This window comes from Janthinobacterium sp. P210005 (assembly GCF_036231865.1).
Classification (GTDB): domain Bacteria; phylum Pseudomonadota; class Gammaproteobacteria; order Burkholderiales; family Burkholderiaceae_D; genus Janthinobacterium; species Janthinobacterium kumbetense.
On the sequence record NZ_JAZARC010000005.1, the window covers coordinates 1 to 230,686 of the forward strand.

The following is a 230,686-nucleotide window of genomic DNA, read 5'->3' on the forward strand; positions in this document are numbered from 1 at the left end:
ACGGATGCGCACCCGGCCCAGCTTGTCGCAATGGATCTCGCTGCCGCCGCTGGCGCTGCCGTCGGCGCCGACGACGATGGCGCTCTGGCTGCCGCGGGCCGTCGGTGCCGGATGGTGGCGCGCATCGCCGCCCTCTGGTGCCGGGCGCCATGGCGTATCAGCCGCGATCGCCTCAATATGGTTGGCATAGCCACTCTCGACCGCCTGGGCGATCACTTGCTGGACATGCGCGATATCGCGCGGCGCCAGCGCCTGGCCAGCCAGGCCTTCCTGCAGCAATTCGGGTATGGGGCCGAACAGCTCAGCCAGGCCCTGCCTGGCAGGCGCCGGCAAGTTATTCACGCCCACGCTGTACACGCGCAACACGACCAGCGCCGGCGCGTCGGCGCCGTCCTGCTGCAACGGTCCCTGCGTCAGGGTAAAGCGCGTACCGGCACGCAAGGTGCGCACGGTCGAACGCGCCTGCCAGCGTTCGCCGCGCGCTTCGAGCGCCTGCATCCGCAGCAAGGCATAGCGTTCGGCCTGGGCCGCATTGGCATAGAAATACTGGCCTGGCGTGTCATAGCTTTCCAGCGCGGGCGCGTTTTTCCCGCCCGGCGCCAGCCGCGTCGGCACGCTGGCGCTGACGGCCTTCTTGGCCTTGTAATCGTAGCTGAGCACGGTCGCCACCGCCGTGCGCAAGGCGTGTGCCCGGCTGAGCGCCTGGATGGCGTCGGCCTGCTCCATGGCCCGCGCGCCATGAAAACGGATGCCGCCTTGCGCGCTGCTGGCGTCTTCCTGCACCGCGCTCAAGGCGCTGCTGTCGGCGAACAGTACCAGGCAATGGCCGCCCTCGTGCTCTTCGAAGCGCCAGGCCAGGCCTTCTTCGCCCAGCAGACGCGTGACGAAGGCCAGGTCCGACTCGCGGTACTGGCAGCAATAGCTGCGCGGCTGCGCCTCGGCCATGAACGGCCCCGTGTCGCCGCTCCAGCGCCAGTCGGCTTGCGGCGCATAAGCCTGAAACACGCTGTCGACGATTTCGATGACGCTCTTGTCTTGCCAGACGCGGCTGTTGCGTACCTGGCTCAACAGCCATAGCCACGGCGTCAGGCGCAGCCGGAAACGGGCCAGTCCGCCGTCGCTGCCCAGCATCGCCGCTGCGCTGACATAGCCGCTGAAGACAGCACGGCTGCCGTCGGCCAGGCTGACGTGCAGCGCGGCCCGCTTGCCCAGCAGGGGCGCCAGCGCCACATTCGCCTGCGTGGACAGCACGATGACGTCGCGCACGCCCACGGCCTGCAACTGCTCGTCGGCGACAAACGCTTCCACCAGCCACTGCGCCGTCCCGCCGTCGCCGCCGTCCAGCGACAGCTCATACAATCGCGTCACGCTGCTGAAACCCGCGAGGGAAGCGTTGACCTGAGCGGCGCTGGCAGCGCTCATTTCTCTCCTTTTGCGGCAACTTTCTCCGCCTTGCATTGCGCATTCTCGGCATGGCCCTGGCAGGCGCGCGCGCGGCAAGCCACAGCGGCGTCGCGCTTGAGCGCCGCGCATTGCTGCAACTGGGTCCGCAGATTGGGAACGGTTTTCTTCGGCACCGGCGCGGCCTGCGCGTGGGCCAGCAGGGCCGACAGCAGCGCGATATCGCTGTCTTCCGCGCGACGGGCGGGCGTGGCAGCAGGCCCTTTCGCCGGCGGTTTTTTGGCTGCCGGACGGGGCGCCTTGGCCACCTGTTTCGTGACGGGTTTCGAGGCGGCGGCTGGGGGCGACGGCGTTTCCAGCGCCTTGCTCAGGACATCGCCGGGGTGCGTGGCACCCGCGTTCCGGGCAGCGGCAGTGGCGGCTGTGGCGGCAGCGCCGGCATCGAGCATCTCGCTCAGGCTCTGCTGCGGTGCGGCGGCGCCGGGCGGCGCCTCGTCACGGATGCTGGCGACGACCGGAGGCGCTTCCACGGCGGCGGGCGCGGCGGTGGCGACGGGCGGGGAAGCCGGCGCCGCCGGCGCATCGTCGTCGCCAACCCGTTCGCCGCGCTGCCCCAGCCAGACGCCCGCTGCCAATAACAGCAGCAGCGCGCCCACGCCTCCGCGCAGGGCCAGGGTGCCGCGCCTGACCTTCGCGGACGCGCCGGCGTTGCCACCCTCGAGCGTGCTCAGGATGCGGTTACGGTCGGCCTCCGCCTGCTTCGCCTGCGTCAACAGGCTGGGCCGGGCCGGGAGCCGGGGGCTATCGTCATGAGTTCGCAAAATGTGCGCTCCTGTAATATTTGCAAGACTTTACGCTATTCAACAAAATCATGACGCGTGCCATAAAATCAACAGTGCGCACCCTCCGCACAATTGAAAAAAGCCGCCCTTAATTATCAGTTTTGTAAGATATACTTCCAGGCAATATCCGTCGATTCTCTGTTTTCCCCGATGGACAGCACCGTTCCCCGCAGCCAAACATTTCTTGATTGAGGTTAGCGTGTTCCTACTCGCGGTAGCGCTGTATTTCATCCTGGCATGCCTGATCAGCTGGCTGATCCTGTTCCCGGCCGGGCGCGATTTCGTGCTGCACGCCGTCGATGGCGCGGAGCAGCGCCTCGCCGCCTGCCTGCAGCGCGTGGCCAGGCGCCGGCAGACGGGCATGGCCAGCCTGGGGCAGCGCAGCAGCGCGCTGTGGACCCGCACTGCCGACTTGCTGCGCCGTCATTACCTGCTGTGTCTCGCGGGTGTGGCCGCGCTCAGCCTGCCGACCCTGCTGGCCCTGATGGCCGACAGCAAATCCATGCTGGGCGCCTACGATGTATCGACGCGGGAAATGAATACGCAGGTCGCCAGCCTGCTGCAGGGCGAACAGCTGGTGCCGCCCGTCGACCTGCCGCCGCTCGTGTTTGCCACGGAAGAAGTGCGCCAGGAGCGCCCGCTGCTGGTATCGGCCAGCCGCAACTGGACCTTGCTGAATGTGGAATACGCCCAGCGCTTGCTGCTGGTCTTCAAGATCATGAAGGAAAAGCATGGCTACGAGATGGCGCTGCTGGAAGGCTATCGCAGTCCCGAGCGGCAAGACATGTTGGCTGGCATGGGTCCCAACGTCAGCAACGCGGCCGCCTTTCAAAGCTGGCACCAGTACGGCCTGGCGGCCGACTGCGCCTTCCTGCGCAATGGCAAGCTGGTCATTTCCGAGAAGGACCCGTGGGCCATGCGCGGCTACCAGTTGTATGGCGAAGTGGCCGAATCGGTCGGCATGACCTGGGGCGGACGCTGGAAAATGATGGATTTCGGGCATACCGAACTGCGCCTGCCCGGCGTAATGAAAAAACACTGAGGGGAGCGCGTATGGCGGGTCCGGTAATCAGATTGGGCGACAAGACATCGCATGGCGGCACCGTGCTGGAAGCATCGGCGGTGAGCGACAGCGGCGGCATCGGCATGGCGCGGGTCGGCGACAAGGTCGCCTGTCCCCTGCCCGGCCATGGCGTCTGCCCCATCGTCAGCGGCGACTCCAGCTTCATCGTCGATGGCAAGCCCGTGGCCCGCCACGGCGACAAGACCAGCTGCGGGGCGCTGCTGATCGCCAGCCAGCAAGCCACCATCGACCAGGCATGACGGCCCTGCCCATACGCGGAGGAGCCCGCTGATGCGCCCCTGGTTGCGACGCGCCCTGCTGACCGTGTCCGTCTTTGCGCTGAGCTGGACGGGCGCCATCGCCTATTGGCACGACAGCACGCGCATGCCGACGCCGGGCGAACTGGCCGGCGCCATGCTGGCGCTACCGCTGGCCCTGCTATTGATGCTGTGGCTGGGTAAGAAACTGCTGGCCAGGCTGCTGGCCGGGCCAGCCCTGGCGGCGCCGGGTCTGGCCGCGCCACTCGAGGCCGAGGCGGCGACACCTCCCGCGGCACCGCTGCCGCTGCATATCGTGGCGGCCACCCTGCGCATGCCGGGCGGCGCCACGCCGTCAGAATTGCTGGCCGCCATGCGCTCCCGCCAGGCGCGCCCTGCACTCGACAGCCAGCTGCTCGATGAAGACGGCTATCCCCTGCTGTGCGGCAGGGTGGACGGCATCGACGAAGAAGAGCAGCAGCAAGTGCTGGCCGCCTGGCTGCGCGAGCATCCGCAGGCCGGCCTGGCCAGCGAACCGTTTCCCTTCAATCCGGAAGACGTGCGCGCGCTGGCCCTGGGCGCCGAAGTGCTGGCCGAACTGGTGGACGAAGCCCTGCAGCATGCGCTGTCCGCAGGCGCACGGGCCTCGCCAGCCAGCGCGCCGCCCATGCTGCGGCTGCATCTGCTGATGCCCGCCTCGTGGAGCGCCGCCCAGCGCCAGGCCGGCGACGCCTGGCTGCGCCACTTGGCGCGCGAGCAGGGCTGGCCAGCGCAGACATTGCCGCCGCCCGCCGAAGCCGCCAACCGGCCACCGGCGCCGTTTGCCCTGTTGAACCAGCTTGCCGGCCATGCCGCGCCACCGCAGCCGCCCGGCCTGTCCATCGTGCTGGCCTGCGATTCGCACCTGGGCGAGCTGCGCGTGCATGTCCTGGCGAGCCAGGGCCAGCTGTTCAGCGCCAGCCAGGCGAACGGACAGATTCCCGGCGAAGGCGCGGCCGGCCTGCTGCTGGCCATTCCTGGCGCGACGGCGCCACCGGACGAACCCGCACCTGTCCTGCTGCACCGCGCCGCCACGGGCGAACTGCCGCAAGGCGCCAGCCAGCGCGGCCCGGCCGACAAGAGCATGCTGGCGGACCTGGGCAGGCAGGCGCTGGCGGCAGCCGGCGAGGATGCGGCGGCCGGCATCGCGCTGGTCAGCGCCGATACCGACCAGCGCGCCAACCGCATGCTCGAACTGATGCAGTGCGCCGGTGCCATCTTGCCCCAGCTGGACCTGGGCGAGCAGGTGCTGGGCGTCGGCACCGCATGCGGCCAGTGCGGCGCCGTCACGACGCTGGCCGCACTGGCCATGGCGCGGCAGGCGGCGGCCGACGATGGCGCGCACGTTTTATGTCTCAGCAACCTCGATCCACTGCAGCGCGGCGCCCTCGTCATTGGTCCGCGCGCGAAAAACAGTCACGGCACCACCTGATACAGCGACGTCCCATTCACGCACCTTAACGGTTTGCACACTATAAAACTATGATGCAACGATTCTGGCACTCCCTGACTTCACGCACCAGCCTGCTCATCCTCGGCATAGCGGCCGCCATCCTGCTGCTGTTCGCCTGCGCCGTCATTTTCGACTGGCCGGCCATGCGGCTGCTGCCCTTGCTGGCCGCGGCGGCGCTGCTGGGCGCCATCGTGTGGTGGCTGCGCCGCCGCCGGCGCCGGCGCGAGGGTGCCAGCTTCAACAGCATGCTGGAGCAGCAGGCGGCGGGCGCCGCGCCCAAGGCCGGTCCGGTGCAGCGCGAGGAAACCGAAGCCATCCGCAAGCGCATGCTGGAAGCGATCAATACCATCAAGACATCGCGGCTGGGCCAGCTGTCGGGCGATGCCGCGCTGTATGAATTGCCGTGGTACATGATCATCGGCAACCCCGCCGCCGGCAAGAGCACGGCGATCGCCAATTCCGGCCTGCAGTTTCCTTTTGTCGACAGCAAGATCGTGCAAGGCATGGGCGGTACCCGCAACTGCGACTGGTTTTTCACCACCGACGGCATCCTGCTCGACACGGCCGGGCGCTACGCCATCAACGATGAAGACCGCGCCGAATGGTTCGGCTTTCTCGGCCTGCTGAAAAAGCACCGCAAGCGCGCGCCGATCAACGGCATCATCATCGCCGTCAGCATTGCCGAGCTGACCGGCAGCAAGCCCGAATTCGCCATCGAACTGGCCAAGAACCTGCGCCAGCGCGTGCAGGAACTGACGGAAAAGCTGGAAGTCCATGCGCCCGTGTACGTGGTCTTCACCAAGGCCGACCTGATCACCGGCTTCAGCGAATTTTTCCAGGATGCCGAACGCGCCGAACGCGACAAGGTCTGGGGCGCCACCCTGCCCTACAGCGTCAACAGCTCGAAACAGGATGTGCTGGAACAGTTCGACCAGCGCTTCGATGAGCTGTACGATGGCTTGAAGGACCTCAGCCTGGCCAATATGTCGCTGCTGGGACGCGAGCGCATGCCGCCCGGCGTGTTCACCTTCCCGCTGGAATTCAGTTCCGTGAAGGGACCGCTGCGCGCTTTCATCGCCACCCTGTTCGAAGAAAATCCCTTCCAGTTCAAGCCCGTCTTCCGCGGTTTCTATTTCACCAGCGCGCTGCAAGAAGGCGCCTCCGTCTCCGCCTCGTCGGAACGGGTGGCCCAGCGCTTCGACCTCAAGCCGCAGCAGCAGGAACACAAGACGGTCCAGGCCCAGGATCAGCACGGCTATTTCCTGCTGAACCTGTTTCGCAAGGTGATCTTCGCCGACAGGGAACTGGTGGCGCAATACGCCAGCCCGCGCAAGACACGCTTGCGCTATGCCACGTTTTTCACCGCCATCGCGCTGGCCGGCCTGGCGCTGGGCGGCTGGAGCTGGTCCTACCTGGCCAACCGGCAGCTGGCGGCCAACGTGCAGGCCGACCTGGAGCAAGCCATCAAGGTGCAGGACCAGCGCCTGGACCTGCAGTCGCGCTTCCAGGCCCTGGAAATCATGCAGGACCGCATCGAGCAGCTGGAAGCGTACCGCAGCAAGCGGCCGCTGGCGCTCAGCCTGGGCCTGTACCAGGGGGATTTGCTGGAGCGCAAACTGCGCGAGGAGTATTTTTCCGGCCTCAAGGAAGTCATGCTCGCGCCGGTGGCGCAATCGCTGGAGTCCTTCCTCGCGGAAGTGAACGCGGGCGCCGACCGGCTGCAGCCGCTGACGCCGGCGCCGGCCGGCACGGCGGCCGCTGCCACAGTCGGCACGGCAGCCGTTACGGCGGTCGGTACGACAGGCCAGCCCTTCAAGGATGCCGCGCCGACGAATGTGGAGGATGCCTACAATGCCCTGAAAACCTACTTGATGCTGGGCGACAAGTCGCGCGCCGAGGCCGGCCACCTGAACGACCAGCTGACCCGCTACTGGCGCGGCTGGCTCGACGCCAACCGGGGCAACATGCCGCGCGAACAGATGATCCGCAGCGCCGAACGCCTGATCTCGTTCTATCTGACGCAGATCGACGACCCGTCCTGGCCGCAGATCGAGAACAAGCTGGCCCTGGCCGACCAGTCGCGCGACAGCCTGCGCCGCGTGGTGCGCGGCATGCCGGCGCGCGACCGCGTGTATGCGGACGTGAAGGCGCGCGCCGCCACGCGCTTCCCGTCGATGACGGTGGCGCGCATCGTTGGCGAGCAGGACAAGGAACTGGTGCTGGGCAGCTACGCCATCCCCGGCACCTTCACGCGCGACGCGTGGGAAAAATACATCCAGCAGGCGTTCCAGGAAGCGGCCAACCGCGAATTGCAAAGCGCCGACTGGGTATTGAAAACGGCGTCGAAGGACGACCTGACCCTGGAAGGCAGCCCGGAACAGATCCAGAAGGCGCTGGTGGAACTGTACAAGACCGATTACGCGCGGGAGTGGCAGAAATTCATCCAGGGCGTCAGCATCCGCGAATTGAACGGTTTCGACAATGCGGCGCAGGCGATGAACCGCCTCGGCGATCCGCAAGCCTCGCCCCTCAACAAACTGATCGAGACGGTGTACCAGGAAACCTCGTGGGACAACCCCTCCTTGCTGGGCCAGGGCTTGCAGCGCGCCCAGCGCGGGGCGATGGACTGGTTCCGCGAAACGGTGCTGCGCCAGAAGCCTGCCGCCGCGGCGGCGGGCCAGGCCGGCAGCGCCATGCCGATGGGGCCCGTCGGCCGCGAATTTTCCGGCGTGGCGCGCCTGGTGGTGGCGCGCGACAAGGAAGCCTCGCCCATGCGCGGCTACCTGGCGGCCCTGTCGAAGCTGCGCGTGCGCTTCAACCAGATCAAGAACCAGGGCGACACGGGCCCCGGCGCCAAGCAGCTGATGCAGCAGACGCTCGATGGCAGCGGCTCGGAGCTGGCCGACGCGCTGAAATACGTGGACGAGCAGATGCTGACCGGCATGAGCGACCCGCAAAAGCAGGCCATCCGCCCGCTGCTGGTGCGCCCGCTGATGCAGACCTTCGCCGTCATCGTCAAGCCCACCGAGACGGAGATCAACAAGGTATGGCTGGCGCAGGTGCTCGAACCGTTCCAGAAAACCCTGGCGCCGAAATATCCGTTCGCGCCCGACTCGCGCATCGAGGCGAGCAATGCCGACATCGGCCAGGTATTCGGCCCGGAAGGCGCCATCGCCAAGTTCTTCAACACCACCATCGGCCCGCTGGTCGTGCGGCGCGGCGACGCCATCAGCGCCAGGACCTGGGCCGCGATGGGCATCACCCTGGCGCCGCCGGTGGTGGCCAGCCTGCCCGGCTGGGTCGCCCCGCTCAGCGCCAACGGCGTGGCCACGGCGGCCGGCGCCGCCGAAGCGCAGACGCGCTTCGACCTGCAGGCGCTGAGCGCGCCCGGCGCCACCGAATATACGATCGAGATCGATGGCCAGGCGCTGCGCTGGCGCGGCCAGCCGCAACCCTGGGTGCACATGGTCTGGCCCAATCCGCAGGGCGTGCCCGGCTCGCGCATCAGCGCCATCACACCGGAAGGGCGCACGGTGGTACTGCTGAACGAACCGGGGCATTTCGGCCTGAAGAAGATGATCGACTCGGCCAGGCGCACGCGCAAGGAGGGCGGCGTATTCGAACTGAGCTGGGAGAACGGCGGCGTCACCGTGATGGCCAACCTGAAGATCGTGGCCGCGACCGCGCCGGCCGCCACCTCCGCCGGCAACCAGGGTTTCCGCGGCCTGAAACTGCCGGAATCGGTCGTCATCGGGGCGCCGGAAACGGCCACCGCCATCGCCGGGAACACGCCATGAGCCGCCCTACCGTTACCCAGATCGGCTATTTCGGCAAGATCCCCAGCCGCGGCGACTTCATCAAGCACGGCGACAACCCGGCCCTGCTGAAGATGCTCGATGAGTGGCTCGCCAACGCCATGGAACTGATGACGGCCGATGCGCGCTGGAAGCTGACCTACGACGCGCTGCCGCCGCTGCATTTCGCCTTCATCGGCCCGCGCCGCGGCCGCGCCATCGCCGGGCACATCGCCGCAAGCAGCGATGCCTCGTCGCGCCGCTTTCCCTTCCTGATGATGGGCGCCATGGAAGTGGCGCAGCCAGCCGGCTTCGTGCCGACCAGTCCGCTTGTGCTGTCGCGCCTGTGGAACCGCCTCGATGCCCTGAGCGCCGAAATGTGCGGCGCGGCGGCCGGCGCAGCGCTGCCGGCCGCCGCCGCGGGAGCCAGCATCGAACTGGACTTGCGCGGCAGCGCCTACGATGCGGCATTCGACGATTTCCTCGGCTTGCAGACGGTGGGCGCGCTCGACGCCCTGCTGGCGCCCACGGGTTTTGGCGGTTCCGTGCGCCAGGTGCTGCTGGCCCTGGGCATGCTGCTGCAGCCCGTCATGGCCAGCAGTTCCAGCCGGCTGGAAAAAAGCCTGGAACTGCCGCTGCCGGCCGACCCGCTGTACCGCAATCTGGTGGCGGCCTTCTGGATGCACCTGATCGCCCCGTTCCTGGCGCGCGCCGATTTCGAACTGGCGCTGTTCATCACCCGCATCCGCGGCCGCCATGCGCTGGTGCTGGGCTTTTGCGGCGCCTCGGCGCAGACCCTGCACGCCATCATGGAACCGCAGGCGGCGCTGGAACACCACATCGGTTTCGACGACCTGGCCTGGGTCGAGGAACACGCCAACAGCGACTACGCCATCAAGAAAGCCTCGAGCTACCTCGCGCAGCCCAACCTGTCACTCAAATCGGCGCATGACACGTTTCGTGCCGCCTTCATCGGGACCTGATCATGCGCCACCTCCGCCTTGCCATCCTTCTCAGCCTGGTATTCGCCCCGGCCGGCGCCAGCGCGCAAAGCGCCGCCGTACCGGCGGCCGCTGTCTCGGCGCCCGCCGCCGCCACGCCGCAACCGGGCCAGGTCCTGGCCAGCGGCACGGTGCCGGACGAAGCGGCCAAGGCGGCGGTGCTGGTGCGCCTGCGCGAACTGTATGGCGCCGACAAGGTGGTCGACCAGATCGCCGTCGGCCAGGTCGCGCAGCCGGCCAACTGGAACGCCTATGTGCAAAAGCTGCTGACGGCGGACCTCAAGCAGATCCGCCGCGGCCAGCTGAAGATCGAAGGCAGCGTGGTCAGCGTGCGCGGCGAGGTGGCCAACGAGGCGCAGCGGCAAAAGATCGCCAGCGACTTCGCCACCAGCCTCAATCCCACGTACACCGTCAACAACGGCTTGCGCGTGTCCGCCTCCGACCAGAACATCCTCGACGGCACGCTGGCCAACCGCACCATCGAATTCGAGAGCGGCAAGACCACGCTGACGCCGTCTGGCCGCGCCATCCTCGACGAAATGAGCGCGGCGCTGCTCAAGCTGGCGGGCCGCAAGGTGGACATCATCGGCCACACCGACAACCTGGGCCTGCGCGCCAGCAACCAGAACCTGAGCCAGGCGCGCGCCGAGGCGGTCAAGACCTACCTGGCCGGCAAGGGCATCGACGGCGACCTGCTCAGCGCTTCCGGACAGGGCCCGGACCGTCCCATCGCCAGCAATGACAGCGCCGATGGCCGCGCGCGCAACCGCCGCATCGAATTTCGCATGGTCCAGTAAGACCGCCACGCCTCCCGTAAGCCATCCGCCCCACTGCCGAGAACACACATGATTTCAGCCGACCAGCTCCTGCTTCCCATCAGCGCCGAACAGCCATGCGGCGTCGACCTGTCCTTCTCCACCGACTTCGACGCCATCGGCCAGGCGCGCAAGTTCGACGACCCCACGCTCGACCAGGGCGAGTGGGTCACCGACCTGAAGGAAGCCGACTGGGCCTTCGTACTGCAACGCTGCGCCACCCTGCTGGGCGAAAAGAGCAAGGACTTGCGGCTCGCCGCCTGGCTGGCCGAAGCTTGCGCCAGGCAAGACCATTTGCGCGGCCTGGGCGAAGGCTATCGCCTGCTGGCCGGCCTGCTGCGCCAGTACTGGGACCTGGGCCTGTACCCGCAGCCCGATGGCGACGACCACGAGCAGCGCATCGGCAACCTGAGCTGGATCCTCGCGCGCACGCCGTCCCTCGTGCGCGCGATGGCGCTGACGGACAAGCAATCGGGCGGCTGGTCGACGGTCGACTTCGAGACGGCGCGCAAGCGGGCCGCCAGCAACCAGGACGGCGTCAACGGCACCAAGCTGGTGGACATGGAGGCGGCGCGGCGCGGCACGTCGGCGCAGTTCCGCGCCGCCTTTGCCGCCGACGCCCAGTTCTGCCTGGACGCGCTGGCCGAGCTGGAACAGGCGGCCGACACCCGCCTGGGCAGGGATAGCCCGGGCTTTTCCATGGCGCGCGAGGCCCTGCAGGCGATACAGCTCGCCCTGCCTGCCGCCGCCACGGCCCTTCCTGCCTCCAGCGTCGCCGCCGCGCCGATGCCGGCTGGCGGCCAGGCGGCGGTGGCCGGCGTGCCGGCGCTGCTGCCGGCGGCGCCCGGCGAGCTGCAAAGCCGCGCCCAGGCGCTGGCGCAGCTGCGCCAGGTGGCGCAGTACTTCCGCCAGACGGAACCGCACAGCCCCGTCTCCTACTTCGCCGACAAGGCCGCCAACGCCGGCGAGCAGAACCTGCACGAATGGCTGCGCGGCGTGGTCAAGGACGGCGCCTCGCTGGCCCACATCGAGGAGCTGCTGGGCATCGCGCCCGGCAGCGGACACTGAGCCGGCTTGACGCCTATTTGATCGTGTACCGGAACTGCCCCTGCTTGCCGGCGCTGGCCTTGATGCGGCTGATGCCCTGCCCTTCCGCCATGCGCGCCAGCACGGCTTCGGCGATTTCCGGCAGCAGGCTGCCATTGAGGATATTGTCGACATTGCGCGCGCCCGAATCGACTTCGGTGCAGCGCGCCAGCACCGCCTCGACCAGCGCCTCGTCGTAGAGGAACTCGGCCTGGTGATTGGCGGCGATGCGGGCCGCGATGCGGCCCAGCTTCAGGCCGATGATACGGGCCAGCACATCGTCGCCGAGCGGATAATAGGGAATCACCTTCAGGCGCCCAAGGAACGCGGGCTTGAAAACCTTCAGCAGCTGCGGACGGATGGCCAGCTCCAGCTGCTCCGGCGTCGGCAACTGCTCTTGCGGCAGGTTCAGGCACGCCTGCATCATGGCGGCCGACGCCACGTTCGAGGTCAGGATGATGATGGTGTTCTTGAAATCGATCTCGCGTCCCTCGGCATCGTCCATCACGCCCTTGTCGAAGACCTGGAAGAACAGCTCCATGACATCGGGATGCGCCTTTTCCACCTCGTCGAGCAGCAGCACGCTGTACGGATTGCGGCGCACCGCCTCGGTCAGCACGCCGCCTTCGCCATAACCGACATAGCCGGGCGGCGAACCCTTCAGACCCGAGACGCTGTGAGCTTCCTGGTATTCGCTCATGTTGATGGAAATGAGCTTGCGTTCGCCGCCGTACAGCACGTCGGCCAGCGCCAGCGCCGTTTCCGTCTTGCCGATGCCGGACGGGCCGACGAACAGGAACACGCCCTTCGGCTTGTCCGGGTCGTCCAGGTTGGCGCGCGCCGTGCGCACGCGCTGCGCCACCGCCTCGATCGCGTGGGGCTGGCCCAGCACGCGCTCCTGCAGCAAATCCTTCAGCCGCAGCACCGTCTTGAGTTCATCCTTGACCATCTTGCCCAGCGGGATGCCGGTCCAGCCGGCGACGATTTCCGCCACCACGTGGCCGTCGACCTGCACCGGCACCAGCGGCGTCTCGCCCTGCAGCGACGCCAGCTCGGCCTGCAGCGCCAGCAGCTCGCGCCCCTGGCCCGCGTCGGCCGGCTTGCCCTCCTCGAGCTGCCGGCGGATCGCCCGGATCTGTTCCGACAGCGCCTTTTCGCCATCCCAGCGCGCGGCCAGCTGCGCGTGTTCCTGCGTGGCGGCGCCGCGTTCGGCGTCGAGTTGCTGCAGCCGCGCGCCATGGCGCGCGCCGCCGCTCTCCTCGCGTGCCAGGGCCGAGGCTTCCGCATCGATGCGCTCGCGCCGGCGCGTCACGCTGTCGAGCAGGGCCGGCGTGGCGCTCTGCCCCAGCGCCACCCTGGCGCAGGCTGTATCGAGCACGCTGATGGCCTTGTCCGGCAGCTGGCGGCCCGCGATGTAGCGGTGCGACAGGCGCACGGCTTCGGTGATCGCCTCGTCGAAGATGCGCACCTTGAAATGCTGTTCCATCAGCGGCGCCATGCCGCGCAACATGGCGCACGCCAGCTCTTCGCTCGGTTCCTCGATCTTGACGACCTGGAAGCGGCGCGCCAGCGCGGCATCCTTTTCAAAATATTTTTTGTATTCGCCCCAGGTGGTGGCGGCGATGGTGCGCAGCTCGCCGCGCGCCAGTGCCGGTTTCAGCAGATTAGCCGCATCGTTCTGGCCAGCGCTGCCGCCGGCGCCGATCATCGTGTGCGCCTCGTCGATGAAGAGGATGATGGCGTGCGCGCTCTTGCCCACTTCGGCGATGACGTTTTTCAGGCGGTTCTCGAATTCGCCCTTGACGCTGGCGCCGGCCTGCAGCAGGCCCATGTCCAGCGTGTGGATTTCCACGCCCTGCAGGATGTCGGGCACGTCGCCCTGCACGATGCGCAGCGCCAGGCCCTCCACCACGGCCGTCTTGCCGACCCCGGCCTCGCCCGTCAGGATGGGGTTGTTCTGGCGGCGCCGCATCAGGATATCGATCGCCTGGCGGATTTCCATGTCGCGCCCGATCACGGGATCGACCTTGCCGGCGCGCGCGCGCGCCGTCAGGTTGACGGTGAACTGGTCCAGCGCCGGCGTTTTCGACGCCGCCGCGCCGGCCAATTCCCCCACGGGATCGCCGCCGGCGTCGCCCGCCTCTTCCTGCCCTGCAGCCGCCTCGCCGGCTTCCTGCGAACCCTCGGTCAGCTTGTCGAGTCCGTGCTTGATCTCGTCGAGCTTGAATTCGTGGAACAGCGCCGAGCCCCGGTAGGCCAGTTGCGCCAGTTCCGGCTCGGTCAGCAGCGCCTGCAGCAGGTGACCGCTGCGGATGCTCACCTGCCGCCCGGCCCGCAAATCGAGCGAAGCGATCAGCCAGGCATGCTCGAACAGTTTCGGCAGGCGCACGGAAAACACGGGCGTGCGCGCGTTACCCGTCTGCAGGCGCGCCACTTCGGCACGCAAATCCGCTTCCAGCATGCTCACGCTGACGCCGCTCCTGCGGGCAATCAGCACGAAATCGCTGCGCGGCTGCTCCAGCAAGGCGAGAAAGACATGCTCCAGGTCGACTTCATACTGCCCCAGCCCGACGCACAGACTGGCCGCGCGCGTGGCGGCCGTGCGGCAGGTGTCGTTCAACTTGCTGATCAGGGTTTTCAGGTTGATGCTCATGGGGCGGCGGTCCTTGTCGGGTGATGGTTGGCGAAATCGGTGGCGTGGCGCGCTCAAGCCGGCGCATGCAGTTCATAGCGGACATCGGCGCGGTCGCGCGCCTCGCCGCCGGTGATCAGGAAACTGTCCCAGCCCAGCCGCCCGCCGCTGCGCGGCACTGCCAGCGCCACGCCCTGCACGTCGGCGGCGCGCAGCACCAGCTGCACTTCGTATTCCAGGCACAGGCCGGTGAACATGGCGAGCATTTTCTCGAGCGCGAGAGCGGCCGCGCCGCCGGGCAGGAAAGCGTCGAAGTGGCGGCGGGCCAGGGGGCCGATGGTCAGACGCAGGCGCAAGTCGCGCTGCCAGACGCGCGCACCGACCATGGCGGTGGCGCCCAGCACGGCGTTGCTGCCGCCCAGCGTACTTTGCTGCTCGCGCGGCACGTCGTACCAGCAGCCGACAAACTGGCTGACGGCGATGCGCTGCCCGAAATACTCGGACAGCACTTGGCCTATCATCACGGCCGACGGCGGCCGGTGGCGCATGGCGGCGGCAAAGTAGCCCACCGATTCGTCGAGCACGCCCGTGCCGTCCCCCGCCAGGCGCTGGCGCAGCGAGGCGTTGCCCAGCCCTGCCAGCGACAGCAGCAGCGGCAGGAACTGATCCTTGCCGTCGAGCTGATATTTGAGCTCCAGCCGGTACTTGCGCCAGGCCTCATAGAACAGGGCCAGGGCGCGGTTCGAGAACGTGTCGAGGAAGGCGCGCGGCCCCTCGTCCTTTTCATACAGCTGGTGCGTGGCGATGCGTTCCGTATAGTGCAGCGGCAGCGCGCCGGCCACGCCGAGAAAACCCATGAAGGCCGGCGTGACGCGCACGTATTTCAGCTGGGCGCTGCGCAGCGCCGCGCCCAGGGCGTTGGCGTCCGTGGCCAGTTCGCGCGGCTCGGGCGCCAGCGCTTCGATCTGGCTGGGGGCGAAGTCGAGCGAGACGGAATTCTGGAAGCGCAGGAAACTGGCCACCGCATCGTCGTGCGGCAAGCCATTGCGCCTGAGCCAAAGCTCCAGCATGCGTACCGCCTGGAAGTACTGGAAGCGGCAAGGCTGGGCAAACAGGCGCTCGATTACACTAGGCTCGAATCGCCGCTGCGTGGTTTGCATCGCCACAGCTCCTCTCCTGATTTTTTTGCCAGCACCACCAGCTGCGTGAAGCTGTTCGCATGCACATACAAGCCCAGGAAGCACTCGATCACATGCGCAAAGGCGTGGATGCCGCTGCCGACGAAGGCCTCTTCATCTATCGTCAGCCGCACTTCGACGCCGCGCACCAGGCAAGCGAAGGGATTGCCTGGCAGCCAGGCATTGGCGGCCTGGTGGGCGATGGCCGTGATGCCGCGGATTTGCCGCTGCGACGTGGCCGAGCGCGGCAAGTCGTACAGGGCCAGCATTTCCTGGAACGCTTCCAGGCCGCTGCCGGCCAGCGACAGGTGATTCAGCGACAGATGCGAAATCAACCGCCAGTGGGCGCCCCTTCCCCGTTCGAAACGGTGCGACTCGCTGGGTTTGCGCAGCAGGCTGATGCTGCGCACGCTGGAGCCGCCCTCGAGGAACAGGTCGCCGCCGTGCAAGCCGTAGGTCAGCTGCGCCGGCAAGTCGCGGTTGGTGCAGCTCAACTCCAGGCTGAGCGTGTCCGTTTCCACCGCGGCAGGATCGAAATCGATGTCGACGATCGAGATCTGCATCTCGTAGCCGGGACTCTTGCTGGCGATGATCTCGTCGCGCCGCATGACCCAGTAGTGGCCATCCCTGGCCGGGGTCTCGCCATGGCGCAGCGAATAGAATGGGCGGAATTCCACCACGGATTCGCCCTGCGGCGTCTGCCGCACCAGCTTGACCGAGTCGATGGCCTGCACCTCGAACGCATACGCGCGGCGCGCATCGGCCAGCACGGGGTAGCTGGCGGCCGTGTGCGTGAGGCGGATGGGCTCGCCGCGCTGGCGGAACAGGTTGACCACCGGCGTGCAGCCCAGCAGCAGGTTGTGCGTGTTCATCGTCCCCAGCAGGCGCGCCGTGTTCGAATCGGTGCGCAAGCCGCTCAGCGCCAGGTGCAAGGTGATGCGACGGCTGCCGGACGGCAGCGCGGCGCACAGCGCGCCCAGGTCGATGTCGAAGAAATTGAATTTTTCGGGAAAGCAGAAATACTCGGTCAGCAGCCGGTAGGCCGGATGCGAGCGGGCGGAAAACGGGATCAGTGCATCGTCCTCCGCAAAGCCGGCGCTGCGCACGGGAATGCCGTCGAGCGCGACCCAGCTGCCGCTGCCGTCCGCCTCAACATAGGCCTTCACGGTGCGCATGAACAGGGCGTCGCGCAGCGCCGCGCAAAACGAGGGCTGGCCATCGATGAACACGCGCAGCGACGCCAGTCCCAGCTGGGCCAGCGACAGCTGCGCGGCGCTCGACTCGATGGTGATGCGCACGCCCGAGGTGGCATTCGCCGGCAGCAGCACCTGTTCCGGCGCCTCGATGATGGCGGAAAAAGCCGCATGCGTGAGCGCCAGCGGCGCCACCGTCACGGGATAGGCGGTACGGAAGGTGCAGGCCACGCCTTTCACGGGGCGCGTCGTCAGCTCCGTGCCGCGGGCGATTTCCGCAGGCGCCGTCAGCTGCGCCGCCGCGGCGCCGTAATCCATGCGCGCGATCGAGCACGAGGGGAATGGCCGCAGGTAATGCGGATACAGCACTTCGAACAGCGCTTCGGTAAATTCGGGATAATCGTCGTCGATGCGCTTCGAGATGCGCGAATTGAGCAGCGCGAACGACTGGATCATGCGCTCGATGTGCGGGTCTTCGCACACCTCGCCGCCCATCAGCAGGCGGCCGGCGATCTTCGGGTAGCGCTCGGAAAACTCGCGCGAATAGCGGCGCAGGAAACCCAGTTCGCGCTCGTAATAGGGCAGCAATTCATCCAAGGTCAAGCTCCCGTGGACGCGGCGCGGCGCCCCTTGCTGATCGTGTAATGCAGGCTGGAAGGCTGCAGGATGGCGTCGAAGCTGACCGGTTCGTGCGCCGCATGCACCACCAGCAGCGCGCTGATGGCGAAATTGAGGCGGTTGATGGAGCCTTCCTCGATTTCCAGCGATGCGCGCACCTGGCGCAAGCGCGGCTCGTGGCGGGCGATGGCCTTTTCCAGGCACTGGCAGATATAGGCGCGGTCGTCCGTGCTCGACAGGCTAAGCCCGGCGAAATCGTTCAAGCCGTACGTGATGATCGACTTGCCGCACTCGGGAAAGGGTTTGAGCAGCGCCTCGGGCAGCACGGCGCGCGTGTTGAGCAGCGCTTCGAGATCGCGCGCCACGGTGTCTTTCAAGTCCTCGAGCGAGAGGCGCGAGACGGTGCCGCTGGAGGCGCCGTGCACGGGCGTATCCATCAGGCGGTCGAACAGGCCCGGCGTAAAACCTTTCATGGGCTTCCCGTTTCATGGGTGGCGTGGACGCCGCTGCCGGCGGCCAGGAAAGCCAGCGGCAGCAGCGCGCCGCTGGCGTACGCGGTCAGATGCGGTCAGGCTGTCTTGTTGGCCGACAGGTCCCAGCCGCCGGAGGTATTGCCGCCCGAGCCGCCACCCACTTTTTGCTGCGTGTACTTCCACTTGACCTTCGAATACTTGAGTGCCAGGTCTTCGCCGAGAATGTCGCCCGCGGCCACCGATGGCGCCACGCTGCTGATCATCACATTCTCCAGTTCGATCTCGAAGTACTTGATGCGCTCGCCCTGGCCATCGGCGCGCAGGAACTCGAGCTTGGCTTTCGGGATGGTCTTGCCAGAAGAGCAAGTTTGCAGCAGCAAGGGGCTGGCGAGATCGGCCATCTTGGCGATGACGATATCCTTGTGCTCGGTACGTTCGGCGGTATGGCCGCCGCCCGTCGAGGCGGTCGCCGATTTGGGTTGCAACACCTGCCACTGGACCGACTTGCATTCGATCCAATCTTTGTGGCTGTTATCCGTGGATTCGCCTTTGATGCCATCAATTTGCAAGTATACGTCGATTGCCATGTTATTCCTTTCAAGGGTGTGAAGAAAAATACATTACGATTTGGTCGACTGCGGAAGCTCCGCGACCAAACGGAGTGAAACGGACAATTCGTCGAGCTGGAAATGCGGACGCAGGAAGGACACGGCGCGGTACACGCCGGGCCGGCCCGGCACTTCCGCCACCTGCACCGAGGCTTCGCGCAGCGGAAACTGGGCCTTCTGTTCCTGGCTGGCGTTATCGTCGAGCAGCACGTACTGCGTCAGCCAGCGGTTGAGGAAATCTTCCACGTTGGAGGCGGCGGCAAAGCTGCCGATCTTGTCGCGCATCATGGCCTTCATGTAGTGGGCGATGCGCGACACGGCGAAGATGTATTGCAGCTGCGCCGACAGCACGGCGTTCGCGTTGGCGGCGTCGGTATTGTATTTTTTCGCCTTCTGCGCCGACTGGGCGCCGAAAAACGCGGCATAGTCCGTGTTCTTGCAGTGCACGAGGGAGATGAAGCCCAGGTCGCTCAATTCCTTTTCGCGGCGGTCCGTGATGGCGATCTCGGTCGGGCATTTCAGCGCCACCTCGCCTTCGTCCGTCTTGAAGGTATGTGTCGGCAAGTCTTCCACCAGGCCGCCCCCCTCCACGCCGCGGATCGCCGCGCACCAGCCGTAATCCTCGAAGGCGGCCGTCAGCTTGGTGCCGAACGCGTAGGCGGCGTTGCACCACAGGTATTTCTGGTGGTCGGTGCCGTCGACGTCCTCGACGAAATTGAAGCCGTCGACGGTGGCGCCATCGAGCGGATTGAACGGCAGCCGGCCCAGGAAGCGGGGCAAGGTCAGGCCCACGTAGCGCGAATCTTCCGATTCGCGCAAGGATTTCCACTTCGCATACTCGACCGTGTCGAAGACCTTGGCCAGGTCGCGCGGCTTGCCCAGGTCGCTGTAGCTTTCCAGGCCAAACAGTTCCGGCGACGCGGACGAGATGAACGGCGCGTGCGCGGCGGCGGCCACGTGCGACATCTGCTCGATGAAATACATGTCTTCCGGCTGGCGGCTGAATTCGAAGTCGCCCAGCAAGGTGCCGAACGGCGCGCCGCCAAAGGTGCCGAATTCCTCTTCGTAGACCTTCTTGAACATGGTCGACTGGTCGAACTCCAGCGCGCTCTGGAAATCCTTGACCAGTTCGCGCTTGGTCGCGTTCATCATCTTGATTTTCAGATTCGTGCCGGTGGCCGTGTTCTTCACCAGGTAGTGCAGGCCCGTCCAGCTGCTTTCCAGCTTCTGGAATTCGGGCGCGTGCATGATGGCGCTGAGCTGCGCGGAAATGAGCTGGTCCAGTTCGGCCACGCGGGCATCGATGGTGGCGGCCAGGTTGTTCGATACCACCACCGTGCCATCCATGACCTGGCTGACCAGTTCGGAAATCAGATCCTTGGCGCGGGCGTGTTCGACGCTGGATTTGGCCACCTTGCTCTGCTCGACGATCTGGTCGAGCAAGTCGATTTCGGCGGCGCCGGCAGCGCTCAATGCGGGGGTCAGTTGTGCGGACATATCAATCTTTCCTGACGTGGGAATGTTGTTCCAGCTGGGCCAGTTTTTCCGTGCTGTTGAGCACGTCATTCAGGATGTCTTCCAGTTTGTCGTTGCCGGCCAGCTTGTTGCGCAGGTCGGCCAGCTTGGTGCGCGCCTCGAGCAGCTTGCGCAGCGGCTCGACCTGCTCGACCACCGCTTCCGGGCGGAAATCGGCGATCGCGCGAAATTTCAGCTCGACGCCGAACTGGCCGCCAGCGGCGCCCAGTTCATTCGGCACGCGGAAGGTGGCGCGCGGCTCGATGCCCTTCATCACTTCATCGAAATTGTCGCGGTCGATGTCGACGAACTTGCGGTCCTTCAAGCGCTTCTGCTCGAGTTCGGAATTGCCGCCGAAATCACCCACCACGCCCACCACGAAGGGCAGCTCCTTGTTTTCGATGGCGTCGCCGATCTCGACGTCATAGGTCATCTGCACGCGTGGCGGGCGTACCTTTTGCAAGCGCTTCTGCACACTATCTTTTTTCGACATGACATCCCCTTCCCAAATATTGGCGGCATCGGCGATGCGCCTGTTGAACTGCGGCGTACCTGTGCCTGGCTGGCTACTTCAGGGCGTTGAATGGATTGGCGCTGCCCTCATCGGCAGTGCGCTTGCTTGGCTGCTTGCGCGACGCGCGCACGGGCGGCTTGTCCGGCGGCGGCACCAGCACGGTTTCGCCCAGGCTCTCGCGCAGCAGCTTGGCCAGGTCCTGCGATTCCGCGCGCAGCGGACCGGACAGGTTGTTCTGGCGGCTCAGGTCGGCCAGCGCCCGCGTCGACAGGCGCAGTCCGCTGATGGCGATCACGCTGTTGGCCAGCTTGTCGGCAGGATCGCGCACCAGCACTTCCTGGGCATTGAGGATGGCTTCACCATACTGGCCCGCATCGTAGCGGCTTTGCGCCATGCGCACCCAGGGCTGCTTGTCGGCGGGCGCCGCGGCGGCCGCCTCCTGCCACAGCGCCAGCGCCGCCGCCTTGTTGCCCGTGTCCACCGCCTGCGTGGCCTTGGCCATCAGTTCTTCCAGCGTCGGCGCCACGACGGGCGGCGGCTTGGCCACCGGCGCCGTATTGCAGGCGCTGAGGGTAAAAGCACAGGCGATAACTGCAAGCGTGCGTAGCGAAACCAGGCGTGTCATGTTGAGCTTTCCTTCAAAAAAGAAGACGGTTTTGGCAATTAAAAAGTTGCTTTTTATAGTTGCTAATTGTTTATTTTTCGGAGCGTAGCATGATTTCAAAATTCACTGCGTTCGATAGAAAATACGCGAAAACTCACACTACTTACGCTAAAAACGTACCGTACGCACCATTCTTCAAGATAATGTTAAGGTTCTTGCAGTTGCGAAAAAAGCACCAAGTTGCGCGATGCGAAGCATGATTTTCAGTCGCTGCCGCGCGCCTCACTGTGTCTGGCATAGAGGGCAATTCATGAGCATGGCAAACAAATTGTTATGGGGCGAAGGGCTGTTCCTGCGGCCCCAGCATTTCCAGCAGCAAGACCAGTACCACGAACAGCGCCTGCACGAGAGCGTCAAGGCGCTGCACCCGTACGCGTGGGGCGTGAACCAGTTGCAGATCGACCGCGATGCGCTGGCGAACAACAGCTTGCGCCTGCTGGAACTGTCGCTGGTCTTCCAGGACGGCGAAATCTACAACGCCGCCGGAAGCGATGACCTGCCCGACGCGCTCGACCTGGGCAACTTGCCGTCGTCGCTGCAATCTGTGACCTTCCACGCCGCCTTGCCGGCTTTCAAGCCATTCGGCGGCAACTTCGCCGCCAGCGGCCAGCCCAACAACGCGGCGCGCTACGCCCAGGCCAATCTCAGCACGCCGGACCTGTACACCCAGGCCGCGCAGGCCGAACTGACCTACCTGAAAAAAACCCTGCGCCTGGTCGCCGATGCCGAACCGCGCGATTCCTACGTCAGCTTCCCCCTGCTGCGCCTGCGGCGCCTGTCGACGGGCGGCTTCGAGCAGGATCCCGCCTTCGTGCCCCCCAGCCTGTCCATCCGCAGCGCGCCCCTGCTGTTCCTGCAGCTGCGCCGCCTGATCGACGCGCTGCAGGCCAAGGTCAACGCGCTGTATGGGCATCACCGCGAGCCGAGCAAGAGCGTGATCGAATTTCGCTCCGGCGACATGTCCTCGTTCTGGCTGCTGCATACGGCCAGCGCGGCCTACGCCTCGCTCAGCCATTACTTCCATCATCCGGCGCTGCATCCGGAGCGCCTGTACGAACAGCTGCTGGCCCTGGCCGGCGGCTTGATGACCTTTTCACGCAGCCATGCGCTGGCCGACCTGCCGCCGTACCGGCATGCCGATCCCGGACCGTCGTTCGCCCAGCTGCACGCCATGATCCGCGAATTGCTCGACACCGTGATCTCGTCGAAATACTTCGCCATCGCGCTGACGGAAACCAAGCCGTCCTACCATCACGGCAAGCTGGACTCGGAAAAGATCGATGCCAAGACGGCGTTCTACCTGGGCGTGTCCGCCGACATGGCCGGCGTGGAACTGGTCGACGTAGTGCCGCTGCGCTTCAAGGTGGGCGCGCCCGACGACGTGGAAAAATTCGTCCTGTCCGCCCTGCCCGGGGTGCGCCTGCAGCATGCGCCGCAGGTGCCGGCCGCCGTGCCGGTACGTCCCGACATGTTTTACTTCACCATCGAGGCCAAGGGCCAGATGTACGAACGCATGCTGCAGGCGCAGTCGCTGCTGGTGTATGTCCCTTCCGGCATGCGTGAACTGAAACTCGAACTTGTCGCCGTCACTTCCTGAGGTCCAACGATGCACTCCAGCGCCCCCCCTTCCCTGATGTCCGGCAGCCAGGCCGCCTATGCCGCCAGCATGGCTGCCGGTCCCGGCACCGAACACACCTTGATGGACTTGATGTACGACGGTTTTTACGCCCTGTTCATGCTGAAGAACGGCAGCGGGCCGCAAGACAATGCCGATTTCATCAGCAAGATGACGCACTTCCTCGATGAATTCAGTCGCGGCGCGAAAAAACAGGGCGCGTCGGCGGACGACATCGACGCCGCCAAATATGCGTTCTGCGCGGCCGTCGATGAAATCATCCTGCGTTCGCCCTACAGCATCCGCGACGAATGGGCGCGGCGGCCGTTGCAGCTGGTGCTGTTCGGCGACCAGCTGGCCGGCGAAAACTTCTTCATCCGTCTCGAAGCGCTGCGCGCGCGCGGCAGCGCGCACCTGCAGGCGCTCGAGGTCTTCCACATGTGCCTGCTGCTGGGTTTCCAGGGCCGCTACATCCTCGAAGGCCCGGAAAAACTCAATTACCTGACGGCGCGCCTGGGCGACGAAATCGCCCAGATGAAGGGCAAGAAAACCGGCTTCGCCCCGCATGCGGAGCGGCCCGACCAGATCATCCACAAGCTGCGCAACAACGTGCCGCCATGGGTGCTGTGCTCGGTGTTCGCCCTGATCTGCGCACTGGGCTACCTGGGGCTGCGCACCATGCTGGCTAAACAGACGCAAGCGCAGATCAATGCCTATAACGACATCGTCAAGCTGGCGCCGCGCGTGGCTAACCTGAGCATTACCCTGCCGTGATGGGCGACGCACAACAAACCCCCGCGGCAACGGGCCAGTTCGGCACGGGCCTGAGCCAGCACGCACGGCTCATCACCCTGGCCACGGCCCAGCAGTCCGGGCAGCCGGAATCGCTGATGGCGGAACAGTTCGAAGGCCGCGAGGCCGTCAATGAACTGTTCCGCTTCGAGGTCGACGCCCTGAGCACCGCGGCCAGCCTGGACCTGGCCTCCTTCATCGGCGAAGAAATGACGCTGTGCCTGCTGCAGCCCGACGGCAGCCAGCGCGCCTGGCACGGCATCTGCACCGATTGCGCCTGGCTGGGCGCCGACGGCGGCGTGGCGCGCTACCGGCTGCGCCTCGAGCCGGCCCTGGCCCTGCTGCAGCTGCGCCGCGACAGTTACATTTTCCAGGACAAGAATGCGCGCGACATCGTCACCGAGCTGCTGGCCGACTACCCGCAGCTGCGCTTCGCATTCGATGTCAGCCAGGCGCTGGCCACGCGCGCCATCTGCACCCAGTACCGCGAAAGCGACTTCGATTTCTTCGCGCGCCTGCTCGCTGCCGAAGGCCTGAGCTGGCGCTTCGAGCACGACCAGCCCGGCGGCGCGCAGGACAGCGGCGATGACCAGGCGCAGGCCAGGCACAAACTGGTGATCTTCGACAGCAAGGCCACCGCGCCGCAGACGCCGGGCGGCGCCGACATGCGCTTTCACGGCGTGCGCGCCACCGATACCGACGACGCCATCGACCGCTTCGGCGCGCGCCGCCAGGTGCAATCGAACGCCGTCAGCATCAGCAGCTGGGACCCGGCGCAGGTGACGGCGCCCGCCGCCGAGCAGGTCTCCAGCCTGGAGGCCGGGCAATTGCCGCAGCTGGCCGTGTATGACGGTGCCGGCGAGCGCCTGCACGCCGACCGCGCAGCGGCCGGGCCGCACAGCGAGCGCATGCTGCAAGCCCTGGAACTGGACAACAAGCAGTTCGACGGCGCCGGCGCCGTGCGCCGCCTGGCCGCCGGCCACGCCATGCGCCTGCTGCAGCACGAGCAGCATGCCGATGGCGCCAACGCCTTCACCGTGCTGTGGGCCGAGCACCAGGCGCGCAACAATACAGGACCGGCCGGCGCCAGCCTGGGCGACATGCTGTCTAAGCTGGCCAGGACGGCCGGCCTGGGCGGCGTGGCCGACTGGATCGCCGGCCAGATCGAGCCGGGCACCTACCGCAACCGCTTCGGCTGCGTACGCACCAGCGTGGCCATCGTGCCGCGCGCCACCGCCGCGCGCGCGCCGGCCGTGGCACTGGGTCCGCAGACGGCACTGGTGGTGGGCCTGGCCGACAGCGTGGCCACCACGGGCCGCGACCACCAGGTGCGCATCCAGTTTGCCTGGCAGCGCGGCAGCGCCGCCAATCCCGGCGGCCTGGCGCACAACACCGACCTGCAGGGCAACGCGCCCGGCAACGAGGCGTCCGGCGCCTGGGTGCGCGTGGCCGAAGCGCTGGCCGGCCCGAACTGGGGTTCGCAATTCACGCCGCGCCTCGGCACCGAAGTGCTGGTCGACTTCATCGAAGGCGACATGGACCGCCCGCTGGTCGTCGCCCAGCTCTACACGGGCAGCGATACGCCGCCATATGCGGCCGGCGAGGATTCGGGCGTCAACCACGCGGGCGCCCTGTCGGGCATGCACAGCCACAATTTCGATGGCGCCGGCTACAACCAGTGGGTACTGGACGATACCCAGGGCCAGCTGCGCACGCGGCTCGCTTCGAGCAGCGCCGCCACCGAGCTCAATCTGGGCTACCTGGTGCAGCAAGGTGCCAGTTCGGCGCAACGGGGCAACTACCGCGGCAGCGGCTTTGAGTTGCGCACCGATGCCTGGGCCATGCTGCGCGCCGGCGAAGGCGTGCTGCTCTCGACCACGGCGCGCGCGCGCCAGGGCGCCGGCGTGGCGTCGAGCCAGCTCGACACCAAGGAGGCGCTGGCCCTGCTGCGCGGCGCCTGTGAACTGAGCAAGACGGTGGCGACGTCGGCAAGCCAGCAAAAAGCCCTCGTCAGCAAGGATGCGAACCGGGCGCAGCTGGACATGGCGAAGCAGATCGACCCGCAGCAGGATGGCAAGTACCAGGCCAGCGTCGGCGGCCAGGAAGCCAGCAAGGCGGGCAGCGGCACGCGCGCGCCCGATGCGGCGCAGCCCGTGGAACGCTACGCCCAGCCGCTGGTGCTGATGGAGTCGCCCAGCAGCATCAACTGGGCCACGCCCGCATCGACCGTGCTGTTCGCGGGCCAGCAGCTGCACTGGACGGCGCAGGCCGACCTGCACATGACGGCCGGCCAGACGGTCGCCTCGGTGGCGGCCAACGCGGCCACGCTGTTCAGCCAGGAAGGCGGCATCAAGGCCGTCGCGGGCAACGGCCCCGTCTCGCTCGAAGCGCATACCGACCAGCTGGAAATCCTCGCCGATCAAGCCGTCACGGTGATCTCCGTGAGCGACAGCATCGACATCAAGGCCAACCAGAAAATCGTCCTGCAAGCGGGGCAATCCTCGATCACGCTCGAAGGCGGCGACATCACCTTCCGCTGCCCCGGCCATTTTACGGTCAAGGGCGGGCAGCATCTCTTCAATGGCGGCGCCAGCGCCGCGGCCGGCCTGCCGCCGTTGCCGGACAGCCGCTTGAAACTGTTCGACGAAGGCTTCGTGCTGAAAGACCGCGACACGGGCGAACTGATGGCGCGCCAGCCGTATCGCGTCAAGCGCGCCGACGGCAGTATCGAAACGGGCATGACGGACGCCAGGGGCCTGACCCACATCGTGGCGGCTGCCGCCGTCGAGGCGCTGGTGATCGAACTGCTCAAGTCGCCGGGCCAGTTGCCCGAGACGGAGAGCAGCCCTGACCCGGCTCCTGCGCCCAGGCCGGACACGCGCGCCAAGTCGCCCGCGCCCGGCACGACGGCCAAGGCGCCGCCCAACCCCGAACCGAAATTCAAGGCAACGGGTACGTCCAGCACCAGCCCCGTCGACAACAAGCAGCGCAAGGAAGTGCTGATCAAGCGCCCCGCCTGCTGGATCGCCGACTATGAAAAGGAGATTAGCGTCTCCAGCGTGCCGCGCTACAACAACACCTTCGGCGCCACTGGCGCGCCGCATAACTATTTCGACACCGTGCGCTACAAGATCTACGTGCCCGTCAAGTCGAATACCGGCATCATCGCCGAATTGCGCGTCAAGGTGATCACGGTGCTCGAGCCGGCCGACCAGGCGCTGGAAGACCGCGAGAAGGGCACCCCGCAGGCCGCCACGCGGGCCAAGCAGCGCGCCGCCGTCATCAAGTACGTCAAGGGCATCGCCACCACGGGGCTGGAAAGCCACTGGAACAATAAATTCCAGATGAAAATCAGCGATCCGGAATGCGGCACGCGCACCCTGCCCATCATCTACCGCGTCGTTTATGTGGAGAGCAACGAGCACTACGTCATGCAGATCCACAAACGCTACGACCGCGAAAGCGTGACGGGTACCATCATCGACGTGTCCGCCTCGACCGATGGTCAGACACACGCCCATGAATTCGGTCACTGCTATGGCTTGCCGGATGAATACTCGTATGTGGAAGGAGACGACGAGACCGTCAAATACAAGAAACCGGACGGCAGCTGGGATGCGCCCGTGCCTTCGCTCTCGGACGATGAGGAACCGGAACCGGCCGCTGCCAACATCATGAACTCGGCCGGCTCCATCGTCATCCGTGACCGGCATGCCTGGCAGATCGCCATCGAAGTGCAGGACTTGCTACGGACGAAAATAGGACGGCAGATCAAATGCGATATCATCCTGAACGGCTCCTAATCGCACTGCTCGCAGTGTCCCTACAACTCCCAGGAAACGCCATGCCGAACGACATCCTCTCCATCAGCGCCCACTGCATCGATAATCCGGCCTGCATTTTCACGGGCAGCGACATGCGCATCGAGGTGGTCATCAAGAATATCGGCAATGGGGAAGTCGGCTATCCGCTCCAGTACATGCAAGCGCGGGGGCCCAATATGCGCCTGATCGACAACGCGAGCGAACAAAGCCAGGTATTGAAGACGGGCCTGGCCAATCACGCGCTCAAGCGCGCCTTCACCCCCATCGCGCCGGGCCAGTCGATTGCGCTGCAAAGCGTCATCAAGCATACCGAGCTGCGCATGTTCCGTACGGAATTCGTCGACGTGACGGCCGAAATCGGCGTCTCGGCCGGCATCCAGACGGCGGGCAGCGAGGAAGCGCTGCCGTTCAAGGGCGGCGCCAGCCTGAAGATCATCGGCAGGGATACGCTCGAACGCGAGGCGCAGCGCCGTTAATCCGCTAGCGCACCCGCATGCAGCTGGCGCCAGAACGGCGCGGCGGGCCAGCGCTGCTCCCAACCGTAGTACTGCTGGCGCTGCGCCAGGTAATCGGCGTAGCGCTGCGCCACCGTGTGCGCCACCGCGTCCAGGGCGGCGTGGCCGGCGATGGCGCCAGCGGCCGCCATGCCGTTGGCGAGCGCCTTGACGATGCCTTGCGAGGTGACGGGATCGTAGGCCGAGGCGGCGTCGCCGATGGCCAGCCAGCCGTCGCCATGCAGTTGCTCGAGGCAGTAGGACGGCGCGGGAAAACTCTGCACGCCGCCTGCCAGCGGCACCGCGCCGCGGGCCAGCGCAGCCGTATTGGGCGCGGCCGCCAGCCCTTCCAGCCAGTGCGCGGCATGCTGCAGGCGCCGCGCCTTGACGGTGGCCGCGTCGCTGTAGAACGCCAGCAGCATGGTGGCGTCGGGCAGATGGGCGCCATACCACCAGCCGTGTTCGACCGCTTCCAGGTGCGTCAGGCCGGAACGGGGGCCGTCGGGCGCGGCGAAGCGCATGGCCAGGCAGACCAGCGGCAGCGTCTCGACCTTGCGGCTGCCGCGCTGGCGCGCGAAGACGGCGCGCGTGCCGCTGGCGTCGACCACCACATCGGCATGGATGCTGGCCGGGCGCGGGTGCGCCGGATCGCCCAGCATCAATTCCAGAGTAAAACCGCCGTCTTGCGCCGGGGCCGACGCGGCCAGGCTGGCGCGCAGCAGCACTTCCGCCCCGCGCAAGCGCGCCTGGCGCGCCAGGAAGCCATTGAAACGGGAACGCTCCAGGTGCCAGCCATGGCCCAGCGGATGCAGCAGCGCGTCGTTGTAGCCGCGCTTGTCGCTGCCCCACCAGGAACAGCTGCCATGGCAAGGCGCGTGCGCCTCGGCGAAAAAATCCTGCGCAATGCCCAGCGCCTGGAATAGACGGTTGGCCTCGGGCGGAATGCTTTCGCCGATGCGAAATTGCGCGTAGTCGCCCGCCTCGATCACGAGCACGTCGTGCACGCCATGCTGCGCCAGCGCCAGCGCGCAGGCGCAGCCCGCCGGGCCGCCGCCGATGATGGCGACCCGGTAGCGCTGCCGCGATGGCCCTGCCGCGCCGGGACTGTCTGCAACCGCCGCCATCAGGGCTTCGGTTTCGGCTGCGACTTCGGCCGGTACACCTTGTCGATGGCCGTATTGCGCCAATACTCGACCAGGTTGCTTTCATCGCTGTCGAACAGGCTTTCGACTTCCAGGTAGTAATCCTTGCAGATGGCCTTTTCGCCCGCCTTGCGCGCAATCGCCGTGCTTTGCACGACCACGCCGATGCGGTGCCAGTTCAGCAGGAACTGCGCGCGGTCCTGGTAGCGGCCCACATGCATGGCGGGCCGGTCGATTTCCGCATTTTCCGGGGTGGTCGACGGCACCCCATCGGCCCGCGTGCCCTTGCCGCGCACGGAATAGCGCGGCGTCGCCAATTCGCCGCCATTGGCGACGACGTCCTCGTACGTGTACACGGCCACGGGCCGCTGCGCCGGCCAGGAGGAATACAGCAAGGTATTGTAGCCATTGCCATTGAGCGCCGTGGCCGCATCGATCGCCTGCTGGTTATTCAGCACCGTGCCGCCGGGATTCGGGTCGGGCAAATGCGTGGCGCACGAGTTGTAATCGGTATGCCACGGCAAGGCCATGAACTTCGACACGTCGCCGGGCTGCACCTCGCCGCCGCGCAGCGGCATGTAGCCGGCGCCGAGGAAAGGCTGGTCCCTGACGGCGGCCGCGTAATCGAGATGCTGGGCATTGAGGCGGAACGGGCCGCCGGCATCATGGCGCCGCCACGCCTGCCGGTACAGGCCGGGGTCGCGCACGATAAAACCCATCTCGATGCCGGGGCTGTAGCGGCCGCCCAGGCAGTTGAACAGGACCGTACGGTCGAGCGCTTCGCCCGCGCCCAGCAGGAAATCACCGCTGTCGGCCACATACTGGCCATGCGCCCACTGCTCCATGAAAAAATACTGGGCCCGGGTCAGGGTCAGCAGGCTGCTGCCCGCATCGCCCAGCGACAGCGGCATTTGCGGCTTCAGCGACGGCGCGCCCGTCTGGTCGGGATGGCGGATGAAATTCATGATCGGGTAGGTCAGGCCTTCCGCCTTCATCTTGCCCAGCAAGTCGTGCTCCTTGATCGCCCTGGCCGGCAAGCTGGTCGTCCAGCGCTGGAGCGACGCCGCGCGCAGGATGGGCTGGACATCGGTGCGGAAATTGCTCCGGTAGCCCGCCTGGTAGCGGCCGTCCGCATGGACGGCGGGCCGCAGCGCCATCTTTTCCAGCCAGGTGCAATACAGGTCGTCCCACAGCGATACGACGTTCGCCGTTTGCGGCGCGTACGACGGGTCGCTCGAGATCACCCAGGCACTGCCCTCGACGCTGCGCGCCGTGCCGTCGGCAAAGAGCAGCATGGCCGTGACGGGACCATCGGCCACGTCATCGAACCAGTTGTCGTTGTTGACATTGTCGTGCAGGATGGCGGCGGCCGAATAATTGCCATGCGCGTCGAAGCCGCAGGCCTTGCCATAGCCGCCCAGCACCAGCAATCGTCCATTCTTTTCCGTCGTGATGGCGCCCAGCGAGGCGATGATGGCGCCAGGGCCTTGCGCCGGCGCGCCAGGCTGCCCGCCGCGCGGGAACGACACGGGATAGTCGGGCAGGCTGCGCACGGCGCCGCTGGCCGCATCCGCGCACGACGGCGGCGTCGATGTGTCGAACTGCTGCACGCCTTGGCGCGAAGCCTGCACGGTGCGCGGTCCGGGGTCGATGACCAGCAGCTTCAGGCGCAGCGGGTCGGCCGGCGTGCCGAAATGCGGCGAGCCCGGCTCGCCAAAGTGCGGATTGCGCAGGGCTGGCGCGCGCTGGTTTTCAAACGGCGCCACGCCGTCCCCGCCCTCCCAGCTATTGGCTTTCTTGTTGGCCAGGTGCACGGTCCAGACGATGTCCTTGACGATCTTGCCATCGACCATGCTGCCGATGGCCACTTCGGCCGCCGCGCCCCGCCGGCCCAGCGGGTAGCTTTCCACGCCGTCCGCCGCGTCGAACGCATACTGGTAAATGCGGAAGCGGGCCGCCTGCCGCTTGAGCTTTCCGCCGGCGTCGCGCAACTCGGTGCTGGCGATGGTCGTGTCTTCCGTGCCGGGCCGGATCGGCAAGCCTCCCGTGCCATCCTGGCCATCGAGCGGCATGCCGGCCAGGCTTTCCGGGCCCAGATAGTATTCTTCGCTGTTGCCGACGCGGGCGATGCCGATGGCCGGATGAATTCTCAAACCTGTGTATGCCATGCTGAACTCCTGATCATCAAGGGTGTCTGTGCCGGTTGGCCTGAGAGTCACGGCTGCATGCCGTCCCTGACCCACTGGTCGAAGATATCGATGCCTTCCTGCGGCATCGGCCCGTCGGGCGGCATCGGATGCGGCGCGGACATGACATACTCGCCTTCCCGCCCTCCCGGCGCGCGCAGGCGGTGCCCGGCGTCCACCAGCCATTTTGCGTTGCGGCTGTCATAGTCGTAACCGTGGATGGCCACCTGGATTTGCCAGGCAAACGCCTTCACGCTCGCATAGTCATTCAGGTATAGCCGCTGCACGCCCGTCGACTCGGGGTTCGACAGCTTGATCTTGTTCATGTCGGCCACGTAGCGGGAAAACAGGCCCTGCACATCGCGCTTGAAGCTGGTCCGTTCGTTCATGGCTTGCTCTCCTCATACGTGGGTTCGGCAGGTTTGCGGCGGTCGACGACCTGGATCACGGGCGTGGAAAAATCGCCTTGCCGTATCAGGCCGCGGCCCTTGTCATTCGTGGTGATGGCCGCCGTGATGCGCCAGGCCTGCCTGCGCTTCTTGGGAACCAGGCTGTCGACGATGCCGGTGATATCCGTTTCGATGACATATTTATCATGCTGGTGGGCGCCGGACAGGGCCCAGTGGCTGGTGCTGGTGACCAGGTAGCGGTCGCGGAACGCCTTGTCGCCGATGCGCGCAGTCACCTTGGCGGGATACAGGTAGATATCGGCCTGAAAACTGTAGTCCTCGTCCGCATGCGCGCGGTCCAGCACCATGTTCGCCCGCTTGTCGCCGGCCACCCGCCGCGCCGGGATCGTGTAGGCGCTGGTGACGGTGAGGTCGGGCCTGGCGACCGCGCCATCGGCCGCATCGTCGCTGAGCAGGGCGGCGAACAGGCTTTTCTGGTTGTCGCCGAATACAAACCCCGCCTGCTGGTGCCGGTCGATCAAGGCCTGGATATCCTTCTTGCGGGCAAACTCGCCACCATAGCGCGGCTGGAAGCCATAGCCTTGCCGGAGGGTGTCGAAGTACAGCACCGCCTGGCCCATGTTGGCCGTATAGTCGCCCGAATCGCTGCGCTGGGCATCGCCGCTGCCGGCGCTCCAGCCGATGGGCCGTGGCAAGCTGGCGTCCTGTTCGCTGCGCATGAACGCCGTGCGCCCGCTGCCGCGTATGCCGGCGTCGCCATGCTCGTCCAGCCACTTCTCGAAACTGTAATCGAGGAAATTATGGAAGGCATAGAACAGCGGATCGAGGCCGGCCGTGACGTTGTCGCCCATATTGCCGCCCATGTAGGTGGCGTGCATGTGATTGTGGATCTTCGTCTCCAGGTTGCCGCCGCCCAGGCTGCCGTATTCGTCGCCGCCAAAATCGGCCCAATCCATGTAGTAGATCTGGTAGGCCAGCAAATTGGGCGAAGCCGTGGCCAGCGAGCTGTCGAGCCCCTCCCTCTTGCGCGTGGCATCGTACAGCGGCGAATCGACATCCTCGAAGGCTTTCGGATAGCGCACGCCGGAAGGCTTGCGGGTGAAGTTCCAGTACGGCAGCGCAACGTTGCGCGTGCTGGGGCCACGTTCGCCGTTCGGGTCGGCCGCCTGCAGGGCTTGCTCGTAAAAGTACAGCTGCGCCCGGTGCCATTGCAAAAAGGTGTTCTTCTGGTGCTCGCACTCGCCCGGGAATTCCTCGTGGGCATTGTCCTCGGTCGCCACCTTGTCGATGAAATAAGCAATGTCGCAACTGTTGCGCGTCGGATCGCCCAGCAACTGCTTCAGCCTGTCGCCGGGCAAGGCCGCCTGGCGGTCATTGAAGACGTCGACGGAGGTACAGTTATGCACCCAGGCTTGCCACAGGAAGCCGCGCCGGTCATACACGTTTTCCTGGCTCTTGCGTTTCATCTCGCTCACCGCATGCTTGAAGGCGTCAAGCTCGGCCGGGGTCAGCTCATCGATATTCTTGCGGTAGCGCACGACGCGCGCGCCACCCGGCTCCGCCTGGGCCTGCAATTCTGGACGGCAAGATACGCCAGCCTGCGCCTGTACCGCGGTGCAGACGCCCGCGCACAGCAAGCCGGCCAGGAGGGGAAGGATGGAAGTTTTCATGCGTAACATGGGCAGTTGCTCCAGAGGCAGGTTGGGAAAGGCGGAAGCGCGCCGGACGCGCTGCCGCCAGGAACGGTCAGTGTCCGTGTCCGCCCGCGTCGCCGCCGCCCTTGCCATCCGGCAGTACCACCTTGACGTTTTGCATCATGCCCTGGTCTTCATGTTCGAGGATGTGGCAATGCAACACGTATTCGCCGATGTAGCGCTGGTAACGCGTGGCGATCTCGATCTTGTGCTTTTCGATCACCAGCAAGGTGTCTTTCCACGTGCCGATCAGGTCCTTGTATTGCGCATCGACCGCGCCGCCGTCGGTGCGGGTAATGCCGATGATCTGGAAGGGGTTGACGTGGATATGGAAGGGGTGGCTGCCATTCTTCGAAGCGAGCTCCCAGATCTGCTCGGTGCCCAGCACCAGCGTGTGGTCGACGCGGTGCGGGTCATAGACATACTTCAGCTCGGGTATCGGCGAGTCTTCCGGCTTGCCTTCCACCATGAAGCGGGCCTTGCCGCCCAACTTGGCGATATTGAAGGTCACATACTCCTTCTTCTTGCCACGCATCGCGTCCTTTGCCGCCGCGCTGAAGCCCGCATGCGGGACGAACTTGCCGAGCTTGAGACCATTCTCCAGGTCGCCAAGGATCGTGCTCTTGACGCTATCGGGCAACTGGGCGCCGGGCAGGCTCTGGACGGCATTGCGCAACTCGGCCAGCAGGAAATCGCGCGGCGACTCGCCCGACCTGACGCGTGCGGATGCCTTGGCGTTGGTCCTGGCGGCGATCACGCCGATCAGGCGCGTGTTGTTGACGTCATGCATCGTCGTCATGTTATTGACGTTGGTTTCCGCATATACGCAATAGGCGCCGGCTTTCGGCAGCGAGAACAGGATATCGCTGCGGTAGCCCGGCTGCAGGTAGTTCAAGGTCTTGGGGATGATCCTGTCGTGCGTCAAGCCGTCGCTGGCCACCTCGAACTGCGTGACGTCCTCGCCATCGCATAGCTCCATCACGTCCTTGTCCTGGTTGGCCACGCCCAGCGCCTTGAACAGCTTTTGCGGATCGTTCGCGCGGCGGATGCGCAGCACCACGGTTGCCTGGAAACCCGTGTCGATCATGCGCCAGCGGTACAGGCGCTGCGTCTTCATCTTCAGCACCGGCTGCACCTTGCCGTTGACGGAGGTATAGCGGCCCGACTTCAGCCAGGCATTCGGATCGTTGACCTGACCGAAATCCTCCAGCACGCCTACCCCGTCCGTGGCGCACGGCGTCGTCGGCGTCAGGCTGTTGCTGGGGCAGTCATAGGGAATTTGCTGCAGCAGCATCACCTCGCCGGCGCTGCCGCTGCCATCGTCGGGCTGGAATGGCTTCAGTATCACATCGAGGTCGCCATTCGCCGTGGCGCTCGGATAACGGTCGCCTTCGACCACCAGCGCGCCGGCCATGCCGCTGGCGACCTGCATCGCCGTCGCGCCATGCTGGTGCGGGTGATACCAGAACGTGCCGGCCGGATGGTCGATGGGAATATTGTATTCGTACTCGAAATCCACGCCAGGCTTGATCGATATCAACACGTTGTCGCTATTGCCCGAGGGCGAGACCCACAGACCATGCGAGTGCAGATTGGTATCGTTGAAGCAGCCAAGCGGACGCGCTGCATTGATATCGCTCGTCGCGCACTGCTCGTCCGGCAGCGCCGGCAACTGGTTATGCAGCTTGAAGCGCACGGTTTGCCCCGGCGCCATCACCACGGTGGGCGCCATGAAGGTGGCCGCATTCTCGTCGCGTCCATCGAGCGCCAGGCCGTCCGTCTGCTGGTAGGAGCGCAGGCGCACCTTGTCATGCTTGGCCGTGGTCGGGTTATAGATGCTGCCGTTGGCATAGCGGATGTACAGGTCGTACGCTTTCTCGTACTCGTCGCGCTTGCTCGCCGCGCGGTTGGCGGGCCTGGCGCGCGCCTTCAGCTTCGGCGGCTCCTGCAGCAGGCGCAGCTCGAGTTTGGGCACGGACTGCAGGTTCAGGTCGACATTCAGATTGACCGTGCTTTCCGCGGCGAAGGCGGCACTGCAAGCGAACGGCATGGCGGCCAGGCACAGCGACACATACCTGCGGGGAAGGCGGTGGGACATGACAACTCCTCGATTGGACTGGACAATGGAAGCATGGCTGGGCATGCGTATTTTTATTAATAACATTGCCATTATCCATAATGACAAAGAGTCAATACTCACACTAAGTCACTTGTTGTATTTATTGCTGAGGTAACTGGGGCCGACGGGCGAGCTGGCTGCTGGAGCCTGAGATGGGGGGACGGCGTTGGCCGCTGCGCGGCCAACGGCCCGCGCGGAGCGCGGTGGTTGGGCGATTCGGAGGGGGCTGGGCCGGCACGGCCCCGCCCTTCGAATCCCACAGTTCCGTCCAGACAAATAAAAAAGCCTCCCGCAGGGGAGGCTTTTTTATTTGATTCTGGCGGAGACGGTGGGATTCGAACCCACGATACAGGTATAAGCCGTATGCATCCTTAGCAGGGATGTGCCTTCGGCCACTCGGCCACGTCTCCTAGCTGATTACTCAACTATGTCTCTGTAGCTAACTGCGCTGCAGCGACGAACGTCATAATATCGATTGCCCCCCCTTTGGTCAAGGGCGTGGGGCAATATTTTTGGATATTTAAGCTTTTTCCAGCTCGAACGCTTTATGCAGCGCGCGCACGGCCAGTTCCATGTACTTTTCATCGATCAGCACGGAGATCTTGATCTCGGAAGTGGAGATCATCATGATGTTGATGCCCTCTTCCGACAAGGTGCGGAACATTTGCGATGCGACGCCGACATGGCTGCGCATGCCCACGCCGACGACGGACAGTTTCGACACTTTCGCGTCGCCCGTGATGCTGGCCGCGCCCAGCGATTCGCGGTTCGCTTCCAGCACGGCCAGCGCGCGCGTGTATTCGCCGCGCGAGACGGTGAAGGTGAAGTCCGTTTTACCGTCTACCGACTGATTCTGTATGATCATGTCGACTTCGATGTTCGCGTCCGCCACCGGTCCCAGGATGTGGTACGCCACGCCTGGGCGGTCGGGCACGCCGAGCACGGTGATTTTGGCTTCATCGCGGTTGAAGGCGATGCCGGAGATGACTGCTTGTTCCATGTTTGTATCTTCCTCAAACGAAATCAGGGTGCCTGAATTGGCTTCTATTTCCAGCGGCAACATCGGGTCGGTCAGCGACGACAGCACGCGCGTGGGAACGCGGTAGTTGCCGGCAAATTCCACCGAGCGCGTCTGCAGCACTTTGGAACCCAGCGAAGCCAGTTCCAGCATTTCTTCAAAGGTGATGGTCTTCAGGCGGCGCGCCTCGGAGACCACGCGCGGGTCGGTCGTGTAGACGCCGTCGACGTCCGTGAAGATCAGGCATTCGGCCGCCTGCATGGCGGCGGCGATCGCCACGGCCGAGGTGTCCGAACCGCCGCGGCCCAGGGTCGCGATGTTGTCGTGTTCGTCGACGCCCTGGAAACCGGTAATGATGACAATCTTGCCTGCATCGAGGTCGCGTTTGACTTTTTCGTCATCGATCGACTGGATGCGTGCCTTGGTAAAGGCGGAATCGGTCTTGATCGCGACCTGCCAGCCAGCATAGGATACGGCTTGTTTGCCGATCGCCAGCAGTGCCATCGACAATAGGCCGACGGACACTTGTTCGCCTGTCGAGGCGATCATGTCAAGTTCACGGGGATCGGGTTGATCCATGATTTCCTTGGCCAGTCCAATCAGGCGGTTGGTTTCGCCCGACATGGCGGATGGCACCACCACGATTTGATGCCCGGCGTCGTGCCACTTGGCAACGCGCTTGGCGACATTCTTGATACGGTCAGTCGAGCCCATCGACGTACCGCCATATTTGTGGACGATTAAAGCCATAAGAGTGAAGTTTCCGCTCAAGAAGAATAAAAAAGGAGGGCTTTACTCTACATGCCGCAATGCAAAATAACAAGCTAAAAAGCGCATTAGCTCATACCGATTGCGTATATGGAAATAACCAATCCATGCAGTCCAGCTGGCTTGAGCAGCCGCTTGGCAGCCACCCCGGGAGTGGCCGTGGCGGCTGCCCTTACGCTCAGCAGGAGACCCAGCGCAAGGCCACGCGGGGACGATCCAGCAGGCTCAGGCAATGGCAATCGAGGCCAATACCAGCCGCGAACAGCAATTGTTGCGCCGCACAGACAAGGGGCAGGCGTTCGCGCTCCCAGGCGGGCACGTCAAACGCCTGGTAATGGTATTTCAAGCTCTTGGTGGGACGGTTCAAGGCCAGTTTCAAACGCTCGCCGCCCTGGCGGAAATCGATCGTCAAGGTTTGAGATTGCAACCAGGCAATATCGATACCCTGCCCGCCCTCGTCCACCGCATCGAAATGCAGCACGCCGCCATACGCGGGAAAGGCCAGGCTGGCCTCGCCTTTCCATGCAAACTCCTGGCCGGCTTTTTCCAGGCCGGGAATGCCCGCATCGTCACGCTCGCGCATGCCGGCCAGGTCGTCGAGCTTCGGCGTCAGGTACAGACGGTCGCGGTGGCGCCGCACGTGGCATTCGGGATGCGTGACCAGCAATTGCGCATCGGGCCGCGCCTCCAGCAGCTGCGCCAGCATTTCCGCCAGCCACGCCGTCGACGGCATGCGCAAGCCGCGCGTGCCGAACCAGTGGCGCAGCAGGTTGTAGCAGCGGTCCGCGCTCAGCGCGCGCAATTTCGCCAGTTCGATGCAGTCGCCGTCGAGACAGGCGGCCAGATCCTGCGTCGCCAGTTCCGTCAACAGGCGCTGCGCCGATTGCGCGTGCTGGGCGCTGCGGGCGAAGCGCTCCTGGAAACCGGGAAACGCCTGCGCCAGCACAGGCATCACCTGGTGCCGCAAGGCATTGCGGGCGAAGCGGGGATCGTCGTTCGATTCGTCGTGGATGTGCGCGATCGCATGTTTCACCACATACGCTTCCAGTTGCCTGCGCGACACTGGCAACAGCGGGCGCGCCATCACCAGATCCGGGTTGCCCAGCAGCTCGGGCGCGCTGTTGGCGCCATCCATGCCGGACAAGCCCGCCGTGCCGGAGCCGCGCAGCAATTGCAGCAGCACGGTTTCAGCCTGGTCATCCTGGTGGTGCGCCGTCAGCAGCAGGCGCACGCCGTGCGCGGCGCACAGTTCGCCCAGGGCCGCGTAACGGCGCTTGCGAGCCGCTTCTTCCGTGCCCGTCTTCGCATTCTTTTCCAGCGTGACCTTGCGTGCCTCGAAGGCGATGCCCATGCCGGCGCACAACTGCGCGCAGTGCGCCAGCCACGCATCCGCGTTCGGGCTGAGGCCATGGTGCACGTGGAACGCGTGCAGGGCCACGCCGTGCTCTTGCGCCCAGGCATGCGCCAGGTGCAGCAGGGCCGAGGAATCGAGGCCGCCGCTCAGGGCGATGCCGACCGTCTCGCCGGCTTGCGGCCCGCAGGTTTCCAGCGCGCTGGCAAAGATATCGGCGACGGTGGCGGTTTGTTGCTTTTTCAATGTGGACTCCGGGAATGCAAAGAGGGACAGGCTGCTAAACGGATGGTGTCGTTTAGCGGACTGTCCCTGGTGTTTTACTGTCTTGTCGGCTTACGTCTTGTCGGCTTACGCTGCGCTAAGCCGACCTACGCCGACCTGCGACGGCTTACTCGCTCGGCGTGGTTTCCTTGAACTTGCCGTAGCTCAGCAGTTTTTCATGGCGCGCGGCCAGCAAGTCCTTGGTTTTCATGCCGTGGAACTGGCGCAGGGTGTCGGCCAGTGCGCGTTTCAGCAAGGTCGCCATCTGTTTCGGATCGCGGTGGGCGCCGCCCAGCGGTTCGTTGATGATCTTGTCGATCAGACCCATGGCTTTCAGGCGGTGCGCCGTCAGGCCCAGCGCTTCGGCCGCGTCGGAGGCGCGCTCGGCGCTCTTCCACAGGATCGAGGCGCAGCCTTCCGGCGAGATCACGGCATAGGTCGAGTATTGCAGCATCAGCACGGCATCGCCCACGGCGATGGCCAGCGCGCCGCCGGAACCGCCTTCACCGATGATGGTGGCGATCAGCGGCACCTTGAGTTCCGCCATCACGTACAGGTTGTGGCCGATGGCTTCCGACTGGCCGCGCTCTTCCGCGTCGATGCCGGGGAAGGCGCCTGGCGTGTCGACGAAGGTAAAGATAGGCAAGTTGAACTTTTCAGCCACTTTCATCAGGCGCATGGCCTTGCGGTAGCCTTCCGGCTTCGGCATGCCGAAATTGCGCATGGCGCGCTCTTTCGTGTCGCGGCCCTTTTGATGGCCGATGACCATGCACGGCTGGCCGTTGAAGCGGGCCAGGCCGCCGACGACGGACAGGTCGTCCGCGTAGCTGCGGTCGCCATGCAATTCGTGGAAATCGGTAAAGATTTCATTCACATAATCCATGGTGTAGGGGCGCTGCGGGTGGCGCGCGATCTGCGCCACTTGCCAAGGGGTCAGCTTGGCGTAGATATCCTTGGTCAGTTGCTGGCTCTTCTTGGCCAGGCGGTCGATCTCTTCCGAGATGTCGACGGCCGAATCGTCTTGCACGAAGCGCAACTCTTCGATCTTGGAATCGAGTTCCGCGATCGGCTGTTCAAAATTGAGGAAAGTCGTTTTAGTCATTGTACCTCCAGGTTTTACCGGCCACGGCGCCAGGGCGCGCGGCGTCATCTATGTTTATTTTACCGTACCGGCTGGTGCGCCGGGGGCTGTATCGGATGCGGCAGGGGCGGCTGCAGGGTCGAGACTGCGCCACAAATACCACGTCGCCACGGTGCGCCACGGTTCCCAATTGGCGGAAACTTCGCGCGCATCGCTGCGGGAAACTGGTTCGCCGGAGAAATAATTGACGCTGATGCCCTGGATCAAACCGGGGTCGTCGAGCGGCAAGACATTCGGCCGGAGCAGATTAAATATCAGAAACATCTCGGCTGTCCAGCGGCCAATGCCGCGGATCTGCACCAGTTCGGCGATGACGGCTTCGTCATCCATCTGGTCCCACTGGCTCGCGTGCACGCGCTTGGCCTTGAAATGGTCAGCCAGGTCGAGGATGTATTCGGTCTTGCGTTTGGACAAACCGCAGGCGGACAACTGCTCGGCGCCTGCCTTCAACACTTGCGAAGGCGTGCATTTCGGGCAAGCCAGCAGCAGCTTTTTCCAGGCAGCATCCGCCGCCTTGGGCGTGATCTGCTGTCCCACCAGCGAACGGGCCAGGGTGGTAAACGGGTCGCTATGGCCGACCAGGTGCAGGTCGCCAAATTGCGGGATGAGCTTTTTCATGATGCGGTCGCGCTTCATCAGCTCGATCTTCGCCTCTTCCCAGTAATGCGGCACCTGGATCACCTGCGCCGCCACCGGGGCTTCCCCGTTTTCCCTGGACGTTGGCATCATGCGCGGCGCCAGTTGGTCGAGCCGTCAGGCTTGTCTTCAAGAATGATGCCCGCAGCCAACAATTCGGCGCGGATCTTGTCGGACTGGGCAAAGTCGCGCGCCTTTTTCGCCGCGCTGCGCGCCGCGATGGCCGCTTCGATGCCGGCCGCCTCATCCTGGTCGCCGTCAGCGGCGCCGACGGTGGCTTGCAGGAATTGCTGCGGCGTGCGCTCGAGCAAGCCGAACACGCCAGCCAGCCCCTTCAATTGACGGGCCAGGGCGGGCGACTTGCTCTTGTTGACTTCCGTTGCCAGGTCGAACAGGGCGGCCACGGCCAGCGGCGTGTTGAAATCGTCATCCATCGCTTCGCGCACGCGCACGGCATGGGCTTCGCTCCAGTCGATGGCGCCCTCTTCCACCGCCACGTCGGCCAGCGCCGTGTACAAACGGGTCAGGGACAGGCGCGCGTCGTCGAGGTGCACGTCCGAGTAATTCAGGGGGCTGCGGTAGTGCGCGCGCAGGATGAAGAAGCGGATCACTTCGGCATCGAACTTTTGCAGCACTTCGCGGATGGTGAAGAAGTTGCCCAGCGATTTGGACATTTTTTCATTGTCCAGGCGCACGAAACCGTTATGTATCCAGTAATTGACGCTGGTATGGCCGAACGCGCCTTCGGATTGGGCGATCTCGTTTTCGTGGTGCGGGAATTGCAAGTCCGCGCCGCCGCCATGGATGTCGAATTGTTCACCGAGCAAGGCGCACGACATGGCCGAGCACTCGATATGCCAGCCCGGGCGGCCCTTGCCCCACTTCGAATCCCATTTGACTTCTTCCGGCTCCGACTCTTTCGACGACTTCCACAGCACGAAGTCGAGCGGATCGCGCTTGCCCGTGTTGACGTCGACACGCTCGCCCGCGCGCAGGTCGTCGAGCGACTTGCCCGACAGCTTGCCGTAGTGGGGGAAGTTGCGCACGGCATAGTTCACGTCGCCATCCGCGCCCTGGTAAGCCAAATCTTTGGCTTCCAGCTGTTCGATCAGGCGCAGCATCTGCGGCACGTATTCCGTGGCGCGCGGCGTGTGGTCGGGCGTCAAAATGCCCAGCGCGGCCGTGTCTTCATCCATGTAGCGGGTGAAACGCGTCGTCAGCTGGGAAATCGTCTCGCCGTTTTCCACGGCGCGGCGGATGATCTTGTCGTCGATGTCCGTAATGTTGCGCACATAGGTGACGTCGAAGCCGGACGCCTTCAGCCAGCGGTAAATGACGTCGAACGCCATCATCATGCGCGCATGGCCGATATGGCAATAATCGTAGATGGTCATGCCGCATACGTACATGCGAACCTTGCCCGCTTCCATCGGGACGAATACCTGCTTCTCGCGAGCCAGGGTGTTGTAAATCTTTAGATTGCTCATCGTGCTTTGCAAGTGGAGCGGTCGCCAGCCTGGCAAAACGACAGACAGGCGCGGACACCGGGGGTGCCGCGCCACAGAACTGCCGTGTGCGCCGAAGACTGTACGACCCGCTATATTGTTGTTCTTGTTTGTTAGAATTAGGGCGTTAGCGGTCAAGTATAACATTGATAAAAACCATACTGGCCCGATATGAATCAGGTTTTTACGATGTTCAACCGAATTTTCACTTCTTTACAATTAAAGCAAGTTTAAAGAAAAATAACGATCAAGGACGCCTTCATGCAAGAAATCAAATCGAAACGCCTGTCTTTCCTGGCCCGCTTTTGCACCCTGTTTGCCGGCCTGACCCTGGGCAGCGCCGTCGTGGCAGCCGCTCCGGCGACCGCCGTCGACCCAACGCCGCACGTGGCCCTGAAAACCAGCATGGGCGAGATCGTGCTGGAACTGGACCAGGAAAAAGCACCGAAAAGCGTGGCCAATTTCCTGCAGTACGTCAACAGCGGTTACTACAAGGGCACCGTATTTCACCGCGTCATCGATGGCTTCATGATACAGGGCGGCGGCTTCGACAAGAACATGAAGCAGAAACCGACGAAAGCGCCGATCAAGAACGAAGCGCAAAACGGCTTGCAGAACGTGACCTACAGCATCGCCATGGCGCGCACGGGCGACCCGCATTCGGCCACCGCGCAATTCTTTATCAACGTCAACGACAACGGCCCGCTCGACTACCCTGGCCGCGACGGTTTCGGCTACACGGTGTTCGGCAAAGTCGTCAGCGGCATGGACGTGGTCGACAAGATCAAGGCCGTGCCCGTGGCGGACAAGGGCCCGCACCAGAACGTGCCCGTCACCCCCGTGGTGATCGAATCGGCGACTTTACTCAAGACAGCGCCCGCAAAACTGTAAAATAGCGTTTTTGCGGTGCCCGCCTGCCTGGCGCCGCTGAATCAATTATTCATCCAATTTATTAAGGATTATCATGACCTCCGTCATCATCACCACCAATCTGGGCAAGATCACCGCTGAACTGGACGCCGAGAAAGCGCCGAAAACGGTTGCCAACTTCCTGGCCTACATGCAAGCCGGCCACTACGACAACACGATTTTCCACCGCGTCATCGACGGCTTCATGATCCAGGGCGGCGGTTTCGAGCCAGGCATGAAACAAAAGCCAGCCGACACCACCGTGGAAAACGAAGCCAAGAACGGCCTGAAAAACGATACCTACACGCTGGCCATGGCCCGCACGTCGGATCCGCACTCGGCATCGGCCCAGTTCTTCATCAACATCAAGAACAACAGCTTCCTCGACTACCCAGGCCAGGACGGCTGGGGCTACGCCGTGTTCGGTAAAGTCACCGACGGCAAGGAAGTCGTCGACGCCATCCGCGCCGTGAAAACCTCGCGCGCCGGCATGTTCGCCGATGTGCCAGTCACCGATGTCATCATCGAAAAAGTCGAAGCAGTTTAATTCGGCCACTGCACCATGACTAACAGGCATTGCAGCGTTTGCGCCTCTCCATGTACATCACTTTTTGGGAGCGTTGAACGATGACAATGCCTGCCGCACTCTTTATTTCCGACCTGCATCTGCAGAGCTCGCACCCGCGCACCAGCGCGGCGTTTCTTTCTTTCCTGGAACACCATGCGCAATATGCGCAAGCGCTGTATCTATTAGGCGACCTGTTCGAATACTGGGCTGGCGACGATGACCTGGAAGACCCGTTCAATGCGCGCATGACGGCCGCCATCCGCGCCGTCAGCGATGCGGGCGTGCACGTCTACTGGATCGCCGGCAACCGCGACTTTCTTGTCGGCTCCGGCTTTGCCGCCGCCGCCGGCGCCACCCTGCTCAGCGAACCGCACGTGGCCACGCTTGCCGGCCGGCGCATCGTCTTGCTGCATGGCGACGCCGAATGCACGAAAGACGTCCAATACATGGAGTTTCGCGCCATGGTGCGCCAGCCTGCCTGGCAAAAACAGTTCCTGTCCATGCCGCTGGCGCAGCGCAAGGCGATCATCGACGGCTTGCGCAAAAGCAGCCGCGAGCACAATGGCGAAAAAACCATGGACATCATGGATGTCACGCCCGATGCCGTAGCACAAGTATTTGCCGAACACGCGAGCACCGTCATGATCCACGGCCATACGCACCGCCCCGCCCTGCATAAAGTTGACGAAACCTTGCGCTATGTCTTGCCCGACTGGGAATGCGACGTGACGCCGCCACAACAGCCGCGCGGCGGCTGGATCGCCATCGATGCGCGCGGCAACATCACGCGCCATGACTTGAACGGCGATATCATCGACTAGGCTGGCGCCGACTGCGGCACGGGCGTTTGTCCGATAGCCGAACCCGCCTGGCCTTGCTGTAATCGCAGCATGCATACTCATTACGTCGGCACGGCCGGCTGGAGCCTGTCCAGCGCCGCCGCCAGCCGCTTCCCCCTCGATGGCAGCCACCTGCAGCGCTATGCCCAGGTGCTGGACTGCGCGGAAATCAACAGCTCTTTCTACCGCTCGCACCAGAGCGCCACTTACGCGCGTTGGGCCGCCAGCACACCCGAGCACTTCCGCTTCAGCGTGAAATTGCCGCGCAGCATCACGCACGAACGGCGCTTGCGCAACTGTGCGGCCGAACTGGATCGCTTTGCGGGAGAAGTCACGCAACTGGGAAATAAATTGGGCTGCGTGCTGGTGCAGCTGCCGCCCAGCCTGCATTTCGAGGCGGACGTGGCCGCGCAGTTTTTTCAGGCGCTGCGCCAGCGCTTCGGCGGCATGCTCGCTTGCGAGGCGCGCCACCCAGGCTGGTTCGCGGCCGAGGCCACCGAACTGTTGACCGTGCAGCGCATCACGCGCGTGCGCGCCGATCCACCCGCCGGCCAGCCGGGGCCGCACGTGCCGACGACGGAAGTGGCCTACCTGCGCCTGCACGGCAGCCCGAAAATATACTATTCCGACTACCCGGCCGATTGCCTGGTGGCGCTAACCGCTGAATTGCACGCACAAATGCAGGCGGACAACTGGTGCATCTTCGACAACACGACATCCGGGGCCGCCCTGTTCAATGCACTGGAATTGCAGGCGCGGCTGAGGGATGCAGCAGCCGCGCAATTGCGTCCCTAGGGCAAGGGCGCCTGGATCACGGCCTGCGCGGTAAAACCATACAGCACGCCATTGCCAATGGTGAAGGTGCTCAGTACAGGAGAACCCCAGCCTAGTTGCGGCGTGGAAATTACACCGGCGGTGTCAATTCTGCGTAGCGCGTCCTGGCTCCCCGTGTACAGATTGTCGTTGGCATCTATTGCCAATGGAAAATAGTCACTAGCCATCAGACTTCCGGTTCCCGGCGGACCATCCTTTCCATCGCTCCGCAAGGAAGTGCCGGCAAAATGGCTGACATCCCCATTCTGTGCCACCTTGAAGATCACATGATGCTGGACATCTTCAAAGTAGAGCGCTCCGCGGCGGTCAACGGCCAGACTGGCGGCTGAAATATAGTCGCGCGTGCCTGTCTTTCCATTCAGTGCCTTCATGGCATTATCGTATGGCATAAACAGGGCAAACTCGCCGCCCGAAGGGCGCCGGTAGATACCATGGCCTGCATTGTGCACCCAATAAATATTGTTTTGCTGGTCGATCGCCAGCGCGAAGCGCGTGCCATGCGAAGTTGGTAAATAATCAATGCTGGATACCTCGCCCTGCTTGTTAATCTTGCGCAACACGAGCCGAGGCTGCTCATGGAACTGGTCAGCAAAATACAGGTTGCCTTCCTTGTCGAACGCCATGGCCACCGGCCCCTCCAGGGTCGCGGTGCCACGCCCGCCATCGACCCCGCCGTCTTTTCCCGCAATACCCGCAAAGATACTGACCAGACCATCGGCCGTCACGCGACGGATGACCTTGTTGACATCATCGGCCAGGTAGACATTCCCCGCGCTATCGGCCACGACGGCTCTCGCGTAGCCCAACGTCAAGCGGGCGGCAGCGCCACTACCATCGACGAGGCCGATATGTCCCGGCAAGGCCGGCAGGGTCGACAGCTTTCCATCCTGATCCAGCCTGCGCAGCATATGCCGGCCCAGGTCATATACGACCATGGCACCGGAAGGCTCCAGCACCATTTCAGTGAGCTGTTTGAAGCCTGCTGCCTGACCGTTCGCATCAGGCATGGCAGCACCGAGCAAGGTCGTCACCTTGCCGTCTGCCTGCACTTTCCGGATGCTGCCGCCGTCGGCCAGCAATAACTCGCCATCGCGGTTGAACTGCATGCCGCGAATGCGGAAAAAGCTGGCAGCGCCACCGATACCGTCGACAGAAGAATTCTGCGAGCGGTTCCCCGCCACCTTGACCGCCATGCCATTCTGGATGCGGAATAGATAAGAACCCGTGGCATCCGCAAAATAAACGCTGCCAGCGGAATCAAGCGCAAGTCGGCCCACTCGTTGAAAGTCGCTGCTGACTTCAGGCATGGGAGAAAATGTCCACGCCAGGGTGCTGACCATGCCGTTCGCAGCGACGCGGCGTATGGCGTTTTTATGCATATCGACCAGCAGCACATCGCCATTCACATCGATGGCCAGACTGCCAGGCAAGCCAAAGCGGGCTTGCTCTTTCTGCCCATCTACATACGCAGACGCCGGCTCAAGATCATCAACCTCACAACTGCTGCGCCGCTGGCCAGCAACCGTACTAACCACACCGGCCGGCGTGATCTTGCGCAGCACGGCGTGACAGTAGTCACTCACATAGAGATTCGCCTGGCGATCAATTGCCAGACGGGAACCCTCGATGAAGGAAAACGTGGCGCTCGACACCGGGCCGTCATCCACGCCGCGCTTGCCCATTACGCCCGCATACACGCTCAAGCTGCCGTCAATTCCCATTTTATGGATGACCTGATTGCCCGCATCGGCGATATAGTAGTTACCAGCGGCATCGCGGACCATCCCTGCCATCTTTTGGATTTTCTCCTGCACCCCTGCCAGCAAGACCGGCAGGCAACGCACGGCCAGGGTATTGACATCCGCGTTGCCCATGGTCGCCGCGCCTTGCGCGATGCTGCAGCCCAGCCCCTCGGAGGCGCTGTCGACCTTGCCTTCATAACTGGCGCCCGCCGCCAGCTTGCCGGCAAAACTGAACGCACCGTTGGCCGTAACGGTTACTTTATCCGCGCCGTTTGCCAGCACGACGCTGGCGCCTGGCAGCAAGCCGCTGACCGTGCCTCCCAGCAGGTATCGTGGCGTTTCGACAGGTGCTACGGGCATGGCCGTGCCACCGCTGGAACCGCCGCCGCAAGCGCTCAGTCCGGCCAGCAGGGCGATGCCACAGCTGGCGCGTCTGAACAGGTTTTGCAACTCGTCATATCGATTGATCATTGCTGCTTTCATGGTAAGTGGCGACGATATTCGCCAGAAGCTATCAAATAATTTTTTCAAACACGCAACATTATAGTTTCCACATGGTTAGAAATCATCGAACTGTTGACATTTGCATTTTCACTGTTATAGTTCACTACAACACCAACCCAATACACCACGGAGCTTCGATGCCTACAGCACTTTTTACGCGCCGCGCCGCCCCGCCCTTGTCGGAGCGCATCCCATGAGCGCGGAATGGAACGACAATAGCCCCATCTACCGCCAGCTCAAGGCCAGGGTGGTGGGCATGATGCTCGATGGCGTGCTGCAGTCCGGCGACGCCTTGCCGTCGGTGCGCCAGGTGGCGGCCGATTATCAATTGAATCCCATCACGGTCTCGCGCGCCTACCAGGAACTGGTCGACGATGCCCTGGTGGAAAAACGCAGAGGACTCGGTATGTATGTCTTGGAAGGCGCCCGCGACAAATTGCTGGCCAGCGAACGCGAACGCTTCCTGCGCGAAGAATGGCCAGCCTTGCTGGAACACATCACCCGCCTGGGCCTTGATCTCGATCAACTGCTGCAAGCGAGCCGCGACGGCGGCGCACACGGAGAGAACGCATGAATGCATTGAACAAGGACAGCGTCATCAGCGCGCGCGGCCTGCGCAAGCAGTATGGCAAGCAGGTGGCCATCGACAACATCAGCTTCGATATCGCGCCGGGGCGCATCGTCGGCTTGATCGGGCCTAACGGTTCCGGCAAGACCACCACCCTGAAAGCCATCCTGGGCCTGACGGGCTTCGATGGCGACTTGTCCGTGCTGGGGCGCGATCCCCGCGTGCAACGCGACGCGCTGATGGACGACGTGTGCTTCATCGCCGACGTGGCCATCCTGCCGGGCTGGCTGCGCGTGGCCGACGCCATCGATTTCGTTGCCGGCGTGCATCCACGTTTCGACCGCAGCAAGGCCGAACGCTATCTGGCCCACACCAAGCTGTCGCCGAAGATGAAGGTCAAGGCCATGTCGAAAGGCATGGTGGTGCAGCTGCACCTGGCGCTGGTGATGGCCATCGACGCCAAACTGCTGGTGCTCGACGAGCCGACCCTGGGCCTGGATATCCTGTACCGCAAGCAGTTCTACCAGAACTTGCTGGAAGACTATTTCGATGAAAACAAGACCATCGTCATCACCACGCACCAGATCGAGGAAGTGGAACACATCCTCAGCGACCTGATGTTCATTCGCGACGGCAAGATCGTGCTGGCCTCGAGCATGGAAGAGGTGGGCGAGCGCTATATCGAGGTGATGGTGGGCCCGCAGCACGTCAATCCGGCACGCGCCCTGCAGCCGATCAGCGAACGCAGCGTGTTCGGCAAGTCCGTGATGCTGTTCGATGGCGTCGCCCGCACCCAGCTGGCTGCCCTCGGCGAAGTACGCACGCCCAGCCTGGCTGACCTGTTTGTCGCGACCATGAAAGGATCGTACCAATGAGTATTTCCCCTGTAAACAAGATGCAATGGCTGCTCCGGCGCGAGTTGTGGGAACACAAGGGCATGCTGGTGTGGACGCCTGCCCTGATCGGCGTCGTCATGACGGTGCTGGGCGCCCTGATGGCGGCCGCGACCGTCGCAAAGACCAAAATGCACACGGCGCTCATCGTCAATGGCGAGGAAATTTCCTGGAGCACCGTCTTCAATACGCGCACCTTTGGCCCGCGCCGCACGGAAATCATCGACGCCGTCGCCAACAACTATACGTACGCGGCCGCACCGCTGTTCCTGGCGCTGGGCTTCCTCGTATTTTTCTATTGCCTCAGCGCCCTGCATGACGATCGCCGCGACCGCAGCGTGCTGTTCTGGAAATCGCTGCCCATCTCGGATGCGCAGACGGTGCTGTCGAAAGCGGCCATCGCCCTGCTGGTCGCGCCGCTGATCGTGGCCGCTGCCGCCAGCCTGACGTCGCTGGCCCTGATCCTGATCCTCAGCGGCGTGCTGGCGGCCAACGGCATCCACGTGTTTGCCGAACTGCTGGGCTCTTCCGGCCTGTACCTGGGACCGCTGCGCGTGTTTGGCTTGCTGCCCGTGTATTGCCTGTGGGCCTTGCCGACTGTCGGCTGGCTGCTGATGGTATCGAGCTGGGCCAAGTCGAAAGTCTTCCTGTGGGCCGTCGGCGTGCCGTTGCTGCTGCTCATCCTGACAGTCTGGGCCGGCAAGCTGACGCAGACGGAAAGCGATGTCAGCTGGATACAGATGAATGTCATCGGACGTGCCCTGCTGGGCACCCTCCCCGGCAGCTGGTATCTGTTCGAACCGGAACTGCTGCCGCGCATGCACGCCCTGGCAGAGGGGGGCTCGCACATGACACGCATCGATGTGTTCAGCAATTCCTGGTCCAGCCTCGCCTTGCCGGCCGTCTGGCTCGGCGCGGCGGCAGGCGCGGCACTGATTTACGCCGCCATCCGCCTGCGCAGCTGGCGCGAGGAAGGCTGACAGCGCACTAGCTCTTCCCCCTCAAAAACGCCCCGCCCGTCGGGGCGTTTTCTATTCCTGCGCTGGCAAAACATCTGAAAATAATAACTACCTTTCTGATAGTGATTATTAAAAAATTCCCTCCCTGAATAAAGACTATTCATTCGATAGCATCAATCCGATATAAAAATTACAAATAATTATTTCTATCGTATTTTATTACCAATCAAATTTGATAATCACCATGCAAAAAAGCAACAACTAGCAATTCGATAGCGATAGGGTTTTTTCGATGAAAATCGCAGAAACACTGCAACCGGGTAGCGGATTCATCCTAAAAGTCCCAATCCGTGACAATCCGTGATTATTCGCTTACGCAAAGCTTGACAGAATAGAGTCATGAAAAATGATAAAAATTGAATTGAAAGTTTCAAAATTGAAACTACCATCAGAGTGAGAGCTGGTGCGGCCTGCATGCAAATACCGCTATATTTTTAGGTGTATCGGCTGGCAAGCCAGTTATCGGAAAAACAGGATGCAAGAAAATAACGCCATGCAAAACAAATGCAAAAATGGCATTTTAAATATTTCAGGGCCGACGTTCCATTACGCCAGCGTTTTTTTGCCAGTTATGTTTTACTTTCACCATCTGCATCGGCAATACCCAATTTCAACCACGGCCCAAGCCACGCCGGAGTAAGCAAGGAAACGAAACATATTATTGATTTTTTAATATCTTAAAAAATTGAACGAACATATAACCTTCTTCCGGAGATTTTCAAATGGCCACCACCCAAAATCCAGCACAAGTTCCCGTCAATGCCGAAGGCGCTGGCGTCAAGGTCGCTACGCCCGCTAAAAAAGCGGTCAATCCGAAAAACGGCGACCGCAAGCAATATGACGAAGACGAGCTGATAAAAGGGGCCGATGCCAGCTCGACCATGCCGCCTGAAAATGTCGTGGAAGTCACGGGAAGCGCCGATAGCGGCAATGCCGCTGCCCTGGGCACGGCCGCAGCGGTGGCGGCAGCCGCCTTGGCAGCCGGTGGCGGCGGTGCGGCCGCAGGCCAGGCCGGCAATGGCAGTGCCGATCCCGGCACGTCGCAAAGCGACAACAACGGTGGCGCCGCGGGCGCGGCAGGCACCGGCGCGGGCGCCGCCGGCATCCCCAGCGGCAGCGTCGTGGATGTCGCAGGAGCATCAGCTGGAGCGGGTGCAGGCGCCGGCGCCGGCGCTGCAGGCGGCCTGGGCGGACTTGGCGTGCTGGGCGCGCTCGGCGGCCTTGGCCTGGTAGCCGCCGCAGCAGGCGGTGGCGGTGGCGGTGCCGCGGCTGGCGGTTCTGGCACCGGTGGCACGGGCACTGGCGGCACGGGCACGGGAGGAACCGGTGGCACGGGAGGAACTGGCGGCACTGGCGGCTCGACCGGCGGTAGCACGGGAAATCAATCCACGACGACGACCATTACCGACGCGGCCGTGCTGGCTGCAGCAGCAGCGGTCGCGGCGGCCAGCAATGCCCTGGCCGATGATGCCGCCGCAGCAGCAGCCGCCGCCACGGCAGCAGCTGCGCTGGCAGCGGCGAATGCGGCCACGCTCGCCGACCAGCAGGCTGCTGCCGCTGCAGCTGCAGCGGCAGCAACCTTGCTCGCAGCCAATAACGCCACCAGTGACGATGTGCTGGCCGCCAGCACGGCAGCCGCCGTGCCCGGTGCGCAAGCCGCTGCCACGGCTGCCACGACCGACGACAACGCAGCCGCGGCCGCGGCCGCAACCGCCGCCATTTCGCTGGCCGCCACCACGTCGGCACAAAATGCCGATGCGGCTGCCGTCACGGCCGCCGCCAACGCCGCCGCCGCGCACGCCGCTGCCGATGCGGCACAGACGCAAGCGGACCAGACCAACGCCCCCGCACTGCAATTGATCGCCGATGCGGCCGATGTCGTCTCCACCGCCGCCAATACCCAGGCAGCGCTGACCGATGCGGCGGCGCTGGGCGTCATCTCGGCCAATGATGCCGCCGCCGCCGCTGCCGCCACGGCGCTGGCCAATGCCACGGACGCCGCCGCGCTGGACCTGGCGGCCACGGCCGCCGCCAATGCCGCCGTCACGGCCGGCATACAGGCCAGCCTGACGGACGCCGCCGCCCTGACAGTCATCTCCGATGCCGATGCGGCCACCGCCGCCGCGGCCGCCAGCGTGGCCGCCGCCACCGATGCCGTCGCCCTGACCGCCGCCTCGAATGCGGCCGCTACCGCGGCAGCGAATGCGGCAATCAACGCCAATGCCAGCGACGCCGCGGCACTGGGCATCGCCGCCACGGCGGCAGCGAATGCCGCTACGTCGGCCAGCACGCAAGCAGGACTCACCGACGCCGTGACGCTGACCATGGCAGCGGACGCCGCCGCCGGCGCAGCCGCCTGGGATGCCTCGATCGCCAACGCCACCGATGCGGTGGCCCTGCAGGCCGCCGCCGATGCGGCCGCCACGAACGCCGCAAATGCGCAGACACAAGCGAACATGACGGATGCGCCCACCCTGGGGCTGATCGCCGATGCCGCCACCCTGGCGTCGGATGCGGCGCAGGCGCAGGCCGACTTAACAGACGCGGCAGCGCTGGCCCTGATTTCCAGCGCCGATGCCGCCGCAGCGGCGACAGCGGCCACATTAGCCGGGAACACGGATGCCGCCGCGCTCGACATCGCTGCCGCCGCTGCCGCCACTGCCGCCGCCAACGCCGTGGTGACAGCCAACCTGAGCGACGCGGCCGCCTTGCAGATCACGGCCGACGCCGCCGCCAACACCTCGACCGCCGCCGCCGCGCAAGCGGCGCTGACCGATGCGGCCGCGCTGCAAATCGTCTCCGATAATGACGCCGCCGCCGCGCTGGCGGCGCAAACTACCGCCGACCAGACGGACGCTGCCGCCCTGGCCGCTGCCGACGCGGCGGCGGCCAGCGATGCCGCGAATGCCCAGGCCGTGGCCGGTCAGACCGATGTAGTTGCTCTGCAGCAAGCTGCCGACCAGGCGGACGCGGATGCCGCCGCCGCCCACTCGCAAGCGAGCCTGCTGGATGTCAACGTCGCCCTGAATGCCTTCAACCTGGCCAACCTCGCCGCCCTGGCCGCCAATGTCACGGCCGGGCAGACCAGCGTCGTCGACCTGACGGCCACCGTCAACGCCTTGCAGCTCGACGCCGATGGCGCCGATGCCGACGCCAGCCTGACGGATGCCCTCTTCCTCGCCGGCATCTCCGCCGCCGATGCGCTGGCGGCCGCGACTGCGCTGACCACTGCCAACCTGACCGACGCCGTGGCGCTCGCCAACACCGCCGCCGCCGCCGTTGCGGCGGCGGAAACGGCTGCCCTGCTGGGCGGGATCGACATCTCGGCCGTCAGCGCCGCGGCGGCGGCCCAAGCTGCCGCCACGGCAGCAGCGGCCACCGCCGCGCTGACCGATGCCGGCGCACTGGGCCTTGTCTCCACCGCCGATGCCGCCGCCGAACTTGCCGCCCAGGCCGCCGTCAGCACACTGACGGCCGCCAATACGCTGGCGCAAAACGCCCTGACCGCGGCACAGCTCGTGGCCGGCCAGACCGATGCCGCGGCCCTGGCCGTGGCGTCGTCGACCGCCGATGCGGCCGCCGCCGCAGCCGTCACGACGGCGGGCCAGACGGACGCCATCGCGCTGAGCCTCATTTCCAACGCCGATGGCCTGGCTGCCGCCTCGGCCGCCAGCTTGGCGGCGCTGACGGATGCCACGGCGCTGGGCGTGATCTCGACCACCGATGCCACCTTGGCCGCCACCCTGCTGACAACGGCCAACTTGACGGACGCTGCCGCCCTGGGCCTGGCCGCCGCCGCCGCGGCCGCCGCCGCCAATACGGCGACGAATGTTGCCAACCTGACCGATGCGGTGGCACTGGGCACGCTCTCGGCCGCCGCCACCACGGCCGCCAATACGGCCGCCGCCACCGCCTCGTTGACGGACGCCACGGCCCTGGGCCTCGTCGCCACGGCCGACGCGGCACTCGCCGCCACGGCGCAAACGACGGCCAACCTCACCGATGCCGTGGCGCTGGGCCTCGTCTCGACGGCCGCCAACACGGCCGCCAGCCTGGCTGCCACGACAGCCAACCTGACGGACGCCGTTGCCCTGGGCACCGTCTCGGCGGCCGCCACGGCTGCCGCCAACACGGCTGCCGCCACCGCCGCGCTGACCGATGCCGTGGCCCTGGGGCTGACGGCCACCGTCGATGCGGCCGCCGCCACCGCCGCGCAAACAACGGCCAGCCTGACGGACGCCGTCGCCCTGGGCCTGGTGGCGACCGTGAATGCCACGGCCGCCGCGACCGCCGCCACCGTTGCCGGCCTGACCGACGCCGTCGTGCTGGGCACCCAGCATACGCTCGACGTCACGGCCGCCACCGTGGCCGCCACCAAGGCGGCGCTGACGGACGCGGCCGCGCTGACCACCATCGCCAACAACGATGCCGCGAGCGCCGCTGCGGCTGCCGCCTATTCGGCCGCCCATCCACTCGACCTGGTGGCCGCGCTGGCCGCCACCGTGGCCGCCACCACGGCCGGCCTGTCGCACACGGCGGCGCTGGCGGCGCAAGCCGACGATGCGGCTGCCGCCTCGACGGCCGCCACGGCTGCCGCCTCGCTGGTCACGCTGAACAATGCGATTGCCGCCGACAATGCCGCCACCGCCGCCGCCACGCTGGCCCTGACCTCGCAGGCTGCCGCCACGGCGGCGCAGCTGGACGACACTCTCGCGGCGACCGCCGCTGGCGTGGCCGCCACCTCGCTGGCAGCGGCGCAGGCAGCGCAAGCGGCCGATGCCGCCGCCGCCGCGACGGCAGCGACGGCAGCCAATGCCCTGGCCGCCTTGAATGCGGCCCTGGCCGCCGACGCGAATGCGGCAGCTACCGCCGCGGCTGCCGTCACGGCCAATGCAGCCACGGCCGCCGCCGTTGCCGACGATCTGGCCGCCGCCACGGCCGCCACCGTCGCCAATGCCTCGCAAGCGGCCGCGCAAGCGGCACAGCTGGCCGACAATGCGGCCGCCAGCGCCGCCACCATCGCCGCCAATGCATTGACCGCGCTGAACCAGGCGCTGGCTGACGATGCGGCCGCCGCTGCCGCCGTCCTCAACTCCACCAACGCCACGGCCGCCGCTGCGGCCGCTACCGCCGCCGATACGGCCGCCGCCGCTGCCGCCGCCGTCGCCGCCATCTCGGCCGCCGCCACGCAGCATGCGCAGGCGGACGATGCCGCAGCAGCAGCCGCCGCCCTCACGGCGGCCATCTCGCTGGCCGCCACACAGGCCGCGCAGGCGGCCGACCTGGCCGTCGGCACGACGGCGGCGGCGGCAGCAGCCGCACTGGCCGCCCTGAACCAGGCCCTGAACGACGACAGCGTCGCCGCAGCAGCGGCCACGGCGGCCAACAATGCGCAAGCGGCCCTGAATGCGGCCACGACGGCGCTCAATGCGGCAATCCTGACGGCCAGCAACTCGCTCGCCGCCACCAATGCCGCCGTGGGCGCCGATGCCACGGCGGCAAGCACGGCAGCCGCCGCAGCAGCCGCGCAGATCATTGCCGACGCCGCGCTGCAGGCCGACGCCGGCCTGGCCGCCCTCGCCACGGCGGCCAACAATGCACTGGCCGCGGCCAGCGCCGCGCTGGCCGCCGACGATGCGGCCGCCAGTGCCGCGCACACGGCGGCCCTGTCGGCAGCAGCCACGCTGGCGGCGCAACTGGCCGACACGGCCGCCCTCAACGCCCATGCGGCGCTCAACGCGGCCATCGCCAACCTGAACGCGGCGGTAACGGCCGATACCAATGCCCTGGACGCCGACAATGACAAGACGCTCAAGCTGAACCTGCTCATCTCCGCGCAAAATGCGTCCGATGCGGCAGCCCAGGCCGACGCGAATGCGGCAGCCGCCCATGCGGCGCTGGCGTCGGCCCAGGCCGACGATGCAGCGGCCGTCACGGCCGCCAACAATGCGGCAGCCGCGCATGCGGCGGCCGTCGCGGCGCAGAACGCCGATGCAGCCGCAGCAACGGCGGCGGCACAGGCAGCCATCTCGCTGGCCGCCACGCTCAATGCCCAGGCCGACGACGCCACGGCGGCAGCGGCCGCCACGGCAGCAGCGAATGCGCAGCTGGCATTGAACGCGGCCCTCGCCGCTGACGCCAATGTCGCCGCCACCGCAGCGGCAGCAGCCGCTGCCCAGCTGGCAGCGCAAAACGCGCACGACGCCGATGCCGCCGCAGCGGCAGCGGCCGTCGCGGCCGCCATTACCCTGGCAGCCACGCAAGCGGCACAGGCCGATGACGCGGCGGCCGCCCTGGCCGCGGCCAACGCCGCCAACGCCCAGGCAGCGCACAACGCCGCCGTCGCCGACGACCAGGCCGCAGCGGACGCCGCAGCCGCCGCCTCCCTCGCACAAGCAGCAGCGACTGCCGCAGCCGCAGCCGATACTGCCGCCACCGCCAGCGCCGCGGCGGCAGCAGCGGCACTGCTCGCCGCCCAGGCAGCACAAGCCGACGACACGGCCGCCAACCAGGCGGCGGCAAATGCCGCCGCCGCCACCGCCGCGCACACGGCAGCGATCGCCGCCGATGCCCTCGCCATCAGCACGGCGGCAACGGCAGCCACCGCCCTGGCCGCCGCCACCGCGGCGCAGAACGACGATGACGCCGCGGCAGCCGCAGCAGCCCAGGCCGCCATTTCGCTGGCCATCACGCAACAGGCACAGGCCGACGATGCGGCAGCGGCAGCGGCCACCGTCAACGCCAACAATGCGGCCGCAGCCGCGCTGGCCGCCCATGCCGCCGATGCGGCCGCGCCGCTGGCCCAGGCCCAGGCCGCCGCCTCGCTGCTGGCCTTCCAGGCCGCGCAAGCGGACGATGTCGCCGCCGCCAACGCGGCAGCAGCAGCGGCCCAGGCACATGCCAATGCCAATGCGGCCTACACGGACGATGCGGCAGCGGCCCAGGCCAACGCCGACGCGCAGGCAGCCGATGCGGCCCTGGTGCAAGCGAACGCCCTGGCCGCGCAAACGGACGCCAGCGCCCTGGCCGTGGTGTCGGCGGCGGACGCCGCCCACGCCGCCGCCGTGCAAGCGCTGGCCGACCAGACCGATGCCGTGGCGCTCACCCAGGCCGCCGATGCGGCTACCGCCGCCGCCCTGGCCGCGGCGCAGACGGCCAACCTGACGGACGCCGCCGCCCTGCACCTGGCAGCGGATGCGGCAGCGGCAGCGGCCCTGCAGGCGCAGGCGCAGGCGGACCTGACGGATGCAAACTCGCTGACGGTGTCGGCAAACGCCGCAGCCGCAGCGGCAGCGGCAGCCCAGGCCCACGCCGACCTGACGGATGCGAGCCAGCTGTTCGTGCTCAGCCAGAACGCCCTGCACAACCCGCTGACGGTGAGCGACTTCAGCACCGGCCTGCCAGCCGCCGGCGGCGACGTGATCGACATGTCGGCCATCGCCCACCTGACGGCAGCGGTGGCGGTGGGCGTCAACCTGAGCACGGACTTTGGCAACGACAACCTGTTCATCTTCGATGGCACGTCCGTGTCGATCGGCGCGGCGGCCAGCGCCATCGCGGCCGACAACAGCGTCCTGTCGGGCCAGGGCTACATCGTCATCGCCGATGCGCAAAACAGCGGCGCCGTGACGGTGTATCACTCGAGTGACCTGAGCAACGCCAACGCCATCGACACGGCGCTGGTGCTGCTGAGCGGGGTGAACATCACGCAGCTGACGGCGGCCAATTTCATCGTCTGAAGCAGGGCACCCACGCCAGGCACGGCAGCGGGAGCGCACAGCGGCGCGCTCCCGCCCCACCTTGAAATGCGTCAGGCCTCGGGCCGGAAAAGTACGGGATGAGATCAAGCGGTTCCCCAGCATTGTCCTCACTGCCACGCATCGCGGCCCTGCTGATGGCCGCGGCCATGGCATCCCTGACGTCTTTCGCCCACGCCCAGGGCGCCACCGCATGGAGCTTCGACCAGGTCTTGCAGCAGGCGCTGCAAAGCCATCCCGCCGTGCAGGGCAGGCGCTCGACGCAGGCGGCCGCGCGGGCCGACCTCGATGGCGCGCAATGGCAGCGCTTTCCCAGCCTGTCGGCGGAAGTCCCCACCGGTTCGCAGGAAACGGGCGGCGTGGTGCGCATCGAGCAGCCGCTATGGAGCGGCGGGCGCATCGACGCCGGCATCGATGCCGCCAGCAGCCGGGTCGACGCGGCCGGTGCGGCCATCGAGGAAGAACGCCTGACCCTGTCCCTGCGCGTGATCGCCGCCTACACCGAGGCGTTGCGCCAGACGGCGCGCGTGCGTTCCGCCGAGGCGGGTCTGGCCGAGCACCAGCGCCTGCTGGACATGATCAAGCGCCGCGTGGTGCAGTCGGTCAGCTCGCAGACGGACCAGCGCCTGGCCGAGTCGCGCGCCTACCAGGCGGCCAACGACGTGTCGAATGCGCGCCAGGCGCTGGAAAACGCGCTGGCGCAATTGTCGCAGCTGGCGGGCAAGCCCGTGCGCCTCGTCAGCACCACCGGCATCGGCGTGGGCGAACCGCTGCCCGACGCCAGCCTGGAGCGGGTCATGCGCCAGGCCATCGACTATTCCCCCACCCTGCACCGCCTCGATTTCGAGGCGCAGGCCGCCGATTCCGAAATCACCATGCAGCGCTCGGCCTACATGCCGAAAGTCGTGCTGCGCATGGAAAAGCCGACGGGCGGCATCAATGCCGACAACCGCACGCGCGCCATGCTGGTGCTGCAGGCGCAGCCGGGCGCCGGCCTGTCGGCCAAGGCGGGCGTGGATGCGGCCGTGGCCCGCCGCGAAGGCGCGCGCGCCGCGCACGACGTGGCCGAACGCGAGGTACGCGAGCGTTTCACGCTGGACTGGAACGAGGCAGAGGCGAGCCGCCAGCGCCTGGGCAACGCGGGCGAGGCCAGCACCACCTCTACGCAGGTATTCGAATCGTATGCGCGCCAGTACGTGATCGGCCGCAAGAGCTGGAACGACGTGCTCAACGCCGTGCGCGAAGCGACCCAGGCACAGTTTTCGCTGGAAGACACGCGCGCGCAGGCGATCGCCGCCAGCCTGCGCCTGGCCGCGCAAACGGGCACCCTGGCCGGGCGCACGGCGCCGGCCGCGTCGGTGCGCGCCAATTGACCGCCACAGAACACGAACAGGAGACAGAGTGGATACCTCCATCAAACATGGCTTGCTGACACTCATCGAGCGGGCCGCCCGCCTGACAGGACAGCACGTGCCCGCCGCCCGCCTGGCCGACCTGCAGCGCCAGCTCGATGACGTCGACGACAACGGCGCCCCCGGCGTGGTGTTGACCGCCATCTGGCAGGCGGCCGGGCTGGAAGGCGCGGCGCGCGCGCTGCACGAGCCGACGCCGGGCGAGCTGCCGTTCGCCGTCTACAGCGCCAGCACGGGCTGGGGCTTGCTGCAGTCGCGCGGTGCCGACGGCGCCTGGCGCGGCGAAGGCATCGACGGGCGCGCCTTGCAACTGGCCTCGCTGGCCGGCCTGGCTTGCGTGGGGCTGCCGCGCCGCAGCGAAAAAAGCGGCGCCCGCCCCGGCGCCCTGGCCCTGGTGCGCAACGCCCTGTGGCTGAAGAAAAGCGTATTTGTCGACGCCGTGCTGGCCACGGCGCTGGTGACCCTGCTGACCATGGCCACCTCGCTGTTTTCCATGCAGGTGTACGACCGCGTGATCCCGAACCAGAGCTTCAGCACCCTGTGGGTACTGGTGGTGGGCGTGGCCCTGTCGATCGGCCTGGAATTCATCCTCAAGCAGGTGCGCAGCCGCATCGTCGACCACTCGTGCAATGACGTCGACCATGAACTGTCCGAGTGGTTTTTCCAGCGCATGCTGGGCATCCGCATGGAGGCGCGCCCCGCGTCCGTCGGTACCCTGGCGGCGCAGGTGAAAGGCTTTGAAATGGTGCGCGGCGTGCTCACGTCGACATCGCTGTTCGTGCTGACGGACGTGCCCTTCGCCGTGATTTTTCTCGCCATGATCACCATCATCGGCGGCTGGCTGGTGGTGGTGCCGCTGGTGGCCCTGCCGCTGGCCCTCGCGTGCGGGCTGATGTTCCAGCGCGCCATCGAAAGCCATACGCGCAAGAACCTCAACGCCAGCAACCGCAAGGCCGGCTTGCTGGTGGAAGCCGTCGACGGCGTCGAAACGCTCAAGGGCAGCAGCGCCGAATGGATGATGCAGGCGCGCTGGGCCGAACTGGTGGCCGAGAGCAGCCACGCCGAGCAGAATATCCGCGACTATGCGGCCCTGTCGCAAAACATCACGGCCGCCTTCCAGCAGCTGACCAATGTGGCGCTGATCTCCATGGGCGCCTGGTTCGTGGCCGAAAACCAGATGACCATGGGCGCCCTGATGGCCTGCACCATCATCAGCAACCGTGCCCTGATGCCCATCGTGCAGCTGCCCGCCGTGATGGTGCAATGGGCGCATGCGCGCGCTTCGATCGACGGCCTGGAACAGGTCATCAGCCTGCCCAACGAAGCCGACAATGCGCAGTTCGCGCTGACGCCGCGCAGCCTCGACACGGGCTTGCGCTTCGAACGCATCCGCTTTACGTATGGCGGCGCGCAAAAGGTGGCGCTGGAAGTGGAAAACCTCGCCATCCGCCCCGGCGAGCGCGTCGGCCTGGTGGGCGCCATCGGCTCGGGCAAGAGCACCCTGTTGAAACTGGCCTCGGGCCTGTACCTGCCGGCCGAGGGGAAAGCCTACCTGGGCGACGTCGACATGGCCCTGCTGGCGCCGGCCGTGGTGCGCGAAATGGTCGGCTACCTGCCGCAGGAAACGCGGCTGTTCAGCGGCACCCTGCGCGACAACCTGTTATTGGGACTGGCCGACCCGGGCGAGGAAGCGATCCTGGCCGCCGCCAAACGCACGGGCTTGATCGAGCTGATACTGGGCCAGCCACGGGGACTGGCGCTGGGCATCACCGAGGGCGGACGGGGCGTGTCGGGCGGCCAGCGCCAGTTGATCGCCGTCACGCGCCTGCTGCTGGCCAAGCCGCGCATCTGGCTGCTCGACGAGCCGACGGGCGCCATGGATGCGAAGACGGAAGCGCGCATCGTCGGGCTATTGGGCGAACTGGCGGCCGAAGGCGTGACCATGGTCGCCACCACGCACAAGAACGCCCTCCTGCCCCTGCTCGACCGCCTGGTGGTGCTGCAGGCGGGACGGGTGCTGCTGGACGGCCCGCGCGATGCCGTGCTGGCCAAGCTGTCGGGCAAACCGCAAGCCGTTCCCGCTTCCGCGCCCGCGCCGGTGGTCCAGGCAGCGGCAGCGCAAGGAGCCGTCGCATGAAACTGGCCAAGGTCGAAACGAGGGAAGAAGCGAAACGGGGCCGGGTGCTGATCTGGAGCTGCACGGCGGCGCTGGCGGGCGTCATCGCCTGGGCTTCGTGGGCGGAGCTGGACCAGGTCACGCGCGCCAACGGCCAGGTGATCGCCAGCTCGCGCAACCAGATCATCCAGGTGGCCGATGGGGGCGTGCTGGCCGAACTGCGCGTGCATGAAGGCAGCATCGTGAAGAAAGGCGAATTGCTGGCCCGTTTCGACCGCACGCGGGCCGAGACGAGCTACCTGGAAAGCACGGCCAAGGCGGCGGGACTGAAGGCGGCCGTGGCGCGCCTGCAGGCGGAAGTGTTTGGCGGCGCGCCGAAGTTCCCGCCCGAACTGCAGGCGTTTCCGGAATTTCGCGCCAACCAGCTGGCCCTGTTCAGCAAGCGCCAGGGCGCCGTGCAGGCGGAAGTGAGCTCCCTGGAAAGCGCCATGAAACTGATCAAGGAAGAGCTGGAAATGAATCTGCCGCTGCTGGAAACGGGAGACGTCAGCCGCGCCGAAGTGCTGAAGCTGCGGCGGCAGGTGGTCGACATCCAGGCGCAGATCACCAACCGGCGCAACAAATACCTGCAGGACAGCCAGACGGACCTGGTGAAAGCCCAGGAAGACCTGGCCGGCGTGCTGCAGACCGTGACCCAGCGCAAGGAGCAGCTGGGTTCGACGGACATTTACGCGCCCACCGGCGGCATCGTGCGCAACGTGCGCCTCACCACCCTGGGCGGCGTGGCCAAGCCGGGCGAGGAAATCCTGCAGATCGTGCCCACGGACGATGACCTGATCATCGAAGCGAAGGTCAAACCGGCCGACATCGCCTTCATCAAGCCCGGCCTGCCCACGGCCGTGAAACTGGACGCCTATGACTACGGCATCTACGGCCGCCTGCGCGGCACCGTCAGCTACATCAGCGCGGACACTTTAAGCGAAGACAACAAGGGCAACGAGCAGCCGTACTACCGCGTGCAGATCAAGACCAGCGGGCGCAACCTGATGGGCAAGAATGGCGAGCCGATCCTGATCCAGCCCGGCATGACGGCCACCGTGGAAATCAACACGGGCCGCAAGACGGTCTTGCGCTACCTGACGAAACCGATCACCAAGACGTTCTCGGAGTCGATGGGAGAGCGGTGACGCAGCGGGCTGCGTCACCGGCAGGCTTCAAACGGCCGGTTTCAATCGACCGATGACGCTGGCCACCTTGGCCGTGATCATGTCGACCGCGGGGCCATTGGCGCCATGCGGCAAGATGACGTCGGCATTGCGCTTGGTCGGTTCGATGAATTGCTTGTGCATCGGGCGCACGGTTTCCAGGTATTGCTCGATGACGCTCTCCACCGAACGGCCACGTTCCGTGATATCGCGTTGCATGCGGCGGATGAAGCGCACGTCGGAGGCCGTGTCGACGAAGATCTTCAGCGACATCATGTCGCGCAAGTCTTCGTCATACAGGGCAAACAGGCCTTCGATGACGATCACCGGCGCCGGCTTGACCAAGATGGTCCTGTCGGAGCGGTTGTGCAGCGTGAAATCGTACTCGGGCATCTCGATCGATTCGCCATTGCGCAAGGCCTGGATGTGCTGCACCAGCAATGGCCACTCGAACGCCTGCGGATGGTCGTAATTCTGCTGCCGGCGCACTTCAGGGGAGAGATGGGTCTGGTCGCAGTAGTAGTCGTCCTGCATCACGACCGAGACCATGTCGGCGCCGAACGACGCCAGCACTTGCTGGGATACGGTGGACTTGCCACTGCCGCTTCCGCCAGCGACACCAATAACAAACGGTTGGAAGGAAATAGTATTCATGCCGAATGATACCGGAAACATGAGCGGTCCGACAGGGAGCGGCTGCAACGCCGGGCCTGTCACGCGCCATGCATCAGTCGCGCATACAGCTCGGCTACCCGCTCTGCCGTGATGCCGTCGCGCTGTTCCACGGCCAGCGGGTGATCCGTCGGTTCCAGCTCGATGGCCGGACGCAGGCCATCGTCGCGCAGGTGCACGCGGGTTTTCAGGTTCAGGGTGTCCGGATACACGGGCAGTTGCGTGCTGAGCCAGCCGAAGAAGGGGCCGATGTGCGCCCGTTTGGCATCGTTGAAGCAGGCGTCCCAGGCATCGAAGCTGTCGCCGCTCAGCGACACCCACACGCCCCAGCTGAACGGCTCGTCCGCGCCGTGCACGGGGATGTCGATGGTGGCGCGCACGAAGCAGTGCGCTTCGTCGACGATGCAGGCGTCGCTGTCGAGCTGGCAGCGTGCTTCGCGTTCGGCGGGCGCCATCTGCTCGTACAGCCACGGCGCATCGGCGCCGAAGCTGGGCATGCCCGTGTGGGTCTCGCCGCAGGAGCGGCACAGGAAGGAAAAAGTCATGTGGGAAGGACGCTTATTCGAATTGTTTGCGGTATTGCATGCAAAAAGTTACTTGGAGAAACTGTGCGCTTGGCATTCGAGCAAGATGATATTCTAAACAAGCCCAAGATGCACAGACGGGACGCATCGCGCCACGGGCATTGCATGCCTGGACTCTTTCAGTATCGATGGACTATTTACCTGGAATGAACAATGAACGAAGAAAAATTTTGGCAGCTGATAGAGCAAATCGACCGTGAAGCCCTGCAAGACGGCGACGCCGATGCTGCGGTGGAACCATTGACCGAAGCCCTCGCCGAGTTGCCGGTCAAGGACATCAAGGGCTTCGAAGAGTGCCTGGCGCAGGCACTGTACCAGCTCGATGGCAAGGTGTTCGCGGAGCAGGCCGGCGCATCTGGAAAGTCGGATGACAGTTTCCTGTATGCGCGCTGTTTCGTCGTCGGCTCGGGCAAGGCCACGTATGACAGCGTTCTGGCCGACCCCACACTGATGCCCGATCAAACGGACGAGTGGCTGGAAGAACTGTTGAGCGTCGCTCCCGAGGCCTGGTCCGAAAAGACAGGGCGCGACACCGATGACTGGGATTTTACCGCCAGCGTCGACTATGAAACCGGAAGCAATTCCGCCGCCTGGCCTGGTTAGGGCGGCAATGGACGCCATCGCCGCAAGCAGGGCGCATATCCAGCTGGCCGAAGGCGATGCCGGGCAATGGGAGGCGCACATGGCGGCAGCTGAGGCCGTGCTGCGCGGCGCCTTGCAAGCGGCCCGGCAAGACACGGCCCTGATCACTTGCCTGGGCGCCGTGCTGTGCGACCAGGGCAAGTACAGGGACGCCGTCAACGTACTGGAAACAGCGCTCAAGCTGGGCTCGACGGACAGCCATACCCATTACAACTTGGGGGTGGCCCTGGCGGGACTGGCAAAGCCGCGCAAGGCCATGGCGCAATTTGGCAAGGCGCAGGGTCTTGCCGCTTCCAGCCTGACCTGGACCGCCTATTTCGACCCGCAGGCCCAATAGGCGCGTGCCCTGAAAACTATTCGAACTGCTTGCGGAACGCCTCGAACTGCGCCGCCAGGCCATCGAAATCGCTGCGCAATTGCAGCACTTCCTGTTCCAGCTGGGCGACCCTGCTGCCCTGCTGCGGCGCGCTGACGGCGCCAGCAAAACCGGCCGCCGTCTCGATCTGCGCCAGCGCCTCTTCGCCGCCCAGCAGATGGCCGTAGCGCGGTTCCTTGGCGCCGGGAGCGACGGCCAGCTTGGCCACCAGCGGCGGGTATTTGTCGATCAAGAATTGCAGGCCGGCTTCCACTTCCGCCACGGACTTGAATTCATGTACCCTGCCGCTGCGGCTGCGGATCTCGCCCGCCGTCTGCAAGCCGCGCAGCATCAAGATCGTCAGGATGGCCAGCTTGTCCTGTTCCAGCGACCACTTGATGCGCATGCGGTGTTCGTACTTGGCGACACGCGCGCCCGCCTGCGTGATGCCGTTGACGAATTTGCGCTGCATCAAACGCTGCAACACGTCGTAGACGGTTTCTTCGGACAGGGCCATGACGGGGTCGCGGCTGGACAGCTGGTTGCAGCCGTTCGTCAGCGCGTTCAGCGACAGCGGGTAGCTGTCCGGCGTCAGCGCTTCCTTTTCGGCCAGCACGGCCAGCACGCGGATCTCGAAGGGGTCGAGCAGATTCGGATTGTCGCTGCTTTTCTCTGCTGCGTTTGCGTCTGTAGTCATGCCTGTATCCTTAATCAACCAGCTTGTTCATTTGCTCGGAATCAAATTTATCACACTCGGGCACGCCCTGGCAGCAGATGCCCGCCGCCTTCAGGGTGGCGAGGATGGTCTCGATGCGCTGTTCCTGCGCCACGGCGTGCGTGATCAAGCCTTGTAGGGCTTTCGACAGGGGATCGTCGCCGTTGGGCGTGACGCCATACGCGGCGAACAAATGGGCCGTGCTGCCCTCGCGCAGGGCGCTGACATCCTTTTGCACGATGTGCGCGGGGTTGCCGACGGCCGTGGCGCCGGACGGCACGGGTTTCAGCAGCACGGCGTTCGAACCCACCTTGGCGTACTCGCCCACCGTGAAGCTGCCCAGCACCTGCGCGCCGGCGCCGACGATGACGCCCCGTTCCAGGGTCGGATGGCGTTTGCTGCCGCTGTGCAGCGAGGTGCCGCCCAGGGTCACGCCCTGGTAGATGGTGCAGTCGTCGCCGACGACGGCCGTCTCGCCGATCACCACGCCGAAACCATGGTCGATGAAGACGCGCCGGCCTATGACGGCGCCCGGATGGATCTCGATGCCCGTGATGATGCGGCCGATATACGAAATGAAGCGCCCTACCCACTTCATGTGCCGCGTCCAGCACCAGTGCGCCCAGCCGTGCATGACGATGGCGTGCAAGCCCGGATAACAGGTCAGCACCTCCCAGCCATTGCGGGCGGCGGGGTCACGTTCAATGATGCTGTTGATATCTTCGCGCAGGTGGTGGAACATAATGACAATGAATAAGGTGGAACGCAAATGGTAGCGTATTCGGCGGGGGAATGCTGGAGGGGAAAGCAAATCGGCCGCCAGCACCAGGGCGGCGGCCGATCATGGAAGCGCTACAAAACGTTCAGGACGTTCTTAAGCTTCCAAAGCGATCCGCTGGCGGCGGGCTTCGTACAGACAGACGCCGGAAGCGACCGACACGTTCAAGCTCTCGACGGAGCCGAACATCGGGATGCTGACGAGGATATCGCAGGTGTCGCGCGTCAAACGGCGCATGCCTTCGCCTTCGGAACCCATGACGAGGGCCGTCGGGCCCGTGAAATCGGCTTCGTACAAGCCTTTTTCGCCGTCGTCCGACGTGCCGATCAGCCAGATGCCGCGTTCCTTGAGTTCACGCATGGTGCGCGCCAGATTCGTCACGGTGATGTACGGAACGGTTTCGGCGGCGCCGCTGGCGACCTTGGCGGCCGTGGCGTTGAGGCCCACGGCGCGGTCCTTCGGCACGATGACGGCATGTGCGCCGACACCGTCGGCCACGCGCAGGCAGGCGCCCAGGTTGTGCGGGTCGGTGATGCCGTCGAGAATCAACAGCAGCGGCGGGCCGTCGATGGCGTCCAGCAACTCATCGAGATTGCGCGCCAGCGACAGTTGCGAGGCAAACGCGATCACGCCCTGGTGGCGGCGCGTGCCGACGATCTTGTCCAGACGCGACGAGTCGACAGGCATGACGCGCACGTTGGCAGCCTTGGCTGCGGCGATCATGTCCTTCATGCGGCCGTCGACGCGGCTGGCATCGACAAAAATTTCTTCCACGGACGACGCTTCATGACGCAGACGCGAGGTGACGGCGTGGAAGCCGAAAATCATTTTATTCTTCATTATTTATCGTTTCTTCTTGCTTGTTTTTGATACAGATACAGTTTTTGCTGCTCGTGGTGCCGCCGCAGCGGGTGCCGCGGCTGGTTTCTTGCTGCGTTTCGGCGCGGCGGCCTTGGGCGCTGCCGCCTTCGGGGCTGCCTTGGCTGCAGGCTTGGCTTGCGCCTTGGCGCCGTTGGCACGGCCGCCGGAACCATTGCCGGGTTTGCCACCGTTGTTGACGCTGGTTTTGATCTCATGGCGCTGCTCGGTCGCTGGACCGGGCTTGACCATGGATTTCTTTTCGCCCTTGCGCTTGCCGCTGCCGTTCGGCTTGGCTGGCGCTTCTTCGCCCGCCAGTTCCGCATCGGTGACCAGGCGCAGGTCGATCTTGCGCGTTTCCAGGTCGACACGCGCCACTTGCACCGTCAAACGGTCGGTCAATTGATAACGCTTGCCCGTGCGCTCGCCGCGCAATTCATGGCGCGCATCGTCGTACTGGAAGTAATCGGTGCCCAGCTCGGTGACGTGCACTAGGCCTTCGACAAACAGGGTATCGAGCTGCACGAACACACCAAACGTGGTCACGCCCGTGATGGTGCCGGTGAACTCCTCGCCCAGCTTGTCTTGCATGAAGTAGCACTTCAGCCAGGCTTCCACGTCGCGCGACGCTTCGTCGGCGCGGCGCTCGTTGGCCGAGCAATGCACGCCCAGCGCGTCCCAGATCGTCAAATCCGTCTTCTTCGGCTTGCCGTCGGCCTTGTCCTTGGCCTGCTGCTTGCGCGTGGCGTTCGACACGTTCGTGTTCAGCACGGTTTTTTCGGACAGCTTCGGCTCGTATTTCTTGCCTTGCAGAATGGCCTTGATGGCGCGGTGCGTCAGCAAGTCGGGATAGCGGCGGATCGGGCTGGTGAAGTGGGCATACGCCTCGTAGGCCAGGCCGAAGTGGCCGATATTGTCCGGGCTGTAGACGGCTTGCTGCATCGAGCGCAGCAGCATCGTTTGCAGCAGGGCCGCGTCGGGACGCGCCTTGATCTGCTGCATCAGGGTCTGGTAATCGGATGCCGATGGCGTGTCGCCGCCCGTCAGATTCAGGCCAACCTGCTTGAGGAAGGTGCGCACTTGCGTGAGCTTTTCCTTGGTCGGGCTGGCATGGATGCGGTAGGTGCCTGGATGCTTGTTGCGCAGCAACAAATCGGCCGCGCAGACGTTGGCCGCCAGCATGCACTCTTCGATGATCTTGTGCGCTTCGTTGCGCGTGCGGGGGATGATCTTTTCGATCTTGCCGGCGCTATTGCAGACGATATACGTTTCCGTCGTCTCGAAATCGATGGCGCCCCGCTCCGTGCGTGCTTTCAGCAAGGCGCGGTAGACGGCTTCCAGGTTCTGCAGGTGCGGCAGGATGTCCGCGCGGCGCGCCGCTTCGGGTCCCTTGGTATTGCCCAGCACGGCAGCGACTTCGTCGTAGGTCAGGCGCGCGGCCGAATGGATGACGGCAGGATAGAACTGATACGCCTTCAGCTCGCCCTTGTCGCTGACGACGGCGTCGCAGACGAGGGTCAGGCGGTCGACGGCCGGGTTCAGCGAGCACAGGCCATTCGACAGCTTTTCCGGCAGCATCGGGATGACGCGGCGCGGGAAGTAGACGGACGTGCTGCGCTCGAGCGCATCGATATCGAGCGCGTCGTTCGGTTTCACGTAATGGCTGACGTCGGCAATCGCCACGATCAGGCGGAAGCAGTTGGCGCGGCCGATCTTGACGGGTTCGCAATACACGGCATCGTCGAAATCGCGCGCGTCTTCGCCATCGATGGTTACCAAAGGCACGTCGCGCAGGTCGACACGGTCTTTCAGGTCGGCGGCGCGCACTTCGAAGGGCAGCTTTTCAGCTTGCTTCAAGGCGGCGGCGGAAAAGACGTGCGGCACGTTGAATTTACGTACGGCAATCTCGATTTCCATGCCGGGATCGTCGAGCGCACCGAGCACTTCGACGATCTTGCCGACCGGCTGCTTGAAGCGCATCGGTTGCTCGGTCAGCTCGACGCTGACGATCTGGCCCGCTTTCGCCTTGCCCACCGAACCGGTGACCAAAATGTCCTGGCCGATGCGCTGGTCTTCCGGCGCCACGACCCAGGTACCGTTTTCCTGGATCAGGCGGCCGATGACGTGGGTGTTGGCGCGGTAGGTGACTTCGACGATCGTGCCTTCCGGACGGCCGCGGCGGTCCGTGCCGACGATGCGGGCCATGACCTTGTCGCCATGCAGTACTTTCTGCATTTCTTTCTCAGGCAGGAACAGGTCGGCGCTGGCGTCGTCGGGAATGACAAAGCCGAAGCCGTCGCGGTGGCTGGTGACGCGACCGGCGACAAGCGCGCTCTGGTCGGCCAGGCTGAAAACACCGCTGGCGTCAGACTTGAGCTGGCCGTCGCGCTCCATCGCCTTCAGGCGACGGACCAGGACATCCATGGAATCGGCATGCACTTGCAGCGTTTTCCCGAGAGACTGCGGGTCGAGAGGCGCGCTGACGCTGCGGAATATGCCGAGAATGTCCTCCCGGCTGGGGATGGTGTGGGTATTTTGGCTCAAAAGTATTTCTATAGTTGTTATTGACAGTGATCAAACGGAAGACAAAGACCGATGACATCACCGTCAATATTGACACGGTGATGTCCGGTAGTGTACCGGAGGACGCCTTGGTTTGCCTAACGGACAGCGTAGCGGAAACCGAACAAGTGCCCCACCGATGAAAAAAAGGAGAAAAGCTGCGCAATGCATTTGACTTCGGCAAATATTGCTCTATAATCTCGGTCTCTTGCAGCGACAAACCTTCACGGGAATGCAGTTGCAGGAAAGCGGTACAGGGTTGATGTGCAGTATGGAGCGAAAGCTCATCTGGCGCAAAACTCTTCAAGTCGCTATAATAGCAGAATTGTTGTGAAGTTATTTTTCAACAAGTACTCGAGCAGTAAAAGTAATAAGTCACAGCAGCATCAGTGCCCACGTGGCGGAATTGGTAGACGCGCATGGTTCAGGTCCATGTGCCTTCGGGTGTAGGGGTTCGAGTCCCTTCGTGGGCACCATTACCTAATTCGCAAAAAAGCCGCAAACTTTCACGAGTTTGCGGCTTTTTTCATTTCCGAAACGAAAATCCCCCCCCACGCCGCAGTCGCCACGCACCCGCCAGGCGATGACATTCACTCCCCGCACTCCAGCGAACGCCATCCGTCATCAAAAACGCTGAAAAAATAGGCAGATTCAGCCTTTTTTCATAGGGAAAAGCCCTTTTCAGGCGAAAAAACATGTTTCTTGCAGAAAAGTGCAAAATGTTGATTGACCGAATGCGCGCCAGCCCTTATGATTTTGTCCTCGCTGCAGAACATGCAGCGACAAGCAGCAAGCAGTAACAATGCCCACGTGGCGGAATTGGTAGACGCGCATGGTTCAGGTCCATGTGCCTTCGGGTGTAGGGGTTCGAGTCCCTTCGTGGGCACCACCAGCAACAAGTTGTTCATTGTTGTGATCCGCAGTAAAGTAGTCGATAGCAGTAAAAGCAGCACAATGCCCACGTGGCGGAATTGGTAGACGCGCATGGTTCAGGTCCATGTGCCTTCGGGTGTAGGGGTTCGAGTCCCTTCGTGGGCACCACCAGCAACGAGTCGTTTTCGTTGTAGTCCGCAGTACAGTAGTGAAATATAGCATTAGCAGCATCAGTGCCCACGTGGCGGAATTGGTAGACGCGCATGGTTCAGGTCCATGTGCCTTCGGGTGTAGGGGTTCGAGTCCCTTCGTGGGCACCATTACCTAATTCGCAAAAAAGCCGCAAACTTTCACGAGTTTGCGGCTTTTTTCATTCCAGAATGATTCCAGAATGCCGCATCCCTGCGGCACCCTCCCCTTATTTGGCCAGTGCCGCCTTCACGGCGTCATGCAGGCTCGTCGTCGGACGGCCAATCAGCGCGCTCAATTGCTTGCCATGGTCTTCCAGGCCGCCCTTGGCCGCGCCCGCATCGGAATCGGCCAGCAAGTCGGCAAAGCCTTCCGGCACGCCCACGCTCACCAGCGCCGCCTTGAAGTCCGCCTGCGGCATATCCTTGTACGCGATTGCCTTGCCCGACTGGCGCGCCACTTCGGCCGCATATTCCGCCAGGGTAAAGCCCTGGTCGCCCGCCAGTTCATAGATGGCTTGCGGCTGGGCCGCCGTCAGCACGGCAGCGGCGGCCGCCGCGTAGTCGAGACGCGCGGCCGACGAGAAACGCCCGTTTTGCGCCGCGCCCAGCACGACGCCATGCTCGAGCACGGGCACCAGGTGTTCCGTATGGTTTTCCAGGTACCAGCCGTTGCGCAGGAAAGTGTATGGCAGGCCGGATGCGCGGATGGCCGCTTCCGTGACGACGTGCTCGGCGGCCAGGCCCAGCGGCGACGTGTCGGCGCGCAAGACGCTGGTATAGGCCAGCAAGGCCACGCCGGCGCGCTTGGCCGCATCGATGACGTTCTGGTGCTGCTGCGCGCGCTGGCCCACTTCGCTCGACGAGATCAGCAGGATTTTCGTTGCACCCTTGAACGCCGCATCGAGGCTGGCGCCATCGTTGTAATCGGCCTGGCGCACTTGCACGCCCAGTGCGGCCAGGCTGGCGGCCTTGGCCGGGTTGCGCACGGCGGCGATGATGTTGGCTGCAGGGACGGATTTGAGCAGGCTGGCAATGACGTGCTGGCCCAGGTTGCCTGTGGCGCCGGTGATGACGATCATGATTTCTCCTTGGTACGTGGGTGGTAAAACCCTATAATAGGACTATTACTTACCAATTGTAAGTACGTACCTTTTGGTAAGTACTATTGGATACCAAACTTCGAAGGCCAACTATCATGTCCACAGACACTCCCGGCGCCAGCCTGCGCGCCGCCCTCGCCCGCCAGAACCAGGGCGCGCACCTGCTGGCGGCCGCCTGCCCGTCGCGCGCCGTGCTCAGCCACCTGACCAGCCGCTGGGCCGTGCTGGTGCTGGTACTGCTGCTGAGCGGCACGCGGCGCTTCAGCGAACTGCGCCGCGAAGTGGGCGGCGTCAGCGAAAAAATGCTGGCGCAAACCCTGGAAGCGCTGGCGGGCGACGGCTTCGTGCTGCGCCAGGCGTACCTGGTGATCCCGCCCAAGGTGGAGTACAGCCTCACGCCACTGGGACGCGAAGCGGCCGAACGCCTGGCCGTGCTGGTCGACTGGATCGAGGATAATTATCCGCGCATCGAACAGGCGCGCGCCGACCTGGAAGCGGCACCAGCAGCGCTAAATGCGGCTTGAACAGGTTGCTTTTGGTCATCAAGAATTATCGTTTACTCCTACTTGCCTTGATGTAATACTAGGCCCATGAAACGCGTAAGGGCGCGACACCATGAACCAGTTGATTTCTTCCATCACTGACCGGGCCAATGTGCTGCTGGTCAGCAATTCGCCGAACGATGTGCGCGAACTGCTGTATGTGCTGGACCGGCATAACCTGGGCACGGGACTGGCCGGCGATATCGACGAAGGCGTGGAACTGGCGGCCGGCGGCACGGACCTGATCCTGCTCGACGCGGCCCTGGCGGGCACGAATATCGGCGCCACCTGCATGCGCCTGCGCAATGCGGGCGGACGCCACGGCGTGCCCCTGCTGCTGATGTCGGCCACCCCCAGCGCCGAAGAGCAAGGCCGCAGCGTGGGCGCCGGCGCTTCCGACTACATCAAGATGCCCTTCAATGCGCGCGACGTGGCGGAAAAAATCCTCATGGAACTGGCGCTGCACAAGGCCGAGGCGCCCGCGCCGCGCGCCGCCACGCCGCCGCGCCCCCTGCATCCGCAAACGCTGGAAGTCAATTACCACTCCATCCTGGCCGGTTCGCCCGACGCCGTGCTGCTGTTCGATATCGACAACCGCCTGCTGATCGATGCCAACCACCTGGCCGAAGAATTGTTCGGCATGCCGCTGGCCGAGCTGCTGCAAGGCGGCATGGAGCCGCTGTTCTCCAGGCACCAGGGCGATGGCCGCGCTTCGCCGCAACTGCTGGAAGAAAAGATCCGCGATACCTTGCAAGGCAAGATCGTCGTCTTCCGCGCCAGCTGCTGCCACCGCGACAGCCACCCGATCGCCTGCGAAATCCGCCTGATGCGCCTGTCCGTGCCCGGCCGCCAGCTGGTGCATGCGCGCATCATCGACTTGACCGAACGCAACCTCGCCGAAGCGATGCGCTCGGGCCAGAGCGCCCTGCTGGAAATGGTCGCCAAGGGCGCGCCGCTGATCCCCACGCTGAACCACTTGCTGCTGCTGATCGAAGGCCAGTCGCGCGGCGTGCTCTGCTCCATCATGCTGCTCGACGACGACGGCATTCACATGCATAGCGCGGCCGGCCCCAGCCTGCCGGCCGAGTACATGGCCCTGCTCGAAGGCGTGGCCATCGGCCCCGGCGTGGGTTCCTGCGGCACGGCCATGTTCCTGCGCGAACCGGTGGTCGTCACCGACATCATGCGCGATCCGCTGTGGGCGCCCTACCGCGAGCTGGCGGCGCCATTCGGCTTGCGCGCCTGCTGGTCGCGCCCCATCTTCGGCCAGGATGGCACCGTGCTCGGCTCCTTCGCCATGTACTACCGCGAAGTGCGCCAGCCCGACGCGCGCGACCTGGAGCTGATCGACACGGCCACCGACCTGGCCGGCATCGCGATTGGCCGCATGCGCCACGAACGCGAGCTGCAGCGCCACCGCGCCCACCTGGAAGAGCTGGTGGCCGAACGCACGGCCGCCTTGACGCAGGCCAAGGAACACTCGGAGCAAATGAACCTCGAATTGGCCGCCGCGCTGGAAAACCTGTCCATCACGCAAGAAGAACTGGTGCGCCGCGACAAGCTGGCCGCGCTGGGTGCGCTGGTGGCCGGCATCGCACACGAACTCAATACGCCGATCGGCAACGGCCTGGTGGTGGCCACCACGATGGCCGAGCGCACGCGCGAAATCCAGGCCAGCTTCCTCGACGGCTTGCGCCGCTCCGAACTGGGCGCCTACCTGACCCAGGCCAGCGAGGCGGACGCCATCATGCTGCGCAACCTGCAGCGCGCCGCCGACCTCGTGTCGAGCTTCAAGCAGATCGCCGTCGACCGCGCCAGCTCGCAGCGCCGCCACTTCCTGCTGCGCCAGTTCATCGCCGAACTGATGCTGCCCATGTCGACGCCGCTCAAGGCCGCCGGCCTGAGCCTGACGCAGGACGTGCCCGAAGGCCTGGCCATGGACAGCTATCCGGGTCCGCTGGGCCAGGTCCTGAGCAACCTGCTGGAAAACTGCCTGCGCCACGCCTTCGAGGGCCGCAGCGGCGGCACCATCGCCATCACCGCGCGCGGCAGCGACGACGGGCAGACGATCACCCTGTCCATCGCCGACACGGGCGTGGGCATCGCCGCCGATGACCTCGTGCATGTCTACGACCCCTTCTTCACGACCAAGCTCGGTTCCGGCGGGTCGGGCCTGGGCCTGCATGTGGCGCACAACATCGTCACGGGCGTGCTGGGCGGCCATATCCATGTTGCCAGCAGCACCGGCGATGGCGGCGGCACCACCTTCACCCTGCAGCTGCCCGCCGCCGCGCCGCAAGCGCCCGCCCCCTGACGGGCAAGCGCGCTACAATGCCAGCAAGCATTTCTTTCGGAGCACCCATGAAATACCTTATCGCCACTGCCCTGCTGGCAGTTTGCGCTGGCGCAATGGCCGGACCTGCCCCTTGGTACAAATGGCGCAGCAAGATCGACGGCACCCTGTCGTGCGCCCAATCGACCCTGGGATTTGGCTGGGAACTGGCCTCGGGACCGTACAAAGATAGCCGTTGCGAAAAACCGGCGCTTGTTAAATAATGGGGCCATGACCACACGGGGCACCGGCTTGAGAGCAAGCGATGGCAATGCGGCGTCGAAAGAGTATGGAACGATAAGAACGTATCTATTCAAACCGAGGAGACCACATGTTTACGAATCCCGAACAATTCGCAACGGCCACCAAGGCCCTGTTTGAATTCCAGCTGATGACCTTCAACACCCTCACCTCCAAGGCCGTGCAAGGCGTGGAACAGGTCTTGGCGCTGAACATGGCCACCGCCAAGTCCGGCATCGAGGATGGCCTAGCCGCCAGCAAGGAAATCAGCCAGGCCAAGGATCCGAAGGCCGCCATGGCCGCCGCCGCTGCCCAGCTGCAACCGGGCGTGGCCGGCGCGAAAGCGTATAAACAGCAACTCGACGACATCATCAAGGAAATCCACACGGAATTCACGACGGCCGCCGAAGCCCATGTAGCCGAAGCGAAGAGCAATTTGAGCGCCCTGATCTACGACGTGACGAAAAACGTGCCGCCAGGCTCGGAAAACGCCGTCGCCATCGTCAAGGCCGCCATCGACAACGCCTTCCTCGGCTACGAGCAGGTGACCAAGGCCACGAAACAGGCCGTGAAAACGGTGGAAGAGCAGATCGCCAAGGCCAGCGCGCAAGTGGCGCAGGCCACGGAAAAGGCGACGGGCGGCGCCACCGCCGCGGCTGAAAAGGCGGCGCCTGCCGCCAAGCCGAAGGCTGCCAAGAAGTAATTTGACAAGAAGTCCGTACGCACCTATCGGGGCCTGATTCCTCAGGTCCCGATAGGCATGATCCTGTACACGCAGCGCCGTCCCCCTTCCAGCAGATATTCGCTGCGTTCCACCGTGCAATCGCCCCCCAATACCCGCTGAAAGATGGCCAGCTCGGCGCGGCAAAAATTCTGGCACGCCTTGGCGGCCGCACAGATCGGGCAATGGTTTTCCACCAGCAAGACACTGCCATCGTCCTGCGGTTCCGCATGGGCCATGTAACCTTCGCCATCGCGCGCCCGTGCCAGGCTGTCCACCCGTTGCGCCAGATCAAGCCCAGGGTCGACCAGCTTGCCGTAGGCGGCTTCGCTGCTGCGCTCGCGCGCGCCGATCAGTCTATCCAGCCCCTCGTCGCCGAACAGGGTTTTCACTTGCGCGATCAATTCCAGGGTCAGGTCGGCATGGCGGTCGGGAAAGCGCGCGTGGCCCGCTGGCGTCAGCTGCCAGCGCCGCGACGGGCGCCCCACCTTGTCGGCCACGTCCCCGCAAGCCACCAGGCCCTTGTCCTGCGCCGCTTCCAGCTGGCGCCGCGCGCCCATGGAGGTGATATCGAGCAAGGCCGCCAGTTGCTGCGCCGTCTGCGGCCCGCGCATCTTCAGCAAGAACAGCGTCTGCTCGGACGTATTCATGCCACCACCTCGGCATCGACGGCGCCGGCCAGCTGGCGGCGCCAGGCGGCCATGCGCCACGCGGCCCAGGCAGCAGAACAGGCGCCCGCGACGAGGATCAGCCGCGTATCGATCAGGGTCAGCACGGAGCCGCTGAGGGCGACGACGATGTTGGCGATGCAAAAGGTGGTGGCCAGCAAGCCCATCACGGCGCCCTGGCCGTGCGCGCTGAAGCGCTCGGCGCACCAGCCCTGGATCACCGTGTTGTACAGCGCATTCGGAATGCCGAACAGCACGATGGCGGCGATGCCCACCCAGATATTGCCCAGTGCCAAGATTCCCACTGCCAGCGCCACGCCGCACGCATACCAGCTGGCGCGCAGCAGCGGTGCATGGCGGCTGGGACCGCCCGCCAGTAGCGAGGTGATGGTCATCGTGCCGCACAGGCCCACATTCACCCAGGCAATCTCTTGCGCATGGTAATTGGCCGTCTCGACCAGCCACAGCGGATAGAACTCGTAAAAGCTGGCTACGCCGCAAGTCAGCGCCAGCTGCACGATGAACAGGGTGCGCAGCTCGTCATGGCGCAGCAAATTGAGCGAATGGCGGTCGCGCGCCACTTGCCACCACGACGTCGTCAGCAGGGACGGCATTTCGCGCGGCAAGCCCGCGGCCACCAGCACGGCGACCAGCATCAGGGCGGCGGCGGCGATCCAGAACGGCACCGTCACGCCCCAATGCAGGGTGGCGCCCGCCAGGATCGGCCCCACCAGCCAGCCCAGGTAAAACGCGCCATTCAGCCAGGACATGGCGCGCAGGCGCAGCGGTCCCGTCAGCTGGTCGGCCAGCATGGCGCGCGCCACGGCGCCGTTACCTTCCAGCAAACCGGTGATGAAACGGGCGACGATGAACAGGGGGTAGGACTGGATCACCAGCGCCCAGGCCGTGAAGGCGTGGCCGATGGCGGCGCCCACGGCCGTGCGCATCAGCAAGGGGCGGCGGCCATAGCGGTCCGACAGCGGCCCCAGCAAGGCCGAGCCGATCAGCAAGCCCAGCGGGTTGATGGTCAGCGCCAGGCCGAACAGCAGTTTCGATGGCAAGCCGAGGAAATTGTTGAAAGCATTCGGCGCCTCGGCCGCGAACAGGGGCGGCAGGATCGGGTACGGCAGGGAGGCGCCGATGGTCGACAGCAACGCCAGCAAACAGGCGGCGGAAATCAGGATGATGTTTTTCATGCGGGCTCGATGGAGATGGTCTGGCCAGACTACGTGAGCACGCCAAATAAGTAAACTAAAATGTTTATTAATTATGCGCATCATTGTCGCCGTGGGGCCAGCCGTGCGCGCCACCGCCTCGGCTATCATTGCCGCATGACTCACGTTGAACAGGGAAAACATGACACTGGCAGAAATTGAACAGCAACACGGCTTCACTTATCCTGCGCTGTACCGGCAGCTGGACCGCGACGGCATGCTGGCCGTGGGCGAATACGGCCCCGACTGGTACAAGCTGGTCTATCCCACCTTGACCGAGCGGCCCACCCTGCTGCTGCATGCGGACGATTTCGAGTTGCTGAGCGTCAAGGCCGCAGCGGCAGCCATGGTAGAACTGGCCGATCCCGACGATTACCGGCAGATCGATCCCGCCTTCCGCTTCATCCCGTTCGCGCAAACGGGCGCGGGCGACCACTACTGCTTTTTCGCATCTGGCCAGCACGATGGCGACATGCCCGTCGTGCTGCTGTGGCATGACCAGGATGAAGCCCAATATCTGGCAAAGAACCTGCAGGAGTTCCTGTTTCACATGTTGTTGAACAGCATGGCCGACCAGGATACGTACAACGACGTCAGCGATGATGAATTCAAGGAACAACTGGCAAACACCCTGGGCACGCATGCGCGCTACCTGACGGCGCGCCAGGCCGAGGTGCTGCAAGCCTTGCTGGCCAGGGACATCATCGATTACGACGTGCTGTTGCCGAAGGGACGCAAGGAAGCGCACCGGGGCTTGCTGAGCGATATCGAACTCGCCAGCTTGCGCGCGGAACTGATTCCCTACGAAAAGTTCGACAGTTGTTTTGCCTACAGCACGGCTGGCTGAACATAAAATCGCTGTGCAAGCGGCGGCTGAAGGTTTAAACTGTATATAAACACAGTAAAACCAATCACCTTGCCCTATTGCCCCCATGTTGAGAGTCCTGGAAAATCCCCTGTACTATCTGGATAATTTCCAGGACGTGCTGAGCTGGATCAGCGCGCGTTACGCCGATCTGCTGAGTGTTGAGGAAACGCAGTTCATCGCCGACTTCGGCGCCCTGCCGCTGCCGTCGCGCGCCCTGTTCGTGCGCCTCGTCATGCGCAAGGGTTGCTTGTTTCGCGCAAGCAAGCTCAATTATCCGGAAATCGGCGACACGCGCGCGGCCGCCCTGCCCCTGCTGGCCACCGGCTGGGTAGTGGCCGATCCGGTCATTTCTCTAGACGAGCTGTTCGAACTGCTGCTGAAAGCGGAAATCGCCCAGGCCTTCGATCTCGCCGCGCCCCTGAAGGCGGCGCGCAAGGCGGAACAATTGGACGCCTTGCGCGAACAGCATGTGAATGAGAAGCCGTTTTCCGCGTGGCATCCCGCCTGCGGCGACGTGCTGTACCGCCTCGGCCTGCAAGCGCTGTGCGACCGATTGCGCCTGATTTACTTTGGCAACTATCACCAGGACTGGTCGGAATTCGTGCTGTCCGACCTGGGCGTGTACCAGTATGAAAAAGTGGAATTCTCGCCCGCTTCGCGCGGTTTTCGCACGCGCCAGGATATCGAGCACTATGAAGTGCTGCACCAGTGCCGCGAACGCTACAACGACAGCGCGCCCGCGGACGAAGTGCTGCAGGAACTGGCGGCGCTGCCCTTGTCGCAGGACAATACTTGGCTGGCCAGCCGGCGCGACAAGCTGCGTTACCAGATCGCCTTGCACCTGGAAAAATGCCAGGACTGGCCGGCCGCCTACCGCGCCTACGCCGATTGCCGCTATCCGGGCGCGCGTGGCCGCGCCATCCGCGTGCTGGAAAAGGATGAGCAGCCGCAAGCGGCCTACGAGCGCCTGACGATCGCCCTGGCCGCGCCGGAAAGCGAAGCGGAACAACAATTACTTTTGCGCATGGCGCCCCGTTTGCGGCGCAAGCTGGGCCATGCGAAGCAGGCAGCCAGCGCGGCGGCAAGCGTGGAGCGCATCGACCTGCTGCTGCCCTGCCCAGAACAGGCGTGCTACGTGGAAGGGGTGGTGCAGCAACACCTGATGCGGGATGACGCGCCCGTGTATTACGTGGAAAACACCCTGATCAACTCGCTGTTCGGCCTGCTGTGCTGGCCCGCCATCTTCAAGGCCATGCCGGGCGCCTTCTTCCACCCGTTCCACCGTGGCCCGGCCGACTTGCACAGCGCCGATTTTTACCAGCGTCGCAGCCTGGACTTTGCCGCTTGCCTGGCGCAACTGGACGACGGCAGCTACCACGCCGCCATCCGCGCCACGCTTGCCGCCAAGCACGGCATCGTCTCGCCCTTCGTCAGCTGGGACGTGCTGGACGACGGCTTGCTGGACCTGGCGCTGGCCTGCATCCCGGCCATCCACCTGAAGAAGGCGTTCGAGCGCATCTTGCTCGATATCAAAAGCAACCGCAGCGGCTTTCCCGATTTAATCCAGTTCTGGCCGGCCGAACGGCGCTACCGCATGATCGAAGTCAAGGGTCCGGGCGACCGCCTGCAAGACAACCAGCTGCGCTGGATCGCGTATTGCGCCGAGCACGCCATGCCCGTCAGCGTGTGCTACCTGCAGTGGGAGGCGGCCGCATGAGCGTCAAGCGGTACACGATCGCCGTGCGCGCCCTGTGCGAATTCACGGCCAAGGCAGGCGACCTGGACTTGCGCTTCACCCCGTCCCCCACGGCGCAGGAAGGCATGGCCGGGCACGCCACCGTCACTGGCCGGCGCGACGACGATTATCAGCGAGAAATCAGCCTGTCCGGCGACTTCGGCCCCCTGCACGTGCGGGGCCGCGCCGACGGCTACGACCCGGCGCGGCGCCAGCTGGAAGAGATCAAGACTTACCGGGGCGAACTGGACACCATGCCCGCCAACCACCGCCAGTTGCACTGGGCGCAGGCGCGCATCTATGGCCATTTGCTGTGCCAGCAGCTGAACCTGCCCATGCTGCGCGTGGCGCTCGTGTATTTCGATATCGCCAGCCAGAAGGAAACGGTCATGCACGAGGAATGCACGGCCGAGGCGTTGCGCCTTTTCTTCGAACAGCATTGCGCGCTGTTCCTGGACTGGGCCGAGCAGGAACTGGCGCACCGCGCCAGCCGCGATGCGCAGCTGACCAGCATGGCGTTTCCCCATGCCAACTTCCGCCCGGGGCAGCGCCAGCTGGCCGAAGCCATGTACAAGGCCAGCAGCCGTGGCTGCGGCTTGCTGGCGCAGGCGCCGACCGGCATCGGCAAGACGGTGGGCAGCCTGTTTCCCATGTTGAAGGCGACGGCCGCGCATGGCCTGGATAAACTGTTTTTCCTCGCCGCCAAGGTGCCGGGACGCCAGATGGCGCTCGACGCCTGCGCCATCCTCAAGGATAGCGCGCCCCTGCTGCCGCTGCGCGTGCTGGAACTGAGCGCCAAGAGCAGCGCCTGCGAACATCCTGACAAAGCCTGTCATGGCCAGTCGTGTCCGCTGGCAAAGGGTTTTTACGACCGCTTGCCGCTGGCGCGCGAGGTGGCGCTGGCCAGCGGTTTGATCCTGGACAAGGAAGCCGTGCGCGCCATCGCCTTGCAGCAAGGCATTTGCCCGTATTACCTGGGCATGGAGCTGGCCCGCTGGAGCGACGTCGTCATCGGCGACTATAATTATTACTTCGACCTCAGCGCGATGCTGTACAGCATGACCCTGGCCCACGACTGGAAAGTCAATGTGCTGGTCGACGAAGCGCACAATATGGTGTCGCGTGCGCGCAGCATGTATTCGGCCGAACTGGCGCAGATCGACCTGAAAATGCTGCGCAAGTTCGCGCCGGAGGGCTTGAAAAAGCCGCTGGACCGCCTCTCGCGCCAGTGGACGGCCTTATTGAAAGAACAAGATGGCGATTACCACGTGCATGCGGCGTTGCCGGACAAATTCTTTGGCGCCCTGCAAGGCGTGGCCACGGCCATCGGCGACTACCTGGCCGAGCATGCCGCCGCGCTGGACGAAGACTTGCAGCGCTTTTACTTTGACGTGCTGCTGATCAACCGCCTGGCGGAAAGCTTTGGCGAGCATTCGCTGTTCGACGTCAGCAAGACGGATACCGGTTCCACCGTTTGCCTCCGCAACATCGTCCCGGCACCGTTTCTCAAGGAACGCTTCGCGGCCAGCCACAGCACGGCCCTGTTTTCCGCCACCCTGAGTCCGTGGAATTACTACAGCGACACCCTGGGCATGCCGGCCGACACGGCCTGGGTCGACGTGGAATCGCCGTTCCAGGCGGAGCAATTGTCCGTGCGCGTGGCCGACAGCATTTCCACGCGCTACCAGCACCGCGCCGCCTCGCTGCTGCCCATCGCCCAGCTGATGGCGAAGCAATACGCAGAAACGCCGGGCAACTACCTGGCCTTCTTCAGCAGCTTCGACTACATGGAAAAGACGGCCCACTTGTTCGCCCAGCATTACCCGGACGTGCCACTCTGGCAACAGCCGCGCCGCATGGACGACGCTGCCCGCGCACAATTCCTGGGCCGTTTCGGGCTGGACACGCGCGGCATCGGCTTTGCCGTGCTCGGCGGCGCGTTCGGCGAAGGCATCGACTTGCCCGGCGCGCGCCTGATCGGCGCCTTCATCGCCACCCTGGGTTTGCCGCAGATCAATCCCGTCAACGAACAGATCCGACAACGCATGGGCGACATCTTCGGCGCCGGCTACGACTACACGTATCTGTATCCGGGCATGCAAAAGGTGGTGCAGGCGGCAGGCAGGGTCATCCGCACGCAATCGGACAAGGGCGTCGTCTACCTGATCGACGACCGCTTTTCCCGCCCGGAAATCCGCCAGCTGCTGCCCACGTGGTGGGATGTGCAGCTAAGTAACCCCCAATAAATTATTGTGATTTCTGACTTCCATAACCGGCGCCCTGCAAGGTGGCCGACGAGGCTTGCCCGCTGCTAGCAGTGCTCGCACTGCGTCGCACCGGGCGCCTTGCATAGCATCCGGTTCTGTTCGTCATAATTTCACAATAATTTCCTGAGGATTACTTAGCCAACCATTAACCTCAGCTTCTGATACCCCGCCTTGCTCACGGGTATCCTCGTGTCATCGCGCAGGATGGCCACGTGGCTGTCTTTCGTTGCCGCCTCGATGCGGCGGATGCCGTCGATATTGAGCAGGTATGACCGGTGCACGCGCAGGAACTTGGCGGGGTCGAGCTGGGTTTCCAGCTCCGCCAAGGTCTGGCTTTTCAGGTAGGACTTGCCCTCGGAGCGGATGCTGATGTAGTCATCTTGCGCCTCGATGTAATCGATGCGCGCGCTGGCGATGACGTGGACCTTGGCGCCGTCGCGTATCAGCACGCGGTCCAGTGGCGCGGCGCGCGTGGCCGCTTCGCGCGCCACCGTCAGCACCGTCTCGGGCGTGCTGCGGTTGGCGCGCGCATGGGCCAGCGCCTGGTCGAAGCGCTGTTCGCTGAATGGTTTCAGCAGGTAGTCCAGCGCATGGCATTCGAAGGCCTTCAAGGCGTACTGGTCATAGGCCGTGACAAAGATCAGCTTTGTCTTCGCGCCGATCAGTTCGGCCACTTCAAAGCCGTCCAGGCGCGGCATCTGGATGTCGAGAAACACCAGTTCCGGTTCCAGCTCCGCGATGGCCTTGACGGCCTCGAAGCCGTTGGCGCACTCGGCCACGATGTCGATATCGTCGTGGCGCGCCAGGTATTCGCGCAACACGCTGCGCGCCAGCAGCTCATCGTCAACGATGGCGACCCGCATTCTTGCCTGCATCATGCTTCCTCCGTGTCGCCGGTCTGCGCCGGCATGGAAATCATCACTTCGAACTGGCCGTCGCGCCGACCCCAGTGCACGCTGGCTTCGTGGCCATACGCGCCGGCCAGGCGCTGGCGCACATTCTCCAGGCCCACGCCATTGCCGCGGGCAGGCCCTTGATCTGCATCAACGGGATTGCGCACGGCGATCTGCAGCAGGCTGCCTGCGCGCCGGGCCTCGATGGCGATCAGGCCGCCCTCCGTCAAGCCGCAGATACCATGTTTGACGGCATTTTCCACCAGCGGCTGTATCAGCATGGGCGGCAGCAGACACGCCAGCGCGGCAGTGTCGATGCTTTCCGCCACTTGCAGGCGTTCGCCAAAACGCACGTGCTCGATGGCAAGAAAATGGCGGATCAACACCAGTTCCTGCTCCACGGTGATGTGCTTGTGCGCTTCCAGGCTCAGGCTCTGGCGAAAGAAACTGGCCAGTTGCACCGTCATCTGGCGCGCGCCCGCCACATCGATAGACGTCAAGGCGCTGATGGAGTTCAAGCTGTTGAACAGGAAATGCGGATCGATTTGCGTGCGCAGCATGCGCAATTGCGCTTCCTGCGCCGTCAGCTGCGCTTCCAGCCCCCGCTGCTCGGCCATCCTGGCGCGCACGAATTCCAGCAACAGATAATGCACTGCGGCAGCGAGGCAATACAGCAGCACGCCCAGGCCGAAGAACAGGGCCAGCAGCGATTGCGTCAGGTTCACGCCCAGCCAGCGCAGCTCCAGCAACAGGCTGACGCTATTCAGAAATTGCAGCAGGGTGGCCCACAGCAAGCCCGCGAACAGGGCCGCCACGCCCACCACGCCGGCGATGGCGAGCGGATGGCGTACGTGCAAGGGATAGGCGCGGCATAGGTAAAACGCGGAAAACCCCGAACCGATCGCATACACGAGCGTGGCAGGCACCACCAGCACGACGGCATTGAGCCAGGGCGCGTGCGCCACCCTGGCCAGAATAAAGGCCAGGGCCAGGCCCAGCGCGATGCAGACCAAAAACACCACCACGGCGCCGCGCCGCTTCGACAAGGGCCCCGACATGCGCGCCTAGTTGCGGATTTCCAGGCCGCCCATGATGGCGTAGCCCGTCACATACAGACGCTTGTTCTGGTTCGGCGGCACGATGGTCTTTTCTTCGAAGCCGCCGAGGATGGGCGTGCCCTGCAGCACGACGCTCCAGTCGGGTGGAATCTTGATGGTGACGCCGCCGCACAGGGCAAATACGTTGAGCACGGCTTCGCCTTCGATCGACGCTTGGCGCAAGTCGATTTCGCAGCCGGCCATGATGACATTGATATCGCCGCCCTTGAAGCGCTGCGACGACACGCGCCGCACATAGCCGCCGAGGATAGCCGTCACCTCGATGATGCTGTCATCGTCCGCCTGCCCGCCGGCGCCGGGCGCCGCAGTGGCATCGGCTGCGTCCTTGTCCAGCGACACGGCGCCATTCCTGGCCTGGCCGAACGAGTCGGGCGCAGCGCTTCCATCTTGTTGTGCGGCAAAGCGCCGGCGGCGCTGGCGCTGCTGCGCGCCGGGCAGGGACTTCGACACCACGGCCACGCCCAGGCCGATGATCAGCAGGGGCCACAGCAAGTCCCAGTTCATGTAGAAGATGCCCATGTGCTTGAGGGTCCAGGCCACGCCCAGCAGCACCAGCATGCCGCCCAATAAATAACCGTTCGCGCTGCGGCTTTGCGACAGTTTCAGCAGGCCAAACACGATCAGCGCCGTGGGCCAGAAACGGAAGGTGTAGCGCACATCGATGAAACCGAGGTTATCGAGCAAGAACAGCAGTCCCAGGCCGATGACGATGACGCCCAGCACGATCTGCGATGGCGAGTGCAGCGGCGGTTTATTTTTCATGCTCGGACTCCCGGTAGGCAATAAAATGTTTGTTCAACAGCGGCTCCAGCACGAGGCCCACGCCCCAGGCGATCAGCAAGGCGGGCCAGCTGTTATAAAAACTCAAGTTCCACAGTTCTTCATACGATACATACCACCAGGCGGCGAAAAAGATCAGCCACAGACCGCTCAATACCTGCTTGGCGGACACTGGCGTGAGCAGCTTGTTCAAGCCGAAAACGACCAGTATCACCGGCCAATAATGCCATAGTGAATAGTAATCGTGGAGATAGATCATATCGAGCCGGTCCAGCAGGATGATGGCGCCGATGGCGATCAGCAGCACGCCCCACAGCAGCTGGGTACGGCGGCAATAAGCTGGTTCAGGTTTCACGGTCACCCCTTGAAGTTGGTTGATCGTAAAGATACGCGGATTTCGGACGGGGGAAAACACCGCTTCGGCGAATGGCGGAAAGACAGCGGTGAATGGCGCAGCGACGAAACAACGGGCAAAAAAAAGACCGGCTAGAGCCGGCCTTGAAGGGGTTCGCAGTCCACACCGCGACCTGGAGTTGCAGTGCACAGCCGCATGGCGCAAGCGCGCCGGCAGCAAGAATCTGGTGCCGATCCTTGAGGCGACCGGCTGACCTGCTGGAAGATCGAACATGCCGCCAACTTCACGGCAGTGCGTCTCAACCAAGCAAAGCCATCATACTCCCGATCGCCACAAAGCACCGTTCGCTAGCGCACACTGATGAGGTTTTGCTGAGCTGCATCAAACGCCGATGGCATGCGGCGGGTGCAGCATGTCGTTCTTGATCCATGCCAGCACGGACGGTCCCTGCGGCTGCCAGCCCAGCAACTTGCGCGCCCGCTCGCCGCGCACGCGGCTGTTGGAACCGAGGCCGTAGGAAGCCATTTCGTAGCCCCATTCGGCTATCGCCTCGGGCAGCGGCCAGTCCTGCGCGGGCCCCAGGTCCAGTGCCTTGGCAATGGCGGCCGTCATGTCGCGGAAGGCCGCTTCGCCCGATTCGACAAAGTAAAACGTGCCGGCGGGCGACTTTTCCAGGGCCAGCAAATACAGGCTGACGACGTCGTCGATATGCACGTTCGACCAGATGTTGCGGCCCGGTCCCACGTGGCGCACGATGCCGCTCTTGCGTGCCTGCTTGAGCAGACGGGGCAGTTGCACGCTGTCGCGCGGCAAGGCGCCATGGCCGTAGATCAGGGTGTTGCACAGCACACTGGCGCGCACGCCCTTGCCTGCGCTGGCCAGCACCAGGTCGTCGATGGCGACGCGGGCCGCCTTGTCGGCCGTGGGCGCCGGCAACTTGTCTTCATAATAGATCTGCTGCGTGCCCTCGCCGCCCGAAGCGTCGCCCACGATGGACGAACCGCTGGTGTGGAGGAAAGGCTTGTTGCTGCCAGCCAGCGCATCGAGAATCGCCTCGACGACGCCCCGGTGGTCGCTGCTGGCCGCGTTGATGACGGCGTCCGCCGCCCTCGCCTGCTCGATGAGCAATGCGCGATCGTTCAAGGTGCCGACGATACCATGCACGCCGATGGTAGCCAGCTCGGCCACCTGCTCGGGTTTGCGCACGAGGCCTGTCACCTGATGGCCGGCGCGCACGAGGCCCGCCGCGATGGAACTACCGATAAAACCCGCTGCGCCTGTCAAAAACACTTTCATATCTTGCTCCCTGTCTGGTTAGATTGCTGTCAATCACACCAGTACAGTATGCCCGCTTTCGTCTTTCGCAAAAAGCAGGCATTCAGCAAAAGATCTATGACTTGGGCGCAATAATCTTCTGTTTGAGCTGCAGGGCGGCGATGTAGCGGCTCTGGTAAGCCGGGTCTTGCGGCGTCAGCAAGGTGAGCCTGTCGCGCGCGCGGGTGGCGGCCACATAGAAACGGTTTTCCTCTTCCAGCGGGTCGGTCTTGCTGCGCGGGAACTCGTCGACGGCCAGGTAAGGCAGAATCACGTGGTGGTATTCGAGACCCTTGATCTGGTCGATGCAGGCGATGACGAGTTTGGCCTTGCCGGTCGAAACCGTCACGGCGTCTTCCATCTCGCCCAGCCAGCCGGCAAAGCCGCCCAGCGCCACGCCCGCTTCGCGGCACACGGCAATGAAACCGTGCAGGGAACGGGCGACGACCCGCGCCTGCGCAGGGTCGACATAGATGCGGCGCGCCGTCTGTTCCAGCTGCATCAAGTCAAAAATGTGCTGCAAGGCATCGCCCGCCAGGGCGTCGGGAGGCAGTGCGCGCAGGTAGTCGACGGCGGCCAGGGTCAGCGCCGCCTTGTCCTGGTTCTGCGACTTGGCCAACTGGTTCGTCAAGAAACCTTCCAGCAAGTCGGGATAGTTGGCCACGTCGGCCTTGGCTTGCTGCAATTCCGTGCGCGTAAACGGGATTTCCGCGAAGGCCACGAGGGCTTCGAGGATTTCGCCGCGGCGGGGGCCGCTCTTGATCACGTGCAAATCCTTGCGGGCGATGGCGACCATGCCGCGCAGCATCAGCACTTCCAGGCTCAGCAGATAGCTGTTCATGTCCACCAGGCCATACGCGATACCGCTCTGGAATAGCGCCGTTTCCACGCGGATCGCCTGGTCGCGGTCGCGCAGCAAGATGGCCGTCGTGCCCGCATGCGCGTGCTCGAGCGCGGCGATCAGCTGGGCGCTGCACGCTTGCGGCTGCGCATGGTCGTACTCGAGCAGCTCGATGTGGGTGGCGCGCGACAGGGCCGAGACGCTGGCCTTGTTTTTCAGCACACCCACGGCGTGCGCCAGCTGCGGACCATAGCGGTAGGAGGCCGTCAACGGCAAGCGCTGCAAGGCGGGGAATTCCTGTTCGAAGCGCTGGCGCAGGAAGCGGTGGTCGGCGCCCGACCACGTGTAGATGACCTGGTCCTTGTCGCCGGCGCCGCAGAAAAACGCGTTGCCGCGGCGTATCAGCATGGTCAGCAGCCGGAACGACGCTTCGTTCAAATCGTGCAATTCATCGGCGACGATGATCTGGAAGGCTGGCAATTGCTGGCGCAGCGGCTCGTCGCCGTCGAGCATGCGCACCAGGTCGTAGGTGGCGTCGAACGGGGCGCGGAACTGGATATCGCCCGTGTCGGCGCCGCGCAAGCCTTCGTATTCGCGCAGCCACAGATAGTGCGTGCGCGACATGCCCAGCAGCTCCAGGTTGTCATCCAGGGAATTGCTCTCGAAGTCGGGATTCTGGAAATCCAGGCGCGCCTTGGTGCGCAATTGCAGTTTCAAGAATTCGGCAATCGCCCCGTTGGTCGTATTAATTTCCAGCGGGTAACGGTGGGCGTACTTTTCCGACACGACTTCCAGCGCTTCCCAGGCCACCGGGCGCAACTCTTCATCGCTGCGCATGGCTGCCACCTGCATGTTTTCCAGCTGCAACAGCACCTTGGCGGCAAAGGCGTCGAAAGTGTCGATGGTCAGGCGCTTGACGACACCCAGCGGCACGCCCACTTCCAGCAGGCGCTGGCGCAGGGCCACGCGCGCCGCCTCGGTGAATACGAGGGCCAGCATGCGTTCGGGCGCGCGGCCACGGTGCAGCGCCTCGGCCAGGCGCAGGGCCAGGGTGGTCGTCTTGGCCGCGCCGGCATTGGCGTCGATCAGCACGACCTTCTTTTGCGCCGTCTGGATGGCGACCTGTTCCGGCGTGGGCGTGATGCGTTTGGGAATGAACTGCGGGGCGTTATCTGTACTCAAAAGTATTCCTGAAATGGTTACTACTCTTTGCGTGCTTACCAGGCGCAGGTGCGCAGGCCGGCAAAGACGTCGCCCCGCTCGGGCGCGTGGAAGGCGCGCATGCGGGCCGAATGCAGGCGCGGCGGCGTGGCGAAGGCGGCGCCACGCAGCACCTGGTGCTGCATGAAATACGGCGCGGAATATTCCCGCCAGGCATCCACCGCAAAGCCCGGATACGGCTCGAACGGCGTCGCCGTCCACTCCCACACCTGGCCCCAGTGAAAGCGCGGATGGCCGGACAACGCAGCATACTCCCATTCCGCCTCGGTCGCCAGGCGGCGCCCCGCCCAGGCGCAGTACGCCTGCGCTTCAAACAGGTTGATGTGGCGCACGGCTTCGTTCGGCGGCAAGGTCGTGCGCTGGCCGAAACGCATGGTGCGCCACTGTGTCGCTTCGCGCAGCCAGTACAGGGGCGACGAGCGCTCCTGCTGCATCAGCCAGGCGCTGCCGGCAGCGCTCCAGAACTGGCGGTTCTGGTAGCCGCCGTCCGCGACAAAATCGGCATACTGGGCGTTGGATACGGCGCAGGCATCGATGGAAAACGGCGCCACGTAGCAACTGTAGGGCGGCGATTCATTGTCGAAGGCAAAACCGGTCCCGCGCGGCGAGCCCAGTTCGATGGTGCCCCCAGGAAACGCGATCTCGCCCGCGCCCGGCGGCAAGGCCGGGCTGGCCGACAGGGACTCCGGTGCTTCCAGGCCCAGCCATTGCAAACCTGCCAGCATTTCTTCGCCGCACAAGTCTTCATGCGCCAGGGCCAGCCGGTACGGCGCCAGGGCGCTGTCGACATTGGCTTCGCGCGAGAGTTTGTCCAGCACCCGGTCGAGTACTTCGCGGCAATACGTCTTCACGGCGCCTGGACTGGGCAGTTCCAGCTTCCAGCGCGCGCGGTGCTCCACCATGTTGGCGTCGAACAAGTCGTCGCCGCGCGTCAGCAGGGAGTTATAAATGGCGTCGGCCGGATGGCTGGTAGCGGCTTCGCGCAGGATGAACCACTCGGCAAACCAGGCGATCTGCGCAAGTTGCCAGAGGGGCGGCGTGAGCCGCGAATGGCGCGGCATGCCGGCCACCACGTCCAGGCCGGCAGTAACATAACAGTCGAACAGGGAAAGCGTATCCTGGCGCGCGGCCTGCAGCGACTGGGCCAGTTGCTGCGCGCCGGCGTGGCGAAAAGAGGCGTTGATTAAAGTCATGGCCTGATTGTAACGACTTATGCCAACCTTGCACTAGTCGCGCAGGAAACATGGGGGGCCATGCCCCCCGCCCTACTTGACCAGCAGCTCGCCCTGCAGCGGCGTGACGACCGATTTTGGCATGCTGACAATAAAACTGCTGCCCTTGTCGGCCACGGACTGGATGGCCAGGGTCCCGCCATGGCGCAGCAACACGTGCTTGACGATGGCCAGGCCCAGGCCCGTGCCCTGGGTTTCGCGCGAACGGCTCTTGTCGACGCGGTAGAAACGTTCCGTCAGGCGCGAAATATGTTCCTGGCTGATGCCGATGCCCGTATCTTGCGCGATGAATTGCGGACCGGCCGGGCCATCCTGCCAGCGCAAGGTGATGGTGCCGCCGGCCGGCGTGTAGCGCACGGCGTTCGACGCCAGGTTGCCAAACGCGCTATACAGCTCGTCGTAGCTGCCCAGCACGTCGGGACCGTTGCATTCCATGGTCACTTCATGCTTGCCGGCCGACAAACCTTTGGCGTCGCGCAAGACTTGCTGCATGAGTTTCTTGATATCCACCGGTTCGGGACGCAGCGGATAGTCGACCGATTCCAGGCGCGACAGGGTCAGCATGTCCTCGATCAGATGCTGCATGCGGTGGCCCTGCTCCGTCATCAGCTTGAGGTGGGCGGCGCGCGTGGCGGCGTCCAGGTCCAGCTCGGCGGAAGCGATTTCCAGGAAGCCCACGATGACCGTCAGCGGCGTGCGCAGCTCGTGCGAGGCGTTGGCGATGAAGTCGCGGCGCATCATTTCGATGCGTTCCGTCTCCGTCACATCGTGCGTGACGAGAATCTGGCGGCGGTTTTCAAATGGAATGATCTGCACGATCAGCTTGCGGTTGCGGAAGGTGATCGTCAGCGGCTGGTCGTAGCGGCCCAGGATGATGTAATCCATGAACTCGGGGCTGCGGATCAGGTTCGTCACGCGCATGCCCTTGTCGCGCTCGTGCGTGAGGCCCAGGTGTTTCTCGGCGGCAGGATTGCACCATTCGAGGAACAGCACGTCATCCATGATGACGACGCCGTCGGGCAGCAGGTGCATGGCCTGGCGGAAACGCGCCAGCCATTCCGTCAGCTCGGCCTGGTTTTTCTCGTCGTCGCGGCGCATGCGGTACAGGCGCGCGAAAATGCTGGTCCAGGCGCCCCAGCCGTCGGGCAGCTTGGCGCTTTGCGGATTATCCAGCCAGTTACTCAGCTGGAACAGATACGACAGCTGCACGAACACCATCATGGCCATCAGCACGAAGGCGATGCCCAGCGCATACGTGGCGCCAAACAGATACCAGACGACGGCCACGCCCAGCAGCGCCAGCACCATGCGCAGGGCGGCCGGTACCCAGAACAGCAATTTCGGATTCATAGAGTCAAACTTTACTTTTCAGACAACATGTAGCCGACGCTGCGCACCGTCTTGATCAGGCTTTCCGCCTCTTTCAAGGCTTTGCGCAAGCGCAATACGTGGACATCGACCGTGCGTTCCTCGATCACCACATGGTCGCCCCACACCTTGTCGAGCAACTGGCTGCGCGAAAACACGCGTTCCGGATGGGCCAGCAGGAATTTCAGCAGCTTGTATTCGGCGTGGCCGATATCGATCTTCTGTTCATCCATCATCACCGTGCAGCTGACGGGGTCCAGGGCCACGTTGCCGGCGCGCATGGGCGCCTGCGCGTGTTCCGGACTCTTACGTCGCAGCAAGGCCTTGGCGCGGGCCAGCAGCTCGCGCGGCGAGAACGGCTTGGTGACGTAATCGTCGGCCCCGCTGTTCAAGCCGGCCAGCTTGTCTTCTTCCATGCTCTTGGCGGTGAGCATGATGACGGGGATGGCGGCGAAATTGCGGTCGGCGCGGATGCGCGACAGCAGGCGCAAGCCCGTCTGGTCCGGCAGCATCCAGTCCAGCAGGATCAGGTGCGGCGTGCGGTGCTGGATGAATTCCCAGGCATCGGCGACGTTTTGTACAGAACAGCAATTCCAGCCGGATTCGCGCAGCGAATAGGTCACCAGTTCAACGATGGCCGGCTCATCTTCAACAATCAATACCGTGGTTTTATCAGATGCCATAAAGCTTACTCAGGGAGCTCCTCGGAAATGGCGGGAGCAGCCACCTTGGTGTGGCGGATGTCCTTGCCTTCAACCACGTAAATCACGTATTCGGCGATGTTTTTCGCATGGTCGCCGATCCGTTCGATGGCCTTGGCCACCCACAGGGTATCGAGCGCCGCCGAAATCGTGCGCGGGTCTTCCATCATAAAGGTTATCAAGTTGCGCATGATAGACCGAAACTCATGGTCGATGATGGCATCTTGTGCAATTAATTGTAAGGCCTGCTTGCCATCGTTGCGCGCGAACGCGTCGAGCGCATCGTGCAGCATGTCGGTAGCCGTGTTGGCAATGCCGCGCACCATTTCGTAATGGTTGACGACGCCGTTGCCGCGCTTGTGCAGATTCTTCGCCACGCGGGCGATTTTCGTCGCCTCGTCGCCTACGCGCTCGAGGTCGGTAATCACCTTGATGGTGGCCATGATGGTGCGCAAGTCGTTGGCGGCCGGCTGGCGGCGCACGATCAGATGGCTGCAGGCGTCGTCCAGCGACACTTCCAGCTGGTTGACGACGTCGTCTTCGCGCATCACGCGGTCGGCGCGTTCCGGATTGCCGATGCGGAAGCACGTCATCGCGTCGAGGAACTGGGTTTCAACGATGCCGCCCATCAGGAGCACTTTCGAGCGGATCGCTTCGAGTTCGTTGTCGTATTGCTTGGATGAATGTTCGCCTATCATGCTGTCTCTCCGTATTCAGTTGTTGTGTATGCGCGGGGCGGATCAGCCGAAGCGGCCCGTGATGTAATCCTGCGTTTCCTTGCGGGCCGGATTCATGAAGATCTGGTCCGTTTCGCCGAATTCCACCAGCTCGCCCAGATACATATAGGCCGTGTAGTCGGAGCAGCGCGCCGCCTGCTGCATATTGTGCGTCACGATGGCGATCGTGTAATCCTGTTTCAGTTCGCTGATCAGCTCTTCCACTTTCGACGTCGAGATCGGGTCCAGCGCCGAGGTCGGCTCGTCGAGCAGCAAGACGTCCGGCTTCACGGCCACGCCGCGCGCGATGCACAAACGCTGCTGCTGGCCGCCCGACAGCGACAGGCCGCTCTTGCTCAGCTTATCCTTGACTTCGCCCCACAGCGCCGCCTTTTTCAGGGCCCACTCGACGCGCTCGTCCATCTCGCCCTTCGACAGATCTTCATACAGGCGCACGCCGAAAGCGATGTTGTCGTACACGGACATGGGGAACGGCGTCGGCTTCTGGAACACCATGCCGACCTTGGCGCGCAGCATGTTGACGTCCTGGTCGGCGTCGAGCACGTTGCGGCCGCGGTACAGGATCGAGCCTTCCGCGCGCTGACCCGGGTACAGGTCGTACATGCGGTTCAGGGTGCGCAGCAGGGTTGATTTACCGCAACCGGACGGGCCGATGAAAGCGGTAACCTTCTTTTCGTGGATGTCCAGGTTGACGTTATGCAAGCTTTGCGTTTTGCCGTAAAAAAAGTTCAGGCCCGAAATTTCGATGGTTTTTTTCTTTGGTGCCAGGTCTTGTGCTGGATTCATTTGCGTATTCATATGGGTTCGCTTCGCTCGGTATCTGTTTAATTAGGGACTTTTTGGCTGAACACGGTGCGCGACAGGATATTCAGGGCCAGCACGCTGAAGGTGATCAGCAGTGCGCCGCCCCAGGCCAGCGAGCGCCAGTTGTCGTACGGGCTCATCGCAAACGATGCGATGACGGACGGCAAGTTGGCCATCGGCGCATTCATGTTGAAGCTTTGGAACTGGTTATTCAGGGCCGTGAACAGCAGCGGCGCCGTTTCGCCGGCGATGCGGGCCAATGCCAGCAGTACGCCGGTGATGACACCCGCCTTGACGGCGCGCAAGCGTACCAGGGTGGCGACTTTCCAGCGCGGCGCGCCCAGGGCAAATGCGGCTTCCAGCAAGCTGTTCGGCACCAGACGCAGCATATTGTCCGTCGTGCGCACGACCACCGGCACGGCGATCAGCGACAGGGCGATGGCGCCCGCGTAGCCGGAGAAGTGTTTCACGTGGGCCACGTACAGCGCATACACGAACAGGCCGATGACGATCGATGGCGCCGACAGCATGATGTCCGTCACAAAACGCGTCACTTGCGCCAGCTTGTTTTCTTCGCCGTATTCGGCCAGGTAGATGCCGGCCAGGATGCCGATCGGGGTGCTGACGACGGTGGCCAGGCCCACCATCAGGGCGCTGCCGACGATGGCATTGATCAGACCGCCGCCTTCGCTGCCGGGAGCCGGCGTCGTTTGCGTGAACAGGTCGACGGACAAGGCGCCGAAACCCTTGATCACCAGGGTGAACAGGATCCACACGAGCACGGCCAGACCGAGGGCCATGGCGGCCACCGACAGGGCGATGCCGACACGATGCATCAGCAGGCGCTTGCGGTAGACGGGGTTCATGGCCGGCTTGGCCGGAACGTCGAGAGTGCTTACTTGGCTCATTTCGTGCCTTCCTTGCGGGACATGCCAGCCAGCATCAGCTTGGCGGCGGATAAGACGATAAAGGTGATGACAAACAGGATCAGTGCCAGCGAGAACAGCGAGGACACGTGCAGCGCCGATTGCGCTTCGCCGAATTCGTTCGCCAGCAGCGAGGTGATGCTGTTACCGGCGGCAAACAGCGACCACGACAGCTTGTTCGCGTTACCGATGACGAAGGTCACGGCCATGGTCTCGCCCAGCGCGCGGCCCAGGCCCAGCATGACGCCGCCGACGACGCCGGTCTTGGTGTAAGGCAAGACAATCTTGCGCACCACTTCCCAGCGCGTGCAACCCAGGCCGTAGGCGGATTCCTTCAGCACGGCAGGGACGATCTCGAACACGTCGCGCATCACGGAAGCGATGAAGGGGATGATCATGATGGCCAGCACCAGGCCGGCCGTCAGCAAGCCGATGCCCATCATGGGGCCGCTGAACAGCTGGCCGATGACGGGGACGTTGCCCAGGGTGGCTTTCAGCAAAGGCTGGACGTGGTCGGCGAACAGGGGGGCGAAGACGAACAGGCCCCAGATGCCGTAGATAATCGATGGCACGCCGGCCAGCAGCTCGACAGCCGTGCCCAGCGGGCGGCGCAGCCAGGCCGGGCAAATTTCCGTGAGGAACAGGGCGATGCCGAAGCTGACGGGAAAGGCGATCAGCAAGGCGATGACGGACGTCACCAGGGTGCCGATGATGGGGATCAGGGCGCCGTACTGGTCATTGACAGGATCCCATTCCGCGGACACGATGAAATGCAGGCCGAAGGTCTGGAAGGCCGGTATCGATTCCATGATCAGCGAAATGATGATGCCGACCAGGACGATCAGCACCGACAGGGCGAACAGCATCGTCACCTTGTGGAACAGAAAATCCTGGATGCGCTGCTTGCGCATGGTGGAAAGCATTTGCGCGTGACTGATGGAATCGGTCATGGTGCCGCCTGGCATGGGGATCGTGGAGGAGGTAGATTGTGCGCTCATATTGTGCCAGATGTGGGTGGTACTGCCGGTATTGCTGTTTTGAACTCTTGTTTTATCTTGCTTTTTTAGCCAGGACCGTCTGCAAGGGCTTGCGGGCGGTCCTGGCTAACTCCCTGCCCCGCCGCCGTGCTGCTGGCGGGGGCAAGGATGGGTACTTAGTTAGGCATGCAGACTATCGGATTAGTAGATCGACTTGCCCGATGCGTCTTTCAGGTTGGCTTTCCACGACTCTTGCACCAGTTTCACGACCGATGCTGGCATTGGCACGTAGTCCAGTTCAACGGCAGCTGGGCCGCCGTTTTTGTAGGCCCAGTCGAAGAATTTCAGGACTTCCTTGGCCTTGGCTGCATCAGCCTGGACTTTGTGCATCAGGATGAACGACACGCCGGTGATCGGCCAGCTGTTCTTGCCAGCTTGGTCGGTCAGGACCACGCCGAAGCCCGGGGTTTGCGTCCAAGGTGCCGAAGCGGCTGCTGCCTTGAAGTTTTCGTCGTCAGGTTGCAGGTAGTTGCCATCCTTGTTTTGCAGCTGGGTGTGCGACATCTTGTTTTTCTTGGCGTAAGCCCACTCGACGTAGCCGATCGAACCCTTAATACGCTGCACGTTGGCGGCGACGCCTTCGTTACCCTTGCCGCCCACGCCCACGGCCCATTTCACAGCCGAGCCAGCACCGATTTTCGATTTGAATTCCGGGTTGGTTTTCGACAGGAAGTCGGTGAACAGGAAAGACGTGCCCGAACCGTCGGCGCGGTGTACCACGGTAATTTCCGTGTCCGGCAGCTTGACGCCCGTGTTCAGTGCGGCGATTTCCGGCGCGCTCCACTTGGTGATCTTGCCCAGGTAGATGTCGCCAACGACTTTACCCGTCATTTTCAGCTGGCCTGGGGTTACGCCGTCCAGGTTGACGATGGTGACCACGCCGCCCATGATGGCCGGGAACTGCATCAGGCCCGCTTCTTCCAGCTCTTCTGCCTTCAAAGGCATGTCCGAGGCGCCGAATTCAACAGTCTTGGCCTTGATTTGCTTGATGCCAGCGCCGGAACCGACGGACTGGTAGTTCAGGCCGTTGCCCGTGTTGGCTTTGTACGTCTCAGCCCATTTGGCGTAGATAGGGTACGGGAAGGTTGCGCCAGCACCTGTCATATCTGCCGCCATGACGGAAGCGGAAGAAAATGCCATCGCTGCCGAAGCACCCACGACGATAAATTTGAACATTTGCTTCATTTGCATATCAAGTCCTCAGGGTTGTTAGGGCTCAAAGTCCCGGTTGAATGCTGCGCAGTCTAGCAAGCGAATATGACAGCTTTATGACATGGGTAAAAAATCCTGAAATAATTGGCTACGCCCCGAGAATACCCCTTTTCGGCATGAAAAATGACAGGGCAGGCGACGCTTTATGACAGCTTATGTCACGCTTACGTCATATTTCATGATTACACTCACAGCGCGTCATACATGATGAAATACGGCTAGAATTAACTATCTGCAAAGACAAAAGAATATGAAACCTGAACTGCACACGGAAGTGACCAAATCGGGCATCCTGCTTGACCGCGAGCTGTCGCAACTGACTTTCAACCGGCGCGTGATGGCCCAGGCGGAAGACCCGAACATTCCGCTGCTCGAGCGCCTGCGCTACCTGTGCATCGTCAGCAGTAATATGGATGAGTTCTTCGAGGTGCGCGTGGCCAGCCTGCTGGCGGCCGGCAGCATCGGCGGTTCGCTGGCCGGCCACCCTGCCCTGGCGGCCAACCTGGAGCGCATCGGCAAGGAATGCCATGCGCTGGTGGAACGCCAGTACGAGATATTAAATAACGACGTCTTGCCGGCCCTGCGCGAAGCGGGCGTGCATCTGCTGCGCGACAGCGACCGCAACGAGGCACAGCGCGCGTGGGTGAAGGAATATTTCGACCGCGAAGTGCGCCCCCTGCTGACGCCGATCGGCCTCGACCCGGCCCACCCGTTCCCGCAGGTCGTCAACAAGAGTCTCAATTTCATCGTCTCGCTGAGCGGCAAGGATGCGTTCGGCCGCGGCACGGCGATCGCCATCGTCAAGGCGCCCCGCGTCTTGCCACGCGTCATCAAGCTGCCGGACGAGATTTCAGGCGACGGCGTGTCCTTCTGTTTATTGTCCTCCGTCATCCATGCGCATATCTCGGACTTGTTCGCCGGACGCGAAGTGATTGCCTATTCGCAATTCCGGGTCACGCGCGACAGCGACCTGTGGGTGGACGAAGATGAAGTCAAGAATTTGCGCCAGGCCCTGAAAGGCGAGCTGGTCGGTCGCCAGTTCGGCACCTCCGTGCGCCTGGAAGTGGCGCGCAATTGCCCGCCAGAATTGTCGCAGTTCCTGCTCGACCAGTTTAATCTGGATCAAAGCCGCCTGTACCGCGTCAACGGCCCCGTGAATCTCGTGCGCCTGTCGGAAATGATCGACCACGTCAAGCAGCCCGAGCTGCGCTTCCCGCCGTTCTTCCCCGGCCTCGCGCACAAAGCCATCGGCAACGACATCTTTGCCGCCCTGACCAAGCACGACATCCTGCTGCACCACCCCTACCAGTCGTTCCAGACGGTGATCGACTTCATCCGCAGCGCCGCCTACGACCCGTCCGTCGTCGCCATCAAGCAAACGATTTACCGCACGGGCATGAACTCGGACCTGATGGAGTCGCTCATTACGGCGGCGAAGATGGGCAAGGAAGTGACCGTCATCGTGGAATTGATGGCGCGTTTCGACGAAGAAGCCAATATCAACTGGGCCGACAAGCTCGAGCAAGCCGGCGCGCAAGTCGTGTACGGCGTCGTGGGACTGAAAACCCATGCCAAGGTGGCACTCGTCATCCGCCGCGAAGAAGGCTCCCTGCGCTTCTACGCCCACTTGGGTACCGGCAACTACCATCCCACGACAACCAAGCTGTACACGGACTTCGGCTTGCTGACGGCCAACCAGGACCTGGCAGTGGAAGTGAACGAAGTCTTCATCCACCTGACCAGCCTGACCAAGCCGCACAACCTGAACCATTTGTGGCTGGCGCCGTTCGGCCTGCAAAGCGAGATCATCAAGGCCATCCGCAACGAGGCGAAGATCGCCCGTTCGGGCCGGCGCGGGCGCATCATTGTGAAAGTCAACGCGCTGGTGGATGAATCCGTGATCCGCGCCCTGTATGCGGCCTCCACCGATGGCGTGAAGATCGACCTGATCGTGCGCGGCGCCTGCACCCTGAAGCCGGGCGTGCCTGGCCTGTCGGAAAACATCAAGGTGCGCTCCGTGATCGGCCGTTTCCTCGAACACAGCCGCATTTACTATTTCCGCAACGACCTGGCGCACGATGTCTACCTGGCCAGCGCCGACTGGATGAGCCGCAACCTGTTCCGCAGGGTGGAAGTGGCCTTCCCCGTGCTGGACCGGGCGCTGAAGCGGCGCGTGATCGCCGAGGGCCTGAATCCGTATTTGAAGGATAATACCAATGCATGGGAACTGGAGCCGACGGGCCATTACGCGCGCCGCAAGCCGCGCGGCAAGCAAACGCCGTTCAGTGCCCAGCAGTATTTGATGCACTCACTGGGCACGCCGGGCGCGGAGGTCGGCGAATAGGCAATTCTACACAGAGGAGCACAGCATGGATCTCATCTTGTGGCGACACGCAGAAGCCGAGCCGGGCGTCCCCGACCTCGAACGCGCCCTGACCGTGAAAGGCCAGAAACAGGCGCGCCGCATGGGGGAATGGCTGGCCTCGCAACTACCGGAAAATTGCCGTATCCTCGTCAGTCCCGCCCTGCGCACCCTGCAAACGGCGGAAGCGCTGGGGCGCAAGTTCAAGCTGATGCCGGAACTGGCGCCCGGCGCCGAGGCGGAGGATATCCTGAAGGCGGCCAACTGGCCCGGCGGCAAGGAAACCGTGCTCATCGTCGGCCACCAGCCCACCCTGGGCCAGGCCGCCGCCCTGCTATTGACGGGAGAAGAGCAGGAATGGGAACTGCGCAAGGCCAGCGCGTGGTGGTTCTCCCAGCGCGAACCAGGCGACCCGATCAGTGTTTATCTGAAAGCCGTGATGGCGCATGACCTGGTGGTGAAATAAAGGTGCTCGAGCAGGGAACTGCGCAAGGCCAGCGCAAGGATGGACGGGTTCTCGCAGCGCGAACCAGGCGCCCCCATCAGTGTGTATCTGAAGGCCGTGATGGCCCATGATCTGGTGGTGAAATAGAGAAAATGCGCAAAAAGTGCGCTGGGACAAATACTAGCAGGAATTACAACTCGGCGGCCTTGTAAAGCGCTGCCGATCTGCTAGAGTTTAATTGCATCAACTACGTGTTGGAGCGCTGCTCTGGCACATTGAGCAACCCAGCGGACAGCCGTCCAACGGCGGCTGAAAGACCATGTTAACCTTCGTCGTTTTTCTCTTCATCGCCATCTTCGCCGCCATCATCGGCTTCGTCGCCTTTGAACTGATCGAAGAAATGCGCGGCAGTCACCACAAGCTGATGGATCGCTACCACGAGTAGTGTTCGCCTCGGCAATATCGCATGGCGCCAGCGACGGCCTACAGGCCCGTCCCTCGCGCCATCCTTGTTTTTACACTCCCGCCTTACACTCCCGTCTTGAACTTCGTATAGATACGCGTCATCAAGCGGCGGATATCTGCCGTGGTCGCTTCCGGTGCGGCCATGCGCTGCTTGTCGGCGTCCGACAGGAAGATGGCCTTGTTTTCACCGATGTCCTTGCGCACATATTTGATGCTGGCCGGATTCGGATTCGCGTAGAACACCTTGTTGCTCAGGCTGGCATGCACTTGCGGGCGCAAAATATAGTTAATGAACAGGTGCGCGTTGCTCGGATGGGGCGCGTCGGCGGGGATGGCCATGGTATCGAACATCAGGGCGGCCGTCTTCGGCACCAGCACCTGGATCACATTGCCGTTTTTCGCATCGATGGCGCGCTGGCGCGCAATATTGATGTCGCCCGACCAGCCCAGCGCGACGCAGACGGAACCGTTGGCCATGTCGTTGATGTAGCCGGATGAGCTGAACAGGGTCACGTAGGGACGGATCGCCTGCAGCACCTTGCCCGCTTCCTGGTAATCGGCGGCCGCTTTCGAGTACGCGGGCTTGCCCAGGTATTGCAACGCGGCCGGCAGCACTTCCGACGGCGAATCGAGGAAGGACACGCCGCACGATTTCAGCTTCGCCGCGTATTTCGGGTCGAAGATCAGGTCCCAGGCGTTGTCAGGCATGGGCATGCCGCCCAGCGCCGCCTTGACCTTGTTGACGTTGATGCCCACCGTCGTATAGCCCCACAGCCAGTCGACCAGGTAATCGTTGTTCGGGTCGATCTTCGACAGCTTGGCCTGCAGGTTCTGGTCCAGGTTGCCCAAATTCGTCAACTTGCTCTTGTCGAGCTTGCGCAACAGGCCCGCATCGATCTGCAGGCGTGCCCACTGGGCCGTCGGCACGACGATGTCGTAGCCGGACTTGCCCGCTACCAGTTTCGCATTGAGGATTTCGTTATTGTCGAAAACGTCGTAGCGTACCTTGATGCCCGTTTCCTTCTCAAAATTCTTGATCGTATCGTCGCCGATATAGTCCGACCAGTTATAGATGTTCAGGACCTTTTCTTCCTGAGCCTGAGCTTGGCCAGGCAAGGCCAGTACGGCCGCCGCCAAGGTGAATCCCACTCCAATGCGCCGCCCTGCTTGCCATGTGTTTGCCATCGTACCGCCTCCGGAATTAGTCAGAAAATAGTGCCGATCATAACAAGAAGGGCGGCATCAGGTCTAGCCTGATACCGCCCTGCTTTCACTACCGGGGTCAGACCCCAAGCAACATTACACCTTGTCCAGCCCCACTTGCGCCCCCGTAAATACGAGGTTGCCGTTCTGGGCGTCGATGCGGATTTCGTCTTTCGGGCCGAACTTGCCTTCCAGAATCAGCTTCGACAGCGGATTTTCGATCTGCTGCTGGATCGCCCGCTTCAGCGGACGGGCGCCATACACCGGGTCGTAGCCCGCTTCGGCGATTTGCTGCAAGGCCGCGTCCGTCAAGCTCAGCGCCATGTCCATGCGCGCCAGGCGTTCTTCGAGGATCTTCAGCTGGATCTTCGCGATCGCGCCGATGTTTTTCTCGTCGAGGCCGTGGAACACGACGATTTCGTCGATACGGTTGACGAACTCGGGACGGAAGTGCGAACGTACCTCGGCCATCACTGCCAGCTTCACGACACCGGGATCATCGCTTTCCATGGCCTGGATCTTATGCGAACCCAGGTTCGAGGTCATGATGATGACGGTATTCTTGAAGTCCACCGTGCGGCCCTGGCCATCCGTCATGCGTCCATCGTCGAGCACTTGCAGCAGCACGTTGAAGACGTCGGCATGCGCCTTTTCCACTTCGTCGAGCAGGATCACGCTGTACGGCTTGCGGCGCACGGCTTCCGTCAGGTAGCCGCCCTCGTCGTAGCCCACGTAGCCCGGTGGCGCGCCGATCAAGCGGGCCACGGAATGCTTCTCCATGAACTCGCTCATGTCGATGCGGATCATCGATTCTTCCGTATCGAACAGGAAGGTGGCCAGCGCCTTGCTCAGCTCGGTCTTGCCGACGCCCGTCGGTCCCAGGAACATGAAGGAACCATATGGACGGTTCGGGTCGGAGAGGCCGGCGCGCGAGCGGCGGATGGCGTCAGCCACGGCCGTGATCGCTTCATCCTGGCCCACGACGCGCTCGTGCAGCTTCTCTTCGATATGCAGCAGCTTGTCGCGTTCGCCCTGCATCATGCGCGACACGGGGATACCCGTCGCGCGCGACACCACTTCGGCGATTTCCTCGGCGCCCACTTCCGTGCGCAGCAGTTTCGGCTGGTCAGGGTCGAGTTTCGGGATGCCGCTGTCAGCCTGCTTGAGCTGGGCTTCCAGCTGCGGCAGCTTGCCGTATTGCAATTCCGACACTTTCTGCCAATTGCTCTCGCGCGTGGCTTGCTCCATCTGCAGCTTGAGGTGCTCGATCTCTTCCTTGATGTGCGTGCTGCCCTGCACCACGGCTTTTTCCGCCTTCAGGATTTCCTCGAAGTCATTGTATTCGCGCTGCAGCTTGACGATCTCTTCCTCGATCAAGGCCAGGCGGCGCAACGACGCTTCGTCCTTTTCCTTCTTGACAGCTTCGCGCTCGATCTTGAGCTGGATCAAACGGCGTTCCAGCTTGTCCATCACTTCCGGCTTCGAATCGATCTCGATCTTGATCTTCGCCGCCGCTTCATCGATCAGGTCGATCGCCTTGTCGGGCAGGAAACGGTCCGTGATATAGCGGTGCGACAGCTCGGCGGCGGCAATGATGGCCGCGTCCGTGATTTCCACCTTGTGGTGCAGCGCATATTTATCCTGCAAGCCGCGCAGGATGGCGATGGTCGCCTCCACGGTCGGTTCGTCGACGAGCACTTTCTGGAAGCGGCGTTCCAGCGCGGCATCCTTCTCGATGTACTTGCGGTACTCGTCCAGGGTGGTCGCGCCCACACAGTGCAGTTCGCCGCGCGCCAGCGCCGGTTTCAGCATATTGCCGGCATCCATCGCGCCTTCGGCCTTGCCCGCGCCCACCATGGTGTGCATTTCATCGATGAAGACGATGGTTTGCCCTTCATCCATGGCCAGTTCCTTCAGCACGGATTTCAGGCGCTCCTCGAATTCGCCGCGGAATTTCGCGCCAGCCAGCAAGGCGGCCATGTCCAGCGACAGTACGCGCTTGCCTTTCAGCGATTCCGGCACTTCGCCGTTGACGATGCGCTGCGCCAGGCCTTCGACGATGGCCGTCTTGCCCACGCCCGGTTCGCCGATCAGCACGGGGTTGTTCTTGCTGCGGCGCTGCAGGATCTGGATGGTGCGGCGAATTTCATCGTCGCGGCCGATCACAGGGTCGAGCTTGCCCTTGCGCGCCCGCTCAGTCAGGTCCAGCGTGTATTTTTTCAAGGCTTCGCGCTGGCCTTCGGCCTCTTGCGAGTCGACCTTGTTGCCGCCGCGCACAGCCTCGATGGCCGCTTCCAGCGCCTTGCGGGTCAGGCCGTTTTCGCGCGCCAGCTTGCCGCAGTCGGATTTGTCGTCCGTCATCGCCAGCAAGACCATTTCGCTGGAAACGAACTGGTCGCCAGCCTTTTGCGATTCCTTGTCGGCCAGGTTCAGCAGAGCCACGAATTCGCGGCTGACCTGCACGTCGCCGCCCGTGCCCGACACCTTCGGCAAGCGTTCGATGGACGCGCCCAGGGCCTTGGACAGGCCGCCCACGTTGACGCCGGCCCGCTGCAAGAGCGAACGGGCGCCGCCGTCGTCCTGGTTCAACAGGGCCGTCAGCAGGTGGACTGGTTCGATATAGGGATTGTCGTTGCCCACGGCCAAGCTTTGCGCATCGGCCAGGGCTTCCTGTAATTTGGTAGTGAGTTTGTCTTGTCGCATGAAAAGCGCTCCCGGTTAATTAGTTGTTAACCAAATTGGGGTGAGGCAGTACTTTTCAAGCATACACAAAGCAGAAAACCGCTGCATTTGGGCAAATGCTAGCGTGCGCGGCAGATACGATTCAAATGGTGCTTGCTTTTGTCGCCCATTTGTCCAGCGCCGTCTCGTCGCTGTCGCGCGCATCGACCCAGCGCGCGCCTTCCGGCGTATCTTCCTTCTTCCAGAACGGCGCTTCCGTCTTCAGGTAGTCGATAATGAACTCGCAGGCGGCGAACGCCTCGCCCCGGTGGGCGGACGAGACGGCCACCAGCACGATCTGCTCCTGCGGCAACAGCGGCCCCACGCGGTGGATCACCAGCGCGCCCGACAGGGGCCAGCGCGCGCGCGCCTGCTCGACGATGGCTTCGATGGACTTTTCCGTCATGCCCGGATAATGCTCGAGCTCCATGGCGGCCACGTCCAGCCCCTCGTTCATGTCGCGCACCGTGCCGACAAAGCCGACGACGGCGCCCACCTTGGGGTTGCCTGCACGCAATTGTGCGATTTCTTGACTCAAGTCAAAATCAGCTTGCTGGACGCGGACGCTGGTACTCATTTGGCATGCCCTCCGATACGGCGCAGCAGGGTTTCGATGCGGCTGGCCGTGCGCGCATCGGTGGCGGCGGGAATCGCGCACAGCTGCATCAGCTGCGACACTTGCGTGAGCGGCTTCTGGCCCGATTTCAGCGACGATTGCAGCACTTCCACCTGCATTTTCAGGCGGTCGCGGGCGAATTCGGCGCCGCTGTCGACGCCGGCGACGATTTCCAGGCGCAAGACTTCCTCGAGCAAGCGGGCCTCGTTGGCCTGCAATTGCTGCACGTAGGCGTCAGCGCCCTCGCCCAGCGCGGCCTGGGCGGCGGCAAAGCGCTGCTGCAGGCTGCGTTCGTATTGCGTGTCGAGCGGCGGCAAGGCGCTCCAGCGTTCGCTCCACGCTGGCGCGTCGGCATCGGCGCCGCCCTCGGCCAGCGACGCTTCCAGCGATTGCACCAGACGCAGCTTGTCGCGCAAGGCGTTGGCCTGGGCCGCGCCGGCCCGTTCGGCGATGGCGTCCGCTTGCGCCTGCACGCCGGCGACGGCCGCGTGGTAGCGCTGCTCGATCTTCGCTTCGCTGGCGCGCGGCACGGGGCCCGTGGCGTTCCAGGCGGCGCGCGTGTCGCGCAGCAAGTGATGGATGAAGGCCGTGCGGGACTTGTCGTCGCCTTCGGGCACGACGGCCGTTTCCAGCGTGGCGCACAGCGCTTCGCGCGCATGCAGGTGTTCGCGGCGCTCGTGGTCGGCCGCGTGGGCCGTTTCCTTGCGCTTGGCAAAGATATCGTCGCAGGCGGCGCGGAAACGCTGCCACAGCGCCTGTTCCGCGCGGCGCTCCAGCGGCAGGGCTTTCGCCAGTTCCTGCCATTTATCCTGCAAGGCTTTCAGCATGTCGACCGTGTTGCGCTCCGATGGCTTGAGCAAGCCCACTTCGACGATCAATTGTTCGCGCCGCGCCGTCTCGATCTGGCGCTGCGTGTCCAGCGGCTTCGACAGGGCGTCCAGCGCGGCGCCGAATTCCGTATCCAGGCGTTTCTTCTCCTTGCGGTCGATGGTGCCCAGGCGCGTCCAGGCCTGGCGCAGGCGCTGCGAAGCGGAGGCGACGTGTTTCCAGTCGGTACTTTCTTCGGCCGCCAGGGCCGCCGTTTCCGCGATCAGTTCCTGGGCCTTGGCCGCGTTGCCGTGGCGCTCTTCGGCCAATTGCTTGAAATGCTGGGCCGCCGGCGCATACGCGAGGCTGCAGGCGGCGTCGAAACGTTCCCACAGGGATTTCGGCGCCGGGCCGGACAAGGCATCGAGCGACTTCCAGCGCTCGCGCAGGCTGCCCACTTTCTTGGCCAGCTCGGCCATTGGAAGTTCCTGTGCCGGCAATTCCTCGCCCGCCTTGACCAATTCCTCGCGCGACACGTTGCCGCCCCAGCGCGCCCAGTCGGCCAGGCGCTTGAATTCTCCCCGCACATGGGCCAGGCGGTCCGCTTGCGCAGGCGTCAAACGGCCGTGCTTGCTATCGCGCAAGGTCTTGTCATGCTCGGAGGCCACGTGCAGCAAGCCATCCTGCAGGGCCGCCTCCATGGCGTCGAGCACCTTGAAGAACTGTTCCGTCGCTTCTTTCGAGACGGGTGCGTGTTCCGCGCGCGGCTTGCGCGGCGCCGGGTCGGCATGGGCTGGTGCGGCCTCTGGCGTTGCCGCCTGCACGGGCGCCGGCGCGCTGGCCAGCACGGCCGCAAATTGCTGCTGCAAGCTGTCGGACAAGGGCGACTCGGGCAGGCGCGGCAGGGCTTGCCATGCGCGCTTCAGGGTATCCACGTCGAGCGTGGCGGCGTCCTGCGCCTGCCATTCGGCCAGCGCGACCTGGCGCGCGTCGAACACGGCCTGGTGTTGCTGCAGGGCTTGCAGGGCGGACTGCGCCTGCTCGCGTGCCTGGGCGAAGTCGCTTTCCAGGTGTTTCGGCAAGGAGCCGCGCTCGGGCGATTGCGCATGCTGCGCATGTTCCCCGTCCAGGCGGGCCAGCGCCTGCGCCAGCTCGCCGGCGGACTGGCCATTGCTGGCCAGCGCGCGTGCAGCGGCGACGGCGTCGATCACGGCGCGCTGCAGCACCACTTGCGCTTCCAGGCGGGCGGCCAGCGCGGCGCGCGCGCCGGCAAAGGCGGTCGCCAGCTCCGGCGTGGCCTTGATGACTTGCCATTGGCGGTCCAGCTCGGCTACCTGGTTCGGGCTGAGCTTCTCATCGTTCAACAGGCGCTGGGCCGTGTCGATGCTGGCCTGGGCGCGTTGCGTCTCGGCAGCCTGATGACGGATCAGGTCGATACGGCCCTGCATCAGCTTGGCCACGCGGCGGTCCGTGTTGCGCATGGCGTGGTGGACTTTTTCCAGCAGGGGCAAGGCGTGGACGTGTTCGGCCGCGATCAGACGGGCATCGGCAAATTCGCTGGACACGATGAATTCAAAGGCGGCAGCCTCGTCGCCAGCCACGGCATGGGCACGCGCCACCTGTTCGGCGCGGCGCGATGCGCTCTGCGCCGAGGCGGCGGCCTGTTCTGCCACGACAGGGTCGGGTACGGCAGTCTTGCTGGCAGAACGCTTGAAGAGAAATTCGAACATGACGGGTTTCGCGTGGATCAAAACCACCATCATAACAAAGCCCGGGGTATTGCATCGGACAGGACTGAACAAGTTATCAAATGAATAAAGCGAATCTTTTCCGAATCTTTCCCCTGGATTTTTGCCCTATGGCGGTGCGCCGGCCGCCCTCACGAAAACGCCTCCGGCAGACACCGCCTGGCGGGGTGTGCGCTCGCTACCCGTTCAAGCCTGCGCACGCAGCGGCTGTGCCGGCGCGGGCGGCGCGGACGCGGCGCCATCCGCCAGCGTTTCAGCGCCGCCGGCTGCAGGCAAGGGCGCCGGCAAAGGCGCTGGCAAAACAAAGGGCAGCACCTGCGCCTTGCCACGGCGCGCTTCCTGCGCGCGCGCATCATGGGCGAGGAACTGGTAGGCGATGGCAAACCACGCTTCGCCGACGATGACCTTGCGCGCCAGCGCAAACAGCTCGCGCTCTTCCTTTTCCAGGCGCTGCAGCAAGGCTGCGCAAAAGGCGTCGATGGCGGCGCACAGCTGCTCGGCCTGTAATTCGGAATGGTCGATGGCGGCACCCGCGCGCTGCTGCACGACATTGATGCTTTCCAGCGCCGCGTGATTCAAGCCGTTCAACTCGTCCAGCAAGCCGTCCACATGGGGCGCGGCCTGGCGGATGGCGGGAATCAGGTACATCTCCACCTTGCGCCAATAGCTCCCCTGGTACAGCCGGTTCAGCCAGTCGCCCGTGTACTGCAGTTGCGCCAAACTGAGCCTGCTTTGCTGGCGCAGTTGCACCTGCATGTATTTCTGAAAAGCCAACAAGCTCATGCGGATGCTGGCCTGTTCCACCGACAGGGAAACCAATATATATGTTGCAGTAAGCATGCACTCACTCCCGAAAATGCGCCGGATATGTCATCCTGGAAGTGAAAGTGTAAAGACTACCGACAGGGGCCGGTTTGATCCTGCACAAACCCGCGGCTGGCCAGCCGCGCTTTCTTTTACGGCGCGCGCAGGCCGATATGCAGGTTGACGACGCCCGGCTCTTCCGACGGCGTGACTTCGCCGCCAAAGCTTTTCACCAGCCGCTGCATGCCCTTGTTGCGCGCCATCGCCTCGCCCACCAGCGCTTCCGTGCCCCGGCTGCGGAAGTAGTCGACCAGCTTCTCGAACAGGATGTGTCCCAGTCCCTTGCCTTTCAGGGCCGAGCGCACGGCGATGGCGAAATCGGCGTGGATATTGTCCGGATCGGCCACGGCGCGCACCACGCCCAGGGTTTCCGGCTTGCCGTCCGGGCCCGTGTGCGTGGCGATGAAGGCCATGGCGCGGTCGTAATCGATCTGCGTCAGGCGCGCCAGCTGCGACACGGGCAGCTCGCGCATGGACGTGAAGAAGCGCAGGCGCACGTCGTCCGGGTCCAGCGCGTGGAACAGGTCCATGTGCTGCGGCGCGTCCTCGGGGCGGATGGGGCGCAGCAGGATGGACTGGTCCATCCACGTCACCTGCTCTTCCAGCTCCTGCGGATACGGGCGGATGGCCAGGCGGTCGCGCTTCTGGCCCGGCTGCAGGCGGATGCGCGCGTCGAGCGCGATCACGCCATCCGCATCGGCCACCAGCGGGTTGATGTCGAGTTCGGCCAGTTCGCCGATATCGGCCACCAGTTCGGCCACCTGGATCAGGGTGTAGCAGATGGCGTCGATGTCGGCCGGCGGCTGGTTGCGGTAACCGGCCAGCAGCTTCGACACGCGCGTGCGCGCCAGCATGTCGCGCGCCAGCACCATGTTCAGGGGCGGCAAGCCGATGGCGTGGTCGGCCGTCACTTCCACAGCGATGCCGCCCTGCCCCACCAATATCACGGGGCCGAAGGCGGCGTCCGTCGTCACGCCGACGATCAATTCATGCGATTGCGGCCGGCGCGCCATCTGCTGCACGGTAAAACCGTCGATCAGCGCGTCGGGACGCATGCGGCGCACGCGCTTGAGCATGGCGGCGGCGGCCGTGCGCAGGATGTCGGGCGTATCGAGGTCGAGCGCCACGCCGCCCACGTCGGATTTGTGGGCGATGTCGGGCGAGTGGATTTTCAACGCGACGGGATAGCCGATGTCGGCCGCCACGGCCAGCGCCTCTTCCACGTCGGCCGCCATGCGCGTGGTGGCGACGGGAATGCCGTAGGCGGCCAGGATTTCCTTCGAGCGGCATTCGCCCAGCACCGTCTGGCCGGCCGCCAGCGCGGCGGCGACGATTTCGCGCACGCGCGCGCGGCGCGGCGTGGCCGACATGGGCAGCTGCGCCGGCACCTGCATCAGGGTTTCCTGGTTGCGCCGGTACTGCACGATCTGCATGAAGCCATGTACGGCCTTTTCCGGCGTGTCGTAGGTGGGAATGCCGGCCCGGTTGAAGACCTGGCGCGCGGGCGCCACGGTGGTGCCGCCCAGCAGGCACGACAGCACCGTGCGCGAGGTGGCCTTGATCAGCGGCGTGACGGCTTCGGCGATGTCGATCGACGAGACCATGGCCGTGGGTGCGTGCAGCAGCAGCAAGGCGTCCGCCTGCGGCTCGTCGAGCAGCGGCTTGATGGCGTCGGCATAGCGCTGCACGGCCGCGTCGCCGGGCAAGCCCACGGGGTTGTCGTGCGACCAGCCCCGTGGCAAGGCTTTTTCCAGCGCGATGACGGTATCCGGGGACAGGTCGGCCAGCTTGCCGCCGCTGCCCACCAGGGCGTCGGTGGCCATCACGCCCAGGCCGCCGCCGTTGCACAGGATCGCCAGGCGCTCGCCGCGCTGCGAACGGATATGCGTGAGGGTTTCCACGGCATCGAAGAGCTCTTCGGCCGAATACACGCGCAGCATGCCGGCGCGGCGGATGGCCGCGTCGTACACGGCGTCGGAACCGGCCAGCGCGCCCGTATGCCAGGCCGCCATGGCCGCGCCTTCCGCCTCGCGCCCCGCTTTCAGGACGATGACGGGCTTGCTGCGCGCGGCCGCCCGCGCCGCCGACATGAATTTGCGCGCCGCCTGGATATCTTCCATGTACAGCAGGATGGCGGCCGTGTCGATGTCGCCGGCCAGGTAGTCGAGCAAGTCGCCGAAATCGATATCGTAGCTGGCGCCCAGCGAAATGAACTTGGAAAAGCCCACGCCATGCGCGTTGGCCCAGTCGAGCACGCCCGACACGAGAGCGCCCGATTGCGACACGAAGGCGATCTTGCCGCTCGTCGCGCCCACATGGGCGAAGCTGGCGTTCAAGCCCAGTTTCGGCACCAGCAGCCCCATGCTGTTGGGGCCCAGGATGCGCAGCAGGTGCGGCTTGGCCGCCTTCAGCATGGCCAGGCGCAGCGACTGCTCGCGCACGGGGTCGAGGCCGGACGTCATGACGATGGCCGCGCGCGTGCCCAGCGCGCCCAGTTCGCGGATCAGGGCCGTGATGGTGGCGGGCGGCGTGCAGATGATGGCCAGGTCCGGCGCTTTCGGCAACTGCGCCAGCTTGCGGTAGCATTTCAGGCCCATCAGCTCGTCGTACTTGGGATTGACGGGCCAAATGTCCCCTTGGTAGCCGCCACCGAGCAGGTTGTACAGGGCGATGGCGCCCAGCTTGCGTTCGCGCGCCGTGGCGCCGATCAGGGCCACCGAGGCCGGCTTGAACAGCTTGTCGAGATTACGGATACTCATGTTCTGGCCTCATGGATTGCCGGAGCGGGATTGCCGGAGCGGCTACGCGCCAGTGTAAGGGATGCGTTGCCAAAAAAATTTGACCTTGCGCTGCATTTCACGAAAAATCCGCGCGCCCCTACCAGCGCGAGCGGTGGCTTTCCGTCACCCCGGCCAGCTGCGCCACGATGCGCTTCGGAGAGTCCGCGCTGGTGCGCACCCAGCCGCTGAAGGTGCCGATGGGCTGGATGTAGCGGCTGGCGGCGATCCACAGATTCTTATCCTCGCGGCGCGCGCCTTCCGGCTTGAAGTGCAGGTCCAGCAAATCGTCGTCCGTCCACACATGCCACGGCGCCAGCGGGTTGTCGGGATTGAAGTCGAAGTGCGCGCGGCCCAGCGGATACAGCTGGCCATCGAGCCACAGCGCGTTTTCATGCGCGCCGAAATAGCCGGCCTGCAGGTTGAAACCCAGGTCCAGGCTGTGCGCCGAGGCCCAGCGCCATTCCGTTTCGCGCGCCAGCAAGCCATTCGAATAATCGAAGCTGGCCACGCCGTCGTCCAAGCTGTAGCCCATGGCGCCGCAGCGCACGGTGCCCCACAAGGGCAAGCCGCCCGACTTTTGCGTCGCATGCACGCTGCCGCCCTCGCCCACGGGCCCCACGGCCAGCAAGGTGGGCGCCACGGGCGGGCCGAATTCCGCGTCGATGCCGAAATGGCCGCAATCGAGCCGCAAACGGTAGCGCTGCTGGGGCTGGGCCTCGATGGAGATCACTTGCGAGAGGAAGCGGAAACGGCTGCTGGCGCCCGCATGCGGCGCCACCGTGGCGCTCAAACCCGGCACGCCATCCTGCGAAAAACTGGCCACGATCTTGCCCTTGTGGCGGTCGAAGGCATACGCGAAGGCCGTGCTGGTCCAGCCCAGGTCGACGATGGCCACGCCGCAGAACAGCGTGGGCGTGGACAGGGCCACATAATGCCAGCGCTTGTGGTGGAACAGGCGCCAGAGGGCGCCGCGCGCGTGGGGCGGCGCCAGAGCGGCCCAGTCAAAGGCGTTCAATTGCCCCGTGTAGCGGCCAAAGCAGGGGACGCCATCGGCGTCGAGCAGCTGGGGAGGAGCCGGCGGCAGCATCATGCGGCCCGCCTTGCGGCAGCGCCGCCGTCGAGCAGGGCCTGGGCCAGCAGCGCGCCGAAGGCTGCCGGCTGCGTCTGCGCAATATCAATATCCGGGCAGGCATGCCAGAGCGCCAGGCGCTGCACGGCGCCGGCCACGTCCTGCACCAGGCGGGTACTGAGGCGCACGCCGTCTTCCAGCGCCAGCGACTTGATCTCGAAGCGCCCCTGCGCGCGGTGCGCCTTGGCGTCCAGGCGCCCCACCAGCGCGCCGCGGCGCAAGATCGGCAAGGTGAAATAACCATAGCGGCGCTTTTCGGCCGGCGTGTAGCATTCAAGCCGGTAGTCGAAGCCGAACAATTCCAGGGCGCGGCGCCGGTCCCAGACGACGGGATCGAACGGCGAGAGGATCGTCGTCAGGGTGGGCGCCAGCTTGCCGGCCGCCGCATCGCGCAACAAGTCCCCATGCTCGGCATGCACGTACACGGCATCACTCCAGCCATCGACCGTGCAGCGCAGCAGCGCGCCCTCGTCCACCAGCGCCTGCAGATCGCGCGCCAGGCTGACGCGCGGTTGCCTGGTGCGGAAGTAATCGCTGATCCAGCTGGCCCGCGCCAGCCCCAGCGCCTTCACGCTGGCCAGCAGCAGGCGGCGGCGCACCTGGTCCTCGGACGGCAGCAAGCCATCGTGCCAGCCCGGCAGCACGCGTTCGGCCAGGTCGTAATAGCGCTGGAAATTGTGGCGTTTGGCGATCATCAGCACGCCCGACGTAAACAGCACTTCGAGCGAGCGCTTTTCCGGCTTCCAGCTCCACCAGCCGCCCGCCTGGCCATCCGTGCGCTCGAAGTCGGCCGAACGCGCGGCGCCGTTGGCGCGGATATGTTCCAGCACCGAAGCGACGGCCTCGCCCTGCTCCGCCATCCATTTGACGGAGTATTTCCAGCCCATGGCAGCCGGGTCCAGCATGCGGTGGCGGTACAGACCATAGTCTTCGATGGGCACGAAGCAAGCCTCGTGCGCCCAGTACTCGAACAGCGCGCCCTCGGCCAGCAGCTGCTCCAGCCACGGCTGCGGATAGTCGCCCAGGCGGCTCCACAGCACCAGGTAGGGGCTGCGCGCCACCACGTGGATGGTGTCGATCTGCAGCACGCCCATCTGCCGCACGGCGGCCAGCACGTCCGCCTTCACGGCTTTCTTGCGCCGCGCCTGCAGCAAGCCTTGCGCGGCCAGGTGCAGCGCGCGCGCGGCGGCCAGCGATAAAGCGGGGGGATCGAAAAGAATGGGCTGGTGTGAGCTGTGCATAACAGAAAGATACCGCATTCTGCACACGCCTTGTGCGTTTTATCGCTATCGGATCGCGCCCGCTACGTTGCGGGAAACACGACCGTCACCGCCAGCCCCCGGCCCTGCAGTCCGGCGCCGAGGAGGATCTGCGCGCCATGGCGCTCGGCGATGCGGCGCACGATGGACAGGCCCAGCCCGCTGCCGGGAACCTGGCCACCGCCCAGGCGCACAAAACGCTCGAACACGCGCGCGTGCCATTGCTCGGCGATGCCCGGCCCCGTATCGGCCACGCGCAGGTAGCTGCGCCCCGCCTCCACGCCGCAGCGGATCTCGATGGCGCCCGGCGCCGGGGTATAGCGCAGCGCATTGTCGACCAGGTTACGCAGCAATACTTGCAGGCTGTCCGCATGCAGCGCGCAGGGCGCCGGCGCCACGTTGACCGCCAGCGACAACTGGTACGGCGCGGCCAGCGCCTGCCACTGCGCGCCCTGCGCTGCCAGCACGTGCGCCAGGTCGCCCGGCGCCAGCGCCGTCTCTGCCTGCGACTGCGGATCGAGCTGCGCCAGCGCCAGCAACTGGTTGACGAGGCGCGTGGCGCGCTCCACGCTGGCGCCCAGGGCGGCGATGAATTCCTCGCGTTCGTCCGCGCTGCGGGCCCGCTGCAGCACTTGCAGATTGGTCTTGATGGCGGCCAGCGGCGTGCGCAGCTCGTGCGCCGCATCGGCCGTGAAGCGCTGTTCGTTGTCGCGGCTGTGCCTCACCCTGCCGAACAGGCGGTTGATTTCCAGCAGCAGCGGATGCAGCTCCGAGGGCGCGCCGTGCACATGCACGTCCGTCAGTTCGTCGGGCGTGCGCGCCGACACTTCGTCGGCGGACGCCTGCAGCACGCGAAACACGCGGTGGATGCTCCACCAGATGGCGATGGTGGCCAGCGCCACGAGTAGCAGGCCGAACAGCGCGATGCGGTAAAAGAAGCCGCGGCTGATGTCGTCGCGGTGACTGGTCGGTTCGGCCACCAGCAGCTGCAGGCTGCGCTGCGGGTCCCACAGCGAAAACAGACGCCAGCGCTGGCCGCCGATGCTGGTCCACGACAGACCGTCCGGCGCGCTACGCGACAGGGCGATGTCGGACGCCGCATCGTTGCGGTACAGGACGCGCTGCTGCGCGTCGCGCACCTTGAACAGCAAATACTGGTGGGGATTCGGATGGCCGCGCAGCGGCAGGTCGATGGGCCCCGTCAAGCCATGCTCGCGCGCATCCTTTTCCACCAGCGACAGCAACAAATGGCCCGTTTCGATCAGCGACTGGTCGAACAATTCCTGACTTTCGCGGCGCGCTTCCACGTAGACGATGGCGGCGCTGCCCACCCACAGGGCCAGGGTCAGGCCCAGCAGCACGGCCAGCAGGGTGCGCCGCAGCGACCAGCTTTTCACGCCGCCGCCAGCCGTTAAGAATCTCTTAAGAACTTCTGCGCAAGATCCGGAGCGAAATATTTTCTGGGAAGCCATGCCTGCAATTGTAAATGATTCTTATTGCTTTCATGATTCCCATTACCTAAACAATACAGACCAATAATTCATTCACCCTCAGGAGTTTGCATGTCCAACAGCCCCCGCCGCGCGCGCCTGCCGCGTCCCACCACCCTGGCCCTGGCCTTGGCCGCCCTGTTCTGCCTGCCGGCCCACGCCCAGACGGGCACGCCTGCCAGCATGCCGGAAGTGGTGGTTTCCGCCTCCGGTTTCGAGCAGGATATCAAGCAGGCGCCCGCCTCGATCACCGTGCTGACGCGTGAAGAACTGTCGAAGGAACGCTTCGGCAACCTGACGCAGGCGCTGGAAAGCGTGGAAGGCATCGACGTGGGCGCGGCGGGCGACAAGACGGGCGGCATGAACATCAGCATCCGCGGCATGCCCAGCGACTACACCCTGGTGCTGATCGACGGACGCCGCCAGAACGCGGCCGGCAATGTCACGCCGAACGGCTTCGGCGGCACGCAGACGAGCTTCATGCCGCCGCTGGCCGCCATCGAGCGCATCGAGATCATCCGCGGCCCCATGTCGACCCTGTACGGCTCGGACGCCATGGGCGGCGTGATCAACATCATCACGCGCAAGGTGGGCAAGCAGTGGATGGGTTCCATCTCGGCCGACTACACCCTGCAGGAAGAGTCCGATTTCGGCGACGTGAAAAGCGGCCGCTTCTACCTGAGCGGCCCTCTCGCCACCGACCTGCTGGGCCTATCCCTGCGCGGCAGCAAGCAGCGCCGCGATGCGGCCAACATCCGCTACAACGACGCGGCCGGTGCGGAAAATGTGCCGAACATGGGCGCCAATCCCGTGCGCGCGGACATCGAGAACTTTGGCGCGCGCCTGGCGTTCACACCCAACCGTTTCCATACCGTCATCCTCGACGCGGATGCGGGCCGCCAGACCTACGACAATTCGAAGAAGCAACTGGGCACCTTGGGCTTGCAGGGCGGCTACGGTCCCGAGCAGAAATACAACCGCGACCAGTGGACGCTGTCGCATACGGGCCGCTTCGGCTTCGGCACCCTGGACAGCAGCTACATGGTGAACAAGACGGAAACCCTGGGCCGCACGATTCCGCCAGGCACGCCCGGCGCCGTCGCCGGCAGCGCGCGCACCCTGGAAGTGGAAAGCCAGGTGTTCGACACCAAATTGGTCATGCCGTTGGGCAAACACATGGCCACCGTCGGCGCGCAATGGTGGAAAGCGGAAATGACGGATGGCGTGGCGCCAAAGAAATTCGAATTCACGCAAAAAGCCCTGTTCCTGGAAGACGAATGGCAGGTGCTGGAGAATGTCGCGCTGACCTTCGGCGCCCGCTATGACGATCACAGCATCTTCGGCGGCCAGACCAGCCCCCGTTCGTATGCCGTGTGGAACGCCAACCCGAGCTGGACCGTCAAGGGCGGCGTCAGCAAGGGCTACAAGACGCCGCGCGTGGAACAATTGTCGCCAGGAATCAACGGTTTCGGCGGCCAGGGCACGATTCCCCTCGTCGGCAGCCCGAACCTGAAGCCGGAAACGAGCACGACGACGGAAATCGGCGCGTATTTCGACAACCTGGCCGGCTGGACCGCCAGCGGCTCCCTGTTCAACAATCAATTCAAGGACAAGATCACGACGGGCACGGGCCTCGTCAACTGCGATTACCGTCCGTCGCCAAACCGTCCCGGCTGCGTCAGCTTCGGCAACTGGCCCAACGTCGATGCGTTTGGCCAGTCGGTCAACGTGGATGAAGCCGTCACGCGTGGCGTCGAGCTGAACACGCGCTTCCCGCTGGGCAAGACCTTGTCGGCCAGCGCCAACTACACGTACACGGAAAGCGAACAGAAGAGCGGCAGCAACGCCGGCAAGCCGCTCAGCGACACGCCCAAGCACGCCGTCAACGCGCGCCTGAGCTGGGATATCTCGCGCGAGTGGAACGGCTGGCTGCGCGCCGAGTACCGCAGCGAGCGTTTCCGCGATCCGGGCACCTCGGCTTCCACGCGCGCCGCCAAGGCCGCGCTGGGCGACTACAAGGGCTACACCATGCTGCACCTGGGCAGCAGCTACCAGCTGAACAAGCGCGTCACCCTGAACGCAGCCGTGTACAACCTGCTCAACAAGGACTTCATCGACTACCAGCCTTACCGCGCACCGACGCTGACCTACGCCAACCGCTATGTCAACAGCCTGGACGGCCGTCGCTTGTGGCTGTCGGCCACCGTCGACTTCTGATGCAGTAACGCGCCATCGGCGTCAACATCGAACGGGCTGCCGCAGGGTAGCCCGTTTTTGTGTCAAGCCGACTTGGGCTTGTCGATGCAATAACCGATCGCATGCACGGTGCGTATCAAGTCCCGCCCCAGCTTCTTGCGCAGGTGGTGGATATGCACTTGCACGGCATTGCTTTCCACTTCGTCACCCCAGCTGTACAGGTTTTTTTCCAGCTGTTCCCGGCTCAGCACCCGGCCGCCGTGTTCCAGCAGCAGTTGCAGGATGCGGAACTCCTTCACCGTCAAGGTCACGGGCAAGCCCCCTTGCGTCACCTGCCGGTCCGCGATATCGAGCACCAGCTCGCCATGCACGAGGTTTTCGCGCAGGCGGCCGGCCGCGCGGCGGCAGGCGCTGCGGATGCGCGCTGCCAGTTCGTCGAGGTCGAACGGTTTCACGATAAAGTCGTCGGCACCCGCGTCGAGCCCGGCGATGCGCTCGCCCACCTGGTCGCGCGCCGTGACGACCAGCACGGCGCCGCTGTAGCCATTGTCGCGCAGCACGCCCAGCGCCTGCATGCCATCCTGCCCCGGCAAGCCCAGGTCGAGCAAAATGCAGCCATAGTCGTGCAGGCGCACGGCCGTATGTGCGTGTTCGGCGCTCGTGACCCAGTCGACGGCATAGCCGCCCTGTTCCAGGCCGATCTGCGTGGCACGGCCCAGCTGCGGGTCGTCTTCGGTCAGCAAGATGCGCATGGGGTGGGAGCCGGACGGGCCGCTCAGTCCTTTTTCTTGATCAGGCCGGCCAGCGCGGCGAACGGATTGTGCGTGGCGGGCGCCACCTCGGCCGACAGCAGGCCGGCGCCACGGTCCGCTTCCAGGTAGCGCGAGTGCTCATTGTCGTGGCAATACAGGCACAGCAGTTCCCAGTTGCTGCCGTCCGGCGGATTGTTGTCGTGGTTGTGGTCGCGGTGATGCACCGTCAGTTGCTGCACGTTGGCACGCGTAAATTCGCGCATGCAGCGGCCGCACACCCACGGATACATCTTCAGCGAGCGTTCGCGGTAGCCGCTCTCGCGCTGGTCGGCGGCGCGGCGCGCTTCGGCCACGATCTTGTCCAGTCTTGCCGCGTCGGGCTTTTTACTCTGCATGACAACTTTCGATATGGGAGGTAGAAGTGCCCATTTTAATGAGGATGGGGGCGCAATTGTACTTTTTCTGCCACGGCGCCGGCCCGTGTCGCCGCCGGCGTGCTTTTTTTAGCGTGCGCGGCACCACAGATAGTTGATTTAACGCAAAATAAGGCCAGCGACAGACCACGAACAGACGCTGGGGCAGCAGGCAGCGCGCAGGTCAGCATATTTCGGCTATGATGCGCGCCACGCCGCCCCTCCCTTTTCCATGACCCTAGCCAGCAAGCGCCCGTGATAGCGATAACAAGACCCCTGCAACGCCTTGCCCGCCGCCTGTACCGTCTCAGCCTGGTACCCCTGTTCGCGCTCATCCTGCTGCTGGCGCTGTGGGCGGCCGTCTTTTACCAGGTGGGCCAGGAGCGGGCCAGCGCCGTGCGCGACGCCGTGGCCGTCAGCCAGTCGCTGGCGCGTACCATGGCTGACCATACCAGTTTCACCCTGCGCCAGACGGACCATGCCACGCAATTGTTCAAACTCAAGTACGAGGAATCGGACGGCGGCCTGCGCCTGAATGAATTCACGCGCCGCCAAGGCCTGCTCGACAGCGTGCTGCCATCGAAGCTGGAACTGCCGATCGCCCTCATCGACGCGCAGGGCAATGTGCTCGACAGCGCCAACGCGTATCTGCCGGAAAACCTGGCCAGCCAGGCATTTTTCAAGGCCCTGGCCGCCAATGCGTCCGACACGGCCCTGGTCGACACGCCCATGCTCGATGCCGGCAGCAAGCACTGGACCATCCGCCTGGCGCGCCGCCTGAACGATGCGCAGGGGCGCTTTGCCGGCGCCATCATCATCCTCGTCGACCCCACGTACTTTGTCGACGACTACGACCGTTTGAACCTCGATGAGCAGGGCGCGCTGATGCTGGTGGCGCGCGACAGCGGCCTGACGGTGGGGCGTATCGGCGAACAGCTGATCCTCAGCGACCGCATCGACTTCCGCATGCCGGGACCGCCGCAGCACGCCCCGGAAGAATTGCTGATCGAGCCGCCCGTCGACGCGACGGCGCGCATCTACAGCTACCACGAGCTGCCGCGCTACCCGCTGCTGGCCGTGGTGGGCGTGAGCCGCGCCGTCGCCCTGACGCGCTTCGAACACCGCCGCCTCATGTATGTCGGCGCGCTGCTCGCCGCCAGCGTGCTCATTGCCGGCTTTACGGCCCTGCTGATGCGCCAGAGCGCGCGCCTGCGCCGCAGCATCCGCCAGGCCACGGAAACGCAAGCGCTGCTGCGCGCGGCGCACCAGGGCAGCCTCGATGCCGTGCTGCTGCTGAAAGCCTGGCGTCCCGCGCCGGGCAAGCCGGTGGAAGACTTCACCTTTGCCGACATCAACGAGCGGGCCGCCGACATGCTGGGCAAGCCGCGCTCCGAACTGCTGGGTCAGCGCGTTCTGCCGCGGGTGCCGCTGCTGCGCGGCGAGCGTTTCTTCAAGCGCTTCGTGCTGGTGATGGAGACGGGCCAGCCGCTGGAAGATGAATTCGAGCTGCCGCTGGCCTCTGGCGGCACGCGCTGGCTGCGCCACCAGGTGGTGCCGATTGCCGACGGCGTGGCCGTCACCTCGCGCGACATCAGCGCGCGCAAGCACGATGAACTGGCGCTGCAGGACAACCGCAGCTTCCTGCAGTCGCTGATCGACCATCTGCCCGTGCTGGTCTACGTGAAAAGCGCGCGCCCTGAAAATTTCGGCCAGATGGAAGTGTGGAACAAGGCGGCCGAAGACATCACCGGCCACCTGGCCGCCGACGTCATCGGCAAGACCGATTGCCAGGCCTTCCCGCCCGACTTCGGCCTGCACGATGCCGAGGACGACCGCGCCATCCTGGCCGAACGCGGCGTCATCGACCACACGGAAAAGCCGCTGCGCCTGCCTGATGGCAGCCTGCGCTACCTGCACGCCGTCTCCGTGCCCGTGTTCGACGAGCACCAGCAGATCGAACATATCCTCGGCATCGCCGAAGATATCTCGCAGCGCCGCCAGCAGGAACTGGAACTGCGCCAGAAACAGGCCGAACTGGCCGCCGTCAACGATGCCTCGCCACTCGGGCTGGTGCGGCTGGACCGCCAGCGCCGCTGCACCTACGTCAACCGCACCTTCGAATCGATCACGGGCCTGCCGCGCGCCGCCGCCCTGGGTGCCGGCTGGACCAGCGCCCTGCACCCGGACGACTATCCGCTGATGCACGTGGCGCTCGAGCAGCTCACGCGCAGCCACGCGCCGTTCCAGTCCACCCTGCGCTGCCTGCACCGCGACGGCAAGCTGGTATGGGTCTCCGTCAAGATTGCCCCCATCCTCATCGACGGCCAGATCGAGGGCTACGTGGGCAGCCTGGACGACATCACCACCCTGCGCGAATCGGAAGTGGCGCTGCTGGAAAGCGAGGCGCGCCTGCGCACCATCGCCGACACCCTGCCGGCCATGATCGCCTACATCGACGCCGACCAGGTGTACCGCTTCCTGAACATCGCCTATGAGCGCGAATTCGGCCTGACGGGGCGCCATGTGCTGGGCCACAGCGTGCGCGACACCGTGGGCGAAGCGCGCTACCGCACGGTGGCGCCGTATATCGAAAGAGTGCTGGCCGGCGAAACCCTGAGCTTCGAGGAAGAAGACGACAAGGAAGGCATCGAGCGCTGCATGGAAGTGATCTACATCCCGCAGATCGGCGAAGACAAGCTGCAGGTGGTGGGCTTTCACGTGATGCGCCAGGATATCACCGTGCAAAAGCGCGAAAAACAGCGGCTGCTGAAGCTGGCACAGGTCGATGCGCTGACGGGACTGTCGAACCGCGCCGGCTTCCAGCAAAAACTCAGCGACGCCATGCACGCCAGCCGCCAGCAGCAGCACCTGATGGCCGTCATGTACATGGATATCGACCGCTTTAAGCCCGTCAACGACACGCACGGCCACGGCACCGGCGACGCCCTGCTGCGCGCCTTCGCCCAGCGCCTGACGCAGACCATGCGCGTCACCGACATCGTCGCGCGCCTGGGCGGCGACGAATTCACCATCATCATGGAGCAGATCGCCAAGCCCGACGACGCGGCCCTGCTGGCGGAAAAAATCGTCGCCGCCATGCAGCAGCCGTTCGAACTCGATGGCATCACCGTGCGCATTTCCGCCAGCATCGGCCTGGCCTTCTACCGCGACGAAGACATTTCCCCCGCCGTGCTGCTGCAGCGGGCCGACGTGCTGCTGTATCAGGCGAAGCAGGATGGGCGCAATACTTATCGCGCAGGCGTGCTGACGGCGTGAGACAGGCGCCATTCCTGCTATATTGGCGCCTGTCTTCCCTACCCTGGCCCCACCATGCGCCTGCTGCACACTTCCGACTGGCATCTGGGCCAGACCCTGCACAATTATGAACGGGGCTACGAACACCAGCGCTTCCTCGACTGGCTGCTCGACACGCTCGTGGCAGAACAAGTCGACGTGCTGCTGGTGGCGGGCGACGTGTTCGACAACGCCAACCCGTCCGCCGCCTCGCAAAAGCAGCTGTACGTCTTCCTGCAGCAGGCGCGCGCGCGCCTGCCCGCGCTGCAGCTGGTCGTCGTCGCCGGCAACCACGATTCGGCCGGCCGCCTGGAAGCACCCGCCCCCCTGCTGGCAGCGCATGGCACGCATGTGATCGGCCACCTGCTGCGCGGCGAAGATGGCCAGATCGACCTGGAACGCCTGCTGCTGCCGCTCACCGGCTCCGATGGGCAAGTCCAGGCCTGGTGCCTGGCCGTGCCCTTTTTGCGCCCCGGCGACGTGCCGAAGCTGCCGGCCGGCGATACCCAGGATGCCTACCTGGGCGGCATCGCCCTGCTGTACCGCCAGCTGGCGGACCTGGCGCTGGCGCGCCGCCAGCCCGGACAAGCCATCCTTGCCATGGGCCACTGCCACATGGTGGGCGGCGAAATGTCGAACGATTCCGAACGCCGCATCGTCATCGGCGGCACGGAGATGCTGCCGTCGGGGATTTTTGACGCCGCCATCGCGTATGCGGCGCTGGGCCACCTGCACAAGGCGCAAGCCGTGGGCGGCCAGCAGCATATCCGCTACTGCGGCAGCCCGATTCCCCTGTCCTTCGCCGAAGTCAATTATCGCCACCAGGTGCTGTGCCTGGACATCGACGGCGAGCAGCTGCGCGAGGTACGCGCCATCGAGGTGCCGCGCGCCGTGCCGCTCTTGCGCGTGCCCGCCACGCCGGCGCCGATTGCCGAAGTGCTGGCGCAGCTGGCCGCCCTCGACGTGCCCGCAGCGCCACCGGAAGCGCAGCCCTTCCTGGAAGTGCGCGTGCGCCTCGATGCGCCGGAACCGGGCCTGCGCACGCGCATCGAAACGGCGCTGGACGGCAAACCCGTGCGGCTGGCGAAGATCGAAACGTCGAGCGCCGCGCGCAGCAGCGCGCCCGAGAACATGACGCTCGACCAGTTGGGCCAGCTGCAGCCCGATGACATCTTCCGCCGCCTGTACCTGCAAAAATACGGCCGGCCCGCGCCGCCCGAACAACTGTCGGCGCTGGCCGAACTGCTGCTGCCTGGCGCTTGAGCGCACCTGAAGAACCATGAAAATACTGAAAATCAGCGGCAAGAACCTGGCCTCGCTGGCCGGCGAATTTGAAGTCGACTTCCAGCAGGAGCCGCTCGCGTCTTCCGGCCTGTTCGCCATCAGCGGCCCCACGGGCGCGGGCAAGAGCACCCTGCTCGACGCGCTGTGCCTGGCCCTGTACGACGCCACGCCGCGCCTGCTGAAGGTGCTGGGCCGGGGCAGCGCCCTGCCCGACGTGGGCAAGGAAACCGTCAACGCCCAGGATACGCGCACCCTGCTGCGGCGCGGCACGCCGGACGGCTACGCGCAAGTGGACTTCGTCGGCAACGACGGTGCCAGCTACCGCGCGCGCTGGAGCGTGCGCCGCTCGCGCACCAGGGCCGAAGGCGCGCTGCAGGCGACCGCCATGAGCTTGCACCAGTTGCCCGCGCTGCAACCCATCGGCGGCACCAAGACGGAAGTCAAGGAAGAAATAGAGAAGCGCATCGGCCTGTCGTTCGACCAGTTTACGCGCGCCGTGCTGCTGGCGCAAAACGAGTTTTCCACCTTCCTCAAGACGGAAGACAATGAACGGGGAGAGTTGCTGGAAACCCTGACGGGCAGCAGCATCTATACCGACATTTCCATGCGCGCCTTCGAACGGGCAAAGAAAGAAAAGCAGGTTCTCGAACGCCTGGGCGAAAAACTGGCCGACCAGCGGCCCTTGTCGCCGGAAGAGCGCGCCGAGACCGAGGCGCTGTGCAGCGCGGCCGAGACCACCCTGCATACCCTCGACCTGCGCAAGGCGGTGCTGGAACTGCAGCAGCGCTGGCACCAGGAGACGCACAAGCTGCAAAGCCAGGCGACGGCAGCGCAAGAGGCACTCGATAGCGCGGATGCAGAACGGGCCGCTGCCGAAGAGCGCCGCGCGGCGCTGGCGCAGTGGGAATTGCTGCAGCCGGCGCGGCCCCTGATCGACGACGTGGCGCGCCTGGCCGGCGAGATCGCCAGCACCGGCGCCGCGCTGGAAACATCGCGCGCGCAGGCGGCGCAAGCCGTGGCCGGCGAGGCGCAACTGGCTGCCAGCGTGCAGCAGGCGTCAGCGGCCTTGCTGGCCAGGGAAGCGGCGCAGCGCGACGCGGCACCCCGGCTCGATCAAGCCAAGGCGCTCGATGCCGGCATTGCGGCACACTTGCCCGCGCACCGCCAGGCGCAGGACGGCGCACTGGCGGCGGACCAGGCCAACGAAACGGCCCGCGCCACCTTGCACGAGCTGCAGCAGCACCAGCACGCCATGCAGGCGGAGCAGGAAACGGGCCGCCTGTGGCTGGCGTCGCACCAGCACTGGCAAGCGCTGGCCGCGTCATGGCAATTGTCGGACCAGTTGTTCGCCCAGGCCGGCCAGGCGGCCGCGCAAGCCGATGCGGCCGACGCCAGAGCGGCCGACGCGGCGCAGCTGGTGCGCGCGGCATGCGCCGCGGGCCAGGAGGCACAGGCCGCGTTGACGGCGGCCGCCGCCACACTCGCCGCGCACGATGCGCAGCGGCGCGAGGCGCAGTGCGCCGTGCAAGCCATCGATGGTCAGCTGCTGCAGCAACAGCGCGGCCAGCTGGAAGAGCATGCGCGCCAGTTGAACGCGGCGGAAAAAACGTGGACGGAGCTGGCGCGCAAGCAGCAGGAGCTGGCGCACGGACAAGCAAGGGCGGCGCAACTGGCGCAGGCCGCACAAACGGAAACGACGGCGCTGGCGGCGCAGGCGGCACAAACGGCGCTGCTGGAAGCGGCCCTGGCGCAGGCGGAAAAATCCTTGAAAGGGGCGGAAGCGGCATGCGCGGCCAGCGTGGAGCAGTTGCGCGCCACCTTGCAGGACGAGCAGCCCTGCCCCGTCTGCGGCGCGCTGGAACACCCGTACAGCCACGCCGATGACGCCCTGCAGGCGATGCTGGCCAGCTTGCAGGATGAGGTACTGGCTTGCCGCGCGCAGGCGCGCAGCAATCTGGAGCGGCTGGCCACGCACAAGGCGGCGCTGGCCGCGACCGCGCGCGAACAGGCGCAGACGGATGCGGAACTGGCCGTCCTGCCGCCCGCCATCGACAGCTTGAACGCGCAATGGCAGCCGCATGCGGACACCCTGCAACTGCCGCCGGCAAGCCAGCGCGCGGACTGGTTCGCGCAGCAGCTGACGGCCAATGCGGCAGCCCTGCAAGCGCTGGCGCAGCAGGAGGCGGCGCTGCGCCAGGCCGGCGCGCGGCGCGAGCAAGCGCAGGCGGCGCACGAACTGGCCGGCGCCGAACACGCGCGCTGCACTAGCGCCGTCGCCGAAACGCAGACGCGTCTGGCGCAATTGCAGGCACAGCAGGCGGCCGGTCTGGACAAGGCGGAAACGTCGCGCGGCGCGCTTGACGGCTTGCTGGCGCAGCTCGATGCCGCGTTTGCCGACGTGGAAGGCGCCGAAGGCTGGAAAGACAGCTGGCGCGCCGGCCCCGCCGCCTTCCGCGCGGCGCGCGAAACGGAAAGCCGGCAATGGCTGAAACAGCAGGCGGACCAGGACCAGCGCGGCCACGCGCTGGCGACCCTGGCCGCGCAGCTGGAAGCGGCGCAGCTGGCCGCCGGCAAGGCACGGCAAACGGCGCAGGAGTCCCACGCCGCCTTTGCCGCCGCCGACAAACAGCGCACGGCACTGCAAGCGGAGCGCAACGCGCTGTGGCAGGGCCAGAGCGTGGCCGAGGTGGAACGCAGCCTGGCGGCGGCCATCGCGCAGGCCAAAGACCAGCTGGCGCAGCAGCAGGCGGCGGCCCAAGCGGCCAGCGCGCAGCGCACGCGCCTCGACGAAGCGTGCGCGCAGCTGGCGCAGCGCCTGGCCGCCCTGCGCGAACAGGAGCACAGCGCCACCGTCGCCCTGCACGACTGGCTGCAGCAATTCCGGCAGCGTCACTCCGGCCACGCGCCCGACACGCTCGACGAGCTGCGCGCGCGCCTGGCCATCTCCATGGACGCCATGCGCGCCGAGCGCGACGCCCTGCAAGTAATCGCCGACCGCCACACGGCGGCCGTTTCCGTGCTGGCCGAGCGCCGGCAGCAACTGGCCGCGCACGTGCAGCAGCCGCCGGAAGCGCTGGAAATGGACGAGGCCGTACTGCAGGCGGCGCTGGACGCGCTGGGCGCCGAACGCCAGGCGGCCAACCAGGAAGCGACGCGACTGCGCCTGGCCATCGCGCAGGACGACGCCAGGCGCCACAGCGCGCAAGCGATGCTGGCGCAGATCGAGGCGCAAGCCGTGATCGAACGGCGCTGGGCCAGCCTGAATGAACTGATCGGCTCGGCCGACGGCAAGAAATTCCGCAACTACGCGCAGCAATTCACGCTGGAAGTGCTGCTCGGCTATGCCAACGCGCACCTGAACCACCTGGCGCGCCGCTACCAGCTGGAACGCATCGACAACCCGAACAACCCGTCGCTGGGCCTGATGGTGCGCGACCAGGACATGGGCGGTGAGCTGCGCTCCGTGCACTCGCTGTCGGGCGGCGAATCGTTCCTCGTTTCGCTGGCCCTGGCGCTGGGCCTGGCCTCGCTATCCTCGAACCGGGTGCGCGTGGAATCGCTGTTCATCGACGAGGGCTTCGGCAGCCTGGACACGGAAACCCTGCGCGTGGCCATGGATGCGCTCGACGGCTTGCAAGCGATGGGACGCAAGGTGGGCGTCATCTCGCACGTGCAGGAAATGACGGAGCGCATCGCCACCCGCATCCTCGTGCAGCCTGGGTCCGGCGGCAAGAGCGTGGTGACGGTGCGCTAACGCAAGGGCGTCAGCGCGCCAGCGGTTCGCGTCCCAGTCTGAGCAAATCCCAGCCCAGTTCGCGGCGAATCTGCTCGGGGTCGGGCGGGGGCCGGCGCTGTTCCAGCTCCGCTTTCAACCATTTTCTCACCAGCTCCTTGGCGGGCTGTACAGGCTTTTCCTTGTCACGCTTGTCCATGGTGCTACCTCTTCAATGGCGGTCAGACGACCTCCTATATACGTTCAACGTCACGGCGCGGATTCAGTTGACGTACGCGTGGCGCAGATGCAACAACGTGTAACGGTGGCCGGAGTGCGTTAAAATCGCCGCCTTCGCGTAGACGAACTCTACGCCCCGCAACAGTTCAAGGAACCCCATGAAAGCCGCCCGCAGCCTCACCTTCAAGTGCGTAAAATGTCACAAATCCATGCAGGTTTACCTGCAAAAAGTCTCCGCCTGCTCGCATATCCAGCCGTATCAGGGCATTTGCGCATGCGGCGAACTCAAGCGTCACGCCACGGGCCAGGCCGATGCCGTCAAGTCCTACCTGGAATCGGCAGACGGTAGCTGGTCGCACCACCACTAATGGTTAAAGAATGGGGCGATATTGCCGTTAATTCGCCTATCTTCCCCATTTAAACCGACCATGTCCCAGCTCCCCGCCCTCCTTTCCGGCTCGCGCCAGCCCGCCGCCAATCCCCTGGCAGGACAGGCGCCGCCAAAAGCAGGCGCCGGCGCGTCCGGCCTGGCCGCTTCGCCCCTGATGCAGCGCACGGCGCAAGACGTGGTGGCGCTGTCGAAAAATGGCCTGGACCTGTCGGCCAAGGGATTGTCGCAACGGACCGATGCGCTGGGCAACGCGACCGTCGACGTGGCGCAGGATTTTCTCTCCACCATGACGCGCCAGCTGTTCGGCGACGGCGCCACGGTCGCTTTCGATTCCGTCGACCTGCAGGCCGGTTCCAGCTTCAGCAGTGGCAACGCCAGCGTCTCGGGCGCCAACGGCAGCAGCCGCGCGGCCGCCTTCAGCCTCGATGAAAACGCGCATTTCATCGGCAAGGGCAAGATCACGACGGCCGATGGCCAGACCTTCGACTTCGAAGTGGAAGTGCAATATCAATCGAACATCAGCGCGGGCGTCCTTGAGCAAACGCAAGAAACAGACGAAGAAGCCGACGAAAAAGCCAGCTCCGCCGACGACGCCAGCCTGCCCGCCAGGGAGTTGCCCGCCACGCACTTCGGCGGCAATCTGCACGACCTGTTCAAGCTGCTGGGCCAGCAATTGCAAAGCAATCTCCATCAGGGCACATCCGATGGCGCCAGCGCCAGCGGCAAGGATGGCGACCTGGCGGGCAGCCTGAGCTTGCGTTTGCTCAAGCTGGTGCAGCCGGACCATGCCACCGAGACCGCCAAAGTCGGCAGGAAAGCCGTGGAAACCACGCCGGAAGAGCAGGCGCGCGCCCGTGCGCTGGCACTCGCCTATGGCACGGACACGGCAAACAGCACGGCCGGCGACGTATAATGGAAGACGGCCTGCGCAGGCGACCATGCCGCGCGCCCCCTTCTATCGATTGAATCCCATGTCCGACACTTCTTCACCTACCGTCCACCCGCAGATCCACTGGAGCGAAAACGGCGCCGAGCATTCGGCCCGCTGGCGCTCGGAAAGCGGCATGCCGCCGCCCAAGCGCGTCGTCATCGCCGACGACCGCACGACGGCCGACCAGGCTTACCGCCTGGCCTGCGAAGGCACGGCCATGCTGTGGCGCGGCGACTTCCAGAACGCGCGCCAGCTGCTGCAGGCGCTGGCGCGGCGCGCCGACCACAAAAACGACAAGCCAAGCAAGAAGGCCAAGGCCGCCAAGCTGGCGAAACCCGAACCGACTGCCACGGAAGCCTTCCATTTGCACCGCCAGGCCCAGTCGCAGCGCGCCCGCACCCTGGCCATGCTGCTGCTGCCTTTCGACGCCGACTACACGATTCCGCTGCGCCGCGCGCCGGACGTGAAACTGGCTTGCAATGAAGCGTATGGCCGCGGCGAGGAGCCGTTCGTCGCCTCCTTGCGCGAGCTGCTGGGCCTGATCGGCGCGCACGAATGGCGCCGCACGGGCGTGGAACTGCCGGCCCTGGGCAAGCGCATCCATCCGCATTACGGCGTGTTCGCGCCCATCCGCGGCGAGTACGTGGGCCTGGTGGCCGATGCGCCGCTGCCCGCGCGCGCCAAGCTGGCCTTCGATATCGGCACGGGCACGGGCGTGCTGGCCGCCGTGCTGGCGCAGCGCGGCATCGAACGCATCGTCGCCACCGACCAGGACCCGCGCGCCCTGTCCTGCGCGCGCGAAAACCTGGCCCGCCTCGATTTGCAGGGCAAGGTCGACGTCGTGCAGGCCGACCTGTTCCCCGCCGGCCGCGCGCCGCTCGTCGTGTGCAATCCGCCCTGGCTGCCGGCCCGCCCAAGTTCGCCGATCGAATATGCCGTCTACGATCCGGACAGCCGCATGCTGCGCGGTTTCCTCGCCGGCCTGGCCGACCACCTGGAGCCAAGCGGCGAAGGCTGGCTGATTTTGTCCGACCTGGCCGAGCACCTGGGCTTGCGCCCGCGCGCGCAATTGCTCGAATGGATAGCGCAAGCGGGCTTGAAAGTCGTCGACCGCCTGGACGTGAAACCCACGCACCCGCGCGCCCAGGATGCGACGGACAGCCTGCACGCGGCCCGCTCGCAGGAAGTCACGTCGCTGTGGCGCCTGGCGGCGGCATAATCGAGGGTCTGAAACCCGGCCATTGCGCATTGCAGCAAACCCCGCTATAATTCGCCTGCGGGGTGGAGCAGTCTGGCAGCTCGTCGGGCTCATAACCCGAAGGTCACAGGTTCAAATCCTGTCCCCGCAACCAATATTTGAAAGCCGCTGATTCCTGCAAAGGATCGGCGGCTTTTTCCATGGCGGCGCGCTATGCCCGCGACCATCATGCAAGGCAAATGCCCCCGGTTGCGCTCCGCTCTTTCGCAATGCAACAAACTCGGTTATAATTCGCCTGCGGGGTGGAGCAGTCTGGCAGCTCGTCGGGCTCATAACCCGAAGGTCACAGGTTCAAATCCTGTCCCCGCAACCAATACATAAAAACCGCTGACTCCTGCAAGGGATTCAGCGGTTTTTTCATTCCAGGTCTGGCCCGCTCACGCGGCGACGCTGGCCCTGATCTGCCTGGCCGCCGCATGCAGGCTGGCCGCCACCCGTTCCAGCTTGTCGGCACCCGCCGTTTCGGCCAGCGCGGCAAAGGCGCTGATATGAAACGTGGCCACCATCGCCGGCGACACTTCCAGCTCCAGCGCCGTCTTGCTCAATTCCGTCGATGCTTCGAGGTAAGGCTCGCTGCCCGCCTCGAACGCCTGCTTCGTTTCCAGCAATTCCTGGCCGCCTTCCGCCTTGGCCAGGCACGCATCGACCTTTTGCTGGAAGGCCGGCAAGGTATCGCGCACGGGGCCGGCGTCCGGCGCCGCGTCGGGTTCCGGCTCCGCAGGTGCAGGCGCGGCCGCGGCCGGCTTGTCCGCCGGCGGCATGTCGCGCAGGGTCAGCCAGCGTTCGACGGCGAGGAAATCGGCAAACGGCTCGGCCACCTTGGGATTCATCAGCCAGACCTCGCCCGTGCGCCAGTCGATCCGGGCGCCGCGCTCATTTCTCGCCAACAGAATATCCTTGCCGCCATCGGCATTCGACACCCGGCCGATGTCGAGCCAGTTCATCAGTTCCGCCTGGCGCGACATCGCGTTAACCCGGTGGAAAAAGGCCAACCATAAGAATCGGGCGACCAGGAGAACCAGGGCACCGCCAACCATCCACATCATTTTTCGCTCCGCACCACATCGACAGCCCGCATTTTCTCACATGAAAGCTTGCGCCAAGGAAACTTTTACATCTGCCGTGCGCGGGCGCAAATCCACCGCCGCACACGACTTGGCGCGCAGTCGCATTTCAGCAACGCCGCGTTTTCCCGATTGCCTGGCGGGCGCCGCTACGTTATTATGAGAACAATTCTCATTTAGATTAAGCCATCCCGTACGCATGCTGTCCGCCCCTTCCCCGCCGTCCGATTTCCAGTCGCTGTATGCCGAACACCACTCCTGGCTGCTGCATTGGCTGAAGCGCCGCCTGCACGATGCGGGGCTGGCGGGCGACCTGGCGCAGGATACCTTCCTGAAGATCTTCGTTGCGCGCAGCAGTGCCGGGATCGCGCAGCCGCGCCCTTTCCTGGCTACCATCGCCAAACGCCTGCTGGCCAACCACTGCCGGCGCGAAGCGCTCGAACGGGCCTACCTCGACGCCCTGCTGCACCAGCCGCATGCCTGCACGCCGTCGCCGGAAGCGATGTCCCTCCTGCTCGAATCGCTGCAACTGGTCGACCGCGCGCTGGACCAGCTTTCCGCCAAGGCCAGGGCCGCCTTCCTGCTGGCCCACCTGGACGGCATGACCTATGCCGAGATCGCCGCCGAACTGGATACCACCACGCATTCCGTCAAAAAATACCTGAGCAAGGCCAACCTGCTGTGCTTTTTTGCCGTGCCCGATTTTGCCGCGCCCTGAGATGCGCGGCGCCACCGTCTACGCCCAGGGCCAGCCCATCGACCTGGCCATCGCCATGCAGGCGGCCGAATGGCTGGCCACCCTGATGAGCGGTGCCACCACGCCGGCGGAAAAAACGGCCTGGCAGCAGTGGCGCCAGGCACACCCCGACCATGAACGCGCGTGGCAGCACATCGAAAGCGTCAGCGGCGGCTTGCGGGAACTCGATGCGCAGGCAAGCCGCAAGGCGCTGCAGCAACGCCCCACCTCGCTCCCGGTCTCGCGGCGCAGCAGCCTGCGGTTGCTGGCGTGGGCATCGACCATCGGCCTCACGGGCTGGTTCGGCGCGCAGTCGGAATACGCGCCCGACTTTGCCCGCGCCGCGCTGGCCGACCTGTCCACCGGCGTGGGCGAACGCCGCGAGCTGACCCTGCCCGACGGCACCCGCTTGCACCTGAACAGCGGCAGCGCCGTCAACATCCGCTACACGGGTGCGCAGCGCCTGCTGCAACTGGTGCAGGGCGAAGTCTTCATCGCCACCGCCCGCGAAACGGGCATGCCCTACCGCCCCTTCCTCGTCGAAACGGCGCACGGCCGCGCGCAGGCGCTGGGCACGCGCTACTCGGTGCGCCAGGCGGACGGCAGCACCGAGGTCGCCGTCGAAGAAGGCGCCGTCCGGCTGCTGCCGCGCCAGGGCGATGGCAATCTGCTCCTCCGCGCTGGCCAGGGCGGCGGCATGACGGCGCAGCAGGTCTTGCCCGCGCACGCCATTTCGCCCGACATCTGGGCCTGGCGCCAGGGCTTGCTGCTGGCCGACGCCATGCCGCTGCGCGACTTCCTGCATGAACTGAGCCGCTACCGCCACGGCTTGCTGGGCTGCGACGACGCCGTCGCCGGCCTGCGCATTTCCGGCGTCTTCCCGCTGGCCGACCTGGACGCCGTGCTGCTGTCGCTGCCCGACTCCCTGCCGGTGGACGTGCGCCTGCGCACGCGCTACTGGGTGCAGGTGGAAGCGCGCCAGCAGCGCTGACCATTTATTTTGAGGCCGACGCAAAAAAAGGTACCCGTTTCCGTTTCTCGCGTGACCTGTGTAGGCAACGTCCTTTTTGACGACTACACCACAAGGTAACCATGTCTCTTGCCATTCACTCCAAGCCGCGCATCAAGCGCATGGCGTATGCCATCCAACTCGTCTTCATCGGTTCGGCCTTGCTGCTGAACGCCCAGGCGCCAGCCCTGGCGCAGGAAAGCGCAGCAGCGCCAGCGGCCAGCCTCGACTTCCAGGTGCCGGCCGGCGACCTGGCGACGGCGCTGCGCCAGGTCGCCAGCCAGTCGCGGGTCATCCTCAGCTTCACGCCGGAGCAGACGCGCGGCAAGACGTCGGCCGGCTTGAGCGGCCGCCACGACGTGCTGGCCGCCCTGAACGGCGTGCTGCGCGGCACGGGCCTGAAGGCCGAGCGCAGCGCCAACGGCAGCTATGTGCTGCGCCCGGCCGATGCCGCGGCGGGTGGCGAAGCGCTGTCGATGATGCCGGAAGTGTCGGTCAAGGCGCAGCAGGATGCCACCGAAGGCTCGGGCGCGTATGTCTCCACCCTGCCGATCGCCACGGCCACGCCACTGGGCCTGTCGATCCGGGAAACGCCGCAGTCGGTCAGCGTCATCACGCAGCAGCGCATGCAGGACCAGGGCTTGAGCACGATTGCGCAAGTGATGGCGCAAACGCCGGGCATCACGCTGTATTCGCTGGGCAGCGAACGCACGGGCTTTACTTCGCGCGGCTATTCGATCACCAATTACCAGCTCGATGGCGTCAGCACGCATTCGGAAAACCTGGGCCTCGATGCGATACCGTCGCAAAGCCTGGCCGACATGGCGCTGTACGACCGCATCGAAGTGCTGCGCGGCGCCTCGGGCCTGATGACGGGCGCGGGCGATGCCTCGGGCGCCATCAACATGGTGCGCAAGAAGCCGACGGCGCAATTCCAGGCCTCCGTCGAGGGCGAGCTGGGCTCCCACGATGAGCGGCGCGCCATGGCCGACGTTGCCGGCCCGCTCAACGACGCGGGCACGGTGCGCGGCCGCCTGGTGACGGTGTACGAGGAAGGCGACAGCATCGTCGACGGCTACAGCCGCGACAAGAAAGTGGTCTACGGCGTGCTCGAGGCGGACCTGTCCGCCGACACGAAACTGACGGCCGGCGTCACGCACCAGCGCAAGCGCTCGAACGGATCCCTGTCCTACCTGGGCTTTCCCCTGTTCTACAGCAATGGCAGCATGACGAACCTGCCCCGCTCCTTCAGCCCGGCGGCCACGTCGAATCGCTTCGACACCAATTCGACCGACGTCTTCGCCACTGTGGAACACGCGCTGGCGAACGACTGGAAGCTGAAAATCTCGGCCAACCGCGTGCAGTCGTCGCAGGAAGAGCGCTCCGTCTACCTGAACGTCAGCGGCGGCTTGCCCGACCAGACCACGGGCGATGGCCTGCGCCTGAACGCCGACTACCGCGACTACCAGCTCCAGGTCAACAGCGTGGACGTCAACGTGCGCGGACCGTTCAGCGCATTCGGCCGCCAGCACGAACTGGTGCTGGGCATGGACTACAACGAATTTCAAAGCACGACGGATGCACGTTTCGACAACGGCATCGAGCGCACGCCTGTCAACCTGTACCGCTGGAATCGCACGGCGACGCCCGTGTTTGGCAGCACCAGCACTCCCTACGACAGCACGCGCCGCCAGGCCAGCGCGTATGCCGCCACGCGCCTCAATCTCTCCGAGCGCCTGAAACTGATCGCTGGCGCCAAGGTGCTGCGCTACAGCGAGAATTACATTTTTGGCGTGCCTTCCGACCAGTTTTACAGTACATCGCCAGCGTCGGAGAGCCGCGTCTTCACGCCATATGGCGGCCTGGTGTTCGACATCGACGGCACGCACAGCGCCTACGCCAGTTATTCCACCATCTATCAGCCGCAAGCATCGCAAGACCGCTACGGCAAGCTGCTGGCGCCACGCGAAGGCAAGACCCTGGAAGCGGGCGTCAAGAGCGGCTGGCTCGATGGCCGCCTGAACACGGCTGCCGCGCTGTACCAGATCCGCCAGGACAACCTGGCCGAATCGGATCCAGGTTATTACGTGCCTGGCACAAAGATTTCCGCCAACCGCGCCATCAAGGGCGCCAGGACCCAGGGCGTGGATCTGGAAGCGACGGGCGCCCTGACGCCGGACTGGAACATCTCGGCCTCGTGGTCGTACAGCCAGACGGAAGACAATACGGGCAAGAGCATCCTGACCACCTTCCCGCGCCACCTGGTGAAACTGTGGACCACTTACCGCCTGCCCGGCGAATTCAAGCGCCTGACGGTGGGCGGCGGCATGAACTGGCAAAGCCGCGTGTATTCCGACATCGATGCGTGGCAGGTCGAGCGCATCCTGCACTGGGAACAGAAGGCGTACTCGGTGGCCAGCCTGATGGCGCGCTACGACGTCAGCGACAAGCTGTCGGCCACCGTCAACGTGGCCAACCTGTTCGACAAGCAGTACACGGCTTCCGTGTCGGACTGGTGGTTGTCGGGCATGCATGGTCCGGCGCGCAAGGTGGCGTTGACCGTGCGCTACCAGTTCTGATGCGCTGAAGGGGGGCGAATATTTCACACTATCGAGGGGCCGGTGATACAATTTTCCGCTTCACGGGCACAGACCATGGCCCGTGCCACCCAAGGAGAATGTGTGAAGGACCTCGCCCCCGCCCTGCCAGCCGATCCGGCCGACCAACCCGCCAATCCCTCGCGCCGGCGCATTTTCCAGGCCGCTTCCGCAGTCGGCCTGGCCGCCAGCCTGCCCGCGCTGGCCGACGCCGCGCCAGCCAGGAAGACCATCGCCAAGGGTTCGCTCGACGCGAAACTCAAGGCGCACGTCAAGAACGTGGTCGTGATCTACCTGGAAAACCGCAGTTTCAACAACCTGTTCGCCAACTTCCCCGGCACCAGCGCGCCCCTGTCCGCCGTCACGGCCGAACAGGCGCAGCAGCTGGACCGCGACGGCAAGCCGCTGGCCACCCTGCCGAAGATCTGGGGCGGCCTGGTGCCGAACCAGCAGAATATTGGCGGCATCGATTACCTGATCAAGGAAGACCAGATTTCCGGCCTGCCCAACGCGCCCTACAAATTGAGCGACGCGGCCGGCAAGCCCCTGCCCGAGAGCATCATCACGCGCGACCTCGTGCACCGTTTCTATAACAATCAGATGCAGATCAACGGCGGCAAGAACGACGGCTTTGCCGCGTGGGCCGACAGCGGCGGCCTGGTGATGGGCCATTACGGCGAAACGTCGAAAAACCTGAACCTGTGGCAGATCGCCGAACAGTACACCTTGTGCGACAACTTCTTCATGGCGGCCTTCGGCGGCTCCTACATGAACCACCAGTTCCTCGTGACGGGCCGCGCCAACGAATATTTCAATGCTTCCGAGACGGCGGCGAAGAAAAAGATCGCCGTGCTGTCCGACGGCCCGCAAGGCGTGCGCCTGGCGATCTCGCCCGACTGCCCCGCCTCCGCGCTGGACGGCAAGCCGAAATACGTGAACGACGGCGCCCTCACGCCGGACGGCTATGCCGTCAACACCATGGCGCCGCCATATCAACCGAGCTACATCCGCCCGGCCTTCGACGGCGACCCGCTGCATGCCGACCCGGCCGACGCGAATACCCTGCCGCCGCAAACCTACGACACCATCGGCGACCTGCTGTCGCGCAAGGGCGTCAGCTGGGCCTGGTATGGCGGCGGCTGGCAAGCGGCGCTCGACCACAAGGGCGGCGGCAGCAAGCCGAACTTCCAGTTCCACCACCAGCCGCTGAACTATTTCAAGCAGTTCGCCCCCGGCACGGCCGCGCGCGCCGAACACCTGCGCGACGGCGGCACGGGCGACAGCCCGATCTCGAACAAATTCCTCGCCGCGGCCGTGGCGGGCAAGCTGCCGGCCGTGACCTTCTACAAGCCGCAGGGCAATCTGAACCTGCATGCCGGTTATTCGGATATCGAGTCGGGCGACCAGCACGTGGCCAACGTCATCCAGCATCTGAAGGAATCGCCGCAGTGGAAAGACATGATCGTGGTGATCACGTTCGATGAAAACGGCGGCTGGTGGGACCACGTGGCGCCGCCGAAGGGCGACCGCTGGGGGCCGGGCACGCGCATTCCCGCCATCGTCGTCTCGCCGTACGCGAAGAAAGGCGCCGTCGATCACAGTTTTTATGACACGACGTCGATCCTGCGCCTGATCACGCGCCTGCACGACTTGCCGCTGCTCGAAGGCCTGAAGGTGCGTAATGACGCGTTCGCGTCACGCGGCGCGCTGCCGCCGGGCGACCTGACGGGTGCGCTGAGCTTCCGCTAAGCCCCACACAGTGCGGCACGCCTGTGATACACTGCGTGCCGCACTTAAATCCGCAGGACAAGTTTTCCTGCAGGTTATCCCAACAATGAGCCCGACTCCAGTAGCCGGGCTTTTGTTTTGTGGATGAAGTTAAAGCGTATAGACATAGGCGGGCAGCACCTTGCCCGCCCCCTGGCCATCGCAAGCCAGGGACAGAGGTTAGCAAATGAGAGATAAAAAAGACAACGCCACCATCGACTTGCCCGGCTTCGGCCCGCCGCCAGCGCCCGAGGCGCCAGAGCCGGCGCCGGAACCGCAGCGCCGCACGCGCGCGCGCAAGGTGGCCTTGAAGCAGGTGCAGCTCGAATTGTTGGAGCCGACCGATGCCACGGGCCTGCCCGTGTGGACGCGCGACGCCGGCCTCGATCTGACCGGCTTGCCCATCTGGGCGCCAGACAATTAACACCCCATGCCGGCGGCCGTTTGCCGCCGGCTTCCACACCACCATCCGCACAAGGGCGTAGAACGCCTGTAGACTGTGCCCATCCACCCGCTTTTTACCGGCTCCGCCCCTATGAACACCACCACTGACACCACCACTTCCTTTACCAGCCTGCCGCTGACGCCCGCCTTCCTGGCCAACCTGGACTCGCTCGGCTACCACGAGATGACCACCATCCAGGCGCAAAGCCTGCCGGCGGTGCTCGATGGCCGCGACCTGATCGCGCAGGCGAAAACAGGCAGCGGCAAGACGGCCGCCTTCGGCATCGGCATCCTGCACAAGCTCAATCCGGCCTGGTTTGCCGTGCAAGGCCTGGTGCTGTGCCCGACGCGCGAACTGGCCGACCAGGTGGCCAATGAATTGCGGCGCCTGGCCCGCGCGGCCGGCAACATCAAGATCCTGACCCTGACGGGCGGCGCGCCGATGCGCCCGCAAATCGCCTCGCTGGAACACGGCGCCCACATCGTCGTCGGCACGCCGGGCCGCCTGCGCGACCACCTGGGCCGCGGCACCATCAACCTGAATCACGTGCAGACGCTGGTGCTCGATGAAGCGGACCGCATGACGGACATGGGCTTTTACGAGGAAATCGCCGGCATCGTCAGCGCCTGCCCGGCGCGCCGCCAGACCTTGCTGTTCTCGGCCACGTATCCGGAAGACATCCGCCGCGCCACGGCGTCGTTCCTCGTCAATCCGCTGGAAGTGACGGTCGAGGCGCAGCATGACAACGACAAGATCGAGCAGCGCTTCTATGAAATCGGCTTCGACGAGCGCAATAGCGCCGTCGGCAAGCTGTTGAAGCACTTCAAGCCGGAATCGACGCTGGCCTTCTGCAACACCAAGGTGCATTGCCGGGAACTGGCCGAAGAACTGCGCCAGCAAGGCTTTTCCGCGCTGGCACTGTACGGCGAGCTGGAACAGCGCGAGCGCGATGAAATCCTCGTGCTGTTCGCCAACCGCAGCTGCTCCGTGCTGGTGGCCACCGACGTCGCCGCGCGCGGCCTCGATATTTCCGACCTGGGCGCCGTGATCAACGTCGACGTGTCGAAGGACACGGAAGTGCACATCCACCGCATCGGCCGCACGGGCCGCGGCAGCAAGAAGGGCCTGGCCCTGTCGCTGTGCGCGCCGAACGAGAAAAAATGGGTCAAGCTGATCGAGCAGTACCAGAACAGCGCCGCCGAATGGCACGACCTGAAGGAACTGGCGGAAGATGACGGGATGGAGGCGCTGCCGGCGCCGATGGTCACCCTGTGCATCATGGGCGGCAAGAAGGACAAGCTGCGCCCGGGCGACCTGCTGGGCGCGCTGACGGGCGACGCGGGCCTCACCAAGGAGCAAGTGGGCAAGATCAACGTGTTCGAGTTCATGACCTACGTGGCGCTCGACCGCAAGGTGGCCGAAGCGGCCTTCAAGCGCCTGAACGCAGGCAATACGCTGGGCCGCGACTTCGGCAACATCAAGGGCCGCAGCTTCAAGATGCGCTTTATCGAGGCGTAAGCCGCTGTAATGCCCGCAGGGCCGCCATGGCCCTGCGTCCCGGATAACCGTCCCACACGGGATATTGATGGCGGTAGTAGCAGTTCCAGTAGCTGACGGCGCGCCGCTGCAGCGTATCCACATACGCGGGGTTCTCCCGCAGGTAGCGCGCCAGCGCCTGCGCATTCCAGGCCGGCAGCGCCGCCCCGATTCTCTCGACGATCTCCAGCACGTATTCACCGCACAGGTGCACGACGAACGGCACCGTCCACGCCCGCTCCTGCAGCAACAGCTGTTTTAAACACGCTTCGCGCAGATGGCCATCGTGATGGCGCGTGCCCAGGCACAGGGCGATCACGCCCGCGTCGCCGGGCAGCTGCGTACAGGCCAGCAATCGCTGGCGGTCGTAATACGTGCGCATCGGGATCAGCAAGGCCTCGCCATCCTGGCATACGGCAAATGGCGGGTGTGCCTGGCTGCTCCCCAGTGCGGGCAGCAGCTGCGCCACAGTGCCGGCCAATGCCGCCGGAAAGGCGCCTGCTTCAAGCATCGCGCCCCTCCTGGCACACTTTACGCACGCCCAGCGCAGGTTTATCCACCTTTTCAAAGATCACATTCGAATACCATGCGGCCGGATCGCCTTCGGTGGGCTTGCCCAGCGAAATATAGTAAGCGCCGTCGGTGAACAGGGCCGTGGTTTCCTTGCCTGGCCTGGCCCCCTGCAGGAAGGCCGGCCAGGCCGCCTTGTCGACTTGATTAAAACGCGCGGCCAGCAGCGCCAGCAAGCGCGCGTGCGAGGCCGGCGCATACGGGAACAGATACAGGTACTCGACCAGTTCGCCGCCGTCCGCCAGGCGCGTGACGGCGGCCGTCGCCGCCTCGACCTCACCACCAAAACTGCACAGCACTCCGCCGCTGTAGGCGAAATCGATGACGGTCGCAGGCGCACACGCCTGCCGTTCGCGGTCGACGCCGACGGGCGGCAGTGCGCGCACTTGCGCCAGCAGCGCCTCGCTCGATGTAGCCAGCGCGGGAAAACCGGGGCAGGCGCTGGCCGCCTGGACGGAGTTAGACAAGGCAAGGCAACAACTCAATAGCAGCAAACGACGCTTCACGGCATCTCCAGTTTCATCAGGCGGCCATTATGCAGGACATCTTCACAAAGGCCGCGCCTGTTGCCCCTGCGGCGTATCGTCGATCTCATAGCCGGCCGCGCGCGCCAGTGCGCGCAAGCGGTCCGCCTCGGCCCACTGGCGCTCCAGGCGGGCGGCAGCCCGTTCCGCCATCCACGCCTGCACCTGCTGCGGCACTTCCACCTGCGCCGGCTGCCAGGCCAGCAAGTCCAGCCCCAGGGCCGTATCGAAGCGGGCCATCGTGGCCTTTTTCACGGCGTCGGGCAGCCCGCTTTTCAGCAGCTCCCAGGCCACGGCCAGCGCGCGCGGGTAATTCAAGTCATCGTTGATGCAGCTCATGAAGCGCTCATGCCACGCGGGATCGGCCTCGCCGTCCGCAGCACCCAGGCCATGCACGGTAGAGCGCAAGCGCGCCAGGCCGCTGGCAGCGGCGCGCAAGGCATCGTCCGTGAAATTGAGGCTGCTGCGGTAATGGGCGCCCAGGCACAGGTAGCGGTAGGCCAGCCGATCGACGCCCTGCTCCACCAGGCTGTGCAAACGTAAAAAGTCACCCGACGACTTCGACATCTTCGCGTCCTGCGTTTTCAGGAAGGCACCATGCAGCCAGAAATTCGCCAGGCGCGTGCCATGGCGCGCTTCCGTTTGCGCGATCTCGTTGCTGTGGTGGACGGCCACATGGTCTTCGCCGCCGCAATGGATGTCGAAATACGCGCCCAGGTGTTTTTCCGCCATGGCCGAGCATTCGATATGCCAGCCAGGGAAACCCAGGCCCCACGGACTGTCCCATTCCATCTGGCGCTGGCCCGGCACGCCGCTGAACTTCCACAGCGCGAAGTCGCAGATATCGCGCTTCTCGCCCAGGTCTACCCTCTTCCCTGCCTGCAGGCCGTCGCGGTTCAGGCGTGCCAGTTTCCCATAGCTGTCCTGGCGCGTCGTATCGAAATAGATGCCGTCGTCCGTGCGGTAGGTATAGCCCTTCGCTTCCAGGTCGAGAATGAATGCGATCTGCTCCGCAATGTGGTCGGTGGCGCGGCACCAGACGGTGGGCGGCAGGATATTGAGCTGGCGCAGATCGCCCTCGAACGCGCGGGTGAATTCGGCGGCGATATCCCAGGCGGACTTGCCGCTGCGGGCGCTGCGGGCCTCGATCTTGTCGTCGCCGCTGTCCGCATCCGACGTCAGATGGCCCACGTCCGTGATATTCATCACGTGGCGCACCCGCAAACCGTTGAATTCGAGCGCACGGCGCAAGCCGTCGACAAACAGATAGGTGCGCAGGTTGCCGATGTGCGCGTAGTCGTAGACGGTGGGGCCGCAGGCGTACAGGCCCGCCTGGCCCGGGGCGATGGGATCGAACGGACGCAGGCTGCGGCTATACGTATCGTACAAATGAAGTGTCATGCGGGGCTTTCATGCGCGTTGCGGAAAAAGAAAATGGCCACAGGTTTTTCAACACTGTGGCCATCGGAATGAGGAGTAAAAGTTTAACGGCGCCGGGCCGCATCCTCACGAAGCCAGGTACACGGACACAGCGCAGCGGCGGCGCGGCGGTATGCAAGGACTGGAGGGAAGATGGAAGAAATCATGATGAGAATATCGCATGCACGCGGGCGGGCCGTCAAGCCCTCCCGCAATGCGCGCTTATTTTTTCGCCTGCTCGATATGCGGCAGCAGCACCGTCAGGATGCCCAGCAGCGGCAGGTAGGAGCAGATTTTATACACATAGGCGATGCCCGATACGTCGGCCAGGTGGCCCATGGCGGCCGCCGCGATGCCGGACACGCCGAACATCAGGCCAAAGAAGATCCCCGCGATCATGCCCACCTTGCCCGGCACCAGCTCTTGCGCAAACACAACGATGGCGGAAAACGCGGAAGAAATGACGAAACCGATGATCACCGTCAATACAGCCGTCCAGAACAGGTCGACATACGGCAGCAGCAGGGTAAATGGCGCGGCGCCCAGGATGGAAATCCAGATCACGCGCTTGCGGCCGATGCGGTCGCCGATGGGACCGCCCATGAAGGTGCCGGCCGCCACAGCGGCGAGGAAGAGGAACAGGTACAGTTGCGCCGCGCCGATCGACAGGTGAAACTTGTCGATCAAATAAAACGTGTAATAGCTCGACAGGCTGGCCATGTAGATGTATTTCGAGAACACCAGCAAGGCCAGCACGCCCAGGGCCCCCATCACCTTGTTGCGCGACAAGTTCGGTCCATGGCCGCCTGCCTTCGGCTTGAAGCTGGCCAGGTGGCCGCTATACCAGTGGCTGACCTTGTACAGCACGCCGATGGCCAGCACGGCAAGCAAGCTGAACCAGGCGATATTGCCCTGCCCGCGATTCACGATGACGGCGGCCGCCAGCAACGGACCCAGCGCGGAACCGACGTTGCCGCCCACCTGGAACAGCGACTGGGCAAAGCCGTAGCGTCCGCCCGACGCCATGCGGGCCACGCGCGACGCTTCCGGGTGGAAAGTCGACGAACCGACGCCGATCAGGCCCGACGCGATCAACAGGGTCGGGAAGGTCGAGACGATGGACAGCATCAGCACGCCGGCCAGGGTAAAACACATGCCGACAGGCAACAGGAACGGCAGCGGACGACGGTCCGTGTACAAGCCGATCCAGGGCTGCAACAACGATGCCGTGCACTGGAACGTCAGGGTTATAAGGCCGACCTGGGTAAAGCTGAGTGAAAACTCGGCTTTCAGCATCGGATAAATCGACGGCAATAATGCCTGGATCAAGTCATTGAGCAAATGCACGAAGGCGACGGCGCCCAGGATATGCATGGCCAGACCGGATTGTTGTTGGGAACTAGGAAGCGAGGGCGCCGCCGGCACGGGCGTGGCCAATGCTGGGGCAGGTGTGGTTGTGTGCATGTGTCATCCGCAATAATCGGGCACGGCGGGCGGCCCGGCAAAGAAGCCAGTATAGTATGGTCACTGAACTGATAACTTCCAATAATCGTCGCCCAAGTGACAACCAAGAGACAAACCCGCGCCCCACATGTACACCCAGCAACCCGCCCAGACCCATCCCGATGGCGTGCCGTTCAGCCGCAGCACCAGCTCGCACGACTACCAGCACGTGCCGCGCCCCGTGACGGCCATGTCCAGGCAATATGCGGCGGGCGACTATACGGCGCCGCACAGCCACGTGCGGGCGCAGCTGCTGTATGCGACGGAAGGCGTGATGCGCGTCTCCACCGAGCACGGCGTGTGGATATTGCCGCCCCGGCGCGCCCTGCTGATCCCCGTGGGCGTAGTGCATGAAGTCCACATCTTGAGCGAACTGAGCATGCGCACCGTGTACATCGATGCGCAGGTGGCGGCCCAATATGGCGCCGATTGCAAGGTGCTGGAAGTGAGCCGGCTGTTGCGCGAGCTGATCCTGGCCTTGCTGGCCGAGCCGATCGAATATGCGCTGGCGGGCCGCGGCGACTGGCTGGCGCATTTGATCCTGTCCGAGCTGACGGCGGCCGATACCGTACCCATCGCCATCCCCTGGCCGCGCGACCGCCGCCTGGTGGCCGTCTGTTCGGCCATCATGAGCGCGCCCGGCAGCCGGCGCAGCATCGAGGACTGGGCGCAGGATGCGGGCGCCAGCGCGCGCACCCTGATCCGCTTATTCCCCAAGGAAACGGGCTTGCACTACCGCCAATGGCTGCAGCAAGTCCACCTGGCCGAGGCCTTCTGCCGCCTGGACCGGGGCGAAGGCGTGGCGGCCATCGCCTATGCGCTGGGCTACGCCAGCCCCAGCGCCTTCAGCGCCATGTTCCGCCGCATCCTGGGCCGCACGCCGCAGCATTACCTGAGCGAGTGGCGCGCCGCCGACTAAATGAAAAAGCAGCCCGCGGGCTGCTTTTTTTTACATGTTCACGCTGATTCTTTTTCGCCGGCAATCAAGCGGTAGGCCAGCGCGCCCAGCAAGGCGCCGATGATGGGTGCCAGCCAGAACAGCCACAGCTGGCTGGTGGCCCAGTCACCCACGTACAGGGCCACGCCCGTGCTACGGGCCGGGTTGACGGAGGTATTCGTGACGGGAATGCTGATCAGGTGGATCAGGGTCAGCGCCAGGCCGATCGGCAGCGGGGCGAAGCCGGCCGGCGCGCGCTTGTCGGTGGCGCCCAGGATGACGATCAGGAAGAACATCGTCAGCACGATTTCAATGACCAGCGCCGACAGCATCGAATAGCCGCCCGGCGAATGGGCGCCGAAGCCGTTCGAGGCAAAGCCCTTGCTGACATCGAAACCGGCCTGGCCGCTGGCGATCACGTACAGCACGCCGCCGGCCACGATGGCGCCCAGCACTTGCGCAATGATGTATGGCAACAGTTGATTGGCGGGGAAGCGGCCGCCGGCCCACAGGCCGATCGAGACGGCAGGATTCAGGTGGCAGCCCGAGATGTGGCCGATGGCGTAAGCCATGGTCAGCACCGTCAGGCCAAAGGCCAGCGCTACGCCGGCAAAGCCGATGCCAAGGCCGGGAAAGGCGGCGGCCAGCACGGCGCTGCCGCAACCGCCGAAGACCAGCCAGAACGTGCCGAGAAATTCGGCGCCATATTGTTTCATGATGTATTCCTTTAAAGTGACGAGAAAACGTGCCAGGGACGACCAATCGGACCGCTCACCACCTTTGCCCCGCCAGATAGCGACGGCAAAGCACAGCACCAGCAACGCACCGCTGCGTAAGCTGCAGAGCGCGCATAATGACATGATGTCATTATCAATGCAACATTATTGCGTACAATAATGTTAATAGTTCTCTTGACACTTAAAGGTTGTTTTGATAATTCTCACGCCGCAGGACGGCGCATGTACTTGTGTGGCGCCTCCAGTGGCGCAAAACCAAAGCTTGCATACAGGCCATGCGCGTCATCGGTGCCCAGCATCCAGACGACATCGCGCACACGCGCATCGTCGAGCGCGGCGGCCACGATCTGCTTGCCATAGCCGCGGCCCTGGTATTGCGGCAGCACAAACACGTCGCGCAGGTAGGCAAAATCCGTGTAATCGGTGATGACCCGGGCGAACGCCACTTGCTGGCCATCAACATAACCGCCGAAACACAGCGCGTTGGCGATGCCCTTGCGCACCGTTTCCAGCGCCACGCCGCGCTTCCAGTACGACTGTTCGCTCAGGTAGCGGTGGATCATGGCCACGTCCAGCTCGCCGCGTTCGCTGGAAATGCGCAGTGGCGCGTGCATCAGTTCTTGAACAACATGTCGGCTTCGGCGATGCTGGGTTCGCCGAAGTAGACGGTGCGCGAGCCGCCCTTGCCATCGCTGCCGATATACACGCCCGTCATGCTGCGCTCGGCCGGGTCGTACAGGATGGAGTAGCGGTGGCCGCAATTGTGCGGTTCGCAGACACTGCTCAGCAGACGCGCCTTGCCGTCGATCTCGACGGGCTTGAGCGGACTCGCCACACCATTCGGCACCCAGCGCTGCCGCTTCAGGCCAGCCTTCTTCAGGCCGATATTGAAGGCCTTGCGAAAGGCGTAGTCCGCCTTGTAGACGTCGGGGAAGTATGGGCAGGTGTGGCCGCCGTCGCAGCTTTGCGCCTGCTCGATCAGCGACAGTTGCGGCGTACGCGCGTGCGCCGGCAGGGTGGCCAGCGCCACGGCGGCGCCCAGGAACAGGGGCAGGAACAAACGTGCGGACATGCAATCTCCTAAAAGCATTCAATAATGCCAGCAGCATAGCAGAATGGCATGCTTGTGCGCCCGTCTCAGGGAGAACAGCGGATACCGACGACCCCGTTGACCTTGCCTTCCGCCCATCCCGTCTCGCGCCAGCGGTACACGCCGGGCGCGACGATGATCAACTGCCACTCCACCAGCTTGCCAGCGGCATTGAGGCGGGTTTCATTGTCATAGCGTAAAGTCAGGCTGTGCTCCGTTTCCGCCACCACCGTCGCGGCAAAGCGGTTGGTTTCCCCCAGCTTGCTTTTCCACGTCCGGTCGCTGAAGATCGCCAGCCGCCGATGATCGTCAGACAGCTGCATGCGCGTAAAGTGCCGCGCTTCTTCGCAAACGCTATTCGTATTGACGCTGTCGGACCAGCTGCCAGACAATTGCGCGGCATCAAAAGGAGTCGGAATGGCCGTCACGGCCGCAGTCAGCAGCAAGGTTGCAAGCATAGTTTATCGAAAGAAAACGAAAAAAATCATCATGGCAGGCGCAACGCCAGGGTAATGCTCGACGGCAGCGCGGGCGTGCGCCGGTGCAAAGTCGCCTGCTCATAGGCATACGCCATCGCGATGAGTTGCATGTCGCCGTGCGCAGGGCCGATGAAGGACAAGCCGACCGGCAAGCCCCCGGCCACGCCGGCCGGCACCGTAATATGCGGCAAGGCCGACGGCGCCTGCGCCACGCCATGGCAGGTGGGTCCCACCAGCGCATCGAGGCTGTGCGAGCCCAGCAGCGCTTCGATGCCGCCGGGCCCGGTCGCGGGCGGCATCTCGATCAATTCCGCGCCCTGCTCGCGCAACGCCAGCAGCGCCTGCCCGATCACGGCATCGGTCCCGGCGCACAGGCCGAACAGGCTGCGCGCCACGCCGATGCGGCGCCCATGCAAGCCGGCGGCATCCAACACCACGCCATCGGCCAGGCGTTCGCCGCTCAGGGCCGCGAGCAGCCAGGCCGCCTCGCGCACGCTGGGCGCCATCGGTCCGGCCGTGGCCGGCTCGCCGCCCTGCCCCGCGGCAGCCCTGCCCGTGGGCTTGATGGCGACCAGGCCGCAGTTTGAAGCCGGCGCGACGATGGAACCGTCCGCCGCGCTGTCGACGGCGAGGATGGTCAGCCCGGCCCAGCTGGCACTCGCATGCGGCACGCTGACGGCAGCCCATTGGCGCAAATTGCTTTTGCCGATGATGACGGCGCCGGCTGCGCGCAAGCGCGCCGCCACAAAGGAATCGCAGCTGGCATGCGTGGCCAGGGGCGCCTGCGTGCGCGTCTTCATGCGGTCGCCCGTGGCGATATTGTCGCGCAAGACGACGGGAATGCCATGCAAGGGGCCGCGCACCTTGTGCACCTGCCGTTCGCGGTCCATTTCCAGGGCGATTTTCAGCGCATCGGGGTTGATTTCAATGCCGGGATAGGCGCGCGCGCCGATGCTGCACAGGGAACGGATGCGCCCCAGGTACTGCGACGTCAGCGCATGGGAACTGAGTTTGCCCGCCTGCATCATCTGCTGTTGCGGCAACACGCCCGCATCGAGCAGATGGGCCATGGGGCTGGCGGGCGCCGTGGCACGGGCCAATACGGGACGCGCCACGCCCCGGGACGCGCCACTGCGTAACATCTGACTGCGCTGCATGCTATCTCCAGGAAACTTCAATGTTTCTACCGCAATAATGTTCTAGCCATAGCATAGCAGTCCTTGCAACACAATTGTTGTTGAAGGGAATTATTTTTTAAGCAAAAAAAACGCCGCCCGAAGGCAGCGTTTCTTGGTGATCCAGCACTGAGGCAAACCAGACCGGCATCTGCCGGGCCATGCGCGCAGCGCAGTGCAAGAATCTATCAGTTGCGTACGACACGCTTGTATTCGTTGGTACGGGTGTCGATTTCGATGACGTCGTCCTGTGCCACGAACAGCGGCACTTGCACGGTGTGGCGGTGTGCGTCGATGGCGTTTTCGATCTTGGCTTCTTTCAGGACGTTGCCCGAAGTATTGCCCTTGACCGCTGGCTCCGAGTACACCACTTGACGGGCGATGGTCGTAGGCAGTTCAACGGAGATAGCTTTGCCGTCGTAGAAAATGGCTTCGCATTCCATGCCATCTTTCAGGTAGTTCAGCGCTTCGCCCAGGTTTTCTTCTTCGATTTCGTACTGGTTGTACTCGGTGTCCATGAACACGAACAGCGGGTCGGCGAAGTACGAATACGTCACTGGCTTTTTATCCAGAACAACAACGTCAAACTTGTCGTCGCCGCGGAACACGTTTTCCATCGGGGTGTTCGTCAGAAGATTTTTCATCTTCCATTTGTAGGTGAAGCCCGTGCGGCTCGAACCGTTGACATCAGAACGCAACACGATCATTGGCTTGCTGTCGACCATGATGATATTGCCAACACGAATTTCTTTTGCGGGTTTCATAGGAATGTACGTAAAAAGTGGGTTGCATGAAGACCATCTGCCGCCTGTGCGCCATCGGCGCCGCAAGCTTGCGTTTGATCGGTTAAAAATACGTTAGAAATAACCGGGCATTTTACCTTAATTTTTGGCAAGCGCCTATCTCGTCGCGCCAGCGAACGCCAGCAGGTTACTGGCCAGATCGCCATTGGCCTGCATCTGCCGCTGCCAGGCCTGCGCGCGCGCCCGGATGCGCGGCAGGTCGGCTTGCAGAGCGGGCCACAGCTGCGCCCATGGCAAGGCATCCGCGCTGGCGCCATTCCAGGCCAACGCCGCCTGCACCAGGCTGTCGATGGCGCCGTCCGCATCGGCCGCATAGCGCTGCAGGAAGGCGCGCAATTTCACGTGATGCAAGTTTTCATCCTGCAGATAGATATGCCAAAGAAACGGCTGGCCAGCCCATTGGGCGCGCACGAAGGAATCCTCGCCGCGCACAAAATTGACGTCGCAAGCCCACAGCAGGCGGTCGTAATCGTCTTGCGGCACGAACGGCAGCACCCGTACGGTGAGCGCGCCGCGCGTGCGCGCCGCGCCGGCCAGCGCCGCATCGTCGCCGATAAACGCCTGAACGGCATCGAACGCGACGCCTTCCGGCACCAGACACGTCACGGGCTCGCTGCCCGCCTGCCAGGCCGCAAACAGCTCGGCGACCGGGGCGGACGGGTAGCAGAACAGCGATATTTTCAAGGCGGACATTTCCGCCGCCGTCACGCCGAATTGCCCGAGGAATGCCGCCATGGCGCCCGCATCGGCCTGGAACGCCAGCCTTTTCTCGTCCAGCGCCGCTTCGCGCAGCAGGCCGCCCGTCTTGTTCGTGAAGCCGGGAAAGAAGAAATGCTTGATCATGCCGTGGCGCGGCGACGTCAGCGCGTGGCAACCCTCGACCCACTCTTCCGCCGTCAAGCCTTCCAGGTTCAGCCACACGGGATGCGGCGCGCATTGCGCCATGGCGGCGATATAGCCGGGAGGAATGTCGCAGGCAAAGAATTCGATGACGATGTCGGCGACGTCGGCCGGCGCGAATGCGCCCTCCTGGTCGCGCCAGTGGCGCACCGTGACGCCGCCGGTCTGCTGCACTGGCGCCGCCACGTCGATTTCCGGACAGATGCGCCGGAAACTCGGCAAATCATCGACCCACAGGGTGACAGCCACGCCATGCTCGCCGCTCAACTGCCGCGCCAGGCGCCAGCAAATGCCGATATCGCCGTAGTTGTCGACGACTTTGCAGAAGATGGCCAAGGTTGGCGCGCGATCGGTAGCTAATGGCATATTCAAAGGGGAAGAAAAAAGTGGCATGGCAGCCCATAACAAAAAAGCCGCACTGTTACCAGGCGGCTTTTTTGTTGGCTGATTCAGCCGGTCTGGCGTCCCCAAGGGGATTCGAACCCCTGTACTCACCGTGAAAGGGTGATGTCCTAGGCCTCTAGACGATGGGGACAGAAAATCTGTCCTGAATGCACTATTCCGCATCCCGACCTGTTACTGCTTGCGAATCTGGCGTCCCCAAGGGGATTCGAACCCCTGTACTCACCGTGAAAGGGTGATGTCCTAGGCCTCTAGACGATGGGGACAGAAATCTGTCCTGAATGCACTAAATGCATCCTGACCCGGTACTGCAGCAATATTGCAGAAACAAAAAAAGCCTGACTTGTCAGGCCCATTCAGCACTGCACTCTTACTTTACAACTAAATCCTGGCGTCCCCAAGGGGATTCGAACCCCTGTACTCACCGTGAAAGGGTGATGTCCTAGGCCTCTAGACGATGGGGACCTGTGCTGGCTTTACTCTCAGCGGACTCTTCGTTGAAGGCTTTACTTAGCCCCTCAAAAAAGCGTGCGCGAAGTTTAACACGAAGCGATTCACGAAATCAACTGCCGGCCTTCTTTTTTCCACCTTATTTGTATCTTTGCCCCCTATGGAGACAGGATGATGGCAGGAAGATATGGAAAGCAGTGGCACGCCAGGCACGCAGGGAAAACCGCGCCAACCACCTGGCGCGGCAAAAGCATTCCTTAACGCAAGATATCGCCCGTACTGGCGATGCGCACGTCATGCATCTGGCCCAGATACGCCTCCAGGTAGCCCTTGTGGGATGCGCCGACGATGACCAGCACGCGCATGCCCGGGCGCGCCGCCATGATTTCGCGGATATTCGACGCCATGCGCAAGTTGCGCACCTCCCAGGAGGCCACGTAGTTGCGGCCATAACGCTGCGGCGACGGTTCTTCCAGCGCCGCGCCAAAGTCGCCGCGGAAGGCCAGGTCCGCCTCTGCGCGTCCGTTATAGGCGCGGTAGATCGCCAGCACACCGGCGGGCGTATTCCATTGCTCCTCAAACCCGGCATGAATGCGCTTGCGCTCGGCCGAAGAGGAATTATTCCAGGCCGCCCTGATCGCCTTGGCATACGCCTTTTCATCGTCGACAGGCATATCGGACGTATGGTCATCCATGGCATGCACCCGCTCGTGCCCGCCCTTCGCCGCCAGCACGGCAGCAATCTGATAACTCTCGTTGCGCTGCCCCAGCAGGGAATTGAGGTTCGCGGCCAGGGGCTCGCTCACGCCGTCACCGGCGCGCCGCTCATCCGCGGGCAGGCGCAGCCATTGCACCAGCGCCGATGCACGCTCGCCACCGGCCAGGAACAGGGAAGCCAACGTGCGCCGCTGGGCGGCGGACGGCGCCGCCGGCCAGGCGGCCAGCAAACGCTCGGCCTGCGCCGTGGCCGCCACCACATCGAGCCCCGTGGCGGCCCGCGCGGCGGAAGTGTCATAGCAATACGCTTTCACTGTATCGTCATAGCGCTGCGGATAGGCGCGCAGGTAAGCGCATTGCAAGCCGGAAAGCGCCTCGATCGCGATCGCATCCGGCCGCCAGCCCGCCAGGCGCTCGTTGAGCAAGCTCAATTGAGACGGATCAAACGGCTTTGGCAATTGCGCCAAATGGGGCGAACCGAGCACCAGCACGTCATTGAACGGCCCCTTTTGCAACTTCAGCGCACCGGGATCGAATTTCGCCGCAGGCGGCGCCTCCGCGTGCGCGGGAACGCGCATAACGGCAGCAAGAAAAAAACTGGCAAATACGCGGTGCATCCTGTCTCCTCAGTGTAATGGTCCATTTTTTATCCGCGGGCATGATGAAATCAAGCCGCCTGCCAAATGTAACCACTCCGCAAATCACTGTCAGTTATATCCATGCAACCAATAGGCACAAAAAAAGCCGCCCGAGGCGACTTTGATTTATTCACTACCTGTTTCTGCACTGTTGGCGGAGGTTTGCGGGAGCCAACCACTGACCTCTTGCATGCCATGCAAGCGCACTAACAGCTTAGCCATATTCCCTCGAGCGAAGAAACCACCAGCACAAATAAAAAAAGCCGCTCAAGGCGACTTTGATTTATTTACTACCTGTTTCTGCGCTGTTGGTGGAGGTAAGCGGGATCGAACCGCTGACCTCTTGCATGCCATGCAAGCGCTCTCCCAGCTGAGCTATACCCCCCGGGCGCAGAAACACTGCTACTTCTTTACAACTACAACACCAGACTGAACTGGCGTCCCCAAGGGGATTCGAACCCCTGTACTCACCGTGAAAGGGTGATGTCCTAGGCCTCTAGACGATGGGGACCTCGGTACTACAGTTTTACCACCTTACTTCTGCGCTGTTGGTGGAGGTAAGCGGGATCGAACCGCTGACCTCTTGCATGCCATGCAAGCGCTCTCCCAGCTGAGCTATACCCCCCGGGCGCAGAAATAATAAAAGCCGCACTTGGCGACTTTGTTCCACTACTTGCTTTCCATCCAGATTCCGCTTTTTACGGGCCTGAACTTACAACAATCAGTACAAACAACTGCCACTACTATATCACAACTACCTGGCGTCCCCAAGGGGATTCGAACCCCTGTACTCACCGTGAAAGGGTGATGTCCTAGGCCTCTAGACGATGGGGACCGCGGAACTTCCAAACAACATCTGCACCACTTCAACGACTAACAAAACCTGACTGCGATTTTGCTGCTGGTGGAGGTAAGCGGGATCGAACCGCTGACCTCTTGCATGCCATGCAAGCGCTCTCCCAGCTGAGCTATACCCCCGTTGGTGCAGAAACAAGAGTATAGCAAAGAAGTTTCACTCTGCAAATACCCTTTTTCGTCTATGAGCAACTTTTCATAGGGGCGGTTTCCACACCGCATTTACACGCTCAATTCGGCGCGGCGATTACAGCCACTTTGCCAGGCGCGCCAGCACGGTCTCGCGGCCGAAAATCACCACCACCTGGTCGATGGCAGGCGTCTGCAGCTGGCCCGTCAAGATCAAACGCAAGGGCATGGCCAGCAGCGGCATCTTGATGGCGTTCGCGGCCAGCACTTCCTTGATCATGGCGGCGACGGCTTCCTTGCTCCACTCCACCGTGGCGATACGCTCGGCAAACTGCACCAGCACGGGCTTGATGGCATCCGTGATGTGCTGCGTGACCAGTTCCGCTTCCGGCTGCGGTTCGCGGAAGAACAGCATCGAGGCGGCAGCCAGCTCATTGACGGTGTTGGCCCGCTCTTTCATCATGCCCAGCACTTGCGCCAGGTCCGGCGCGCCTTCGAAGACGGCGCCGGCGGCGACCATTTGCGGACGCGCCAGGTCGGCCAGGCGGGTATTGTCGGCCTGCTTGATATAGTGGTTGTTCAGCCAGGCCAGTTTTTCATTGTTGAACTGGGCCGCCGATTTCGACAGGTGGTTCAGGTTGAACCACTCGCAGAACTGCTCGGTCGAGAACACTTCATCGTCGCCATGGCTCCAGCCCAGGCGCGCCAGGTAGTTCAGCATCGCTTCCGGCAGGAAGCCCTGCGCCGGGTAATCCATCACGCTGACGGCGCCATGGCGCTTCGACAGCTTCTCGCCATCCGCGCCCAGGATCATCGGCAAGTGACCGTACAGCGGCAGCGGTGCGCCGATGGCGCGCAGGATGTTGATCTGGCGCGGAGTGTTGTTGACATGGTCGTCGCCGCGGATCACGTGCGTGATCTGCATGTCCCAGTCATCGACGGCCACGCAGAAGTTGTATGTCGGCGTGCCGTCAGGGCGGGCGATCACCAGGTCGTCCAGCTCGCGGTTGGAAATCGTGATCGTGCCCTTGACCACATCGTCCCACGTCACGTCGCCATCGAGCGGGTTCTTGAAACGCACGACGGGCTTGCGGTCGGCCGGCACGGCCGGCAGGGTCTTGCCCGACTCCGGACGCCAGGTGCCGTCGTAGCGCGGCTTTTCACCGGCGGCGCGCATGCGCTCGCGCATCGCTTCGACTTCTTCCGGCGACGAGTAGCAGTGATATGCCGTGCCCTCAAGCAGCATCTGCGCCACCACTTCGCGGTAGCGGTCCATGCGCTGCATCTGGTAGAACGGGCCTTCGTCGTGGTCCAGGCCCAGCCACTTCATGCCTTCGATGATGGCTTGCACGGCTTCCGGCGTGGAACGCTCCACGTCCGTGTCTTCGATGCGCAGCACGAAGGTGCCGCCGAAGTGGCGGGCATACGCCCAGCTGTACAAAGCGGTGCGGGCGCCGCCCAAGTGCAGATAGCCGGTCGGGCTGGGAGCGAAACGGGTGCGGACGGGAGTAGCGGTTGTGGTCATCGAAGTAGTCAGGCTTGAATAAGTAAAACGCCATTTTACTCTGTTGACCGCCGCCGCTCCACAAGCACCGTCACAGCTGCAGCAAGCGCCTTTTCACCTCCGCCGCCTGCGCATGCAGCGCCTGCTCGAACAGGGCGACGAGTTGCGACAGGGGCCGGTGCAAAGGTTTCACGAGATTCACCGTGAACGGCAAGGAAACGCCGAAGCGGCGGATCTGCAAGCCCTGCCCCGCATAATCGAGGGCCGTGAGCGGATTGACGATGGCCAGCCCCACGCCTTCGCGCACCATCGCGCACACGGAGGCGGCGCTGTGCGTGTCGAGCGCCATGCGCCGCTCCACGCCCGCCTGCGCGAAGATGGCGTCGATCTGCTGGCGGTAGGGGTCGACGGCGGCCAAACTGATGAAAGGCTGGCCTGCGAAGTCCGCCGGCTGCAGCACGGCCTTTCCGGCGAGCGCATGGCCGTCGGGCAGCACACACACTTCATCGACGGACATCAATGTATCGAGCGCGGTGCCCGGCGGCGCATTGCCCACTTCCGTCAGGCCGATATCGTGGCGCTGCGCCGACAGCCACTCTTCCAGCAGCGGCGACTCCTGCGGCGTGATGCTGATGCTCACCTTGGGAAAATCGGCGACGAAACGCTTGCACGCCTGCGGCAGCAGCGACTGGGAAAACACGGGCAGACAGGCGATCGACAGCTGCCCCTGGTCGAACTGGCGCAAGGCCGCCGCCGTGCTGATGATGCGCTCCAGGCCGAAATACGCGCGCTGCACTTCCTCGAACAGCTGCAGCGCCTGGGCCGTGGGACGCAGCCGCCCCCGCTCGCGCTCGAACAGGGTCAGGCCCGTCAAGTGTTCCAAGCGCGCCAGCTCGCGGCTGACGGTGGGCTGCGACGTATGCAGCATGGCGGCGGCGGCCGTCACGCTGCCCGTCGTCATGATGGCGCGAAAGACCTCGATATGGCGCAGGGAGATAGTCATGGTCATATCATAAATGAATAAGGTAGGCCCAAATAGATATTTTATAGTCGAAGTACAATCAGCCATCATGCGCTATCTCCTCATTCCACCGAAAGCACACGATGAAGCCCGTCACCGACCAGACCCTCGCCCAACTCGCCCAGGAACACGGCACGCCCCTGTGGGTGTATGACGCGGCCACCATCCGCGCGCGCATCGCGCAGCTAGCGCAGTTCGACACGGTGCGCTTCGCGCAAAAGGCCAATTCGAACATCCACCTGCTCACCCTGATGCGCGAAGCGGGCGTGCACGTGGACGCCGTCTCGCTAGGCGAGATCGAGCGCGCGCTGCAGGCAGGCTTTGCGCCGGCGCAAACGAATGGCGCCGCCGGCGTGGTCTTCACCTGCGACCTGTTCGACCGCGCCACCCTGGCGCGCGTGGCGGCGGCGAAGATCGAAGTCAATTGCGGCTCCGTCGACATGCTGCGCCAACTGGGCCCCGTGTCGCCCGGCCACCGCGTCTGGCTGCGCATCAATCCGGGCTACGGCCATGGCCACAGCAACAAGACCAATACGGGCGGCGAAAACAGCAAGCACGGTATCTGGCACGAAGAGCTGCCGGAGGCACTGGCCGTCATCCGCGCACATGGCTTGCACCTGGTGGGCCTGCACATGCACATCGGCTCGGGCGTCGACTACAGCCACCTGGAAACCGTCTGCGGCACCATGGTCGACCTGGTGAAAAACATGGGCCACGACATCGAAGCCATTTCCACGGGCGGCGGCCTGTCCGTACCCTATCGCGAAGGCGAGCAGCCGGTCGACACGGACCACTACTTCCAGCTATGGGATGCGGCGCGCAAGCAAATCGAGGCGCACCTGGGCCATCCCGTGCACCTGGAAATCGAACCGGGCCGCTTCCTCGTGGCCGACGCGGGCTTGCTGGTGGCCGAAGTACGCGCCACCAAGCAAATGGGCGGCAACCACTTCACCTTGCTCGATACGGGCTTCAATGAACTGATGCGCCCTGCCATGTACGGCAGCTACCATGAAATGTCGGTCATCGCGCATGACGGCCGCGCACTGGACATGCAGCGCGCTACCGTCGTCGGCGGCCCCCTGTGCGAATCGGGCGACGTCTTCACCCAGCGCGACGGCGGCGTGGTCGAAACACGCCTCCTGCCGGCCGCGCAGGTAGGCGACTACGTCGTCTTCGAAGGCGCCGGCGCGTATGGCGCGTCGATGTCGTCGAACTACAACAGCCGTCCCCATGCGGCCGAATTCCTGGTCGACGGAGAACAATCCCGCCTGATCCGCCGCCGCCAGACGGTGGCCGAACTGATCGCGCTGGAACAGTTGTAACACCTCGCCCCGTGCGGGCATGCGCATCTGCTAACATCGGGGCAACCCGATGAAAGCCCGCCATGTCCGCCCAAGCACTTCCCTTCCGCAGCGCCACCCGGCTGCTGCTGCCACTGCTGCTGTCCGCCGTCCTCGCCGGCTGCGCCTCGTTGCCTTCGCTGGAAGGCCGCATGGCATCCAGCGTCATCGCCGACACAAAGCACACCCAACTGGCCACGGCCATTGCGCCCATGGTGGCGCAGCATCCCGGCGTGTCCGGCATTTACCCGCTCGCCGATGGACGCGACGCCTTTGCCGCGCGCGCCCTGCTGGCCGCCGCCGCCCAGCGCAGCCTGGACGTGCAGTACTACATCTGGCACAAGGACATCACGGGCACCCTGCTGTTCGACGCCCTGCGCCAGGCGGCCGAGCGGGGCGTGCGCGTGCGCCTGCTGCTCGACGATAACAACACGACGGGCCTGGACCAGACCCTGGCGATGCTGGGCAAACAGCACAACCTGGAAATCCGCCTGTTCAATCCCTTCGTGCCCCGCGCGCCGCGCGCGCTGGCCTTTGCCACCGATTTTTCCCGCCTCAACCGGCGCATGCACAACAAATCGTTTACGGCCGATAACCAGGCCACCATCGTCGGCGGGCGTAATGTGGGCGACGAATATTTTGGCGCGGCCGGCGACGTGCTGTTTGCCGACCTGGACGTGCTGGCCGTCGGCCCCGTCGTCGACGACGTTTCGCGCGATTTCGACCGCTACTGGAACAGCGCCTCGGCCTACCCGGCCAGCCTGCTGCTGACCAGCCCTGTCGAGGGCGACGCGGCCACCATCGCCGCCGAAGCGGACCGCATCGACGACACCAAGGCGGCCGAGGAATACGTGCAGGCGCTGCGCACCTCGCCCTTCGTCAGACAAATGATGGAGCGCACCCTGCCCTTCGAATGGGCCAGGACGCGCATGGTCAGCGACGACCCGGCCAAAGTGCTGGACAAGGCCAGGCCAGGCACGGGCGTGGCGGACAACCTGAAAAACCTGCTGGGCGTGCCGGAAAAGGAAGTGGACCTGGTGTCGCCGTATTTCGTGCCCGGCAAAGCCGGCACCCAGGCCTTCGCCGACCTGACAAGAAAAGGCGTCGGCGTGCGCATCCTGACGAATGCGCTGGAAGCGACCGACGTGGCGGCCGTGCATGCGGGCTATGCGAAGTGGAGAAAACCGCTGCTGGAAGCGGGTGTGCTGCTGTACGAGTCGCGCCGCTCGTGGGAAGCCGGCGATGCGCGCGCACAGCCGGGCCGCTTCGGCAGCTCCGCATCGAGCCTGCATGCGAAGACCTTTGCCGTCGACGACCGGCGCATCTTTGTCGGCTCGTTCAACTTCGACCCGCGCTCGATCGAATTGAACACGGAAATGGGCCTCGTCATCGACAGCCCCGCGCTGGCCAGCCAGCTGGGGCAAGCCATGCGCACCACCATCCCGCAGCGCGCCTACCAGGTACTGCTGGGCGACGACGGCGCGCTGTACTGGATCGCCCGCGACGCCAGCGGCGCCACCACGCGCTACGACACGGAGCCGGGCACCAGCGTGTGGAAGCGCATCGGGGTGGCGATACTGTCGGTGCTGCCGATTGATTGGCTACTGTAAAGCACGCAGCCTATGTCATTTCCCGCGAAATGGCCGACAATATTTAAGGTCGGGGTATGGTTTCTCACCATCAAAAAATATCATTCTCAAACCAATAACCGTATCTGAGTAGTGACAATAAAAATTGGGATAATCCGGTACTGGCAACAGAGGTGGCGCCGGTGTGGTCTCAAGCCGGAACATCGTGCTCTGTAATCGGACGACCTCGGACAAGCACACGGTCTTGCGCGTACTTTCATTCGGGAGATCAGCATCCCGTAAAACCGTGCGCGGTTGACCAAAATCTGACTGACCTACCACGCTGGAGCTGAGGTAAAACAGTTTCATCGGTTTACGCAAAATAGCATTAAACTGATCGCTGTCCTCAAAGTTCAATATATCAAGCGGGGCGAAATCGGCCTGCAGATCCTTTCGGCAGTCTGATTCATACTCCGCAAATACCCATATATTATCGGCATCAAAGACAATAAGGCGTGGTACAGGCTCATCCGTTCTACATAATGCGTTTGGCCGCAAATCGATTGCAACAACACCAGCGTCGTTTCCTTCCAGTGATCGGCGCTCGTCACCGCCAAACCCAGGCCGAAGCAAATATATTTTGCGTGATTCTTCTTTAACAAGACTAACTGCACGATACGTCGTGTTGGCATAGGCCGAAAGCATTGGTTGAAACTGCAACTTGCCGGGATGCCACACGCTCACTCTGTAGCGACCTATCTCATGCCAATCCGGCTTCTGCGGTCGCTCCATCACCCAAAAACCCGGCGGGTCACATTTTGGCGGCACTTCACTATGCTCACATTTGTTATAGGCATGCAGATCAAGCCCGTTGCTCAGACTTAGCCACGGCTTGTCGGCCTTCAAGGGAACGGCATAATAATAGTCATATGAGGCATGATCGAAGTGTGGCACGACGCACCCCGGCAGCAAAATCCACATCAATGCCATACAACAACATTTGAATAGTGAACTGTTCATTGACGTCCTCATCGTGAAATAAAGAAATTTCACTATCCGTCAAGAACTTTGCGTGCCTATTGATATTTGTCGACTTACAACTCTTAAATCAATAAAAAACAGGCTTCCGTGAAAACGCAAGCCTGGCCTTTACATCAATGATACACCTCTATGCCTGAACTACCGCACCACCTCCATCAACACCCGCCCTTCCGACGCCGACGGCTGGCGTATGCGCAGCAGGTGCGCCAGGGTCGGAGCGATATCGACCACTTCCGCATACTGGCCATAGGCGCCCGGCTTGATCCAGCGGGGGCCGAACACCATCAGCGGCACGTTGGTGTCATACGTGTACGGCGTGCCGTGCGAAGTGCCGCCCGCGCCCTTGCCGAAGTACCAGGCCGGCTTTGTCACGACCATCAGGTCGCCCGACAGCTGGCGGTTCCAGGCGCGGCGCATCAGGGTGTCCATGCGCGTGGCAACGGCGCCCGTTTCCATCTGCGTGCGCGTGTAGACTTGCGCCAGGCCGTCCTGCTGCAGCAGGAAGCGGGCCGCCGCGTCTTCCAGCGCGGCGCGCTTAACGCCGCCCTTCTCCGCCAGCGCGTAATCGAGGTAGATATTCGGCAGCGACGACGTCGTCACCAGCTTGTCGATACCCAGGTTGGTCGCCAGGTGCTGGTTCAAGGCATCGACCAGTTTGGCGCCATCGATGCGTTTGGCCGAGAAGCCCCGCGTTTCGGCAAATTCCGGCACGTTGGCAAAACCATGGTCGGCCGTCAACACCACCAGCACGTTGTCCATACCGACTTTTTTATCGAGGTCGGTAAAGAAGCCGGCCAGCATGCGGTCCAGGCGCTGCAGGTGGTCGTGCGACATCTTGCTTTCCGGGCCATAGGCATGGTTCACATAGTCGTGCGCGGACAGGCTCACGCCCAGGATATCGGGCACGCCGGCCGGGTTGTGGCCCAGGTTTTCGCCATCGATGGCGGCGCGGGCGAATTCCAAGGTCAGTTCATCGAGGAAGGGACCGGCCTTCAGGCGGCTGTAGTACTCGCCATCGAGCTTGCCGCTGTCGCTGTAGTAGGCGAACGGGAAGGTGTTGCGCGTGCCCGGCTTGGCCGGCACCAGATCATCGCGGGCATCGCGCGCATAGGCGGAATCGGCCAGCAGCGGCGTCCAGCTCTTGCCATAATAACGGTCCTGCGGTTTGGCGGCCTGGTAGCGCTGCACCCATTGCGGATGCTGCTGCATATAATAGGTGCTGCTGGCGAAATTGCCCGTCCTTTCCATGTACATATACGCCGTGCCCGTTTTCCCGGCCAGCAGGATGGCGCCCCGGTCCTTGCCCGACACGGTGACGACCTTCGCCTTGTCGCCCGTGGAATAGCGCAACTCGTCGCCCAGGGTGCTCACGCGCAGCTTGGTCGGCGCCGTGCCGTCGTCGGGCTGCGTGTCTTCGCCGATGTAATGGAAATTGCCATCCTCGGTGCAGTACACGGATTTTTTCGTGACGGGATCGATCCAGTTATTGCCGATCACGCCATGCTGATACGGATAGGCGCCCGACAGCACGGCCGAATGGCCGATGGCCGTGACCGTGATGCCATGCGCCTGGTGCGCGTCGCTGAACCACGCGCCCTGCTCCAGCAGGCGGCGGAAACCGCCCTGGCCGAACTGGTCGCGGTAGCGCGTCACCTGCTCTTGCGGCAAGCCGTCCACTACCAGCACCACCACCAGCTTCGGTTGCGCCGCACCGGCAGCAACAGCAGGAACGGCCTTGGCCGCATGCGCCTGGCTCGCCGCCACGCCAGCCGCCAGCAGCAGCGCCTGTGCCAGTTGCCGGGAAAGGGAGAATTGTTTCGTCATATCCGCTCATCAAAAGTTAGGCCACCGGCCAGCATACGCCGACTATATGACACAATAATGACAAGAGGCAACAATATGAAAAAGGCCAGGCTCCATCGCTGGAACCCGGCCTTTACTGAAACGGATGAATTTGCCTGACTTATTTGCCTGACTTATTTGCCTGGCTTACTTGACCGTCACCTTGATGCTTTTACTCAACTCCGGCCCATATGACTGGTGCGCGCCGTTGGCAAACTGCATGGTCAGGGTGTACTGCCCCGGCGGCAAGGTGACGTCCGTTTCCGTCTGTCCTTTGCCGAAGTGCAAATGTTTATCGTCCATGGGTATCATTTCGCCCGCCTTCATCGGCCCCATATTGATGAGCAAATGATGGTGGCCCGTCTTGGCCGTCATGTCGCCGGCCGGCTTGACGTCCATGCCGCTGACGGCAAATTTCACTTTGAACGGGCTGCTCACTGTCGCGCCATCGACGGGCTCGACGAACGAAACGGATTGCGCAAACGCGCTGGCGGCCAGCAGGCTGCCAGCGATCACGGCTGCGGCTTGGCGCAGGAATACGGTGGTCAATTGCATGATGTCTCCTCTTGTTTAATAACAACACGGACTGCATGAAACCATATTCCTGCTGACAATGGCGCGTGGCAGCGCCAAGCCCAACGTTTAATCGTTCTTGATGACGATCGACGGGAACTTGCTGGTCATATCCTTCGCCTTTTCCGCCACCTTGATCGCGATGGTGCGGGCGATCTGCTTGTAGATCACGGCGACGGGGCCTTCCGGCTCGGCCACGACGGTCGGCGTGCCGGAATCCGTCTGCTGGCGAATCGCCATGGTCAGCGGCAAGGCGCCGAGGAATTCCACGCCGAAGTCCGCGCACATCTTCGCGCCGCCGCCGGCGCCGAAGATTTCTTCCGCATGGCCGCAATTCGAGCAAATGTGCGTGCTCATATTTTCCACCACGCCCAGGATCGGAATGCCGACTTTCTCGAACATTCTCAAGCCCTTGCGCGCGTCCAGCAGCGCGATATCCTGCGGCGTCGTGACGATCACGGCGCCCGTGACGGGCACTTTCTGCGACAGGGTCAACTGGATGTCGCCCGTGCCCGGCGGCATGTCGACGATCAGGTAATCGAGGTCGCGCCAGTTGGTCTGGTCGAGCAGTTGCTGCAAGGCTTGCGTGACCATCGGGCCGCGCCACACCATCGGCTCGTCCGGATCGATCATGAAGCCGATCGACGACACTTGCAGGCCGTGATTTTCCATCGGTTCCATGCTCTTGCCGTCGAGGGTCTTCGGCTGGCCGCTGATGCCCAGCATCATCGGTTGCGACGGGCCATAGATATCGGCGTCCAGCATGCCGACGGTGGCGCCTTCGGCCGCCAAGGCCAGGGCCAGGTTGACGGCCGTGGTCGATTTGCCGACGCCGCCCTTACCGGAAGCGACGGCGATGATGTTTTTCACGTTGCTCATCGGCTTCAAGCCGCGCTGCACCGTGTGCGAAATGATTTTCGACGACACGCCCACGCTGACGTTGCCCACGCCCGGCAGCACGCGCAACGCGGCCAGCACGGATTTGCGGATCAGGTCAATCTGGCTTTTGGCGGGATAGCCCAGTTCGATGTCGAGCGAAATATCATCGCCATCGACCTTCAGATTCTTGACGGTTTTGCTGGAAACAAAATCTTTATGTGTATTTGGATCAATAACCTGGGCCAGCGCGGCCTTGACGTCTTCTACTGTGATGCTCATGTAAATCTCCGTGTGTACTACATATGTGCAATACGCGCAGTCTAGCGCAAATTTGCATGGCGCGATGGCGGCAAAAGCATCACTTGCCAGCGCTGCATCTGCTCATATTGCCTTTCCGCTGTTAAAATGACCTATTATCCATCCCAAAAGTGCATCAATCATGACTCGCAAGCTGTTCGTCACCACTGCCCTGCCTTACGCAAACGCCGCTTTTCACATTGGCCACATCATGGAATACATCCAGGCCGATATCTGGGTCCGGTTCCAGCGAATGCAACGCGATGGCGCAGCCGGCCGTGAAGTGCACTTTGTGGGTGCCGACGATACGCATGGCACGCCCATCATGATCGCCGCCGAAAAGGAAGGCATTACGCCGCAGCAATTCGTCGCCAACATCGCGGCTGGCCGCGCCCAGTACCTCGATGGCTTCCATATTGCCTTCGACAACTGGTATTCGACCGATTCGCCGGAAAACGTTGATCTGTCGCAATCGATCTACCGCAAACTGCGCGATACGGGCCTGATCGTCACGAAAACCGTCGACCGCTTCTTCGACCCGGTCAAGGGCATGTTCCTGGCCGACCGCAACATCAAGGGCGAATGCCCGAAATGCGGCGCAAAGAACCAGTACGGCGACAATTGCGAAGTGTGCGGCGCCGCTTACCAGCCGACCGACCTGGTCAACCCGTTCTCGGTCTTCACCAACGCGACGCCCGTGATGAAGCCGTCGGAACAGTATTTCTTCAAGCTGTCCGACCCGCGCTGCTTCGAATTCCTCAAGGATTGGCTCAACACGCCAGGCCGCTTGCAGCCTGAAATGGTCAACAAGGTCAGCGAATGGCTGGGCGAAGCGGGCGAAAAGCTGGCCGACTGGGATATCTCGCGCGATGCACCCTATTTCGGCATCCCGATTCCCGATGCGCCGGGCAAGTTCTTCTATGTGTGGATGGACGCGCCGGTCGGCTACTTGGCCAGCCTGAAAAACTATTGCGACAAGAAAGGCCTCGATTTCGACGCCTTGCTGAACGATCCTGCCACGGAACAAATCCACTTCATCGGCAAGGACATCGTCTCCTTCCATTTGCTGTTCTGGCCCGCCATGCTGAAATTCGCCGGCCACCCGGTGATCGACAAACTGAAAGTCAATGTGCACGGCTTCCTGACAGTCAACAATGAAAAGATGTCGAAGTCGCGCGGCACGGGCATCTCGCCGCTGCGCTACCTGGACCTGGGCATGAACCCGGAATGGCTGCGCTACTACATCGCTTTCAAGCTGAACTCGAAAGTGGAAGACCTGGACTTCAACGGCGACGACTTCGTGGCCCGCGTGAACAGCGACCTGATCGGCAAATACGTGAACATCGCCAGCCGCTGCGCCGGCTTCATCGCCAAGCGTTTCGACGGCAAGCTGGCATCGACGCTGTCGGAAGGCGCGCAAAGCTGGATCAACCGCGCGCTGACGGTGGACGCCAACGGCGTCATCGTCGAGCGCCAGGCCAGCATCGCCGCGCACTTCGAGAACCGCGAATTCGGCAAGGCCTTGCGCGAGATCATGGAAATCGCCGACATCACCAACCAGTACGTCGATGAAAACAAGCCGTGGATCCTCGCCAAGGATGCGGACAAGACAGCCGAACTGCACGACGTGTGCACGACGGCCCTGATCCTGTTCCGCCAGCTGACGATCCTGCTGTCGCCGGTCCTGCCGGGCGTGGCCAAGAACGTGGCCTCGTTCCTCAACGACGAGCAATTCACCTGGGCCGATACGCAAGTGTTCGGCGACGCCGTCTCGAACAGCATGCTGGGCCGTACCATCGGCGCCTACAGCCACTTGATGACGCGCATGGATGCAAAGATGATCGAAGCGCTGTTTGACGCACCGCAAGCTGCCGCCATCGCGGCGCCGGCTGGCGATGCCGCGAACGACGCCGCAGCGGTCGCTGAAACACCGGCCTCCGCCATCGAGGAACTGGCGCCCGAGATCAAGATCGACGACTTCCTCAAGGTCGACTTGCGCATCGCGAAAATCGTCAACTGCGAACTGGTCGACGGCTCCGACAAGCTGCTGCGCCTGACCCTGGACGCGGGCGAAGGCCGCTTGCGCAATGTGTTCTCGGGCATCCGCTCGGCCTACAAGCCGGAAGAGCTGGTCGGCAAGCTGACGGTGCTGGTGGCCAATCTGGCGCCGCGCAAGATGAAGTTCGGCATTTCCGAGGGCATGGTCATGGCCGCCTCCGCCGCCGACGAGAAGGCGAATCCGGGCATCTACATCCTGAACCCTTGGCCAGGCGCCGAACCTGGCATGCGCATCCGCTAAGCCCGCACAAGGACCGATGATGAATATCGTGGTGCGCGAAGCAACGAATGCCGATGCACAACTGATGGCCGAGCTGACCCGCGCCGCGTGGGCCGGCAAGGTGGCGGCCTCGTCCAGTGGACACCACGAGACGGCGCAGCAGGTGGAAGAGCAATTGCGCCACGGCGGCGGTTTTCTGTTGCTGATCGACGACATTCCAGCCGGCTCGCTGCGCTGGATGCCGCTCGACAGCGATCCCGCCATCTGGAAGATTTCACGCATGGGCGTGCTGCCCGCCTACCGGGGCAGCCACGTCTCGCAACATTTGCTGGAAGCCATCATTCATCACGGCCTGTCGTGCCAGGCGGAGGAATTGCGCCTGGCCGTGCGGCGCGACCAGCGCAAGCTGATCGATTTTTATGCGGCCTTCGAATTCGACCTGGCCGAAGAACTGGAATATTCGCACGCCAACCCCGCCGAACCGGCGCCGATGGTGATGCGGCGTTTGTTGCGTTATTGATTTTTAGCAATTTCGCCCCGGACTTGCCGATACAACAACCCGCCAGGCGGCACGGCGCGGTAAAATACGGCCGGCTGACCTTACCTATAAGACACTCAGAAGAGAATATGAAACTGCCTGCAAAACACAACAACTACGTATCCGACCACACCTTGTTCATCGCTGAACTGAAGGCCAAGAATCCTGGCATGGAAGCGGGCCAGCAAGCGGGTCGCGCCCTGCTGTGGGACAAGCCGGCCGTCAGCATCGATGAGCAGGAGCGCCAGCTGGCGTCGGCCGTCAAGCAACAGGCTTACGTTTACCAGAACAAGAACTAAGATCTGGAACCGGCACGATGTTGCCTGAAGAGTCTGCAGTCACGCCGGAAGCCGACGCTTCCGGTGCCGGCGCAGTCATCGAGTCGCCCGAACCCGCCGCTGGCGGCGACGGCAGCGGCGACCCTGCAGCATCCGCCACGGCAGTAACGGACGCGGCGCCCGCCGCCGACCCGCTGGGCATCGCCCGCCTGTATGGCGAGCCGATGATGCGCATGCCGACGGATCTGTACATTCCGCCGGACGCGCTGGAAATCTTCCTCGAAGCCTTCGAAGGCCCGCTCGACTTGCTGCTCTACCTGATCCGCAAGCAAAACTTCAACATTCTCGATATTCCGATGGCGCAGGTAACCCTGCAATATCTGAAATATGTCGACCAGATCCGCGTGCGCAACCTGGAACTGGCCGCCGAGTATTTGTTGATGGCGGCCATGTTGATCGAGATCAAGTCGCGCATGCTCTTGCCTTCGCGTAAGAGCGACGTCGAGGAAGATGGCGGCGATCCCCGTGCCGAACTGGTGCGCCGCCTGCTCGAGTACGAACAGATCAAGCTGGCCGCCTACGACCTGAACGCCATCCCGCAGTTCGAGCGCGATTTCGTGCGCACGCAGATTTTCATCGAGCAAAGCCTGACGCCCACCTGGCCCGACGTGGAACCGGTGGACTTGCAGCAGGCGTGGCTCGACGTGCTGAAACGCGCCAAACTGACACAGCATCACCGCATCAGCCGCCAGGAACTGTCCGTGCGCGAGCACATGTCCAGCATCCTGCGCCACTTGCAGTCGTCGCGCTTCGTCGAATTCAGCGAGCTGTTCGACATTGCCGGCGGCGTGCCCGTGGTGGTGGTCAACTTCGTGGCCCTGCTGGAACTGGCCAAGGAAACCCTGATCGAAATCACACAGGCAGAACCGTTTGCCCCCATCTACGTCCGGCTGGCCTATTCGCCCGCCTGACTCCTTCCCTTTGTCACTGACCACCGTACAACGGGGTTTTAGCGAAAGCAATCCATGAAAATTATTTCCGACATCGAAGAATTGCGCGACCAGCTCAGCGGACAGCTGCGCACGGCGTTCGTCCCCACCATGGGCAACCTGCACGAAGGCCATCTGTCGCTGATGCGCCTGGCGCGCAAGCATGGCGACCCCGTCGTCGCCTCGATCTTCGTGAACCGCCTGCAATTCGGCCCGAACGAAGACTTCGAGAAATATCCGCGCACCATGGCGGCCGACATCGCCAAGCTGGAAAAGGAAGGCGTGTACGTGCTGTTCGCGCCCACGGAAAAGGAACTGTACCCGGAGCCGCAGGAATACCGCGTGCGCCCGCCCGATGACCTGGGCAATACCCTGGAAGGCGAATTCCGTCCCGGCTTCTTCGAAGGCGTGTGCACGGTCGTCACCAAGCTGTTTTCCTGCGTGGGTCCGCGCGTGGCCGTGTTCGGCAAGAAGGATTACCAGCAGTTGATGATCATCCGCAACATGGCGCGCCAGTTCGCGCTGCCGACGGAAATCATCGCCGCCGAGACCTACCGTGCAGACGATGGCTTGGCCTTGTCCTCGCGCAATATGTACCTGTCGGAAAGCGAACGCGCGGAAGCGCCGGAACTGTTCAAGGGCCTCAATTTCGTCGCCGAGGAAGTGCGCAAGGGTAACCTTGCCGTCGGCGAACTGGAACAGGCGGCCATGCAGCTGCTGGACGGCCGCGGCTGGAAATCGGACTACATCGCCGTGCGCAAGCGCGCCAACCTGCAGGCGCCGAACGCCGCCGAACTGGCCGCCGGCGAACCGCTGGTGGTGCTGGCCGCCGCCAAGCTGGGCCAGACCCGTTTGATCGACAACCTGGAAATTTAAGCGCCATCTCCAAGCGTCACCTCGACGGGGCCATTCGGTCCCGTTTCTGTTTCTGTTTCTTTTCCTTACTTCTCCATGCCTACCAGCCTGAGCTCGGCAAACAGCGGCCTGTTGCTGCCGCGTGCCGCTTGCAACATGTCATAGCTGGCCGCATCGAGCACGATTTCCTCTCCCGCCCACAGCTTGCGCTGGTTCGCAGGCAGCCTCAGGCTGCGAAGGATGGCCCGCGCCTGGGCCGGATCGGCCGCCAGCAGGCGGATGGCGTGCGCATGGCGCTGCGTACCCGTGAGTATCGGCAAGCCGCCCTGCGGGCCATGCTGGCTCAGGCTGACATAGTCATGGCCGCCCACGCGATGCAAATAGGCATGCCGGCCATCGGCTTCGGCAACCGGCTGCGCGGCAGGCTCCTGCATCTCGACCGACGCGACGGGCGCAACGGGCGCAATGGCGGTTTGCTCCAGGCTCACGCCGCAGGCCGTTAACAGGGCCGTGCCCAGGGCGAAAAATAATACGGGTGCTCGGCGCATCGTGCGCTCCTTCTTGTCGGGGTCGGGGACAAAGGGGAAATACTGCAGCGATCATGGGCCAAATTATTTGACGTGTAAAGTTAATTTTGGGAAATATTTCATTCCTTTGCGCAATTATCTGCAGGCAGCGGGATCTTCTCTGTCCGTACCCGGCAAGCCTGGGACAATTGTTAATGCAATTTGCACACTAAAATCATCAAACCCATCTTTATCCATCAATCAATAAAGATGACAATGGCTGCACTGGTTCGCAGCGACAGCATGCGGGCCTCCCACCACGACAGGAGAACACCCATGAACACAGCAGCTATACCGGCCAAGGTCGCCATCGTCACGGGCGCTTCGCGCGGCATCGGCGCGGCCATCGCCCGCCGCCTGGCGCGCGACGGCATGCAGGTCGTCGTCAATTACGCCAGCGGCAACGTGGAAGCGGAGCAACTGGTGGCGGCCATCGTGGCCGACGGCGGCGCCGCCATCGCCGTCAAGGCCAACGTCGCCGACACGGGCGAGGTGCAAGCCCTGTTCGATGCGGCCGAGGCAGCCTATGGCGGCGTCGACGTGCTGGTCAACAATGCCGGCATCATGCCGCCCGCGCTGCCGGCCCTGGCCGACACGGACGACGCCACCTTCGACAGCCTGTTCGCCATCAACGTCAAGGGCAGCTTCAACACCATGCGCCAGGCGGCGACGCGCTTGCGCCACGGCGGCAGCGTCGTCAATTTCTCCACCAGCGTGATCGGCCTGGCCCTGCCCGGCTATGCCGTCTACGGCGCCACCAAGGCGGCCATCGAAACGATGACGGCTATCTTTGCCAAGGAGTTGCGCGGCAAGAACATCACCGTCAACGCCGTCGCCCCCGGTCCCACGGCCACGGCGCTGTTCTTGAACGGCAAGACGGAAGAAACGATACAGCGCATGGGCAAGATGGCGCCATTGGAACGCCTGGGCACGCCGGACGACATCGCCGCCGCCGTGGCTTTCCTGGCAGGACCGGATGGCCGCTGGGTGAATGGACAAACGTTACGCGCGAATGGCGGGCTGGTCTGAGTTTTTTGCGGACAAAAAAAACGCTGCCAATTCGCACTGGCAGCGTTTTTTTTGATAACGGTCAAACCTGGATTAAGCGCCGGCTTTTTCCAGCTTCTCGAAAATCTTGTTCAGCTTTTCATCGAGGGTCGCGGCCGTGAACGGCTTGACGACATAACCGCTGGCGCCAGCTTGCGCGGCGGCGATGATGTTTTCTTTTTTCGCTTCGGCAGTCACCATCAGCACGGGCAGCTTGGCCAGTGCCGGATCGGCGCGGATATGCTGCAGCATCGTCAGGCCATCCATGTTTGGCATGTTCCAGTCCGAAACGACGAAATCATACGATTCCGCGCGCAGCTTGGCCAGGCCCATCACGCCGTCTTCCGCCTCATCGACGTTGGCATAACCCAGTTCCTTCAACAGATTCCGGACAATGCGGCGCATCGTCGAAAAATCGTCAACGACTAAAAATTTCATCTTTGGATCAGCCATGAATAACTCCGTTGTTTCTGTAGCGGTTTGTTAATAATATCGACATGAATGCCGACATTATGGTCGACACTACGGCAGCAAGTTGTAGGATAGCATTTTCGTTGCTTTTAGGCGAACAAACTTGCCTCAGATCATATAAAACGTGGCTTACACGCGCAAAGCACGCATGCCATGCGCAGCCAGGTGTCCCAGCACCATGCCAGGCAACGCCGTCAAAGCGCCGACCTCATGCGTAGCACCGACAGCGATCGCCTCGCGCGGCATGCCGAACACCACGCAACTGGCTTCATCCTGCGCAAAATTATACGCTCCTGCAGCCTTCATCTCCAACATGCCTTGTGCGCCATCCTTGCCCATGCCGGTAAGGATCACGCCGACGGCATTTTTACCGGCCGATTGCGCGGCCGAACGGAACAGCACGTCGACGGACGGGCGGTGGCGGTTTACCGGCTCACCCTGGTCGATCTTGGTCATGTAGTTGGCGCCGCTGCGCGTCAGGGTCAGGTGCGAATGGCCGGGCGCGATGTAGGCGTGGCCGGGCAGTACCCGTTCGCCGCCTGCCGCTTCCTGCACCGATATCTTGCACAGCGAATCGAGACGGCGCGCAAACGAGCGCGTAAAGCCTTCCGGCATGTGCTGCGTGATCAGGATGCCGGGACAATCGGACGGCATCTGCATGAGGAATTCGCGGATGGCTTCCGTGCCGCCCGTGGAGGCGCCGACGATGATCAGCTTTTCGCTCGACGTCAACGGGCTGCGCAGCGCAGGCAGCGGCGCGGCCACCTTGTCGCTGGCCGACGGCAGGGTGCGCGCGCGGATGCGCGCCTTCGAGGCGGCACGGATCTTGTCGGCGATCATGTCCGTGTACTCGCGCATGCCGCTCTGGATGGAAATCTTCGGCTTGGTGACGAAATCGACGGCGCCCAGTTCCAGCGCGCGCATGGTGATTTCCGAACCCCGCTCGGTCAGCGACGACACCATCAATACCGGCATCGGACGCAAGCGCATCAGTTTTTCCAGGAAGTCGAGGCCATCCATCTTCGGCATCTCGACGTCAAGGGTCAGCACGTCGGGGTTGGTCTGCTTGATCATCTCGCGCGCCACCAGCGGATCGGGCGCAGCGCCCACCACTTCCATGTCGGGCTGGCTGTTCACGATTTCCGTCATCACGCTGCGGATCAAGGCCGAATCATCCACGATCAATACTTTGATCTTCATAGTTATCCTTCCAGGCCTTGCGGCCCTTATTCTTTATTAAATTAGTACACCGGACAAAATCGCCGCAAGCCGCACGGCGCGACGCGCAGCAGGTTTGCTCTGGTGTTTGTCAGAACAGCTCGACTTCGCCGCCCACCGGCGCGACCTTGAGACGGCTTGCGTAATCGAGTTCGCGGCGCACCAGCGTATCGTTATGCGTCTGCATCAGCTTTTTCACCAGCACCTTGCCGCTGCGGGGGAAAAAATACACCTTGCGCGGGTGGATGTCATTGAGGTCTTCGGCCACCACGCGCATCTTTTCCGCCTTCAGATAATTGATGACGAAAGCCGCATTGCGTTCGCCCACGTTGATCGCCGTGAAACCGCGCAGCACGGCGCCGCCGCCGAACACTTTCGCTTCCATGTTCTCGCGCCGCGCGCCCGCCTTCAGCAAATCGTTGATCAGGATCTCCATGGCGTAGGTACCGTAGCGCATCGACGCGGAAATCGGGCTATTCGGATCGCTGCCGCCGTCGGGCAGCATGAAGTGGTTCATGCCGCCCAGGCCCGTGACGCGGTCGCGGATGCAGGCCGAGACGCAGGAGCCGAGCACGGTGACGATCAGCATGTCCTTGTTGGTAAAGTAATACTCACCAGGCAAGATCTTGGCGGCGTCACAATTGAACGTCCTGTCGTAATAGACGTTAGTGGCGAATTGCTCTTTGGATTCCAGGCTCATATTTCACTCTCATGTACGATGCGACGATGCCTTGGGCGCGGTGCCCCGAGGCTGATCGAGCTCATAGACTGTTTTACCGCGCAGCTTCAATGAATCCGACACGTACAGAAAATTCTCCGAATGGCCCGCAAACAGCAGGGCATCCGGCTTCATCAACGGCACAAAGCGCGACAGGATCTTGCGCTGCGTCGCCTTGTCAAAATAAATCATCACGTTACGGCAAAAGATGACGTCGAACTGGCCCGTCACCGGCCAGCTGTCGGCCAGCAGGTTGAGCGGCTTGAAGGTGATCATCTGGCGCAGTTCCGGGCGCACCCGCACCTGCCCCTCGCGATCGCCCTTGCCGCGCAAGAAAAAGCGCCGCGCACGGTCGGCCGGCATCTTGTCGAGCCGGTCCAGGTTGTAGACGCCATTGGCGGCCGTGGCCAGCACGTTCGTGTCGATGTCCGTGGCGATGATGGTGACGGGCGGCGTGAGCGTATTGAATGCCTCGCACACCGTCATGGCGATCGAATACGGCTCCTCGCCGGTGGAACTGGCCGAACACCAGATGGTGATCGGCCCGCTCAGTTTTTTCACATGCTCGGCCAGCAGCGGAAAGTGATGCGCCTCGCGGAAGAACGACGTCAGGTTGGTCGTCAGCGCATTCGTGAACGCTTCCCACTCGTCGCCCATGCGGCCCGCTTCCAGGTCGTCCAGGTAGCGGACGAACGAGGAGATGCCGGTCGCGCGCAGGCGCCGCGCCAGGCGGCTGTAGACCATCTCCTGCTTGCTGTCGGCCAGCGCGATGCCGGCCCGCTTGTAAATCATGGCGCGGACCCGTTCGAAGTCCTTGCCAGTGAAATCAAATTCCTTGACCGAATCCGTTTTAGTTTGCGGCATTTTGTTTTTACCTCTCTATGACTACTCTGACCAATGCCTTTGCAAGTATAACTAGCGGGACCGGGTTGGCGTCAGAACTCTTCCCAATCGTCGCCGCCGGCCGCCGCCAGCTTTTTCGCGGGCGGTGGCGTGCCGGCTTGCGCCGTCTTTGCCAACCGCCGTGTATTTGCCGCCACACTCGGTGCCGGCCGTGCAGCCATCTTGACTACTGGCGCGGGTGCGGGCATGGCCGCCTGCGCCCCGCTCTCGCCGTCCAGCTTGAAGATGCTGACGGCGTCGGCCAGTTTCTGCGCCTGGTCCTGCATGCTTTCGGCGGCCGCCGCCGCTTCCTCGACCAGCGCCGCGTTCTGCTGCGTCATCTGGTCCATCTGCGCGATGGCCTGGTTCACTTCCTCGATGCCATGGCTCTGCTCCTGCGTTGCCGCCGTGATCTCGCCCATGATGTCGGCCACCTGCCGGATCGACGTGACGATCAGGCCCATGGTCTGCCCCGCCTCGTCCACCAGGCGGCTGCCGGCATCGACCTTGTCGACCGAGTCGCCGATCAGGCCCTTGATCTCTTTCGCCGCACCAGCCGAACGCTGCGCCAGGTTGCGCACTTCCGACGCCACCACCGCAAAGCCGCGTCCCTGCTCGCCTGCGCGCGCCGCTTCGACGGCAGCATTCAAGGCCAGGATATTCGTCTGGAACGCGATGCCGTCGATGACGCCGATAATATCGACGATCTTGCGCGAACTGTCCTTGATGGAACCCATGGTATCGACCACTTGCGCCACCACCTTGCCGCCCTGCTCCGCCACCGACGACGCCGACACGGCCAGCTGGTTGGCCTGGCGCGCGTTGTCCGCGTTCTGCTTCACGGTCGACGTCAGTTCTTCCATCGACGATGCCGTCTCTTCGAGCGAACTGGCCTGCGTTTCCGTACGCGCCGACAGGTCCGCATTGCCGCTGGCGATCTCGCGCGACGCCACGGTAATCGTATCCGTGCCCTGGCGCACGTCGCTGACCGTCTGCACCAGGCTCGCGTTCATGTCCTTGAGCGCCTGCTGCAAGGCGCTCGTCTCATCCTTGCCCTCGACCACCACGCGCGCCGTCAGCTCGCCGGCAGCCACCTTCTGCGCCACGGCCAGGGCGCCGGACAACGGCACCGTGATCGAACGCGTGATGAAGATGGCGCACCAGGCGCCGATCGCCACCGCCGCGCCGCCCAGGATGAACAGCACCGTCATCAGGCGCGCATCGGCCGCCAGCGAGTCGTCCATGAAGCTTTGCTGCGCCACATGCTGCAAGTCGAGCAGCTTGTTGATGTCGGCCAGGGTCGTCTTGTTCAAGGGATCGATGCGGGTGGCAATCACCTTCGCCGCGCCCTCGCTGTTAAACGCCAGTACCTGCCCCATCGCTTCCTTGAAGGCTGCATCGACTTCGCCGTCAACCTTGGCGATATTGGCCAGCAGCGCCTTCTCGCCCTCGGACAGCCCCAGGCTGGCCAGCTTGCCGCGCGCGCCGTCGTACAGCTTGCGCTGCTCGCGCACCTTGCCCTCTTCCACCTGCATCAGCCCCACATCGCCCTGCAGGCCGATATTGCGCATGGCGATACCGGTTTCCAGCATCGCGCTTTTCATCAGCGACGCCTGCGTATTCTTTTCGCTTGCCAGCTCGAGGCCCGTGAGCAACTGGGCCTTGTTACGGTAATTCAGTGCATTCGCCGAAACGATCACTACCACCAGGATGGCGAGGATGCTGCCAAAACCTATCCCCAGCCGGGTGCCTATCTTGAAATCGCGCAAACTCATTACAGTCTCCAATATTTATGTGAACGGCGCCCGTTCAACCGGACGGCGCCGTGTTGTGGCCTGGTCTCTGACGGACCTTGCAGCCTGCCGGCGCGCCTCTAGTCGCACCGGTACATGCATATCTGTAGTGATTCTTTGCGTGCCAAAACGGCGGCGCACCGGGCGCCGCCTTGCTGCCATGCGACCTCTTACGCCGCCAGCTTGTCGATCAGGCCCATCTCGCTGCTCGACATCAACTTGTCGATATCGACCAGGATCAGCATGCGCTCGTCGATGGTGCCCAGGCCGATCATGTAGTCGGTCGAGAAGGCGGTACCCATTTCCGGCGCCGGCTTCACCTGCTCCGGCGTCAGCGTGGTGACGTCGGAAACGCTGTCGACCACCATGCCGACGATGCGCCCGCCGATGTTCAGGATGATCACCACCGTGAACTGGTCGTACACGGGCGTGCCCAGGTTGAACTTGATGCGCATGTCGACCACGGGGATGATGATGCCGCGCAGGTTGATGACGCCCTTGATGAATTCTGGCGCGTTGGCGATGCGGGTAACCGCTTCGTAGCCGCGGATTTCCTGAACCTTCAGGATATCGATGCCGTACTCTTCGGAGCCCAGGGTGAAGGCCAGGAATTCACGGCCGGCGATGTCCTTGCCGTCGCCCGCATTGCTTCCGGATGTTTGTTGAGTATCTGACATGGTGCGTTTTCCTATCTTTATCTATCGGTATTACGAAAAAATGGACTCGTCGGCCAGCTGGCGAGAGGAACGGATCAGGGCGGCGACATCGAGAATCAGCGACACGCCGCCATCGCCCAGGATGGTGGCACCGGAAATGCCCACCACCTTGCGGTAATTCGATTCGAGGTTTTTCACCACGACCTGCTGCTGTCCCACCAGGTCGTCGACAAACAGGGCCGCCTTGCGCCCTTCCGTCTCGAGGATCACGCAGATGCCTTCCGAGGGACTGGTAAAGCGCGGCGCGATGTCGAACATCTGGTACAGCGGGATCAAGGGCAGGTATTCGCCGCGCACTTTCACCACCTGGCCCTTGCCACTGATGTCCTTGATATCCTCAACGGCCGGTTGCAGCGATTCGATGACAAAGCCCAGAGGCAAAATATACACTTCGTCGCCGACGCGAATCGACATGCCGTCCAGGATGGCCAGGGTCAGCGGCAGCGAGATGGAAATCGTCGTGCCGAAACCCTTCGCCGAACGGATGTCGACGACGCCGCCCATGGCGCTGATATTGCGCTTGACGACATCCATGCCCACGCCGCGGCCCGACACGTCGGTGACCGCTTCGGCGGTGGAAAAGCCGGGCGCGAAAATCAGCTGCCACACGTCGGCGTCGCTCATCGTCTCGGACACGTCCAGGCCCTGCTGCGCGGCCTTGGCCAAGATGCGCTCGCGGTTCAGGCCCGCGCCGTCATCGGATACTTCGATGATGATGTTGCCGCCCTGGTGGCTGGCCGAAAGGAACAACCGGCCAGCCTCGGTCTTGCCGGCGGCCACGCGGGCGGCCGGCATTTCCACGCCATGGTCGATACTGTTGCGCACCAGGTGCGTGAGTGGATCGACGATGCGCTCGATGAGGCCCTTGTCCAGTTCCGTGGCGGCGCCATTGGTGATGAAGTCGACCTTCTTGCCCAGTTTCGTCGCCAGGTCGCGCACCATGCGCGGGAAGCGCGAAAAGACGAAATCCATCGGCATCATGCGGATCGACATCACCGCTTCCTGCAAGTCGCGCGTATTGCGCGTCAGGTGGCTGACGCTGTCGAGGAGTTTTTCATGCAGCATCGGGTCGAGCGCGCTGGCGCGCTGCTCGATCATCGCCTGCGTGATCACCAGTTCACCCACCAGGTTGATCAGCTGGTCGACTTTTTCGATCGAGACGCGGATCGACGACGATTCGGCGCCGGCCTTGTCGCCCTCTTTCTTGGCCGGTTTCTTTTCCTGCTCCGCTTCGGCCACGGCGCTGGCCACGACCGGCATGGCCGCGGCGCCGGCGTTGCCCGCCTTGGCCGCGTCGGCGCGAATCTGTTCGAGCGGCTGGAAGAAACCGTAGCCCTGTTCGGCCTCGGTCTGCACGCCTGCGGCGGCGCGGATGTCCTCGAGCGGCTGGAAGAAGCCGTAACCGGGATCGGCCGCGCCCTGCGCGCCTGGCAGCGGGTCGAAGAAGCCGTAGCCCTGGGCTTTTTCCTGCGCCGCGCGGGCCGCTTCGGCTTCGCCTGGCGCCAGTGGCGGCGCCTGCGTGATCACCATGTCGTCCGGATTGAGCACGAAGGAGCAGATGGCCAGGATATCGTCCAGGCTTTCATGCGTCGTCACTTCCAGCACCTTGCGCGCGTCGGGCAGGCTTGATACCACGACGTCGCCCAGCAAGCCCAGTTCGGCCGCCAGCGCATCGACTTCGCGCGGCTCCATGGCCGGCAGCTCCAGGCGAATGCGATGGCCGCCGGCATGACTGACGGCGGCCTTTTCCGCCGTATGGAAAGCCGGCGCGACGGGCGTGAGCGCGGCCACGGGCACGTCCTGCGAGAACGACTGCAGCATCATGCGCACATTGGCCACGGCATCCTGGTCGACGGCGCTGCCCAGGCGGTGGCCGTCGAGCTGCATCTTGAGGATATCCTTGGCCGCCAAAAAGGCGTCGACGTGTTCCGCCGTCAGGGCCATCTGGCCCTGGCGGATGCGGTCGAGCAGCGACTCGAGGATGTGCGTCACCTCGCTCATGTCGGAGAGGCCGAACGTCGATGCGCCGCCCTTGATCGAATGGGCGGTGCGGAAAATGGCATTCAGGTCTTCGGCGTCGGGCGCCGCAATATCAACGGCCAGCAGCAGCCGTTCTTTTTCAGCCAGCAGTTCTTCGGCCTCATCGAAAAAGACCTGAAAAAACTGGCTAATATCGATGGTCATAGGGTGACTCCGTCAATTGCATCGTTGTGCTGCGCGGCTGGCATCAGCCGATCACCTTCTTGACCACTTCGATCAGGCGTTGCGGATCGAACGGCTTGACCAGCCAGCCATTCGCGCCGGCGGCACGTCCCTTCGATTTCATCTCGTCCGACGACTCCGTCGTCAGCATCAGGATGGGTACCTTCTGGTAGGTCGGCAGTTCGCGCAGCAGCTTGATCAGCTCCAGGCCATCCATGCGCGGCATGTTCTGGTCCGTCAATACCAGGTCCACGGTTTGCAGCTTGGCTTTTTCCAGTCCATCCTGGCCGTCGACGGCCTCCACCACCTGGTAACCGGCGGCTTTCAGGCTGAACGCCACCATCTGGCGCAATGAGCTGGAATCGTCCACTGCAAGTATCGTTTTGGCCATCTTTGCTCCCACTTATTCCGGGCATCCTGCCCGAGTATTTGATTAATCAATCCATGCAACCACAAGCGTTCCGCACTGGCATGCTAGAACAGCTCGATGTCGCCACTTTCCAAATGCTGTTGACTGACAGCCTTGCGCAGCACGCTGCGCAACTCCAGGCTTTGAATCGCCAGCGCCATGCTGACCCGCCCCAGCAAGGCGACAATTTCTTCATTGTCGCTCTCCGGCAACATCTCCGCGCCATGCGAGCCCAGGGTTCCGAGGAACTCGCGCAAGCCCGTCACGCGCTTCAAGGTGCGCTCGATCAGCTGGCTGGTCATGTCCTGGAACTGCAGGCTGGTGATGGCGGCATTCACGTAGCCCCCCACCTCGTCCTGCAATGCCAGCAGTTTTTCCCGCTGCTGCTCGGCTGGAATACCGCCGTCAAGCAGCAGGGCGATGGTATCTTGCTGCGCAGCGACGGCAGCGTGTATCGCCATGAAATTGAAGGACAGCTTCTCGATCGCCTCTTCCAGCAAGATGCCGGTCTGCACCAGGTCGGTTTCCACCTCCGTCAAGTGCTTGCGGCCATGGTCCGACACGCCAGACAGCAGGCGCTTTACATGCGAGCCAAGTATTTTCTTTCTTGTCATAAAGGTCTCATTGTTTCAATACACCACGCGTCGACAGCCTTGCGTGTTATTTTTTCGCCGCTACCGGGCTGGGGGCAGGTGCCGCCGCGGGCGGCGCCCCGGCCGCCAGCCCTGAAGCGACAGCGGCGGCAGCGGCATCGGTCACCGGCAGCTCGATCGCCGAGCCATCGCGCAGGACATTTTCTTCCGTGCGTTTGTTCATGACGATGATGCTGATGCGCCGGTTGATCGGATTGAAGGGGTCGAGCTTGTCCAGGTGGGCGGCCGAACCCAGTCCCACCACGCGCAATACTTTTTCTTCCTTCATGCCGCCGATGACCAGTTCGCGCCGCGACGCATTCGCGCGGTCGGCCGACAATTCCCAGTTGCTGTAACCGGCGTCGCTCATGTAGGGTGTCGAATCCGTATGCCCGGACAAGCCGATGCGGTTCGGCACTTCGTTCAGCACGGAGCCGATGGCGTGCAGGATTTCCTTGGTGTACGGCTGCAGGTTCGCATTGGCGAGCGCAAACATCGGACGGTTCTGCTCGTCGACGATCTGGATGCGCAAGCCTTCGCTGGTGATATCGAGCAGCAACTGGTTCTTGTATTTTTTCAGCAGGGGATTGGCGTCGATGGTCGCCTCGATGCGCGCCTTGAGCGCCTGCAGGCGCTTGCCTTCCTCGCGTTCGAGCGCGGCCTTGGCGGAATTGAGGTCGAACGACTTGCGCTGCTGCTCTTCCTGCGCCTTGCGCACTTGCCCATCCTGGCGCGACAAGTCCTGGCCGCCGCCCTGGATCACGGAATTGCTTTCGCCGCTGCCGGAGCCGCCCGCCATCGCCACTTTCAGCGGCGTCTTGAAGAATTCGGAAATGCCGTTCAAGTCGCCCTTCGAGGTGGAACCCAGCAGCCACATCAGCAGGAAGAAGGCCATCATGGCCGTGACAAAGTCGGCGTAGGCGATTTTCCACGCCCCGCCATGGTGTCCGCCAGCCGTTTTCTTGATACGCTTGACGATAATCGGGCGCATGCCTTCATCGGCCATGGCGTCCCCCTTCCGTGTGCTGCAAATGACTCATGGTATCCAGGCGTATATTCACTGCTTACTTCGTTTTCGATTTCTTGATGTGGTCTTCCAGCTCATTGAACGTCGGGCGCTCGGTCGAGAACAGCACCTTGCGGCCGAACTCCACGGCGAGCGCCGGCGCATAGCCGTTCAGGCTGGCCAGCAGGGTGACTTTCACGCACTGGAACATCTTGCTCGACTCTTCCAGCTTCTGCTCCAGCAGGCTGGCCAGCGGGCCGACGAAGCCATAGGCCAGCAAGATGCCGAGGAAGGTACCGACCAGCGCGTGCGCGATCAGCATGCCCAGCTCGGCCGGCGGGATGCCCACCGATTCCATCGTGTGCACCACGCCCATCACGGCGGCGACGATACCGAAAGCGGGCAAGCCATCGCCCACCTTGGCAATCACGTGGGCCGGCACGGCGCCTTCGTGATGGTGCGTCTCGATTTCGTTATCCATCAGGTTTTCGATCTGAAACGCATCCATATTGCCCGATACCATCAGGCGCAGGTAATCGGTCATGAATTCGACGATATGGTGGTCGGCCAGCACGGCCGGATACTTGGAAAACAGCGGGCTTTCTTCAGGCTTGTCGATATCGCCTTCGATCGACATCAAGCCTTCCTTGCGCACCTTGCTGAGCACTTCGAACAGCAGCGACATCAGTTCCATGTACAGCTCTTTGGTATAGCGCGATCCCTTGAACAGGCTGGGCAAGGCGGCAATCGTCGCCTTGATGGCCTTGTTATTATTACCAACAAGGAAGGCGCCCAGGGCGGCGCCGCCGATCATCAGCAGCTCCAGCGGCTGGAACAGCGCCGCCAGATGGCCGCCGGCCAGCGCGAAGCCGCCAAAGACCGAGGCGCAGACGATGATGTATCCGATTATGACTAACAAGTGCCCTGACTCCCAATAATGGCCGGGACTGTATGCCCGGCATGTTCAAACCTGTTCCTGTCTTCTGGCGGCTGCGCCGCCGGCGGAGACAGCGGCAAAAAAAAGCAACCGGAAGTTAATTGAAATGCGCTGCTTTTCAATGCAATTCCGAGAAAATGCCGTGTGGAACTACAATAACGTGAGATTGCCCTACGGGCAAGCAAATAACGCAGACAATTGCTTAAAAGCACCATATGTAAAGTAAAGGGCCACCCTCTGTGGCGGCGATGGTCTTATCGGGCGCGCGTGCCGCAATCTGGAATTCGTAACTAAGAAGCATGCTACCAGGCAACATTTCCTTTTCCGCCTTGCGCCACAGCGCCGCCATCGCCGCCGGCGACAGGTAGGCAAAGACGGCATCGTAGCGGCCGAAATCGAGCGCCTCGTAGTCGCCGCGCAGGAAGCGCGCGCGGCTGCCCGCCAGCCCCGCGCGCAAGCGGCTTGCCAGCCACGGCAGCGGTGCCAGCTCGATGCCGGAAAACTGCCCATCTGGCCGGCGCCGCGCCAGGTCCAGCACCAGTCCGCCCAGGCCGCTGCCGATATCGACCAGCCGCACGCCGGGACGGTCCGCGACCAGCTCCGCCACCGCCTGCCACACCTTCGGCCCCGAAGGATAAAACGGCACTTGCGTGCGGAACGTCGACCAGTACAAGCTCAACAGGAAAACAAAGGCCGCCAGGAACACGGCCGGGGGCCAGTCCAGCCGGCTGGCCGCCAGCAAGGCGGGTGCAAACAGCAGGCCGATGACGCACCACCAGCGCGCCAGGCCCGCGCGCCACGTGATGAACGCCGCCAGCACGCCCTGCACCAGCGCCACGGCCGGCAGCGACATGGCCACGCCAGCGCGCGCCAAGCCATATACCACCAGCAACATCAAGGGAAAGGCCAGCACCTGGATCAGCATGGCCTTGAGCGCGGGCGCGCGCAGGATCTGTTGCAGCATGGGACAGTCAGAGGAGGAAAACGCCAGTGTAAGCGAAAGCGCCATGAAAAAACCGGAGTCCGGTCTGGCGACCGCTCCGGTTTTCACTGAGACAATTATTGAGACAGTATCAGGCGGCGACACCGGGCGACGCGACAGCGGCCGCTTCATCGCGCGCCTTCTTGGTCTTGCCGGCACGCGAAGGCATGTGGCACAGGCCGCACACATAATCGGCGTTCAGGTCGAGGCAGTTGACGACGAACTTGCCGCCGCACTTGCCGCAGGGCGCCATGTCCAGCATCTTGCTGCTGAAAAAGCGCACCAGGGTCCAGGCCCGCGTCAGCGACAGCAGCGGCTCTTCGCCCGCTTCGGGCGGCATCTGCTCCAGATACAGTTTGTACGCCTTCATCACGGCTTCGATGCCCGTGGCACCGGCGTGGTCGACGAGGAATTTGTGGATATTGATGAACAGCGAGGAATGGATGTTCGGTTGCCAGGTGAGGAACCAGTCGGTGGAAAACGGCAGCATGCCCTTGGGCGGCGAGACGCCCTTCAATTCCTTGTACAGATTCAGCAGGCGTTCGCGCGACAGCGAGACTTCGGTCTCCAGCAGTTGCAAACGGGCGCCCAGCTGTATCAATTCGATGGCCAGCTGGATTTCTTGCGCTTCCGATACGACACTTTTTTTGGCCATGCTGCTTGCTCCGCGACTGACTGATACTAACTAATAAGGTTGCCAGCAAAATATTCAGGGCAAGGTGCGTTGCCGAAGGCAGTACGAATGTACGGCGAGGCAATGCAACGCCGCCATGGACGTTTTGACGGGAACCTTAAGCGATTTCTTCGACGCCCTGGCCGGCCATCAGGATGGCAGCGTGCGACTGGGCCAGCGAACGGTCTTTATTATAGTTCGTCAACATGCCGAGGATGGCGCTGTCGTCAAAGCGGAAGCGGGCCAGCATCATGTTGCCGCCAGCCAGTTTCAGGATCTGCGCATTGCTCATGCCTTCGATCAGCTCAGCGATGTCGGCGGCAATGCCCAAACGGAAGATGGCAGTTACCTTGTCCGCGCGAATCATTTGCTGGGCCAGCATCAGGTAGCTCAGGTTAGCGTCGCGAATCTCAGCCATCATGTCGTTAGCAGTCATTTCCATCTCCTCAATCCGTTGAATTCAGCTGGCGTTGTGTGTTGCCAGTGAGATACATTCTGCAGGAGCAACATTAAACGCAACAGAGGCGTAGCGCTGTATTTTTGGTCGGGGAATGGCGGATAGGATCGTAGGTGTTTGTCTGACAAACACTGCTCGATCATGGTTGCACGCCAGTAACGGCGCGGATGCGGGTGCTTGGCTCTGGGCCGGATTTAGCCGACTTTTGGCCTGTAAAAAATATCACTTTTTTACAACAACTTGATCGGAATCAAGCCTGTCTACCTAGATAACGGCGGCCTCGGCAGGAACTTTAGGACTTTTTTTAAAAATATTTAAAAAAACTTTGCCGCTATTTTTCTGGTTTCACGCCGTTCATGTATCTGTTGACGGCGGCGTTTGGAAGAACTTTAGGGTTTTTTGAAAATATTTTTAAAAATCGTGATTTTTTTCGTTGACGCCCCACGAGCGGGGATTTTTTCGCCGTCTTTCCATGCCGGGAAGCGCGCTTTGCGGCATGGATTTGCTACACTGCCACTTCCGCGTGATACTTTAAGTTTCAAGCAATATCATGCCATCCAGACAAGTATCAATATGAAAGCCACCATGATTTCTCGACAAGACTGCAGCGCGCGCGACCTCGATGATCCCCTGGCGCCCCTGCGCCAGCAATTCGACTTGCCGCAAGGCGTGATTTACCTCGACGGCAATTCCCTGGGCGCGCGGCCGAAAGCGGCCCTGGCCCGCGCCCAGCACGTCATCGCGGCCGAATGGGGCACCGATCTGATCCGCAGCTGGAATACGGCGGGCTGGTTCGACCTGCCCAAGCGCCTGGGCGACCGCCTGGCTCCGCTGCTGGGCGCCGGCACGGGCGAAGTGGTCATCACCGACACCACCTCCGTCAACCTGTTCAAGGCCCTGGCCGCCGCGCTGCAGATGCAGGCCAGCGATCCCGCGCAGGCCGCGCGCAGAATCATCGTCAGCGAACGCAGCAACTTCCCCACCGACCTGTACATGGCGCAAGGCCTGGCCGCCTGGCTCGACCGCGGCTACCAGCTGCGCCTGGTCGACAGCCCCGATGAACTGACGCAAGCCATCGATGCCGATTGCGCCGTCGCCATGCTCACGCACGTCAATTACCGCACCGGCTACCAGCACGACATGGCCGCCATCAGCAGCCATTGCCATGCGCAGGGCGCGCTGGCGCTGTGGGACCTGGCCCATTCGGCCGGCGCCGTGCCGCTGGACCTGAACGGCGCCGGCGCCGACCTGGCCGTCGGCTGCACCTATAAATACCTGAATGGCGGCCCCGGCTCGCCCGCCTTCATCTGGGTGCCGGAAAAGCACCAGGCGCGCTTCCGCCAGCCCTTGTCCGGCTGGTGGGGCCACGCCACGCCGTTCGCCATGGACCCGGGCTTCGCGCCCGCCGACGGCATCGCCCGCGCCCTGTGCGGCACGCAGCCGATACTCTCGCTGACCCTGGTCGAATGCGGCCTCGATATCTTTGCGCAAACGAGCATGGAAGCCATCCGCCGCAAGTCGCTGGCCCTGACGGACCTGTTCATCGCGCTGGTGGAACAGCGCTGCGCCAGCCATCCGCTGGGCCTCGTCACGCCGCGCGAGCATGCGCGGCGCGGCAGCCAGGTCAGCTTCACGCACCCGCATGGCTATGCCGTGATGCAGGCGCTGATCGCGCGCGGCGTCATCGGCGACTACCGCGAACCGGCCATCATGCGCTTCGGCTTCACGCCCCTGTACACGAGCTTTGCCGACGTATGGGATGCCGTGGACATCCTGCGCGACATCCTCGACACACGAGCCTACGACATCGCCGCCAAGCGCGATGCGGTCACCTGAACCATCCCATGAGCGACGACAAGACTATGAACAAGGAAAACACCAGCGGCTGCCCCATGCATGCCGGCGTCCAGGACGCGCAGTGGCATGGCGCGCAGATGGATTTCAGCGAATCTATGAGCTACGGTAACTACCTGGCGCTGGACCGCATCCTCACGGCCCAGCATCCGCTGTCGCCGAACCACAACGAAATGCTGTTCATCGTGCAGCACCAGACGAGCGAATTGTGGATGAAGCTGATGCTGCACGAAATGCACGCCGTGCGCGCCAACCTGCAAAGCGGCGACCTGGCCCCCGCCTTCAAGATGCTGGCCCGCGTGGCGCGCATCATGGATCAATTGGTGCATGCCTGGGACGTGCTGGCCACCATGACGCCGCCCGAATACACGGCCATCCGCCCCTACCTGGGCGCCTCGTCCGGCTTTCAGTCCTTCCAGTACCGCGAAATCGAATTCATTTTGGGGAACAAGAACGCCGCCCTGCTCAACGTACATACGACGGCGCCGGAAACCTATGCGGTGCTCGACGCCGCCCTGCGCGCACCCTCCGTCTACGATGAAGCCATCAAGTTGCTGGCGCGCAGCGGCTTGCCCATCTCCGCCGAACGATTGAACGCCGACTGGACCCTGCCGACCGCCTCCGACGCCTCGGTCAAGGCGGCGTGGCTGGAAGTCTACCGCGACCCGTCAAAACATTGGGCCCTGTACGAGCTGGCCGAAAAGCTGGTGGACCTGGAAACGGCCTTCCGCTTCTGGCGCTTCCACCATGTGACGACGGTGGAGCGCATCATCGGCTTCAAGACGGGCACGGGCGGCACGGCGGGCGTGAGCTATTTGCGCAAGATGCTCGACGTGGTATTGTTCCCGGAGCTGTTCGCCCTGCGCACGGAGCTATAAAAATGCCAGACCAAATCTACTGCGCGGCGCGCCTTGCGGCCTGCGATGCTCACTGTGCATGCGCACAGCTGCGCGTCTCGGCCACAATACGTTGCCGCTCGCTACGATTTTGTCTGGCATTTTATTTATAAGGAGAAATGATGTCGCCTCTCGTCCTGACCCTGGCCGGCCTGTGGAATTCGGGGCCGCAGCACTGGCAAACCCATTGGGAAGCGCGCCACCCGCAATGGTCGCGCGTGCCGCACGGGGAATGGCAGACGCCGAACAAGGACGCATGGGTGGCGGAGCTTGACCGCGCCATCGCCGCCTGCGAGCGCCCTCCCGTGCTGGCGGCGCACAGCCTGGCCTGCACGCTGGTGGCCCACTGGGCGGCCAGCGGCTCGCCGCACAGGATCGCCGGCGCCTTCCTCGTCGCCCCCAGCGATGTGGAAGCGCCCTCCTACCCGTCCGGCACCACGGGCTTTGCGCCGATGCCGCTGCAAGCCTTGCCGTTCCCCAGCCTGGTGGTCGCCAGCGGCGATGATCCCTACGTCAGCTTCGCGCGCGCACGCGCATTTGCCGCCGCCTGGGGCAGCGATTTCACCCTGATCGGCGACGCCGGTCATATCAACGGCGACGCCGGCTACGGCCCGTGGCCGGACGGCGAGCAGCTGCTGCTGGACTTCTGCGCCGCGCACCAACCCTGACACGCAGGGCGCGCACCTGCGCACGATAGGCGCATATTTGCCCACAAGTAAGAACGCAGGCAGAATCGTGGCCTTTCCCTTGCGGCGCCCCGGCGCCAGCCACACGATGAAACGTCTGCTTCTGCCCTTGCTCCTCTGCTCCGCGCTGGCCCACGGCGCGCCCTTTTATGAAGGCAAGAGCCTCGCCCATCCCGCCATCAGCGCATCCCAGGACAGCGGCTTCGATATCGCCTTCCTCAAGGAAAAAGATGGCGTCAACGGCTATTACTGCGAGTGCAAGAGCGGCAGCGCGAAACCGATTTTGCTCGACCAGTTCGGCAATGCCGTCATCCGTTCCGTCTTCTACGCCTCGCTGGACAAGGAAACGGACGACAGCGTGCAAACCATGCTGGTGCTGTTCCGCCAGGGCGACAAGAACGGCCTGCGCGCCTACCGCTACCACCGCAGTTCCGGCAAATACCGGCGCCTCGATGGCTTGCAGCCGGCCCTGAACCGCATCGCGGCGCAAAGCGCCAGTCCCAACGCGGGCCAGGTCAAGGCCGCGCTGGCCAAGCTGGCGCCGATGGACTACAGCGTCGCCCGGGGCAAGAGCGGCAATGCGGACTTCGACGCCATCGACCATACGCAAGGCACCATCGTCGGCTACTACAGCGATGACGGCAAACCCGTGGCCGCTGGCGGCAAGGACGCCATCACCTACAAGAAAACCTTCCTGAAAAAAGGTGACCACTACCTGACGGCCAGCTACACCCTGTACAGCGACGCGGGCGCGGGCATCCTGCCCAACTACCGCCTGTGGCAAGTGACATGGGAAACGGCGCCGCGGCAGTTCACGGGCAGCGCAGACGGCCCGTCCGTCATTTACAGCCTGGCCTGGGACGACGGTTCGGTGGTCGAACGAGGCCAGTACGTGAAGGGCAAGCGCCAGGGCTTGTGGGTACGCGAAGGCATGCACGAAGGCAGCGAAAAGGGACATTTCGTCAACGGCTTGCAGGAAGGCCTGTGGCGCTTCGATTATCCAAGGCAGAGCGAGAGCGGCATGTACCGGGCCGGCAAGCGCGAAGGCCGCTGGACGGTCGTCAACTATGCCGATGCAGAGGAAGTGACGGGCTTCGACACCTACACGGGCGGCCAGCTCAATGGCCCGCACGAGCGCAGCATGGGCGGCAAGCTGCAAACGCGCGGCAACTACGTCAACGGCGCGCGCCATGGCGCGTGGATCACGGAAGACGGCGACGGCAGCTTCATCGACGGCTTGCGCGACGGGCCGTGGAAACTCAGGCTCAAGGACAAGGTCACGCAGAGCGTCACTTTTGTGCAGGGCAAAAAACAGGGCGAGGCCCTCGACACGGATGCGCAAGGCGCGCTGCGCGTGCGCGACCACTACCAGGCCGGCGTGCTCGATGGCAGCCGCACGCGCTATCTTGGCCCGGCGGGCAAGGAATACGTGGTCTACACGGCCACCTACCGCAACGGCCAACTGGATGGGCGCGAACAGGCGTTCGACGACAGCGGCAAGATCCTGCGCCTCGATACCCTGTGGGACAACGGCAAGAAGCAGGGGCTGGATGCGCGCTACTACCCGAACGGCAAGCCGGAACGCCTGGCCGTCATCGATCAGGGCCGTCTGCTCACGCACCTGCGCGAATACTATGAGGACGGCCAGCTGCTCAACGACATCCACCGCTGCACCTTCAAGGAGTACGGCAGCACGCGCGACGACGTGTGCGAGTACCACCACATGTACTACCCGGACGGCAAGCCACAGTCTTACTACACCTTCCAGTACGGCCAGCGCCAGGAAGGATACGAGAACTACCCGAACGGCAAGCGCAAGGACGAACTGCTGGTCGACCGTGCCGCCGACACCTCCGTCTTCAACGTGTATTACGAAAGCGGCCAGCTCAAATGCACGGAGCCGCGCAGCGGCCACAGCACGCGCACGGTGAATGGCCAGACCATGAACAGCTACGCGTCGGCCGACCGCGACGGCGACAATATCTGCTACCACCCGAACGGCAAGGTGGCCAGCATTTACACCTTCCGCAAGCGCGTGCTCGTCGATTGCGGCAAGCGCTACGATGACACGGGCAAGCAGACGTTCCCGGGCCCGGAAGGCTGTCCGCCCCCCAGGCAGGTAACCTACCCCATAGGATTGTGACGATGACGCAAGCAGAACGGCAGCAGTGCATCCAGAACCCCGAACGCATCGACGCCGTGGCGATCCGCGCCGCCATTGCCGCTGGCAAGCAGGTGCTGGTGCAGTTCAATACCCTGGCCGAGCCGGAACCGCTGCTGGCCGACCTCGACGCCCTGACCGCCACCTGCGGCACGGCGCTGACCATCCGCATCTACGGCTACGACCCGAGGGTGTTCGATGCCCGCATCCTGCGCGCGCTGCCGCATGTGGCCAGCCTGTCCATCGATTACCACCGGCAAGCCATCCATCTGGAAGCGCTGGGCGAGCTGCGGCATCTCAAGCGCCTGAGCCTGGGCGTGTACGAGCTGGCGCAAGCCGACATCCTGCAGCTGGAGAGTTTGCGCGGGCTCGAATACCTGCATCTGGGCGAGTCGGCCAAAAACAATATCGACCTGGCACCCCTGCGCCACTATACGCACCTGGCCAGCCTGGTCCTCGAAGGCCACCACCAGCGCATCGACACCCTGGCCGGCCTGCCGGCGCTGCACGAGCTGTCGCTGTACCGCATCAAGAACAAGGTGCCGCTGGATTTCATCTCGGAGATGGGCCGCCTGGACAGGCTGCTGTTGCAGCTGGGCGGCCGCGAATCGCTCACCCACATCGAGGCGCCGCTGCTGAAGAAACTGGAAGTGATACGCGTGCGCGGCCTGGAAACGCTGGGCGACATCGGCCGCTTCCCGTTGCTGCAGGCGCTATGGGTGGAAGACCAGATCAAGCTGCGGCAGATCGCGCTGGGGGCCAATCCCGTGCTCGAACGCCTGAACCTGCACACCTGCAAGACGCTCGACAGCCTGCCCGGCCTCGCCACCTTGCCCGCCCTGCGCCAATTGTCGGCATCCGAGACCATGCTCGACATCGACGCATTGCTGGCGCATGGCTTGCCCGCGTCCCTGACGCATGCGCGCCTGCGCACCGGCAGGAAAACACGCGACGACGCCATCGCCGCGCAGCTGGTGCAACTGGGCTACGAACCGGCGCGCCCTGGCTGAAATCAGCGGCCGGCCGCCAGCTTGCGCTGCCACAGCGCCACGTCAATCATCACGCCATCCGCGCCCGTGTTGCGGATGTAGACGCGGTAGCTGCCCTGTCCCATGTCGCCATCGAGGTAGGCCGTGCGCTCGTTGCGCTGCAGCCTGGCGCCCTTGGCCAGCTGGCGGTAGCGCTCCACCACCGTGTCGAAACTGGCATAGCTGCGCAGCGCCACTTCCAAATCGCGCGGCGGGCGGCCTTCGGCATGGTCCAGCACATTGTTCTGTTTCTTGCCCTTCAGCGTGAGCGGATAGGCAAACACGCCCGCGCCGGCCGACGTCAGCACCGTGGACTTATCGAGCAGCAGCGGCAGCAGCGCCGGCGGATAGGCGGGCGGCAGCTGGGCGCGGTTCCAGCCCGGCAGGGCCGGCTGCGCCAGCACATATTCGACGCTGGCGATCTTTTGCCCATCGGCGCCCGCTTCCTTGTCGCCCGCGATCAGCGCCAGCATGGGCGGCAATTTCCGGGCCCAGGCCAGCAGGGGCGCCGCTTCGCCGACCAGCATGCCCTTGCGGTGGAACACCGTCAGCACCGCGTTCGGATCGGGATTGCAGACTTTCGCCAGCGGCTGGCCCTCGAGGTGGCAATGCCCGTTGACGAGGCCAAAAGCGATGATGGCGCCGCGCTTGTCGAGCAGCATGGCACCCCGTTCGCGGCCCTGCTTGCGGTCATTCATCGACGCCAGCAACTGGCGGCCATCGGCCAGCACGCTGCGCGTAGCATCGCGCTTTTCGCTGATCGCTTCGAGCGCCTGCGCCAGCAGCAATTCATCGTCTTCCGTGTAACTGCCGCGCGCGTAACCGAAGAAATCGAACAGGGCGGCGCGTACCTGCGCATCGTCGCTCAGGCGCGGCAAGGGGCCGCCGGCCAGCAGAGAGGACAGGCTTTTCCCGGCTGGCGCGGAGGGCGCCGCCGTGGCGCGGGCGGGCTGGGAAAGGACGCAGGACGCTGCCAGCAAGGCGCCTCCCAGGGTACGGTAATTCGAAAAAATGATATGCATGATTCTGTCTGTCGGGGATTTGGCCGCTCTTACGGCCACGCAGGGCGCGCTGGCGATTCTAGCATGGCGCCAGCACCCATGCCGTGCGGCTGGCGGACGGCGCATATGCCGGCGCGGCTGCTATGATGGCCGCAATGACGACACCAACCCACGCCTCGCCCCTGCTTGTCCTCCTGCCCGGCATGGATGGCACGGCCCGGCTATTCGACCGCTTTGACGCCGCCCTGCGCGCGCAGGCCGCCATCGATACCCTGGCCATCGCCTATCCGGCCGCGCCACTCGATTACGCGGCGCTGGAAGCGTTCGTGCGCGAGCGCTTGCCGCAGGATCGCCCTTTCGTCGTGCTGGCCGAATCGTTTTCCGGGCCGCTGGGGGCCGCCCTGCGCGCCGATCCGCCGCCCGGCATGCGCGCCCTGATCCTGTGTTGTTCATTCGTGCGCAATCCGCGCCCGATGCTGGCGCCACTGCGCCACCTGCTCGGCCTTGTGCCCTTTGGCCCCATGCCCGGCTTCGCCCTGCGCCAGGCGCTGCTGGCGCCCTGCGCCACGCCGCAACTGCAGGCGGAACTGGCGGCGGCGCTGGCACAAGTGCCTCCCAGCGTGCTGCGCCAGCGCCTGCGCGCCGTGCTGGAAACCGACGCCTCGCGCAGCTTCGCGCGCGGCAGCCTGCCGGTGCTGTATCTGCGCGCCCGCCACGACCGTCTGGTGCCGCCGGCGAACGCCCTGCAGATACTGCGCCTGGCACCCGGAGCGCAACTGGCCGACATCGCCGCGCCGCACATGCTGCTGCAGGCGGCGCCGGAAGCGGCCGCCGTCGCCGTCGCCGCCTTTGTCAACGCCCTGTCAGCCGCGCAGGTATCCGCTTAAACGCGTGCCGGCCAGCACGGCCAGCCAGCTCAAGCCGCCCGCCAGCACGCTAAAGTAAATCGCCCGCAGCGGATGCTGGGGCAACAGATACGCGAGCACGGCCGCGCCCAGCAAGCCGCACAGCAGCGGCTTCACCCTGCCGGGCGGCAGCAGCGCCAGCACCAGGTTGGTACCCGCATACACGTAAAGCACCAGCAGCAGGGCCAGGCCGCCGGCCACGCCGCGCGAGCCGAGGCTGCCGAACAGCTGCGTGTACAGGTAAAAACCCAGCCAGCTCAAGGCAATAAACAGCAGGCAGCCCAGCGCATGCGCGCCCAGGCCCGCCATCAGCCGGATCTTCATGGCTGCTTGAGTACGGGAATGAAGCGGTGGCCGCAGGCATGGCACATGAAGGTACGCGCATATTTGTCCTGCAAGGCGGCAGCCTCCTTGTCCCAATTGGCGACGAAGGTCGTTTGCGACAAGGCGATGGAGACGACGCCCCCTGCCACGAAGATCCAGAACAGGCCATTCGCGCCGGCCTGGTAAAAGACGACGGCGGCGATGACAAAAATGATCACGCCCAGCACGATCAGCCCTGCCTTCTGGTGGGTCTGCATCGTCGGCCCGGCGGCCTGGCGTGACAGCAAGGTCTGGCTGCGCGTATGCGCATGACCGTGGATGAAATCGCCATCGATCCTGCCCGACATATGGGTAGAGGTGCCGGAAATGCCGGAGGCATGCACCATGGAGAGGCGTTGAATGTTGGAACTGTCACATGCCGGGCAATGCGCCATTGCTTTTTCCATAAAATAAAATAATCGCGCACTGTAGCATAAAAAAAGCCGGCCCTTTCACGAGGAAAGGGCCGGCTTGATGACGTTTGCAGCGAGGCGATTACTTCGCCGAATTGAGCAGCAATTCGTTGAGGCGTTTCACAAAACTGGCCGGATCGGCCAGCGAACCGCCTTCGGCCAGCATGGCCTGGTCGAACAGGATGTTGGCCCAGTCGCCGAACTTGCCGCCTTCCGCATCTTCATACTTCAAGCGCGTCACCAGCGGGTGGTTCGGGTTGATTTCCAAAATCGGCTTCGATTCCGGCGCGTTCTGGCCAGCAGCTTTGAGCATGCGCAGCAGGTTGCCCGACAATTCGTTTTCATCAGCCACCAGGCAGGCTGGCGAATCGGTCAGGCGGAACGTCACGCGCACGTCCTTGGCCTTGTCGGCCAGCACGGTCTTCATCTTGCCCACCAGGTCGGCGTACGAGGTTTCCGTTTCTTCGTGCTCTTTCTTTTCCGCTTCATCTTCCAGCGCGCCCAGGTCCAGGCCACCTTTTGCCACGGAGACCAGTTCCTTGCCTTCGAAGTCCTGGATAAACGACAGCATCCATTCATCGACACGGTCCGTCAGCAGCAGCACTTCGACGCCCTTCTTGCGGAAGATTTCCAGGTGCGGGCTGTTCTTGGCGGCGGCGTAATTGTCAGCCGTGACGTAGTAAATCTTGTCCTGGCCTTCCTTCATGCGCGCCACGTAGTCGGCGAACGAAGTGATTTGCTCGTCGCTGTCGTTGGCCGTCGAGGCAAAGCGCAGCAGCTTGGCCAGGCGCTCCTTGTTGGCCGCGTCTTCGCCGATGCCTTCCTTCAGCACCTGACCGAATTCCTTCCAGAAGACGGCGTACTTGTCCTTCTTGTCCTGCTCATCCGCGTTCGCCAGTTCTTCCAGCATGCCCAGCACGCGCTTGGTCGAGCCTTCGCGGATCACTTTCACGTCACGCGATTCCTGCAGGATCTCGCGCGATACGTTCAGCGGCAGGTCGGCCGAGTCGATCACCCCGCGCACGAAGCGCAGGTAGGTCGGCATCAGCTGCTCGGCATCGTCCATGATGAAGACGCGCTTGACGTACAGCTTGATGCCGCCGCGCTTGTTGCGGTCCCACATGTCGAACGGCGCCTTGGCCGGGATGTACAGCAGCTGCGTGTATTCGCTGCGGCCTTCCACGCGGTTGTGCGTGTGCGTGAGCGGCGACTGGAAGTCGTGCGACACGTGCTTGTAGAATTCGTCGTACTGTTCCGGCGTGATGTCGGCCTTGTTGCGGGCCCACAGGGCGCTGGCCTGGTTGACGGTTTCGAATTCGTCTTTCAGGACGGTTTCTTTTTTCTCGTCGTCCCACTCTTCCTTCTGCATCACGATCGGCAGCGAGATATGGTCCGAATATTTGCGGATGATGGACTTGATCTTCCAGCTCGACAGCAATTCGTCTTCGCCTTCGCGCAGGTGCAGGATGATGTCCGTGCCGCGCGATGGCTTGTCGATCGATTCGATGCTGTAATCGCCTTCGCCGGCCGACTCCCAGCGCACGCCTTCGGAGGCGTCCACGCCGGCGCGGCGCGTTTCGACAGTGATCTTGTCGGCGACGATGAAGCCGGAATAGAAGCCCACGCCGAACTGGCCGATCAGGGCCGCGTCCTGCTGCTGGTCGCCCGACAGCTTGCCGAAGAATTCCTTGGTACCCGACTTGGCGATGGTGCCCAGGTGCGAGATCGCCTCGTCGCGGGTCATGCCGATGCCGTTGTCGGAAATGGTGATGGTGCGCGCATCCTTGTCGAAGCTGACCTTGATCTTCAATTCGTGATCGTTGCCGTACAGGGCGTCGTTATCGATCGCTTCAAAGCGTAACTTGTCGGCCGCGTCGGACGCGTTCGAAATCAATTCGCGCAGGAAGATTTCCTTGTTCGAGTACAGGGAATGGATCATCAGGTGCAGCATTTGCTTCACTTCGGTCTGAAAACCCAGGGTTTGCTTTTCGGAGACAGCCATTTTTACCTCATAGTCTTGTGGATGGGACGGATTCTACGGAGTTGGGGATGGTACAAGCGATTTCAAGAGCCCCAGCCGAATGTCCTGCAATGTCCAGTTTACCCCAGTGCGCGGTCGAAAAACGCCCAGATGCGCTCGTCCTGCACCGTGGCCAGGTTCAGGCGCATGCGGGTCGACGGCAGCTGGCGCGGCGAAAACAGGCTGCCCGGCGCCAGCACCAGGCCCTCGGCCAGCGCCTTTTCGGCCAATACATTCGTGTCGCAGCCCGCATCGGCCCATACGAACATGCCCGCCGATGCCGGATCGAAGCGCAAGCCCGCCTGCTCGACCTTGCGGTACGTGCCCTCGCGCACCTTGTCGAGCCGCGCGCGCAGGCGCTCCGCATGCTTACGGTACAGCCCCTGCGAGAGGATTTTATACACCACGCGCTCGCCGATGTCGCTGGTGGTGAGCGTTGCCAGCATCTTGCGGTCGGCCAGGCGCTGCGCCCGCTCCTGTGAGGTGGCGATGAAGCCCACGCGCAGGTTCGCCGCCAGGCTCTTGGAAAAGCCGCCCAGGTAAATCACGCGGCGCAGCTGGTCCAGCGCGGCCAGGCGGGTGGCCGGCTGCACCGCGCCGCCCGGGTGCATGTCGCAATAAATGTCATCCTCGACGATGAGGAAATCGTGCTGTTCGGCCAGGCGCAGCACCTGGAAAGCCTTGGCCGCCGACAGCGACGTCGAACTGGGATTGTGCAGCACCGAATTGATCACGTACAGCCTGGGACGGTGCAGCGCCGCCAGCTCGGCCAGCACGGCGATATCGGGACCGTCGGCCAGGCGCGGGATGCCGATGACATTCATGCCCATGGCGGCAAAAGCGCCGAACATCAGCCAATACGCGGGATCGTCGACGAAAATCGTTTCGCCAGGGCGGGCAAACTCGCGCGCCACCAGGTCCAGCGCCTGCATCACGCCCACCGTGGTGACGATCTGCTCGGGCGGACAGGCGATTTCCAGCCCCGCCAGCTTCAGCTGCAACTGCTGGCGCAGCGGCAGGAAACCCTGCGGCGCGCCGTAGCCCAGCAGCAAACTGCCGGGCTGGCGGCTGACGTCGCGCAAGGCGCGCGCCACCAGGTCGCCATCGAGCCACTCGGCGGGCAGCATGCCGGAGCCTGGCGCGGGGATGGCCGGCGTCTGGCGGAACATGTTACGGATCAGCCACACCACGTCCATCGGCTGCGCCGCCGCATCCTGCGCGCCAGCGGGCGGCAAGGGGGTGTTCAACGGCGAGCGCTCGCACACGAAAAAGCCGGCGCCGCGCCGCGATTCCAGGTAGCCGCGCGCCACCAGCTTGTCGTAGCTGGCCACCACCGTGGCGCACGACACGCTCAGGCTGGCGGCGCACTGGCGGATCGACGGCATGCGCGCACCGCCGCGCAGCAGCTTGTCGTCGATGCGCGCCGCCAGCGAGCGCACGATCTGGTCGATCAGGGTTTCGCCCGAGACGCGCGACAGCAAAGGGAGTGTATTGCTCATATGACCATCACAGTATGTGAAATTATGCGTGGAAGTGTATTTGTACTGTATTGCTATTGCACCCTAGGATAGCAGTATCGGGCAGTTTAATCCATGCCAATACCTTGTCACGCCAGCCTCGGGAATCCCATGCCTTCGCACACCAGCACCATCGTTTCCAACCATCCACCGCGCCTCGGCGCCGACCGCACCGGCCTGTTGCTGGGCTTGATCGCCGTCGCCCTCTTCAGCCTGACCCTGCCTTTTACGCGGCTGGCGGTGGCTGAACTCGATCCCACCTTCGTCGCCCTGGGCCGCGCCCTGGTGGCCGCCGTCCTGGCCGGACTGTGGCTATGGCAGCAGCGCGCGCCAATGCCGCGCCGCGAACAATGGCTGCCGCTGGCGCTCGTGTCGCTGGGCTGCGTGCTGGGCTTCCCCTGGCTGACGTCGATCGCCATGCGCAGCCTGCCCGCCTCGCACGGCGCCGTGCTGGTGGGCATCCTGCCGCTGGCCACCGCCGTGTTTGCCGTATTGCGCGGCAAGGAGCGCCCATCGCCGGGCTTCTGGCTGATGGCCCTGCTCGGCACGGCGCTGGTGGTGGCCTTCGCGCTGCGCCAGGGCGGCGGCAGCTTCCACCTGGCCGACTGGCTGATCTTTGCCGCTGTACTGCTGGCCGCACTCGGCTATGCCGAAGGCGGGCGCCTGGCGCAAGCCATGCCGGGCCAGCATGTGATTTCCTGGGCGCTGCTGCTGGCCGTGCCATTTGTCTTGCCCGTGGTGCTGTGGAACGCCTGGCCGCAGCGCGCGCTGATGGCGCAGGCCAGCAGCGCGGCCTGGCTGGGCTTTGCCTATATTTCCGTGTTTTCCATGTTTATCGGTTTCTTTTTCTGGTACCGGGGCATGGCGCTGGGCGGCGTGGCGCGCGTGGGACAGACGCAGTTGCTGCAGCCTTTCCTCACCCTGCTGGGCGCGGCGCTGCTGCTGCACGAACCCCTGACGGGTGAAAGCCTGCTGTTTGCGGGCGCCGTGATCGCCGTGGTGGGGATCGGGCGCAAGCTGAAGTAACGCTCCTTGACGCCCATTTGCAACGCCGTTGCGCGTGCGGATGGGCAGAGCGGCGTGCAAGCCGTACAATACCGCAGCACCATGGCGACGCCTATCCGGCGCCGCTTGCGCACGCACCGCCACAAGCGGGCCAACAAATCCAGCCGGCGCAGCTCGGCATCTTCTGTGAGACTCGTATGAAAATTGAAAATCCGAATCCGATCCAATGGCGCTTTGCCGAACGCGCGGAACAGCTGCAAAGCTCGTTCATCCGCGAAATCCTGAAGATCACGCAGCGTCCCGAGATCATCTCGTTTGCCGGCGGCCTGCCCTCGCCCGCCACCTTCCCCGTGGAAGAAATGAAAACCGCCTTCGACAAGGTTCTGTCGAACAATGGCAAGGTCGCCCTGCAATACGGCCCGACCGACGGCTACCTGCCGCTGCGCCAGTGGATCGCCGATTCGCTCTCCGCCAACGGCAGCACCATCATGCCGGAACAAGTGCTGATGACGTCCGGCTCGCAGCAGGCGCTGGACTTGCTGGGCAAGGTCTTGATCGACGAAGGCAGCAAGGTATTGGTGGAAACCCCCAGCTACCTGGGCGCCCTGCAGGCGTTTTCCGTCTACCGTCCCGAATTCGTTTCCGTCGATACCGATGACGAAGGCCTGGTGCCGTCGTCGGTCAACCCCGTCGCCGATGGTGCGCGCCTGCTGTACGCGCTGCCGAACTTCCAGAACCCGACGGGCCGCAGCCTGTCCGTGGCGCGCCGCGTGGAACTGGTGGAAACCTGCGCCCGCCATGGCCTGCCGCTGATCGAGGACGATCCGTACGGCGCCCTGAGCTACAGCGGCGAGCCGTATCCGAAGATGATCAACATGAATCCGGACGGCGTAATCTACATGGGCTCGTTCTCGAAAGTGCTCACGCCCGGCATCCGCCTCGGCTACGTGGTGGCGCCGATGCCGCTGGTGCGCCGCCTGGAACTGGCCAAGCAGGCGGCCGACCTGCACACGTCGCAGCTGACGCAGATGGTCGTGCATGAAGTGATCAAGGATGGCTTCCTGGACCGGCATATCCCCAGCATCCGCAGCCTGTACGGCAACCAGTGCCAGGCCATGCTGTCGGCGCTGGAAGAGCACTTCCCGGCCGGCGTCACGTGGACCAAGCCTGAAGGCGGCATGTTCATCTGGGTCACCCTGCCGAAGCACATCGATGCGATGAAACTGCTCGATGAAGCCATCGCCAACAAGGTCGCCTTCGTGCCGGGCGCGCCGTTCTACGCCAACACGCCGGAAACGCACACCCTGCGCCTGTCGTTCGTGACGGTACCGCCGGAACGCATCCGTGTAGGCATCGCCATCCTCGGCAAACTGATCGCCGCAAAAATGTAATTGCACTCCCCACGCCCCGCCTGCCGCGGGGCGTGTCCCAGCTGCCCCAACTTCAGGGGGCACGCGTCTTTTTCGCCCAAAAACCGCCTTCACGATAGCAATTGCGTGTATTTATTTCCAAAAATAGCATAAAAATAATATTTTACGACCTCGCACAACGTCGATTTTTTTACCCAAAAAATTGGCAAGGCGGTATGATTTGACCGCTGTCGCAGATTTGAACCCGGCCAGCATCCCTGAAAGTGCAGCAAACGCTGGCATCGCAAAGTACATCGAGAAGGCCGGAAGCAATGAGTTCAGGCAGTGTGGGACATTTCCAGCGGCGCGAGGCCGCCATTTTGATTGTCGACGATGCGCCGGCCAACCTTGAGCTGCTGCGCAAGCTGATGAGCGAGCAAGGCTATCAAACCTATGTCGCCACGTCCGGCGAACGGGCGCTGGCGATCGCCCAGCGCGCCCACCCCGACCTGATCCTGCTCGACGTGCTGATGCCGGACATGGACGGCATCGAAACGTGCCGCCGCCTCAAGCAGCACCCGCTGACGCAGGGTATCCCCGTCATCTTCATGAGCGCCAAGACGGAAACGGAAGACGTGGTGGCCGGCTTCGACTGCGGCGCCGTCGATTACATCAGCAAGCCGCTGCGCATGGCCGAAGTGTGCGCGCGCGTGCGCGCCCAGCTGCAAATCCGCAGCAACAATGAAACCCAGCAGGAACAGGCCGAGCGCCTGCGCACCATCGTCAACAACATGGCCGAGGGCTTGCTGATCATCGAAGCCGATGGCCGCATCCAGTACACCAATCCGGCCTGCGATCAGTACCTGGGCTACCGCGAAAACGAACTGGCCGGGCGCTCCATCGGCGAGCTGCTCAGCCCCCTGGTGACGCAGGAATACCTCGATTACTTCGCCATGCACGCGGCCAATCCGGAAAAAGCGCACAACCACGGCACGCGCGAAGTGGCGATCCGCCACCGCAACGGCGAGGCGCTGAGCATGGACCTGACTCTGACGCCCATGTATCTGCGCCAGCCCCTGTATATCGGCCTGCTGCACGACATCACGCACCACAAGCAGTCGGAAGACGCCTTGCAACGCGCCGCCTATCTCGACCCGCTGACGCAGATCGCCAACCGCCGGCATTTCGACAGCTTCCTGGAAAAGGAATGGCAGCGCGCCGTGCGCGGCGGCGGCGTCCTGTCGCTGGTGGTGCTCGATGTCGACCACTTCAAGCTGTACAACGATAGCCTGGGCCATCCGGCCGGCGACACCTGCCTGCAGCAAGTGGCGCAAGCCATCGCCTCGCACGCCGCACGTCCCGGCGACCTGGCTGCCCGCTACGGCGGCGAGGAATTCGTCCTGCTGTTCGCCGACACGGATGCCGAAGGCGCCCTGCACCTGGCCGCAGCCATCCGCGCGCACATCGAGGCGCTGCAACTGCCGCACCCGCGATCGATCACCTCGCCGTGGATCACCGTCAGCATCGGCGTGGCGACCATCCGCCCGCACCAGCTGGACGACCGCGAAGCGCTGTTCGTCGCCGCCGACCGCGCCCTGTACGTGGCCAAGGAAGGGGGCCGCAACCAGGTGCGCGTCACGCAATCGGGCAGCGCGGCCTGGGAAACGGTGAAAGCGCTCGTCCTGCGCTAGCCGGTCACTTTTCAGGATAGCCGGTGATGTCGGCGATTTCGCGGTACAGGGGCTGCAGCCGCGCATACATCTTGCGGTACACGCGCCGGTACAGTTTTTCATAGATCTTGCTGTGCCCGGGATCCGGCTGGAATACCTTGCCCTTGCGCGTCATGGCTTGCACGGCGGCGGGAAAGTCCGCATGCCAGCCCAGGCCCACGCTAGCGGCGATGGCCGCGCCCAGGCCCGAACTTTCATACACGTGGGCGCGCGCGGCGGGCAAGCCGAAGATGTCGGCCGTCAGCTGCATGGCCGCATCGCTTTGCGAACCGCCGCCCGCGATGCGCAGCTCCGTGATGGCGATGCCGCTGCGCTGCTCGATGCGCTCCTTGCCTTCGCGCAGCGCATACGCGAGTCCTTCGAGGATGGCGCGGTAGATGTGCGCGCGCGTATGCACGTCGCCAAAGCCGATCATGGCGCCCTTCGCTTCCGGCCCCGGCACCTTGATGCCGGGACTCCAGTACGGCTGCAGCATCAAGCCCATGGAGCCTGGCGGCACGGCCTCGACCAGGCGGTCGAACAGCGCTTCGGCGGACAAGCCCGCGCCGTCTTCGGCGGCCGCCGCCCGTTCGCGGTCGCCGAACTGCTCCTTGAACCAGTTGACCATCCAGTAGCCGCGGAATATCTGCACTTCCGTGCTGTAGGCGCCCGGCATGGCGGCCGGATACGGCGGAATGAAGCGCGTCACTTCCACATACTTGCGGTTGGTCGTGTTGATGGTGGCCGTGGTGCCGTAGCTGAGGCACGCCACGTGCGGTTCGACGCAGCCGGCGCCCAGCACCTCGCACGCCTTGTCGGCGGCGGCCGCCAGCAAGGGCGTGCCTTCCAGGATGCCCGTCGCCGCAGCGGCGGCCCTGGTGATGGCGCCCATGCGCGTGCCCGGCGTTACCAGCTCGGGCAGCATGGCGCGTCGAATCGCCAGCGCCTGCCATTTCCAGTCGAAGCGCCCGGCCCAGGCGTGGCGCTTGTAGTCGAAGGGAATATACGCCACTTGCGAGCCCGTCGAATCGACGTAGTTGCCGCAGAGCCGGTGGTTCAGAAAACCCGACAGCAGCAGGAATTTGTGCGTGCGGAGCCAGATGTCGGGCTGGTGCGCGCTGATCCAGTTGATCTCGGCCTCGCGGCGGAAGTAGCGTATCGTGCCGTCGAGGCGCGTGGCGCGGAAGGCGGCGCGCCACCACGGAGCCAGCCGGGGAATGTCGCGCGTGCTGCGCTGGTCCAGCCAGGTGATGGCGGGCCGCAACGGTGCGCCATGTTCATCCACGTTGACCACCGTGCCGCGCTGCGTGGTGACGGCCACGCCGGCCACCGAGGATTTGGCTATGTCCGTGCCGCGCCACAGCTGCTGGCACGCTTCGCATACGGCTTGCCAGTAGCCGTCGGCGTCGTGCTCGGCCCAGCCGGGGTGGTCGGAGTAATACGCTTCCAGGAAGACTTGCGCCTTGGCCGCCAGCTTGCCGTCGCGGTCGAACAGCAGCGCGCGCACGCTTTGCGTGCCATTGTCGATGGAGAGGATATACGGGCCATCGCCCGCCGCAGAGGTCATGGCTCAGCCCACGCTGGCCAGCGCGGCGCGCAGCGCCTGCAGCAGCGCCTGCGGATCCTTGTCTGGCTGCGCGCTGAACACGGGCGCGTCCCAGTCCTGTCCCCGCACGGCCACCACGCGCAAGCGTCCCTGCGCATTCCAGGCCGGATACCAGCCCACGTCGACGATGTCGCCATTCGCGCACGTGATTTGCAGCAGGTCTTCGCCCAGATCGTCGGCGAGGGCATCCACGGGCTGGCGCAAGTCCAGCGGCGACAGGCTGTCGTAGGTGATGCGGGCGTCGCCCAGCGCCAGGGGCTGGCCAAACAGGGTGGTCTCGATGATGTTCTCCTCTTTTATAGTTTTTATCGTTGCTTCATGCGCCTTGCGGCACGCTGTAATGGCGGCGCCACAGGGCCAGGTAGCGCTGCTGCTCTTCCTCCCAGCGCACATCGTCCCAGCCCAGTTCCTGCTGGCAGATGGCGCGCAGGCGCGGTATGATAGCAAGCGCGCCGCCGGCCAGCTGCAAACCGAGGCGCGTGCGCCGCAGCAGCAAGTCGTCCAGGTGCTGCACGTCCTCGTTGCGCGCACCCCAGCGCAGCTGCGCCCATAAAGTCTGCGTGCCGGGAACCGGCGCCAGTTCGCCCTCCTGCGCCGCATCGCACAGCGCTTGCGCGGCCGCGCCATGACGGCCCAGCAGGCGTGCGCGCTGCTCGCCATCGAGCGCCAAGGCCTTGCCCGACAAGGGCGGCGACGGGTCAAAGATCGGCAAGGGGCGCAAATCCGCCTGCCAGCCCGGCAGCAGCGGCGCGGCGCGGCGCAAGGCGTCGAGGGCGATCACGCGAAACGTCGTCAATTTTCCGCCCGCCACCGTCAGCAAGCCGTTTTCCAGCCATAGCGCATGTTCGCGCGCTTCCTTCGACGGGTCAAGCTGGCCGCTGTCGATCACGGGGCGCACGCCGGCAAACGTGGCCAGCACATCGTCTTCGCCCAGCGCCAGCTGCGGAAACTGCCAGCGCAGCGCCGCCAGCAGATAATCGAGTTCGCCGCGCGTGATGGCCGGCTCCAGGTCCAGGCTGGCGCCATGGTCGACATCGGTGGTGCCCACCAGGGTCACGCCCTCCCAGGGATACGCAAACACGGGGCGGCCATCGCGCGGGTGCATCAGGCTGACGGCTTGCGCCAGCGGCAAACGCCAGGCCGGCAGCAGCAGATGGCTGCCGCGCAGGGGCCGCAGTTTCGGCTGTTCTCCCACCTGGCCGCGCAAGCCGTCGGCCCAGGCGCCCGTGGCGCTGATCACCAGGCGCGCGCGCACTGTGAGTGCCCTGCCATCGACCGCATCGTTCAAGGTGGCGCCGGCGACCTTGCCATCGTCACGCAGCAGCGATGCCACGCCCAGGTAATTGACGGCCACGCCGCCATGGCGGCGCGCCTCCTGCAGCACGCGTAGCACCAGGCGCGCATCGTCCGTCTTGGCGTCCTGGTACAACATGCCGCCCCGCAGTCCATCGCGGTTGACATGCGGCGCCAGCATGGCGAAATCCGCCGCATCGACATAGCGGCGCGCGCGCCGGCCCGCCATCACGTCATAGATGGCCAGGCCCAGCATGAACTGGCGCCGGCCCGGCTTCCGGCCCGTGTAATCGCCAAAGGCAAAGCCCTGCGGCTCGACCAGCCCCGCCGCATCCGTCAGCAAGGCTTGCCGCTCATGCACCGACTCGCGCGTCAGCGCGAACTGTCCCTGCTTCAGGTAGCGCAAGCCGCCGTGCACCAGCTTCGAGGAGCGGCTCGACGTGCCCCAGGCGAAATCGCGCTGCTCCACCAGCAGCGCCGTCAAGCCGCGCCGCGCCGCTTCCAGCAGGATGCCGGCGCCCGTGATGCCGCCGCCGACGATCAAGATGTCCCACTCGCGCGCCAGGACGTCAGGCAAATCCACCCTGCGCGGGGCCGCGTTCACAAGCCGCCTCCCGCTTCAGGCAGCAGTTTGCCGGGATTCATCATGCCCTGCGGGTCGAACTGGCGCAGCAGCGCGCGCATGGCGGCGATGCCCAGCTCTCCCTTTTCCGCCGCCAGCCATGGCGCGTGATCCGTGCCCACGCCATGCTGGTGGCTGATGGTGCCGCCATGGGCGACGATGGCGGCGCTGGCCGCATCCTTCAGATTGCGCCAGCGCGCCATGTTTTCCTCGAAGGTGGGCGCCAGCCGGTACACATATGTGGTGTAGACGCTGGCGCCCTGCGCGTACACGTGCGACAAATGCGTGTACGCATGCACTTGCTCGCCATGCCGCGCCAGCGCTTTGGTGCCCGCCTGCTCCAGCGCCGCCATCATCGCCGTGACGCGCGGCCAGTCGACGGCCGTTTCCACCGTATCGATGACATAGCCGTGTTCCCACGCGCCGTTGCGCAGGTAGACGTTGCGAAAGCGCCCCTGCTTCCATTTGTCGCCCATGTGCCGCCCCACGTGCACGCCCTTGTGCCGCCGCGCCAGCGCCAGGGCGCCGCGCAGGGCCGCGCGCGCCGGCCCGGTTTCGCCGCTGACGCCCAGCATCAGCATGCACTTGCCTTCGCCGCAGCCGCGCAGCGACAGATAGCGCTCCAGCAGTCCCACCAGCTTCTTGTGCCCGGCCAGGGTCAGCATGGTCTGCGTTTCGAGCGCATTCGACAGGCGCAGCATGCACAGCGGAAGGCGCGACTGGGCCAGCGCCCGCACGGCCGCTTGCGCCTGGCCCCAGTCGGCGAAAAACACGGCGTGGAATGCTTCATACGGCGGCAGCGGCGAGACGCGCACCGTCGCCTGCGTCACGATGCCCAGCCGGCCCTCGGAGCCGAGCACCATTTCGCGCAGGTCGATGCCGGCCGCCGAAGCGGGAAACGTGGGGATGCTCAGGGTGCCGGCCGGCGTTTCCACTTCGCCGCCCGCAAACAGCTGCTCGATGCGGCCATAGCGCAGCGATTGCTGGCCCGACGAGCGCGTGGCGATCCAGCCGCCCAGCGTCGAATACTCGAACGATTGCGGATAGTGGCCCAGGGTGTAGCCATGCGCGCGCAACTGCGCTTCCAGGTCGGGGCCATACACGCCCGCGCCGAACGTGGCCAGCTGCGCCTCGCGGTCCAGGTGGCCCAGCGCGCACAGGCGCACGAGGCTGAGCGCCAGCACGGGGCGCGGTCCCGCCGCCACCGTCAGATGCCCGGCCACGCTGGTGCCGCCGCCGTGCGGGATGACGGCCACGCACGCCTGGCGCGCATACGCGAGCAACTGGCGCACCTGCAGCGCGCTGTCGGGAAAGGCCACGCCATCGGGCACGGCGCCGATGCGGCCATGGCGCAATTTGAACCAGTCGGGCAGGCTTTGGCCGAGCGCATGGCGCACGCGCGTGGCAGGCAGGGTGTCGATCAGCGGATGCGGCGCCAGGCGCGAAGCAGGCACCCGCGCGCAGGCGTCGTCGAAGGTGGCGTCGTCGATGGCGCTGCCCGGCCCCAGGCGCTCGCCCAGGAAGGCCAGCGCGTCCTCGCTCAGCGCATACGTGATGCTCTCGTCTCCCCAGCCATTCCAGCGTTGCATCGACATCCCCTGTGTTCGGCCAGTTGCGCGCCACGGCGGCTTGCTATACTGTTCTTGCCTGTTCAACAGCATATGCCGCCACAGGCCAAGGGTATTGGTTTTTCATGACAATCGCATTGTTCCATCATGACAAGCACTGAAGGCCGGGTCGCCGGCGCCTATCTGCAGCCGCTGCTGGAAGCGGCCAGCGCGCACGGCATCCCCGTTGCCGCCCTGGCGCAGGCGGCCGGCGTGGCGCCGCACAGCCTGGAAGCGTCCGCAGCCAGCCTGGCCGCGCGCGACTACGTGCGCCTGCTCGATGCGGGCGCGCAACTGGCGGGCGATGCGCATTTCGGCCTGCACGTGGGCCAGCGCGTGCGCATGGGCACCTACAGCGCCTACGGTTTGATATTGCTCAGTTGCAGCAACGTGGGCCAGGCACTGGAACAGACGGCCCGCTATGAACGGCTGGCGCACGACCTGGGCCGCTCGACCCTGCAGCGCGACGGCGCCGTCGCGCACTACCGCTGGACAAGCAATTACCCGGGCGCCAGCCGGCACCTGGTCGACAGCGTCTTCGCCGGCATCCGCGTGTGCGGCGACTGGCTGGCGGGCATGCCGCTGCCGCCGGCCCGCCTGGCGTTCACGCACGATGGCGGCGGCGACCTGCTGCGCCACGCGGCGCACCGCGACGAATATGTGCGCGTGCTGGGCAGCCTGCCCGCCTTCAACGCCCCCGCCAACACGGCCACCTTCGATGCGCAATTGCTGAACTGGCCCGTGCCGAACGCCGACGTCAGCCTGTACCCCGTGCTGTGCCAGCATGCGGAACAACTGCTGGCGCAGCGCCAGGCTGAAAACGACACTGGCGGCGCCATCGACGCGCAAGTCCACGCGGCCATCGTCGCGGGCTTGCGCCACGGGTCGGCGCGGCTGGCCACCGTTGCCGCCACCTTGGCCGTCACGCCGCGCACCCTGCAGCGCAAGCTGGCCGACGCGGGCACCAGCTTCCAGGCCCTGCTGGACCAGGCCCGATACGGCCTGGCGCGCGATTATCTGCGCGCGCCGGATTTGTCGCTGGTCGATATCGCCTTCCTGCTCGGCTACCAGGAGCAAAGCGCGTTCAATCACGCGTTCCGCACTTGGGCGGGTACCAATCCCGGCGCCTGGCGCTTGCAGGAAATACAAGAGAGACAACTTGACCGGCAGCAAGCCCCATAGGCGTGCGCGGGGCATGCGCGGCACGTTTTCTGGCTATACTGGCATAGTCAGGTTTTCCACGATCACTCCAACCCGCAATGCAAAGGATTAATATGCAACTCAAAGACAAAGTCGCACTGATTACCGGCGCCGCCAGTGGTATCGGCAAGGAAATGGCTATTGAATACGCGAAACAAGGCGCCAAGGTCGTCATCGCCGACCTGGCCCTGGAAGCGGCCAGCAAGACGGCAGAGGAAATCAAGCAGTCGGGCGGCCAGGCGTTTGCCGTCGCCATGGATGTCTCCAGCGAAGAACAAGTGGACAAGGGCGTGGCCGATGCCGCTGCCCACTTCGGCGGCATCGATATCCTGATCAGCAATGCGGGCATCCAGATCATCAGCCCCGTCGTCGACTACCCGTTCGATCAATGGAAAAAGATGCTGGCCATTCACATGGACGGCGCCTTCCTCACCACGCGCGCCTGCATGCGCGAAATGATCAAGGCGGGCCGCGGCGGCGCCATCATCTACATGGGTTCCGTGCACTCGCACGAAGGCTCGCCGTTCAAGAGCGCCTACGTTGCCGCCAAGCACGGCTTGCTGGGCCTGGCCAAGGTGGTGGCCAAGGAAGGCGCCAAGGATGGCATCCGCGCCAACGTCATCTGCCCCGGCTTCGTGCGCACACCGCTGGTCGACAAGCAAATCCCCGAACAGGCGGCCCAGCTGAACATCAGCGAAGAAGACGTGATCAAGAAAGTCATGCTGAAAGACACCATCGACGGCGAATTCACCACCACGCAAGACGTGGCGCAAACGGCCGTCTTCCTGGCCGCCTTCCCGTCGAACGCCCTGAGCGGCCAGTCGATCGTTGTCAGCCACGGCTGGCACATGCAATAACAGTGACGCCCGCCCACATCGGCTGCGCGGCGCCCTGTGCGGCCTGCGATGCTCGCTGTGCTCCAGCACAGCTGCGCGTCTCGGCCACACATCGCTGCCGCTCGCGATGATGTGGACGGGCGCTTTTGCATCAGCGTATTCCCCCGGTATCTACCCCGAAAGTTCCTAATTGCAAGACAACACTTACCGCCACCCGCGCGCGGGCTGGCCGGGGCGCCTGTTTGCCGCGCTCGCCAATTCCACGCGCTTTGCCAACGCACGCCAGGCGATCATGTCCCGCCTGCCCTTCCTGACCCTGCACAGCGACGTGCGCGACGTCGTCTACGTGAGCTGGCTCGTCGACGCCGCTGCCGCGCAGCAACTGCTGCCCCCCGGCGTGACCCTGTGGCAGCGCGACGGCAAGACGCCATTTACCGTGCTGACCTACCGTCACGGACACTTCGGCCCGGCCCTGCTCGGCCCCCTGCGCCGGATGCTGCCGTCTCCGTTGCAAAGCAACTGGCGTGTATATCTGGACCACACGCCAGCGGGCGCGCCGGCAGTGCCCTGCGTGTACTTTCTGAAAAACATCATGGACAGCTTGCCGCATGCGCTGGGCACGCGGCTCTTCAGCGACATCTTGCCGACCCACCTGGCCGCCGGCCTGACGCTGGAAGTCACGGCCACGCAAGCCCGCTGCAGCATTGCCAGCGGCGCCGGCAGCGCGCCATCGCTGGACGTGCAGGCGGACATCGTGACCGACCATGTCCTCGATGCCGGCTGGCAAGCGCTGTTCGGCAACTGGCGCGACGCCGTCGCCTTCCTCGCCTGCCAGGATGCGGCCATCGCGCACGTGCCGCGCAACGGCAAGCTGGTCTTCGGCGAAATCGACTTGCCCGTTGATCTGGATCAAGTACAAGCGCTGACGGCCTTGCGTGCCGACTGCGGCTTGCTGGCGCAGTTGCCGCCCGTGTCCCAGCCGTTTGCCTTTCTCGTGCCCAAGGTGCCCTTCAAGGCGTTGTCAGAGCGGCTGCTGTAGCACGGCGGCGCTCCCCCGTGCGCGGGGGCGTGGCGGAGCCTGCCTGGCCGCCGCGCCGCCGTTCCAGCTTGAACAAGGCCATCGCCTGCTCCAGCTGCAAGGTCTGGTCTTGCAGCGACGCCGAGGCGGCCGCCGATTCCTCCACCAGCGCCGCGTTCTGCTGCGTCACTTCATCCATCTGCGTGACGGCCATGTTGACCTGGCCGATGCCGTGGCTTTGCTCGCGCGAAGCGGAGGCGATCTCTTCCATGATGCCGTGCACGCCCTGCACGGCGCCCAGCATTTCGGCGCTGCTGGCGCCCGCCTGCTGCGCCAGCTTCGCGCCCGCCTGCACCTGCGCCAACGACGCCGTGATCAATTGCTTGATTTCCGTGGCCGCCGCCGCGCTGCGATGAGCCAGGCTGCGCACTTCGCCCGCCACGACGGCAAAACCCCGCCCCTGGTCGCCGGCGCGCGCCGCTTCCACGGCCGCGTTCAGGGCCAGGATATTCGTCTGGAAGGCGATGCCTTCGATAATGCCCGTAATGTCGCCGATCTTCTTCGATGAAGCGTCAATATCGGCCATCATGCTCACCATCTGACCGACGATCTCGCCGCCGCGCCCGGCCAGGCCGTGGACCTTGCCCGCCATGTCGCTGGCCTGCACGGCGTTGCCGCTGTTTTGCTGCACCGTGGCCGCCAGCTGCTCCATGCTCGACGCCGTCTGCTGCAGGGCCGACGCCTGCGCTTCCGTACGGCCCGACAAGTCCATATTGCCGGCGGCGATTTCCTGGCTGGCCATGCTGATACGCAAGAAATTGCCGCGCACGTCGCCGACGATGGAATGCAAGTTTACGCGCAACTGGCGCAGGGAGCGCAGCAGTTGCCCCATTTCGTCGCGCCGCGTGGTGTCGAGCTCGCCCGTCAGGTCGCCGCCCGCCATCACGTCGCAAGCCTGGCGCGCCTGCTGCAACGGTTGCAGCACGGCGCGGTGCAGGCTGTGCCAGAAATACAGGGTCGCGCCCAAGGCCGCCACGGACAAGCCCGTCAGCCAGCCGGCCGCGCCGGCCGGCAGCACGCCCGCATTCCACGCCAGTTGCAGCAGCAATACCAGGCTCAGCAAGCCCAGATTCCAGCCGATTCGCTTGCCCAGCGGCAAGTCACGCAGGCGCGCGAACCTGGCCAGCCAGTCAGTCCGCACGGCCGCGCCCTGGCTGATGACGATGCCGTCGGCCTGCCCCGCCTTGATGCGCGCGTACAGGGCCGAGGCCTGCGCCACCTGCTGGCGCGTGGGCTTGGTGCGCACGGACATGTAGCCGACGGCCACGCCGTCTTCCACCACCGGCGTCACGTTCGCCAGCACCCAGTAGTAATCGCCATTCTTGCAGCGGTTTTTCACCATGCCGCTCCAAGAGCGCCCCGAACGGATGGTGGCCCAGAAATCGGCAAACGCTTCGACCGGCATGTCCGGATGGCGCAGGATGTTCTGCGGCGCACCGATCAATTCTTCCGCGCTGTAACCGCTGACGGCGATGAAATACGGGTTGGCATAGGTGATATTGCCTTGCAAGTCGGTAGTCGAGACGATGGTCTCGGTATCGCTCAGGTTGATTTCGGTATCGCTGACGGGAAGATTGAGTCGCATGGTCACATCCTCAAAGGTAGCCCGTGCAGGCACGGGGAAGCGGGCAAATGCAAGGCGGCAGGAAGCCGGCGGCAATCTGCACCGATACATTAATTTTAATATCTAATTATTAATTCAAATCGGCAATTTTCACTGGCGAAATTGCCTTGCGAATCTGCAAATATTGCAGGCGGCAGCGTGGCCGCAGGGGAATGGCGGGAACGGTGCCGGAACAGCGTGACTGTCCCGGCGGCAAACAACGCGGCGGCTTAGCGCGGCACGTAGCGCCAGTTGGCGTTTTCCAGCATGAAGGTCAGTTCCGTCTTGATGGCTTCCGGACGGCTCGGCACGCTCAATTCCGTATCGCAGACCAGATAGCCCGTCTTGCGCTTGACCTCGCACTCGTTGATGGCCTTGACCTGCATGGTGCTCTGCGCTTCCTGCATCTGCACATCCTTGGCCGCTTCCGGATTGCGCGCCACTTCTTCCTTGGCCCAGGCGCGTATCATCGCTTGCGCCTCGGCCGGCGACGGTCCCGCGAACTTGGCATCCTTGCGCTCGACGCCCACCCAGGTACCGTTCTCGTTGCGCAACGGCAGCACCATGAAAGCATCGCGCATGCCCCCGCTCATGGCGACCAGGCACACCACTTCGCCCGGCACTTCCTGCGAATCCTGGCAGCCGGTCAAGCTGGTGACCTTGACGGCGATCGGTACCGTCACAGTCGATTGCATTTTGGCCCGGGTCTTGGCCACGCCCACCTGCACGGCGGCGTGGATTTGTTCGAGCGTCGGCATGGTGGCCGCCTGGGCCGGCAAGGCGGCAAACAGGGCGGCGGCGGTCAGGGCAAGGGAAGTCAGGCGCATGGGTATCGAGAGTAGTGAGCAAAGGCCGGCAGTCTAGCACTTTGCATAAAGACAGTTGTTTCTATTGAGAATGATCGTCGCCATCGGGCGCGAGAAAGGCGCCGCCCCCGTCCGCCTGTCCGCGCAGGCGCAAGCCGATGGCGCGCAGCATCTCGACCAGCTCCCGCAAGCGCAAGCCCTCGTCCGTCAGCCGGTATTCCACTTTCACGGGCACTTCCGCATAGACCGTACGCGTCAGCAAGCCCGCCTCTTCCAGCGCGCGCAAGTCCAGGGTCAGCATGCGCTGCGAGATATTCGGCACGGCGCGGCGGATTTCGCTGAAGCGCTTCGGCCCCGCCATCAGATAGCTGAGCAGCACGATGCGCCAGCGCCCGCCCAGCAATCGCATGGCTTCTTCCACGGCGCAGCCGGAGACATTGTCTTTCATGGTTGGCTTCCCACCTGGTATAAAAAATGTACCTATACCACATTATTCTGCCTTCTTCCAAATAGTAACCATCACGATTAGACTGCCCTTCTTTTATCTCACCGGAGCTCCAGCATGGAAACCGCCCTGATCTACAGCGTGCCGTTCGGCTGCTCGTTTGCCGCCATCGCCGCCCTCGAATGGAGCGGCCTGCCGTACCAACTTGCCCGCGTGGAAGCGCGCGACCCGGCCAGCAAGCAGCATCCCGCCTTTCTCGCCATCAATCCCCTGGGCCAGACGCCCGCCCTGCTCACGCACGCGGGCGCGCCGCTGCTGGAAAGCATGGCGATCCTGCTGCACATCGCCGCGCGCGCACCCAATAGCGGCCTGGGCTTTGCGCAGGGCACGCCGGACTACGACCGCCTGAACAGCGTGCTCTCCTTTTTGCACACGACCTTCCACGCAGCCTTCATGCCCGCCTTCCAGGCCGCGCGCGCGCCGGAAACCGACGCGCGCGCGGCCGTCTGGCGCGAGATGGCCGTCGAGAAGGTCAACAAAAGCCTGGCGCACCTGGAGCGCCTGCTCGCCGGCCGCACCTGGCTCGCTTCCGATACCGCCCCCACCATCGCCGACACCTACCTGGCCGCCACGGCGCGCTGGGCCGAACCGCTGCAGCTGGCGCGCCTGGCAGACTATCCGGACACGGCACGCGTGCTGGCGGCGCTGGAACAGGACCCCGGCATCCGCTTTGCCCACGCCATCGAGGACGGCTTGCCGGCCGTCAGCCAGGGCGGCTTCCTGGGCCACGTGGCGCTCGACCAACTGGCACTGCCGGCCGGCTAACCGGCGGTCAACTCCCGCAGCAAGCGCGTCTTTATTGCTATGATGTCGGGCTGCCGGCGGTACAGCCGGCCACGTCAATACCATATCGATAACGTCGTCATAAGAATCGGGAGTTTGAATGAGTTTACGTCTGCTGCTCTTGGGAGCATTCAGTGCCGCCATGGCCACCACCGCCGCCGCCGTCGCTGCAGAACCTGCCCTGGCTGCGCCGCGCGGTTTCACCGTGGAAGACATGGTTGCCATGGAGCGCGTGGGTAGCCCCGTGCTGTCGCCGGACGCCACGCGCGTCGTCTACACGGTGCGCACCACCAACCTGGACAAAAACCGCGGCAACACACAGCTGTGGATGATCGACCTGCGCGCGCCGAACGCCGCGCCGCGCCAGCTCACGCGCGGCGATGCCAGCGCCAGTGATCCGCAATGGTCGCCGAACGGCGACGCCATCTACTTCCTGTCCGGCCGCTCCGGCTCCTCGCAAGTGTGGCAGCTGCCCCTGAACGGCGGCGAAGCGGCCAAGGTCACCGACCTGGCGCTGGACGTCGACACCTACCGCCTGTCGCCGCAGGGCGACCGCCTGGCCTTCAGCATGGGCGTCTTCCTCGATTGCGCGGACCTCGCCTGCACGAAGAAGCGCCTCGATGACAAAGCCAAAAACAAGGCCAGCGGCATGGTCTACGACCAGATGTTCGTGCGCCACTGGGATACCTGGGCCGATGGCCGCCGCAACGCGCTGTACTCGGCGCCCATCGACGCCACGGGCAAGGTCAGCGCCGCGCCCGTGAGCCTGAGCGGCACCCTCGACGGCGACGCGCCCTCGAAGCCGTTCGGCGACAATGGCGAATACCACTTCAGCCCGGACGGCAAGACGGTGGCCTTCTCCGTGCGCGTGGCCGGCCGCACGGAATCGTGGTCGACCAACTTCGACGTCTACACGATTCCTGCCGCCGGCGGCCAGGCGCCGCGCAACCTCACGGCCGACAATCCGGCCTGGGATGCGAAAGCCACGTATTCGCCCGATGGCCGCACCCTGGCCTATGTCGCCATGACCAAGCCGGGCTTCGAAGCGGACCGTTTTCATCTGGTGCTGATGGATGTCGCCACCGGCAAGAAACGCACCCTGGCCGATGACTGGGACCGTTCCGTGGCCGACTTCCGCTGGACGCCGGACAGCAAGGCGTTCCTCGTCGCCGCCGATGACGTGGGCCAGCACCGCTTGTTCCACATCGACGCGGCCAGCGGCAAGGTCGCTGCGCTGACGGGCAAGGGCGCCGTGGGCGACTTCGACGTGCGCGGCAATACCATCGTGCTGGCGCAAGCCAACCTGGCCTCGGGCGCGCAGCTGTACACGCGCAAGCTCGATGCGAAGTCGGAAAACGCGCCGATGGTGCAGCTGACGAAGCAGAATGCGGCGGCCCTGGCCGACGTGCGTTTCGGCGAATATGAACAGTTCTCGTTCGCGGGCGCGAATGGCGAAACCGTCTACGGCCACGTCATGAAGCCATGGAATGCCAAGGCCGGCGAAAAGTATCCGGTCGCCTTTTTGGTGCACGGCGGCCCGCAAGGCAGCTTTGGCAATAGCTGGAGCTACCGCTGGAACCCGCAAGTGTATGCGGGCGCCGGTTACGCCACCGTCTTCATCGACTTCCACGGTTCCACCGGTTATGGCCAGAAATTCACGGATTCCATCAGCGGCGACTGGGGCGGCAAGCCGCTGGTCGACTTGCAGAAGGGCCTGGAAGCGGCCACCAAGAAGTTCCCATGGCTGGACCGCGAGCGCAGCTGCGCGCTGGGCGCGTCCTACGGCGGCTACATGATGAACTGGATCGCCGGTAACTGGCCGGACGGCTTCAAGTGCCTGGTCAACCACGACGGCGTGTTCGACAACCGCGGCATGGCTTACGCGACGGAAGAACTGTGGTTCACCGAGTGGGAAAACGGCGGCCCGTACTACGACGCGCCGGCCAAGCACGAACAGTTCAACCCCGTCAACTTCGTGAAAAACTGGAAGACGCCGATGCTGGTGGTACAGGGCGACCTGGATTTCCGCATCCCTACCGCGCAAGGCCTGGGTACCTTCACGGCACTGCAGCGCCAGGGCATCCCGAGCAAGCTGCTGGTCTTCCCGGACGAGAACCACTGGGTGCTGAAACCGGCCAATTCGCTGCTGTGGCATCACACGGTGCTCGATTGGCTCAATACCTACACTAAAAAATAAGCCTGTTCCAGCGTAAAAAAGCCGCACAGTTCGCACTGTGCGGCTTTTTTTCATCCATCAATTAAGCCAAATCAATACGCCATCAATACGTATTGAGCGCCTTGGCGAACTTCACGATCCACAAGCGGCTAGGACGCTCGCGGTCGTCGCCACGCGCCACGCGGATGGTGTTGGCGGCATTGCAGCCGGCGGCGCTGCTCGTGACGATGGTGCCGTTGGCGTCGACCGTGCACTTGGTGACGTCGGCGCCATCGACTTCCACGCCATTCGCGTCAAAGATCTTCGTCTTCAGGCCGAAGTCATTGTCGTTGGCCAGCGCGATGGTGGAATCGTCGATCAGGGTCAGTCCTTCCGCCTTTTCCGCCGCCCAGCCGATGGCGTTCAAGTCCAGCAGCAGGGTTTTCTTCAGCGGCGTGACGGCGGCCCAGTCGGCGCCGTTGACGCCAGCGCCGCCCATGCTGCTCTTTTCCAGGTCGGACGTCGTCGCATTGAAGGCGGCGGCGGAAATGTCCGTGGCGCCCTTCAATTCGACCAGCATCAGCTTGTTGAAGACCTTGCCCGACGGCGCGGCGCCCTGCTCGATGACGAGGAACTTGCCGCCGCCCAGCGCCACCATGTCGCCCAGCTTGGCGTTGCCCGTGCGGCCATCCTGGTAGTCGGCCGCATTGAGCGGATACGCATACATCTTGCCGCTGGTGCCCGTCACCGGGTCGAATTCGATCCAGCGCGTGAAGCGGGCGAAGCGCTCCACCTGCTCCGCCTTCTTCGTCACCGAATACATGGCCGTGCCGTCGCTCAAGGGGCTTTGCAGGAAGGCGTACAGCTTGTCGTTGCTCGTGTCGAGGGTCATGCCTTCCATGCCGCGGTTCGCGCGGCGCTTGGCGAACAGCGCCGGCAAGCCCTTGCCCGGCTCGTACTTGGCCTGGATGACGCCCGTGGCCGCATCGATCTTGATGATGAACGGGCCGTATTCGTCCGATACCCACAGCGCATTGCGCTTCGCATCGACGACGATGGCTTCCGAATCGAGGCCGCCCGCATTGAAGACGGCCTTGCCGGCGGCGTCGAACTTCATCGCATCCATGACGGGAATCTCGGCCGAATTGCCGACCGCGCCCACGGGCACGGGCAAGCCCGAGCTGTTGACGGCAGCCGACACCTTGATCGGCGTGCTCGACGCCAGCACGGCGCCGTTCTTGCCCACCGTGATCACGCCGAACGACGGGGTAAAACTGGGCGACGGGAAGATCTTGCTGCCGATGGTGCCCTTGCCCGAGGGATCGGGCACCAGCGGGCCGTCGCCGTTCGGGCCGCGGTCCGTCAAGCCATAGAATTCCAGGTCGCCGGCCGCATTCTTGCCCTTGTAGGCCAGGCCCGAGCCGTACGACGGCAGGAAGCCGTTCGGGAATTCGCCCTTGATCTTCGCGTTCGCACCTTCGTACGGCACGTAGAATTTATCGGCCGCCTGGATCTGGTAGCGCGTCACGGTCACTTTCACTTCGCCCACCGGATTGGCTTGCGTCAGCGCTTCGTTGACGGGTGCGCCCGCCTTCGAGGCCAGGGTGTCTTCGAAATGCTCGCGCACGAGGGCGCGGCGCTCCGCATCGACCGTGCGGCCGGCGAATTTTGTGCCCACCGTTGCCAGATGCGCGGCCAGGGCCGCGTTGAAAGCTGCCGGGGCGGCGGCGAAGTCCAGGGTCTTGCCGGCCAGCGCAGCCTTCACTTCGGCCGTCAGCCTGATGCCGTTCGACGGATCGCTGTCATCGTCCAGCAATTGCAGCGCCAGCAGGCGGTTGACGACCTTGTCGTCCGCCACGTTGGTGCTGGCGGCCAGCGCCAGCGGCGTGACGACGGCGCCGCACGGCGCCGAGCCCAGGGCCAGGCCGCCCACGCTGAAGGCCACCGTCTCGCCCGGATTGCAAACGAATTCGCCCTTGGCATTGGTGCTGGCCTTGGCCGCGCTGCCCGCCACGTAATCGAGTCCTTCCACCGCGCCGTCCAGGAACACGCCCGTCTGCGCCACGGGCTTGGAAGGCTCCGCCGGCGGATTGTCGCTGCCGCCGCACGCGGCCAGGGCCAGGCCGGCGGCGATGGCCAACAGGGTCAGTTTCGGGATCGGCGTTACGGCAGTATTCATGCATTCCTCGGCTAAGGTGGGTGGAGTAGCCGTGGAGCATAACTAATCAAAGTGACAAGGCAATGACAGCGGCTAGGCCTGTGGCATATCCGCCACGGGCCCGCCGATGCCGCCAAAACGGCCATCGGCCTGACGCCGGAATTCCTTCGGCGTGACGCCCTTCACCTGCAGGAAGCGGCGGTTGAAATTGGCCACGTTCTGGAAACCCACGTCGTAGCAGACGTTCGACACATACTGGTCCGTATCCATCAGCAGCTGGCACGCCTTGTTGATGCGCAGCCGGCTGATGAAATCCGTAAAACTGTTACCCGTCGCCTTGCGGAAGAAGCGCGAGAATTTGCTCAGCGACATGCCCACCTGCTCGGCCAGCATTTCCGCCGAAATCGGCTCGCGGTAATTGTCCGTGATGTAGTTGAGGACGGAATTCACCTTGGCCAGAGTCGCATCGTCGTCGTACGAACGCAGGGAGGCGCTCGACAGCAAGCGGTAATTGGCCGTGCGCGCCAGTTTGCTCATCAGTTGCACGAATTCGGCGAAGCGCTCGGCGCCATGCGTGACGCGGATGCGCGCCAGGTGCCGCTCCGCTTCCGCGCCCATGTCGAAAAACTCCACGCCATAGCTGGAGCGCTCCAGCAGCGGCAACAGCTCGCGCAATTCGGGAATGACGCGCGCGGCGCCTGCCAGCGGCGCGTGGGCGAATTGCACGATCATGTCGCGCAGGGCCACGCCGCCTTCCGGCATCACGTTGGAAATCCAGTTGTGCGGCAGGCGCGGGCCCGTCAGCACCAGGTGGCCGGGCGAAAACTCGCCGATATAGTCGCCCACGAACAATCGCCCGCTGGTGGCGACGATCAGGTGCAGCTCGTATTCCTCGTGGCAGTGCCAGCGCACGCGCGAGCTGGGATAGCCGTGTTCCAGGTAATTGATGATGCCGTCATAGCTTTCGCGTTCCAGTTCGGGCGCCTTGCGCTCGCTGTCCTTCTGCCACAGGTGTTCCATGCTCGTCTCTCCCAGGCTGTCCCCGCCTGTGCCATCCAATGTACCTCAAAAAGCCTCACTCGCCAAAACGGCCCAGCGCCTGCTGGCGAAACTCCTTCGGCGTCATGCCCTTCAATTCCAGGAAGCGCCGGTTGAAATTGGCCACGTTGTTGAATCCCGCCTCGTAGCAGATGTTGCTGACATAGCGCTCCGTCTCCATCAGCAGCTGACACGCCTTGTTGATGCGCAGGCGGTTGACGAAGTCCGTGAAGCTGTTGCCCGTGGCGTGGCGAAAGAAGCGCGAAAACGTCCGCTCGGGCATGTCCACCTGCTCGGCCAGCTGTTTCAGCGAGAATTGGCTGCTGTAATTGTGCACGATGAAGTTGATGGCGGAGCTGATGCGCGCCAGGGCCACGTCGTCGTCGCTCGACTGCATGGGCACCGTCGACAGCAGCTGGTAGTCGCTGGTCTGCGCCAGTTCGCCCAGCAGGCTCAAAAATTCGATCAGGCGCGGCAAGCCGCTGCTGTCGCGGATGCGCTGGAAACGCCGCAGCGACTGTTCGCTGACGCCAAAGAATTCCACGCCGTGCAGGGCGCGCTGCAGCAGCGGGAAAATATCCTTCAACTCGGGCATGGCGGTAGCCATCGACGCCAGCGGCGCATGCGAAAACTGGATCACCATGTCGCGCAAGGCCACGCCTTCCGGCGGCGTACCGAGCGACACCCAGTTGTGCGGCACGCGCGGCCCCGTCAGCACCAGGTGGCCGGGTGCGAACTGGCCGATGTAGTCGCCGACAAACACCTTGCCGCTGCTCTCGACGATCAGGTGCAGCTCATACTCGTCGTGGTAATGCCAGCGCACCAGCGAATTCGGAAAGCCGTGCTCCAGGTAGCGGATGAAGCCGAAACTGCCTTTCGGCTCGAAGCCGGGCGTGGCGTCGCGCTGCTGCTCCAGCTCCATCTGCGGTTGCGGATATTCGGCCTTGCGTTGCATGGCGCGCCCTCCCCCGTCAGGCGACGATCTGTTCCAGCGCCGCGCGCGCGCCCAGCCCATACAGGCCGGCCAGCGACTGCCCCACCGCCTGCGTGAAGGCGGGTGTGTCGCTCAGGTCGCCGAACAGCTCGCGCAAGGACAGCAGCGCCGCGGCGTCCGCGCCGCCCTGCAGCGCCAGCGCGCGCAGGCGCACCGCGTACGGATCGTTCAACGGCATCTCGCGTCCCTGCTCGTCGTGGCCTTCCAGGTAGCGGAACCAACACGCCACGGTAAACGCCAGCAGCGTGATGGCGCCGCCCCGGGCCAGCGCTTCGCGCACGGACGGCAGCACGAATTTCGGGATGCGCGCCGAACCTTCCGTGCCGATGCGCGCCAGCTGGTCGCGCACGGCCGGATTCGAGAAGCGCTCGATCAGGGTGTCTTTGTAGCTGTCCAGGTGTATGCCTTCCACTTCGCCGAGCAAGGGCGTGACTTCGTCATCCATCATGCGCCGCACGAGCGCGCGGATGCCAGGGTCACCCATCGCTTCATGCGCAAACGTGTAACCGAGCTGCATGCCAATGTAGCACAGGGCCTGGTGGCTGGCATTGAGCAAGCGCAGCTTCATCTTTTCATACGGCAGCACGTCGTGCGTCATCTGCGCGCCCACCTGCTCCCAGGCCGGCCGGCCCTGCGGGAATTCGTCTTCGATGACCCACTGGCGGAACGGCTCGCACACGACGGGCCAGGCGTCGACGATGCCGAAGGTCTCGCGCACGAGCGCCCGGTGTTCATCCGTGGTGGCCGGCGTGATGCGGTCGACCATGCTGTTGGGGAAGCTGCCATGCGTGGCCAGCCAGCGCGCCAGCTCCACGTCGCGCAGGGCGACAAAGGCCAGCAGCATCTTGCGCGTCACGTCGCCATTGTTTTGCAGGTTATCGCAGGACATGATGGTAAACGGTGCCAGGCCACGCTGGTGGCGCAGGGCCAGCGCCGCGGCCAGGTAGCCGAACGAGCAGCGCGGCGCCTCCGGGTGCGCCAGTTCGTACGCAATGTCGGCATGACCTGCGTCAAACTCGCCCGTGCCCTGGTTCACGTAATAACCGCCTTCCGTGATGGTCAGCGCGACGATGCGCGTGCCAGGGTCGGCCAGCTTATCCAGCACGGCTTGCGGCTCGTCGGGCGCATACAGGTATTCGGCGATGCTGCCGATGATGCGCGCGCTATCGCCGGCCGCGCTGCGCTCGACCACCGTGTACAAGCCATCCTGCGCCTGCATGGCGTCGCGCATGGCCGCGTCATGCGCCAGCAAGCCCACGCCGCAATAGCCCCACTGCGCATGCTCCTGGCCTTGGAGCGCCAGCAAGTCGTCGAGGTACACGGCCTGGTGGGCGCGAAAAAAACCGCCCACGCCGATATGCACGATGCTGGGCACGAGCGCGCCGCGCGCATACGCGGGCACGGCCACGTTCCCTGGCAGCGTTGCCAGGTTTGCCTGGTTCAAGGCGATGGCGTCCATTACAGCGCTCCTTTCGCCGCCGCGTAGGTCTTGCCGGCGCGGTCGAAATAATGCACGAAGCCCGGCTCGAACGTCAGGTGCGTCTGCTGGCCCGGCTGCAGGCTGCTGCGCTCCGCGCCGCGCGACACCACCTGCACATTGTTCGGCAGGCGCACATAGGTGAGGGTTTCCACGCCCAGCGATTCGACCAGGTCGACGGTGACGGGCACGCTGCCCGGCTGCGCCGCGCCCAGGTGCACGTGCTCGGGGCGGATGCCGACAAAACCATCAAGTTGCGCCGCGCTGCCCGCCTGCGCCAGCAGCTGCGGCGCCGCGTCGGCCGGCACCACGTTCATGCTGGGCGTGCCGATGAATTGCGCGACGAAGCGATTGGCGGGACGGTCATACAGTTCCAGGGGCGAGCCATGCTGCTCGATCTGCCCGTCGCGCAGCACCACCACGCGGTCGGCCAGGGTCATCGCCTCGACCTGGTCGTGCGTGACGTAGATGGTGGTGGCGCCCAGTTCGCGGTGCAGCTTGGCGATCTCGATGCGCGTCTGCACGCGCAGGGCCGCATCGAGGTTGGACAGCGGTTCATCGAACAAGAACACTTTCGGGTCGCGCACGATGGCGCGGCCGATGGCCACGCGCTGGCGCTGCCCGCCCGACAATTCTTTGGGCGTGCGCTCCAGGTACTTCCCCAGGTCGAGGATGGCGGCCGCCTTGTCGACTTTTTCGCGGATGATGGCCGGGTCGACGCCGGCCAGCTTCAGCGCGAACGACATGTTCTGGAACACCGTCATGTGCGGATACAGCGCATACGACTGGAACACCATCGCCAGGTCGCGCTTGGATGATGGCAGCGCCGTGATGTCGCGCCCGTCGAGCGACAGCTTGCCGCCATCGATCGGTTCGAGGCCCGCGATCAGGCGCAGCAGGGTTGATTTACCGCAACCCGACGGCCCCACGAAGACGACGAATTCGCCCTGCCGGATCTCCAGGTCGATGCCCTTGATGGCGCGGTGCTCGCCAAAGAATTTCTCGATATTGCTCAGTTGAAGGTAAGCCATGATGTGTGTCTCTATTCTGTAGTTTATTTGACTGCGCCAAAGGTCATACCCTGCACCAGTTGTTTCTGGCAGAACCAGCCGAGCGCCATGATGGGTGCGATGGCCATCAGGGAAGCGGCCGACAATTTCGCCCAGAACAAGCCTTCCGGGCTCGAATATGAGGCGATGAGCCAGGCCAGGGTGCCCGCGTTGGAGGCGCCCAGGTTCAGCGACCAGAACGATTCATTCCACGACCACACCATGCACACGAGGGCCGTGGAAGCGATGCCGCCCACGGACAGGGGCAGCACGACGTGGCGGAATTCGTCCCACACGGTGGCGCCATCCATGCGCGACGCTTCCAGGATTTCGCGCGGCAACTCCTTCATGCTCGTGTACAGCAGCCAGATCATGATGGGCAAATTCATCAGCATGAACATGATGGTCAGGCCGATGCGCGTGTCGAGCAGGCCGAAGTACTGGTAGCAGATATAGATCGGCATCAAGGCGCCCACGCCGGGCATGTAGCGCGAGCTGAGCATGAATTTCAGCAAGCCGATGGTGCCGCCCGTGGGAAAGAAAGCCATCGAGTACGCGGCCGGGATGGCAATCAGGAGGCCGATGGCCGTCGAGAGCACGCTGGTAAACAGCGAATTCCACGCATAGCCGAAGTAATTGTCGCGCGCCAGCACTTCGCGGAAGCTGTCGAGCGTGGGTGTGAAGAACAGCAGCGGCGGCGTGGAAATGGCTTGCCCTTCCGTCTTGAAGGCCATCAGGCCCAGCCAGAAGATGGGGAAGAACAGCAGCAGCGCGAACAGCCAGGCGGCAGCCGTGCGGCCATATAAGTTAAGTTTGCTATGCATCAAGGTCTCCTTATTTCGACAGATTCTTGCCGATGACGCGCATCAGGAAGAAGGCGGCGATGTTGGCGATGAGCACGGCGAACAGGGCGCCGGCCGAGGCCGCTCCCACGTCATAGGACAGCAGTGCCTGCTGGTAAATCATGAAGGTGATGGTGGTCGTGTCGAAGCCGGGACCGCCGCCCGTGGTGGTAAAGATTTCCGCAAAGATCGACAGCAAGAAGATCATTTCGATCATCAGCACCACCGAGACGGCGCGTCCCAGGTGGGGAATGTAGAGGTAACGCAACTGCTGCAGATACGTGGCGCCATCCATGCGCGCCGCTTCCAGCTGTTCCCGGTCCATCGATTGCAGCGCCGTCATGAAGATCAGGCAGGCAAACGGCAGCCATTGCCACGAAACCATCATGATGATGGAAAACAGGGGGTGGGCCGACAGCCAGTCGACAGGCGTGGCGCCAAAGAATAGGCTGATCTGCGCAAACAGGCCGTAGATCGGGTTGAGCAGCATGTTCTTCCACATCAGGGCATTCACGGCCGGCATGACAAGAAACGGCGAAATCAAGAGCACGCGCACGACGGCGCGCCCCGGAAACGCTTCATTGATCAGCAAGCCCAGCGCCGTGCCCAGCACCACCGTGATCAGCATGACGGAAAACAGCAGGGTAAACGTGTTCTGCAGGGCCGGCAGGAACGAGGCATCCGTAAAGAAAAAGTGGAAATTGGCCAGGCCATGGAAAGGATGGCCGCTGGGATCGAGCATCGAATAGCGCACGAACGCGTAATACAGGGTGATCAGCAGCGGGATCACGGAAATGACGGAGACGGCGACCACGGCCGGCGTCAGCAAAGTCCGGGGGATAATGCGTTTCATAGGATTTCTCTTGGGGCAAGAAGGAACAATCGCCGGCAAAAATCTGGGGTCAGACCCGTCGGGTCTGACCCCGGCTTTACGCTATTGGAGCAAGCAAACTATGCAGCAGGCTTACTTGTAGTACCCTCCTTTGCGCATCTCGCGTTCAGCCGTCTGCTGCGACAATTCCAGCGCCTGGTCCACCGTCACCTTGCCCAGCAACGCCGCCGCCATCTGCTGGCCGGCCGCCACGCCGATCACCTGGAATTCGGGGATCGACGCGAATTGCACGCCCACATATGGCGATGGCGGCAAGGTGCTTTGCACGGCGCGCGTGGTGGCCAGGGCCTTGCCTTCGGCGGCGGCAAATTTCGCCACTTTCTGGAATTCGGGGCTCGCATACGTCGACTTGCGCGTGCCCGTCGGCACGTTGGCCCAGCTCGTTTCCTTGGCAACCAGTTTCACGTAGTCGGGCGAGGTGGCCCAGTTGATGAAGCGCTGCGCCTCGTTCGGGTGCTTCGAGCTGGACGGGATGGCCAGCGACCAGATCCACAGCCAGTTGGCGCCCCGCTCCGTCACGCCCACGGGCGACTGGGCGAACGCCACCTTGTCGGCCACCTTGCTTTGCTTGGGGTCGGTGATGAAGGAGGCGGCGATGGTCGCGTCGATCCAGATGCCGCATTTGCCCTGGTTAAACAGCGCCAGGTTTTCATTGAAGCTGTTGGCTGCCGCGCCCGGCGGGCCGTATTTCTTCATCAGGTCGACATACATGTTCACCGCGTCTTTCCACGGCTTGCTGGTAAATTGCGGCTTCCATTGCATATCGAACAACTGGCCGCCATAGGAATTGGCCATGGTGGTGATCAGCGCCATGTTGTCGCCCCAACCCGGCTTGCCGCGCAGGCAGATGCCGTACACGCCGTTGGCCGGATCGTGCAGCTTGGCCGCCACGTCGCGCAACTGGTTCCAGGAAGGACGGTCCTCGATCGTCACGCCCGCTTTTTTCACCAGGTCGCTGCGGTACATGATCATCGAGCTTTCGCCATAGAACGGCGACGCGTACAGCTTGCCGTCGCCGGAGAGGCCTTCGCGTATGGCGGGCAGCAAGTCGTCGATATCGTATTTGGCGTCCGGTTTGATGGGGATCAACCAGTTTTTCTTGCCCCAGATGGGCGTTTCATACAGGCCGATGGTCATCACGTCGAACTGGCCGCCCTTGGTGGCGATATCGGTGGTCATGCGCTGGCGCAAGACGCCCTCTTCCAGGGTCACCCATTTGAGCTTGATGTCGGGATTGGCTTGCTCGAAGAACTTGCTGAGCTTTTGCATTTCGATCATGTGGCCATTGTTGACGGTGGCGATGACGAGGTCGGTTGCGGCGAAGGCGGACGAACTGAGGAAGCCGGCGCACAGCGCGGCAATGGCGGAACGTTTCATTGTGTGTCTCCAGTGTTTTTTGTCGTTGGCAATGCTCAGGTACTTAGCACCACGACCACAATGTAGCACCAGACTTTGATACTTTCTGATACTCCAAAACCGCAATTCGATACTCCTTTGCAAGCCCACTATGCGCAAGAGTATCGACATTGGATAAAAACAACACTTTGAAAGAAAGTATCGTCACTTGTTCGTTTTGTATCAGGGTGGTTAAAAAAGCGCTGCTAGACTTGGTTTTCGGCATTAGACCGTGTGCGGTGACAGCCTTCCGGGGCGCCACCGCTACCACCTACATTTTTCTGGAGACCGCATGAACCGCACTGCCTTGAAAACCTTGCCTGCCCTGCTCCTCGCCATCGCCAGCGCTTCCGCCATGGCCGACCCCATGTACCCATCCGATTCCGAAGGCTTCCACGGCTACCTGCGCGCCGGCGCCGGCAGCAATACGTCGGGCGACGGCGGTTCGCAAGGCTGCTTCGGCCTGGGTGGCAATACCATGAAATACCGTCTGGGCAATGAGTGCGACGCCTACACGGAATTCGGCTACACCAAGTCCGTCGCCAAGTCCGGCGGCGTGAACTACCTGGCCACCATCTGGGTCAACGCTTATGCGCCAAACTCGGATTTCGGCGACAACAAGCTGGGCATCGTCAAGGCCTACGTCGAAGCGCAGGGACTCGATTTCCTGAACGGCGGCACGGCCTGGATCGGTAAACGCTTCTACTACCGTCCTGACATCCACATGCTGGACTTGCAATACATCAATATGAACGGCACGGGCGCCGGCCTGGACCGCATTCCTGCCGGTCCTGGTAAATTCTCGTATGCCTTCTTCAAGGACAACGACGTCAAGGTCGCGTTGCCGAACGGCGGCGTCAACACCAAATCGGCCGTGCGCCAGAACTTCATCTACGGCGAGATTCCCGTCAATGAAAACGGCACGCTGGACCTGGCCGCGACCTACATCATCGGCGAAGGCAAGGATGACGTCGCCACTGGCAAGCGCAATAACGGCTGGCAGCTGTCGGCATTCCACCGCCAAGGTAAAGTGTTTGGCGGCGGCAATACCTTCGGCGTGCAGTACGGCGTCGGTCCCGGCACGGGCAAGGGCGCGCAGTTCGGCGCATCGGGCGACACCAATTTCGGTTCGGACGTGAAACGCACGCGTATCTTCAATGACATGGCGATCCAGCCGATGGCCAACTTCGGCATGGAATTCGTCGCCCTGTGGCAAAAAGACGAGTCGAACGCCAACGGTTCCTCGACCTGGACCTCGGTTGGCGTGCGCCCTGTGTACGCATTCACCGACAACTTCAAGCTGGTGGGCGAACTGGGCACGGACCGCGTGACGCAAGCGGGCGGCCTGCCGGCCAAGCGCCTGACCAAGCTGACCATCGCGCCGACGATCTCGGCCGGTCCTGGCCTGTGGTCGCGTCCAGAGCTGCGCGCTTTCGTGACCTACGGCAAATGGAACGATGCGGCCACCGCCTCGGTCAACGCGTCGAACAACGGCGGTCCGATCTACAACAACAATACCAGCGGCACGTCCTACGGCTTCCAGGTGGAAACGTGGTTTTAAGCCAGCTTAGCTAACGCCAGAAACTAAAAAGGGCGGAACCGCGGTTCCGCCCTTCTCTGTTTACATTACCGGATTCAACTTACGGCAGCGCCACCGGCAATTCCGGATACTCTTGCGTCAGCGCATACTTGGTGCCGCCCACGGTGACCGTGTAGTTGGCCGGTCCAGAGATCGGCAAGCGGTAATTCAAGGTCAGCGCCACGGAGCCGCCCGGCGCCAACGATTGCCAGGCGGGAATCGCAAAGCGGGCCCGGTTGTAGTTCTTCGTGAAGCCGCCGATATTGTTTGGCCCCGTGTAGCCGGCATTGATCACCGTCAAGCCGAAGCCGGACTGGTCGCTCATGTCCGACGGCGCCGAGACGGGATAGTCGAACTCCACCACGGTGCCGCCCGGCAAGGTCGAAGCCGTGTTGTTCTTCACCGTCATCACCGGATTGATGGGGAAGTTGTTGTCGCCCAGCTTCCAGCCGCCCAGGGTGATGCTGACATTGGCCGCCGTGCCCGGCATGGCGATTTCGGCGCGCTTGTTGCCATACGCGCCAGCCGTGCGGAAGGCCTGGTACAGCACGTCCGTCAGGGTGGTACCCATGAAATACTCGCCCTTGCCGCCATTGCGCGTGGCATCCCAGGCATAGTCGCCCGCCATTTCCCAGATCATTACGCCGCCGATATTGTTGTTGACGATGTACTGGGCCTTGGCCGCGATCGACTGCGTGGTTTCCGTGGAAATGAACACTTTCTTGGTCGCATTCCACAGCCACGGCGCCACCATGGTGCTGCTGTAATACGGCACATAGGTGCCCACCAGCGCCTTGTCCGTGACTTTATACGCATCGAGGTAGCTCGGCACGATACCGTTCTGCAAGTTCAGCGCATGCCAGATGGGGTTGCCGCCGCCTGGCGTCGGTTTGCCCTGCGAATCCAGGTCGTACCACACGTTGTCGATGCCGGTGGCCCCCGTGCCGCACGTCTTGGTGCCGGCGCACGTGACCGTGGAACTGATCAACGGCGTCGTGCCCCACAAGCCATTCGTGCCACCCGTCACATCCTTCCAGCCCCGCGTGTAGAACGGCACGCCGATATTGATGCGCCCCGCCTGCATGGCGCCACGGTAATAGCGGTAGGCCCAGTCCGTGTTCAGATAGCCGATATTCTGGAACTGGTAGGCGTTACCGGCGCGCAACTCACCGTCGTTGCCGTCGTCAAACAGCGCCGCGTTCGGTCCCACATACTGGTTCCACGCGCCGTGCAAGTCATACGACATCAGGCTGGCGTAATCGAGATATTTCAATCCCGACATGTTTTCCTCCCCCCGCAAGACCCAGCCCGAGGCGGAGCCGGCGATGGTCAGCAGGTAATATTTATTGTCCTGCACGGCCGCTTCGTCGAGCTTCTGGCGCAGCACCTTCAGCAGCACGTTGTAGCTCGTCATCAGGCCCGCCAGGCGCGGCTTCGAGACGGCGAAGTCGTTCGGATTGCCCGCTTCATTGTTGGTGGTCGGATGTTCGTAATCGACATCGACGCCATCGAAGAAGTTGTACTGGCGCACGAAGGCCACCATGGAGTCGGCCAGGGTGTTGATGCCGGCCGTGTTGATGCTGCCGTCCGCGTTCGTCGTGGCCGTGTAAAAGCCGCCGCTGCCGGCCCAGCCGCCCACGGAAATCATCAGTTTCACGCCCGGATACTTCTTCTTGTATTGCGACAGCAAGTTGAAGTGGCCCTTGTACGGCAGCGACGGGTCCATGGCGGCGGCAGGCACGTTTGGCCACGTGAGGCCCGTATCGGGATTGGCCGCGCCGCTGCCGATGGCGATTTTTGACGTGGCCGGATCGACGGAGGCAAACGCATAGTTCAAGTGGGTGATCTTGTCCCACGGCAAATTGTTCACCAGGTAAGTCGGGCTGCCATCGGCGCCCGTGCGCCAGCTGGCGAAATAGCCGACGATGCGCCGGTTCAAGCCATTGCCCAGCACTTCGCGGCCATTCGCGTCGTACACCTTGCAATACGGCACATTCGGCACGGCCGAAATCAAGCCGTCCGGACGGCAAGCCGTGGGCGTTGGGGTCGGCGTTGGCGTTGGCGTCGGCGTCGGCGTCGGCGTTGGCGTTGGCGTTGGCGTTGGCGTTGGGGTCGGCGTTGGGGTCGGCGTTGGCGTTGGGGTCGGCGTTGGCGTTGGCGTTGGCGTCGGTGTCGGGGTCGGTGTTGGGGTATCCGTCACGGCCCATGGGCCCCACTGGTCGGTGGCGCTGGGGACATTGCCCTGCGTCCACCACTTGGCCTTGTAGGTGACGCCCTGGTACAGCACGCACTGGCCGCCCGTGTAGACGGTGGCGGCATCCCAGACGGCGCACGCTTCCGCGGCGGCCAGCAAGGTGTTGGGCGTGGCGGTCGTGCCTTCCTGGCCGCCGCCGCAAGCGACGAGCACGCCGCTGAGCAGGGCCATCAATAATGCATTCGATTTCATGTTGTATTGGTCTCCGTTATGGTTGTACAGGTTGTACGTTGTGAGCTGTTGCAGGCCCCTGAAGGGGCTCTTGTCAACTGTTATCCCTGGCCGGCTATTCCTGCATTGACTGCTACTGCAACTTCACATTCCAGTTGGCTTCCACGCATTTCACGTAGTTTCCGGCCAGCAAGGCGCTGTACGGGGTTTGGTAACTGACCAGCTGGCATTGGTTCTCGCCACCCGCGCTCCAGTTTTTCTCCCAATAGATGTTGTAGGAGGCGGAACTGGCCGGGGTGAAGCGCTGCATGTTGGCGCAAGACAATTGTTCGCCGGAATAATCCCAGCCCATGTCGGCGGCAAATTGCTTGTAGTAATCGATGCGGTTTTGCGCGGCCTGCTTTTCCGTGCCCTGCCCGCATTCGGCGTTGATGATCATGATGGTGGTGGCAAAGTTATTGCCCGCGCCAGCCGTCGTATCGGCCGCGTTCGGCACCCACGTGCCATCGAGCACGTGCAGCATCGACGGTTTCGGCGGTTGCGGATAAACGAAGAAGAAGGTGGCCGACGCCAGGTTCAGCCACGTCGAGGCCACCAGGTCCGGATTTTTCAGCAGCACGGATTGATCGCCGTCATGCATGGCTTGCGAAAACGGCCCATAGTTGTAGTTGTACGACAGCTGCTTGGCGCCACGGCCGAAATACTTCTTGAAGCTGCCGTCGGCGTTCTTGCCGCAGGTCCACACCTTGTTGAAGACAGGGTCGGCGCACTCGATGTTGTAGCCGCAGCCGGCGCCCGTCTCGTCGCAGCCCAGTTCGCGCAAATACTTCAAGCCCTGGCGCCATTGCGGCAGCGGGCTGCTGGCGTTGTGGTCGCCCGTTTCCTGCCCGAAGTGGGCGAACATGGTCGCCAGGCTGTGGCGGCAGATGGCGTCCGCATTGCGCCCGTCGCTGTAGTCGTCGCACACGGCGGGGAACTTGGCCACCGCTTGCAGGAAGCGCTGATACGTATAGCTGGCGTCGCGCGCGGCAAAATAGTAATCCCACTTCGCCGCCGGCAGCAGGCGCTCGACGCGCTTGACGTTGAGGGGATTGCTGGTCAGGCCCGGCTGCACTGCTTCGACGGCCGCATTGCCCAGGGTGCGGATCGAGGCCTTGACCTTGCGAAAGAAATCGTTATTCGTCAGCGCCGCCTCGTTGGCCTCGGCCTGGGCCTTGGTGGGAATGCCGGGCGTAGGCGTGGGTGTTGGAGTGGGCGTCGGGGTGGGTGTCGGGGTGGGCGTCGGCGTCGGGGTGGGAGTCGGCGTCGGCGTGGTGCTATCGAGGCTCCACGGTCCCCACTGGTCGTTGTTCGGCGCCGTGCCCTGCACCCACCATTTGGCCCGGTACACCTTGCCGTCGTAGACAGCGCACTGGCCCGCCGTGTAGACGGCAGCGGCGCTCCAGGCCGCGCAATTGTCGCTGGCGGCCGTGGCGGCCAGCAGGGTCGATGGGGGTTCGGTGGTGGAATTGCCGCCGCAAGCGAGCAGCGCGCTGCCCAGCAGGCCAGCCATCAAAGGCGAGGCCAGCCGGCTAATTTGCCGTGTCTTCACAATGTCTCCTGAACGTTATACGAAAACTATCGAAGTAGCTTTTATGTTGTACGTAAAGAAAGCACAGCGAAGCGTCGGCTTTCTGCACAGAGAATGCGACGCCCTAAATTGGTAGTCAAGTGGTTTTATATAACGGTGTTTTTTACAATACCAGTGCATGCAACCGCCGCGTTGGCAAGCGAGGTAGCGGCGAATAGGGGACGTAAAAAAAAGCCCGCTGCATGATGGCAGCGGGCAATACCGCGCAGGACGGGTGGCGGCAAGTGGTATTAAGGGTCGCCGCGCGTCTGAGACGAACTTATCTGTTCAGCACGTATTTCGCCAGGGTCGCCGCATCGGCTTCGCTGAGCTGGCTGAATGGCGGCATGGGCACGGGGCCCCATTTGCCGGCGCCGCCACTGCGGATGTTGGCCGCCACGGCGGCGATGCCATCCTTGCCCTTGTACCTGGCCGCCACTTCCGCAAAGCCGGGGCCGACCACTTTCTGGTCGAGGGCGTGACACGCCATGCAGCCGTTCGCCGCCAGCAAGCTTTTGACATCCTTGCCGCCGGTAGCCGGGACGGCGGCTGCCACGGGCTTGGCGACGGCGGCGGCAGGCACGGCGGCGCCCCGCTCTGCGCCATAGGTTTTCACCAGGTAATCGACCATGGCCGGCACGTCCGCGTCGTCAAACTGGGCGCCGAACGGCTTTTTCATCTTCTTGACGGTCGCTTCCCAGTAGGCGCGCGGCGAGGCGGGCGGCTGGGTCGATGCGTACTGGGCCGCATGGCACGTCATGCAGTTGCGCAGCACCAGCTGGTAGCCGGGCAATTCGCTGGGTTTGTAGGTCGCCGTTTCCGGCGGCAAGTGGATGTCCAGCGCGCACGCGCCGCCCGCCGCCGACAGTGCCAGCGCGGCAAGTAATATCTTCATATGGTTCTCCTCAGACTGCCTGGATGCGCGTGGTTTCCACCACGTTGCGCATATAACCCATGGGATTCCACAGGGCTTTCATGGGCTGGCTCTGGCCGATGCGGTTGACGGCGCGCACCATCAGCACATGCTTGCCCTTGCGCGGCGCCTTCATGAGCATCGTCCACTCGCGGAACGAAAAGCGCCCCAGGTCCTTGCCCAGCCTGGCCTCCTGCCAGCTCTGGCCGCCATCCACCGAGACGGTCACCTCGCTGATGCCGTGGCCGCCATCAAACGCGATGCCGCGCAGGGCCAGGTCGCGTCCCGCCTTCACTTGCGCGCCATCTTGCACGCTGGTAATGAAGGAGCGCACGTTGAGGCGGCTGATCGGCGTCGTCTTGCCCACGGGCGCGCCCGGTTCGATGAAGCCGGAACCATTGTCGGGAATGCGGTAGCCCGTGCTCATCCAGAAGCCGTCGAAGGGCTTGTCGAGCACGGTGATTTCGCTCAGGTGCTTGACCCAGTAGGTGCCGTAATAGCCAGGCACGATCAGGCGCAGCGGGTAACCGTTCAGGAAAGGAATGTCCTCGCCATTCATGGCCCAGGCCAGCATGACGTCGCCGGCCATGATGTGCTCGACGGACAAGGCTTTCTGAAAGTCGGGACCGTCGCCCACGGGCGGCGTTTCCAGGCCATTGAAGGCCACTTGCACGGCATTGGCCGCGATGCCGGCCTTTTCCAGCACGGTTTTCAGGGGGATACCCGTCCAGCGGGCATTGCCCATGGCGCCATTGCCCAGCTGCCCGCCATTCGCACGGGGGGCAAAAAAGCCGCGGCTGTTGCCCGAACATTGCGTCACGGCCACCACGTCGACGGGCTCGGCCAGCTGCTTCAGTTCCGCCAGCGACAGTTCCAAGGGCGTCTTGACGAGGCCGGCGATGCGCAGCCGGTAGCTGTCGCCGTCTATGCTGGTGGGCAAGCCGCTCCAGTGATAACGCACGAAAAACGCATCGTTGGGCGTGATCGCGCCTTCATTGAACACGCCGAACGGCGTTTCCAGCTGCGGCGGACGGCTGGTCAGCAGGATCAGCGGGCGCTTTTGCGGGAAGGCCACCAGCTCGCGCTCGCCGTTTTCAAACGGCAAGGTGACGGAAGCGGCCAAGGCTGACCCAGGCCCCGCCACTGCGGCGGCGCCCAGGGCGGCCGTCGTGCGCAGGAAGCGGCGCCGGCCTGCGGGCAACAAGGTCGTGTCAGACATGTTTGAGCTCCACTTTGGTGTCGGCCGCCTCACCGCCGTTGCGGTCGTCGTTGACCAGCTTCTTGATGTAGTACATGACGCTCAGGATGACCACGCTCAGCAGGCCGAACCAGAACGACACGCGCTGCTCCGTATCGGACGACACGCTCATGGCGCCCAGGATCACCAACATGGCGATGATGGTGAAATACGTCAGGTAAGGAAACAGCCACATGCGCACCTTGATGCGTTCCGGGCATTCGCGTTCCAGGCGGCGACGCAAACGCAATTGAGATATCGCAATGAGCAGGTACACAAACAGGATCAGGATGCCGTAAGAGTTGACGATGAAGGGGAACACGAGGTCGGCCGACACATACGAGACGGCAATGGCAAAGTAGGCGAACAAGGTGCTGAACAGGATGGCGCGGATCGGCACGCCGTTCTTGCTCAGTTTCACGAGGCCCGTGGGCGCATCGCCGCGGCGCGTCAGCGCAAAGATCATGCGCGACGAAGCGTACAGGCTGGAATTCAAGGCCGACAGCACGGCCGTCAGGATGATGGCGTTCATGATGTGGGCCGCGTACGGGATGTTCATGACGGTCAGGGCGCTGACGAAAGGCGTGGCGATGGCC

General features: G+C 64.0%; 186 protein-coding genes and 15 tRNA genes (1 of these 201 cut by a window edge). 77 read left to right on the forward strand and 124 right to left on the reverse strand.

Going from position 1 to position 230,686, the window contains the following annotated elements; genetic code table 11:
- Together VPH40_RS19270 and VPH40_RS19275 are read right to left on the reverse strand one after the other, a co-directional pair.
- A partial coding sequence (locus VPH40_RS19270; protein WP_328574250.1) for a type VI secretion system Vgr family protein occupies positions 1 to 1,422 on the reverse strand: 1,422 nt, incomplete at its 3' end.
- Entirely contained in the window at positions 1,419 to 2,222 is an 804-nt protein-coding gene (locus VPH40_RS19275) for a hypothetical protein (RefSeq protein WP_328574251.1), read from the reverse strand. The genes VPH40_RS19275 and VPH40_RS19270, both read right to left, overlap by 4 nt.
- 220 nt (positions 2,223 to 2,442) lie before the next feature.
- Here VPH40_RS19275 and VPH40_RS19280 point away from each other — a divergent pair, with 220 nt between their 5' ends.
- Genes VPH40_RS19280 through tssA form a run of 7 tightly spaced genes read left to right on the forward strand, consistent with a single transcriptional unit; the run spans position 2,443 to position 11,733 of the window.
- Positions 2,443 to 3,285: a M15 family metallopeptidase gene (locus VPH40_RS19280; protein WP_328574252.1), complete on the forward strand. Its 843-nt coding sequence runs from the start codon at positions 2,443 to 2,445 to the stop codon at positions 3,283 to 3,285.
- 11 nt (positions 3,286 to 3,296) lie between these two features.
- Positions 3,297 to 3,566: a PAAR domain-containing protein gene (locus VPH40_RS19285; RefSeq protein ID WP_077402302.1), complete on the forward strand. Its 270-nt coding sequence runs from the start codon at positions 3,297 to 3,299 to the stop codon at positions 3,564 to 3,566.
- A 31-nt stretch (positions 3,567 to 3,597) separates the two neighbouring features.
- Complete coding sequence (locus VPH40_RS19290; RefSeq protein WP_328574253.1) at positions 3,598 to 5,034, forward strand: hypothetical protein; 1,437 nt, start codon at positions 3,598 to 3,600, stop codon at positions 5,032 to 5,034.
- A 53-nt stretch (positions 5,035 to 5,087) separates the two neighbouring features.
- Positions 5,088 to 8,852, forward strand: coding sequence for a type VI secretion system membrane subunit TssM (gene tssM, locus VPH40_RS19295; protein ID WP_328574254.1), 3,765 nt, complete (start codon positions 5,088 to 5,090; stop codon positions 8,850 to 8,852).
- A complete protein-coding gene (gene tagF / locus VPH40_RS19300; RefSeq protein ID WP_289899073.1) occupies positions 8,849 to 9,832 on the forward strand; it encodes a type VI secretion system-associated protein TagF in 984 nt (327 codons plus the stop codon). The genes tssM and tagF overlap by 4 nt, the downstream gene beginning before the upstream one ends.
- Positions 9,833 to 9,834: 2 nt before the next feature.
- Entirely contained in the window at positions 9,835 to 10,647 is an 813-nt protein-coding gene (locus VPH40_RS19305) for an OmpA family protein (protein ID WP_328574255.1), read from the forward strand.
- Positions 10,648 to 10,695: 48 nt separating this feature from the next.
- Positions 10,696 to 11,733: a type VI secretion system protein TssA gene (gene tssA, locus VPH40_RS19310; RefSeq protein WP_328574256.1), complete on the forward strand. Its 1,038-nt coding sequence runs from the start codon at positions 10,696 to 10,698 to the stop codon at positions 11,731 to 11,733.
- 13 nt (positions 11,734 to 11,746) lie between these two features.
- Here tssA and tssH read toward each other — a convergent pair whose 3' ends face one another.
- The 8 genes from tssH to VPH40_RS19350 all read right to left on the reverse strand — a co-directional run bounded on the left by tssH (position 11,747) and on the right by VPH40_RS19350 (position 21,107).
- The gene (gene tssH, locus VPH40_RS19315; protein ID WP_099664660.1) at positions 11,747 to 14,404 is read right to left on the reverse strand and encodes a type VI secretion system ATPase TssH; all 2,658 of its coding nucleotides are present in this window, start codon (positions 14,402 to 14,404) and stop codon (positions 11,747 to 11,749) included.
- 53 nt (positions 14,405 to 14,457) lie between these two features.
- Positions 14,458 to 15,543, reverse strand: a complete 1,086-nt coding sequence (gene tssG / locus VPH40_RS19320; RefSeq protein ID WP_328574257.1) for a type VI secretion system baseplate subunit TssG — start codon at positions 15,541 to 15,543, stop codon at positions 14,458 to 14,460.
- Positions 15,507 to 17,351 (reverse strand): type VI secretion system baseplate subunit TssF, encoded by a 1,845-nt coding sequence (gene tssF, locus VPH40_RS19325; RefSeq protein ID WP_328574258.1) that lies wholly within the window; start codon positions 17,349 to 17,351, stop codon positions 15,507 to 15,509. Before tssF ends, tssG begins: the two co-directional genes overlap by 37 nt.
- A gap of 2 nt (positions 17,352 to 17,353) precedes the next feature.
- Positions 17,354 to 17,845: a type VI secretion system baseplate subunit TssE gene (gene tssE, locus VPH40_RS19330; RefSeq protein WP_035817453.1), complete on the reverse strand. Its 492-nt coding sequence runs from the start codon at positions 17,843 to 17,845 to the stop codon at positions 17,354 to 17,356.
- A 95-nt stretch (positions 17,846 to 17,940) separates the two neighbouring features.
- The gene (locus VPH40_RS19335) at positions 17,941 to 18,432 is read right to left on the reverse strand and encodes an Hcp family type VI secretion system effector (protein ID WP_035817450.1); all 492 of its coding nucleotides are present in this window, start codon (positions 18,430 to 18,432) and stop codon (positions 17,941 to 17,943) included.
- Positions 18,433 to 18,465: 33 nt separating this feature from the next.
- Positions 18,466 to 19,950 carry a type VI secretion system contractile sheath large subunit gene (tssC, locus tag VPH40_RS19340; RefSeq protein WP_099664664.1) on the reverse strand — a complete coding sequence of 495 codons (1,485 nt, stop codon included), beginning with the start codon at positions 19,948 to 19,950 and terminating at the stop codon, positions 18,466 to 18,468.
- Position 19,951: 1 nt separating this feature from the next.
- Positions 19,952 to 20,461: a type VI secretion system contractile sheath small subunit gene (gene tssB / locus VPH40_RS19345; RefSeq protein WP_077402277.1), complete on the reverse strand. Its 510-nt coding sequence runs from the start codon at positions 20,459 to 20,461 to the stop codon at positions 19,952 to 19,954.
- A gap of 73 nt (positions 20,462 to 20,534) precedes the next feature.
- Positions 20,535 to 21,107 carry a hypothetical protein gene (locus tag VPH40_RS19350; RefSeq protein WP_328574259.1) on the reverse strand — a complete coding sequence of 191 codons (573 nt, stop codon included), beginning with the start codon at positions 21,105 to 21,107 and terminating at the stop codon, positions 20,535 to 20,537.
- Between the two features lie 289 nt (positions 21,108 to 21,396).
- Between VPH40_RS19350 and tssK the strand changes: the two genes are divergently transcribed.
- The 4 genes from tssK to VPH40_RS19370 are packed head-to-tail and all read left to right on the forward strand — an operon-like array spanning position 21,397 to position 27,853.
- Positions 21,397 to 22,743, forward strand: coding sequence for a type VI secretion system baseplate subunit TssK (gene tssK, locus VPH40_RS19355; protein ID WP_099664665.1), 1,347 nt, complete (start codon positions 21,397 to 21,399; stop codon positions 22,741 to 22,743).
- A 9-nt stretch (positions 22,744 to 22,752) separates the two neighbouring features.
- Positions 22,753 to 23,535, forward strand: coding sequence for a type IVB secretion system protein IcmH/DotU (icmH, locus tag VPH40_RS19360; protein ID WP_099664666.1), 783 nt, complete (start codon positions 22,753 to 22,755; stop codon positions 23,533 to 23,535).
- Positions 23,535 to 27,356, forward strand: coding sequence for a type VI secretion system Vgr family protein (tssI, locus tag VPH40_RS19365; RefSeq protein ID WP_328574260.1), 3,822 nt, complete (start codon positions 23,535 to 23,537; stop codon positions 27,354 to 27,356). Before icmH ends, tssI begins: the two co-directional genes overlap by 1 nt.
- Positions 27,357 to 27,397: 41 nt before the next feature.
- Positions 27,398 to 27,853: a hypothetical protein gene (locus VPH40_RS19370; RefSeq protein WP_099664668.1), complete on the forward strand. Its 456-nt coding sequence runs from the start codon at positions 27,398 to 27,400 to the stop codon at positions 27,851 to 27,853.
- Here the strand turns inward: VPH40_RS19370 and VPH40_RS19375 are convergent.
- The 11 genes from VPH40_RS19375 to cysS (VPH40_RS19425) form a co-directional block, all read right to left on the reverse strand.
- The gene (locus tag VPH40_RS19375) at positions 27,850 to 28,995 is read right to left on the reverse strand and encodes an FAD-dependent oxidoreductase (protein ID WP_328574261.1); all 1,146 of its coding nucleotides are present in this window, start codon (positions 28,993 to 28,995) and stop codon (positions 27,850 to 27,852) included. The two genes, VPH40_RS19370 and VPH40_RS19375, sit on opposite strands and share 4 nt — an antisense overlap.
- Positions 28,995 to 31,181 (reverse strand): LodA/GoxA family CTQ-dependent oxidase, encoded by a 2,187-nt coding sequence (locus tag VPH40_RS19380; RefSeq protein WP_328574262.1) that lies wholly within the window; start codon positions 31,179 to 31,181, stop codon positions 28,995 to 28,997. The genes VPH40_RS19375 and VPH40_RS19380 overlap by 1 nt, the downstream gene beginning before the upstream one ends.
- Before the next feature lie 47 nt (positions 31,182 to 31,228).
- Positions 31,229 to 31,588 carry a hypothetical protein gene (locus VPH40_RS19385; protein WP_099664671.1) on the reverse strand — a complete coding sequence of 120 codons (360 nt, stop codon included), beginning with the start codon at positions 31,586 to 31,588 and terminating at the stop codon, positions 31,229 to 31,231.
- Positions 31,585 to 33,288, reverse strand: a complete 1,704-nt coding sequence (locus tag VPH40_RS19390; RefSeq protein WP_328574263.1) for a tyrosinase family protein — start codon at positions 33,286 to 33,288, stop codon at positions 31,585 to 31,587. Before VPH40_RS19390 ends, VPH40_RS19385 begins: the two co-directional genes overlap by 4 nt.
- A gap of 67 nt (positions 33,289 to 33,355) precedes the next feature.
- Positions 33,356 to 35,401 carry a multicopper oxidase family protein gene (locus tag VPH40_RS19395; protein ID WP_328574264.1) on the reverse strand — a complete coding sequence of 682 codons (2,046 nt, stop codon included), beginning with the start codon at positions 35,399 to 35,401 and terminating at the stop codon, positions 33,356 to 33,358.
- Between the two features lie 338 nt (positions 35,402 to 35,739).
- A tRNA-Ser gene (locus VPH40_RS19400) sits at positions 35,740 to 35,832 on the reverse strand.
- A 110-nt stretch (positions 35,833 to 35,942) separates the two neighbouring features.
- Positions 35,943 to 37,190, reverse strand: coding sequence for an aspartate kinase (locus VPH40_RS19405; protein ID WP_099664679.1), 1,248 nt, complete (start codon positions 37,188 to 37,190; stop codon positions 35,943 to 35,945).
- 196 nt (positions 37,191 to 37,386) lie between these two features.
- A complete protein-coding gene (gene tilS, locus VPH40_RS19410; RefSeq protein ID WP_328574265.1) occupies positions 37,387 to 38,805 on the reverse strand; it encodes a tRNA lysidine(34) synthetase TilS in 1,419 nt (472 codons plus the stop codon).
- 145 nt (positions 38,806 to 38,950) lie between these two features.
- A complete protein-coding gene (locus VPH40_RS19415) occupies positions 38,951 to 39,925 on the reverse strand; it encodes an acetyl-CoA carboxylase carboxyltransferase subunit alpha (RefSeq protein WP_034756951.1) in 975 nt (324 codons plus the stop codon).
- A 54-nt stretch (positions 39,926 to 39,979) separates the two neighbouring features.
- Positions 39,980 to 40,693, reverse strand: coding sequence for a DNA-3-methyladenine glycosylase family protein (locus VPH40_RS19420; RefSeq protein ID WP_369811602.1), 714 nt, complete (start codon positions 40,691 to 40,693; stop codon positions 39,980 to 39,982).
- Positions 40,690 to 42,087 carry a cysteine--tRNA ligase gene (gene cysS, locus VPH40_RS19425; protein ID WP_328574266.1) on the reverse strand — a complete coding sequence of 466 codons (1,398 nt, stop codon included), beginning with the start codon at positions 42,085 to 42,087 and terminating at the stop codon, positions 40,690 to 40,692. The genes VPH40_RS19420 and cysS (VPH40_RS19425) overlap by 4 nt, the downstream gene beginning before the upstream one ends.
- A 279-nt stretch (positions 42,088 to 42,366) precedes the next feature.
- Between cysS (VPH40_RS19425) and VPH40_RS19430 the strand changes: the two genes are divergently transcribed.
- The 4 genes from VPH40_RS19430 (at position 42,367) to VPH40_RS19445 (ending at position 45,216) form a co-directional block, all read left to right on the forward strand.
- Positions 42,367 to 42,996 (forward strand): peptidylprolyl isomerase, encoded by a 630-nt coding sequence (locus VPH40_RS19430; protein WP_099664682.1) that lies wholly within the window; start codon positions 42,367 to 42,369, stop codon positions 42,994 to 42,996.
- A gap of 73 nt (positions 42,997 to 43,069) precedes the next feature.
- Entirely contained in the window at positions 43,070 to 43,561 is a 492-nt protein-coding gene (locus tag VPH40_RS19435) for a peptidylprolyl isomerase (protein WP_070221314.1), read from the forward strand.
- Between the two features lie 86 nt (positions 43,562 to 43,647).
- Positions 43,648 to 44,403 (forward strand): UDP-2,3-diacylglucosamine diphosphatase, encoded by a 756-nt coding sequence (locus VPH40_RS19440; protein WP_099664683.1) that lies wholly within the window; start codon positions 43,648 to 43,650, stop codon positions 44,401 to 44,403.
- A 69-nt stretch (positions 44,404 to 44,472) separates the two neighbouring features.
- Positions 44,473 to 45,216 (forward strand): DUF72 domain-containing protein, encoded by a 744-nt coding sequence (locus tag VPH40_RS19445; protein ID WP_328574267.1) that lies wholly within the window; start codon positions 44,473 to 44,475, stop codon positions 45,214 to 45,216.
- Here the strand turns inward: VPH40_RS19445 and VPH40_RS19450 are convergent.
- Positions 45,213 to 47,480: a hypothetical protein gene (locus tag VPH40_RS19450; protein WP_328574268.1), complete on the reverse strand. Its 2,268-nt coding sequence runs from the start codon at positions 47,478 to 47,480 to the stop codon at positions 45,213 to 45,215. The genes VPH40_RS19445 and VPH40_RS19450 overlap by 4 nt on opposite strands.
- 214 nt (positions 47,481 to 47,694) lie before the next feature.
- On the opposite strand from VPH40_RS19450, the gene VPH40_RS19455 reads away from it, so the two are divergent.
- The 7 genes from VPH40_RS19455 to VPH40_RS19485 all read left to right on the forward strand — a co-directional run bounded on the left by VPH40_RS19455 (position 47,695) and on the right by VPH40_RS19485 (position 62,453).
- Positions 47,695 to 48,075, forward strand: a complete 381-nt coding sequence (locus VPH40_RS19455; protein ID WP_077402228.1) for a GntR family transcriptional regulator — start codon at positions 47,695 to 47,697, stop codon at positions 48,073 to 48,075.
- Entirely contained in the window at positions 48,072 to 48,944 is an 873-nt protein-coding gene (locus VPH40_RS19460) for an ABC transporter ATP-binding protein (protein WP_289906649.1), read from the forward strand. The genes VPH40_RS19455 and VPH40_RS19460 overlap by 4 nt, the downstream gene beginning before the upstream one ends.
- Positions 48,941 to 49,942, forward strand: coding sequence for a hypothetical protein (locus VPH40_RS19465; protein WP_251351931.1), 1,002 nt, complete (start codon positions 48,941 to 48,943; stop codon positions 49,940 to 49,942). Before VPH40_RS19460 ends, VPH40_RS19465 begins: the two co-directional genes overlap by 4 nt.
- A gap of 761 nt (positions 49,943 to 50,703) precedes the next feature.
- Positions 50,704 to 57,720, forward strand: coding sequence for a hypothetical protein (locus tag VPH40_RS19470; RefSeq protein ID WP_328574269.1), 7,017 nt, complete (start codon positions 50,704 to 50,706; stop codon positions 57,718 to 57,720).
- A gap of 122 nt (positions 57,721 to 57,842) precedes the next feature.
- Positions 57,843 to 59,111 (forward strand): TolC family protein, encoded by a 1,269-nt coding sequence (locus VPH40_RS19475; RefSeq protein ID WP_328574270.1) that lies wholly within the window; start codon positions 57,843 to 57,845, stop codon positions 59,109 to 59,111.
- A gap of 28 nt (positions 59,112 to 59,139) precedes the next feature.
- A complete protein-coding gene (locus tag VPH40_RS19480) occupies positions 59,140 to 61,287 on the forward strand; it encodes an ATP-binding cassette domain-containing protein (protein WP_328574271.1) in 2,148 nt (715 codons plus the stop codon).
- On the forward strand, positions 61,284 to 62,453 hold the full coding sequence (locus VPH40_RS19485) for an HlyD family type I secretion periplasmic adaptor subunit (RefSeq protein WP_328574272.1): 1,170 nt from the start codon (positions 61,284 to 61,286) through the stop codon (positions 62,451 to 62,453). The genes VPH40_RS19480 and VPH40_RS19485 overlap by 4 nt, the downstream gene beginning before the upstream one ends.
- A 27-nt stretch (positions 62,454 to 62,480) precedes the next feature.
- Here the strand turns inward: VPH40_RS19485 and udk are convergent, their stop codons facing one another.
- Complete coding sequence (gene udk, locus VPH40_RS19490) at positions 62,481 to 63,125, reverse strand: uridine kinase (RefSeq protein ID WP_305061409.1); 645 nt, start codon at positions 63,123 to 63,125, stop codon at positions 62,481 to 62,483.
- Between the two features lie 59 nt (positions 63,126 to 63,184).
- Positions 63,185 to 63,688, reverse strand: coding sequence for a DUF2199 domain-containing protein (locus tag VPH40_RS19495; protein ID WP_289911784.1), 504 nt, complete (start codon positions 63,686 to 63,688; stop codon positions 63,185 to 63,187).
- A 192-nt stretch (positions 63,689 to 63,880) separates the two neighbouring features.
- Here VPH40_RS19495 and VPH40_RS19500 point away from each other — a divergent pair, with 192 nt between their 5' ends.
- Entirely contained in the window at positions 63,881 to 64,330 is a 450-nt protein-coding gene (locus VPH40_RS19500; RefSeq protein ID WP_328574273.1) for a DUF4240 domain-containing protein, read from the forward strand.
- Between the two features lie 7 nt (positions 64,331 to 64,337).
- Entirely contained in the window at positions 64,338 to 64,706 is a 369-nt protein-coding gene (locus tag VPH40_RS19505) for a tetratricopeptide repeat protein (protein WP_328574274.1), read from the forward strand.
- Between the two features lie 16 nt (positions 64,707 to 64,722).
- Here the strand turns inward: VPH40_RS19505 and VPH40_RS19510 are convergent, their stop codons facing one another.
- The 4 genes from VPH40_RS19510 to rnr all read right to left on the reverse strand — a co-directional run bounded on the left by VPH40_RS19510 (position 64,723) and on the right by rnr (position 69,619).
- Positions 64,723 to 65,421 (reverse strand): YceH family protein, encoded by a 699-nt coding sequence (locus VPH40_RS19510; protein ID WP_070260269.1) that lies wholly within the window; start codon positions 65,419 to 65,421, stop codon positions 64,723 to 64,725.
- A gap of 10 nt (positions 65,422 to 65,431) precedes the next feature.
- Positions 65,432 to 66,181: a serine O-acetyltransferase gene (gene cysE, locus VPH40_RS19515; protein WP_099664693.1), complete on the reverse strand. Its 750-nt coding sequence runs from the start codon at positions 66,179 to 66,181 to the stop codon at positions 65,432 to 65,434.
- 132 nt (positions 66,182 to 66,313) lie between these two features.
- The gene (gene rlmB / locus VPH40_RS19520; RefSeq protein WP_034756912.1) at positions 66,314 to 67,057 is read right to left on the reverse strand and encodes a 23S rRNA (guanosine(2251)-2'-O)-methyltransferase RlmB; all 744 of its coding nucleotides are present in this window, start codon (positions 67,055 to 67,057) and stop codon (positions 66,314 to 66,316) included.
- Between the two features lie 3 nt (positions 67,058 to 67,060).
- The gene (gene rnr, locus VPH40_RS19525) at positions 67,061 to 69,619 is read right to left on the reverse strand and encodes a ribonuclease R (RefSeq protein ID WP_099664694.1); all 2,559 of its coding nucleotides are present in this window, start codon (positions 69,617 to 69,619) and stop codon (positions 67,061 to 67,063) included.
- Positions 69,620 to 70,028: 409 nt separating this feature from the next.
- Between rnr and VPH40_RS19530 the strand changes: the two genes are divergently transcribed.
- The 4 genes from VPH40_RS19530 to VPH40_RS19545 all read left to right on the forward strand — a co-directional run bounded on the left by VPH40_RS19530 (position 70,029) and on the right by VPH40_RS19545 (position 70,830).
- Positions 70,029 to 70,113 (forward strand) — tRNA-Leu (locus tag VPH40_RS19530).
- 328 nt (positions 70,114 to 70,441) lie between these two features.
- Positions 70,442 to 70,526, forward strand: a tRNA-Leu gene (locus VPH40_RS19535).
- A gap of 67 nt (positions 70,527 to 70,593) precedes the next feature.
- Positions 70,594 to 70,678, forward strand: a tRNA-Leu gene (locus VPH40_RS19540).
- Positions 70,679 to 70,745: 67 nt separating this feature from the next.
- A tRNA-Leu gene (locus VPH40_RS19545) sits at positions 70,746 to 70,830 on the forward strand.
- 98 nt (positions 70,831 to 70,928) lie between these two features.
- Here VPH40_RS19545 and VPH40_RS19550 read toward each other — a convergent pair.
- On the reverse strand, positions 70,929 to 71,780 hold the full coding sequence (locus tag VPH40_RS19550) for an SDR family oxidoreductase (protein WP_328574275.1): 852 nt from the start codon (positions 71,778 to 71,780) through the stop codon (positions 70,929 to 70,931).
- Between the two features lie 116 nt (positions 71,781 to 71,896).
- Here VPH40_RS19550 and VPH40_RS19555 point away from each other — a divergent pair, with 116 nt between their 5' ends.
- The 4 genes from VPH40_RS19555 (at position 71,897) to phaP (ending at position 75,618) form a co-directional block, all read left to right on the forward strand.
- Positions 71,897 to 72,325 (forward strand): winged helix-turn-helix transcriptional regulator, encoded by a 429-nt coding sequence (locus tag VPH40_RS19555; RefSeq protein ID WP_099664696.1) that lies wholly within the window; start codon positions 71,897 to 71,899, stop codon positions 72,323 to 72,325.
- 91 nt (positions 72,326 to 72,416) lie between these two features.
- Positions 72,417 to 74,657, forward strand: coding sequence for an ATP-binding protein (locus VPH40_RS19560; RefSeq protein ID WP_328574276.1), 2,241 nt, complete (start codon positions 72,417 to 72,419; stop codon positions 74,655 to 74,657).
- Positions 74,658 to 74,704: 47 nt separating this feature from the next.
- Positions 74,705 to 74,899, forward strand: coding sequence for a hypothetical protein (locus VPH40_RS19565; RefSeq protein ID WP_099664698.1), 195 nt, complete (start codon positions 74,705 to 74,707; stop codon positions 74,897 to 74,899).
- Between the two features lie 107 nt (positions 74,900 to 75,006).
- On the forward strand, positions 75,007 to 75,618 hold the full coding sequence (gene phaP, locus VPH40_RS19570) for a TIGR01841 family phasin (protein ID WP_077402186.1): 612 nt from the start codon (positions 75,007 to 75,009) through the stop codon (positions 75,616 to 75,618).
- A gap of 41 nt (positions 75,619 to 75,659) precedes the next feature.
- On the opposite strand, the gene VPH40_RS19575 is transcribed toward phaP, so the two are convergent.
- Complete coding sequence (locus tag VPH40_RS19575) at positions 75,660 to 76,286, reverse strand: helix-turn-helix transcriptional regulator (protein ID WP_328574277.1); 627 nt, start codon at positions 76,284 to 76,286, stop codon at positions 75,660 to 75,662.
- Entirely contained in the window at positions 76,283 to 77,500 is a 1,218-nt protein-coding gene (locus tag VPH40_RS19580; RefSeq protein WP_328574278.1) for an MFS transporter, read from the reverse strand. The genes VPH40_RS19575 and VPH40_RS19580 overlap by 4 nt, the downstream gene beginning before the upstream one ends.
- A gap of 160 nt (positions 77,501 to 77,660) precedes the next feature.
- Between VPH40_RS19580 and VPH40_RS19585 the strand changes: the two genes are divergently transcribed.
- From VPH40_RS19585 to VPH40_RS19595, 3 genes are all read left to right on the forward strand, one after another.
- Positions 77,661 to 78,365 (forward strand): SMI1/KNR4 family protein, encoded by a 705-nt coding sequence (locus tag VPH40_RS19585; RefSeq protein WP_328574279.1) that lies wholly within the window; start codon positions 77,661 to 77,663, stop codon positions 78,363 to 78,365.
- 85 nt (positions 78,366 to 78,450) lie between these two features.
- Positions 78,451 to 80,103 (forward strand): VRR-NUC domain-containing protein, encoded by a 1,653-nt coding sequence (locus VPH40_RS19590; RefSeq protein WP_328574280.1) that lies wholly within the window; start codon positions 78,451 to 78,453, stop codon positions 80,101 to 80,103.
- Positions 80,100 to 82,367: an ATP-dependent DNA helicase gene (locus VPH40_RS19595; RefSeq protein WP_328574281.1), complete on the forward strand. Its 2,268-nt coding sequence runs from the start codon at positions 80,100 to 80,102 to the stop codon at positions 82,365 to 82,367. The genes VPH40_RS19590 and VPH40_RS19595 overlap by 4 nt, the downstream gene beginning before the upstream one ends.
- 155 nt (positions 82,368 to 82,522) lie before the next feature.
- Here the strand turns inward: VPH40_RS19595 and VPH40_RS19600 are convergent, their stop codons facing one another.
- From VPH40_RS19600 to pstS, 14 genes are all read right to left on the reverse strand, one after another.
- Positions 82,523 to 83,251 (reverse strand): LytR/AlgR family response regulator transcription factor, encoded by a 729-nt coding sequence (locus VPH40_RS19600; RefSeq protein WP_328574486.1) that lies wholly within the window; start codon positions 83,249 to 83,251, stop codon positions 82,523 to 82,525.
- 11 nt (positions 83,252 to 83,262) lie between these two features.
- Positions 83,263 to 84,339 carry a sensor histidine kinase gene (locus VPH40_RS19605; protein ID WP_099664705.1) on the reverse strand — a complete coding sequence of 359 codons (1,077 nt, stop codon included), beginning with the start codon at positions 84,337 to 84,339 and terminating at the stop codon, positions 83,263 to 83,265.
- A 6-nt stretch (positions 84,340 to 84,345) separates the two neighbouring features.
- Complete coding sequence (locus VPH40_RS19610) at positions 84,346 to 85,161, reverse strand: LiaI-LiaF-like domain-containing protein (protein WP_251351797.1); 816 nt, start codon at positions 85,159 to 85,161, stop codon at positions 84,346 to 84,348.
- The gene (locus VPH40_RS19615) at positions 85,151 to 85,534 is read right to left on the reverse strand and encodes a LiaF transmembrane domain-containing protein (RefSeq protein WP_328574282.1); all 384 of its coding nucleotides are present in this window, start codon (positions 85,532 to 85,534) and stop codon (positions 85,151 to 85,153) included. The genes VPH40_RS19610 and VPH40_RS19615 overlap by 11 nt, the downstream gene beginning before the upstream one ends.
- 381 nt (positions 85,535 to 85,915) lie before the next feature.
- A complete protein-coding gene (locus tag VPH40_RS19620; protein ID WP_328574283.1) occupies positions 85,916 to 86,830 on the reverse strand; it encodes an NAD-dependent epimerase/dehydratase family protein in 915 nt (304 codons plus the stop codon).
- Positions 86,831 to 86,924: 94 nt separating this feature from the next.
- Positions 86,925 to 88,871: an ATP-dependent helicase gene (locus tag VPH40_RS19625; protein WP_328574284.1), complete on the reverse strand. Its 1,947-nt coding sequence runs from the start codon at positions 88,869 to 88,871 to the stop codon at positions 86,925 to 86,927.
- A gap of 35 nt (positions 88,872 to 88,906) precedes the next feature.
- Positions 88,907 to 90,103 carry a selenoneine synthase SenA gene (senA, locus tag VPH40_RS19630; RefSeq protein ID WP_305061397.1) on the reverse strand — a complete coding sequence of 399 codons (1,197 nt, stop codon included), beginning with the start codon at positions 90,101 to 90,103 and terminating at the stop codon, positions 88,907 to 88,909.
- Between the two features lie 72 nt (positions 90,104 to 90,175).
- Positions 90,176 to 91,492 carry a phosphate regulon sensor histidine kinase PhoR gene (phoR, locus tag VPH40_RS19635; protein ID WP_034778134.1) on the reverse strand — a complete coding sequence of 439 codons (1,317 nt, stop codon included), beginning with the start codon at positions 91,490 to 91,492 and terminating at the stop codon, positions 90,176 to 90,178.
- Between the two features lie 11 nt (positions 91,493 to 91,503).
- Positions 91,504 to 92,193 carry a response regulator gene (locus VPH40_RS19640; protein WP_034755074.1) on the reverse strand — a complete coding sequence of 230 codons (690 nt, stop codon included), beginning with the start codon at positions 92,191 to 92,193 and terminating at the stop codon, positions 91,504 to 91,506.
- A gap of 5 nt (positions 92,194 to 92,198) precedes the next feature.
- The gene (gene phoU / locus VPH40_RS19645; RefSeq protein ID WP_034778131.1) at positions 92,199 to 92,909 is read right to left on the reverse strand and encodes a phosphate signaling complex protein PhoU; all 711 of its coding nucleotides are present in this window, start codon (positions 92,907 to 92,909) and stop codon (positions 92,199 to 92,201) included.
- Positions 92,910 to 92,951: 42 nt separating this feature from the next.
- Complete coding sequence (gene pstB / locus VPH40_RS19650) at positions 92,952 to 93,734, reverse strand: phosphate ABC transporter ATP-binding protein PstB (RefSeq protein WP_010396817.1); 783 nt, start codon at positions 93,732 to 93,734, stop codon at positions 92,952 to 92,954.
- Positions 93,735 to 93,772: 38 nt separating this feature from the next.
- Complete coding sequence (pstA, locus tag VPH40_RS19655) at positions 93,773 to 94,660, reverse strand: phosphate ABC transporter permease PstA (protein ID WP_077402151.1); 888 nt, start codon at positions 94,658 to 94,660, stop codon at positions 93,773 to 93,775.
- On the reverse strand, positions 94,657 to 95,628 hold the full coding sequence (pstC, locus tag VPH40_RS19660; protein ID WP_099664709.1) for a phosphate ABC transporter permease subunit PstC: 972 nt from the start codon (positions 95,626 to 95,628) through the stop codon (positions 94,657 to 94,659). Before pstC ends, pstA begins: the two co-directional genes overlap by 4 nt.
- A 228-nt stretch (positions 95,629 to 95,856) precedes the next feature.
- Positions 95,857 to 96,906 (reverse strand): phosphate ABC transporter substrate-binding protein PstS, encoded by a 1,050-nt coding sequence (pstS, locus tag VPH40_RS19665; RefSeq protein WP_099664710.1) that lies wholly within the window; start codon positions 96,904 to 96,906, stop codon positions 95,857 to 95,859.
- A 271-nt stretch (positions 96,907 to 97,177) separates the two neighbouring features.
- On the opposite strand from pstS, the gene ppk1 reads away from it, so the two are divergent.
- From ppk1 to VPH40_RS19680, 3 genes are all read left to right on the forward strand, one after another.
- Positions 97,178 to 99,271: a polyphosphate kinase 1 gene (gene ppk1 / locus VPH40_RS19670; RefSeq protein ID WP_099664711.1), complete on the forward strand. Its 2,094-nt coding sequence runs from the start codon at positions 97,178 to 97,180 to the stop codon at positions 99,269 to 99,271.
- A 25-nt stretch (positions 99,272 to 99,296) separates the two neighbouring features.
- On the forward strand, positions 99,297 to 99,755 hold the full coding sequence (gene sixA / locus VPH40_RS19675; RefSeq protein ID WP_070254143.1) for a phosphohistidine phosphatase SixA: 459 nt from the start codon (positions 99,297 to 99,299) through the stop codon (positions 99,753 to 99,755).
- Between the two features lie 298 nt (positions 99,756 to 100,053).
- On the forward strand, positions 100,054 to 100,179 hold the full coding sequence (locus VPH40_RS19680) for a hypothetical protein (protein WP_257218666.1): 126 nt from the start codon (positions 100,054 to 100,056) through the stop codon (positions 100,177 to 100,179).
- Between the two features lie 83 nt (positions 100,180 to 100,262).
- Here VPH40_RS19680 and VPH40_RS19685 read toward each other — a convergent pair whose 3' ends face one another.
- From VPH40_RS19685 to VPH40_RS19725, 9 genes are all read right to left on the reverse strand, one after another.
- A complete protein-coding gene (locus VPH40_RS19685; RefSeq protein WP_328574285.1) occupies positions 100,263 to 101,384 on the reverse strand; it encodes a polyamine ABC transporter substrate-binding protein in 1,122 nt (373 codons plus the stop codon).
- A gap of 114 nt (positions 101,385 to 101,498) precedes the next feature.
- The gene (gene clpB, locus VPH40_RS19690) at positions 101,499 to 104,105 is read right to left on the reverse strand and encodes an ATP-dependent chaperone ClpB (protein WP_305061396.1); all 2,607 of its coding nucleotides are present in this window, start codon (positions 104,103 to 104,105) and stop codon (positions 101,499 to 101,501) included.
- A 121-nt stretch (positions 104,106 to 104,226) separates the two neighbouring features.
- Positions 104,227 to 104,700, reverse strand: coding sequence for a molybdopterin synthase catalytic subunit MoaE (gene moaE, locus VPH40_RS19695; RefSeq protein WP_289906625.1), 474 nt, complete (start codon positions 104,698 to 104,700; stop codon positions 104,227 to 104,229).
- Positions 104,697 to 107,276, reverse strand: a complete 2,580-nt coding sequence (locus VPH40_RS19700) for a DUF349 domain-containing protein (RefSeq protein ID WP_328574286.1) — start codon at positions 107,274 to 107,276, stop codon at positions 104,697 to 104,699. Before VPH40_RS19700 ends, moaE begins: the two co-directional genes overlap by 4 nt.
- A 204-nt stretch (positions 107,277 to 107,480) precedes the next feature.
- Positions 107,481 to 108,134 carry a hypothetical protein gene (locus tag VPH40_RS19705; protein ID WP_289899117.1) on the reverse strand — a complete coding sequence of 218 codons (654 nt, stop codon included), beginning with the start codon at positions 108,132 to 108,134 and terminating at the stop codon, positions 107,481 to 107,483.
- 116 nt (positions 108,135 to 108,250) lie between these two features.
- The gene (locus VPH40_RS19710; RefSeq protein WP_251351805.1) at positions 108,251 to 110,917 is read right to left on the reverse strand and encodes a bifunctional acetate--CoA ligase family protein/GNAT family N-acetyltransferase; all 2,667 of its coding nucleotides are present in this window, start codon (positions 110,915 to 110,917) and stop codon (positions 108,251 to 108,253) included.
- Positions 110,918 to 111,035: 118 nt separating this feature from the next.
- Entirely contained in the window at positions 111,036 to 112,028 is a 993-nt protein-coding gene (locus VPH40_RS19715) for a DUF2804 domain-containing protein (RefSeq protein ID WP_328574287.1), read from the reverse strand.
- Positions 112,025 to 113,308 (reverse strand): winged helix-turn-helix domain-containing protein, encoded by a 1,284-nt coding sequence (locus tag VPH40_RS19720; RefSeq protein ID WP_328574288.1) that lies wholly within the window; start codon positions 113,306 to 113,308, stop codon positions 112,025 to 112,027. Before VPH40_RS19720 ends, VPH40_RS19715 begins: the two co-directional genes overlap by 4 nt.
- Before the next feature lie 62 nt (positions 113,309 to 113,370).
- The gene (locus VPH40_RS19725; protein ID WP_328574289.1) at positions 113,371 to 114,723 is read right to left on the reverse strand and encodes an ATP-binding protein; all 1,353 of its coding nucleotides are present in this window, start codon (positions 114,721 to 114,723) and stop codon (positions 113,371 to 113,373) included.
- A 165-nt stretch (positions 114,724 to 114,888) separates the two neighbouring features.
- On the opposite strand from VPH40_RS19725, the gene VPH40_RS19730 reads away from it, so the two are divergent.
- Positions 114,889 to 117,033: a TonB-dependent receptor domain-containing protein gene (locus VPH40_RS19730; RefSeq protein ID WP_328574290.1), complete on the forward strand. Its 2,145-nt coding sequence runs from the start codon at positions 114,889 to 114,891 to the stop codon at positions 117,031 to 117,033.
- Between the two features lie 62 nt (positions 117,034 to 117,095).
- Here VPH40_RS19730 and VPH40_RS19735 read toward each other — a convergent pair whose 3' ends face one another.
- Positions 117,096 to 117,764 carry a response regulator gene (locus VPH40_RS19735; protein ID WP_328574291.1) on the reverse strand — a complete coding sequence of 223 codons (669 nt, stop codon included), beginning with the start codon at positions 117,762 to 117,764 and terminating at the stop codon, positions 117,096 to 117,098.
- Positions 117,765 to 117,787: 23 nt separating this feature from the next.
- A complete protein-coding gene (locus VPH40_RS19740; RefSeq protein WP_034755042.1) occupies positions 117,788 to 118,159 on the reverse strand; it encodes a YajD family HNH nuclease in 372 nt (123 codons plus the stop codon).
- Between the two features lie 273 nt (positions 118,160 to 118,432).
- Between VPH40_RS19740 and VPH40_RS19745 the strand changes: the two genes are divergently transcribed.
- The 3 genes from VPH40_RS19745 to VPH40_RS19755 are packed head-to-tail and all read left to right on the forward strand — an operon-like array spanning position 118,433 to position 126,509.
- Positions 118,433 to 121,453 (forward strand): PAS domain-containing protein, encoded by a 3,021-nt coding sequence (locus VPH40_RS19745; RefSeq protein ID WP_328574292.1) that lies wholly within the window; start codon positions 118,433 to 118,435, stop codon positions 121,451 to 121,453.
- A 54-nt stretch (positions 121,454 to 121,507) separates the two neighbouring features.
- A complete protein-coding gene (locus tag VPH40_RS19750) occupies positions 121,508 to 122,734 on the forward strand; it encodes an exonuclease SbcCD subunit D C-terminal domain-containing protein (RefSeq protein WP_328574293.1) in 1,227 nt (408 codons plus the stop codon).
- A gap of 16 nt (positions 122,735 to 122,750) precedes the next feature.
- Positions 122,751 to 126,509 (forward strand): AAA family ATPase, encoded by a 3,759-nt coding sequence (locus VPH40_RS19755; RefSeq protein ID WP_328574294.1) that lies wholly within the window; start codon positions 122,751 to 122,753, stop codon positions 126,507 to 126,509.
- Positions 126,510 to 126,519: 10 nt separating this feature from the next.
- Here the strand turns inward: VPH40_RS19755 and VPH40_RS19760 are convergent, their stop codons facing one another.
- On the reverse strand, positions 126,520 to 126,687 hold the full coding sequence (locus tag VPH40_RS19760) for a hypothetical protein (protein WP_171984974.1): 168 nt from the start codon (positions 126,685 to 126,687) through the stop codon (positions 126,520 to 126,522).
- A 178-nt stretch (positions 126,688 to 126,865) separates the two neighbouring features.
- Between VPH40_RS19760 and VPH40_RS19765 the strand changes: the two genes are divergently transcribed.
- The 5 genes from VPH40_RS19765 (at position 126,866) to VPH40_RS19785 (ending at position 129,600) form a co-directional block, all read left to right on the forward strand.
- Positions 126,866 to 127,075 carry a hypothetical protein gene (locus tag VPH40_RS19765; RefSeq protein ID WP_034755039.1) on the forward strand — a complete coding sequence of 70 codons (210 nt, stop codon included), beginning with the start codon at positions 126,866 to 126,868 and terminating at the stop codon, positions 127,073 to 127,075.
- A 60-nt stretch (positions 127,076 to 127,135) separates the two neighbouring features.
- The gene (locus VPH40_RS19770; protein WP_328574295.1) at positions 127,136 to 128,011 is read left to right on the forward strand and encodes a hypothetical protein; all 876 of its coding nucleotides are present in this window, start codon (positions 127,136 to 127,138) and stop codon (positions 128,009 to 128,011) included.
- A gap of 58 nt (positions 128,012 to 128,069) precedes the next feature.
- On the forward strand, positions 128,070 to 129,248 hold the full coding sequence (locus VPH40_RS19775) for a class I SAM-dependent methyltransferase (RefSeq protein WP_328574296.1): 1,179 nt from the start codon (positions 128,070 to 128,072) through the stop codon (positions 129,246 to 129,248).
- A gap of 56 nt (positions 129,249 to 129,304) precedes the next feature.
- Positions 129,305 to 129,381, forward strand: a tRNA-Met gene (locus VPH40_RS19780).
- A 142-nt stretch (positions 129,382 to 129,523) separates the two neighbouring features.
- A tRNA-Met gene (locus VPH40_RS19785) sits at positions 129,524 to 129,600 on the forward strand.
- 64 nt (positions 129,601 to 129,664) lie between these two features.
- Here the strand turns inward: VPH40_RS19785 and VPH40_RS19790 are convergent.
- Complete coding sequence (locus VPH40_RS19790; protein ID WP_305053377.1) at positions 129,665 to 130,231, reverse strand: hypothetical protein; 567 nt, start codon at positions 130,229 to 130,231, stop codon at positions 129,665 to 129,667.
- A gap of 319 nt (positions 130,232 to 130,550) precedes the next feature.
- Here VPH40_RS19790 and VPH40_RS19795 point away from each other — a divergent pair, with 319 nt between their 5' ends.
- The 6 genes from VPH40_RS19795 to dbpA all read left to right on the forward strand — a co-directional run bounded on the left by VPH40_RS19795 (position 130,551) and on the right by dbpA (position 138,423).
- Positions 130,551 to 131,069, forward strand: coding sequence for a sigma-70 family RNA polymerase sigma factor (locus VPH40_RS19795; RefSeq protein WP_328574297.1), 519 nt, complete (start codon positions 130,551 to 130,553; stop codon positions 131,067 to 131,069).
- A 1-nt stretch (position 131,070) separates the two neighbouring features.
- Positions 131,071 to 132,078, forward strand: coding sequence for a FecR domain-containing protein (locus VPH40_RS19800; protein WP_328574298.1), 1,008 nt, complete (start codon positions 131,071 to 131,073; stop codon positions 132,076 to 132,078).
- 101 nt (positions 132,079 to 132,179) lie between these two features.
- Positions 132,180 to 134,675 (forward strand): TonB-dependent siderophore receptor, encoded by a 2,496-nt coding sequence (locus VPH40_RS19805; RefSeq protein WP_328574299.1) that lies wholly within the window; start codon positions 132,180 to 132,182, stop codon positions 134,673 to 134,675.
- A 75-nt stretch (positions 134,676 to 134,750) separates the two neighbouring features.
- A complete protein-coding gene (locus tag VPH40_RS19810; protein ID WP_257218671.1) occupies positions 134,751 to 136,442 on the forward strand; it encodes an acid phosphatase in 1,692 nt (563 codons plus the stop codon).
- A gap of 205 nt (positions 136,443 to 136,647) precedes the next feature.
- Entirely contained in the window at positions 136,648 to 136,884 is a 237-nt protein-coding gene (locus VPH40_RS19815) for a hypothetical protein (protein ID WP_251351821.1), read from the forward strand.
- Between the two features lie 111 nt (positions 136,885 to 136,995).
- Positions 136,996 to 138,423, forward strand: coding sequence for an ATP-dependent RNA helicase DbpA (gene dbpA / locus VPH40_RS19820; protein ID WP_328574300.1), 1,428 nt, complete (start codon positions 136,996 to 136,998; stop codon positions 138,421 to 138,423).
- Here dbpA and VPH40_RS19825 read toward each other — a convergent pair.
- The 4 genes from VPH40_RS19825 to VPH40_RS19840 all read right to left on the reverse strand — a co-directional run bounded on the left by VPH40_RS19825 (position 138,410) and on the right by VPH40_RS19840 (position 142,418).
- Positions 138,410 to 138,952 carry a hypothetical protein gene (locus VPH40_RS19825; protein ID WP_328574301.1) on the reverse strand — a complete coding sequence of 181 codons (543 nt, stop codon included), beginning with the start codon at positions 138,950 to 138,952 and terminating at the stop codon, positions 138,410 to 138,412. The two genes, dbpA and VPH40_RS19825, sit on opposite strands and share 14 nt — an antisense overlap.
- On the reverse strand, positions 138,945 to 139,478 hold the full coding sequence (locus tag VPH40_RS19830; RefSeq protein ID WP_328574302.1) for a hypothetical protein: 534 nt from the start codon (positions 139,476 to 139,478) through the stop codon (positions 138,945 to 138,947). The genes VPH40_RS19825 and VPH40_RS19830 overlap by 8 nt, the downstream gene beginning before the upstream one ends.
- An 81-nt stretch (positions 139,479 to 139,559) precedes the next feature.
- Positions 139,560 to 140,936 (reverse strand): cysteine--tRNA ligase, encoded by a 1,377-nt coding sequence (gene cysS, locus VPH40_RS19835; protein WP_328574303.1) that lies wholly within the window; start codon positions 140,934 to 140,936, stop codon positions 139,560 to 139,562.
- A gap of 240 nt (positions 140,937 to 141,176) precedes the next feature.
- Positions 141,177 to 142,418 carry an MFS transporter gene (locus tag VPH40_RS19840; protein ID WP_099664734.1) on the reverse strand — a complete coding sequence of 414 codons (1,242 nt, stop codon included), beginning with the start codon at positions 142,416 to 142,418 and terminating at the stop codon, positions 141,177 to 141,179.
- A gap of 127 nt (positions 142,419 to 142,545) precedes the next feature.
- Between VPH40_RS19840 and VPH40_RS19845 the strand changes: the two genes are divergently transcribed.
- Positions 142,546 to 143,376 carry an AraC family transcriptional regulator gene (locus tag VPH40_RS19845; protein WP_251351825.1) on the forward strand — a complete coding sequence of 277 codons (831 nt, stop codon included), beginning with the start codon at positions 142,546 to 142,548 and terminating at the stop codon, positions 143,374 to 143,376.
- A gap of 38 nt (positions 143,377 to 143,414) precedes the next feature.
- On the opposite strand, the gene aqpZ is transcribed toward VPH40_RS19845, so the two are convergent.
- The 18 genes from aqpZ to VPH40_RS19935 all read right to left on the reverse strand — a co-directional run bounded on the left by aqpZ (position 143,415) and on the right by VPH40_RS19935 (position 154,276).
- Positions 143,415 to 144,110 carry an aquaporin Z gene (aqpZ, locus tag VPH40_RS19850; protein WP_289899133.1) on the reverse strand — a complete coding sequence of 232 codons (696 nt, stop codon included), beginning with the start codon at positions 144,108 to 144,110 and terminating at the stop codon, positions 143,415 to 143,417.
- A 224-nt stretch (positions 144,111 to 144,334) separates the two neighbouring features.
- The gene (locus VPH40_RS19855; RefSeq protein WP_251351827.1) at positions 144,335 to 144,745 is read right to left on the reverse strand and encodes a GNAT family N-acetyltransferase; all 411 of its coding nucleotides are present in this window, start codon (positions 144,743 to 144,745) and stop codon (positions 144,335 to 144,337) included.
- On the reverse strand, positions 144,745 to 145,203 hold the full coding sequence (locus tag VPH40_RS19860) for an Ivy family c-type lysozyme inhibitor (RefSeq protein ID WP_180278591.1): 459 nt from the start codon (positions 145,201 to 145,203) through the stop codon (positions 144,745 to 144,747). Before VPH40_RS19860 ends, VPH40_RS19855 begins: the two co-directional genes overlap by 1 nt.
- 65 nt (positions 145,204 to 145,268) lie before the next feature.
- The gene (locus VPH40_RS19865; RefSeq protein WP_143451341.1) at positions 145,269 to 145,679 is read right to left on the reverse strand and encodes a hypothetical protein; all 411 of its coding nucleotides are present in this window, start codon (positions 145,677 to 145,679) and stop codon (positions 145,269 to 145,271) included.
- Positions 145,680 to 145,708: 29 nt separating this feature from the next.
- On the reverse strand, positions 145,709 to 146,857 hold the full coding sequence (locus VPH40_RS19870; RefSeq protein WP_328574304.1) for an amidase family protein: 1,149 nt from the start codon (positions 146,855 to 146,857) through the stop codon (positions 145,709 to 145,711).
- A 206-nt stretch (positions 146,858 to 147,063) separates the two neighbouring features.
- Positions 147,064 to 147,639: an elongation factor P gene (locus VPH40_RS19875; RefSeq protein ID WP_034758247.1), complete on the reverse strand. Its 576-nt coding sequence runs from the start codon at positions 147,637 to 147,639 to the stop codon at positions 147,064 to 147,066.
- 135 nt (positions 147,640 to 147,774) lie between these two features.
- Complete coding sequence (gene earP / locus VPH40_RS19880) at positions 147,775 to 148,944, reverse strand: elongation factor P maturation arginine rhamnosyltransferase EarP (RefSeq protein WP_328574305.1); 1,170 nt, start codon at positions 148,942 to 148,944, stop codon at positions 147,775 to 147,777.
- A 93-nt stretch (positions 148,945 to 149,037) separates the two neighbouring features.
- A tRNA-Glu gene (locus tag VPH40_RS19885) sits at positions 149,038 to 149,113 on the reverse strand.
- Positions 149,114 to 149,170: 57 nt separating this feature from the next.
- A tRNA-Glu gene (locus VPH40_RS19890) sits at positions 149,171 to 149,246 on the reverse strand.
- A 123-nt stretch (positions 149,247 to 149,369) separates the two neighbouring features.
- Positions 149,370 to 149,445: transfer RNA gene (locus VPH40_RS19895), tRNA-Glu, on the reverse strand.
- A gap of 242 nt (positions 149,446 to 149,687) precedes the next feature.
- Complete coding sequence (locus VPH40_RS19900) at positions 149,688 to 150,725, reverse strand: DUF5694 domain-containing protein (protein WP_328574306.1); 1,038 nt, start codon at positions 150,723 to 150,725, stop codon at positions 149,688 to 149,690.
- Between the two features lie 369 nt (positions 150,726 to 151,094).
- Positions 151,095 to 151,170 (reverse strand) — tRNA-Ala (locus VPH40_RS19905).
- Positions 151,171 to 151,220: 50 nt separating this feature from the next.
- Positions 151,221 to 151,296 (reverse strand) — tRNA-Glu (locus VPH40_RS19910).
- A gap of 38 nt (positions 151,297 to 151,334) precedes the next feature.
- Positions 151,335 to 151,410 (reverse strand) — tRNA-Ala (locus VPH40_RS19915).
- A 134-nt stretch (positions 151,411 to 151,544) separates the two neighbouring features.
- Positions 151,545 to 151,620 (reverse strand) — tRNA-Glu (locus VPH40_RS19920).
- A gap of 67 nt (positions 151,621 to 151,687) precedes the next feature.
- Positions 151,688 to 151,763, reverse strand: a tRNA-Ala gene (locus VPH40_RS19925).
- 124 nt (positions 151,764 to 151,887) lie between these two features.
- A complete protein-coding gene (gltX, locus tag VPH40_RS19930) occupies positions 151,888 to 153,294 on the reverse strand; it encodes a glutamate--tRNA ligase (RefSeq protein ID WP_328574307.1) in 1,407 nt (468 codons plus the stop codon).
- Positions 153,295 to 153,364: 70 nt separating this feature from the next.
- A complete protein-coding gene (locus VPH40_RS19935; protein WP_251351870.1) occupies positions 153,365 to 154,276 on the reverse strand; it encodes a LysR family transcriptional regulator in 912 nt (303 codons plus the stop codon).
- A gap of 101 nt (positions 154,277 to 154,377) precedes the next feature.
- Between VPH40_RS19935 and lysA the strand changes: the two genes are divergently transcribed.
- Both lysA and VPH40_RS19945 read left to right on the forward strand, forming a co-directional pair.
- Positions 154,378 to 155,616 carry a diaminopimelate decarboxylase gene (lysA, locus tag VPH40_RS19940; protein ID WP_328574308.1) on the forward strand — a complete coding sequence of 413 codons (1,239 nt, stop codon included), beginning with the start codon at positions 154,378 to 154,380 and terminating at the stop codon, positions 155,614 to 155,616.
- 62 nt (positions 155,617 to 155,678) lie between these two features.
- Positions 155,679 to 157,244, forward strand: a complete 1,566-nt coding sequence (locus VPH40_RS19945; protein WP_328574309.1) for a phospholipase D family protein — start codon at positions 155,679 to 155,681, stop codon at positions 157,242 to 157,244.
- A 15-nt stretch (positions 157,245 to 157,259) separates the two neighbouring features.
- On the opposite strand, the gene VPH40_RS19950 is transcribed toward VPH40_RS19945, so the two are convergent.
- The 4 genes from VPH40_RS19950 to apbC all read right to left on the reverse strand — a co-directional run bounded on the left by VPH40_RS19950 (position 157,260) and on the right by apbC (position 161,816).
- Entirely contained in the window at positions 157,260 to 158,222 is a 963-nt protein-coding gene (locus VPH40_RS19950) for a hypothetical protein (protein WP_328574310.1), read from the reverse strand.
- A gap of 159 nt (positions 158,223 to 158,381) precedes the next feature.
- Positions 158,382 to 160,067 (reverse strand): alkaline phosphatase family protein, encoded by a 1,686-nt coding sequence (locus tag VPH40_RS19955; protein WP_328574311.1) that lies wholly within the window; start codon positions 160,065 to 160,067, stop codon positions 158,382 to 158,384.
- A gap of 165 nt (positions 160,068 to 160,232) precedes the next feature.
- Entirely contained in the window at positions 160,233 to 160,640 is a 408-nt protein-coding gene (locus VPH40_RS19960) for a DUF4399 domain-containing protein (RefSeq protein ID WP_152257152.1), read from the reverse strand.
- An 87-nt stretch (positions 160,641 to 160,727) separates the two neighbouring features.
- Positions 160,728 to 161,816, reverse strand: coding sequence for an iron-sulfur cluster carrier protein ApbC (gene apbC, locus VPH40_RS19965; protein ID WP_328574312.1), 1,089 nt, complete (start codon positions 161,814 to 161,816; stop codon positions 160,728 to 160,730).
- A gap of 160 nt (positions 161,817 to 161,976) precedes the next feature.
- On the opposite strand from apbC, the gene metG reads away from it, so the two are divergent.
- The 5 genes from metG (at position 161,977) to panC (ending at position 166,793) form a co-directional block, all read left to right on the forward strand.
- Complete coding sequence (gene metG, locus VPH40_RS19970) at positions 161,977 to 164,133, forward strand: methionine--tRNA ligase (RefSeq protein ID WP_305053393.1); 2,157 nt, start codon at positions 161,977 to 161,979, stop codon at positions 164,131 to 164,133.
- A 19-nt stretch (positions 164,134 to 164,152) separates the two neighbouring features.
- Positions 164,153 to 164,632 carry a GNAT family N-acetyltransferase gene (locus VPH40_RS19975; protein ID WP_034778216.1) on the forward strand — a complete coding sequence of 160 codons (480 nt, stop codon included), beginning with the start codon at positions 164,153 to 164,155 and terminating at the stop codon, positions 164,630 to 164,632.
- Between the two features lie 107 nt (positions 164,633 to 164,739).
- A complete protein-coding gene (locus tag VPH40_RS19980; RefSeq protein WP_034778041.1) occupies positions 164,740 to 164,949 on the forward strand; it encodes a DUF3460 family protein in 210 nt (69 codons plus the stop codon).
- Between the two features lie 17 nt (positions 164,950 to 164,966).
- Positions 164,967 to 165,899 (forward strand): segregation and condensation protein A, encoded by a 933-nt coding sequence (locus tag VPH40_RS19985; protein WP_077402012.1) that lies wholly within the window; start codon positions 164,967 to 164,969, stop codon positions 165,897 to 165,899.
- Positions 165,900 to 165,953: 54 nt separating this feature from the next.
- A complete protein-coding gene (gene panC, locus VPH40_RS19990; RefSeq protein ID WP_099664747.1) occupies positions 165,954 to 166,793 on the forward strand; it encodes a pantoate--beta-alanine ligase in 840 nt (279 codons plus the stop codon).
- Positions 166,794 to 166,858: 65 nt separating this feature from the next.
- Here the strand turns inward: panC and VPH40_RS19995 are convergent, their stop codons facing one another.
- On the reverse strand, positions 166,859 to 167,320 hold the full coding sequence (locus VPH40_RS19995) for a hypothetical protein (RefSeq protein ID WP_328574313.1): 462 nt from the start codon (positions 167,318 to 167,320) through the stop codon (positions 166,859 to 166,861).
- A 294-nt stretch (positions 167,321 to 167,614) separates the two neighbouring features.
- On the opposite strand from VPH40_RS19995, the gene VPH40_RS20000 reads away from it, so the two are divergent.
- Positions 167,615 to 168,367, forward strand: a complete 753-nt coding sequence (locus VPH40_RS20000; protein ID WP_328574314.1) for an SDR family oxidoreductase — start codon at positions 167,615 to 167,617, stop codon at positions 168,365 to 168,367.
- A 72-nt stretch (positions 168,368 to 168,439) separates the two neighbouring features.
- Here the strand turns inward: VPH40_RS20000 and cheY are convergent, their stop codons facing one another.
- The 14 genes from cheY to flhD form a co-directional block, all read right to left on the reverse strand.
- Positions 168,440 to 168,838, reverse strand: a complete 399-nt coding sequence (gene cheY, locus VPH40_RS20005; RefSeq protein ID WP_010396677.1) for a chemotaxis response regulator CheY — start codon at positions 168,836 to 168,838, stop codon at positions 168,440 to 168,442.
- Positions 168,839 to 168,985: 147 nt separating this feature from the next.
- Positions 168,986 to 170,056 carry a protein-glutamate methylesterase/protein-glutamine glutaminase gene (locus VPH40_RS20010; RefSeq protein ID WP_034778028.1) on the reverse strand — a complete coding sequence of 357 codons (1,071 nt, stop codon included), beginning with the start codon at positions 170,054 to 170,056 and terminating at the stop codon, positions 168,986 to 168,988.
- Positions 170,057 to 170,165: 109 nt separating this feature from the next.
- The gene (gene cheD, locus VPH40_RS20015) at positions 170,166 to 170,774 is read right to left on the reverse strand and encodes a chemoreceptor glutamine deamidase CheD (RefSeq protein ID WP_034758343.1); all 609 of its coding nucleotides are present in this window, start codon (positions 170,772 to 170,774) and stop codon (positions 170,166 to 170,168) included.
- A gap of 9 nt (positions 170,775 to 170,783) precedes the next feature.
- Positions 170,784 to 171,656, reverse strand: a complete 873-nt coding sequence (locus VPH40_RS20020) for a CheR family methyltransferase (RefSeq protein WP_251351875.1) — start codon at positions 171,654 to 171,656, stop codon at positions 170,784 to 170,786.
- Between the two features lie 71 nt (positions 171,657 to 171,727).
- The gene (locus VPH40_RS20025; RefSeq protein ID WP_289906584.1) at positions 171,728 to 173,449 is read right to left on the reverse strand and encodes a methyl-accepting chemotaxis protein; all 1,722 of its coding nucleotides are present in this window, start codon (positions 173,447 to 173,449) and stop codon (positions 171,728 to 171,730) included.
- Positions 173,450 to 173,637: 188 nt separating this feature from the next.
- A complete protein-coding gene (locus tag VPH40_RS20030; protein ID WP_034758356.1) occupies positions 173,638 to 174,144 on the reverse strand; it encodes a chemotaxis protein CheW in 507 nt (168 codons plus the stop codon).
- Between the two features lie 30 nt (positions 174,145 to 174,174).
- The gene (cheA, locus tag VPH40_RS20035; RefSeq protein ID WP_328574315.1) at positions 174,175 to 176,367 is read right to left on the reverse strand and encodes a chemotaxis protein CheA; all 2,193 of its coding nucleotides are present in this window, start codon (positions 176,365 to 176,367) and stop codon (positions 174,175 to 174,177) included.
- A gap of 43 nt (positions 176,368 to 176,410) precedes the next feature.
- Positions 176,411 to 176,776, reverse strand: a complete 366-nt coding sequence (locus tag VPH40_RS20040) for a response regulator (protein WP_034758362.1) — start codon at positions 176,774 to 176,776, stop codon at positions 176,411 to 176,413.
- A gap of 83 nt (positions 176,777 to 176,859) precedes the next feature.
- Complete coding sequence (locus VPH40_RS20045) at positions 176,860 to 177,408, reverse strand: chemotaxis protein (RefSeq protein WP_077401991.1); 549 nt, start codon at positions 177,406 to 177,408, stop codon at positions 176,860 to 176,862.
- Between the two features lie 46 nt (positions 177,409 to 177,454).
- Positions 177,455 to 178,432 (reverse strand): flagellar motor protein MotB, encoded by a 978-nt coding sequence (motB, locus tag VPH40_RS20050; RefSeq protein WP_077401988.1) that lies wholly within the window; start codon positions 178,430 to 178,432, stop codon positions 177,455 to 177,457.
- Positions 178,433 to 178,490: 58 nt separating this feature from the next.
- On the reverse strand, positions 178,491 to 179,351 hold the full coding sequence (gene motA, locus VPH40_RS20055; protein WP_077401985.1) for a flagellar motor stator protein MotA: 861 nt from the start codon (positions 179,349 to 179,351) through the stop codon (positions 178,491 to 178,493).
- 220 nt (positions 179,352 to 179,571) lie between these two features.
- On the reverse strand, positions 179,572 to 180,333 hold the full coding sequence (locus tag VPH40_RS20060; protein ID WP_328574316.1) for a class I SAM-dependent methyltransferase: 762 nt from the start codon (positions 180,331 to 180,333) through the stop codon (positions 179,572 to 179,574).
- 109 nt (positions 180,334 to 180,442) lie between these two features.
- Entirely contained in the window at positions 180,443 to 181,006 is a 564-nt protein-coding gene (gene flhC / locus VPH40_RS20065; protein WP_328574317.1) for a flagellar transcriptional regulator FlhC, read from the reverse strand.
- Between the two features lie 136 nt (positions 181,007 to 181,142).
- On the reverse strand, positions 181,143 to 181,460 hold the full coding sequence (gene flhD, locus VPH40_RS20070) for a flagellar transcriptional regulator FlhD (protein WP_010396649.1): 318 nt from the start codon (positions 181,458 to 181,460) through the stop codon (positions 181,143 to 181,145).
- Between the two features lie 606 nt (positions 181,461 to 182,066).
- Between flhD and kynU the strand changes: the two genes are divergently transcribed.
- The 5 genes from kynU (at position 182,067) to VPH40_RS20095 (ending at position 188,088) form a co-directional block, all read left to right on the forward strand.
- Positions 182,067 to 183,317, forward strand: coding sequence for a kynureninase (gene kynU / locus VPH40_RS20075; protein WP_328574318.1), 1,251 nt, complete (start codon positions 182,067 to 182,069; stop codon positions 183,315 to 183,317).
- Positions 183,318 to 183,325: 8 nt separating this feature from the next.
- A complete protein-coding gene (gene kynA / locus VPH40_RS20080; RefSeq protein ID WP_442906667.1) occupies positions 183,326 to 184,213 on the forward strand; it encodes a tryptophan 2,3-dioxygenase in 888 nt (295 codons plus the stop codon).
- A gap of 140 nt (positions 184,214 to 184,353) precedes the next feature.
- Positions 184,354 to 184,899, forward strand: a complete 546-nt coding sequence (locus tag VPH40_RS20085; RefSeq protein ID WP_328574319.1) for an RBBP9/YdeN family alpha/beta hydrolase — start codon at positions 184,354 to 184,356, stop codon at positions 184,897 to 184,899.
- 106 nt (positions 184,900 to 185,005) lie between these two features.
- A complete protein-coding gene (locus tag VPH40_RS20090; protein WP_328574320.1) occupies positions 185,006 to 187,060 on the forward strand; it encodes a toxin-antitoxin system YwqK family antitoxin in 2,055 nt (684 codons plus the stop codon).
- Positions 187,061 to 187,062: 2 nt separating this feature from the next.
- Positions 187,063 to 188,088 (forward strand): hypothetical protein, encoded by a 1,026-nt coding sequence (locus VPH40_RS20095; RefSeq protein WP_328574321.1) that lies wholly within the window; start codon positions 187,063 to 187,065, stop codon positions 188,086 to 188,088.
- Between the two features lie 2 nt (positions 188,089 to 188,090).
- Here the strand turns inward: VPH40_RS20095 and VPH40_RS20100 are convergent, their stop codons facing one another.
- A complete protein-coding gene (locus VPH40_RS20100) occupies positions 188,091 to 189,128 on the reverse strand; it encodes a hypothetical protein (protein WP_328574322.1) in 1,038 nt (345 codons plus the stop codon).
- Positions 189,129 to 189,262: 134 nt separating this feature from the next.
- Between VPH40_RS20100 and VPH40_RS20105 the strand changes: the two genes are divergently transcribed.
- Positions 189,263 to 189,994 carry an alpha/beta fold hydrolase gene (locus VPH40_RS20105; RefSeq protein ID WP_328574323.1) on the forward strand — a complete coding sequence of 244 codons (732 nt, stop codon included), beginning with the start codon at positions 189,263 to 189,265 and terminating at the stop codon, positions 189,992 to 189,994.
- Here VPH40_RS20105 and VPH40_RS20110 read toward each other — a convergent pair.
- The 4 genes from VPH40_RS20110 to VPH40_RS20125 all read right to left on the reverse strand — a co-directional run bounded on the left by VPH40_RS20110 (position 189,971) and on the right by VPH40_RS20125 (position 194,307).
- On the reverse strand, positions 189,971 to 190,336 hold the full coding sequence (locus VPH40_RS20110) for a hypothetical protein (protein WP_328574324.1): 366 nt from the start codon (positions 190,334 to 190,336) through the stop codon (positions 189,971 to 189,973). The genes VPH40_RS20105 and VPH40_RS20110 overlap by 24 nt on opposite strands.
- On the reverse strand, positions 190,333 to 190,722 hold the full coding sequence (locus VPH40_RS20115) for a hypothetical protein (protein WP_251351884.1): 390 nt from the start codon (positions 190,720 to 190,722) through the stop codon (positions 190,333 to 190,335). The genes VPH40_RS20110 and VPH40_RS20115 overlap by 4 nt, the downstream gene beginning before the upstream one ends.
- A gap of 148 nt (positions 190,723 to 190,870) precedes the next feature.
- Positions 190,871 to 192,790, reverse strand: coding sequence for a molecular chaperone HtpG (gene htpG, locus VPH40_RS20120; protein WP_328574325.1), 1,920 nt, complete (start codon positions 192,788 to 192,790; stop codon positions 190,871 to 190,873).
- A gap of 98 nt (positions 192,791 to 192,888) precedes the next feature.
- Positions 192,889 to 194,307, reverse strand: coding sequence for an aminotransferase-like domain-containing protein (locus VPH40_RS20125; protein WP_328574326.1), 1,419 nt, complete (start codon positions 194,305 to 194,307; stop codon positions 192,889 to 192,891).
- Between the two features lie 129 nt (positions 194,308 to 194,436).
- Between VPH40_RS20125 and VPH40_RS20130 the strand changes: the two genes are divergently transcribed.
- From VPH40_RS20130 to VPH40_RS20140, 3 genes are all read left to right on the forward strand, one after another.
- Positions 194,437 to 195,351, forward strand: a complete 915-nt coding sequence (locus VPH40_RS20130) for a DMT family transporter (RefSeq protein WP_099664765.1) — start codon at positions 194,437 to 194,439, stop codon at positions 195,349 to 195,351.
- Between the two features lie 176 nt (positions 195,352 to 195,527).
- Entirely contained in the window at positions 195,528 to 196,721 is a 1,194-nt protein-coding gene (locus VPH40_RS20135; RefSeq protein ID WP_251351887.1) for an aminotransferase-like domain-containing protein, read from the forward strand.
- Positions 196,722 to 197,011: 290 nt separating this feature from the next.
- The gene (locus VPH40_RS20140) at positions 197,012 to 198,370 is read left to right on the forward strand and encodes a diguanylate cyclase domain-containing protein (RefSeq protein WP_328574327.1); all 1,359 of its coding nucleotides are present in this window, start codon (positions 197,012 to 197,014) and stop codon (positions 198,368 to 198,370) included.
- 4 nt (positions 198,371 to 198,374) lie between these two features.
- On the opposite strand, the gene VPH40_RS20145 is transcribed toward VPH40_RS20140, so the two are convergent.
- From VPH40_RS20145 to VPH40_RS20160, 4 genes are read right to left on the reverse strand one after another with little or no spacing between them, the layout of a single operon-like run.
- Positions 198,375 to 199,955 carry an FGGY-family carbohydrate kinase gene (locus tag VPH40_RS20145; RefSeq protein WP_328574328.1) on the reverse strand — a complete coding sequence of 527 codons (1,581 nt, stop codon included), beginning with the start codon at positions 199,953 to 199,955 and terminating at the stop codon, positions 198,375 to 198,377.
- A 3-nt stretch (positions 199,956 to 199,958) separates the two neighbouring features.
- Positions 199,959 to 200,387, reverse strand: coding sequence for a hypothetical protein (locus tag VPH40_RS20150; RefSeq protein WP_251351890.1), 429 nt, complete (start codon positions 200,385 to 200,387; stop codon positions 199,959 to 199,961).
- Entirely contained in the window at positions 200,311 to 201,891 is a 1,581-nt protein-coding gene (locus VPH40_RS20155) for a glycerol-3-phosphate dehydrogenase/oxidase (protein WP_328574329.1), read from the reverse strand. Before VPH40_RS20155 ends, VPH40_RS20150 begins: the two co-directional genes overlap by 77 nt.
- Positions 201,888 to 203,498, reverse strand: coding sequence for an FAD-binding oxidoreductase (locus tag VPH40_RS20160; RefSeq protein ID WP_328574330.1), 1,611 nt, complete (start codon positions 203,496 to 203,498; stop codon positions 201,888 to 201,890). The genes VPH40_RS20155 and VPH40_RS20160 overlap by 4 nt, the downstream gene beginning before the upstream one ends.
- Before the next feature lie 126 nt (positions 203,499 to 203,624).
- Between VPH40_RS20160 and VPH40_RS20165 the strand changes: the two genes are divergently transcribed.
- The 3 genes from VPH40_RS20165 (at position 203,625) to VPH40_RS20175 (ending at position 206,591) form a co-directional block, all read left to right on the forward strand.
- Positions 203,625 to 204,698: an AraC family transcriptional regulator gene (locus tag VPH40_RS20165; RefSeq protein WP_328574331.1), complete on the forward strand. Its 1,074-nt coding sequence runs from the start codon at positions 203,625 to 203,627 to the stop codon at positions 204,696 to 204,698.
- A 92-nt stretch (positions 204,699 to 204,790) separates the two neighbouring features.
- Positions 204,791 to 205,573 (forward strand): 3-hydroxybutyrate dehydrogenase, encoded by a 783-nt coding sequence (locus VPH40_RS20170; protein WP_034777971.1) that lies wholly within the window; start codon positions 204,791 to 204,793, stop codon positions 205,571 to 205,573.
- Between the two features lie 169 nt (positions 205,574 to 205,742).
- The gene (locus VPH40_RS20175; protein WP_328574332.1) at positions 205,743 to 206,591 is read left to right on the forward strand and encodes a DUF2071 domain-containing protein; all 849 of its coding nucleotides are present in this window, start codon (positions 205,743 to 205,745) and stop codon (positions 206,589 to 206,591) included.
- On the opposite strand, the gene VPH40_RS20180 is transcribed toward VPH40_RS20175, so the two are convergent.
- The 3 genes from VPH40_RS20180 to VPH40_RS20190 form a co-directional block, all read right to left on the reverse strand.
- Complete coding sequence (locus VPH40_RS20180) at positions 206,563 to 208,215, reverse strand: methyl-accepting chemotaxis protein (RefSeq protein WP_328574333.1); 1,653 nt, start codon at positions 208,213 to 208,215, stop codon at positions 206,563 to 206,565. The two genes, VPH40_RS20175 and VPH40_RS20180, sit on opposite strands and share 29 nt — an antisense overlap.
- Positions 208,216 to 208,463: 248 nt before the next feature.
- The gene (locus tag VPH40_RS20185) at positions 208,464 to 209,060 is read right to left on the reverse strand and encodes a hypothetical protein (protein ID WP_099380592.1); all 597 of its coding nucleotides are present in this window, start codon (positions 209,058 to 209,060) and stop codon (positions 208,464 to 208,466) included.
- 61 nt (positions 209,061 to 209,121) lie between these two features.
- On the reverse strand, positions 209,122 to 209,487 hold the full coding sequence (locus VPH40_RS20190) for a winged helix-turn-helix transcriptional regulator (protein WP_289899165.1): 366 nt from the start codon (positions 209,485 to 209,487) through the stop codon (positions 209,122 to 209,124).
- Positions 209,488 to 209,601: 114 nt separating this feature from the next.
- On the opposite strand from VPH40_RS20190, the gene VPH40_RS20195 reads away from it, so the two are divergent.
- A complete protein-coding gene (locus VPH40_RS20195) occupies positions 209,602 to 210,309 on the forward strand; it encodes a glutathione S-transferase family protein (protein WP_328574334.1) in 708 nt (235 codons plus the stop codon).
- Between the two features lie 118 nt (positions 210,310 to 210,427).
- Positions 210,428 to 212,524, forward strand: a complete 2,097-nt coding sequence (locus VPH40_RS20200; protein WP_442906668.1) for a prolyl oligopeptidase family serine peptidase — start codon at positions 210,428 to 210,430, stop codon at positions 212,522 to 212,524.
- Between the two features lie 82 nt (positions 212,525 to 212,606).
- Here the strand turns inward: VPH40_RS20200 and VPH40_RS20205 are convergent, their stop codons facing one another.
- From VPH40_RS20205 to VPH40_RS20240, 8 genes are all read right to left on the reverse strand, one after another.
- Positions 212,607 to 214,661 carry an esterase-like activity of phytase family protein gene (locus tag VPH40_RS20205; protein WP_328574335.1) on the reverse strand — a complete coding sequence of 685 codons (2,055 nt, stop codon included), beginning with the start codon at positions 214,659 to 214,661 and terminating at the stop codon, positions 212,607 to 212,609.
- Positions 214,662 to 214,733: 72 nt separating this feature from the next.
- A complete protein-coding gene (locus VPH40_RS20210) occupies positions 214,734 to 215,660 on the reverse strand; it encodes a helix-turn-helix domain-containing protein (protein WP_099664779.1) in 927 nt (308 codons plus the stop codon).
- Positions 215,661 to 215,715: 55 nt separating this feature from the next.
- Positions 215,716 to 216,633 carry an AraC family transcriptional regulator gene (locus tag VPH40_RS20215; protein WP_328574336.1) on the reverse strand — a complete coding sequence of 306 codons (918 nt, stop codon included), beginning with the start codon at positions 216,631 to 216,633 and terminating at the stop codon, positions 215,716 to 215,718.
- A gap of 16 nt (positions 216,634 to 216,649) precedes the next feature.
- Positions 216,650 to 218,131, reverse strand: coding sequence for a mannitol dehydrogenase family protein (locus tag VPH40_RS20220; protein ID WP_328574337.1), 1,482 nt, complete (start codon positions 218,129 to 218,131; stop codon positions 216,650 to 216,652).
- The gene (locus VPH40_RS20225; RefSeq protein ID WP_328574338.1) at positions 218,131 to 219,180 is read right to left on the reverse strand and encodes an ABC transporter ATP-binding protein; all 1,050 of its coding nucleotides are present in this window, start codon (positions 219,178 to 219,180) and stop codon (positions 218,131 to 218,133) included. Before VPH40_RS20225 ends, VPH40_RS20220 begins: the two co-directional genes overlap by 1 nt.
- Positions 219,181 to 219,203: 23 nt before the next feature.
- Positions 219,204 to 220,022, reverse strand: coding sequence for a carbohydrate ABC transporter permease (locus VPH40_RS20230; RefSeq protein WP_034777945.1), 819 nt, complete (start codon positions 220,020 to 220,022; stop codon positions 219,204 to 219,206).
- Between the two features lie 10 nt (positions 220,023 to 220,032).
- Positions 220,033 to 220,893, reverse strand: a complete 861-nt coding sequence (locus VPH40_RS20235; RefSeq protein WP_099664783.1) for a carbohydrate ABC transporter permease — start codon at positions 220,891 to 220,893, stop codon at positions 220,033 to 220,035.
- A gap of 111 nt (positions 220,894 to 221,004) precedes the next feature.
- Complete coding sequence (locus VPH40_RS20240; RefSeq protein ID WP_099664784.1) at positions 221,005 to 222,309, reverse strand: ABC transporter substrate-binding protein; 1,305 nt, start codon at positions 222,307 to 222,309, stop codon at positions 221,005 to 221,007.
- Positions 222,310 to 222,619: 310 nt separating this feature from the next.
- Here VPH40_RS20240 and VPH40_RS20245 point away from each other — a divergent pair, with 310 nt between their 5' ends.
- Positions 222,620 to 223,888 (forward strand): maltoporin, encoded by a 1,269-nt coding sequence (locus VPH40_RS20245; protein WP_289906556.1) that lies wholly within the window; start codon positions 222,620 to 222,622, stop codon positions 223,886 to 223,888.
- Positions 223,889 to 223,967: 79 nt separating this feature from the next.
- Here the strand turns inward: VPH40_RS20245 and VPH40_RS20250 are convergent, their stop codons facing one another.
- The 5 genes from VPH40_RS20250 to VPH40_RS20270 form a co-directional block, all read right to left on the reverse strand.
- Positions 223,968 to 226,352 carry a chitinase C-terminal domain-containing protein gene (locus VPH40_RS20250; RefSeq protein ID WP_328574339.1) on the reverse strand — a complete coding sequence of 795 codons (2,385 nt, stop codon included), beginning with the start codon at positions 226,350 to 226,352 and terminating at the stop codon, positions 223,968 to 223,970.
- 112 nt (positions 226,353 to 226,464) lie between these two features.
- Positions 226,465 to 227,922, reverse strand: coding sequence for a glycoside hydrolase family 19 protein (locus VPH40_RS20255; protein WP_328574340.1), 1,458 nt, complete (start codon positions 227,920 to 227,922; stop codon positions 226,465 to 226,467).
- A 298-nt stretch (positions 227,923 to 228,220) separates the two neighbouring features.
- Positions 228,221 to 228,835 (reverse strand): SorB family sulfite dehydrogenase c-type cytochrome subunit, encoded by a 615-nt coding sequence (sorB, locus tag VPH40_RS20260; RefSeq protein WP_328574341.1) that lies wholly within the window; start codon positions 228,833 to 228,835, stop codon positions 228,221 to 228,223.
- Positions 228,836 to 228,845: 10 nt separating this feature from the next.
- A complete protein-coding gene (sorA, locus tag VPH40_RS20265; protein ID WP_328574342.1) occupies positions 228,846 to 230,072 on the reverse strand; it encodes a SorA family sulfite dehydrogenase catalytic subunit in 1,227 nt (408 codons plus the stop codon).
- Positions 230,065 to 230,686, reverse strand: partial view of an amino acid permease gene (locus tag VPH40_RS20270; protein ID WP_099664790.1) — the final stretch only. It continues 812 nt past the right edge of the window; 622 of the gene's 1,434 nt are visible here — the last part of the coding sequence; its start codon lies off the right edge, out of view — the gene reads right to left on this strand; its stop codon occupies positions 230,065 to 230,067. The genes sorA and VPH40_RS20270 overlap by 8 nt, the downstream gene beginning before the upstream one ends.

Bases quoted from the DNA above. Each gene is read 5' to 3' on its own strand.
- VPH40_RS19470 (WP_328574269.1), top strand. From the start codon at position 50,704: ATGGCCACCACCCAAAATCCAGCACAAGTTCCCGTCAATGCCGAAGGC.
- VPH40_RS20180 (WP_328574333.1), bottom strand. From the start codon at position 208,215: ATGCGACTCAATCTTCCCGTCAGCGATACCGAAATCAACCTGAGCGAT.
- VPH40_RS20170 (WP_034777971.1), top strand. From the start codon at position 204,791: ATGCAACTCAAAGACAAAGTCGCACTGATTACCGGCGCCGCCAGTGGT.
- VPH40_RS19950 (WP_328574310.1), bottom strand. From the start codon at position 158,222: ATGAACAGTTCACTATTCAAATGTTGTTGTATGGCATTGATGTGGATT.
- VPH40_RS19290 (WP_328574253.1), top strand. From the start codon at position 3,598: ATGCGCCCCTGGTTGCGACGCGCCCTGCTGACCGTGTCCGTCTTTGCG.
- VPH40_RS19985 (WP_077402012.1), top strand. From the start codon at position 164,967: ATGTTGCCTGAAGAGTCTGCAGTCACGCCGGAAGCCGACGCTTCCGGT.
- dbpA (WP_328574300.1), top strand. From the start codon at position 136,996: ATGAACACCACCACTGACACCACCACTTCCTTTACCAGCCTGCCGCTG.
- phoU (WP_034778131.1), bottom strand. From the start codon at position 92,909: ATGATAGGCGAACATTCATCCAAGCAATACGACAACGAACTCGAAGCG.
- VPH40_RS20045 (WP_077401991.1), bottom strand. From the start codon at position 177,408: ATGACAAGAAAGAAAATACTTGGCTCGCATGTAAAGCGCCTGCTGTCT.
- VPH40_RS20205 (WP_328574335.1), bottom strand. From the start codon at position 214,661: ATGAATACTGCCGTAACGCCGATCCCGAAACTGACCCTGTTGGCCATC.
- VPH40_RS19700 (WP_328574286.1), bottom strand. From the start codon at position 107,276: ATGTTCGAATTTCTCTTCAAGCGTTCTGCCAGCAAGACTGCCGTACCC.
- VPH40_RS20125 (WP_328574326.1), bottom strand. From the start codon at position 194,307: ATGAGCAATACACTCCCTTTGCTGTCGCGCGTCTCGGGCGAAACCCTG.
- VPH40_RS19870 (WP_328574304.1), bottom strand. From the start codon at position 146,857: ATGCAGCGCAGTCAGATGTTACGCAGTGGCGCGTCCCGGGGCGTGGCG.
- VPH40_RS19980 (WP_034778041.1), top strand. From the start codon at position 164,740: ATGAAACTGCCTGCAAAACACAACAACTACGTATCCGACCACACCTTG.
- VPH40_RS19840 (WP_099664734.1), bottom strand. From the start codon at position 142,418: ATGCACACAACCACACCTGCCCCAGCATTGGCCACGCCCGTGCCGGCG.
- VPH40_RS19945 (WP_328574309.1), top strand. From the start codon at position 155,679: ATGTCCGCCCAAGCACTTCCCTTCCGCAGCGCCACCCGGCTGCTGCTG.
- VPH40_RS20110 (WP_328574324.1), bottom strand. From the start codon at position 190,336: ATGAAGATCCGGCTGATGGCGGGCCTGGGCGCGCATGCGCTGGGCTGC.
- VPH40_RS19705 (WP_289899117.1), bottom strand. From the start codon at position 108,134: ATGCTTACTGCAACATATATATTGGTTTCCCTGTCGGTGGAACAGGCC.
- VPH40_RS19795 (WP_328574297.1), top strand. From the start codon at position 130,551: ATGCTGTCCGCCCCTTCCCCGCCGTCCGATTTCCAGTCGCTGTATGCC.
- VPH40_RS19430 (WP_099664682.1), top strand. From the start codon at position 42,367: ATGCAAGAAATCAAATCGAAACGCCTGTCTTTCCTGGCCCGCTTTTGC.
- VPH40_RS19805 (WP_328574299.1), top strand. From the start codon at position 132,180: ATGTCTCTTGCCATTCACTCCAAGCCGCGCATCAAGCGCATGGCGTAT.
- VPH40_RS19370 (WP_099664668.1), top strand. From the start codon at position 27,398: ATGCCGAACGACATCCTCTCCATCAGCGCCCACTGCATCGATAATCCG.
- VPH40_RS20160 (WP_328574330.1), bottom strand. From the start codon at position 203,498: ATGCAACGCTGGAATGGCTGGGGAGACGAGAGCATCACGTATGCGCTG.
- VPH40_RS19750 (WP_328574293.1), top strand. From the start codon at position 121,508: ATGCGCCTGCTGCACACTTCCGACTGGCATCTGGGCCAGACCCTGCAC.
- VPH40_RS20240 (WP_099664784.1), bottom strand. From the start codon at position 222,309: ATGAAACGTTCCGCCATTGCCGCGCTGTGCGCCGGCTTCCTCAGTTCG.
- aqpZ (WP_289899133.1), bottom strand. From the start codon at position 144,110: ATGAAACAATATGGCGCCGAATTTCTCGGCACGTTCTGGCTGGTCTTC.
- sorA (WP_328574342.1), bottom strand. From the start codon at position 230,072: ATGTCTGACACGACCTTGTTGCCCGCAGGCCGGCGCCGCTTCCTGCGC.
- tssG (WP_328574257.1), bottom strand. From the start codon at position 15,543: ATGCAAACCACGCAGCGGCGATTCGAGCCTAGTGTAATCGAGCGCCTG.
- VPH40_RS19875 (WP_034758247.1), bottom strand. From the start codon at position 147,639: ATGAAACCCGCAAAAGAAATTCGTGTTGGCAATATCATCATGGTCGAC.
- VPH40_RS20145 (WP_328574328.1), bottom strand. From the start codon at position 199,955: ATGACCTCTGCGGCGGGCGATGGCCCGTATATCCTCTCCATCGACAAT.
- VPH40_RS20040 (WP_034758362.1), bottom strand. From the start codon at position 176,776: ATGGCCAAAACGATACTTGCAGTGGACGATTCCAGCTCATTGCGCCAG.
- moaE (WP_289906625.1), bottom strand. From the start codon at position 104,700: ATGAGTACCAGCGTCCGCGTCCAGCAAGCTGATTTTGACTTGAGTCAA.
- VPH40_RS20210 (WP_099664779.1), bottom strand. From the start codon at position 215,660: ATGGAACACCTGTGGCAGAAGGACAGCGAGCGCAAGGCGCCCGAACTG.
- VPH40_RS20025 (WP_289906584.1), bottom strand. From the start codon at position 173,449: ATGAGTTTGCGCGATTTCAAGATAGGCACCCGGCTGGGGATAGGTTTT.
- tagF (WP_289899073.1), top strand. From the start codon at position 8,849: ATGAGCCGCCCTACCGTTACCCAGATCGGCTATTTCGGCAAGATCCCC.
- tssB (WP_077402277.1), bottom strand. From the start codon at position 20,461: ATGTCGAAAAAAGATAGTGTGCAGAAGCGCTTGCAAAAGGTACGCCCG.
- VPH40_RS19460 (WP_289906649.1), top strand. From the start codon at position 48,072: ATGAATGCATTGAACAAGGACAGCGTCATCAGCGCGCGCGGCCTGCGC.
- VPH40_RS19305 (WP_328574255.1), top strand. From the start codon at position 9,835: ATGCGCCACCTCCGCCTTGCCATCCTTCTCAGCCTGGTATTCGCCCCG.
- VPH40_RS20200 (WP_442906668.1), top strand. From the start codon at position 210,428: ATGAGTTTACGTCTGCTGCTCTTGGGAGCATTCAGTGCCGCCATGGCC.
- VPH40_RS19595 (WP_328574281.1), top strand. From the start codon at position 80,100: ATGAGCGTCAAGCGGTACACGATCGCCGTGCGCGCCCTGTGCGAATTC.
- VPH40_RS20230 (WP_034777945.1), bottom strand. From the start codon at position 220,022: ATGCATAGCAAACTTAACTTATATGGCCGCACGGCTGCCGCCTGGCTG.
- VPH40_RS19865 (WP_143451341.1), bottom strand. From the start codon at position 145,679: ATGCTTGCAACCTTGCTGCTGACTGCGGCCGTGACGGCCATTCCGACT.
- VPH40_RS19450 (WP_328574268.1), bottom strand. From the start codon at position 47,480: ATGAAAGCAGCAATGATCAATCGATATGACGAGTTGCAAAACCTGTTC.
- VPH40_RS19715 (WP_328574287.1), bottom strand. From the start codon at position 112,028: ATGATGCTGCCGCCGGCTCCTCCCCAGCTGCTCGACGCCGATGGCGTC.
- VPH40_RS20150 (WP_251351890.1), bottom strand. From the start codon at position 200,387: ATGTGCGCTGGGAGGAAGAGCAGCAGCGCTACCTGGCCCTGTGGCGCC.
- VPH40_RS19590 (WP_328574280.1), top strand. From the start codon at position 78,451: ATGTTGAGAGTCCTGGAAAATCCCCTGTACTATCTGGATAATTTCCAG.
- tssI (WP_328574260.1), top strand. From the start codon at position 23,535: ATGGGCGACGCACAACAAACCCCCGCGGCAACGGGCCAGTTCGGCACG.
- cheD (WP_034758343.1), bottom strand. From the start codon at position 170,774: ATGAGCCTGGAATCCAAAGAGCAATTCGCCACTAACGTCTATTACGAC.
- VPH40_RS20100 (WP_328574322.1), bottom strand. From the start codon at position 189,128: ATGCATATCATTTTTTCGAATTACCGTACCCTGGGAGGCGCCTTGCTG.
- phoR (WP_034778134.1), bottom strand. From the start codon at position 91,492: ATGAATCCGAAATTGCTGTTCTGGGTACCGGCCGCCCTGCGCATGGTG.
- VPH40_RS20010 (WP_034778028.1), bottom strand. From the start codon at position 170,056: ATGAAGATCAAAGTATTGATCGTGGATGATTCGGCCTTGATCCGCAGC.
- clpB (WP_305061396.1), bottom strand. From the start codon at position 104,105: ATGCGACAAGACAAACTCACTACCAAATTACAGGAAGCCCTGGCCGAT.
- tssA (WP_328574256.1), top strand. From the start codon at position 10,696: ATGATTTCAGCCGACCAGCTCCTGCTTCCCATCAGCGCCGAACAGCCA.
- VPH40_RS20030 (WP_034758356.1), bottom strand. From the start codon at position 174,144: ATGTCAGATACTCAACAAACATCCGGAAGCAATGCGGGCGACGGCAAG.
- flhD (WP_010396649.1), bottom strand. From the start codon at position 181,460: ATGACTGCTAACGACATGATGGCTGAGATTCGCGACGCTAACCTGAGC.
- cysS (WP_328574303.1), bottom strand. From the start codon at position 140,936: ATGACACTTCATTTGTACGATACGTATAGCCGCAGCCTGCGTCCGTTC.
- VPH40_RS19395 (WP_328574264.1), bottom strand. From the start codon at position 35,401: ATGTCCCACCGCCTTCCCCGCAGGTATGTGTCGCTGTGCCTGGCCGCC.
- VPH40_RS19775 (WP_328574296.1), top strand. From the start codon at position 128,070: ATGTCCGACACTTCTTCACCTACCGTCCACCCGCAGATCCACTGGAGC.
- VPH40_RS19810 (WP_257218671.1), top strand. From the start codon at position 134,751: ATGGCCCGTGCCACCCAAGGAGAATGTGTGAAGGACCTCGCCCCCGCC.
- senA (WP_305061397.1), bottom strand. From the start codon at position 90,103: ATGACTTTAATCAACGCCTCTTTTCGCCACGCCGGCGCGCAGCAACTG.
- pstC (WP_099664709.1), bottom strand. From the start codon at position 95,628: ATGACCGATTCCATCAGTCACGCGCAAATGCTTTCCACCATGCGCAAG.
- VPH40_RS19500 (WP_328574273.1), top strand. From the start codon at position 63,881: ATGAACGAAGAAAAATTTTGGCAGCTGATAGAGCAAATCGACCGTGAA.
- rlmB (WP_034756912.1), bottom strand. From the start codon at position 67,057: ATGAAGAATAAAATGATTTTCGGCTTCCACGCCGTCACCTCGCGTCTG.
- VPH40_RS19585 (WP_328574279.1), top strand. From the start codon at position 77,661: ATGACACTGGCAGAAATTGAACAGCAACACGGCTTCACTTATCCTGCG.
- VPH40_RS19685 (WP_328574285.1), bottom strand. From the start codon at position 101,384: ATGGCAAACACATGGCAAGCAGGGCGGCGCATTGGAGTGGGATTCACC.
- VPH40_RS20135 (WP_251351887.1), top strand. From the start codon at position 195,528: ATGAAAATTGAAAATCCGAATCCGATCCAATGGCGCTTTGCCGAACGC.
- VPH40_RS20245 (WP_289906556.1), top strand. From the start codon at position 222,620: ATGAACCGCACTGCCTTGAAAACCTTGCCTGCCCTGCTCCTCGCCATC.
- metG (WP_305053393.1), top strand. From the start codon at position 161,977: ATGACTCGCAAGCTGTTCGTCACCACTGCCCTGCCTTACGCAAACGCC.
- VPH40_RS19440 (WP_099664683.1), top strand. From the start codon at position 43,648: ATGCCTGCCGCACTCTTTATTTCCGACCTGCATCTGCAGAGCTCGCAC.
- VPH40_RS19825 (WP_328574301.1), bottom strand. From the start codon at position 138,952: ATGCTTGAAGCAGGCGCCTTTCCGGCGGCATTGGCCGGCACTGTGGCG.
- phaP (WP_077402186.1), top strand. From the start codon at position 75,007: ATGTTTACGAATCCCGAACAATTCGCAACGGCCACCAAGGCCCTGTTT.
- motB (WP_077401988.1), bottom strand. From the start codon at position 178,432: ATGGCCGATGAAGGCATGCGCCCGATTATCGTCAAGCGTATCAAGAAA.
- VPH40_RS19855 (WP_251351827.1), bottom strand. From the start codon at position 144,745: ATGCACGCGCCACTGCGCATTTCCAGCGAACGCGGCGAGCTGGACGTG.
- VPH40_RS20095 (WP_328574321.1), top strand. From the start codon at position 187,063: ATGACGCAAGCAGAACGGCAGCAGTGCATCCAGAACCCCGAACGCATC.
- flhC (WP_328574317.1), bottom strand. From the start codon at position 181,006: ATGGCCAAAAAAAGTGTCGTATCGGAAGCGCAAGAAATCCAGCTGGCC.
- VPH40_RS20190 (WP_289899165.1), bottom strand. From the start codon at position 209,487: ATGAAAGACAATGTCTCCGGCTGCGCCGTGGAAGAAGCCATGCGATTG.
- tssH (WP_099664660.1), bottom strand. From the start codon at position 14,404: ATGAGCATCAACCTGAAAACCCTGATCAGCAAGTTGAACGACACCTGC.
- cheY (WP_010396677.1), bottom strand. From the start codon at position 168,838: ATGGCTGATCCAAAGATGAAATTTTTAGTCGTTGACGATTTTTCGACG.
- VPH40_RS19640 (WP_034755074.1), bottom strand. From the start codon at position 92,193: ATGGCATCTGATAAAACCACGGTATTGATTGTTGAAGATGAGCCGGCC.
- tssM (WP_328574254.1), top strand. From the start codon at position 5,088: ATGCAACGATTCTGGCACTCCCTGACTTCACGCACCAGCCTGCTCATC.
- VPH40_RS19565 (WP_099664698.1), top strand. From the start codon at position 74,705: ATGAAATACCTTATCGCCACTGCCCTGCTGGCAGTTTGCGCTGGCGCA.
- tssC (WP_099664664.1), bottom strand. From the start codon at position 19,950: ATGTCCGCACAACTGACCCCCGCATTGAGCGCTGCCGGCGCCGCCGAA.
- VPH40_RS19485 (WP_328574272.1), top strand. From the start codon at position 61,284: ATGAAACTGGCCAAGGTCGAAACGAGGGAAGAAGCGAAACGGGGCCGG.
- cysS (WP_328574266.1), bottom strand. From the start codon at position 42,087: ATGAGCAATCTAAAGATTTACAACACCCTGGCTCGCGAGAAGCAGGTA.
- VPH40_RS19935 (WP_251351870.1), bottom strand. From the start codon at position 154,276: ATGACTATCTCCCTGCGCCATATCGAGGTCTTTCGCGCCATCATGACG.
- VPH40_RS19860 (WP_180278591.1), bottom strand. From the start codon at position 145,203: ATGTCCGCACGTTTGTTCCTGCCCCTGTTCCTGGGCGCCGCCGTGGCG.
- sixA (WP_070254143.1), top strand. From the start codon at position 99,297: ATGGATCTCATCTTGTGGCGACACGCAGAAGCCGAGCCGGGCGTCCCC.
- VPH40_RS19390 (WP_328574263.1), bottom strand. From the start codon at position 33,288: ATGTTACGCATGAAAACTTCCATCCTTCCCCTCCTGGCCGGCTTGCTG.
- VPH40_RS19610 (WP_251351797.1), bottom strand. From the start codon at position 85,161: ATGAAAAATAAACCGCCGCTGCACTCGCCATCGCAGATCGTGCTGGGC.
- VPH40_RS19735 (WP_328574291.1), bottom strand. From the start codon at position 117,764: ATGCGCATCTTGCTGACCGAAGACGACCCGCAGCTGGGCCGTGCCACG.
- VPH40_RS19770 (WP_328574295.1), top strand. From the start codon at position 127,136: ATGTCCCAGCTCCCCGCCCTCCTTTCCGGCTCGCGCCAGCCCGCCGCC.
- VPH40_RS19845 (WP_251351825.1), top strand. From the start codon at position 142,546: ATGTACACCCAGCAACCCGCCCAGACCCATCCCGATGGCGTGCCGTTC.
- VPH40_RS20215 (WP_328574336.1), bottom strand. From the start codon at position 216,633: ATGCAACGCAAGGCCGAATATCCGCAACCGCAGATGGAGCTGGAGCAG.
- VPH40_RS19815 (WP_251351821.1), top strand. From the start codon at position 136,648: ATGAGAGATAAAAAAGACAACGCCACCATCGACTTGCCCGGCTTCGGC.
- sorB (WP_328574341.1), bottom strand. From the start codon at position 228,835: ATGAAGATATTACTTGCCGCGCTGGCACTGTCGGCGGCGGGCGGCGCG.
- VPH40_RS19755 (WP_328574294.1), top strand. From the start codon at position 122,751: ATGAAAATACTGAAAATCAGCGGCAAGAACCTGGCCTCGCTGGCCGGC.
- VPH40_RS20165 (WP_328574331.1), top strand. From the start codon at position 203,625: ATGACAAGCACTGAAGGCCGGGTCGCCGGCGCCTATCTGCAGCCGCTG.
- pstB (WP_010396817.1), bottom strand. From the start codon at position 93,734: ATGAATCCAGCACAAGACCTGGCACCAAAGAAAAAAACCATCGAAATT.
- VPH40_RS19445 (WP_328574267.1), top strand. From the start codon at position 44,473: ATGCATACTCATTACGTCGGCACGGCCGGCTGGAGCCTGTCCAGCGCC.
- VPH40_RS19605 (WP_099664705.1), bottom strand. From the start codon at position 84,339: ATGTCGGGGCCCTTGTCGAAGCGGCGCGGCGCCGTGGTGGTGTTTTTG.
- VPH40_RS19435 (WP_070221314.1), top strand. From the start codon at position 43,070: ATGACCTCCGTCATCATCACCACCAATCTGGGCAAGATCACCGCTGAA.
- VPH40_RS19555 (WP_099664696.1), top strand. From the start codon at position 71,897: ATGTCCACAGACACTCCCGGCGCCAGCCTGCGCGCCGCCCTCGCCCGC.
- VPH40_RS19760 (WP_171984974.1), bottom strand. From the start codon at position 126,687: ATGGACAAGCGTGACAAGGAAAAGCCTGTACAGCCCGCCAAGGAGCTG.
- tssK (WP_099664665.1), top strand. From the start codon at position 21,397: ATGAGCATGGCAAACAAATTGTTATGGGGCGAAGGGCTGTTCCTGCGG.
- VPH40_RS19740 (WP_034755042.1), bottom strand. From the start codon at position 118,159: ATGCAGAGTAAAAAGCCCGACGCGGCAAGACTGGACAAGATCGTGGCC.
- VPH40_RS19380 (WP_328574262.1), bottom strand. From the start codon at position 31,181: ATGGCATACACAGGTTTGAGAATTCATCCGGCCATCGGCATCGCCCGC.
- kynA (WP_442906667.1), top strand. From the start codon at position 183,326: ATGAGCGACGACAAGACTATGAACAAGGAAAACACCAGCGGCTGCCCC.
- VPH40_RS19995 (WP_328574313.1), bottom strand. From the start codon at position 167,320: ATGCGCCGAGCACCCGTATTATTTTTCGCCCTGGGCACGGCCCTGTTA.
- VPH40_RS19560 (WP_328574276.1), top strand. From the start codon at position 72,417: ATGAACCAGTTGATTTCTTCCATCACTGACCGGGCCAATGTGCTGCTG.
- VPH40_RS19960 (WP_152257152.1), bottom strand. From the start codon at position 160,640: ATGCAATTGACCACCGTATTCCTGCGCCAAGCCGCAGCCGTGATCGCT.
- ppk1 (WP_099664711.1), top strand. From the start codon at position 97,178: ATGAAACCTGAACTGCACACGGAAGTGACCAAATCGGGCATCCTGCTT.
- VPH40_RS19765 (WP_034755039.1), top strand. From the start codon at position 126,866: ATGAAAGCCGCCCGCAGCCTCACCTTCAAGTGCGTAAAATGTCACAAA.
- VPH40_RS20020 (WP_251351875.1), bottom strand. From the start codon at position 171,656: ATGCCGCAAACTAAAACGGATTCGGTCAAGGAATTTGATTTCACTGGC.
- VPH40_RS19720 (WP_328574288.1), bottom strand. From the start codon at position 113,308: ATGCACAGCTCACACCAGCCCATTCTTTTCGATCCCCCCGCTTTATCG.
- htpG (WP_328574325.1), bottom strand. From the start codon at position 192,790: ATGGCTGTCTCCGAAAAGCAAACCCTGGGTTTTCAGACCGAAGTGAAG.
- lysA (WP_328574308.1), top strand. From the start codon at position 154,378: ATGAAGCCCGTCACCGACCAGACCCTCGCCCAACTCGCCCAGGAACAC.
- panC (WP_099664747.1), top strand. From the start codon at position 165,954: ATGAAAATTATTTCCGACATCGAAGAATTGCGCGACCAGCTCAGCGGA.
- VPH40_RS19730 (WP_328574290.1), top strand. From the start codon at position 114,889: ATGTCCAACAGCCCCCGCCGCGCGCGCCTGCCGCGTCCCACCACCCTG.
- VPH40_RS20130 (WP_099664765.1), top strand. From the start codon at position 194,437: ATGCCTTCGCACACCAGCACCATCGTTTCCAACCATCCACCGCGCCTC.
- VPH40_RS19455 (WP_077402228.1), top strand. From the start codon at position 47,695: ATGAGCGCGGAATGGAACGACAATAGCCCCATCTACCGCCAGCTCAAG.
- VPH40_RS19405 (WP_099664679.1), bottom strand. From the start codon at position 37,190: ATGGCTTTAATCGTCCACAAATATGGCGGTACGTCGATGGGCTCGACT.
- VPH40_RS20115 (WP_251351884.1), bottom strand. From the start codon at position 190,722: ATGGTGCATGCCTCCGGCATTTCCGGCACCTCTACCCATATGTCGGGC.
- apbC (WP_328574312.1), bottom strand. From the start codon at position 161,816: ATGAGCATCACAGTAGAAGACGTCAAGGCCGCGCTGGCCCAGGTTATT.
- VPH40_RS19710 (WP_251351805.1), bottom strand. From the start codon at position 110,917: ATGAGTATCCGTAATCTCGACAAGCTGTTCAAGCCGGCCTCGGTGGCC.
- VPH40_RS19800 (WP_328574298.1), top strand. From the start codon at position 131,071: ATGCGCGGCGCCACCGTCTACGCCCAGGGCCAGCCCATCGACCTGGCC.
- gltX (WP_328574307.1), bottom strand. From the start codon at position 153,294: ATGACCACAACCGCTACTCCCGTCCGCACCCGTTTCGCTCCCAGCCCG.
- pstS (WP_099664710.1), bottom strand. From the start codon at position 96,906: ATGCAAATGAAGCAAATGTTCAAATTTATCGTCGTGGGTGCTTCGGCA.
- VPH40_RS20090 (WP_328574320.1), top strand. From the start codon at position 185,006: ATGAAACGTCTGCTTCTGCCCTTGCTCCTCTGCTCCGCGCTGGCCCAC.
- VPH40_RS19580 (WP_328574278.1), bottom strand. From the start codon at position 77,500: ATGAAAAACATCATCCTGATTTCCGCCGCCTGTTTGCTGGCGTTGCTG.
- VPH40_RS20195 (WP_328574334.1), top strand. From the start codon at position 209,602: ATGGAAACCGCCCTGATCTACAGCGTGCCGTTCGGCTGCTCGTTTGCC.
- cysE (WP_099664693.1), bottom strand. From the start codon at position 66,181: ATGTTCCACCACCTGCGCGAAGATATCAACAGCATCATTGAACGTGAC.
- pstA (WP_077402151.1), bottom strand. From the start codon at position 94,660: ATGAGCCAAGTAAGCACTCTCGACGTTCCGGCCAAGCCGGCCATGAAC.
- earP (WP_328574305.1), bottom strand. From the start codon at position 148,944: ATGCCATTAGCTACCGATCGCGCGCCAACCTTGGCCATCTTCTGCAAA.
- VPH40_RS19415 (WP_034756951.1), bottom strand. From the start codon at position 39,925: ATGACTAAAACGACTTTCCTCAATTTTGAACAGCCGATCGCGGAACTC.
- VPH40_RS19420 (WP_369811602.1), bottom strand. From the start codon at position 40,693: ATGATGCCAACGTCCAGGGAAAACGGGGAAGCCCCGGTGGCGGCGCAG.
- VPH40_RS20235 (WP_099664783.1), bottom strand. From the start codon at position 220,893: ATGAAACGCATTATCCCCCGGACTTTGCTGACGCCGGCCGTGGTCGCC.
- VPH40_RS20250 (WP_328574339.1), bottom strand. From the start codon at position 226,352: ATGAAATCGAATGCATTATTGATGGCCCTGCTCAGCGGCGTGCTCGTC.
- VPH40_RS19465 (WP_251351931.1), top strand. From the start codon at position 48,941: ATGAGTATTTCCCCTGTAAACAAGATGCAATGGCTGCTCCGGCGCGAG.
- VPH40_RS20060 (WP_328574316.1), bottom strand. From the start codon at position 180,333: ATGCTGCAACAGATCCTGCGCGCGCCCGCGCTCAAGGCCATGCTGATC.
- VPH40_RS19350 (WP_328574259.1), bottom strand. From the start codon at position 21,107: ATGACACGCCTGGTTTCGCTACGCACGCTTGCAGTTATCGCCTGTGCT.
- VPH40_RS19680 (WP_257218666.1), top strand. From the start codon at position 100,054: ATGTTAACCTTCGTCGTTTTTCTCTTCATCGCCATCTTCGCCGCCATC.
- VPH40_RS20105 (WP_328574323.1), top strand. From the start codon at position 189,263: ATGACGACACCAACCCACGCCTCGCCCCTGCTTGTCCTCCTGCCCGGC.
- icmH (WP_099664666.1), top strand. From the start codon at position 22,753: ATGCACTCCAGCGCCCCCCCTTCCCTGATGTCCGGCAGCCAGGCCGCC.
- VPH40_RS20000 (WP_328574314.1), top strand. From the start codon at position 167,615: ATGAACACAGCAGCTATACCGGCCAAGGTCGCCATCGTCACGGGCGCT.
- VPH40_RS20220 (WP_328574337.1), bottom strand. From the start codon at position 218,131: ATGGACGCCATCGCCTTGAACCAGGCAAACCTGGCAACGCTGCCAGGG.
- VPH40_RS20085 (WP_328574319.1), top strand. From the start codon at position 184,354: ATGTCGCCTCTCGTCCTGACCCTGGCCGGCCTGTGGAATTCGGGGCCG.
- VPH40_RS19495 (WP_289911784.1), bottom strand. From the start codon at position 63,688: ATGACTTTTTCCTTCCTGTGCCGCTCCTGCGGCGAGACCCACACGGGC.
- VPH40_RS19600 (WP_328574486.1), bottom strand. From the start codon at position 83,251: ATGCGGGTCGCCATCGTTGACGATGAGCTGCTGGCGCGCAGCGTGTTG.
- VPH40_RS19550 (WP_328574275.1), bottom strand. From the start codon at position 71,780: ATGATCGTCATCACCGGCGCCACAGGCAACCTGGGCCAGCACGTCATT.
- VPH40_RS19375 (WP_328574261.1), bottom strand. From the start codon at position 28,995: ATGGCGGCGGTTGCAGACAGTCCCGGCGCGGCAGGGCCATCGCGGCAG.
- VPH40_RS19385 (WP_099664671.1), bottom strand. From the start codon at position 31,588: ATGAACGAACGGACCAGCTTCAAGCGCGATGTGCAGGGCCTGTTTTCC.
- VPH40_RS19790 (WP_305053377.1), bottom strand. From the start codon at position 130,231: ATGAACTGGCTCGACATCGGCCGGGTGTCGAATGCCGATGGCGGCAAG.
- VPH40_RS19335 (WP_035817450.1), bottom strand. From the start codon at position 18,432: ATGGCAATCGACGTATACTTGCAAATTGATGGCATCAAAGGCGAATCC.
- VPH40_RS20185 (WP_099380592.1), bottom strand. From the start codon at position 209,060: ATGCGCCTGACTTCCCTTGCCCTGACCGCCGCCGCCCTGTTTGCCGCC.
- udk (WP_305061409.1), bottom strand. From the start codon at position 63,125: ATGAATACTATTTCCTTCCAACCGTTTGTTATTGGTGTCGCTGGCGGA.
- VPH40_RS19620 (WP_328574283.1), bottom strand. From the start codon at position 86,830: ATGAAAGTGTTTTTGACAGGCGCAGCGGGTTTTATCGGTAGTTCCATC.
- VPH40_RS19955 (WP_328574311.1), bottom strand. From the start codon at position 160,067: ATGACGAAACAATTCTCCCTTTCCCGGCAACTGGCACAGGCGCTGCTG.
- VPH40_RS19285 (WP_077402302.1), top strand. From the start codon at position 3,297: ATGGCGGGTCCGGTAATCAGATTGGGCGACAAGACATCGCATGGCGGC.
- cheA (WP_328574315.1), bottom strand. From the start codon at position 176,367: ATGACCATCGATATTAGCCAGTTTTTTCAGGTCTTTTTCGATGAGGCC.
- VPH40_RS19575 (WP_328574277.1), bottom strand. From the start codon at position 76,286: ATGAATACGTCCGAGCAGACGCTGTTCTTGCTGAAGATGCGCGGGCCG.
- VPH40_RS19510 (WP_070260269.1), bottom strand. From the start codon at position 65,421: ATGACTACAGACGCAAACGCAGCAGAGAAAAGCAGCGACAATCCGAAT.
- tssE (WP_035817453.1), bottom strand. From the start codon at position 17,845: ATGAAAGGTTTTACGCCGGGCCTGTTCGACCGCCTGATGGATACGCCC.
- VPH40_RS19900 (WP_328574306.1), bottom strand. From the start codon at position 150,725: ATGCGCGTTCCCGCGCACGCGGAGGCGCCGCCTGCGGCGAAATTCGAT.
- VPH40_RS20140 (WP_328574327.1), top strand. From the start codon at position 197,012: ATGAGTTCAGGCAGTGTGGGACATTTCCAGCGGCGCGAGGCCGCCATT.
- VPH40_RS20225 (WP_328574338.1), bottom strand. From the start codon at position 219,180: ATGGCTTACCTTCAACTGAGCAATATCGAGAAATTCTTTGGCGAGCAC.
- kynU (WP_328574318.1), top strand. From the start codon at position 182,067: ATGATTTCTCGACAAGACTGCAGCGCGCGCGACCTCGATGATCCCCTG.
- VPH40_RS19975 (WP_034778216.1), top strand. From the start codon at position 164,153: ATGAATATCGTGGTGCGCGAAGCAACGAATGCCGATGCACAACTGATG.
- VPH40_RS19505 (WP_328574274.1), top strand. From the start codon at position 64,338: ATGGACGCCATCGCCGCAAGCAGGGCGCATATCCAGCTGGCCGAAGGC.